Annotated in this window: 184 protein-coding genes; 115 read left to right on the forward strand and 69 right to left on the reverse strand. The window is 54.4% G+C overall.

Annotated elements, in window-relative coordinates; genetic code table 11:
* A partial coding sequence (locus KA369_14800) for a YifB family Mg chelatase-like AAA ATPase (protein ID MBP7737245.1) occupies positions 1-1,041 on the reverse strand: 1,041 nt, incomplete at its 3' end.
* Between the two features lie 504 nt (positions 1,042-1,545).
* Between KA369_14800 and KA369_14805 the strand changes: the two genes are divergently transcribed.
* The 8 genes from KA369_14805 (at position 1,546) to KA369_14840 (ending at position 9,515) form a co-directional block, all read left to right on the forward strand.
* Positions 1,546-3,480, forward strand: a complete 1,935-nt coding sequence (locus KA369_14805) for a PAS domain S-box protein (protein ID MBP7737246.1) — start codon at positions 1,546-1,548, stop codon at positions 3,478-3,480.
* A 169-nt stretch (positions 3,481-3,649) separates the two neighbouring features.
* Positions 3,650-4,171, forward strand: coding sequence for a hypothetical protein (locus KA369_14810; protein ID MBP7737247.1), 522 nt, complete (start codon positions 3,650-3,652; stop codon positions 4,169-4,171).
* Positions 4,172-4,375: 204 nt separating this feature from the next.
* Positions 4,376-4,576 carry a hypothetical protein gene (locus tag KA369_14815; protein ID MBP7737248.1) on the forward strand — a complete coding sequence of 67 codons (201 nt, stop codon included), beginning with the start codon at positions 4,376-4,378 and terminating at the stop codon, positions 4,574-4,576.
* Between the two features lie 161 nt (positions 4,577-4,737).
* On the forward strand, positions 4,738-5,640 hold the full coding sequence (gene dusB, locus KA369_14820; GenBank protein ID MBP7737249.1) for a tRNA dihydrouridine synthase DusB: 903 nt from the start codon (positions 4,738-4,740) through the stop codon (positions 5,638-5,640).
* Between the two features lie 207 nt (positions 5,641-5,847).
* Positions 5,848-7,077 carry a bifunctional 3,4-dihydroxy-2-butanone-4-phosphate synthase/GTP cyclohydrolase II gene (locus tag KA369_14825; GenBank protein ID MBP7737250.1) on the forward strand — a complete coding sequence of 410 codons (1,230 nt, stop codon included), beginning with the start codon at positions 5,848-5,850 and terminating at the stop codon, positions 7,075-7,077.
* Entirely contained in the window at positions 7,043-7,987 is a 945-nt protein-coding gene (locus KA369_14830; protein MBP7737251.1) for a response regulator, read from the forward strand. The genes KA369_14825 and KA369_14830 overlap by 35 nt, the downstream gene beginning before the upstream one ends.
* Before the next feature lie 38 nt (positions 7,988-8,025).
* Positions 8,026-9,054: an S-methyl-5-thioribose-1-phosphate isomerase gene (mtnA, locus tag KA369_14835; GenBank protein MBP7737252.1), complete on the forward strand. Its 1,029-nt coding sequence runs from the start codon at positions 8,026-8,028 to the stop codon at positions 9,052-9,054.
* The gene (locus KA369_14840; protein ID MBP7737253.1) at positions 9,051-9,515 is read left to right on the forward strand and encodes an SRPBCC domain-containing protein; all 465 of its coding nucleotides are present in this window, start codon (positions 9,051-9,053) and stop codon (positions 9,513-9,515) included. Before mtnA ends, KA369_14840 begins: the two co-directional genes overlap by 4 nt.
* Positions 9,516-9,554: 39 nt before the next feature.
* Here KA369_14840 and KA369_14845 read toward each other — a convergent pair whose 3' ends face one another.
* Positions 9,555-10,277, reverse strand: a complete 723-nt coding sequence (locus KA369_14845; protein MBP7737254.1) for a prepilin peptidase — start codon at positions 10,275-10,277, stop codon at positions 9,555-9,557.
* 22 nt (positions 10,278-10,299) lie between these two features.
* On the opposite strand from KA369_14845, the gene KA369_14850 reads away from it, so the two are divergent.
* Positions 10,300-10,935, forward strand: a complete 636-nt coding sequence (locus tag KA369_14850) for a hypothetical protein (protein MBP7737255.1) — start codon at positions 10,300-10,302, stop codon at positions 10,933-10,935.
* Positions 10,936-11,043: 108 nt separating this feature from the next.
* The gene (locus KA369_14855) at positions 11,044-11,505 is read left to right on the forward strand and encodes a Cache 3/Cache 2 fusion domain-containing protein (GenBank protein MBP7737256.1); all 462 of its coding nucleotides are present in this window, start codon (positions 11,044-11,046) and stop codon (positions 11,503-11,505) included.
* Here KA369_14855 and KA369_14860 read toward each other — a convergent pair.
* Entirely contained in the window at positions 11,489-12,067 is a 579-nt protein-coding gene (locus KA369_14860) for an NUDIX hydrolase (GenBank protein MBP7737257.1), read from the reverse strand. The two genes, KA369_14855 and KA369_14860, sit on opposite strands and share 17 nt — an antisense overlap.
* Before the next feature lie 199 nt (positions 12,068-12,266).
* Between KA369_14860 and KA369_14865 the strand changes: the two genes are divergently transcribed.
* The 3 genes from KA369_14865 (at position 12,267) to KA369_14875 (ending at position 15,273) form a co-directional block, all read left to right on the forward strand.
* Entirely contained in the window at positions 12,267-13,313 is a 1,047-nt protein-coding gene (locus tag KA369_14865) for an SMP-30/gluconolactonase/LRE family protein (protein MBP7737258.1), read from the forward strand.
* Positions 13,314-13,361: 48 nt separating this feature from the next.
* Positions 13,362-14,189, forward strand: a complete 828-nt coding sequence (locus KA369_14870; protein MBP7737259.1) for an alpha/beta hydrolase — start codon at positions 13,362-13,364, stop codon at positions 14,187-14,189.
* Positions 14,190-14,394: 205 nt separating this feature from the next.
* Positions 14,395-15,273: an SH3 domain-containing protein gene (locus tag KA369_14875; GenBank protein ID MBP7737260.1), complete on the forward strand. Its 879-nt coding sequence runs from the start codon at positions 14,395-14,397 to the stop codon at positions 15,271-15,273.
* Positions 15,274-15,444: 171 nt separating this feature from the next.
* Here KA369_14875 and KA369_14880 read toward each other — a convergent pair whose 3' ends face one another.
* Entirely contained in the window at positions 15,445-15,606 is a 162-nt protein-coding gene (locus KA369_14880; protein MBP7737261.1) for a hypothetical protein, read from the reverse strand.
* A gap of 615 nt (positions 15,607-16,221) precedes the next feature.
* Between KA369_14880 and KA369_14885 the strand changes: the two genes are divergently transcribed.
* The 9 genes from KA369_14885 to KA369_14925 all read left to right on the forward strand — a co-directional run bounded on the left by KA369_14885 (position 16,222) and on the right by KA369_14925 (position 33,181).
* Entirely contained in the window at positions 16,222-16,692 is a 471-nt protein-coding gene (locus tag KA369_14885) for a hypothetical protein (GenBank protein ID MBP7737262.1), read from the forward strand.
* Between the two features lie 16 nt (positions 16,693-16,708).
* Positions 16,709-17,536 carry a hypothetical protein gene (locus KA369_14890; GenBank protein ID MBP7737263.1) on the forward strand — a complete coding sequence of 276 codons (828 nt, stop codon included), beginning with the start codon at positions 16,709-16,711 and terminating at the stop codon, positions 17,534-17,536.
* Between the two features lie 32 nt (positions 17,537-17,568).
* On the forward strand, positions 17,569-21,678 hold the full coding sequence (locus tag KA369_14895) for a penicillin-binding protein (GenBank protein MBP7737264.1): 4,110 nt from the start codon (positions 17,569-17,571) through the stop codon (positions 21,676-21,678).
* Between the two features lie 546 nt (positions 21,679-22,224).
* Positions 22,225-22,536, forward strand: a complete 312-nt coding sequence (locus KA369_14900) for a hypothetical protein (protein ID MBP7737265.1) — start codon at positions 22,225-22,227, stop codon at positions 22,534-22,536.
* 270 nt (positions 22,537-22,806) lie between these two features.
* Positions 22,807-26,805 (forward strand): PAS domain S-box protein, encoded by a 3,999-nt coding sequence (locus tag KA369_14905; GenBank protein MBP7737266.1) that lies wholly within the window; start codon positions 22,807-22,809, stop codon positions 26,803-26,805.
* A gap of 30 nt (positions 26,806-26,835) precedes the next feature.
* Entirely contained in the window at positions 26,836-28,200 is a 1,365-nt protein-coding gene (locus KA369_14910; protein MBP7737267.1) for a response regulator, read from the forward strand.
* Between the two features lie 223 nt (positions 28,201-28,423).
* Positions 28,424-29,050, forward strand: a complete 627-nt coding sequence (locus tag KA369_14915) for a response regulator transcription factor (GenBank protein MBP7737268.1) — start codon at positions 28,424-28,426, stop codon at positions 29,048-29,050.
* Positions 29,051-29,397: 347 nt separating this feature from the next.
* A complete protein-coding gene (locus KA369_14920) occupies positions 29,398-31,152 on the forward strand; it encodes an MCP four helix bundle domain-containing protein (GenBank protein MBP7737269.1) in 1,755 nt (584 codons plus the stop codon).
* Between the two features lie 292 nt (positions 31,153-31,444).
* A complete protein-coding gene (locus KA369_14925; protein ID MBP7737270.1) occupies positions 31,445-33,181 on the forward strand; it encodes a CZB domain-containing protein in 1,737 nt (578 codons plus the stop codon).
* A gap of 120 nt (positions 33,182-33,301) precedes the next feature.
* Here the strand turns inward: KA369_14925 and KA369_14930 are convergent, their stop codons facing one another.
* Positions 33,302-33,538: a DUF1232 domain-containing protein gene (locus KA369_14930; protein MBP7737271.1), complete on the reverse strand. Its 237-nt coding sequence runs from the start codon at positions 33,536-33,538 to the stop codon at positions 33,302-33,304.
* 250 nt (positions 33,539-33,788) lie between these two features.
* On the opposite strand from KA369_14930, the gene trxB reads away from it, so the two are divergent.
* Together trxB and KA369_14940 are read left to right on the forward strand one after the other, a co-directional pair.
* Positions 33,789-34,709: a thioredoxin-disulfide reductase gene (gene trxB, locus KA369_14935; protein ID MBP7737272.1), complete on the forward strand. Its 921-nt coding sequence runs from the start codon at positions 33,789-33,791 to the stop codon at positions 34,707-34,709.
* Between the two features lie 97 nt (positions 34,710-34,806).
* On the forward strand, positions 34,807-35,241 hold the full coding sequence (locus tag KA369_14940) for a hypothetical protein (GenBank protein MBP7737273.1): 435 nt from the start codon (positions 34,807-34,809) through the stop codon (positions 35,239-35,241).
* A 56-nt stretch (positions 35,242-35,297) separates the two neighbouring features.
* On the opposite strand, the gene KA369_14945 is transcribed toward KA369_14940, so the two are convergent.
* Positions 35,298-36,107, reverse strand: a complete 810-nt coding sequence (locus KA369_14945) for an N-formylglutamate amidohydrolase (GenBank protein ID MBP7737274.1) — start codon at positions 36,105-36,107, stop codon at positions 35,298-35,300.
* A gap of 186 nt (positions 36,108-36,293) precedes the next feature.
* On the opposite strand from KA369_14945, the gene KA369_14950 reads away from it, so the two are divergent.
* Entirely contained in the window at positions 36,294-38,237 is a 1,944-nt protein-coding gene (locus tag KA369_14950; protein MBP7737275.1) for a bifunctional metallophosphatase/5'-nucleotidase, read from the forward strand.
* 99 nt (positions 38,238-38,336) lie between these two features.
* Here the strand turns inward: KA369_14950 and KA369_14955 are convergent, their stop codons facing one another.
* Complete coding sequence (locus tag KA369_14955; GenBank protein MBP7737276.1) at positions 38,337-38,924, reverse strand: HDIG domain-containing protein; 588 nt, start codon at positions 38,922-38,924, stop codon at positions 38,337-38,339.
* Positions 38,925-39,467: 543 nt separating this feature from the next.
* On the opposite strand from KA369_14955, the gene KA369_14960 reads away from it, so the two are divergent.
* Positions 39,468-41,519: a PQQ-binding-like beta-propeller repeat protein gene (locus tag KA369_14960; protein ID MBP7737277.1), complete on the forward strand. Its 2,052-nt coding sequence runs from the start codon at positions 39,468-39,470 to the stop codon at positions 41,517-41,519.
* Positions 41,520-41,689: 170 nt separating this feature from the next.
* Positions 41,690-43,018 carry a hypothetical protein gene (locus tag KA369_14965; GenBank protein MBP7737278.1) on the forward strand — a complete coding sequence of 443 codons (1,329 nt, stop codon included), beginning with the start codon at positions 41,690-41,692 and terminating at the stop codon, positions 43,016-43,018.
* Between the two features lie 10 nt (positions 43,019-43,028).
* Here KA369_14965 and KA369_14970 read toward each other — a convergent pair whose 3' ends face one another.
* Positions 43,029-43,763 carry a tetratricopeptide repeat protein gene (locus tag KA369_14970; protein MBP7737279.1) on the reverse strand — a complete coding sequence of 245 codons (735 nt, stop codon included), beginning with the start codon at positions 43,761-43,763 and terminating at the stop codon, positions 43,029-43,031.
* A gap of 353 nt (positions 43,764-44,116) precedes the next feature.
* Here KA369_14970 and KA369_14975 point away from each other — a divergent pair, with 353 nt between their 5' ends.
* The 8 genes from KA369_14975 to KA369_15010 all read left to right on the forward strand — a co-directional run bounded on the left by KA369_14975 (position 44,117) and on the right by KA369_15010 (position 53,622).
* A complete protein-coding gene (locus tag KA369_14975) occupies positions 44,117-44,722 on the forward strand; it encodes an outer membrane lipoprotein carrier protein LolA (GenBank protein ID MBP7737280.1) in 606 nt (201 codons plus the stop codon).
* Between the two features lie 211 nt (positions 44,723-44,933).
* Positions 44,934-47,024, forward strand: coding sequence for a ComEC/Rec2 family competence protein (locus KA369_14980; protein MBP7737281.1), 2,091 nt, complete (start codon positions 44,934-44,936; stop codon positions 47,022-47,024).
* A 70-nt stretch (positions 47,025-47,094) separates the two neighbouring features.
* Entirely contained in the window at positions 47,095-48,570 is a 1,476-nt protein-coding gene (locus KA369_14985) for an HDOD domain-containing protein (GenBank protein MBP7737282.1), read from the forward strand.
* Between the two features lie 8 nt (positions 48,571-48,578).
* Positions 48,579-50,288 (forward strand): motility associated factor glycosyltransferase family protein, encoded by a 1,710-nt coding sequence (locus KA369_14990; protein MBP7737283.1) that lies wholly within the window; start codon positions 48,579-48,581, stop codon positions 50,286-50,288.
* A gap of 118 nt (positions 50,289-50,406) precedes the next feature.
* On the forward strand, positions 50,407-51,252 hold the full coding sequence (locus KA369_14995; protein ID MBP7737284.1) for a hypothetical protein: 846 nt from the start codon (positions 50,407-50,409) through the stop codon (positions 51,250-51,252).
* 120 nt (positions 51,253-51,372) lie between these two features.
* Entirely contained in the window at positions 51,373-52,212 is an 840-nt protein-coding gene (locus KA369_15000; GenBank protein MBP7737285.1) for a hypothetical protein, read from the forward strand.
* Positions 52,209-53,147, forward strand: a complete 939-nt coding sequence (locus tag KA369_15005; protein MBP7737286.1) for a tetratricopeptide repeat protein — start codon at positions 52,209-52,211, stop codon at positions 53,145-53,147. Before KA369_15000 ends, KA369_15005 begins: the two co-directional genes overlap by 4 nt.
* Before the next feature lie 13 nt (positions 53,148-53,160).
* Entirely contained in the window at positions 53,161-53,622 is a 462-nt protein-coding gene (locus KA369_15010) for a metal-dependent transcriptional regulator (protein ID MBP7737287.1), read from the forward strand.
* A 67-nt stretch (positions 53,623-53,689) separates the two neighbouring features.
* On the opposite strand, the gene fusA is transcribed toward KA369_15010, so the two are convergent.
* The 3 genes from fusA to KA369_15025 all read right to left on the reverse strand — a co-directional run bounded on the left by fusA (position 53,690) and on the right by KA369_15025 (position 57,870).
* Positions 53,690-55,768, reverse strand: a complete 2,079-nt coding sequence (gene fusA / locus KA369_15015) for an elongation factor G (protein ID MBP7737288.1) — start codon at positions 55,766-55,768, stop codon at positions 53,690-53,692.
* Positions 55,769-55,932: 164 nt separating this feature from the next.
* On the reverse strand, positions 55,933-56,424 hold the full coding sequence (locus KA369_15020; protein MBP7737289.1) for a tetratricopeptide repeat protein: 492 nt from the start codon (positions 56,422-56,424) through the stop codon (positions 55,933-55,935).
* 234 nt (positions 56,425-56,658) lie between these two features.
* Positions 56,659-57,870, reverse strand: coding sequence for an MFS transporter (locus KA369_15025; GenBank protein ID MBP7737290.1), 1,212 nt, complete (start codon positions 57,868-57,870; stop codon positions 56,659-56,661).
* A gap of 233 nt (positions 57,871-58,103) precedes the next feature.
* Here KA369_15025 and KA369_15030 point away from each other — a divergent pair, with 233 nt between their 5' ends.
* The 3 genes from KA369_15030 to KA369_15040 all read left to right on the forward strand — a co-directional run bounded on the left by KA369_15030 (position 58,104) and on the right by KA369_15040 (position 61,263).
* Positions 58,104-58,658, forward strand: a complete 555-nt coding sequence (locus KA369_15030) for a nitroreductase family protein (GenBank protein ID MBP7737291.1) — start codon at positions 58,104-58,106, stop codon at positions 58,656-58,658.
* Between the two features lie 20 nt (positions 58,659-58,678).
* Positions 58,679-59,491, forward strand: a complete 813-nt coding sequence (locus KA369_15035) for an enoyl-CoA hydratase/isomerase family protein (protein MBP7737292.1) — start codon at positions 58,679-58,681, stop codon at positions 59,489-59,491.
* 77 nt (positions 59,492-59,568) lie between these two features.
* Positions 59,569-61,263: a YgiQ family radical SAM protein gene (locus tag KA369_15040; GenBank protein ID MBP7737293.1), complete on the forward strand. Its 1,695-nt coding sequence runs from the start codon at positions 59,569-59,571 to the stop codon at positions 61,261-61,263.
* Between the two features lie 48 nt (positions 61,264-61,311).
* Here KA369_15040 and KA369_15045 read toward each other — a convergent pair whose 3' ends face one another.
* Positions 61,312-62,238 (reverse strand): nitroreductase family protein, encoded by a 927-nt coding sequence (locus KA369_15045; GenBank protein MBP7737294.1) that lies wholly within the window; start codon positions 62,236-62,238, stop codon positions 61,312-61,314.
* A 4-nt stretch (positions 62,239-62,242) separates the two neighbouring features.
* Positions 62,243-62,830: a TetR/AcrR family transcriptional regulator gene (locus KA369_15050; GenBank protein ID MBP7737295.1), complete on the reverse strand. Its 588-nt coding sequence runs from the start codon at positions 62,828-62,830 to the stop codon at positions 62,243-62,245.
* A 258-nt stretch (positions 62,831-63,088) separates the two neighbouring features.
* Between KA369_15050 and KA369_15055 the strand changes: the two genes are divergently transcribed.
* Together KA369_15055 and KA369_15060 are read left to right on the forward strand one after the other, a co-directional pair.
* Positions 63,089-64,954 carry an ABC-F family ATP-binding cassette domain-containing protein gene (locus KA369_15055; GenBank protein MBP7737296.1) on the forward strand — a complete coding sequence of 622 codons (1,866 nt, stop codon included), beginning with the start codon at positions 63,089-63,091 and terminating at the stop codon, positions 64,952-64,954.
* 40 nt (positions 64,955-64,994) lie between these two features.
* Entirely contained in the window at positions 64,995-65,408 is a 414-nt protein-coding gene (locus KA369_15060; GenBank protein MBP7737297.1) for a hypothetical protein, read from the forward strand.
* A gap of 11 nt (positions 65,409-65,419) precedes the next feature.
* On the opposite strand, the gene KA369_15065 is transcribed toward KA369_15060, so the two are convergent.
* From KA369_15065 to KA369_15080, 4 genes are all read right to left on the reverse strand, one after another.
* Positions 65,420-67,606, reverse strand: coding sequence for a SpoIIE family protein phosphatase (locus KA369_15065; GenBank protein MBP7737298.1), 2,187 nt, complete (start codon positions 67,604-67,606; stop codon positions 65,420-65,422).
* A 28-nt stretch (positions 67,607-67,634) separates the two neighbouring features.
* Entirely contained in the window at positions 67,635-69,734 is a 2,100-nt protein-coding gene (locus tag KA369_15070; protein MBP7737299.1) for an acetate--CoA ligase family protein, read from the reverse strand.
* 215 nt (positions 69,735-69,949) lie between these two features.
* Positions 69,950-71,971, reverse strand: coding sequence for a cyclic nucleotide-binding domain-containing protein (locus KA369_15075; protein MBP7737300.1), 2,022 nt, complete (start codon positions 71,969-71,971; stop codon positions 69,950-69,952).
* 34 nt (positions 71,972-72,005) lie between these two features.
* On the reverse strand, positions 72,006-72,296 hold the full coding sequence (locus KA369_15080) for an STAS domain-containing protein (protein MBP7737301.1): 291 nt from the start codon (positions 72,294-72,296) through the stop codon (positions 72,006-72,008).
* 355 nt (positions 72,297-72,651) lie between these two features.
* Between KA369_15080 and KA369_15085 the strand changes: the two genes are divergently transcribed.
* Positions 72,652-74,454 (forward strand): long-chain fatty acid--CoA ligase, encoded by a 1,803-nt coding sequence (locus KA369_15085; GenBank protein MBP7737302.1) that lies wholly within the window; start codon positions 72,652-72,654, stop codon positions 74,452-74,454.
* A 41-nt stretch (positions 74,455-74,495) separates the two neighbouring features.
* On the opposite strand, the gene KA369_15090 is transcribed toward KA369_15085, so the two are convergent.
* From KA369_15090 to hrpB, 3 genes are all read right to left on the reverse strand, one after another.
* Positions 74,496-75,557, reverse strand: coding sequence for a DUF2914 domain-containing protein (locus KA369_15090; protein MBP7737303.1), 1,062 nt, complete (start codon positions 75,555-75,557; stop codon positions 74,496-74,498).
* A 38-nt stretch (positions 75,558-75,595) separates the two neighbouring features.
* Positions 75,596-76,078 (reverse strand): hypothetical protein, encoded by a 483-nt coding sequence (locus tag KA369_15095; protein ID MBP7737304.1) that lies wholly within the window; start codon positions 76,076-76,078, stop codon positions 75,596-75,598.
* Between the two features lie 126 nt (positions 76,079-76,204).
* Entirely contained in the window at positions 76,205-78,709 is a 2,505-nt protein-coding gene (gene hrpB / locus KA369_15100) for an ATP-dependent helicase HrpB (protein MBP7737305.1), read from the reverse strand.
* Positions 78,710-78,841: 132 nt separating this feature from the next.
* Here hrpB and KA369_15105 point away from each other — a divergent pair, with 132 nt between their 5' ends.
* A complete protein-coding gene (locus KA369_15105) occupies positions 78,842-79,723 on the forward strand; it encodes a hypothetical protein (protein MBP7737306.1) in 882 nt (293 codons plus the stop codon).
* A 57-nt stretch (positions 79,724-79,780) separates the two neighbouring features.
* Here KA369_15105 and KA369_15110 read toward each other — a convergent pair whose 3' ends face one another.
* The 3 genes from KA369_15110 to KA369_15120 form a co-directional block, all read right to left on the reverse strand.
* Positions 79,781-81,409: a 5'-nucleotidase C-terminal domain-containing protein gene (locus KA369_15110; GenBank protein MBP7737307.1), complete on the reverse strand. Its 1,629-nt coding sequence runs from the start codon at positions 81,407-81,409 to the stop codon at positions 79,781-79,783.
* A gap of 100 nt (positions 81,410-81,509) precedes the next feature.
* Positions 81,510-82,433 carry a TerC family protein gene (locus KA369_15115; GenBank protein MBP7737308.1) on the reverse strand — a complete coding sequence of 308 codons (924 nt, stop codon included), beginning with the start codon at positions 82,431-82,433 and terminating at the stop codon, positions 81,510-81,512.
* A 69-nt stretch (positions 82,434-82,502) separates the two neighbouring features.
* A complete protein-coding gene (locus tag KA369_15120) occupies positions 82,503-83,165 on the reverse strand; it encodes a DedA family protein (protein ID MBP7737309.1) in 663 nt (220 codons plus the stop codon).
* 203 nt (positions 83,166-83,368) lie between these two features.
* On the opposite strand from KA369_15120, the gene KA369_15125 reads away from it, so the two are divergent.
* The 5 genes from KA369_15125 (at position 83,369) to KA369_15145 (ending at position 87,775) form a co-directional block, all read left to right on the forward strand.
* Positions 83,369-83,983, forward strand: a complete 615-nt coding sequence (locus tag KA369_15125) for a rubrerythrin family protein (GenBank protein MBP7737310.1) — start codon at positions 83,369-83,371, stop codon at positions 83,981-83,983.
* Between the two features lie 401 nt (positions 83,984-84,384).
* Positions 84,385-84,792, forward strand: coding sequence for a GreA/GreB family elongation factor (locus tag KA369_15130; GenBank protein ID MBP7737311.1), 408 nt, complete (start codon positions 84,385-84,387; stop codon positions 84,790-84,792).
* A gap of 408 nt (positions 84,793-85,200) precedes the next feature.
* Complete coding sequence (locus tag KA369_15135) at positions 85,201-85,710, forward strand: hypothetical protein (protein MBP7737312.1); 510 nt, start codon at positions 85,201-85,203, stop codon at positions 85,708-85,710.
* 3 nt (positions 85,711-85,713) lie between these two features.
* The gene (locus KA369_15140) at positions 85,714-87,312 is read left to right on the forward strand and encodes an LTA synthase family protein (GenBank protein ID MBP7737313.1); all 1,599 of its coding nucleotides are present in this window, start codon (positions 85,714-85,716) and stop codon (positions 87,310-87,312) included.
* Between the two features lie 10 nt (positions 87,313-87,322).
* The gene (locus KA369_15145) at positions 87,323-87,775 is read left to right on the forward strand and encodes a TerB family tellurite resistance protein (protein ID MBP7737314.1); all 453 of its coding nucleotides are present in this window, start codon (positions 87,323-87,325) and stop codon (positions 87,773-87,775) included.
* A 14-nt stretch (positions 87,776-87,789) separates the two neighbouring features.
* On the opposite strand, the gene KA369_15150 is transcribed toward KA369_15145, so the two are convergent.
* The 3 genes from KA369_15150 to KA369_15160 all read right to left on the reverse strand — a co-directional run bounded on the left by KA369_15150 (position 87,790) and on the right by KA369_15160 (position 91,411).
* On the reverse strand, positions 87,790-88,773 hold the full coding sequence (locus KA369_15150; protein MBP7737315.1) for a bifunctional oligoribonuclease/PAP phosphatase NrnA: 984 nt from the start codon (positions 88,771-88,773) through the stop codon (positions 87,790-87,792).
* A complete protein-coding gene (locus tag KA369_15155; protein ID MBP7737316.1) occupies positions 88,773-89,669 on the reverse strand; it encodes a glycine--tRNA ligase subunit alpha in 897 nt (298 codons plus the stop codon). The genes KA369_15150 and KA369_15155 overlap by 1 nt, the downstream gene beginning before the upstream one ends.
* 206 nt (positions 89,670-89,875) lie before the next feature.
* The gene (locus tag KA369_15160; GenBank protein MBP7737317.1) at positions 89,876-91,411 is read right to left on the reverse strand and encodes an HDOD domain-containing protein; all 1,536 of its coding nucleotides are present in this window, start codon (positions 91,409-91,411) and stop codon (positions 89,876-89,878) included.
* Positions 91,412-91,894: 483 nt separating this feature from the next.
* On the opposite strand from KA369_15160, the gene KA369_15165 reads away from it, so the two are divergent.
* Positions 91,895-92,353 carry a response regulator gene (locus KA369_15165; protein ID MBP7737318.1) on the forward strand — a complete coding sequence of 153 codons (459 nt, stop codon included), beginning with the start codon at positions 91,895-91,897 and terminating at the stop codon, positions 92,351-92,353.
* A gap of 110 nt (positions 92,354-92,463) precedes the next feature.
* Entirely contained in the window at positions 92,464-93,537 is a 1,074-nt protein-coding gene (locus KA369_15170) for a hypothetical protein (protein ID MBP7737319.1), read from the forward strand.
* Between the two features lie 12 nt (positions 93,538-93,549).
* Here KA369_15170 and hisF read toward each other — a convergent pair whose 3' ends face one another.
* Positions 93,550-94,314, reverse strand: a complete 765-nt coding sequence (gene hisF / locus KA369_15175; protein MBP7737320.1) for an imidazole glycerol phosphate synthase subunit HisF — start codon at positions 94,312-94,314, stop codon at positions 93,550-93,552.
* Between the two features lie 357 nt (positions 94,315-94,671).
* Here hisF and KA369_15180 point away from each other — a divergent pair, with 357 nt between their 5' ends.
* From KA369_15180 to KA369_15190, 3 genes are all read left to right on the forward strand, one after another.
* Positions 94,672-96,693 (forward strand): neutral/alkaline non-lysosomal ceramidase N-terminal domain-containing protein, encoded by a 2,022-nt coding sequence (locus KA369_15180; protein ID MBP7737321.1) that lies wholly within the window; start codon positions 94,672-94,674, stop codon positions 96,691-96,693.
* Positions 96,694-96,793: 100 nt separating this feature from the next.
* Entirely contained in the window at positions 96,794-97,876 is a 1,083-nt protein-coding gene (locus KA369_15185; GenBank protein ID MBP7737322.1) for a polyprenyl synthetase family protein, read from the forward strand.
* Between the two features lie 34 nt (positions 97,877-97,910).
* Positions 97,911-98,777 carry a sterol desaturase family protein gene (locus tag KA369_15190; protein ID MBP7737323.1) on the forward strand — a complete coding sequence of 289 codons (867 nt, stop codon included), beginning with the start codon at positions 97,911-97,913 and terminating at the stop codon, positions 98,775-98,777.
* Between the two features lie 38 nt (positions 98,778-98,815).
* On the opposite strand, the gene KA369_15195 is transcribed toward KA369_15190, so the two are convergent.
* The gene (locus tag KA369_15195) at positions 98,816-99,514 is read right to left on the reverse strand and encodes an SH3 domain-containing protein (GenBank protein MBP7737324.1); all 699 of its coding nucleotides are present in this window, start codon (positions 99,512-99,514) and stop codon (positions 98,816-98,818) included.
* 184 nt (positions 99,515-99,698) lie between these two features.
* Positions 99,699-100,607 carry a hypothetical protein gene (locus tag KA369_15200; GenBank protein ID MBP7737325.1) on the reverse strand — a complete coding sequence of 303 codons (909 nt, stop codon included), beginning with the start codon at positions 100,605-100,607 and terminating at the stop codon, positions 99,699-99,701.
* A 107-nt stretch (positions 100,608-100,714) separates the two neighbouring features.
* Here KA369_15200 and KA369_15205 point away from each other — a divergent pair, with 107 nt between their 5' ends.
* The 8 genes from KA369_15205 to KA369_15240 all read left to right on the forward strand — a co-directional run bounded on the left by KA369_15205 (position 100,715) and on the right by KA369_15240 (position 110,121).
* Positions 100,715-100,900, forward strand: coding sequence for a hypothetical protein (locus tag KA369_15205; GenBank protein MBP7737326.1), 186 nt, complete (start codon positions 100,715-100,717; stop codon positions 100,898-100,900).
* Positions 100,901-100,986: 86 nt separating this feature from the next.
* On the forward strand, positions 100,987-102,993 hold the full coding sequence (locus tag KA369_15210) for a hypothetical protein (GenBank protein ID MBP7737327.1): 2,007 nt from the start codon (positions 100,987-100,989) through the stop codon (positions 102,991-102,993).
* A gap of 9 nt (positions 102,994-103,002) precedes the next feature.
* Positions 103,003-104,556: a diguanylate cyclase gene (locus KA369_15215; GenBank protein MBP7737328.1), complete on the forward strand. Its 1,554-nt coding sequence runs from the start codon at positions 103,003-103,005 to the stop codon at positions 104,554-104,556.
* 213 nt (positions 104,557-104,769) lie between these two features.
* Positions 104,770-105,342 (forward strand): hypothetical protein, encoded by a 573-nt coding sequence (locus KA369_15220; protein MBP7737329.1) that lies wholly within the window; start codon positions 104,770-104,772, stop codon positions 105,340-105,342.
* A gap of 42 nt (positions 105,343-105,384) precedes the next feature.
* The gene (locus tag KA369_15225) at positions 105,385-107,352 is read left to right on the forward strand and encodes a molybdopterin-dependent oxidoreductase (GenBank protein MBP7737330.1); all 1,968 of its coding nucleotides are present in this window, start codon (positions 105,385-105,387) and stop codon (positions 107,350-107,352) included.
* A 39-nt stretch (positions 107,353-107,391) separates the two neighbouring features.
* Positions 107,392-108,171, forward strand: a complete 780-nt coding sequence (locus KA369_15230) for a 4Fe-4S dicluster domain-containing protein (protein ID MBP7737331.1) — start codon at positions 107,392-107,394, stop codon at positions 108,169-108,171.
* Positions 108,172-108,201: 30 nt separating this feature from the next.
* The gene (gene nrfD, locus KA369_15235; protein MBP7737332.1) at positions 108,202-109,485 is read left to right on the forward strand and encodes a polysulfide reductase NrfD; all 1,284 of its coding nucleotides are present in this window, start codon (positions 108,202-108,204) and stop codon (positions 109,483-109,485) included.
* 258 nt (positions 109,486-109,743) lie between these two features.
* Positions 109,744-110,121, forward strand: coding sequence for an STAS domain-containing protein (locus KA369_15240; GenBank protein MBP7737333.1), 378 nt, complete (start codon positions 109,744-109,746; stop codon positions 110,119-110,121).
* A 71-nt stretch (positions 110,122-110,192) separates the two neighbouring features.
* Here KA369_15240 and amrS read toward each other — a convergent pair whose 3' ends face one another.
* From amrS to KA369_15290, 10 genes are all read right to left on the reverse strand, one after another.
* Complete coding sequence (gene amrS, locus KA369_15245) at positions 110,193-111,194, reverse strand: AmmeMemoRadiSam system radical SAM enzyme (GenBank protein ID MBP7737334.1); 1,002 nt, start codon at positions 111,192-111,194, stop codon at positions 110,193-110,195.
* Between the two features lie 17 nt (positions 111,195-111,211).
* Positions 111,212-111,658, reverse strand: coding sequence for a polymer-forming cytoskeletal protein (locus KA369_15250; GenBank protein ID MBP7737335.1), 447 nt, complete (start codon positions 111,656-111,658; stop codon positions 111,212-111,214).
* 9 nt (positions 111,659-111,667) lie between these two features.
* Entirely contained in the window at positions 111,668-111,889 is a 222-nt protein-coding gene (locus tag KA369_15255; GenBank protein ID MBP7737336.1) for a tetratricopeptide repeat protein, read from the reverse strand.
* A gap of 92 nt (positions 111,890-111,981) precedes the next feature.
* Entirely contained in the window at positions 111,982-112,956 is a 975-nt protein-coding gene (locus tag KA369_15260; protein ID MBP7737337.1) for a polyprenyl synthetase family protein, read from the reverse strand.
* Between the two features lie 14 nt (positions 112,957-112,970).
* Positions 112,971-113,300, reverse strand: coding sequence for an STAS domain-containing protein (locus tag KA369_15265; protein MBP7737338.1), 330 nt, complete (start codon positions 113,298-113,300; stop codon positions 112,971-112,973).
* Between the two features lie 139 nt (positions 113,301-113,439).
* On the reverse strand, positions 113,440-114,144 hold the full coding sequence (locus KA369_15270) for a ComF family protein (protein MBP7737339.1): 705 nt from the start codon (positions 114,142-114,144) through the stop codon (positions 113,440-113,442).
* A complete protein-coding gene (gene queC / locus KA369_15275; protein MBP7737340.1) occupies positions 114,145-114,834 on the reverse strand; it encodes a 7-cyano-7-deazaguanine synthase QueC in 690 nt (229 codons plus the stop codon).
* Positions 114,835-114,942: 108 nt separating this feature from the next.
* Positions 114,943-115,392, reverse strand: coding sequence for a hypothetical protein (locus KA369_15280; GenBank protein ID MBP7737341.1), 450 nt, complete (start codon positions 115,390-115,392; stop codon positions 114,943-114,945).
* A gap of 93 nt (positions 115,393-115,485) precedes the next feature.
* Complete coding sequence (locus tag KA369_15285; GenBank protein ID MBP7737342.1) at positions 115,486-117,618, reverse strand: ATP-binding protein; 2,133 nt, start codon at positions 117,616-117,618, stop codon at positions 115,486-115,488.
* Between the two features lie 4 nt (positions 117,619-117,622).
* Positions 117,623-117,922, reverse strand: coding sequence for an STAS domain-containing protein (locus KA369_15290; GenBank protein ID MBP7737343.1), 300 nt, complete (start codon positions 117,920-117,922; stop codon positions 117,623-117,625).
* Between the two features lie 311 nt (positions 117,923-118,233).
* On the opposite strand from KA369_15290, the gene folE reads away from it, so the two are divergent.
* The 13 genes from folE to KA369_15355 all read left to right on the forward strand — a co-directional run bounded on the left by folE (position 118,234) and on the right by KA369_15355 (position 135,626).
* Positions 118,234-118,788 carry a GTP cyclohydrolase I FolE gene (gene folE, locus KA369_15295; protein ID MBP7737344.1) on the forward strand — a complete coding sequence of 185 codons (555 nt, stop codon included), beginning with the start codon at positions 118,234-118,236 and terminating at the stop codon, positions 118,786-118,788.
* A gap of 50 nt (positions 118,789-118,838) precedes the next feature.
* The gene (locus KA369_15300; protein ID MBP7737345.1) at positions 118,839-119,456 is read left to right on the forward strand and encodes a phosphoribosylglycinamide formyltransferase; all 618 of its coding nucleotides are present in this window, start codon (positions 118,839-118,841) and stop codon (positions 119,454-119,456) included.
* An 11-nt stretch (positions 119,457-119,467) separates the two neighbouring features.
* Positions 119,468-120,187, forward strand: a complete 720-nt coding sequence (locus KA369_15305; GenBank protein MBP7737346.1) for a hypothetical protein — start codon at positions 119,468-119,470, stop codon at positions 120,185-120,187.
* A 153-nt stretch (positions 120,188-120,340) separates the two neighbouring features.
* Positions 120,341-121,495, forward strand: coding sequence for an IMP cyclohydrolase (locus KA369_15310; GenBank protein ID MBP7737347.1), 1,155 nt, complete (start codon positions 120,341-120,343; stop codon positions 121,493-121,495).
* A 244-nt stretch (positions 121,496-121,739) separates the two neighbouring features.
* Complete coding sequence (locus tag KA369_15315; protein MBP7737348.1) at positions 121,740-125,054, forward strand: PAS domain S-box protein; 3,315 nt, start codon at positions 121,740-121,742, stop codon at positions 125,052-125,054.
* A 132-nt stretch (positions 125,055-125,186) separates the two neighbouring features.
* The gene (locus KA369_15320; protein ID MBP7737349.1) at positions 125,187-125,843 is read left to right on the forward strand and encodes a response regulator transcription factor; all 657 of its coding nucleotides are present in this window, start codon (positions 125,187-125,189) and stop codon (positions 125,841-125,843) included.
* Positions 125,844-126,814: 971 nt separating this feature from the next.
* Complete coding sequence (locus KA369_15325) at positions 126,815-127,666, forward strand: flagellin (protein ID MBP7737350.1); 852 nt, start codon at positions 126,815-126,817, stop codon at positions 127,664-127,666.
* A gap of 313 nt (positions 127,667-127,979) precedes the next feature.
* Entirely contained in the window at positions 127,980-128,825 is an 846-nt protein-coding gene (locus KA369_15330; GenBank protein MBP7737351.1) for a flagellin, read from the forward strand.
* A gap of 162 nt (positions 128,826-128,987) precedes the next feature.
* Positions 128,988-129,356, forward strand: coding sequence for a flagellar protein FlaG (locus tag KA369_15335; GenBank protein MBP7737352.1), 369 nt, complete (start codon positions 128,988-128,990; stop codon positions 129,354-129,356).
* Between the two features lie 341 nt (positions 129,357-129,697).
* On the forward strand, positions 129,698-131,725 hold the full coding sequence (fliD, locus tag KA369_15340; protein MBP7737353.1) for a flagellar filament capping protein FliD: 2,028 nt from the start codon (positions 129,698-129,700) through the stop codon (positions 131,723-131,725).
* 14 nt (positions 131,726-131,739) lie between these two features.
* Complete coding sequence (locus KA369_15345; GenBank protein MBP7737354.1) at positions 131,740-132,735, forward strand: hypothetical protein; 996 nt, start codon at positions 131,740-131,742, stop codon at positions 132,733-132,735.
* A gap of 196 nt (positions 132,736-132,931) precedes the next feature.
* Entirely contained in the window at positions 132,932-134,320 is a 1,389-nt protein-coding gene (gene argH, locus KA369_15350) for an argininosuccinate lyase (protein ID MBP7737355.1), read from the forward strand.
* Positions 134,321-134,597: 277 nt separating this feature from the next.
* Positions 134,598-135,626 carry a branched-chain amino acid aminotransferase gene (locus KA369_15355; protein ID MBP7737356.1) on the forward strand — a complete coding sequence of 343 codons (1,029 nt, stop codon included), beginning with the start codon at positions 134,598-134,600 and terminating at the stop codon, positions 135,624-135,626.
* A gap of 110 nt (positions 135,627-135,736) precedes the next feature.
* On the opposite strand, the gene amrB is transcribed toward KA369_15355, so the two are convergent.
* The 5 genes from amrB to glpK all read right to left on the reverse strand — a co-directional run bounded on the left by amrB (position 135,737) and on the right by glpK (position 141,814).
* Positions 135,737-136,627 (reverse strand): AmmeMemoRadiSam system protein B, encoded by an 891-nt coding sequence (gene amrB, locus KA369_15360; GenBank protein MBP7737357.1) that lies wholly within the window; start codon positions 136,625-136,627, stop codon positions 135,737-135,739.
* Positions 136,597-139,029 carry a DUF3160 domain-containing protein gene (locus KA369_15365; GenBank protein ID MBP7737358.1) on the reverse strand — a complete coding sequence of 811 codons (2,433 nt, stop codon included), beginning with the start codon at positions 139,027-139,029 and terminating at the stop codon, positions 136,597-136,599. Before KA369_15365 ends, amrB begins: the two co-directional genes overlap by 31 nt.
* Before the next feature lie 298 nt (positions 139,030-139,327).
* Positions 139,328-140,080: a hypothetical protein gene (locus KA369_15370; protein MBP7737359.1), complete on the reverse strand. Its 753-nt coding sequence runs from the start codon at positions 140,078-140,080 to the stop codon at positions 139,328-139,330.
* On the reverse strand, positions 140,081-140,275 hold the full coding sequence (locus KA369_15375) for a hypothetical protein (protein ID MBP7737360.1): 195 nt from the start codon (positions 140,273-140,275) through the stop codon (positions 140,081-140,083). It abuts the gene before it with no gap.
* Between the two features lie 51 nt (positions 140,276-140,326).
* On the reverse strand, positions 140,327-141,814 hold the full coding sequence (gene glpK / locus KA369_15380) for a glycerol kinase GlpK (protein ID MBP7737361.1): 1,488 nt from the start codon (positions 141,812-141,814) through the stop codon (positions 140,327-140,329).
* 217 nt (positions 141,815-142,031) lie between these two features.
* On the opposite strand from glpK, the gene KA369_15385 reads away from it, so the two are divergent.
* From KA369_15385 to KA369_15395, 3 genes are all read left to right on the forward strand, one after another.
* Entirely contained in the window at positions 142,032-143,075 is a 1,044-nt protein-coding gene (locus tag KA369_15385) for an N-acetylneuraminate synthase family protein (GenBank protein ID MBP7737362.1), read from the forward strand.
* A gap of 66 nt (positions 143,076-143,141) precedes the next feature.
* Positions 143,142-143,705, forward strand: coding sequence for a hypothetical protein (locus tag KA369_15390; protein MBP7737363.1), 564 nt, complete (start codon positions 143,142-143,144; stop codon positions 143,703-143,705).
* Positions 143,674-145,290, forward strand: a complete 1,617-nt coding sequence (locus tag KA369_15395) for a polysaccharide deacetylase family protein (GenBank protein ID MBP7737364.1) — start codon at positions 143,674-143,676, stop codon at positions 145,288-145,290. Before KA369_15390 ends, KA369_15395 begins: the two co-directional genes overlap by 32 nt.
* 23 nt (positions 145,291-145,313) lie before the next feature.
* Here the strand turns inward: KA369_15395 and KA369_15400 are convergent, their stop codons facing one another.
* The 5 genes from KA369_15400 to KA369_15420 form a co-directional block, all read right to left on the reverse strand.
* Positions 145,314-147,989, reverse strand: a complete 2,676-nt coding sequence (locus KA369_15400; GenBank protein MBP7737365.1) for a PAS domain S-box protein — start codon at positions 147,987-147,989, stop codon at positions 145,314-145,316.
* 55 nt (positions 147,990-148,044) lie between these two features.
* Complete coding sequence (locus KA369_15405) at positions 148,045-150,228, reverse strand: PAS domain S-box protein (protein MBP7737366.1); 2,184 nt, start codon at positions 150,226-150,228, stop codon at positions 148,045-148,047.
* Positions 150,229-150,279: 51 nt separating this feature from the next.
* Positions 150,280-152,469, reverse strand: coding sequence for a PAS domain S-box protein (locus KA369_15410; protein ID MBP7737367.1), 2,190 nt, complete (start codon positions 152,467-152,469; stop codon positions 150,280-150,282).
* A gap of 223 nt (positions 152,470-152,692) precedes the next feature.
* A complete protein-coding gene (locus KA369_15415; protein MBP7737368.1) occupies positions 152,693-153,436 on the reverse strand; it encodes a ParA family protein in 744 nt (247 codons plus the stop codon).
* Between the two features lie 114 nt (positions 153,437-153,550).
* Positions 153,551-157,306, reverse strand: a complete 3,756-nt coding sequence (locus KA369_15420) for a PAS domain S-box protein (protein MBP7737369.1) — start codon at positions 157,304-157,306, stop codon at positions 153,551-153,553.
* 224 nt (positions 157,307-157,530) lie between these two features.
* Here KA369_15420 and KA369_15425 point away from each other — a divergent pair, with 224 nt between their 5' ends.
* The 3 genes from KA369_15425 to KA369_15435 all read left to right on the forward strand — a co-directional run bounded on the left by KA369_15425 (position 157,531) and on the right by KA369_15435 (position 160,551).
* Positions 157,531-158,019 (forward strand): hypothetical protein, encoded by a 489-nt coding sequence (locus tag KA369_15425; GenBank protein ID MBP7737370.1) that lies wholly within the window; start codon positions 157,531-157,533, stop codon positions 158,017-158,019.
* Between the two features lie 149 nt (positions 158,020-158,168).
* A complete protein-coding gene (locus KA369_15430; GenBank protein MBP7737371.1) occupies positions 158,169-159,368 on the forward strand; it encodes an SH3 domain-containing protein in 1,200 nt (399 codons plus the stop codon).
* A 91-nt stretch (positions 159,369-159,459) separates the two neighbouring features.
* The gene (locus KA369_15435) at positions 159,460-160,551 is read left to right on the forward strand and encodes a diguanylate cyclase (GenBank protein MBP7737372.1); all 1,092 of its coding nucleotides are present in this window, start codon (positions 159,460-159,462) and stop codon (positions 160,549-160,551) included.
* A 46-nt stretch (positions 160,552-160,597) separates the two neighbouring features.
* Here KA369_15435 and KA369_15440 read toward each other — a convergent pair whose 3' ends face one another.
* The gene (locus tag KA369_15440) at positions 160,598-160,828 is read right to left on the reverse strand and encodes an AbrB/MazE/SpoVT family DNA-binding domain-containing protein (GenBank protein MBP7737373.1); all 231 of its coding nucleotides are present in this window, start codon (positions 160,826-160,828) and stop codon (positions 160,598-160,600) included.
* Positions 160,829-160,985: 157 nt separating this feature from the next.
* On the opposite strand from KA369_15440, the gene KA369_15445 reads away from it, so the two are divergent.
* Entirely contained in the window at positions 160,986-161,378 is a 393-nt protein-coding gene (locus KA369_15445) for a hypothetical protein (protein ID MBP7737374.1), read from the forward strand.
* A 314-nt stretch (positions 161,379-161,692) separates the two neighbouring features.
* Here KA369_15445 and KA369_15450 read toward each other — a convergent pair whose 3' ends face one another.
* The 4 genes from KA369_15450 to KA369_15465 form a co-directional block, all read right to left on the reverse strand.
* Positions 161,693-162,508, reverse strand: coding sequence for a hypothetical protein (locus KA369_15450; protein ID MBP7737375.1), 816 nt, complete (start codon positions 162,506-162,508; stop codon positions 161,693-161,695).
* Positions 162,509-162,844: 336 nt separating this feature from the next.
* Positions 162,845-163,561 (reverse strand): RNA methyltransferase, encoded by a 717-nt coding sequence (locus KA369_15455; protein MBP7737376.1) that lies wholly within the window; start codon positions 163,559-163,561, stop codon positions 162,845-162,847.
* 84 nt (positions 163,562-163,645) lie between these two features.
* Complete coding sequence (gene truA, locus KA369_15460) at positions 163,646-164,428, reverse strand: tRNA pseudouridine(38-40) synthase TruA (protein ID MBP7737377.1); 783 nt, start codon at positions 164,426-164,428, stop codon at positions 163,646-163,648.
* 2 nt (positions 164,429-164,430) lie between these two features.
* Complete coding sequence (locus KA369_15465) at positions 164,431-165,195, reverse strand: DUF1295 domain-containing protein (protein ID MBP7737378.1); 765 nt, start codon at positions 165,193-165,195, stop codon at positions 164,431-164,433.
* A gap of 310 nt (positions 165,196-165,505) precedes the next feature.
* On the opposite strand from KA369_15465, the gene KA369_15470 reads away from it, so the two are divergent.
* The 11 genes from KA369_15470 to KA369_15520 all read left to right on the forward strand — a co-directional run bounded on the left by KA369_15470 (position 165,506) and on the right by KA369_15520 (position 175,688).
* On the forward strand, positions 165,506-166,306 hold the full coding sequence (locus tag KA369_15470; protein MBP7737379.1) for a FecR domain-containing protein: 801 nt from the start codon (positions 165,506-165,508) through the stop codon (positions 166,304-166,306).
* Positions 166,307-166,368: 62 nt separating this feature from the next.
* The gene (locus tag KA369_15475) at positions 166,369-167,301 is read left to right on the forward strand and encodes a hypothetical protein (GenBank protein MBP7737380.1); all 933 of its coding nucleotides are present in this window, start codon (positions 166,369-166,371) and stop codon (positions 167,299-167,301) included.
* 276 nt (positions 167,302-167,577) lie between these two features.
* On the forward strand, positions 167,578-167,994 hold the full coding sequence (locus tag KA369_15480; GenBank protein MBP7737381.1) for a hypothetical protein: 417 nt from the start codon (positions 167,578-167,580) through the stop codon (positions 167,992-167,994).
* Between the two features lie 127 nt (positions 167,995-168,121).
* Positions 168,122-168,874, forward strand: coding sequence for a hypothetical protein (locus KA369_15485; GenBank protein ID MBP7737382.1), 753 nt, complete (start codon positions 168,122-168,124; stop codon positions 168,872-168,874).
* 89 nt (positions 168,875-168,963) lie between these two features.
* On the forward strand, positions 168,964-169,140 hold the full coding sequence (locus KA369_15490; GenBank protein MBP7737383.1) for a hypothetical protein: 177 nt from the start codon (positions 168,964-168,966) through the stop codon (positions 169,138-169,140).
* 233 nt (positions 169,141-169,373) lie between these two features.
* Positions 169,374-169,880: a purine-binding chemotaxis protein CheW gene (locus KA369_15495; protein MBP7737384.1), complete on the forward strand. Its 507-nt coding sequence runs from the start codon at positions 169,374-169,376 to the stop codon at positions 169,878-169,880.
* 240 nt (positions 169,881-170,120) lie between these two features.
* A complete protein-coding gene (locus KA369_15500) occupies positions 170,121-170,876 on the forward strand; it encodes a carbonic anhydrase (GenBank protein MBP7737385.1) in 756 nt (251 codons plus the stop codon).
* A 164-nt stretch (positions 170,877-171,040) separates the two neighbouring features.
* On the forward strand, positions 171,041-171,226 hold the full coding sequence (locus KA369_15505; protein MBP7737386.1) for a hypothetical protein: 186 nt from the start codon (positions 171,041-171,043) through the stop codon (positions 171,224-171,226).
* 32 nt (positions 171,227-171,258) lie between these two features.
* Positions 171,259-172,917, forward strand: a complete 1,659-nt coding sequence (locus tag KA369_15510; GenBank protein ID MBP7737387.1) for a hydantoinase/oxoprolinase family protein — start codon at positions 171,259-171,261, stop codon at positions 172,915-172,917.
* Positions 172,914-174,224, forward strand: a complete 1,311-nt coding sequence (locus KA369_15515) for a histone deacetylase (GenBank protein ID MBP7737388.1) — start codon at positions 172,914-172,916, stop codon at positions 174,222-174,224. The genes KA369_15510 and KA369_15515 overlap by 4 nt, the downstream gene beginning before the upstream one ends.
* 219 nt (positions 174,225-174,443) lie before the next feature.
* Complete coding sequence (locus tag KA369_15520) at positions 174,444-175,688, forward strand: PAS domain-containing protein (protein ID MBP7737389.1); 1,245 nt, start codon at positions 174,444-174,446, stop codon at positions 175,686-175,688.
* 1,238 nt (positions 175,689-176,926) lie between these two features.
* Here KA369_15520 and KA369_15525 read toward each other — a convergent pair.
* A complete protein-coding gene (locus tag KA369_15525) occupies positions 176,927-177,652 on the reverse strand; it encodes a CPBP family intramembrane metalloprotease (protein MBP7737390.1) in 726 nt (241 codons plus the stop codon).
* Positions 177,653-178,085: 433 nt separating this feature from the next.
* On the opposite strand from KA369_15525, the gene KA369_15530 reads away from it, so the two are divergent.
* The 5 genes from KA369_15530 (at position 178,086) to KA369_15550 (ending at position 182,207) form a co-directional block, all read left to right on the forward strand.
* Positions 178,086-178,484, forward strand: coding sequence for an RNHCP domain-containing protein (locus tag KA369_15530; protein MBP7737391.1), 399 nt, complete (start codon positions 178,086-178,088; stop codon positions 178,482-178,484).
* On the forward strand, positions 178,481-179,557 hold the full coding sequence (gene rsgA / locus KA369_15535) for a ribosome small subunit-dependent GTPase A (GenBank protein MBP7737392.1): 1,077 nt from the start codon (positions 178,481-178,483) through the stop codon (positions 179,555-179,557). Before KA369_15530 ends, rsgA begins: the two co-directional genes overlap by 4 nt.
* A gap of 161 nt (positions 179,558-179,718) precedes the next feature.
* Positions 179,719-180,126 carry a hypothetical protein gene (locus KA369_15540; GenBank protein ID MBP7737393.1) on the forward strand — a complete coding sequence of 136 codons (408 nt, stop codon included), beginning with the start codon at positions 179,719-179,721 and terminating at the stop codon, positions 180,124-180,126.
* A 284-nt stretch (positions 180,127-180,410) separates the two neighbouring features.
* Complete coding sequence (locus KA369_15545; GenBank protein MBP7737394.1) at positions 180,411-181,088, forward strand: GTP pyrophosphokinase family protein; 678 nt, start codon at positions 180,411-180,413, stop codon at positions 181,086-181,088.
* 360 nt (positions 181,089-181,448) lie between these two features.
* The gene (locus tag KA369_15550; protein MBP7737395.1) at positions 181,449-182,207 is read left to right on the forward strand and encodes a class I SAM-dependent methyltransferase; all 759 of its coding nucleotides are present in this window, start codon (positions 181,449-181,451) and stop codon (positions 182,205-182,207) included.
* Positions 182,208-182,245: 38 nt separating this feature from the next.
* Here the strand turns inward: KA369_15550 and KA369_15555 are convergent, their stop codons facing one another.
* The 4 genes from KA369_15555 to KA369_15570 form a co-directional block, all read right to left on the reverse strand.
* Entirely contained in the window at positions 182,246-182,908 is a 663-nt protein-coding gene (locus KA369_15555; protein MBP7737396.1) for an energy transducer TonB, read from the reverse strand.
* A gap of 14 nt (positions 182,909-182,922) precedes the next feature.
* Positions 182,923-183,327, reverse strand: coding sequence for a biopolymer transporter ExbD (locus KA369_15560; GenBank protein ID MBP7737397.1), 405 nt, complete (start codon positions 183,325-183,327; stop codon positions 182,923-182,925).
* 6 nt (positions 183,328-183,333) lie between these two features.
* Positions 183,334-184,011: a MotA/TolQ/ExbB proton channel family protein gene (locus tag KA369_15565; protein ID MBP7737398.1), complete on the reverse strand. Its 678-nt coding sequence runs from the start codon at positions 184,009-184,011 to the stop codon at positions 183,334-183,336.
* A 457-nt stretch (positions 184,012-184,468) separates the two neighbouring features.
* Positions 184,469-186,637, reverse strand: coding sequence for a glutamine synthetase III (locus tag KA369_15570; protein MBP7737399.1), 2,169 nt, complete (start codon positions 186,635-186,637; stop codon positions 184,469-184,471).
* 412 nt (positions 186,638-187,049) lie between these two features.
* Here KA369_15570 and rsmA point away from each other — a divergent pair, with 412 nt between their 5' ends.
* Positions 187,050-187,907 carry a ribosomal RNA small subunit methyltransferase A gene (gene rsmA, locus KA369_15575; GenBank protein ID MBP7737400.1) on the forward strand — a complete coding sequence of 286 codons (858 nt, stop codon included), beginning with the start codon at positions 187,050-187,052 and terminating at the stop codon, positions 187,905-187,907.
* A gap of 113 nt (positions 187,908-188,020) precedes the next feature.
* On the forward strand, positions 188,021-190,447 hold the full coding sequence (locus KA369_15580; protein MBP7737401.1) for a TIGR03960 family B12-binding radical SAM protein: 2,427 nt from the start codon (positions 188,021-188,023) through the stop codon (positions 190,445-190,447).
* A gap of 51 nt (positions 190,448-190,498) precedes the next feature.
* On the opposite strand, the gene KA369_15585 is transcribed toward KA369_15580, so the two are convergent.
* Entirely contained in the window at positions 190,499-190,822 is a 324-nt protein-coding gene (locus KA369_15585; GenBank protein ID MBP7737402.1) for an STAS domain-containing protein, read from the reverse strand.
* Positions 190,823-191,013: 191 nt separating this feature from the next.
* Between KA369_15585 and KA369_15590 the strand changes: the two genes are divergently transcribed.
* From KA369_15590 to KA369_15640, 11 genes are all read left to right on the forward strand, one after another.
* Positions 191,014-191,346 (forward strand): STAS domain-containing protein, encoded by a 333-nt coding sequence (locus tag KA369_15590; GenBank protein MBP7737403.1) that lies wholly within the window; start codon positions 191,014-191,016, stop codon positions 191,344-191,346.
* Positions 191,347-191,560: 214 nt separating this feature from the next.
* Positions 191,561-191,722 (forward strand): hypothetical protein, encoded by a 162-nt coding sequence (locus tag KA369_15595; protein MBP7737404.1) that lies wholly within the window; start codon positions 191,561-191,563, stop codon positions 191,720-191,722.
* Between the two features lie 9 nt (positions 191,723-191,731).
* Positions 191,732-192,559 carry a hypothetical protein gene (locus KA369_15600; protein ID MBP7737405.1) on the forward strand — a complete coding sequence of 276 codons (828 nt, stop codon included), beginning with the start codon at positions 191,732-191,734 and terminating at the stop codon, positions 192,557-192,559.
* Positions 192,560-192,647: 88 nt separating this feature from the next.
* A complete protein-coding gene (gene hrcA / locus KA369_15605; GenBank protein ID MBP7737406.1) occupies positions 192,648-193,706 on the forward strand; it encodes a heat-inducible transcription repressor HrcA in 1,059 nt (352 codons plus the stop codon).
* 139 nt (positions 193,707-193,845) lie between these two features.
* Positions 193,846-194,562, forward strand: coding sequence for a nucleotide exchange factor GrpE (locus KA369_15610; protein MBP7737407.1), 717 nt, complete (start codon positions 193,846-193,848; stop codon positions 194,560-194,562).
* 66 nt (positions 194,563-194,628) lie between these two features.
* The gene (dnaK, locus tag KA369_15615; protein ID MBP7737408.1) at positions 194,629-196,575 is read left to right on the forward strand and encodes a molecular chaperone DnaK; all 1,947 of its coding nucleotides are present in this window, start codon (positions 194,629-194,631) and stop codon (positions 196,573-196,575) included.
* 185 nt (positions 196,576-196,760) lie between these two features.
* Positions 196,761-197,867: a molecular chaperone DnaJ gene (dnaJ, locus tag KA369_15620; GenBank protein MBP7737409.1), complete on the forward strand. Its 1,107-nt coding sequence runs from the start codon at positions 196,761-196,763 to the stop codon at positions 197,865-197,867.
* A gap of 231 nt (positions 197,868-198,098) precedes the next feature.
* A complete protein-coding gene (locus KA369_15625; protein ID MBP7737410.1) occupies positions 198,099-198,398 on the forward strand; it encodes a hypothetical protein in 300 nt (99 codons plus the stop codon).
* Complete coding sequence (locus KA369_15630; protein MBP7737411.1) at positions 198,398-199,612, forward strand: tyrosine--tRNA ligase; 1,215 nt, start codon at positions 198,398-198,400, stop codon at positions 199,610-199,612. The genes KA369_15625 and KA369_15630 overlap by 1 nt, the downstream gene beginning before the upstream one ends.
* 156 nt (positions 199,613-199,768) lie before the next feature.
* A complete protein-coding gene (locus KA369_15635) occupies positions 199,769-200,347 on the forward strand; it encodes a sigma-70 family RNA polymerase sigma factor (protein ID MBP7737412.1) in 579 nt (192 codons plus the stop codon).
* Positions 200,344-200,994: a zf-HC2 domain-containing protein gene (locus KA369_15640; protein MBP7737413.1), complete on the forward strand. Its 651-nt coding sequence runs from the start codon at positions 200,344-200,346 to the stop codon at positions 200,992-200,994. Before KA369_15635 ends, KA369_15640 begins: the two co-directional genes overlap by 4 nt.
* A 32-nt stretch (positions 200,995-201,026) precedes the next feature.
* On the opposite strand, the gene KA369_15645 is transcribed toward KA369_15640, so the two are convergent.
* Together KA369_15645 and KA369_15650 are read right to left on the reverse strand one after the other, a co-directional pair.
* On the reverse strand, positions 201,027-201,680 hold the full coding sequence (locus KA369_15645; GenBank protein ID MBP7737414.1) for a cysteine hydrolase: 654 nt from the start codon (positions 201,678-201,680) through the stop codon (positions 201,027-201,029).
* A 21-nt stretch (positions 201,681-201,701) separates the two neighbouring features.
* Positions 201,702-202,268 carry a hypothetical protein gene (locus KA369_15650; protein ID MBP7737415.1) on the reverse strand — a complete coding sequence of 189 codons (567 nt, stop codon included), beginning with the start codon at positions 202,266-202,268 and terminating at the stop codon, positions 201,702-201,704.
* Positions 202,269-202,502: 234 nt separating this feature from the next.
* Here KA369_15650 and KA369_15655 point away from each other — a divergent pair, with 234 nt between their 5' ends.
* The 3 genes from KA369_15655 to KA369_15665 all read left to right on the forward strand — a co-directional run bounded on the left by KA369_15655 (position 202,503) and on the right by KA369_15665 (position 205,970).
* Positions 202,503-204,662, forward strand: a complete 2,160-nt coding sequence (locus tag KA369_15655; protein MBP7737416.1) for a SpoIIE family protein phosphatase — start codon at positions 202,503-202,505, stop codon at positions 204,660-204,662.
* A 271-nt stretch (positions 204,663-204,933) separates the two neighbouring features.
* Positions 204,934-205,287: a hypothetical protein gene (locus KA369_15660; GenBank protein ID MBP7737417.1), complete on the forward strand. Its 354-nt coding sequence runs from the start codon at positions 204,934-204,936 to the stop codon at positions 205,285-205,287.
* 83 nt (positions 205,288-205,370) lie between these two features.
* The gene (locus KA369_15665) at positions 205,371-205,970 is read left to right on the forward strand and encodes an epoxyqueuosine reductase QueH (GenBank protein MBP7737418.1); all 600 of its coding nucleotides are present in this window, start codon (positions 205,371-205,373) and stop codon (positions 205,968-205,970) included.
* Here KA369_15665 and KA369_15670 read toward each other — a convergent pair.
* The 7 genes from KA369_15670 to KA369_15700 all read right to left on the reverse strand — a co-directional run bounded on the left by KA369_15670 (position 205,943) and on the right by KA369_15700 (position 212,996).
* Positions 205,943-206,965 carry a pentapeptide repeat-containing protein gene (locus KA369_15670; protein MBP7737419.1) on the reverse strand — a complete coding sequence of 341 codons (1,023 nt, stop codon included), beginning with the start codon at positions 206,963-206,965 and terminating at the stop codon, positions 205,943-205,945. The genes KA369_15665 and KA369_15670 overlap by 28 nt on opposite strands.
* Positions 206,966-206,989: 24 nt before the next feature.
* Positions 206,990-207,625, reverse strand: coding sequence for an ankyrin repeat domain-containing protein (locus KA369_15675; GenBank protein ID MBP7737420.1), 636 nt, complete (start codon positions 207,623-207,625; stop codon positions 206,990-206,992).
* A 122-nt stretch (positions 207,626-207,747) separates the two neighbouring features.
* Positions 207,748-209,709: a DUF2339 domain-containing protein gene (locus KA369_15680; GenBank protein MBP7737421.1), complete on the reverse strand. Its 1,962-nt coding sequence runs from the start codon at positions 209,707-209,709 to the stop codon at positions 207,748-207,750.
* Positions 209,684-210,760, reverse strand: coding sequence for a DUF2339 domain-containing protein (locus KA369_15685; protein MBP7737422.1), 1,077 nt, complete (start codon positions 210,758-210,760; stop codon positions 209,684-209,686). The genes KA369_15680 and KA369_15685 overlap by 26 nt, the downstream gene beginning before the upstream one ends.
* A 163-nt stretch (positions 210,761-210,923) precedes the next feature.
* Complete coding sequence (locus KA369_15690; protein ID MBP7737423.1) at positions 210,924-211,529, reverse strand: hypothetical protein; 606 nt, start codon at positions 211,527-211,529, stop codon at positions 210,924-210,926.
* Between the two features lie 178 nt (positions 211,530-211,707).
* On the reverse strand, positions 211,708-212,586 hold the full coding sequence (locus tag KA369_15695; protein ID MBP7737424.1) for a MaoC family dehydratase N-terminal domain-containing protein: 879 nt from the start codon (positions 212,584-212,586) through the stop codon (positions 211,708-211,710).
* Positions 212,587-212,615: 29 nt separating this feature from the next.
* Positions 212,616-212,996, reverse strand: a complete 381-nt coding sequence (locus tag KA369_15700) for a hypothetical protein (GenBank protein MBP7737425.1) — start codon at positions 212,994-212,996, stop codon at positions 212,616-212,618.
* Positions 212,997-213,278: 282 nt separating this feature from the next.
* Between KA369_15700 and KA369_15705 the strand changes: the two genes are divergently transcribed.
* The 3 genes from KA369_15705 to KA369_15715 all read left to right on the forward strand — a co-directional run bounded on the left by KA369_15705 (position 213,279) and on the right by KA369_15715 (position 216,561).
* Positions 213,279-214,718: an MBOAT family protein gene (locus tag KA369_15705; protein ID MBP7737426.1), complete on the forward strand. Its 1,440-nt coding sequence runs from the start codon at positions 213,279-213,281 to the stop codon at positions 214,716-214,718.
* 129 nt (positions 214,719-214,847) lie between these two features.
* Entirely contained in the window at positions 214,848-215,681 is an 834-nt protein-coding gene (locus tag KA369_15710) for a hypothetical protein (protein MBP7737427.1), read from the forward strand.
* Between the two features lie 94 nt (positions 215,682-215,775).
* Positions 215,776-216,561 carry a UvrD-helicase domain-containing protein gene (locus tag KA369_15715; GenBank protein MBP7737428.1) on the forward strand — a complete coding sequence of 262 codons (786 nt, stop codon included), beginning with the start codon at positions 215,776-215,778 and terminating at the stop codon, positions 216,559-216,561.
* The last annotated feature ends 111 nt before the right edge of the window (positions 216,562-216,672 follow it).

Genomic DNA, 216,672 nt, shown 5'->3' on the forward strand with positions numbered 1-216,672 from the left:
GCAGCGGCACGGATTGCTCGCGGCCACCAGCATGAAATCGGCCGGGAACCGGAAGGTCCCGAAAACGCGGGAGACCGTTATCTCGTAATCCTCGAGGGGCTGGCGCAGCGCCTGGATGACGTTGTTCTTGAACTCGACGAACTCGTCCATGAACAGGACGCCGTTGTGGGCGAAGGATACCTCGCCGACGGAGGGAATGGTCCCGCCGCCGGTGAGGGCCACGTCAGAGGAGGTGTGATGGGGGGAGCGGAAGGGGGGCGTTGACACCAGGCCCCCGCCGTTGAGCTCGCCCCCGACGCTGTGGATCATGGTCGTCTCAATGGCCTGCTCCTTTTTAAGGGGAGGCAGCACCGAGGGAATTCTCTTTGCCAGCATGGTCTTGCCGGAGCCCGGAGACCCGTACAGGATGATGTTGTGATGGCCCGCCGCCGCGATCTCGATGGCGCGCTTCGCGGTCTCCTGGCCGCGGACGTCGGAGAAATCGGGACCGGGACGCTCGTCGTCCCTCAGCCGCGGTTCGGAAAAGGCTCCCCCCCGGCCCTGGAGGACCGCGAGGGCGTCGCCGATGGTCTTGACAGGGTAGACCTTGATCTCCCCGATGGCGGCTGCCTCGTGGCGGTTGTCGTAGGGAACGATGACGGCGCGGTGGCCGCCCCGGTAGATGGCTATGGTCATGGATATGACCCCGCGGATCGGCTTTACCCGTCCGTCGAGGGAAAGCTCGCCCACCATGGGGATTGCCGCCGGGTCAACATCGGTCTGGCCGGTGGCGTGCAGGATCGAGACTGCGATGGGGAGATCGTAGGTGGCTCCCTGCTTCTTGAATCCGGCCGGCGCCAGGTTGACCACGAAATTCTTCGGGGGGAACTCGTACCCTGAATTCTCGATGGCCGAGCGTATACGCTCCCTCGATTCCCGGATGGTGGAATCCGGCAGGCCGACGATGATAAAATTCGGCAGCCCCCGTATGATGTCGACCTCGACCTCGATGATGCGGGCATCGATGCCGTGGATGCCGAATGATATTGATTTTGACAACATGGGTCCCCTCCGGTCCGGTCACAGAATGGTTGCATATTAATGGGTTAACGAACGGGAATGCACAGGTGTAAAAAATTTTTTACTGATGCAAAATCTCCCTGTTGCCCAGTGTGAGGTGGCCATCAATTCATTTGCATGAAAATATGATGTTAAGAAAATGTATTATGTCTCATTGAATAAATCACACGAATCATGGTAGTTGACATGTCCCTTCATAGTTCTTATATTAGTGTTACTGTAGTTTATGGGGTTATATACAAAATGGCAGATATTTCAAGTCATGAATGTACCGGTATTCAAACATGGTTCATCAATAATATACCGGTGGGGTTTTCTGTTTTAATGCAATTTATGGTCTGCAATGTAATGATTTCGCTCATTGTCATTGTTTAAAATTGAATAATAATGGAGATTATCTTTAAATATAAAAATTAATTCATGGGTATGCCTCAGGCGGAGAAGAGGGTATCAGCGACGCACAAAAAGATCATCGGTGAAGGGGACATGGAAAAAATACTGGTCGTTGATCATGAGTTATCACGCCTCCATGAATACAATTCCGTTCTGTCGTCGGCCGGTTATGGCGTAATAACCGCCGCTGACGGGAAAAAAGGCATTGAAAAGTATAACCTGGAAAAACCGGACCTGGTCCTGATGGATGTCATGATACCGGGGATGGACGGTTATGAAACAGCCCGGATCATACGCCAGAACGATCAATCCCTCCACATACCGATAATATTCGTGTCTCCCACGCTGCTTGATGTTGAAAAGAACGCGAGCGTCATGGATTCCGGCGTGAATGATTATATCATACAGCCGGTTGAAGACAAGGCCCTGCTGCTGAAGATCCGCGCCTCCCTGCGGATGAAGAAACTTTTTGAAGAACTTAACACGACGCGGAACATGCTGCAGAGGAGCGAGGCAAAATACAGGACTATCCTCGAAACCATGCAGGAAGGCTATTTCGAGATCGATACAAACGGGATCCTTACATTCTTCAATGAAGCGGTATCAAGGATCCTGGGGTATCCCAGGGAAAAGCTCATGGCGATGAGACTGGTTGATTATACGACGCCGAAAACCGCGCGGTTATTGAGAAAAGTATTCACAAAAATATACAAGACAGGGGAGCCGTCGAACATTGATGAATATGAGATCATCAGGGGGGACGGCACCATAAGGCTGCTGGAGATTTCCGCCGGCCTGATACCGGGCAAGAATTCGAAGCCGGCGGGATTTCGAGGCATTATCCGCGACGTCACTGAAAAAAGGAAGGCCGAGAAGGAGATCCTGATCAAGAGCTTTGCCGTTGAAAAATCCATCAACGCAATAGCCATAACCGATACGGAAGGCGTCTGCACCTTCGCCAACAACTCCTTCCTCATGATGTGGGGCTATGAAGACAGGAATGACGTGCTGGGCACGTCGATCCTGGATTTCTGCCATCCCGACAACCGCGATGATTTCAGGAACGTCCTGGAAGTGCTCGGGGAAATCGGGAGCTGGGTCGGCGAATTGTCGCTTAAGAAGAAGGACGAGTCGCCGTTCTTCGTTATCCTCTCCGCCGCTCTTATAAAAAATGAAAATGACGATACCATCGGCGTGATAATGTCCTTCGTCGACATCACCCTTCGGAAAAAAGTGGATTATTCATTGAAGGAAAGCAGGGAAGTCCTGGCCAAGCGCACCAAGATGATGGAAAAGGACCTGAAAATAGCCAGGACGGCCCTGGGGGACATTATCAGCCAGGACGTGCCGCGCATTAAAACCGTCAAAACAGAATACCGGTATTATCCCATGGAAATGCTGGGAGGAGATTTTTTCTGTTTTTACCCCTATGGCAGTGATTCCCTCGGTGTTTTTATCTGCGACATTTCCGGCCACGGGGTCGCGTCATCGCTTTTCCTGACACTGCTCAAATCCATAACCGATAGGCTTTCATTGAAATTCGGGCAGCATCCCGCTGAATTCATCAACCAGCTCAACATCGAACTGGTGGGTCACATGGCCTCGTTTTTCATCACCGGCATATATGGGATATTTACTCCCTCAAACAAAGAGCACGAGCTGCTCTTCACGTTCTCCAACGGCGCACACCCCGGCCCGGTGCTGATCAAGGAAAGCGGCCAGGCCAAGCTCAATTCCTCGAAGAGCACCCTCATCGGCATCAGCACTGACATAACATTCAAGACCACAACGATTCCCATGGAGAAGGGTGACAGGCTTTTCCTTTATACGGACGGGATACCGGAAACATCCAATGCCAAGCGGGAGATGATCGGATTTGAGGACGGCCTTCTCGATTTATTCCGACAATCCCATCAGGCCGCCCTCGGCGAAAATCTTGACTGTATCATGGAGCAGGTGGGGCGATTCAGGGGCGATGCCAGGATTACCGACGATATGCTTCTCATCGGTTTCGAGTCTTTGTACTGATGCCGGATGGGACACAAAATGTCACGATAACAATTCTTCCGGGAAAAGGCTGTTTTTCACAGCCGGGAAAACAAATTTCTTTTTTATCTTGTGGTTGACAGGGAGCGATTAATTACCATTAATCCATATCAGTTGTGCACGCCAATATCACTGATACAGGAGTGTGATTATGAAGAGAGTAACTCTGGCATTCATGGGAGCGATCTGCCTTGTCGTGTCGGCCTCCATTGTCCATGCTGAAAAGAAATTCACCTATTCGCTCCACGGGGTAACCTTCGATAGCAGCCTGGAATTTTCATCGCCGGAAAAGGCCGGCACCGACGCCCTGCTGATGCTGCATCCGAAAAAATCAAAAGCAGGGAAGGAGAAAATGGGCATCACCGCGGTCCTCTTTGACCGGAATGCGCAGAAATTGATGGGCATGAAGGACGCCGGCTTCTTGAATTATACGAGGACGGTGTTCATGGGGTCCGCGGATGCCGGGAAGCCGATCACACGGCTCTTCGCGGGTAAAAAGATACAGGGCCAGGTGCTGAATAAAAAGATACCGGTTCCCTCGACAATCGAGGTCTATGTGATAACGCTGGCCAAGGGGAACAAGATAGGCCTCGGCTTTAATTACAGCCAGGACATGAATGCCGGGGAAGCCCAGAAGGTTATTGCTGAAATCGGGCAATCATTGCGCGAGTAGTGCCTGATCGGCTTTACTTTGACGCCTTTTTTTATCCTCAGTCGGACTTATTTACTCGGGAACATGCGCTAAATGATGTTGACGAAATATATTATCATGCACATGTTATATCCTGCACAAACGGGCGGGCTCCATCGGAATCTTTCCGGAGCGCGTCGCCGCAGGGAGAGACGATTTCATTAATACTTCACAAGGAGGAATTGTATGATTAAAAAAGCTCTGTTTCTGGCACTGGCCCTGTTCATTTCCGGAGTATTATCAGCCGCCCCCAAGCCGCGGCCCTGCAACACCCTTAAGGTTGATCGCTGCAAGGATCGGCCTGACTGCGTATGGATCGATGCGCATAAAACCAAGGACGGCAAGGAAGTCAAGGCCCACTGCAAATGCAAAGGCAAGTGTAATTAAGGCATAATTCAAGAATTGTTAAGCATAAGAGCGGGATGAGGTTTGTATACCCCATCCCGTTTTTTGTCCTGTAGCGCACAAATATTCGTTGATCAGCAATGCCTCCGTTGTAATGTTGGGCGCGAAATTGAAATTATATGATTACTCTGGGAAACATCTCGTTGGCAGGTCCTTTGATCCTTGCCCCCATAGCCGGTTTCAATGATTCACCCTCCAGAAGAATAGCCCGCCGCCATGGCGCCGGTCTCGTGGTAACCGAGCTCATTTCAGCCGAGGGCATTGTTCGGAATAATAAAAAAACCATGGACCTACTCCGGTTCCATGAGGAAGAAAGGCCCGTTGCCGTCCAGATTTTCGGCAACAGGGCTGACCTCATGGCCGAAGCCGCCGCTATTGTTGAAGGCCTCGGTCCTGATCTTATTGATATCAATATGGGGTGTCCCGCGCGGCGTATCTGCGCTTCCGGATCCGGGGCGGCTCTCCTCAATGATCCTTCTGAAATATATGATATTACACAGGGCATCGTGAAGCGGGTTCGGATCCCGGTTACGGCTAAAATCAGGATAGGTTGGGACCACGAATCGTTGAATTACTCTGACACCGTGAAAGCGCTGGAGGACGCGGGGATATCGATGATATTTGTCCATGGAAGAACCCGTGCCCAGCAATATGGCGGAGTTGCAGATTGGGATATAATTCGCTCTATCGTCGAGAAATCCCATGTCCCGGTTGTGGGCAATGGCGATATTCGATCTTATGATGAAGCGTATGAACGCATGGCATATTCAGGTTGTCCCGCGGTGATGATTGGCCGGGGCGCTATCGGCAATCCATGGATTTTTTCAGGGAAAATACCTGGGCCGTCTGAAATGATAGCTCACATAAAAGATCATATGGATCTCATGATCGAGTTTCATGGCGATAGGGGTATCATCCTGATGCGAAAACATTTTGTCAGGTATATTCATGCTTTTCGTGGCGCTAAAAATATAAGGAAGGATCTTGTGGTGGCAACCGATCGAGAGGTTATTTGCAGAATCCTTGATTTGTTGATGGAGGTTTAACACATTATAATACTTGTTTTTGAGTGTCTGACTAAAACAAAAACACCATCTTTTATATCAAAGAATTAAAAATCTTGACTATAATAATGAAGATTTTATTAATGCACCATGTGCTGAATTTGATTTTTTCTATTATTACAGTCACCTCAAACGAGAATATGGAACAATCGATCATATTAGCGATATGTTCCAATAAGGAGAACTCCAGTGAATTCATGTTCAATTCCGGAAGCCATTGAAGAAATCAGAAAAGGAAGAATAATTATCCTGGTAGATAATGAGGACCGGGAAAACGAGGGTGATCTTGTAATAGCAGCGGAATTCTGCACGCCGGAAGTGATCAATTTCATGGCAACCCATGGTCGCGGTCTTATATGTGTTCCCATGACACAGAGTCGTTCCCATAGACTTGAGCTGGACCTTATGGTTGAGAACAACCAGGACAAGTACGGTACAGCCTTCACGGTTTCAGTTGATGCGCGGGAAGAAACGACTACCGGTATTTCAGCCCAGGACAGGGCGCAGACAGTCAAGGTCCTGATAGATGATGAATCGAAACCCAATGATCTTCGGAAACCCGGCCACATTTTTCCTTTAGCTGCCAGAAAGGGCGGAGTGCTGGTGCGGGCCGGTCATACTGAAGGCGTTGTTGACCTGGCCAGGCTCGCGGGGCTTAAACCGGCTGGAGTTATCTGCGAGATTCTCAATGAAGATGGCACCATGGCGCGAAGGCCGGATCTCGATAAGTTCGCTGAGAAGCATGGATTAAAAATCGCGACCATCGCGGATATCATTAAATTCCGGCAGCATAAGGAGCGGCTGGTACGCCGGGTGTCCGAGGCGAATCTGCCGACCATTCATGGTGATTTCACCATTATTGCCTACCAGACCGATGTGGATACGTTGGCCCATGTCGCCCTTGTGAAGGGCAATGTCGAAGGAAAGGAAAATGTATTGGTCCGTGTGCATTCTGAGTGTCTTACCGGCGATGTGTTCGGCTCACAGAGATGCGATTGCGGCTCACAGATACACAGGGCCATGGAGATGATCAATCGTGAGGGCCTGGGAGTTGTCCTGTACATGAGACAGGAGGGGAGGGGAATCGGTCTTGCCAATAAGATCAAGGCATATCATCTTCAGGATGAAGGCCTTGATACCGTTGAAGCGAATATCGAACTCGGGTTTGCGCCGGACCTCCGGGATTATGGTATCGGCGCCCAGATACTGGTGGACCTGGGTCTTCATAAAATACGGCTCTTGACGAATAACCCTAAAAAGGTTATCGGCCTCGATGGGTATGGATTGGAGATTGCCGAGCGGGTTCCCATAGAAATCGCCCCCCATGAGGATAATGTGGAATATCTGCGGGCCAAACGGGACAAGATGGGGCATCTGATCCTTGATGGCGAAAAAAGCAAAAAGAAGATCGATGAATAATAACGGGGCAAAAATACTCGTCGTTGATGACGAAGAGGTGATCCGCTATTCGCTGCAGAAGAAGCTTTCACGACTTGGCTATAAAGTTATATCCATGGAAAAGGCCGAGGATGTGCTCTATCTGTTAAAGAATGGCGAAAAGGTCGATCTTGTCATTACCGATATCAAGCTGAGGAAGATGGACGGCATAGAACTTTTGCGGCGTATCCATGGCCTGGATGAACCGATTCCCGTCCTTATCATCACAGGCCACGGCAATGTGGAGGACGCCATCAGGGCCCTTCGCTATGGCGCCAGTGATTTTATCCGGAAGCCCTTTGATATCAATGACGTCGCATCGTCGGTGCGGGTCATATTGAACAGGAAACACGAGAAAAAGCTCGCCGAGCGTTTCGCCCGTTATGTTGTATATGAAAAAGGCTCTTACCGGGTTCCAATCGACGATTCCATCATCAACGCGATGTCATATCATCTGACCAAGGACCTTGTTCACTCGGGGTTGTGCAATAATACCACGGCTGAAAATATCTCCCTGGCGCTGCAGGAGGCGATCAGCAACGCCATGTTCCACGGTTGTCTTGAGATCTCGTCGTCTATCAGGGAGGAGTTGGGGATCAAGGGCTACAATGATGAGATCGAGAAAAGGAAAGCGGATGAAAAGTTTGCCGACAGGCGGGTAACCATATCCTATGAGTTGAACAACGAATTCGTTGAATACACCATTGAAGATGAAGGAACAGGATTCGATTATAATTCGCTCCCTGATCCGCGCGACCCTGAAAATTTTTTTCGGAACAGCGGGCGGGGTCTTCTCATAATTCGAATCCATCTGGATGAAGTGAGCTGGAATGACAAGGGGAACATATTGCGTCTCCGGAAATACCGGATAGATAGAAGTGATGCGCATTAAAGAACGGCCTGTCATCATACTGCCCCGGGAGGGTTTTCATGTTTACTGTTAAATGGGACGGCGACTCTGTCACAATTCTTGACCAGCGGCTTCTCCCGAAGCTGGAGATTTACAACACCTATCGTAATTATTGCGATGTAGCCGATTCGATCCGTAACATGGAGACAAGAGGCGCTCCCGCGATCGGCATTACCGCGGCGATGGGTATTGCCCTTGCCGCCAAACATTCGCAGACCGCCGCTGTCGACGCGCTGAAAGAGGAACTTAACAAGGTATGCGATTTCTTCGCGGCAACGCGCCCGACGGCCGTCAATCTGTTCGCTGCCGTCAATCGCATGAAGAAGATAATCCAGCAGGGAAATGATGGCGCCGCAATTCGCGAACTTCTTGAAAAAGAAGCATTGGCGATATACAATGAGGACATAGAAGCAAATAAAGCCATGGGTAAAAACGGCAGCAGGTTTATCAGCGACGGCGATGTGGTGATGACGCATTGCAATGCCGGCGCGCTTGCCACCGGCGGTTATGGGACCGCCCTGGGCGTCATACGGGCTGCGGTGGAGGAAGGGAAAAAAATCCAGGTGTTTTCCTGTGAAACCCGGCCTTACCTGCAGGGCGCCCGGCTTACGTCATGGGAATTGTCCCGCGATAATATACCCGTCACACTCATCACCGATTCGATGTCCGGCTATTTCATGAAAAACGGCACGATCAAAAAGGTGATCGTGGGCGCTGACCGGATCGCGGCAAATGGCGATGTTGCGAATAAAATCGGTACCTACAGTCATGCGGTCCTGGCAAAGGAGCATGGCATTCCTTTTTATGTCGCCGCGCCGCTATCCACTCTTGATCCTGAAACGAAAAGCGGAAATGATATTATCATCGAGGAGCGGAGCGTTGATGAGGTCGCCTATATCATGAATGTCCAGATCGCGCCTGAAGGAATTTCAATACGGAACCCCGCCTTTGATGTTACACCGGCAAAATATGTAACAGCCATCATAACTGAAAAGGGCGTTATAGAAAATCCGGCTTCCGTTGGCATCGGGAAGTTGCTCAAGTCATGAAGCAGATCCGTTCGGAAATAGTGATTAACGCGCCGGCGATGATGATCTGGAATATCATCGTTGATTTTGATTCCTATCCGCAATGGAACACCTTTACTCCCCGCATAACACTGAAGAATTCTGCCCTTGTCGAGGGAGCCGAATTCGATCTCGACTGCCAAATGACGGAACGGACACTGCTGCGGAACGAGCATGAAGTTATCCTGGCGATCGATCCCGTGTCGTATCGGCTCTGCATGGGAACATCCCGCACTAAAGGAAGACCCGGCATATCAAGCTTTCGATGGCAGTTGTGCAAGCCTATCGACGAGAAGCGGACGCGGTTTGTCAACTATGAGGAATTCCATGGGCCCCTTGCGCCACTGGTTTACCTGCTTTATACCAAAAAATTGAGTATAGCCTTCCGGAAGTATTGTGAGTCATTGAAGAATTACACTGAGAAAAAAGTCATGTTGTCATAGTTGTAATGACATTCCCCGCCTGGATAACATCGCAGATGATCAGAACAGGATCCGGTAATAGATAAGCAGGATATCCCTCCCGTATAATAATGATACTGTCAGCCCCAGGGACAAGAAGGGTGCGAAGGGAATTTTCGTCCTCAGGCTTTTCCGTGTCTTCAGCGCGTATATGATGCCGATGATGGCGCCGGATACCAGTGATACCTCCAGAACGATAATCGACATTTCCAGACCTGTCAACAATCCGATAGCTGACCCGAATTTCAAATCCCCGCCTCCAAAGGACCCCGGAAATAGCAGCAGTATGATAATGAAGAAAGAGAACAGGGCAAGAAGTCCGAATAGGTTATCGGCTATATTGTAATTCAATACTATGGGATAAATTGATAGCATGACAAATGCAATGACAAGGGAGTCGGGGATAATAAGCGATTTAATATCAATAACGGCAATGCACAAAGCGATTCCCGCCAGCAAATACAGGTTGAGTGAATAGATGGTCATCCCAATCTTCCATGCGAACAGGGATGCTATCAGACCATAGAGAATTTCCATGGCAGGATAGATTGGTGATATCTTGCCTTCGCAGTTACGGCATTTTCCTTTTTGGATCATATAACCCAGGATTGGGATAAGATGGATGGGGCCGATGCTGCTTTGGCAATGGGGACACCGAGACCGGGAGAAAAGAGCGGCTTTGGGATTTTCCGTCATGCTGCCATCGGCATATCGCAGGGCGAGAGTGTAAAAAAAACTGCCCATTAATGTGCCGGATATAAAAGAAATGATGATAACTGGAATAATGCCCATAGGCTTGGAGAAATATGAAAGCTATAATTTAGTCAAGGATATTTACATTACAACGGAGAGAAGTCCGGGTTCTTGGATAAAAACATTCAATATGCCGAAAAAATATTTTATTTTTTTCATTCATAAACGTATTAATTTATATGACATTTCAAAGGATGTGACAATGATAATAGAAACGACAATAAATATAAACAGGGCCAATCTAGATAAGCTCTTATACGCATCGATACGAACAGGCCATTCAATTCGTGACATTGTTTCTGTATTATTGAAGAGAATGTCAAATGACCATGATCGTATGGTCGTATCATGGGAAAGGGTGCGTTATCAGAAGCATGATAATAATGCCGTATGGAAGTGTTTTCATCTTATGCTGTGGCCGGATGAGTATGAGTTTTTTCTGGATTTGAGGAAGGTGTGTAAGCAGTCGGTTTCTCGTCTTATTGCTTATGCAATTGATAAATATCTTGATGAGGTGATCTCCGGTTTAATAAAAGTACCCGATAACAATCGTTATAAGAATTACACTATAATTAGGAGATTATTTGATGGGGTTGTGTGTTGGATGTATTATTGGGGACTACCGCAAACATTACCTGAAAATCCATAGAAAGGGCCCCGGATTTCACGGTTGATTGGCTTTTTATCGTTTTCCAGATTTCTGATTTTATAAATTCGTTGACGCCGTTAATCCTGTATTGATATCATATATCATACTATGATAAGAAATTTTTACACTATCACATTTGCGGTCAATCTCCTCGTCATTTTGATGGCGCTGTCCCTTGGCTGTGCCGCCAGCAGGGTCATTACATCGGAGGGCATCAGGAATGAGATGGCCGCCATAAGCAGGGAGATCGACTCCAACAGAAGTGCCATGAACGCCCTCAGGGAGAGGCGCGTCGGTAAAACCGGCTTTTACTATGTGCTGGATTCCGACGGGAGGGTGGTGTTCCATCCCCGGCTTGTCCTTATAGGGTCAAGCTTCAGCAAGGTCTGGTTCGTGAACCAGCTCCTTGAAGAAAAATCGGGTTGTTTCACCTATGTTCTGGGGAATCGGAAGCATTATCTGTTTTATACGCCCATCAACGATTTCGAGATTCTCTGCCTGTCCATTATTTCCGATGATATTCCACCGGGTGTGGATTGCAAAGCGGCCCAGGTCAAATCAAACGATTAAAGGGATGCCCGCTGTCGACAAGTCCGCTCCATTCTGATAAAAAATACAGGTAGAGTGCTGATACTATAATGGTGTGATTGATCGGGCCATGGTTGATCATGTCCATGATCTCATCGCGGGAACAGGTGACGACTTCAATGTCTTCCGCCGCATCGAGATCCTGTTCGTGGACTTTTTTGCAATTCGCCGCGTAATAAAAATATATGTAGTTGTTAAAGATGGCAGGATTGTTGGTGAGCTTTTTGAGTAGATGGATTTCGCCCGCCTCGTACCCGGTTTCCTCGCGGAGCTCCCTCAGGGCCGTTTCTTCCGGTGATTCGTCTCCCTCAACGAGGCCGCCGGGCGTTTCAAGGGTTATTTCATCCGTGCCGAGGCGATGTTGCCGCACCATGATGAATTGCCCGTCTTCCGTTGTCGCGACTATATTAATCCAGTCCGGCGAGGTCAGGGTGAAAAAACGGTGGGTGACATCCTTGTCCGGATGATGGCACTCCAGGTCTCTCATCGCGAATATCCTTTTTCGGAACAGCTCGTTTTCTGATTTTATTATCCATTTATTCATGTTTCAGTTTCTCCATGCCTTTACCACAGTAGTTCTATTCCAGCATGACTATATCTTATTATTTTAAAGGATATGATTAAAAATATATTGCTATCGGGCAAGAAATAATTAATATATAGCCTTGAAATAAAAGTTATCTGCGATTTAGAGAATAATTCATAAAAAGATATAATGCTGCGGTGGCAAGGGGAGGACTGTAATGAAAAAGAAGATTGTTATCGTCACTTGTGTCGTCCTTATCCTTGTCATTATCCTGGTTATAAAGAGCCTTCGGGATGCCGGTGAATTTACTACACTGACACCCCGCTCAGTCTGTACCTGCGCCAGGGTCATGAATGTCCCCGGTGCCGAGGATATAGCCATCGATCATGAAACGGGAATTGCCTTCGTATCATCCTTTGACCGCAGGGCATTCATGAAGGGAAAGCTGCTTCAAGGAGCGATTTACTCATATAATCTTCAGGGAAAACCGGTGCTTAAAAATGTGACTGCCGGTCTCACAATTGACTTCTATCCTCATGGCATCAGTTTCTTTAAAGATGGTGGTGGAAGAAAGTATCTCTTTGCAATAAACCATCATAGATCAAACAACTATATTGAGATCTTCGAGATAAAAAACAATACCCTGGTCCATCTGGAGACTGTCGGCGGAGAACTGATGATAAGCCCCAACGATGTAACGGCTGTGGGACCGCGGCAATTTTATTTCACCAATGACCATGGGTCCCTATCAACCTTTGGCAAGCTCCTCGAGGACATCCTGCGATACTCCCGTTCAAACGTGGCGTATTTTGATGGGAAGAAAATCCGGATCGTCGCTGACGGATTCGGCTATGCCAACGGTATCTGGGCGGATAATGATGGCAAGCGTATCTATGTGACCGCTTCCACGGATAAAAGATTCTATATCTACCATTGTTCCCCCGACGGTTCCCTCAACCGTGTCTCTGTGTTACACCTGGGGACAGGCGGTGACAATATCGATATCGATGGATCCGGCGTTATCCGTGTCGCAGCCCACCCGAAGATGCTGACTTTTCTGAGCCACGCCAGGAATGACCAAAACAAGGCGCCGTCGCAGATACTTGAAATAACAAGGAAGGATAACAGCGGATATGCTTTCAAGGAGATCTATCTGAACCTGGGCGAAGAAATATCAGCCGCGAGCGTCGCCGCGGTACATGGTAAGCGACTACTCGTTGGTTCGGTGTTCGAGGATTATTTCCTTGATTGCACGATGAACTGATTGTGTCACCTGATATGATTGATTATGTAATATCAGAATAGGATGGATATGATGAAACCTCGATTCTATGCGATTGTTTTGCTTTTTTTTGCGGCATTAGCCCTTACTGAGGCCGGCTGTAAAAACCGGTATCTCTTCCATCCCTATAAGCAGATTGTGGATACGCCCGCTTCAATGGGCCTCGTCTTTGATGATGTTTATTTCAATGCGGCAGACGGCATCCGGATCAATGCCTGGTGGGTGCCTGCGCCAGCGCCTAAGGGCACTATCCTCTTCTGCCATGGCAATGCCGGGAACATCTCCTTCCTGCTGGACACGATCCGGCTCTTCCATGGGCTGAAGCTAAACGTCCTGGTGTTCGATTATCGCGGCTTCGGCAGGAGCGGCGGCTCCGCCACTGAAGAAGGGACCTACCGCGACGTTGCCGCGGCGTGGGAGTACCTGGTCAGTTTCAGGAAGATAGATCCCGGTACAATAGCCGTTATCGGCCGCTCCCTGGGAGGGCCTATCGCCGCGTGGATTTGCCAGGACCGCACGCCGGGGGCCCTGGTGCTGGAGGCGACCTTCACCAGGGCGGCCGATGTGGCGCTTCACCATTACCCCATGGCGCCGGGAGAGCTGCTTTTCGGCGATACCTATAATGCCGGCAAATATGTGACCAGGGTACGTTGTCCCGTCCTCGTGGTGCACAGCCCGGAGGATGAGATTATACCTTATGACCTGGGAGCGAAGCTTTTTAAGAAGATCAATGGCCCCAAGGAGTTTCTCATGATCCGCGGCTCCCATAACAACGGCTTCATGGAATCATTGAACGAATATGCTTCGGGCCTGGATTGGTTCCTTGTAAGACATCTGAAGAAAGGATCGCAGCCTTGAATTTGATTTTGGCCGTGATATTTATCATTTTAACCGATAACAATCGGCTAGTCCAGATTGTTATTGACAATGCCGATTCTCCGGTGATATCTTATGCTTTATAGAATCTATCAAAGGGAGATAAAATATGAACAAAAAGCTATTTTTGTTAATGTTGTGCCTTGTTTTCCTTTTAACGGTTGCATGCAAAAAGGAAGGTGTGTCTTTGATCGATATCGGTCTGCGCGATGTCCCCACCGATAAAAAGGGTGATTTTAAGTGGACAAAAGGCGTAAATCGCGGCCAGGTCGTTAAGATTCTGGAAGAGCAGAAAGACGGCGAGTGGATGAAGGTGCAGCTGCCTGACGGCGTGACAGAGGGATGGATTCAGAAGTTCTATGTCCATAAAGGCAAGAAGCAGATCATAGAGTTCACCGATTCGACCAAGCTTTTTGATCAACCCGACGCCGACTCGAAGGCGAAGATGAACCTGACCGCCGGGACCCGGGCCATCGTGCTCAAGCAGAAGGACAAGTGGTACAATGTCAGCGTCAAATACGGCTTTGACGGATGGGTCAAGGCCGGTACGTTCAAGGAAGGCTCGGACGCCAAGGGCCAGGCCCGCGTCGAGATCTATATCGGCGGCGTCGGCAAGTCCTTTGTCGAAGCCTCAACCACGCTGGCCGAGAGCGGCGGTTACACCTACACGGTGAACAATCTCTTTGATAAGAATCCCGGCACCACCTGGCAGGTGGGGGACGGCGGGGTCGGCGAATGGGTCGAGATCACCTTCCCGCAGCCTGAGAATATCAGTGTCGCCATGATAAACGGTTTCGCCAAGCTTGATAAGAAATTCGCCCAGTACGGCGCTGACGGCGACCTGTACGTGCTCAACAACCGCGTTAAAAGCATGAAAGTCGAATACTGGGACGCCAATGACACCAAGCAGGGTTCAACCGTTAATTTCGAGGATGAGATCCGCGACTACCAGGATGCCGGCGTGTACCAGAACGTGACCCGTATCCGGTTTATCGTTGATAGCGTGTATAAAGGCCAGAAATGGAATGATACGGCCCTGGCTGAAATAAAGATCGATAAGCAGTAATAACCGAGAGCGGCGGGTTTATCCCGCCGCTTTGCGATTAATACAGGTGACGATTTTCTTCGGTGAGGGTTGGTTCTCTTTTCGCGGCTCATTCGGGCCATAACCCGGCGCCATTATGCGTTACATAATGACCGGCGGTGCCCCTGCAATTTTTCCCCTGGCGTTGATATGTCAAAACCGTTTTAAAAGGAATTCTATTTCTTCTTTATCAGCCTTTTTACTGTTTTTCAAAATAGATTGTCTTATTTTTTCCTTCAGCTCCTGTTCGGGGCTGGGTTTCTTGCTACCCGCCATGGTCTTTATTATCTCAGGTCTGGTCTTCCCCACTTCCATTTTCCCTTAAGGCTCTTGCCGTTTTTGTAATACATTGTTCCGTATCCGAACGGAACATTGCTTCTGAATTCACCCTCGTATCTGTTCCCATTGGAAAAGACATAGGTCCCTACCCCGTATCTGCAATTACCCTGGACGCATTTCCCCCCTTTCTCGTCTGCCTGAACCTGTTCCGGCTTGCCGCAATTCAGGCATAATGCAGCTAATGATACAAGTAGAATGAAGATTATGTTTCGCATCTTATTTGTAAGAAATGTTTTTGATTGTGCCAGGTGAAAACACTTGGATACTCATCACGCCCAACTATCCCTTCGGCTAGAGCCGTCAGGATTAATTGTAAGATATATACAAAACATGACGCCATAAATTTCAAGTCAATTTCTATATAATTTTTTTGCGAATCAAAAAAAAACTAATTTTTAACATTGACTTCTTTCATATATGAATAGAATGTACAGATTGATCAGCAACGTCGGCTTCAGGGTTGACATTTAGCCGTTACGGTGTCTGTTTGAGCTTGTGAAAAATGAAAAAATACTATGATTAAGACTTTTTTTACTTTACGAATTCATATATCGCTCCAGTCGGCAGCATTATCCGACAAGACGACCCGTCATGAGTTCAGGTGCTGAAATACATAAACGCCTCGATGATTATGTCCGGGAGCAGGAGCTGGAGGCCGGTCCGGGGCGCTTCAAGCAGTCCCGCCTGGGCCTCAGCCGCGAAGGATCCTTTGTGAATTCCTGGCAGATGAATTACCAGCGCATCGGGTACTTCGCCAATACCTATATGGTCAGGGATTTCAGCGATGATTCATGCGTCCAGATCCTGGTGCCTCCGACGGATACCGGCGTTGTTCCGTCGGAAAACGAGCAGCAGCCCTTCGGGTGGACCGGCATGATCAACGAGTATACGGCGGAACTGGCCCTCTGGTGGGCCTTTGAGCTGCTCAGCGAAGATGAGGCGCGCCGGTTCATGGAAGAACACCGTCCCACGGTGCTCTTCCGGTATTATGATGACGGGGGATACCGGGAGCTTGAGGCAAGATTTGACGGCGAGGTGTGGATTGTCGAAAAAATCATGTAGCAGGGGAGAAGAAATAATGCGATCGGGATCGATTTTATTCCGGGCCTGCGCGGCCTTCTTGTCGATGCTGGCGGTTAGCTGCGCAATCACTGTCCCGGCCCGTGAAGGCGGGCAGGTCCCGGCCGTCCTTGACGCCATGGTGCGGGCCGCCTGGATGGAGATCGGCGGTAGCGGCAGTAAATGCGAGGAGTTTGATTACTTTCCCAACGGCGGCATGCGCAACTGGTATTGCCATATCCTGACTTTTATAAGCTACCGGAAATTTTCTGATCTGATAGGCGTGCCGGTATTTGTATCGGGACCCCATACCGCGTCGGATCTCAATCTCGATTCTTCCGGCAGCTTCGGCCATTATAACAAGGAATTTGTCGCGCGGCTTCGCCGCGTCATGATACCCGGAGAGAGCAATATCGCCTTCAGGACCGCGACCCAGGGGAGTTACGACCGGTGCGTGCGGCCGCTGGCGCGGATTTTCTTCGTCACCTATCGAAAATTGACGGACCACCCCTCGTACCTGGAACAGGAAAAGCGCCGCTATCTTGCCCTGATAGGGGCGGGGAACCTGAAGCCCTATAACTATGAGAAATATTTTTATTTCATGAATCCCGGCTTTATCGACAGCCGGGACGATGAAGCATACCTCATGAAACATGGATTTGACGGCGGATGGGACGGCAATGTGGTAAAAACCTGCGTCGCCTTCTGGATCAGGCGCTCCATAGACGGCACCGCCGATGAGTTTTACACCGGCCTCGAAAAGCTTCTGCAAGCCTATGACGGGACTTTTCTGACGGGATTTTCCGGCAGGAGCAATGGTTCCCGAAACGATGACAATCAGGATTGATGCCGCCCATTATATCTGTTCCGGTTTAGTGTATGAAAAAATGGTATATGATAATAAAAAAGTTTCTCAGCCGCCATCTATGGATCGTCGATAACTACTGGCTCCGGATATCGACCCTCCGCCAGGCGGTGTTGAGGGCCATTTTTTACTATTCCCGCGTCATTGAAAGGGAAGATTCCGGCCGCAAGGTCAGCGCTGTCAATGAATTCCTCGATTCATTTTTAGCGGATCCGGGACGGGATCGCTTTTTCAACGCACCCGAAGAGGCAGTGCAAAAAGATCCCTTCGGCACCTTCAGGCACCAAACCAGGGATGCGGAGGAGGGAGGTGACGCGGACGCCCCCGGCAGCGGACTCACCCCTTCTCGGCTGTTTCGCGAAGGGCTCCGCGAACATCTCATGGGCATGTCCATCCGGGACGAGGAGCGTTTGTTCCGCCTGGAGGACCTGATCGACCTCGAAAAGGAGATGCTCGCCGATCGGAAAAAGTCCGGCCATCTCCACCGGGTCCTCACCAGGGAGGGGCGCGAGCGCTTTTATTCGTTTTTCGGACCGGGAAAAGAGAGCGCGGAGCTTCCCGAGTCATACGTGAAGTTCTTTTTCCCCGCCTTTGATCCCGCAGAATTTGTTCGGAATGGAGCGGCCTTTATCCTGGGCAGAAAAAGGCTTTTCAAGCCTGAAGAAACACGCGCGGTCATCGATTTTTTAACCGCCCGTCTGCGCCTTCGTGACCGGCGCAAAGTACTGGAGCGGGCCGCGCCATTTCTTAAAAAGGCGATATGTATCGCTTTCCTCGTGTTCTACGCGGCCATGTTCCTTATTGACTTCGCGATGGTGGCCTACGGGGTATGGAAAAATGAATACCAATACACATTTCAGAACTTTTCACAGGTCATCTATACCTCCGATACGCCCTTTGCGCGAAGGGCGGAGCGGATCCACCGGAGGAACCTTGGCGCCCATTTTAGCGATTTCACCTTTCCCGGTTCGACGCCGTCGAAGGGGAATGAATACCGCATAAAAAACGGATCGCAGATGGCCGTGGAGCTCAATTACGGGTTCTACCGGTCTCTCCGCCTCCAGGACCAGAACGGCCTCACGGTCGTCGCGGTGGACCACGCGAAAATGCGGAAGCTGGCCCGGTCCGATCCGCAGCGCTACCGGAAGCTCATGGACCTTGTTGTCGATAAACAGTGGTGGGAATCGCTCTTTGTGTTTATCGGCGATATTTCGGGGGACCGTTTCGACCTGTTCGATTATGCCGGCATCCCCCGGGAAAGGATCTGCGACGATATCACGAGGAGTATCAAGGAAAGCGTGGACCCCCTCGCGATGATCGGTGCGATAAACGGGACGTTCGACTGCATACACGTTCTCTACCACAAGGCCAATTCCATGAAATGGGCCCCCATCGGCGAGATCCCCCGCGTGATGATAGAGGGTGTCATCCTCCGTGAGGATCGCAGGTTCCGGAACACCTTGTTCCCCGTGCCGCACCGCGGCAATGACAACCTTGTCATCATCCCCCAGATATCAAAAAAGGTGCTCCGCAAGGTCTGCGGCGGGACCCGCGGCTTCGCCGCGCGTTATGGATTTTCCTGGCTTGAACGGAAGGCGAAGAAATTCGAGGATACCATCATCGCCTCATTTAAAGAAGAAAGCCGCGGCGGCAGCTCCATTTCGAACCAGGTCATGGAAATGCTCTATACGAAATATGTCACGAATATTTCAGACGGGGCAAGCTTCACCGATCGGCAGATAGAGCAGAAAAAGCATGAGCTTCCCGCGTCGGCGACCGTCGACTGGTTCTGGACGCGTAACGACATCCTCGAGGCCTATGTCAACGAGGTGTATGGCGGCCATCTCTACTCCGACATCAGGGGCTTCAAGTCGCAGGCGGAGATGTATTTCACGAGGGGCCTCAATGACCTTAATTTACGGGAACAGGTGATGCTGGTCGCGGCGATCAAGAAGCCGTCCAGGATCAAGGAATATGCCGCGTGGCTCAAGGCGGAGGAGCTGAATAATCTGATCGAGTCCCGGAATGTTTCACGGAAGGCGGTCACGCAGTGGGAGGAGGACAACGCTCCCTACAAGGTCGACCGGAGCAACTACCGGGAGATCCTTGAAACGAAGCTCAAGGCGAAAAAATGGATCGAAACGCGCATGAAAAGCATTCTGAGGCTCCTGCGCAAGAACGGGACCATCAGCGCCGTTGAGGAGACGGCCGCGAGGGATCGGCAGAAGGTGACGTTCCGTTTCGCCCAGGGTATTGTTTCGGCCGATAACCGCCTCGTGAACAACATCAAGCGGGAGCTTGACCGGGAGCTGGGGACCGATCGGTCGGATTCGGGCCTGGTGGTGGTGACGACAGTCAACATGACCGTGCAGAAAAAGCTGCAGGCCCTGGTCGACCGTAAAACACGGTGGATATCGGTGGATTCCGACACCCAGGTTGAGGGACAGCCGGGAAATGTGCTCCTTGAAGGAGGGGCCCGCATCATTCACGCCCATACCGGGGCCCGTTCCGGTCAGCCGCGCATAATAAACAGGATCATTGCCGACGTCGGCGGGTCCAGCCGCGAGGAGGACGAATGGGACTGGGTCTCCCTGGCCAACCGCTCCCTCGGTTCAAGCCTGAAGCCGATCCTCGACCTCTACTTCATTCTCTTCGGGTATAACCTCCAGGACATGTTCAAGAACAGCATGGTCACCTACAACACTTATTCCCTGGAGCAGCAGAGGATATTCCAGAACTTTATCCATAAATTCCCCAAAAAGACCAGGGAGATCGAGGGGATCGAGAAGTACTGGTCCTGGTCGCCGAGGAACTTCACCGAATACACCAATGACTGGGTGACGGTGGAGGACGCCCTGGTGCATTCGATAAACGGCATTCACGTGCAGATACAGGAACTGGTGACGCCGTCGATTTTCGCGCGCCTCCTCAATGAGACCATGAATATAACGGAGCCAGAGGGGAGGCACCAGCCCTATCGGTCGATCATACTGGGCGGCTCGAGCGGCGACCAGCGATATGACCGGTATCTGCTGGCGTATTCGATGTTCCCGAACCTGGGCGTGGTGAAAAAGCACACCTTCATCGATACGATGCGGCTCCCCGACGGCGGTGTCATGAGGCCGTCTTACCGGCCGCTGAAGATTTCCCTCCTGGAGCGGTTCGGCGCTGAGCGCGTCAGGGCGGCGTGCGTGCTTATTGACCTGGCGCTGCGGGAGACCGTCAGGCGGGGCACCATGGCCGGGATGGAAGGTATCGGCGCGGGCAAGACGGGAACCTCCAACGAGCTGCGCGACGTCATGGCCACGGCGCATTTCATCGCCGGCGACAGCACCTATATCGCCGGCGTCAGGCTGGGCAACCGCAAAAATTATTCAATCGGCCGGGCCGCCGACCGTATTGCCGTGCCCATGCTTTACGAGATCGTGACCGGCGCCTTTGATCGGGGGACTATCATGCGGGGCGAGGACTACGACGACTATCTGCGCGCCCTGGCCGGGTCATCGCGGGAGATCGTGCGCGTTCAGGACCGGTATTACCTGAAGGGACACAACCACAAGCAGCGCCGCCTTGAAGTGGCCAGGACCCAGGAAGAGATACGGGGAGGGCACCTGGCCACGGCTGATGCCTTGTATGATGACAGGGAGTATGAAGAGGCGGCGAAATCATACGAGGTCTTTCTCTCGCTGGCCGATAGTTTCAATGCGCGCCATCCCGCCTTTGATAAAATGGTTCACTGCTACATCGAGCTGGGGAACCTGAAACGGGCGGCGCAGCTTGTCGAGCGGTTCTCGCTACCCGGCAGGATATGGAGAACGGCCAATTCCTTCGAGCGGAAATATGACGTCACCCTCAAGGTTGACGAGGAATTCTACAGCGGTGACAACGAATATGAAAATAGAAAGCATGAAAAGAATAAAAATAAAAAGAAACGCAAGCACGTGGAAGAGGAAGAGGATGTGGAAATTCCCGTTGAAATAAAGAAAGAACCGACCCGCCCCCGGGAAGAGAACCATAACGAGCCTCACGATGTTCCCCGGGAGAAGAAGCCTGATGCCGATCCCGTTCCCCAGGAGAAGAAGCCTGATCCAGCCGTCAGGCCAGAGGATGCTCCCGGCAACTAATGTGCGAACCTATTGTTGCTAAAACGGCAGCCAGGGAATGCGATTATCGTTTTTTCTTGTTCTCATCCTGAGAACAACTCGGAGACATTCATGTGGGTACGCCGAATCGGGGGAGAATCCAGCGCTGGAGTATGATCCATATCGCAATAAAAATTATAAGCCATAAGATGGAATTCATAGTGCACCTGATATATTTTAATAATTAATAATATACTAAAATAATATATAATTGTCAACATATTCATTAAAAAATCCATCAAAATGAACTGTTGTGTTTGCGCGCAAAACATTATGCGAAAAAATGTCCAGTAGTCCAGATATGTCGGGGCTACTGGACATTTTTATATCTGTATACCTCATTGAGATGTAAGCAAATTCCTTACAGAAAAATAAATGAAATAACTACATAATAATAACCATCTGGACTATTGAAAGTCCTGCTTTTTCATCGTTATTATTATTGTGATGAATGATAATAGGCGTTTTCATGCATATAGTATGAAAAATGCCGATTATTCCATCAATTGAACGGAAAAGGGGGCCGAGGTGGCGATTCAAGACGGCATTATGGAGGAAAAGGAGACCATGTTTATCAATATGAAGGAAGTGACAGCCACCGGTAAAATGAGAGAATTTTGTTCTACTCTTGAAGAGAGGGCTTCCGGGGGACATGAGATCATATTCGATTTCAAGGGAGTGCAGGACGTGGTTTCCAAGGACGCGGAACAGTTGATGACAACCTGCCTGAAGCTCAAGGAAATGGGGAATGTCATACGATTGAAGGATATGTCGCTTACGGTGAGGAACCAGTTCCTCCTTTCCGCAATTAATTACGCCACTGAAGAAGTCGTGCTCTGATACGTCGATGAATACGGATCAACTATGCCCTATTCCCCACGATACTATACATGAATCCGCGGAATCCTGTGATACTTTCCCTGTTGTTCCAGTTGGAAATCTAAAACGCCGGTCACCTGCATCGAATCGAGGCCGGACAGCGCCGCCCCTGTAGGTTGAATCTCTTTATGATTGACAGGTGTCGGGTTATCGTATACTATCATATTTGACGCCGGTCGGAATCATTGTGCCATTACCATTGAGACAGAGGAGCGGTCATCGGTGCGGGCTATGGCGAAACCATCCTATGAAACATTACAGAAAAAGGCTGCCCGGCTTGAAAAAGAGCTCAACCGGGTCAGGCTTTCGCAGCGCCGGAACGAGGTAGACCAACGTGATCTTGTCGAGAATGTCAATAGCATAATCCTCCGACTGGACACGAAGGGGAAAATCATTTTTATCAATGATTATGCGCTGAAGTTCTTCGGTTACAGCGCTGATGAGATCACCGGGCAGAGCGTTATCGGAACGATAGTGCCGGAAAATGAAAGCACCGGCCGTGATCTGGCCGGAATGATGGAGGATATCTGCGCCCACCCGGAACGATACACAAGCAATGAAAACGAGAACATGAAAAAGGACGGCACCGTCGTGTGGGTGAGCTGGTCCAACAGGGCGCTAACGGACCAGAGCGGCGCGGTGACTGAGATCATCTGTGTCGGCAATGACATAACCAGGCTGAAAAAAGCCGAAGAGGCGGCCCGGGAAAGCGAGGAGAAGTACCGCGCTCTTTACGATTCTTCGATCAATATCATGTATATACATGATTTGAGCGGCAACTTCATCGATGCCAATGAGGCCGGTTTGAAACTTATAGGCTATACCCGCGAAGAGCTTAAAACCCTTACATTCATGGATATATTGCCACCGGACCAGGCGCAAAAAGCATTTGAAAAAACGGCGGAGATCATTGCCGCCGGGCATTCCATCGAAACCGTTGAATACCGGCTTCGCGCAAAAAACGGCGAAGAGAAGTACCTGGAGGTGTCCGCGTCGCCGCTCTATCACCATGGAGAGCCCTATGGCATTCTTGGCATAGCGCACGACACCACCTCGACCAAGATGGCCGCGGCGGCCATACGCGAAAGCGAGGAGAAGTTCTCGACGGCCTTCAGCAAGAGCCCGCTCCTGACCGCCATCAATACCATCGAGGACAACCGGTTCATTGATGTCAATGACCGCTTTCTTGAAGTGACCGGCTTTCAACGCGATGAAGTGATAGGAAAGACGATCGCGGAAATAAATCTTTCTCCCAATATTGAAGAACAGCAAGCCATAGCCGCAGAGGTCCTGGAAACCGGCAGCGTCCGGGATAAGAAACTGCGTATCAGGACAAAATCGGGCGATCTGCGCTGGGGCCTCTTTACCGGCGAAATCATCAGCCTGGGACAAAAAAAATACTTACTCACGATGATGAACGACGTCACCGAACGCAACATGGCCGAGGAGGAATTGAAGAAAAACGAGGCGGTGCTGCGAAGCATGCTGGAGGCGGTGCCGGTCGGCGTCGGCCTCCTGGTCGACCGGAAATTCAGCAAGGTGAATCCATCACTCTGCTCCATAACCGGATTTTCCGATAGCGAGATGATCGGGAAGGATACGCGCATGCTCTACCCCGATGACGATGAATACGCCAGGGTGGGCCGGGAATTGTACGGCCAGATGGAGCGTGAGGGCCTGGGAATGCAGGAGGCCCGTCTCAGGAGGAAGGATGGGAGCTTGATAGACGTGCTGCTCTGCCTGAGTCCCTTCGATCCGAATGACATGAGCGTCGGGGTGGCGGCGACGGTCCTCGACATAACGGAGCGGAAATTTGCCCAGACCGAGAATGAATCCATTTCCCGCATCTCACGGCTTTTTCTTTTAAATGAAAAAATGTCCGATATCTTCGACGGCATAACGTCGATTCTCGGCAACCAGTTCGGCTTTCCTGCAATCGGAATTGCCCGGTATGACGCCACGGCGGACGAGGTTGAATACCTGGGATCGGTGGGGATCCCCTGGGACCGTGACGGCAGGCCCCGCTTTCCAGCCTCTGAGACCCTGACCGGCAGGGTCATAAAAACGGGACAGGCCTTTGTCTCTATGGATGTCAGCGACCAGAGGGAAAACCTGGCGCCGATTCTCAGGACGATGGGCGTTAAAACCTTCATCTGCGAGCCGGTTGTTATCGGTGATACCGTCTTCGGCGCCATTGCCCTGGGCGACAGGCGCATCAGGCCGGAGGCGGCGCGCATCGCCCGCACGATCCGGATCATCGCCGATTACCTGTCCCGGGAGCTGTCGCGGCGTCAGATTGAGGATACGCTCAGGGAATCTGAAGAGCTGACCGTGAACCTCATGGCGAGCGTTAATGAGGGGATCGTTATCTTTAACCGCGACTTCCGTGTACTTCTCTGGAACAGGTTCATGGAAGAGCTGTCAGGCATCCCGGCGGAAAATGTCATCGGCAGGACGCCCCCTGATCTTTCCCCCTATATCAAGAACAGGGCCATGCTCGATGATATGAGGCGGGCCCTGGCCGGCGAGTCATTCAGGTCCGGGGACCTTGAATTTGAATTCGCCCGTTCCGGGCGCAAGGGATGGATGATCGGACAGTTCACGCCCCTCAGGAATTCGCAGCAGGAAGTTATCGGCATCATCGTTTCGATCCGCGACATTACCCGGCGCAGGATGGCCGAATTGAGCCTGGGGCGCACGCAGGAAGATCTAAGGGAAACGCTGGACGCCACCACGGACGGCATCTGGACATGGAATGCTAAAGGCAATGAGTATTATTTCAGTCCGCGATTCTATACCATGCTCGGCTATAAGCCTGAGGACTTCCCCGCGACCTTCCCCTCTTTCAAGACCCTGATACATCCCGATGACCTTGAACGATCCATCGCGGTCATCAAGAGGTTCTCGCGCACTGAACAGCCGGACATATATGAAAATGAGTTCCGCCTGAAGACCAGGGACGGCTCATACCGGTGGATCTATTCGCGGGCCCGGGTCGTCGAGCGCGATCAGGAAGGACGGGCCCTGCGGCTGATCGGCAACCACGAGGATATCACGGACCGTAAAATAGCGGAAGAGCGCCTGAGGGGACAGCTTGCCGTAAACATGGCGCTCTCCGGCCTCTCGGGATCCATTATCTCGCAATCATACACCATAACGGACATCGCGATCATCGTCCTCGAATACGCCAAATTGCTGACCGATAGCGACGACGGATATGTTTCTGAAATATCCAAGGATACCGGCGATAATATCATCCTTTCGACTACAATTAAACTGCCCGACGACCATGCGATGAAAGCGAAGAAGGACCATGGCGGCCAGTCCAACGGCGGCGACAGGCATTATGGAGGGCTCTGGGGCCACTCGCTGAACACGCGCCAGGCCTTTTTTACGAACAGTCCTTCGGATCATCCATCCTGGGCGGTCCCGCCCGCGGGCCATCCTTCCATCAAGCGCTTCCTGTCGGTCCCGGTCCTTTTTTACAGCGAGCTGGTCGGGCAGATAGCCCTGGCCAACGCCGCCCGTGATTATAACGATAACGACATCATAACGGTGCGCCGCCTCGGGTCCCTGTTCGCCATGGCCATAAACCGCATTCGCAACGAGAACAGGCTGATGCAGTCCCTCCATGAGAAGGAGGTGCTCATCAAGGAGCTCCACCACAGGGTCAAGAACAACATGCAGGTCATATCCAGCCTCCTGGGCCTGCAATCGCGGAAGGTGGATGATGAAAAATACCGCAAGTATTTCGAGGAGAGCCAGAACCGCATCCATGCCATGGCCATGGTCCATGAAAAGCTGTACCGGGCGGACGACATGGCGCGCGTCAATTTCGCGGAATACATCAACGAGCTGGCGCGGCACCTCTTCTATTCATACAACATCAACCGCCAGACGGTGCGCCTGACGATTGATGTGCGGGATATTTTCCTGGGCATCGACATGGCCGTTCCCTGCGCCATGATCATCAACGAGCTTGTGACAAACGCGATCAAGCACGCGTTCCCCGGCGGCCGAAGCGGTGAGCTGTCTGTGGCGCTGGTCAATACCGAAGACGGGAAATACCACCTGACCGTCAGCGATAACGGAGTGGGGCTGCCGGAGGGAGTGGATATCAACGCGATGAATACCCTGGGCCTCCAGATCGTCCATTCCCTGACCAAGCAGGTCAGGGGGGTCCTCACGCTGGACGGCACGCGCGGCACCAGGATCGACATTATATTTTGACGCCGGGCGCGTCCCGGACGGCAGGAGCGGATGAAAAAGCCGAAGATACTCATCATTGAGGATGATCCCGTCACCGTGATGTACCTGCAGGAGATGCTCGAGTTCCGCAAGTACCGGGTCGTCGGCTCGGCGCCGGACGGGCCGGGGGCCATTGCCCTGGCGCACAGCGAGCAGCCGGACCTCATCCTGATGGACGTGATCCTGGAGGGGGCCATGGACGGGATCGATGCCGCCATGGAGATACAGTCCCGCCTGGACATCCCCGTGGTGTACCTGACTGCGAGCACCGACGAGAAGAACCTCAGGCGCGCCCAGGAGACCGATCCCTACGGGTATCTCATCAAGCCGCTCAAGGATTACGATCTTTATTCCGCCATCGAGACGGCCCTCACGCGGCACCGCCTGGAGGGGAAGATCAAGGAGAGCGAGGCCTTCGTGTCGAGCCTCATGAATTCTGTGCCGGTCCCGGTCATCGTCGTGGACCTTGACCAGACGATCCGGTATGTCAACCGGGCCTTCGAGTCCCTGACGGGATTCGAATCGGCCGAGGTGGTCGGATCCGCGCCGCCCTATCCCTGGCGGCATGAGAGGGTCGCCGGGGCTGATACTGCCGGCGAGGCCGGTCCCCTGCGGGACAACGAGGAGAATCACCGGAAGAAGAACGGGGAGAAGATCACGGTGGTCGTCTCGTCGGTGCCGGTGCACCGCGGCGACGAGCTGCTGTACCATCTCGTCAGCTGGGAGGACGTGACCCTGCGCCGGAAGCTGGAGGAGCAGATCCTGGACATCAGCGAGCGGGAGCGGATCAGCATCGGCCGGGACCTCCATGACGGCATCGGCCAGGAGATCACCGCCGTGGGGTATCTCCTCGGCGTGCTGGTGAAAAAGATCAAGCTGGGACGGCTCCCCGGCGACGAGGAAACGAACGCGGTCGTAAAGCAGCTCGACCACGTGAAGACCCACGTGCGGCTCATGGCGAAGGGACTGTCGCCGGTGATCGTGGAGCGGAACGGCATCGCCATCGCCATCGGCGAATTGTGCCGGAGCGCCGAGGGGATTTACAGCATCCGCTGCGAGGCGGACTGCGACGACATCGTCATCCGGGACGCATCGAAGGCGACCCATATCTATTATATCGTGCAGGAGTCGCTGAACAACGCCGTCAAGCACGGCAAGTCGAAGAATATCAAGGTCATGCTGAAGCGCCGGGGCGCCGGCATTTTTTTTTCCATCGTGGACGATGGGATCGGCCTTCCGGACGAGACCGCCCGGAAGGAGGGCCTGGGGCTCACCTTCATGAAGTACCGCGCAGATATCATCGGGGGCGTTCTTAACGTGAACAGGAGAAAACCGTCCGGGACGATCATTACCTGCGTCATTAACAGGATCGATTGAAAAACCTCGATATGGATGGGCCGGTCGATATATATTAGAGTTGTTGCAAAACGAACTATTTTAAAGGGGTCTAAGGGGCGTAGCCCCTTAAAAGCCCCCCGCAGGGGGTCCCCTGCGAGCGCGAGACGCAGTTTCGCAACAAGTCTATTCATTATAACAGAACGGGACAAAGGGGGGACATGTAGATAAGATCAAGGTATTCATAGTCGATGACCATGAGATCGTGCGATTGGGGCTGGTGCAGTACCTGAACAGCCATGACCAGCTTCTTGTATGCGGCCAGGCCGGGGACGCCAACTCCGCCATCGCGGCCATCAATGAATGCATGCCCGATATCGCCGTGGTCGACATCAGCCTCGAGGGCGTCAGCGGCATAGACCTGATCAAGGCCATCAAGAGCCGCTACCGCCAGGTGGCGGTCATGGCGCTGTCGATGCACGCCGAAAAGGAGGTCGTGAGACGGGCCCTTCAGGCCGGCGCAGGCGGGTACGTGCTCAAGAGCGAGCCGGTGGACCAGGTGGTGGAAGCGATTGAAAAGATCATAGCCGGCAAAAGCTATATTAGCGAATCCCTCCGGGAATCCCTCATGGACATCGTATCGATGAAGGAAGAGGGGCCGGAAGAGCTGTTGACCCAGCTGACGGACCGGGAGCTGGATATCTTCAAGCTTATCGGCGAGGGACTCGACAGAAGGGAGATAGCCCAGAGAATGGGAATCAGCACCTCAACCATCGGAACATACCGGGACCGGATTAAAAACAAGCTCAACATGAAAAGCTCCGGGGAGTTGATACGCTTCGCGGTCAAGTGGACTTCAAAGGGTGAGGATGAAAATCTGACAAAAAAGTAATATATGTATAAAATAGACAAATTTTAATAATCACATCCATAGAACTGCATTTCTAAAACAGCATAATCCTTACATATTGTTATCCGAATGTAAGGGAATGCCCTGCAAGAAGAATCATCATTTTAACTACAATTATATCATTACAATGATTATTGTGCATTTGGCCAAAAGCCGGTACATTTCAACCATAAAGAAACCGGGTGTCAGAGTAACGGTTCCCTTTTTCCTTAAGTGATCCGGTTTGATGAAGAGAAAACGTCGTAACGGGCAGATTCGTGATATTCGGGTAAATGTTCCAGGATATCCATTAATCAATAGCAAGTTCAAGTATGATGGGAGGCATCGATATGAAATGGTTCAATAATTTAAAAGTCGGGAAGAAGGTATTCCTGTCCAGCTTTATATTCCTGGTGATTATTTTCATCATATCCATTATGAGCATCATATCACTGAGAATGTTCAACAATAATTTTATCGGATTTTACAACGATCGTTTCATGCCGGTGACGCAGCTCAATACTATTCTGCAGGATTTTTTACACATACGGGTAAATATGGGGATTTCTCAGACGGCCGCCGAAGACAACGACTGGAATCTTGTCAGAAGCAAAGTTGAGGAAACAAAAAAATATGGCGAGGACTATCAGAATCTCTGGAAGAAGTATATGAGCACCTCCATGGATTCCGAAGAGAAAGCTCTCGCAGCAGATTTTGAAAAGATCGTTGAGCCGATTCGGGCCGCCCGGGCCGAATACCAGAAGGCCCTCGATGCGCGGGATTTGAAAAGAAGCAAGGCTTATCTCGATAAATGGATGGAGGGATATACCGCTCTTGAAGCCCATACCGTGAAAATGATCAAGTACCAGGAGAACTATGGCAAACAGATGATGAATGACCAAAACGGCTCTTATAACACCCAGCTCGTTGTCAGCATTATTGTTCTTGCCATCGCGATCGGCCTGGGCATCGTCGTTACGATGCTACTTTCCCGCGCCGTGTCCGTGCCGGTCGCCAAGGGCCTCGGGTTTGCGCAGCAGCTCGCCGACGGCGATCTCACCACGAGGATCGACCTCGACCAGGAAGATGAGCTGGGCCGCCTCGCCAAGGCGTTGAACAGCGCCGCCGACAGTCTCGAAAATCTCATATCCAATGTCATCGTTTCCTCGCAGAACCTGTCCCAGGCGGTGGAGCAGATCGCCAGCGGCAACCAGAACCTGTCGCAACGCACCAGCGAGCAGGCTTCGAGCCTCGAGGAAATAGCCTCCACGATCGAAGAGGCCACGGCCACCATCAACCAGAACGCGGATAACGCCGGAAGGGCCCGGGATCTCACGGAGACGGGTTCGGTCAAGTCCGTTGAAGGTAACAAGATAGCCGTCGAGGCGGTGTCATCCATCACGGATATGAATGAATCGAGCAAGAAGGTCGCCGATATCATAGCGGTGATCAACGAGATCGCCTTCCAGACGAACCTCCTGGCGCTGAACGCGGCAGTCGAGGCCGCCCGGGCAGGAGAGCAGGGCCGCGGCTTCGCGGTGGTCGCCGGCGAGGTGCGGAACCTGGCCCAGCGGTCCGGCAACGCCGCCAAGGAGATCGAAACCCTCATCAAGGACACGGTCAGCAAGGTTGACAAGAGCACCGAGCTGGTGAACAAGACGGGGAGCGCCCTGAACGAGATCGCCGAGGCGGCCAAGACGTCGGTCCAGATCATCACCGAGATCGCTGCCGCGAGCATGGAGCAGAAGCAGGGGATCAACCAGATCAACAACGCCATTACCGAGATGGATACCATGACCCAGCAGAACGCGTCCCTGGTGGAAGAAACCGCGTCCGCCAGCGAAGAGATGGCGAACCAGGCAGCGGAGCTCCTGGACATGGTGCAGCGCTTCAAGATCAGCGATGAGATAAAGAACGGCGCCTACAGCCAGAAGCACCGTGAGCTGCACCTGAAGGCCGCGGCCAAGACTCCCGGGGCGGAGCCAAAAAAAGAAAAGAAAGACGGCAACGGCCGGATGAAATCGACTGAACCGAAAATCGCAAAAAAAGCCGAAGGCGGTTCAATGAACGATATCCTCAAGCAGGAGGGATTCGAAGAGTTCTGATACTTTATTACCTCGTCTCTCACTAACCGCATATCCCACATACTTAAGGGAGAACTCACCGTTCTCCCTTTTTTTCTATTGCTCTGACACCGGGACACCAGGCTATTGCCAGGCATAACTATTATTGTATGCGTGTATTTAGGGGAATCTCCTTACAAAAAAAGAAGTAATAAGCCTTTCATTGATATAATGGGAACAATTATATCCGATTTCTTTGTTCCATGGTACTTTTGGTATTAGTGTAAAATAAGATTTTTAGAAAATAATGTATTACTAACATAGGGGGCATTTCATGAAATTCAATGATATTGGCATAAGAATGAAGCTTGGTATTGGATTTGGCCTTGTTCTTTTCCTTCTCTCCATGATCAGCGTCTGGTCCTTTGTTCAGATGAATAACATCAAAAATTCCATCACCCGCAATCAGGTTAAGCAGGATTTGAGGGATTTAATGAAAGAAAAGGAGATCAATCACCTGGATTGGGCGGCGCAGGTCTCTAAGGGGATCCTGGCCGGAAAAAGCGATGCAATAGAGGCTCAAACAGACGGCCATAAATGCAAGCTCGGAGAATGGTACTATAGTGAGGCCCGGAAGCGCGTTGAGCGGGAGATGCCGGAGCTTAAGACCGAGCTTGCCAAAATGGAGGAACCCCACCTCGCTCTTCACAGAGAGGTCATTAATGTCAAAGAATCGCTGCGAAACGGTGAGGGGGGCAGGCAAGCCGCCAACAGGATATACAATGAAGAAATCATAACTCACTTAAAGAATGTTCGGTCCAGTTTGACTGCCATCAGTGCAAAAGTAATGGATGAAGTCGTCCAGAGTGAAAAGAGCATCTTCGCCTCTATCAGGACCGGAATGGTTCTCGTGGCTGGTCTCTTTGTGCTCTCCCTGGTGATCGGCGTCACCGTATCGATGCTGATATCCGGGAGCATCACCAGGCCGGTCCGCCTCAGCCTCGATTTTGCCGGCACCATGGCCGAGGGCGACCTGACTAAGAGAATCAATCTCAACCAGAAGGACGAGATAGGCCAGATGGTCGCCGCCCTGAACAGGGCCGCGGCGAACCTCGACGAAATGTTCTACAATGTTTCCACGGGGTCGCAGAACCTGGCCCAGGCGATTGAACAGATAGCCACCGGCAACCAGACCCTGTCCCAGCGCACGGCTGAACAGGCCTCCTCCCTGGAAGAGATCGCGTCCACCATAGAAGAGGCCACGGCGACCATTAACCAGAACGCCGATAACGCCGTGAAGGCCCAGGAATTGACCGAAGCGGGAGCGGGGAAATCCAAGGATGGGAACAGGGTGGCCCTTGAAGCCGTCAATTCCATCATCGAGATGAACGCGTCCAGCAAAAAGATCGCCGACATCATAGCGGTGATCAACGAGATCGCCTTCCAGACGAACCTCCTGGCGCTGAACGCGGCAGTCGAGGCCGCCCGGGCCGGAGAGCAGGGCCGCGGCTTTGCCGTGGTCGCCGGCGAGGTGCGGAACCTGGCCCAGCGGTCAGGCAACGCGGCCAAGGAGATCGAATCTCTCATCAACGACACTGTTTCCAAGGTAGGGAAGAGCACCGAGCTGGTCAAGGATACGGGCGGCGCCCTGAACGATATCGCCGAAGCGGCCACGACCACCGCGCAGATAATTTCGGAAATCGCCGCTGCGAGCATGGAACAGAAGCAGGGTATCGGCCAGATCAACAGCGCCATATCGGAAATGGACAGCATGACCCAGCAGAACGCGGCCCTGGTTGAAGAGACCGCATCGTCCAGTGAAGAGATGTCGAACCAGGCCCAGGAGTTTCTGGCCATGGTGCAGAAGTTTAAAATCACCAAGAGGACCGTTGACGTTGCGGGGAAACCGGCGAGACAGAATCATTCGGCCGGGGCCTATGAAGCTGCAAAAAAGAAGGACAAGGGAAACGGCAACGGCCGGATAAAAGCAGCGAATCCTAATGCCTTGAGCAATGCGGATGGCGGTTCAATGACCGATATCCTCAAGCAGGAGGGATTCGAAGAGTTCTGATATTTATTATCGCGCCTTACTATCCTGAAGATCCTCCAAATCAAGGGAGAGCCACCGGCCTCCCTTTTTTTTATACGGCGGTGCCAGTGATATGGAGAGGCGTCCCGGGAAAACCAGCGGTCAGACGTTCTCTTTCTCGCGGTCCTGTGATTTTTTCATCTTGCGGTAGGTGTAGCCGGCGTACAGGGCCGTGGTCAGGAGCAGGGGGATGTCTTCAAGATAGCCGGCCGGGAATATCACGTCGGGAATGATGTCAATGGGCGATATTAGATAAACGATGGCCAGGCCGAGGAGGACCATCGAAAAGATGAATTTTTTCCTGGCTCCTTCAAGGGTTTTATCTTCAATTTGTTTCATGATAATTTCCTGAATAATAAGTATTAAACTTGTTGCGTAATTTAATAATCAACGATATGAGCCCCCGCCGCCTTCGGCGGCGGGGGCTCATATGATTAATTATAATTAATTATGCAACAAGGCTATTATGTATTATCATTTACAGGATACAGAAAAATTGCGGATTTTTCAAGCATAATTTTACTTGCAATAATTCTCCTTGTTTATCAATTCTACATTTCATCTCTTTTTTCATTCAGGGAGGGTACGAATGAAGGACCTTGTAATTATCGGCGCCGGCCCTGCCGGACTCACGGCCGCGATCTACGGAATCAGGTCAGGCCTGGACCTGGCGGTCATCGAGAAGCTTTCTCCCGGCGGCCAGGTGATGAACACCTACGAAGTTGAGAACTATCCAGGCTTCGAGGAGCCTGTGGCCGGATGGGAGCTCATGTCGCGGATGGAAAACCAGGCCCGGCGTCTCGGGGCGGAGATCGTGAGCGGTGACGTCGCTTCCTTCTCGCGGGACGCGGACACCGGCGTTTTCAGGGTCACCCTGAGCGATGCCGGCGTGATCGAAGGCAAGACCGTGATCGCTGCGTCCGGCGCATCCTACCGCAGGCTCGGCGTGCCCGGTGAGGAGCAGTACCTCGGTCATGGCGTGTCGTTCTGCGCCACCTGTGACGGGGCCTTCTACAAGGAGCGGGTCTGCGCTGTAATCGGCGGGGGAAACACGGCCCTCGAAGAGGCGCATTTTTTGACGCGTTTCGCCAGCAAGGTATACCTCGTCCACCGGAGAGACAGGTTCAGGGGCGTCAAGATTTTACAGGACAGGGTTCTGGCCAGCGGTAAAATCGAACCGGTCCTGGATACCGTGGTGGAATCGATCAATGGCGCGACAAAAGTCGAGAGCCTGGCGATAAAGAACGTGAAAACCGGCGGGCAATCAACGCTGGCTGTCGACGGCGTTTTTGTTTTCATAGGTTTCGACGCCAATACCGGGTACCTCCCGAAAGAGGTTCTTGACGAAAGCCGCGGTGTCAAAACGGACATCAACATGAAAACTTCGATCCCGGGACTTTTTGCCGCCGGCGATCTCAGGAGCGGGTCAAAGCGACAGATCGTCATGGCGGCGGCGGACGGGGCCACGGCGGCCCTGGAGGCCTACGAGTATATTTTAGGTTTGACATAATTTGAGATTATGACTGTAATGCCGGACGGTTTCATATAAAACATCTTGATGAAGTCATCAGATGTAATCAGTATTAATACAAAGGAGTTTTGCTATTATGAAAAAAATTATGGCTCTCACCATCGCATCCGTGTTCGCCTTTATCAGTTTCGGATGTAAGCCGGCGGGTAAATACGGCGACCTGAAAGAATACCTGAATGATGTCATCAAGGCCAACGAGAATTACATTTCCGCCCTTGAGAAAGCGAACAGCGCCAAAGAGGTGGCGGAGGCGATCACCGAGCTTGGCAACAAGATGGAAAAGCTCTCCAAGAAGGGCGATGAGATCGAGAAGAAGTATCCCGAGCTGAAGACAATGGACAAGAAGAACCCTCCGAAGGAGCTGAAAGAGGAGTTCGACAAGCTCGAGCAGATGGCCCAGAAGCTTCTCACCGTGTCGATGAAGATGATGAAATACATGATGGATCCGGAAGTCATGAAGGCGTCCCAGGAGATGGCGAAAAAGATGGGCAAGACCCCAGTGTCAAAATAACGGCACGTCATCAAACCATTTTGCGACAAAAACCCCGCGGTACGCCTCGGGGTTTTTTATTGGAAATTCTTCAGATAGAATTTTTCTATGGCGCCCCACAGGAGGTCGCGGAGCTGCCGTATGCGTATTTCGTCGACCCGCATGTAATCATAGCTGAAATAGGTGTCATTGAGAAAAAGGGAGCGCGACAGTGACAGGCGTATCATGGGGATCGGGCCGGTCCCGTAATGCCTGTGTATATAGCCGGACGACGGCTCATCGGCCATGGTGAATTTCTCGGCGATGGTTCCCTCGACGCCGGAAAATGATTTTTTCAGGTGCTCCATCAGGCTCGCCGCGATCTCCGGCTTGCAGGTTGATACGGATTGTTCCTTATCGCTTATGATGCGCTCCAGCAGTATGAGGGGCCGCGGCTTTCCCGGGTCACGGGAGACGGCGGGGCCCACGGCCAGCATGGTATGGCAGTCCAGTACCAGCCTGAGGCCGCCCGTTTCCATGATCTTCCGGATCGCTTCGTGAAAGGGGAACCAGTAACGATGCAGCACGTTGGCAATAGCTATCTCGTCGGGGAACATGGTGTCCCTGAAGACAGGTTTTCCGTGGAGCGTTGATTTTTTAATGACGCCGTCCTGGACCGGCGGCAGGGACTTGTACTGACGGTCCAGGTCGACGAAGAGCCGCGAGATGTCGGTGTCAATGGTGCCGGCAACCCGGTCTTCGAAGGAGAAGATGTCATTGGCGCAGGTGTCCGCCTGTATCAGCAGGTCGAACTTGCTCACCGCTTCATAGCCGGAAAATTCCTCCGGAACCCTGCACCCTCCGTGGGGGATGATGATCAATATGGGAAGATGGGTTTTTTTCTTCAAGGATTTCTTCGCGAACTGATATTGCATTATGCTACTATGCCCGCGCCCTTGTTGTCAAGACAATATAGGCGCAGGCCCTGCGGGCGTAAACCGGGCTGTCGATAAAAATATGGTTGAAATTAATCATCTGATCGGCAATGATTACTGCAGTGTCACTGTGGAAATCCACCATCATGAGGAGCAGCCATGAAAAATATCACACTCCTGGCCCTTGTTGTTCTTGTCAGTATCCCCACGATGTTATCCGCAAAAGAGCAGAAGATCACCCTGGTGCATACCAACGATTTGCATTCCCATCTTCTCGGCTTTTATCCCAATATCGATTACACGCCCCAGGCCAACGACGACAATACAAAAGGCGGGTGGGCGCGGATCATGACCGTGATAAAAAACACCCGGGCCGAGCGGAGCAATCCGGTGCTGGCCGTCGATGCCGGCGATTATCTCATGGGGTCGCTTTTCCATATGATCAGCCGCGACCGGGCCCTTGAGCTAAGGCTTTTGAAAGATATGGGGTACGATGTCGTGACGCTGGGCAACCATGAGTTTGACCTCAAGCCGGCGGGCCTGGCGAGGATCCTCAATTCAGCGAAAAAATATGGCGGGCTCCCACCCATTGTCTCATCCAATGTTGTTTTTAGCGAAAAGGATGAGCGGGACAATACCCTCGAAGAGGTGTTCAAGGCCGGGATCGTGAAGCCCTACACGGTTCTCAATGCCGGCGGAGTTAAGATAGGATTTTTCGGTCTCATGGGCAAGGACGCGGCTGAAGTGGCTCCTTTCTCGAAGCCGGTTACGTTCGGCGATCCCAAGGAAACCGCCAAGAAGATGGTTGCTCTGCTGCGCGACAAGGAAAAGGTAGATCTCGTGGTCTGCCTCTCCCATAGCGGGATTAATCTTGAAAACTTGTCGAAATCGGAGGATGTGCGGCTGGCCCGCGATGTGCCGGGCATCGATATCATCATCAGCGGTCACACCCATACGCCGGTGAAAGAACCGATCCGCGAGGGGAAGACCATTATCGTGCAGGCCTGGTGCTATGGCCTCTGGGTCGGCATCATGGATATCACCGTCAAGGACGGCGCGGTGGCCCTCGGGGGATACCGCATTGTCGAGATCGATGACAAGATTGCGGGTGATAATGCCATAACCACCGTAATAAACGGATTTAAAAACGAAATCACCGGAACGGTGCTGGCTCCGGTCAGGCTTGCTTTTGACACGGTCATCGCCTATCATGATTTTGACCTGAACATCGCCGAGGAGGAATCGAACCTGGGAAACCTTATCGCCGACGCGAGCCTCTGGTATGTGAACAGGTTCGCCTATGATCCGCGGGATCCCGAAACGAAAGTCGTCGTGGCGGTGGACTCCAACGGACTTATCAGGGACCCGGTGGTAAAGGGGAAAACGGGAAAGATCGCCGTCTGCGATCTCTTTAACGCCCTTCCCCTCGGCATAGGCAAGGACGACACCATGGGCTATCCGATGACCGCCGTATATCTTTACGGATCAGAGTTGAAGAAGGCACTGGAAATCCTTACCAGCATCAACCCCTTAAAAGGGTATGATTATTTTCTCCAGATATCGGGGCTTAAATTCACCTACAATCCTCGAAGGATGATCTTTGACCGGGTCACATCCATCCAGATAGGAAATGACGAGGGGGGATACAGGCCTCTTGATTACTCTGACTCCAATAAAAAGCTCTACCGTGTGACCGCCAATATGTATAATGCCGCTTTTCTGGAAATAGTCGGTAATTTTACGATGAATATCCTCAAAATCGTTCCCAAGGACCGGAACGGCAAGCCCTTTGATGACCTTGCGAAAGCTCTTGTCGATGCCGATCCGAAAAAACCCGGCATCCAGGAGGTGAAACAATGGGTGGGCCTCATGGAGTATGTGCGCAGTTTCAAGGACACCAATGGCGACGGTATTCCGGAAATACCGGACAAGTATAAGGGCAAGCTGGGAAGAGCCGTGGCGGAACCGAGTCTGAACCCTGTCTCATTGCTTAAAGGCGGCACCTATATGACCTGGATCGGCGCCGCCCTTTGCGCGGTCGTTATTGGTGTTATTGCGCTGGTTGCGGTGGTTGTGGTGAAGAAGGTACGGAAGAAACAGTGATTGGCGCGGTGCCAGAGTAACTTATAGTGAAGAATGAAACAAAGGGGTCAGAGTAGATTTTACGGTCAAAAGTTGCTCTGACCCCCGGTATTATGGAAATCAGTTCCCCCCTGGATTGCCCGCAAGTCCCAGCTCACTTGCTATTTCCCTCAATCCCATAATCGAATCCTTAATAAGTTCCGAAAGCTCAATCCCCAGCATCGATGCTCCTTTTTCGATCACGGCCCTGTTAACGCCGGCGGCAAAGCCCTTGTCCTTCCATTTCTTTTTTACCGACGAAGCCTCCAGGTCCATGAGGCTCCGGGATGGACGGACCAGCGCAGCGGCTATGATAAGCCCGCTCAATTCATCCACCGCATAAAGGGTCTTTTCCATCAGAGATTGCGGCTCTATGTCGGTGAACATGCCCCATCCATGACTTGCGACTGCCCGGATATGTTCTTCAGGCCAGCCTTTTTCGCGGAGAATCGATTGGCTCATGGCGCAGTGCTTCTCCGGGAACCGCTCGTAGTCCAGATCATGAACAAGTCCCACAATCCCCCATGTATCCGCATCCTCGCCATGTTTTTTGGCCAGGTATCGCATAATTGCTTCAACAGCCAGGGCATGTTTTATCAGGTTGTCGGTTTTATTGTATTCGTGCAGCAATGATAGCGCTTCTTCACGGGTTGGTTTTTGTGCTGTCATGACTTGTCTCCCTATGGAAATTACCGGGTCAGAGTAAATATCTTCGTTACTCATATTCCTCTATTTTTCTTTCTGCAAGTCACTATTTTTTTGCTCTGACCCTCATTTTTTTATCTTTTGGGGGTTAGTACCCCCATAGCTTGCTGCTGGGAGAGTCACTATTTTTAAAGAAAAAATGTCATGATATACTGGTTAATAATAGGTAGCAGTCGTAAATTAGGGGGTCATGGGCCATCCCGCTCGTCCGCCTCGTATAAGCAGAGCCAAATGCGACTTCCTGTCGCGGCTCTGCACTCGGCCCTCCTGGCCAGCGCACCATGTTGACTCGGCGGAATCGGCGACATCCATGTCGCCTGCTCGCCGGGATGGCTCCATGCCCCCCCCCTAAAATTATACTGCTACCTTAATAATATCCATAAATTGCTTGGATTTTTTATTTGCTTTAACTCTCCAATTCATGTATATTATCCGGAATGCAAATTTATGCGCTATTATCAGGGTCAGGGTAAAATTAATAAAAGGGATTTTTGCAAGGTGGGTATTATGAAGCGGCTATTTTTCTTGTTGATAGTATCCTTTTTTACAGTTATGGATGCCTTATCAGCATCGGACTGGCCGGTATATAAAGGCAATATATTCTATACCGGAAATAATGATGAGATCACCGTAAAGAACAATAACCTGAAATGGCTCTTCCAGGCCTCTGACATGGTTTATAATCCTATCATTTCTGACGGGATGGTCTTTTTTGTTGATGTTAAAAAGAATATTTACTGCCTCGATGAGGATTCCGGAAAACTTAATTGGAAGATAAACCTGACAACCCTGTCCGCCCAATTTAATCCAAACCAAAAATCGGCTGGAAAAGTTAAATACCCTCTTGTAAAAGGACATCGGCTTATTCTCACCGATAATTTTACCATCTATTGTCTTGATAAGAGGTCCGGCACCGTACTCTGGGCGCGGACCGGTATGCGGGATGAGAAGGATCTCTTTACCAGGGATAGCTCTTATAATAAGAAAATATCCCGATGGCAACCCGGCGACAATAAGGATTGGGATCCGTCCAAGCACTCAACGACCCTTGTCGATGGCATTTACTCTGACCCCGTTATTAATAACGAGATGATTTACTACGGCACCCGCAATGTCTTCATGTCCCGTGAGATCCTCCAGGGCCACCTGAAATGGGATAACCGGAATGTGAAATCCTACAGCGGCTATCCTTCGTTTTATGATGATTATATATTCACACAATCCATGGACTATTTAAAAAACACCTTCACCCTCTATTGCCTTAACGCTGAAACCGGCGCTGTCGTCTGGTCTCAGCCTGTGGCCAAGCCGGTGCGTATCTTTTCCCCCGTTGTGTACCAGCAAAAGGTCTATCTCGCATCCGGCAATGTCGTCCATTGCTTCAACCTGGCCGATGGGGCAAAGATGTGGGAAAAAAGCTACGGGGAAACCATCACGTCCAATCCGAGTTTCACCGAGAGGGAGATTCTGTTTACCGCCGATAACCGCCAGGTGGTCATTATCAATCCGGCCGATGGCGGCATCAATGCCACCATCGACCTGGGGGAAAAATCGAGCCCCTACTTCGTGACCATCCGGGACCAGATTTACCTCGCAAGCACCATCAAGAAGAGAGTGGGGGACAGGGACCTGTCCTACGCCAGGCTGCGGGCGCTCCGCTTCGAGCAAAAGAATGCCTTATGGGAATTCGTTCCTCCCTTTCCCGGGGGCGCCTATCAGCCCGCGGCGTCCGGCGGCATCATGTTCCTTCCCGCCGGCAACTATCTGTATGCCGTGGGCACCGATTATTACCCCCGCATTATCGACGGCGGAAGCACGATTTATGATCCCTATAACAAGAAGGAGCCGGATGACAAGGCTTTGCCGGACCATGATGCGAACAAAAAAAAGGAGATTGATAGGCAGATAGACAAGGACAAAGAAAAGGAGAAGGAGCCTAAGCTGGATAAAAAGAGCGACCTGCGGCCCTTGAAAATTACCGTGACGGATGATTCAAAGAACCCCATATCCGCCACTGTCGAGATAAAAAAATGGGACCAGGGCAAAATAGCTTATTCCAGCAGGATCGCCCTGAAGGGCCCGGACCAGGAGATAATGGTCCCTGACTCGGATGATGTGGAAATCACGGCGGATTCCGACGGGTATATCCCGAAGAAGGCCATCGTATCGCGCAAGGACAGGGAAACCTCGATTCAGCTCGATAAGATCGAGAAGGGCAAGGGCATCGTCGTCGATAATATCCATTTCGAGATCAATGAGGCCTATCTCCGGAAGGAGTCGCTCAATATCCTTGACCGGATCATCGACGGCTTGAAGCGGAACAAAAAGATCCGCCTCGAGATCAGGGGACATACCGACAGTACCGGTACGCGGCAGCATAACATGAAGCTTTCCGAGCGAAGGGCCGATGCGGTGAGGGAATACATGATCAAGAACGGCATCAGCCCGGAACGCCTTGCCGCCGTGGGCTTCGGGCCCGACAGGCCCATCGGGGATAATAAAACCGTCAGCGGCAGGCAGAAGAACAGGCGGACTGAATTTTTCATTCTTGATAAGTGATCATTGCGGTATGGGGCCAGAGTAAACTTTCATTCCGCCATGGAGCTATCCGGGATCGAATCGGGGTTGATGCGTAAATAACAGCTGTATCATAAAAATATGATTGCATGATTGCCGCGCTGATGCATAAGTGCGGCTATCCGTGTACTTTTCCCACAATGGACTGTGCGATGAAATATCTCAGGGTATTTATAGCGGCCTTTTTTTTTGTACTGGCATTCCTTGATGACGGCCTTCTGGCGTCGGAATTAAGTCGCACCGTTGCCTTCATGAGAACCCAGGGCCGGGCGGCCGCGGTCGGTACCCTGGATGCCCTGTATTACAATCCGGCTGGTATCGCCGGCATCAAGGATGGATTCTACATTGATGTCGGATATCAGCTCATGACGAAAACCACCGCTTATTCCGTTTCGCACATGAACGGCGAAGACAAGAAGCCCTCATGGTTCATCCCGAATTTCGCGGCGGCCTTCAAGAAGGGCAAAGGTGCGGTTTTCATCTCCCTCTCCATGCCCGAGGGCGTTGAATTGCTTGAATTCAGGAAGCCCCAGGGGAGCATGCCGATTGTCGGTTATCTCGGGCTTGACCTTGACGCGGTCCAGATGGGCGCGCTCAGGGGCCTGGGTTTGACGGCGCGGGCCGGATCGGTGGAACTGCCGATGGTATCTTACGTGAAGGCGAGCAGGTACTGGCTCCAGGGGAGGGTGGGGGGCGCCTTTGCCGTCGCCGATTCCTTTTCTTTTGCCGGCGGCATTTCCTGCAGTTATTACAGGGCAGACCGCTCGGCCGGCGTGGCCGGCCTGGGAACCATTGATAAGATCGAGAGAAATGCCTTCGGCTGGTCGGGCTTTGCCGGATTTATGATCGGGCCCCCCAACAAGTTTGTGCTGGCGGCATTCTACGAGACCCAGGTGATCACCCGCGGCAAGGAAAAGAACGTCAAGTACAACTATACCCATATGACTGAGCAGCGCTATCCCGATTCCCTTCTTATCGGCTTTAACATCAAAACCGGCGACGGGGCGTCGCTGCAGTTTTCCTACCAGGTCGCCTTTACCGGTGAAAGAAGGTATGGAACGAAGAATATCCTTACCGGCAATCATGAAATCGGCTATCTTGACTGGGCCATGGTCCTGTGGAACGCTTCAGCCTGGGCCGCGCTCCCCCTGATAGCGAACGGGAATTCCCAGAACTACAAGTATAAGAACAGGCACAGCGTCGGTTTTACCATGGAGTTCAATGTCAGCGGGGTCGTGCCCAGCATGGGGATCTCCTACTCGACCCAGGAGAAATATCCCCGGACCCAGAATCCCCTTGACCCGGACCTTGCCAGGGTCGGCTTCGGCGCCGGGGTCAAGATTACGACCTCAAACAGCGTCACCATGGAATCCGCCATCGCCTACTATTTTTATATCAAGGACCGCATGTTCCATAATTCGGTCAAGATGAACAAGATGGCATGGACGTGGGGGGTCGGCGCGACTTTCAAAGCCTATTGATGATCTCTTGTCATTCCTTGATCTTGCGCAGAATCCTGGCGGAATCGTCATAACGGCCCAGCCTGCGATAGGCGTTGGCCAGGGCCCGGGCCGTATCGGTGTCTTCTTCCTTCATATCGTGGGCCTGTTCAAGGTAGGGCAATGAGCCTCTGGTGTCCCCTTTTTTCTCCAGGGCTTTTCCGGCGTAAAGGTAGGCGCTGTAGTCCGTCCTTCCTTCCTTGATGGCTTTCTTTAAATATTCCGACGCCTTTTCGTGGTTCCCGGTTTCGAAGAGGGCAACTCCATAGCAAAAGAGCAGGTTCGGGTTCGTGCCCGGCTTTCTTTTATGGAAGATTCTCTCGATATCCCGGTATTGTCCCTGTTCAAAGAGGGTCAGGACCGTTTCCTCGAGTATCTTTTCCGGAATCGGTTCCTCATCCGATGTGTCGAGAATAGCTTCCGCGCCGTTGCTGCGCCTGCCGAGCTTGATCAGGTTCAATCCCTTGAGCCTGCGGAGATCGCTGTTTTCCGGGTAGGCCATCATCAGGTCTTTGAGATATTTTTCCAGCTTTTCATATTCCTTGTTCGTATATAATTCTTCCGCTTTGGTTATCTGCTGTTCGATGGTCAGCCCCCGGAATTTTTCATAATAGATCTTCATGTAATAGGAGTATACTTCCTGGCTGTTAAAATACGAATAGACTCCTGCCCCGACTATGATGAGAAAGATCAGGTATTTCTTAATGGAAACTTGTCTCTTTGGCATGGCATGGCTCCAGGACCTTCTATTTGAATGGGGAAGTCCGATAATTTCAAGCATAATATTTGACCGCAGCGCTCTGATAGGTGCGGGTTTAAACCCGCACCTATCAGAGCGCGCAAAACATTATGCGACAAAATCCCACACACGCTATTTCCCAGGGTGCTGTCCGGTATTCAGCTTTTCAGGCGGCAAGGGGTCAGAGTAAAACATGTAATTAATTTCTTGAAATAAAACATATCAGCTAATAAGTATGGTTTTTTGAACAGTTTCCAGAAAAAATCCAACCCTGGGATTTTTCTGGAAAAAAATTTTCGATTTTTCCTGTTTGATCGTTATACTAGACAAAGGACACGGACATGAAGCGTCTTAGAATGCCAATCATAGTGATCACCCTCCTCTGCTCAACCGCTCTTTTTTCCATCACGGGCGAGGAGGCTGTGGAGAAATTCAGCAATAGAATGCGCCGCATCGGAAAACTGACCGGCGTCATTTCCTGGACCTCCCTGGACGGTCAGACCTATTCAGGCAGCTTCAAATATATGTCGCCGGACAAGGTGTATGTAAAATTCACCAGCCCGACCGAGAAGATACTGGTCTCCAATGGCAAGACCCTCTGGATCTACAGCCCCGGGACCAACATGTGCGGCATCCAGGAGCTGGCGAAGGGATCTTCGTCGGGCGGGATCGTGGGGCTTGTGGCCGGGTATAACGGCATAGCGGCCGGCAATGAGTCGGGATATACCATCAAGCTGAAGAGCGACGATAAGCAGTACCGGGAGATCATCCTGAGCGTTGACGGCACCTACATGCTGAGGGGCGCCATCTTCAAGCGCGAAGACGGAAGGATCATCAGCTTCTCCCTTTCGGACGTGAGCGGCAAGGCCGACGTGAGGGAGGGTCTCTTCAATTTCAAGGTTCCAAAGGGCGCGCAGATTGTAAAGAATCCCATGAATATACGATGACCCGAAGTCGGCCGAACATAATAAGCCGTTTCGAACTATCATTTCGACGAATCCCGGCATGCCGGGATGTGGAGAAATCATAACAAGGATGTGCCACATCCAGGTTTTCTCACCCCGCACGTCGGGGTTCGAAATGACAAAGATAGAAAAAAAGTAAGTTCAATCGTTTCCCCCTCGATCACCGGTAAAATTTACGCTACGGTATGCTTGTATGAAGACCATGGATATCTCATGCGTTCCAATTATCAAGAAATGCCTGATAAAAGCCGCGGCATGCCCTTTGTGGAGAATGATATTCGTTCCCTCGTGCTTCATCTTCATGATGTTGTGCGGTACGATACTGCTCTCCTATTCGTATTTTCTTGACGGGGAGGTCAATGCCGCCGGGCCGGCCATGGTGGGGGCGGCCTGCGCCGTTGCCCCGCTCGTCTATTTCAATGCATTGAAGATAAAGGCCGCGCCGGGACGCGCCGTCATCCCCTCGAATACCCTGCGCGCCACAGTCATGGCGGCCCTTGCCTGCGCGTTATCGGTCCTGGCATGCGGCAGGATACGGGACGCCGTGGCCGGCGGGGGCGCCGCGCCCGGCCTTGAAACCTGGACCGCCCATGTCGAAAGCGTCATTGAAAAGCGGTATTACCGTGAGGCCGGAATACGTTTCTGGAAAGAGGGTGGGGGCGATGCCGCGCGTCATGGCCTGGCCCGCGTTACCGGCGGGTCCATGGGCCAGGGGGACACGATAAGGTTTGCGGCCAGGCCCAGGGAAGTGACGGCACGTGGAGATGGCCTGTCATCCTCGAACCGCACCCTTCTCATGAAAGGCATCCGCCATGTCTTCTATCTCGAAGGCAAATCCATCACGATCGCCAAGGCCGGGTCCTCCTTCAGGGAAGGAGCCCGGAAGAGGCTCGCATCGAATTGCGACAGGCTATTCAACCGGAAAACATCCGCCATGGTCAAGGCCCTTTATTTCGGGAACCAGGACTACATCGACAAGATAACCATGAACGATTACAAGCGGGCGGGCGTTTTTCATATTTTGTCCGCCGGGGGCCTCCATGTGGGCGTCATTGCCGCCATCCCGCTCTTCCTGCTGGGGATCATCCGCGTCAATCGCAGGATCATAATGGCCGCGGCGGTCATCGCGGTGTTCCTCTACATGTACATGACCGACATGCCCGTCTGCCTTCTCCGGTCCTGCATCATGTTCTTCATGTATGCGGCGCAGCGCATCGCCGGCAGGGAAGTGAATATCTTCAACACTTTTTTCCTGTCCGGCGCCGCGATCCTGTTTCTCTTTCCCCATGAGATCTTCGGGCTGGGATTTCAGCTGAGCTACGGAGCAACATTGGGGATCCTCCTCTTTCACGGCTCCTATCGCAAAACCCTGTCCTGGCTGCCGGGATTCATATCAAATCCCCTGGCCCTTACCATCGCGGCGCAGCTTTTGATCATACCGGTCCTCCTGGTTCGATTGAACGAGCTCAACCTGGCGGGCCTGCTCTCCAACATCATCGTGGTCCCCCTCATGTCCCTGCTCCTCGTCGCTTCTCTCGCGGCCCACGCGCTCTCCATCGTGTCCGGGATAGGTCTCTGGGCCGGCCGCGCCGTGGACCTTGTCTACGGACTGTGCGGGATGATCGTGGAATTCATGTCGGGCCTGGACGGTCACTTTTACGTGGCCGCGGCAGGACCGGCCCTTATAGCGGCTTTCTGCCTCCTGGCTGCGCCACTGGTCCCGGGATTGAGAGCCAGGCGCATGGCGTCTCTCCTGGTCGCGGCCGCCGTTGCCATTGCCTGGCTATCCCTCGGCATCCCCGGCATGGCGAGGGATTCGGTCATCGTGGTGAGGCATGACGCCGGCGCCTGCATGGTGCTGAAGAAGGGAGCGACACTGTCCATTGCCGGCCAGGTTCCCGACAGGGCCTTTGCGAATGATTTGTTAAAAATCATCTCCGCTTCATCGCCCCGCGAGGTGGAGCTCCACATTACCGACCCGGACTACAGGAATATGGCCGGATACGGTCTTCTCATGAAGCGCCTGCCGGTGCGGCGCTGCTACCTTGCCGGCGGTTTCAGGGTCCGCGGGTACACGAGGAGGTTTTTCGATATCCTCGAAAGGGACGGGACCGAGCTGGTCATTCCCGAGGGTGTGTCCTCCGCGGCCCATGAAAACAAGGCGGCCCCCATGGAATCGGCGGGGCATATCAGCCGCCTGTACCGGGCAGTTGCCGCCGGCGGGACCCCTCCGCCGGTCGATGGCGCCAAAAAAATGAAAATACAATATTTAACTTTACATTAATCCCGTGACGATTAAAGTAGTGTAGCGTCATGTGCCGAGCCGGCGCGATCATATCATACGAGTGCCCGAAATGCTTGATTCATCAGCCCTGGCAAAACAGTTTGACCGCGGGGAAGAGGTCTATTTCAGCTTTCAGTATTTGACCCGGGATATTGAAGTCGATATAAATTCCCTTCTCGCCAAGGTCCTTTCCCGCATTGATATGGCCTACCTCTATGATACCTTTGAGTCGGTGGTACGGGAACTGGTGCAAAACGCGATGAAGGCGAACATGAAGCGCGTCAGCTTCAAGGAGATGAAGCTGGACATCAACAACGGCGATGACTACCAGAAGGGGATGCGGAAATTCAAAAAGGTCGTCTACCGCCCGGAGCTCCTCAGGGAAAGGCTCCTCGCAAGCCCCTTCCGGATCGTCATCAAGCTTCATAGGACCGGGTCCGGGGTCGTCCTTGAAATCAGCAATAACGCCCGGGTCCTTCCGGTGGAGCTGGATCGGATGATGTTCCGGGCCAGGAAGGCCGCGGAATGCGGAAATTTCGCCGAGGCTTACGAGAACATGTATGACGAGTCGGAGGGCGCGGGACTGGGAATTATTCTGTCGGTGATGCTGCTCAAGAATGCCGGCATTGATACCGGTAATTTCAGCATCCGGGCTGACGGCGACCTGCTGAAAATCGCGATAGTTATCCCCTCCATGCTGAAGGGCCCCGAGATAACATCGGAAATAGGAAACAGGATCCTGGACGACGTCAAGACACTGCCGACGTTCCCCGAGAACATCCTGGAGCTGCGATCCCTCTGCAACAATCCCGATACGTCCATTGAGGCCCTTTCGGATAAGATATCCCTCGATCCGTCGCTGGCCGCGGACGTCCTCAGGCTGTCAAATTCCGCCGGCTTTATCACCGGCAAGCGGATCAACAAGATCGGCGAAGCCATCATGGTCATCGGCATGAAAAACCTGGAGTCGCTCCTGGTGGCATCGGCGTCGCGCAAGATCCTTGACAAGCGCTACCGGAAGTTCGAACAGGTGTGGGATCACTGCAACAAAACCGCCTACTACGCGCGCCGGATCGCCCTCGAAAACGGGTGCGGGAAGCTGGCCGACACCGTTTTCATCGCGGGGCTCCTCCACGATATCGGGAAGATCGTGCTCCTGTCGACCGATCTGCCGCTGGTGGAGCAGATATCGGACATCGTCAGGAACCGTAAGATCAGGACCACGACCATCCTGGAGGAGATCTATATCGGCATGAGCCATTCCACCATCGGCTCCCTCATCGCCGAGAAATGGAATTTCCCCGATGAACTCGTGGAAAGCATCAGGTATCACCACGCGCCCCTGCATCCCGAAATAGTCAACCGGGACACGGTCATGATCGTATACCTGGCCAATCAGCTGTGCTATCTGGAAGCAAAGGGAATGGACCTCATGTTTTTCGAGGCCGATGTCCTCGCGAGGTTCGGCATCCATTCCCGGGACGAGCTGGACGACCTGGCCCGGCGCCTCCAGAAGCGGTATTACTTGCAGGAAAAGCTGCTATAAATAACGACATGGGCACCTACGTAGTAAAAGAAACACCCGGCGGAAAGCATACGCTCATCTATCGGAATTCCCGGGAAGTGCGTATCCATTCCGCCTATGAACCGGACCGGGAGGCTGACCGTGCCGTCGAGGTCTTTTCCACCGGCAGGGCCACCGTGATAGCCGTATCCGGCGTGGGTCTCGGGTACCACCTTGAGAGCCTGAAGCGCCGGTTTCCCGGCAAGCCCTTGGTGGCGGTGGAACATGATCCCGAGGTGGTCGCCTTGGCCCGGAAGACCTGCCCGGCGCACCTGGAAGGCGTGACCGTGATCTCTTCCAGCGCCGATCTCGCGAGCGTGTTCGAGGAGATCGACATGTCGGGGTTCCGGGGCATCGCCCACTATGTGCACCGGCCGTCATACCAGCTCCACAGGGAATTCTACGATGCCCTGTTCCGGGACATGAACCAGTACGCGACATCGAAGATAAGCGATCTCCTGACGCGGTTCGAGTTCGAGGAGCGGTGGGTCGAGAACATTCTCGGCAATGTGAAGCACCTGTTCTCGTCGCACCGCGTGCGGGACCTCTTCGGCGCCTTCGGTGGGTTCCCCGGCGTTATCGTCTCGGCCGGGCCGAGCCTGCGCCGGAATGTGCGCCTTCTCCGGGAGATGCGGGACCGCGCCCTCGTTGTCGCGGTGGACACGGCCGCGCCGGTTCTCCAGAAGGAAGGCATCGTCCCCCACGTGGTCATGACCCTGGACGCCCAGAAGTACAGCATAAAGCATTTTATCGGCATACGGGAAAGCGGGGCCGCCCTCCTGGCGGACCTGGTCTGCTATCCGCCGGTGATACGATCCTACGACGGGCCGCGGATCGTGAGCACCACATCGAAGTACTACAAATCGGCGGACGGCGACCTGAAGCGGGAGATGACGCCCATCATGGACTGGGTCGAGAAGCACGCGGGCCCGGTCGGCGACATACAGTCGGGCGGCTCCGTCGCCACCAGCGCCTTTGACCTTCTCCTGAACCTGGGGTGCAGCCCCATTATACTGGTCGGGCAGGACCTTGCCTATACCGGGCGTGAGATACACTGCAGCGGAACCCATCATAACGATGAATGGCTTCCCCGGTATACGCGTTTTTACAACCTTGACACCATAAACCAGAATGTCGTGCGCAGGCGCAAGATCAAGTACGTGCCGGCCTATGGCGGAGCGGGGACGGTCATTTCCGATTTCGTCTTCGACCTGTACCGCGGCTGGTTCGAGGATTCCGCACGCAAGGTGAAGGTGCCGGTCATCAACGCCACCGAGGGGGGAGCCCTCATCGCCAATACCGAGGAGCGCTCCCTGGCGTCACTTGTGGAGCGGTATCCGGCGCGCACGCCCTCTCCCGGCGAGGTCCTGGACCGGGCCCTCGGCGCGGCGAAGCGCGATGACCCCGGCCGGCTCCTCGGTGCCATGGAGAATGTCATAGGCGAGCTCGTCGGCATCAGGGCCGAGGCTGAGCGCGCCCTTGACGACCGGGAGCTGGCACGCGCCGTCGATGACCGGGCCAACAGTCCCGCCCTGGGCCCGGTACTGCGGCCATTCCTGAGAAAGGCCAATACCTTTATCGCGCGCTATAATGCGTCCCCGGAAGAGGCGGAGCGTCTCCTTTTAAAAGATATCATTATCGCCGCCGGAAAGCTCGTGCCGCTGCTGGAGAAGAGCAGGCGGGAACTGGCGGGCCTGTAAAGGAGAGGCCGTGATAACCCGCTTTCATTAACGGGATCTCCCTAAAGAATCCATGGCTGAAAAACCGATAATAATAACGAATACTAACCGCAATTTTGGAACGAACAGGACGAAAAGCATGGTAAAAAGATTATTATCGGTCATAATGATCACCGCATTTGCAATGATCGATTCACTGGCGCAACCCAAGGCGGCGCCCCCGGACGCCGTCGACTGGTGCCGCGGTATCGTGGTTTCCCATGTCGTATCGAAGGTCGACATTGACCGGCGGGGAACGCCGGTGCACCGGGAGAGTGGATCGGTTGTTTCCCTGAACCGCGGCAGGGTCAACGCGTACCACAGGGCCCGTGATCTTGCCCTGGAAAATATCGCTCGCCTGGTCAGGGAGATAAGGATCGATGGCGATACCATGCTTTCAGATTTGATCGAGGAGGATGAAACGGCCCAGAGGCGCATCGCCAACGTCATAGCTACGCGCGTGAAGGTGAGGGAATTCCCGACTGGATTCGCAGAGTCAACCTGCCGCGCCGAGCTGAAGATCGGCGACATTCTCCATGCCGTTCCCTACGCATACCCCGGCGACGATTTTCCCGTGCGCACCGATAACCCGATTCCGACCAGGTACACGAGCCTGGTTGTTGATACCCGGGGCCTCCATGTCGAGCCGATGATCCTTCCCTCGGTGTACAATGAAAACGGCCTGGAAGTGTACGGGCGTAACTACGTGGACATACGGTACGCGGGAAAGTACGGGATCGCGTCCTATGCCAGTACGGACGACGAGGCTATGAAATCGCGGATCGCCGGTGACCACCCCTTTTATACCGTCGCCATAAAGGAATTAAAGGGGTGCCCCGTCATTTCCGACCGTGATATCCGCAAGCTTTTCAGCAGCGAAGAAACGATGGGATATCTGAAAAAGTGCCGGGTAATTTTTATTATTGATAAAAAGAAAAAGAGGTAGTATATTTGATTTGTAATGTAAACCATGTTGTCGTTAAAGTTCGCGGCAACAGTGTCGGGACTGGGATGGCAACAGAGAGGCGCATCGCGCGGCTGTTCCGGGTATAACCGGGAGAAAACAATGAAAGTGAATCTGTCACCGAAACAAGTGGGCGACGCCGTAACGGGCGTTGACAAACTGATCGGCAAGATACCGAAGAAGACGCAGCAGACGGTCCGAAGCGTTTTCATGCTCCTGATCTTCATGGCAACGGTCGGCGGGATCGCCATGGGAGTCATGTGGGGCAAGCAGGCGGCGGAGATTAAAAGCGCCCCCATCATCGAGCGCACCAACGACGCCTTCGAGCTGGACATCAAGCGGGAGCATCCGGAAGGAACATTCTCCGTGCTCGACAGCGAGATGATAAATGAAATGAAAAAGATGGATCCCGGGAAGGCGCAGTTCCCAACGCGCGCAACCATGGAGCCGGAAGTCGACAAGGGTATCATCGAGGGCGAGTCAGGAAGGAAAGTGAAGCAGTCGCCGGAGATCAGGTCACAGGATCCCCTGTTCGAGGGTGAATACAGGAAAAAGCCGTCGATCGAATCGGACGTGAAATCCATAGAAAAAAGATCAGGAGCCTCCCTCAAGGATCGGGAATCGCTGATTGAAAATGAGAAGAAGGGAATGTCTCCTCTCGGGGAAAGGGGGCCGGAGGACCGGGGCGATCCCTACATGGATGAGCCGGGCGGGAATCGTCCTGAAAAGAGAGCCTCCCCGAAACTTGAAGATAGCGGGACCCAGGCGGGCCCGGAAAAAGGAGAAGCCAGGCCGGCCCGCAAGCGCAGACCGGCATCCGACTCCGATATCCGCGGGCTGGATTCGGGAGTCAGGCGGCTGCAGAAGAAACGGCCGTCCCGGGACACGGACATACGGTCCCTGGAGCCGAACAATCGTGAAGAAGGAATAGTCGGAGAGTGAAACATATCGTTCTAATACTGATGCTGTGCTCCATCCCCGCGGCGGGGAAGGAGATGGCGGGGTATCATATCGCCAAGGACTTCAATCAGACCGAGGACATTATCAATAATATCCTGAAAGAGAAAACGGACGCGAAGTCCCCTGAGAAGCAAGAGGCCGTACCGGCAGACCCCTCCGGCGGCGAGAAAAAGGAGTCAGCCCAACCGGCCGAGGAGAAGAAATCGATTCCCGTAATCCTTCCGGGGAAGGATAAGAAGGGAGTCGCGGCCAAGGAGGAGACCGCTCCGCGGGTGACCAACGAGGAGCAGGTGCTCCTGAAAACCGGCATTGATTTTTATAATAACGGCCTCTATGATCATTCCCTGAAAAAATTCCAGGACCTGTCGACGAAGTTTCCCCAGGGGACCTTCAAGGACAGCGCCCGCTTCTGGACGGGCAAGGTATATCTCAAGCAATATAAATACGATGATGCCATAAGGGAATTTACCTCGGTCACGCCCCAGTCGGGGGATTATCCGGCCTCTCTTTATTTTTCCGGGGAAGGCCTCCTTATGAAAGGGGACCAGATAGGATCCATAGAGTACTACCAGAGGGTGCAGGCCCAGTTCCCGGCCCATGAGCTCGCGGACAAGGCCCTTCTGAACATGGGCAGGCTCTACCTGTCACAGCAGAAAGGGGCCCAGGCCCTTGATTCGGCGGTGAAGATCATCAAGTATTACAAGGACCGCGATACCATCGATGACGCCTATTACCTCATGGGCAAGGTCTACGAGAAGGACTCGCGGCTGAAGGACATCGAGACGGCCAGGAAAATCTACCGGCAATTCATCAAGAAAGGAGAGACCGATCCCCGCTTTGGAAAATCGCCGCTGAAAAAACGGGTCACCGACGACCTGCGGCGCATAGACAACATGTATTTCAAGCTTGAAAAGTGACGGGTGGCCCATGATGGATCAGGGAAGGTCAAAATACAGTTACCGGGAGACGGGCCTTTCGCCGCACATGGAGGATTATGTGGAGGCGATCGTCGTGCTTTCGGAGACGAACCGGGTCGTCCGCGTCAAGGACATCGCCAAGAAGCTGAATATCAAGATGCCCAGCGTGTCGGCGGCCCTCTCAAAGCTTAAGGAAATGGATCTCATCGATTATGAAAAATACGGCTACATCGAGCTGACCGAGAAGGGCCATGACCTGGCGGGCCGCGTTTTGAAGCGCCATAACTGCCTCATCGACTTCTTCAGCAATGTGCTCCAGGTCGACCCGGCCGAGGCCGACGGCGAAGCGTGCAAGGTAGAGCATGCCCTGGCCCCGGGCACCTGCTCGCAGATCCACAAGTTCCTGGATTTCTACAAGGAAGAGGAGTCCGCGGGGAGCGAGTGGGTTGCCCGCCTCAAGAAATTGCTCGGATAGAAATAAAAAACGGGCGCTTTCGTGCCCGTTTTTTTATCAAAAAATATTGCCGATCGACAGGAAGTTATCAGCTCGCCTTTTCCTTTTTCTTGGCTTCCATCTCCTTCAAGACCTTTTCCTGCACTTCCTTGTTCAGCGGGACATACTTGAAGAATTCCATCGAGTAGTTTGCGCGCCCGCTGGAGATATTGCGCAGCTGCGTGGCGTAGCCGAACATCTCCATGAGGGGTACGAAGCCGATGACCTTCTGGGAGCCCTTGCGGTAGCGGCGCATCGATTCGATGCGTCCCCGCCGCTTGTTCAGGTCGCCCACGACCTCGCCGATGTAATCATCCGGGGTGTTGACCTCGATCTTCATCATCGGCTCGAGTAAAATGGGATTGGCCTTGAGGAAGCCTTCCTTGAAGCAGATGGCGGCGCAGGTCCGGAACGCCATGTCGGAGGAGTCGACCTCGTGGTAGGTGCCGTCGAGGAGCACCACCTTCACATCGACCACCGGGAATTCCGAGAGGATGCCATCGGCCATGGTTGCCTCCACGCCCTTGCGAACCGACGGGATATACTCATTAGGTATGACGCCGCCCTTGATACGATCCTCGAACTCGAAGCCCTTGCCCTCGTTGGGCTCGAGGCGCATCACGGTGTGGGCGTATTGTCCGCGGCCGCCGGTCTGCTTCGAGTGCTTGTAGTTGCTTTCTACTTCCTTCGTGATGGTTTCGCGGAAGGCCACTGACGGCGCGCCTACCTCGGCGATGGCGTCGAATTCCGTCTTCAGGCGGTCGATGATGATCTCCAGGTGGAGCTCGCCCATGCCGGCGATGATGGTTTCATTCGTTTCATCGTTGAACCGCACTTTGAAAGACGGGTCTTCCATGGCCAGCTTGCGGAGGGCCGCCCCGAGCTTTTCCTCCTCCTTCTTGGAGGGGGGCGTGATCTTCATCTCGATGACCGAAGGAGGAATGAATATCGACTCCAGGTAGAGAGGATGATCGGAATCGCACAGCGTGTCGCCGGTCTTGGTGAATTTCATGCCGATGAGGGCCACGATATCGCCGGGGCCGGCGGTTTCAACCTCTTCTCGCTCCTTGGCGTGGATCCTGAGGATCCGGCCGATGCGCTCGGTTTTCTGCTTTGTCGAGTTGTATACCTGCATGCCGCTCTTCAATTCGCCGGAGTAGACCCGGATGAATGTCTGCTGCCCCACGTAGGGATCGTGGATCAGCTTGAAGGCGAGGGCCGCAAAGGGGTCCTTGCCGGAAGGATGCCGGGTGTGTGATTTTTCCGAATCGTTAATATCCATACCGACGATCGCGCCCTTGTCGATGGGCGATGGCAGGTAATCCACTACCGAATCCAGCAGCTGGTGCACTCCCTTGTTCTTGTACGCGGAACCGCACAGGACCGGGGTAATAAGCATCTTGATGGTGGCCTCGCGGGCGGCTTTTTTAAGGAGCTCGGTGGGAATTTCCTTCCCGTTCAGGTACAGGTCGGCGATCTCTTCATTATAATCAGCGAGTTTTTCAATGACATGCTGGCGGGCTTCTTCGGTTTTGGTCTTGTAATCCTCGGGCACGTCTTCGATGACACGGTCTTTGTCCTTGAACAAATGGGCCTTTCTCTCGATGACATCTATGCAGCCCTCAAAGCTGTCTTCAATGCCGATAGGAATCTGGAAGGGAACCGGGTTCGCGTCGAGATATTTCTCCATCTGGTGGACGACTTCATGGAAGTCAGCGCCGATGCGGTCCATCTTGTTGACATAAGCGATCCGGGGCACCCGGTAACGGTCGGCCTGGTTCCACACGGTCTCGCTCTGGGGCTCGACGCCGCCCACGGCGCAGAACACGGCGACCATGCCGTCAATGACCCGCAGGGACCGCTCTACCTCGACGGTGAAATCGACGTGGCCCGGTGTGTCAATGATATTGACCTGGTGGTTGTTCCAGGTGCAGGAAATGGCCGCGGAGGCGATGGTGATGCCCCGCTCCTGCTCCTGCTTCATGAAGTCCATGGTGGCTTCACCGTCGTGCACTTCGCCCAGCTTCCTCGTGGTGCCGGTGAAGAAGAGAATACGCTCGGTAACGGTCGTTTTGCCCGCGTCTATATGCGCGGCGATACCAATATTTCTCAGTTTCTGTAATGGCATAGTGATTCCTCAAGCTATTTATAATATTCGGCAGATTCGGCACGGGAGCTTGTCTGCAGTTATCGTCAATCCTGATGGACCGTCTTTCGGCAAAATAAGGGGCATAATCTACGGAGGTCTTTTTTTGTCAATAGAAAATTTGTGAAAAATTTTTGATTAACATTTTATTCCTGCAGGATGTCAATCATGCTCAGCTGCAGCTCCGCCTGCTGGCGGTAGGCCGAATCCGCGTGGTTTTCCACTATATCATTGAATATCTCGGCCGCTTTTTTCTCGTTCCCCATCTTGATGTGGCATATGCCGATATTGAAATACGCCTCAATGCCGCTTTCGGTATTGCTGAATTCCTCGTACAGGGCCCGGTAGTTATCAATGGCCTTCATGTATTCCATGCGGTTGAAATATATCTCCGCGATGTGGCGGTACACCTCGTGGCGGTGGGTGCCGTTGTAGTAAATTTCCAGGTATTCGTTGAATGTCTCAAGGGCCTTGTTGTATTTCTTGATTTTCAGGAATCCGACGCCGTTCTGGAACTTGAGATCGTCCGCGAGTGCATCGAGGCTTTGACTCTCGTCTTTAACGTCAGCGGCGTGAATAACACCCGGCGTCACGGCCAGGGACAGGATAACAATCAGGATAATTCGTATGGCGCCCATGTTAACGTTCCTTGTACATCAGATTATAGATTGAATTTCGGCATTAATGAGACATAATATTAGCATTTTTTGTATTGTGGAAGTGTCAGAGTAAGTTCCAGGCGCCGGGCGTTGAAAAAAGGGAAGATAGTTATCGCCCCTCTTCCAAATTTCAGTCGGATTGGTGGATTTCACTGCATGGCTGTGGCAAGTCTATAGTATTCTTGTGATGCCATGGATTTTACAGGGCCCTGCCTACAGGTTTTGCTCTGACCCCATGGTAATGTCCGGCGCCGGCCCCTCGGCGGCATCCAGGCTCCCGTATCGGAGGGCCGCCTTGATCAGAATGACAGCCACCAGGAACATGGCGGCGCACACGTTGAAGGCCACCAGGTAGGAATCCCGGTAATCGATGAGGAATCCCAGGCCAAGGGCGAAGATCATCATGCCGCCGTTAAATGAAGCGGTAAAGAGGGCGTTGGCCTTGCTCCGGTCCCCGGGATCAACGATGCTCACCTGGATGGTGTTCAGCACCGGGTAAAGGATTCCGTGGGTGATCCCGTACATGACGCTCACCACGATCAGCATGAGGATGGAATCAAGAAAATTGAGGAAGACGTTCATCATAGCGCCGACGATGAAAACGGCCATGATCAGGGCGCTTTTGCTGAAGCGGCTGACCTGCTTGATGAAGGTAAACCGGATAATAATAAGCACCGCTATGTACATCAGAAAAAAATATGAGAAATTGAACGGCGTGGTGGTGCGGATGAAGTTCGGGAGATATGTCACGATGACGCCGAATCCGCCGCCGAAGATCATGGAGACGAAGAACATGATGACGAACTTAGGCTTTGCCATGAGATGCAGGGATCCGCGGCTCTCTGGCAGGGCATCGGTGAAAGCGGCTCCCTCGGGGCGCGGCATGACAAAGGTTATGGCAAGGCTCATCAGCACCAGCGCCACCGAAAGGGCGAATATCACCTGGTGGGGGTATCCGCGGGAAAGGATCATCTCGCCGACAAAGGGGCTTATGGCGTTGCTGATGGCGCCGGTGATGCCATAGATGCCGATGGCCTCCGCGGCCTCTTTCATGGGGACTATCTCGAAAATGATCGAAGTTCCCAGGATCATGGCCACGGAGAATCCGATCCCATGGACGATCCGTATTATGAGGAGCGCCCATGTCAGCGATGTCACCAGCAGGTACGACGCGTATGCGCAGGCGATGATCATGTAGCCGACACGAAGAAGGCGTATCCTGTCCCTGCCGTGCATGATAACTCCCATGTTGATCGCCGTGATGATAGTGAAGATTTTATCGACATTATTCATTATCCCGATATAGGATTCGGTGGCGCCCAGATTTTTCAGGTAGATCGGCAGGAGTATAAAGAGGGAATTGCCAAGGAAAAACATTAAGTTTGCCAGGGCCAGATAATAGAATAATGAATTATACCGCTTCATGGCTTAACCATATTGATGGTTGATGAATAGCAAGGATTTTTTGCTTTTCGAGGGATAGTTTTACTCTGGCACCGGGATTGCACATTGTGCGGCCAGAGAAACCATGAAATTGGAAATTATAGAACTTATGAATATAATCATATTTATGGCCGCTATTTTTAAAAGTCCGGGCTGGAAAATGGATTGCATTAATAATAATAGAGATATTAATAGAATATAGAGCATGGAGGCCATTGATGGAACTAAAAGAAGCGATCCTGAAACGAAGAAGCGTCAGGAAATTCACCGGCTACCAGGTCACCGATGAAGATGTCAATGAATTGCTTGAGGCAGCCCGGTGGGCCCCATCTTGGGCCAACACCCAGGTCTGGGAATTCATTGTAGTCAGGGACAGACAGATAATCGAAAAGATCGCCGCCACCCTTGCTCAGAATAATCCGGCGGTCAAGTGCACCCAATCGGCCTCGGTGGTCATAGTGGGATGCGCCAGAAGGGGCGTTTCCGGCGCCCATGACGGGAAAAACCTCACCATATTCTCCGAATGGTTCATGTTCGACCTGGCGCTGGCTGTGCAGAATCTCTGCCTGCGCGCCCATGATATGGGCCTCGGCACGGTCATCGTAAGTTACCTCGACCATCACGCCCTGAAAGGCGTGATGTCGGTGCCGGATGGCTATGAAGCTGTTACCGTTATTCCCGTGGGCAAACCCTCGGTACCGGACAAGCAGGGCCCGCCCCGTAGGGCTGTGGTTGATTTTACCCATCGGGACGTTTTCGGGAAAAAATAATAGAAACCGGGAGGGCTGTGATGGGGGATACATGCATTCAGGTTGAATACAGGGGGCAGAGCGCCGTTATCACCTTGAACAGGCCTGATAAGAAGAACGTCTTTGACGCGAATATGTGGTCTGGCCTGGAACAGACGGTGCAGCAGCTTAAGTCCAATCTTCCCCGGGCCATCATCATAACGGGCGCCGGCAACGCTTTTTCCGCCGGCTTTGACGTGAATCCCGTGAATTCCCAGATAACAATCTTCGCAGAAGCGGTCAAAAAAAGGAGCCGTACCGCGGTTGAGGAGGTGGTGCGGTATATCCGTGAAACAGTGGATAAACTGGTGGCCCTTCCGGTGCCGATAATCGCCGCCATCAACGGCCTCGCCTTCGGGGGCGGCGCCGAGCTTGCGGTCCGGTGTGACCTGCGGGTCATGGATCCGGGAGCGGAAATCTGCTTCTCCGAAGTGCGGCTGGGGCTCATGCCTGATTGGGGCGGCGGGGTCGCCCTGAGCCGTCTCCTGGGAAGGTCCCGGGCGGCGGACCTGATCCTGACTGCCCGGAGGGTCCGGGCTGATGAGGCAATCTCCATGGGACTGGTGAATCGTATCAGTAAACCAGGGAAAAGCCTTGATGAATCCCTGGAGATAGCCGGCGGCATATCCAAAAACGGTCCCCTCGCGACCCGGGCCGCGCTGGAAGTGATACGCCGCTCCCCGGATATCCCCTTCAGGGACGCCCTGGAGTTGGAAACACTGGTCGCCTCGGATCTTATCGCATCCGGGGAATGCCTTCACGGCATCACGGCCTTTCTGAATAAGAAGGAGCCGGATTTTCCCGACCCCCAGTAGGGCCGGCGATTTTACTCTGACACCTGGGATGATCAATTATAATTAGCTCTGACCCCCTACTGTAGGAGAGAAGCATTTTGTTTATCCCCACTACCATAGAAGAAGCAAACAAGCTCGGATGGGACCGGTTTGATGTAATCCTTATAAGCGGGGATACTTATGTAGACAGCCCCTACCTGGGAAGCGCCGTGATCGGTCATGTCCTCATGGACGCGGGGTACCGCGTGGGAATCATTGCCCAGCCGGATACGGGGAACGGCAAAGACATTACGCGCCTCGGGGAGCCGGTCCTGTTCTGGGGCGTCAGCTCAGGGTCAGTGGATTCCATGGTGGCCAATTACACGGCCACGGGAAAATGGCGCAGGCAGGATGACCTGACCCCCGGCGGAGAGAATAACCGACGCCCGGACCGGGCGGTCATTGTCTATTCAAACCTGATACGCCAGTATTTTAAGGATACGGTCCCGATTGTTATCGGCGGCATTGAGGCGAGTCTCCGCCGAGTGGCTCATTATGATTTCCGCGACAACAGTATCCGCCGCTCCATCCTTTTTGATGCCAAGGCGGATATCCTGGCCTACGGCATGGCGGAGCGGACCGTGGTGGAGCTGGCGCAGTGCATCAAGTCAGGCAAAGACTTCCATGGCCTCCGCGGCATCTGCTACATCGCGGGATACACGATCAATGATTATATCAATCTCCCCTCATATGAAGACACGGCGCAGAACAAGGGCGAATTCATGGAGATGAGCCGCATCTATTTCGGCAACTGCGATCCGGTGAACGCCAGGGGAATGGTCCAGAAGCACGGGGACCGCTTCCTGATCCACAATCCTCCATCCATTCCCCTTTCCTCTGAAGAGCTGGACCGGGTCTACGAGCTTCCCTATGAAAGGGACACGCATCCCTTCTATAAAAAATTGGGAACCGTGCGCGCCCTTGACACGATCCGTTTTTCCATAACAACGCACCGGGGATGTTTCGGCGGCTGCAACTTCTGCTCCATCGCCGTGCACCAGGGAAGCGCCGTTGTTTCGCGAAGCGAAGGATCGATCTTTCGGGAGGCGAAGGGATTTGTGCGGCGCCCCGGGTTTCGCGGCATTATCGCCGATATCGGCGGCCCCACGGCGAATATGTACGGGATGGTGTGCAGGAGCATGGAGCGCCGGGGCCCGTGCGCGGATAAGCGGTGCCTGGGAGGGCACGTGTGCCGCACCATGAGCGTGTCCCACAAGAGCCAGATAAGCCTTCTTCGCAAGATCAGGGGGATACCCGGCGTCCGCAAATCCTTTGTGGCTTCCGGAATTCGCCATGACCTGGTCATGGCCGATAGCCGGGCCGGGGAGGAATATCTTTCCGAGGTCGTGAAGAACCATGTTTCCGGTCAGCTCAAGATCGCGCCGGAGCATTGCGTGGACAGCGTCCTCGAGCTTATGGGGAAGCCCTCGGTGGAAAGCCTTCTGCCCTTTCGCGATCTTTTTTTCCGCCTTACGAAGCAATACCGGAAGAAGCAGTTTCTCACCTACTACTTCATCGCCGCCCACCCCGGGAGCACCCTGAACCACATGAAGTCCCTGCGATGGTTCGTCCAGAACGAGCTCCACCTTGACCCTGAGCAGGTGCAGATATTCACGCCCCTGCCGTCGACCTGGTCCACGGTCATGTATTACACGGGCATCGATCCCTTTACCGGCGACCAGGTCTTCGTGGAGAGGAACAACGCGGAAAAAGAGAAGCAGAAGAAGGCCCTGGGCCGCCCCCATAAGAAATGAAAGCCGTTCCCGGGAGCCGCATTCCTACCGGATTTGCGGCTTCGGTTCTTACTTATACACGATGCCGGCAAAGGTGCGCCGCATGCCCCTCGTATACCTGAACGCCGGGTGTCCCGCTATCATGGCCAGGGAGACCCTGTTTTCCGCCGGGATCCCCCATTTTTCCTTGAGCTTTTTCTCCCGCTCCAGAGCGAAGGCCACGGTGCCGATCATGCAGGTGCCGAGTCCGAGGGATTCCGCCGCGATCATGGCGTAGGTGCAGGCGATGTGGCCGTCGACCGGGTCGGCATAGGGTGACTGGTGGAAGAGAAGAACCGCCGGGGCTCCGTAGAAAAGTAGGTCAACCTTTCGCTTTCGTTCCTCGATCATCATCTTCGTGGCGGGAAGGATGAAATCCCTGAACGCTTCCACATCGGCCTTTTTCATGAAAGGCCTCATTAACGCCATTACGACCGGGTTGAAGAAGCGCTGCCATTTCTCGAAGACCCTGAGGATGTCGCCGGCGCATTCCTGGACCCGGTCAAAACCATGGACAACGGTAACAGCCACGTCAGAAGGTGGAATCCCCATGGGGGCGCTGGTGGACATGGAGAGAAGACGATCGATTGTTTTCTTTTCAATTTCCCTATCGGCAAATTCCCTGACACTGCGGCGGCAGAGAAGCAATGCTTCCAGCGATTCAGGTGTTGCGCGCTTCTCCTTCTTCGGAAGGACAAAACTGTCGGCAGGGCCGATCCTGCGGCCCCTTACGGTGACGGCGCCTCTGGGACAGACCATCATGCACTGGCCGCAGCCGATGCAGCCCAGGCCGTTGTCCGGGGATATGGAGGGCGTGCCGTCGATGCTGACAATCGTAAAGGATTTACACACCTTGACGCATAATCCGCACTTCGTGCAAAGTTTCAGATTGATCAGAGGCACGGCCGGTTCGTTGCCGAATCCGGTGGTTATGGTTTTTCCCGGTTTTCCTTTCATGGTATTACACCCTATGGATCGTTATAAAGGTTTCTATAAAATCACTTACCGTTTTTTCCAGTTGCAGGTCTTTATCGAGAATCAGGTATCCAATGACGCCGTCAAGGGCGGCCATGAGCGCAATGGAGGCGCCACTGACATTGAATTCTCTATACTCTCCCGCTGAAATGCCCTTTTGATACATGGTCTCAAAGAACGCGGTCATCTGGGATGTGTAACCGTCATAGAGGTGCCAGAGATTTTCGTTCGCTATCGTTTTTGTCATGGTGAGAAAAATGAAGGATAATTCCCGGGGATGCCTGATCCAGTAGGTGAGATACTGATTGATATATGAGCCAAGACCATCGGCGGCGTTCGGCCTGTCCATGGCGTCAGCCATGAAGGCCAGGATCGGCTCCATGAACAATTCGTTGGCTTTTATAAGGATATCATCTTTGCTGGAAAAATGATAGTACAGACCGCCCTTGGTCAGATTGGCCCTGGCAGCAATTGAATCCATGGAGGTGGATTCATAACCCTTCTCTACAAATTCATGGATGGCTGCATCAAGGATGTCTTTTATTCTTTTATCTTTTGATTCTTTTTTTGTCATGAATTGTACCTGTAACATAAATACCGTCGGTAGGTATTTAAATCAAGTTAATTATTGGGGGCAGAGCAAAATTTTTCTGGGGTCAGAGTAATGGTTTCACCAATATAAATTTTAAAATATATAATAAATTAGAAATGTTTATATTTACCATTGTGGTGTCAGAGCAGTTTATAAAAATGATATCCAGCCTTGCATTAGAGAAAAACATTTGAAATCTGCCGCACCTTCTTTAAGCATTGTCGCCGATAGTTATCGGTTATGATACAAATAAACAATCTCTCCAAATCTTTCGGCAGGCAGTTACTGTTCGATAATGTAAGCTTCAGCGTAAACCCGAAGGAACGCATAGGCCTGGTGGGCCGCAACGGCCATGGCAAAACCACGCTGTTCCGGATAGTTATCGGTGAGGAACAGGCTGATTCAGGCGAAATAGCCATACCCAAGGGGTACCGCATCGGCTATGTGACCCAGCACCTTCTTTTTGCGGAGCCCACCGTGCTGGCCGAGGCGTGCCGCGGCCTTCCGGAGCACCTCCACGGCGAAACCTGGATGGCGGAGAAGATCCTCTCCGGCCTGGGCTTTACGAAGCAGGACATGCAGCGATCCACGTCCGAATTTTCCGGTGGCTACCAGGTGCGGCTGGGCCTGGCCCGGGTCCTGGTTTCGGAGCCGGACCTTCTCCTACTTGACGAACCGACCAACTACCTTGACATCGTCTCGATCCGGTGGCTCGAAAAATTTCTTCGCCAGTGGAAGAGCGAGCTCATGGTCATCACCCACGACCGCTCCTTCATGGACAGCGTCACGACCCATACCGTGGGGATCCACCGGAAAAGGGTCCGGAAGATCGAGGGTGGCACCGACAAGTATTACGAGCAGATCCTAAAAGAAGAGGAGATACACGAGAAGACCCGCATCAATGACGAAAAGAAGCGCAAGGAAGCGGAGCTCTTCATAAGCCGCTTCCGCGCCAAGGCGCGCCTGGCGGGGATGGTTCAGTCGCGCATCAAGGCGCTGGAGAAACAGGACAAGCTGGACCGCCTTGATAAGATCAAGACCCTTGATTTTTCCTTCAACTACAAGCCTTTCCCCGCCAAGACGCTCATGACCGTGGAAGACCTCTCCTTTTCCTACGGCGAGGAAGAGCTGATCCCGAACGTCGGGTTCACCGTGGGCAAGGATGACCGGATCTGCGTTATCGGGAAAAACGGCAAGGGGAAAACGACCCTCCTCAAGCTCCTGGCCGGGGAGCTCGAACCGAAATCCGGCACAATCGTCTCCCATGGAGAGATGAGCATCGGCCATTTCTCCCAGACCAATACGCTCCGTCTCAACAATCTTTACACCATAGAGGAAGAGATCATGGCCGCCGGGTGCGAGCGGCAGAAGTCGCGGGATATCGCCGGCGCCATGATGTTCGAGGGGGACATGGCCCTGAAGAAGATCGAGGTCCTGTCAGGGGGGGAGAAGAGCAGGGTCCTCCTGGGGAAGATCCTGGCCCAGAAGTCGAACCTGCTGCTCCTTGACGAGCCCACGAACCATCTTGACATGGAATCCTCCGAGGCGCTCCTGGCCGCCATCGATGAGTTCGAGGGGGCGGCCATCATCGTGACCCATGACGAGATGTTCCTTCACACCCTGGCCAACCGTTTCGTGGTATTTCAGGGCGGCCGCGTCTCTGTCTTTGATGGAACGTACCAGAATTTTCTCGACAAGGTCGGATGGGAGGACGAGCGCGAAGGCCCGTCACAGCGAATTGCCGCGCCGTCTCTGAGGGCCGCGGACAGGGACGGGGTGACCAAGAAAGACTCGCGCCGTATCCGCGCCGACATCCTTGCGCGGCGGTCCAAGATCATCAACCCCCTTAAGACAAAGATAGCCGGGATCGAATCCGACATCGAGGTGAAGGAGAGGCGCCTTTCGGCCCTGAACAACGATATCATCGCTGCCTCCGGCATAGGTAAGGGCGAGACCATAGCGCAGCTCTCGCGGGAGATCCACCAGCTCCGCACCGAGATCGATTCGCTCTTTGACAGCCTGGAAACCTACATAACCGAATACGAGGAGAAGTCGAAGGCCTTTGACGCGGAAATGGACGAGCAGGGAATCACGTCCCGGGAATAGCGTTTAGCCCGGGCATTTAAATAATGGAAGGGCGGTTTTTATGGAAGTATTGATCCCCATCATATTCATTCCTTTTTTTATGCTCATGTGGGTCGGGGTGATCGGCCTCATATCGGTCATCGGCGGCTGGCGTGACCTGGCGAATTCCAACCCCGTTCCTTCGGCGCTCCATGAGACAGGGACGGCATATTCGTTCCAATCAATGCGGATCGGGTTCTTTGGCGGATACAACTCTGTCCTGAATATCACGGTGTATACCCAGGGCATCCGCATCGCTCCCATTTTCCTTTTTTCCATCTTCCACAAGCCGATTTATATCGCCTATGCCGCGATGGGAAACATTGAATTTGGCAGGTTCATAACACCTTATATGATATGCGCCGTCGGCGGTAAGAAAATCAGGCTCTATGGCGGGTGCGTCGCCGCCATAAAAGAAAAGCTGGGCCGACCGTAGCGGTTCCGTCTTCAGAGCACCTCGACGCCGATAATGACGATGTCATCGTCGATCCTGCCTGTACCGCGGTAGCTGTGCGCCGCGGCAATGATGGCATCAAGGGCCTCTCCGAGACCCATGCCCCTGGTGCTCCCTGCTATATGAAGGAAACGGTCGTACCCCAGGTATTCGCGTTTTTCGTTCGTCATTTCGGGAAGGCCGTCCGTATAGAAATAAACGCGGTCTCCGGGATCAAGAGAGATCTCCAGCGAGGGGAATGTCCTGTCGCTCAGCACCCCGATCATCGCGCCGCGTATGTCAAGATAGTCCGCCGCGTCCCGCCCGGCTCTGTGCACGATGGGCGGTGGGTGGCCCCCGCACGAGGCGGCCAACGTGATGGATTGATCGGTGCCGTTATTCTTGAAAATGCCGTATACCGCTGACATGAAATAGGAATGCATTTGCTCGTACATGTCGGCGTTGACCGCGGCCAGGTACGCCGACGGCTCATAGGCGTGGCGGCGTAGGTGCGTGCTGCTGATCGATTTGAGCAGCGACAGGAAAAGGGCGGCCGTGATGCCGTGGCCGGTGACATCGCTCAGGAAAACGGAAAGCCCGCCTTCCGCCAGCTGTATGATGTTGAAGAAGTCTCCGCCGACCGCTTCGAGGGGCAGGTAGCGGAAATCGATGTTGAGCCGGTCACAATGCGGCGGTTCGGCCGGGAGAAGGGCCCGCTGGATGATCTGGGTCGTTTTAAGGTCTTTTTCAATGGTTTCATTCCGTTCCTTTAACTGCCGGAGACTCGTGCGCAGCTCCCGTTCGAGGCGCTTGTGCTCCGTGATGTCCCGCGTAACTCCCAGCATGGCCACCGGTTTGCCCGAAGCGTCCCGTATGAAAGACGCCTGGATCTCGATATCGACTATGGCGCCGCTTCGCGTTCTTTCTTTCAGCGTGAGGATTTTTGATCTGCCCGGTTCGCGCGCTCCGTCGTTCCTGATCTCATCGCCCAGCACCGTCATTACCAGTTGCACGTCCTCTTCGTTCATTATGTCGGAGAACTGAAGCCTGGCAAACTCATCGGGGGACCATCCGGTGTTAGCCGTCACCGAGGGGCTGGTGTAGCTGAACCGCATGGTCCCCAGGTCGAAGATCCAGATTACATCGGTCACATTGTTGGTGATGAGCTTGAATAGCTCGTGCGATTCACGCAGCGCCTCGTTCATCCTCGCCATCTCCGATATGTCGTTGATGATGAGGATCCGGCCGGTGGTTATGGTTCCGGCCCGGATCTCCGACTGGCTGATCATTATCGCGCGCTTGTTCATGGGCCCGGCGGTCGTTGTCTGATAATTGCTGTAGGCCGCGTCCGTGCGGTAGTCGCTTATCAGCGTCTCCAGCCGCAGGGATGACGGCGCGGTGGCGCCGGTATTCAGGATTTTCACCGCGGCGGTGTTGATATTGAGAACAGTGCCGGTGCTGTTCAGTATGATGACGCCCTCTTTGGATGACGCGAAGAGCTCGCTCGCTATGTCGTTCAATCCGGGGGTAAGGAAGCGGTAGCGGATGATGGTGTAGAACATGAAAAGGCTCAGGATAACGCTCCATGAGGCGGTGTACCTGACGCTGTTTTCGAAGCCGGGCAGATTGGGGATGAGGAACTGGTTCAGCGCCGCGACAAAAATGGCGCAGAGAACCCCCGCCAGGATGGGCGTGAGCTGCTTGCGGCGGACCGGGTCTCCGGTCGACTGCCGGTAACGGAGGGTGAGCACCCAGGAGACCACGATGGGGATCAGCAGCACCACCAGTGTGGCGGGGGTGAAGAGGATTCCTTCGCTGAAGCGCCATCCCCAGGGATAGTGGGCGTGCCCGGATACGATCAGGTCCGTTGTCATGGCGACGATGATAGCCCCGATTGATACAGCCAGTGTGGCATAATAGAAAAAGTCCCGCCGGCGCCGCAGGAACACGTAGGTGAAGTTGGTGAAAAAAAATCCGGTCGTATACCAGAAAATAGAAGAGAATTTGCTGAAAGGGACAATAGCCGAATCATCTACGGGAAGGTGGAAGGCCGAGCTGCAAAGGACCCACAGGCTTATGGTGGCCGCAAATATCACGTAGGAGCGATTGACCTGGTTCCTGATATTCAACGCGATCGCGTAGGACATGGTGAAAAAGTTGATCAGGAACGAAAGGAGCGGTAGTATTAAATAAAGATTCATGCCTGTCAGGTCGAAGCCTTTGCCGTTATTATTCTATCCGTATACGCGCGTCCAGGGCCATCGCCCCCGAACCGTCGCCGAGAAGCCGCACCGGGTTCGCATCCAGCTCCCTGATCTGCGGGTACCTGGCCAGGAGGTGGGATACTCCCATGATCATGTCCACGAAAGCGCCGATGTCGGCGGCCTGTTTCCCCCGGGCGCCCCGGAGGATGTGGTATGATTTGAGCTGCCTGACCTTTTCCGATATTTCTTCGCGGCCGGTCGGGCAGAGGAGAAGTTTTACGTCCTTGAATACTTCAATATAGATGCCGCCGTATCCGAAAAAGACGACCGGGCCGAAGGACGCGTCCTGCTTGCCTCCGATGAACATTTCATATCCATCAGAAGCCATCTTCATGATCCTGACACCTTCGAGTCGAGCGTTTTTTGTGTACGCCTCCAGGTTCCGGCGTATCGAGTTGAATCCCCGAGCCACGGCTTCATCATCGGCTACGCCGACCAGGACGCCGCCGGCCTCCGATTTATGCAATGCGTCCGGCGAGACCACCTTCATGACGATTGGGTAGCCGAACTGTTTCGCCAGGGAGAGGGCGTCGTCGGCGTCCCGGGCCACCGCTGATTCCGCAACGGCTATGCCGAAATGCGAAAGAAGCTCCAGAGTGTCCTCGCCGGTGTCGCCGGGATGGTCCTTGATCCAGCGATCCGCCGCTGCTTCATTGATTTTGCCGGGGAGCCGCGATTCAACGGGCTTCCGCTCCTGCCTCATGTGGAAATCGCACTGCTTTTTCAGCGCAATCATCATCTCCTCGAATCCGTCGAAGATGGGGAAGTTGATGTTCTTCTTCATTGTGGATATCGTCGATGAAAGGCCGAAAATGCACGCCCCCAGGGGCTTCCCGGAGGAAAGCATGGTGCCCGTGGTTTCCTTGGACAGGTCGGTGTGGAACATCTTGTAAAAGACGTCCCCGCCGCGGGGCATGTGGGGCCACTGGCTCACGAACACGGCGCCGTCGATGTTGTCATTATGCATCACCTCGTAAAAAATCTTGGTGTAGAGGTTCGGGTCGTAGATGTCACCCATGTCAAGGGGATTGGAGAAGTTGATGACGCCGGCGTTGGAGAAGCCCTTGAGGCCCTCGTAGAATTCCCTGCCAGGGTCCGCGAAGCGGAAGCCTATCTTCTCGCACAGGTCCGCCATCATGACGGTGATGCCCCCGGCCGGGCTCATCATCATCAGGCGGTTTCCCCGCATGGGCGGCAGGTCGAAGGCCTTTGCCACGCTGATGAATTCGTAGAAATTCGATATGCGGATAATGCCGGCCCGCTCGAAGGCGGCGTCGATGATCTCGTCGTCGTTGGAAAGCGCCGCGGTGTGACTCATGGCGGCCCGGCGTCCGGCGGTGGTGGTGTTCGACTTGAGTATCATGATGGGCTTGTCGATCTTTTCGGCCGCCGCCAGGAGTTCCTTGCCCCGGGGGATGCTCTCCAGGTACATGGCGATGATTTTCGTTTCCGGATCGCGGCCGAAGTATTCCAGGAAATCGACCTCGTCCAGGTCGAGCTTGTTGCCGATGCTGGCGAATTTCGCCATGCCAAAGTTCTCGTCGGTCATGAAGTTCCAGAGCATGATGCCCACGCCGCCGCTCTGGGCGATTATCGAAAGGCCTCCCTTGGGCGGCGGAAATGACGGGATGAAGGGCAGGCAGAGGCCGTTGGCGGTGTTGGCCACGGTGAGGCCGTTGGGGCCGACGAAGCGAATGCCGTGCTTCCGGGCTTTTTCCATCAGGAGGTCGGCCAGGTTCTGCCCTTCCTGGCTCAATTCATTGAATCCCCCGGAAGGGATCGCCATCCACCGGGTCCCCTTCAGGCCGCACTCGTCCACGAGATCTGGGATCAGTCTGGAGGGCACCAGCGCGAAGACAAGGTCCGGCGTTATAGGAAGGTCGCTGACGGTCTTGTACATCCGTATGCCATTGACCTCCTTGTCGTCGGACCGCGGGTTAACGCCCAGGATCCTTCCCTTGTATCCCCATCTGATAAGGTTTTCAAGAACCAGCTTTGGGATGTTGTTCGGCTTTGACGAGAGCCCCATAATGGCGAGCGATTGGGGATAAAAGAGCTTATCCATGAAATCCTCCCTGGCGACATTGATTTAATCGAGGCCGTGCGTTTCCGGCGCTGATGATAATGGAAGACCTCCCTGATGGTCGCGGCACGGACGGGGAATGCCGACTCTTGCAATGTACAGGCGAAAAAAAATAATGTCAATAAATTTCCATGGGTTTATCGCTCAATGTTATGGGGAAGCCGGATGCCGATTCTCCGGCAATGAGCGATGACCGGTCACCGCCTTCTTATCTTCAGCTTCATCCTGAATCGCTCAAGGATCCGTACCGCGAAGGCCTCAGCCGACGGCGATAGCTCCAGGTCAATGGACCCGGAGGCGCCTTTTTTCATGAATTGCGCAAGGATTTCCAGCACCGTGTCATCATTGACGTCATCGAGGGAGCCGGCGATGGCATTCAAGTCGACTGAAACATCGACCGTTGATCCCACGGTATTGCTGCCCGTTCCCAGGAGAATGAGCAGAAGCGCCGAACGGGCCAGCTGGACGTGGTTGAATTCTTTTTTCTCCAGGTTGCGGATATTCTCGAAGAGGACCTTCTCGGACATCCGGGCCCGGTTGGCCAGGGTTTCCAGCAGGTTGATGGTGAACTCGGTGTTGTTCCGGACCAGGGCGTTCAGGTTTTCCCGATCGGCGACGGCGATGACGCAGTCGGTTACGCAGCGGGCCGTTTCGGCCCTGACGCTTTTCCCGATGACCGCCATCTCGCCGAAGAGCTGCTCGTCGTCGACGGTATCGATGGTGATGATCTCGCCGCTTTCCTTTGTCTTGTAGAAGATGATGGTGCCCTTTTTAAGCAGGTAGAATTCAGTGGCCTTGTCGCCTTCGTTGTAGATGATGGTGCCGGCCGGCATGATGCTGATGTCCTGCATGGTCGATATGGGCCGCATGAACAGCTTCCGGATCGATTCGAATCCAGGCAGCTTGAGGTTGAAGACGATTCCCTTGAAGACGCGGAAGATGTTGTAGCGCACCAGAAAGGGGAAATAGAAATTCCCCGGAGGATCGAGGAGCCGTATGACGGAGCCGCGCGGCGCATGGGGATTGGCGTGATTCTCCCACACGATAACGCCCTCCATCTCGCCTGACTTGAAGGCGGGGCACTCGAAGCGGATCATTTTCCGAATCCCGATGCCGTAGGGCTCGGCCGTCCTGAGGAAGCAGCTGGCCTGGGTGATGTCGTAGGTGATCAGTATTTCCTCGAACTCGCCGTTCGCGGTGACCTCCACGTCGGATATGATCGGTATCTTTATCTTGCTGTTTTTGAAAAAATTGGGGTTAACCGCCCCGACCAGGATGAGGATCAGGCTTATGGAGAAGGGGAAGATGCCGAGCATGATGACCTGATCCTGCTGCGGTATCTGCAGGCTCACCAGGCCGACGAATTCGGTCCGTAATGCGAGGCCGATGATGGCACTGATCATGAATACGATGACGAATATGAATCGTATCAGTCCGGGCTGCCACTGGAAGAAGTTTTCAGGCTGCCGGTCGGGCGTGCCCATGGACTGGAGTATCCACCGCTCGTATGAAGGCTGATGCATGATGACATGCCAGTCTTCGAAACGAAGGCTCATCGCCTTGATCAGGTCAAGGGGGAGCAGTGTCTGTGACTGCGCCATGAGGATCTCCAGTATGATGACCAGGAAGATCAGCAGGGGCGAGGTCAGGTATGATATATATCCGCCCGCGAGAATGAAGGTGTCAAACGAGCCGTGGAGGATAATGGGGATCCCCAGGGAGAGCAGGGAATAGTAAATTCGGTTTATCCTGGTCTCGCTCATTTTCCGGAGGCCCAGGTAGTAGCCCATGATCCCGCAGGTGGTCAGGTGAAGCGGCACGGAAAAGAGAATACGCACCGCGATGACCGATAATCCGAAATTCATGGCGTAGGATACGTTTTCAACGGCGGAAAAACCGATGCCGAACATCATGGAGGACAGGATCGATTCCATGACGCTGAAGTTGGGATAATAATAGTGCAGGAGGATGATGATAAGGAAGGCGCCGATTTTCTCTATGGCGGCCGCTTCCACGAAGCCTTCAAACAGGGGATTGCTGATATCGAGGCCCTGGAACAGGTGCGGCGACGCGAGGATGATGAGCAGGGCGAAGGCGATCCCGGAAAAAAAGCATTCAATGTGCTTGAGGTATTCCGGCTTGAACGTGAAGTATCTGAAATAGATTAAGTAAAAGACTGGAACCGGTATCAGCGCAAGTACTATCTTTTCCCAGGTCATGGCGTTGCCGCTGTGACGGGGTGTTAAGCCCGGATCACAGTATTCCCTGGAGCGAGGAAAGTTGAAGTATCCGTTTTACGTTGTCCGAGCAGTTGACGATTGTAAGGTTTTTGTCGATCTCGTTGAGCTTCTTCTTCAGCGTTAAGAGGGTGCGTATGCCTGAGGAATCGATATAATCCACAAGGGCAAGATCCACTTCCACATTCTTGTCAAAGCTTGGAATATTGGCTACCTTATCATTGAAAGGCTTCAGGGTCGTCGATTCAAGATTACCCTCGATTCCTATTTTTATTATGTCGCTGGTCTGGTTTATCTTAATTTTCATCTTTTCCTCTTGGGTTATAGGCCTGTTGACTTTTTTCTTTGATGTTGATATCATCATTAATTATCGGTTTCATGATTATGAAAATGATGATAAATTGAATTGTTGTATATCTACTTATGATTACTCATCTTGGTCCACGCCGCCTTCGGCGGCTGGATTAAATATCGTTAATTAAAAGAATTCTAATAATAAATGAATAATATGTCAACAATCTTTATTCTATAAAATAGAATTCCGTCCATCCGGTATGGCATCCTGAAATTCGGGGAGTATATTTTAACCATAGCCGTGAGGTCTTAAACTTGACAAAAATCAGCATAAAAAAAGATCATTACAATTACTTAAGGAGGATAATATGAGCAGCGAATATATTGGTACAATGATACGCGAAAGCGTAAAAAAGTTCGGCGCGTCGGTTGCCATGCGTTACAAGGAAAATGATGTATGGAAGCAAATTACCTATAATGAATTGGGCGGATTGATAAAGGAAGTCGCCAAAGCCCTTCTTGAGTATGATGTGAAGGAAGGCGAAATGGTGGGGATCTTCGCCCAGAATATGCCCCAATGGTCTATCGCCGATTTTGGGATTCTTTCTGTCCGGGGAGTGTCGGTGCCTATCTATGCCACCAATACGGCAAAACAGGCGGAATATATCGTCAATGACGCTGAGATCCGGGTATTGTTCGTCGGCGACAAGGTCCAGTATGATAAAGTAACATCATTCATTGATTCATCCAAGTATCTAAAGAAGGTCATTGTTTTTGATGAAAAGGTCCAGCTCAAGGGCGCCCATTCTGTATATCTTAAGGATTTCCTTGAGCTTGGTAAAAAATCGACGAAGGACTCCACCGTTGAAGAGAGACTGGGACGGGGTTCCGTCGATGATATCGCGACCCTGATATACACATCGGGGACCACCGGCGATCCCAAGGGCGCGATCCTCACCCATGGCAATTTTGCCCACCAGATGCGCGCCATTGACGAGCGCTTCTCGGTCGGCGTCGGCGACCGGAGCCTCTGCTTCCTGCCGTTGAGCCACGCCTACGAGCGGACATGGTCATATTACGTGTTCCGGACCGGCGCGGAGAACAATTATGTTGCCGATCAGAAGAAGATCGTGGAATTCATGCCTGATGTGAAACCCACGGCAATGGTCAGCGTGCCGCGGTTATACGAAAAAATATATTCGACAGTTTTTGACAGGCTGAAAAAAGCCTCTCCCGCCAAGGTCAAGCTCTTCCACTGGGCCCTGCGTACCGGGAAGACCTACCAGTACAAAAAGAAAAACAGGAAATTCATCGGCCCCTGGCTCGCGGTGCGGCACTCCCTGGCCGATGCCCTTGTACTGAAAAAGATCCGCGATGTCGTGGGCGGCCCGAAGAATTTCTTCTCCGCCGGCGGCGCGCCTCTATCGATAGATATCGAGGAGTTCTTTTTTGCCGCCGGTCTCCTGGTATGCCAGGGATACGGCCTTACCGAATCATCGCCCATGATCTCATGCAACGCGCCGGGGGCCTTTAAATTCGGCACCGTGGGCAGGCCCATCAAGGACTGCGAAGTGAAGATCGATGATACGGGCGAAATCCTTGCTCGCGGCGGCAACATCATGAAGGGATATTACAAGAAGCCCGAGGCCACGGCGGATACCCTCGTCAACGGATGGCTCAAGACCGGCGATGTGGGCATCATCGACGAAGACGGATTTTTGAAAATCACCGACCGGATCAAGGACCTCATCATAACATCGCAGGGCAAGAACATCGCGCCCCAGCATATTGAGACCCTGGTGGGCATGGATCACTATATAGAACAGATCGCCACCATCGGCGACAAGCGGAAATATGTTACGGCCTTAATCGTACCGTCCTTTGTGGCCCTGGAACAGTGGGCGAAGGAAAACAACATATCCTTCAGCTCCCGCGAGGACCTGGTGAAGCATCCCGACGTCATCAAGTTCTATGAAAAACGGATTGCCGACCAGTCGAAGGAGCTGGCCAATTATGAGAAGATCAAGCGCTTCACCCTCATGGCGACTGAATTCACCCAGGACGGGGGCGAGCTGACGCCGACCCTCAAGATCAAGAGAAAAGTGGTCGGCGAGAAATACAAAGAACTTATCGACTCGATGTATGCTGATGCCGGAGTGGCCGGCGACTAAAATTCGAAACGAATAGGGCCCCTGCGGGGGCCCGTTCCTGTTTAATACAGGATAAACTCTCCCGTTCCCAGGAGCTGGCCGCCGTCGGTCCAGACCTCCACCGTGTATATCCCCTGGCCCTCGAGAATTGCTCGACGGGACCACGTCCCGAATCCTTCCTTTCTTCCTCCCTTGATTTCACTCAAGGAAATGGTCAGGAGCTTTCGGCTGTTGTGGTACCATACATGGTTTATTTTTTCACTGAGGCCGCGGGGCGCAAAGATTGATGAGTAGAAATAAACCTCCGGTGTTTGAGCGGCCTTTGCCCTGTTGAAGGGATTCCATGGCCTGTAATTCTCAATGTTGATGCACGCCGTTGCTTTCGTGAGTTTCAGGGGTGAGGGAGGAATCAGGCCTCTTCCCAGCCATAACAGGGCGAGGCTAAGAATTATGCCAAGGAGATATACCAGAGTGTTCTTTACGCTCTTCAGCATATCAATGTGGGGATAAACAAATACAATTACTGCCAGTGCGGCGATGCCGCCGGATATAAGCAGGCTCCAGATGTTCCTCATTCCCATGAGTATGGGAAAGAGAAAGTTCAGTACGCAAAAGAACGTGAGCGCGTAGAACAGGGAGCTTCGTAAGGGATGACGCGCCACGAGACTCTGGTAGAGTTGAAACCATCCGGCGATGACAGCAAGGCCTACGATTACCGGGGCGAATAGTATATTGCGTGATGGAAAAGTCATGGATTCAAAATAAAACGGAAGTACGAAAAGGAGCATGTTGTTGATGATAAATATCAGGGCCGTATCCCAGAGGGAAGTTAATATGCCTGCCTTTGGCTTTGCCAGGTATAGGCGGAAGGTGATGTAGAAAAATGCGAAGATGACGGAAACTATTATAATGGGAACATATTCGAATCCCTTTTTAAAGAGCAGTATTACAATAAGGCTCGTTACAAGGGAGAAGATGGGCTGAAGTTTCATGATACGCTGGATTCCCATGGGCCAGATGTCGAAGATGGAGCGCAGATACCGGATCGTTCCCTGAAATCCGTCGGGGTAGTCGCTCCGTGGAGGAATACCTTCTGTGTAATATTGAAAGGTTCGTTTTATCATGGTTCGGTTGATAGTAACAATTACCTCGGGATAAGATGTCAAATGATATTTGGATAGTTATCGGTAAGTATTATCTCTGGATTGGTGAAGCCCCAGTAGATTTGTATTTTTCGAACTCCATTTTTTAAATTGAAAGAAAAGTAATAATTATGAAAGAGATAGTTATCGGTAATTTCTTCTGTTGATTTATGATTGATAAGAAAATGAATATTTTTCAGATATTTGCTAATAGCCAGTGCAATTATAAGCGATAAAGACATTTTATAAACCTTCCTAAGATCAAGGCATAATTCATATTCGTCTTCACGAAGGGTAATGTGGAATTTAGCCCATTGCGATACAGAATCTCTTTCCTGGTATTTAACCGGTGATTTCAGGATTTCCACTTCATTTTGATCTTCGAGAAACTGTTTTATAAGTAGTCGTATTATATTGGTTCTTGATAACTGTAGCGTTATTGATGCTTGATTCAATTCATCCATAGTCCTTTTACTCATATTGATTGTGGTTTGTATTTCCATGGGGGTTCTCCTTGATTTGATCTATCAAAGAGTATTACGAATTACAAAAGTAATTGTTAAAAATAAAGATAGTTATCGGTAAATATTTCAGGTAAATATATGGATCGTGAGGAATTCCTATAGTAATCATCTCTTTTTAGGTTTCGCCCTGTTCGTGGGCTCCGCTTCGCGCGGATTATCAGGCCAGTAATGACGGGGATACCGCCCTTTTAGCTCTTTTTTTACATCTGGATATGAACGGTCCCAGAATCCATCAAGATCACGGGTGATCTGAATGGGTCTTTGGGCAGGGGACAGTAAATGCAGAAGCAATGGTTCTCCGCATAATTTCGGGGTATCCTTTGAGCCAAAAAATTCTTGAATCCTTGCTGCTATTATTGGGATATCACCTGATTCGTAATCAATATTTTTACGGCTTCCCGATGGAAGTGTTATCTGCTCCGGTGCCAGAGTGTCAAGCTGATGAAGATTCTCCCACCCCAAGCGGTTTTTCAATGCTTCAAGGAGTATTTTTTCCGTAAATATGGGACCGCCGGAATAGTCTCCCAACGGAATGAGCCATGTATCGACTTCAGTCTCCAGCGCTTTGGTTTGAAAATCAGGCCATTTACTCTGACATCCATATTTCTGTACAAACTGAATTCTTGCACAAAAACGCCTTGATTGTTCGTGCCATGGCAGGCAGTCAAATCCTTCTTTAGTAATCCGTTCAATGATAATAGGAGCTATCTCATCGGCTGATGCTGTTTTCCCTTTTCTTCCTTTAAGAATAAGATTTCCCACACGTGTCATTGTCCGTAATCGCGGTGTCCACCCGTCCCATTCAACACGATGCTCTGTCGTAAGCTGCCCGGCCATGCCGCTTTCAAGGTCACCGATAGTTATCGGTGCCGCCAGAAATATGCGTGCGTCAGTTTCACCGCCGTCCAGCTCGGCAGCAGCCAGAAAATCCGCATCCCCCAGGCTGCCATTGAGCCGCGCTCCACGCCCGGAGGCCAGGAGCCATCGTGAGACTGCGCCTCCGGCGGTTTTCTGCGCCGCGCGATCCGGGTAGGCCAGAAGGAGCAGTTTTCCCGCAAGTTCGACATCAATATCCGCGCCATGGGTTCCCTGCTGCTCTGACCCCGTCATGCGGAGAATCCGCCTGACTTCATCGGCGATGTGCCGGGCCGCGCCCTCGGGCAGGGCTCGGCGTTCCCCCCGGCTCCATGCGGACCAGGCTGAAATCCTGTCGCGGAAATCCGGATCCTCTCCGCCAAGCGGATCGCCTTCCTCAAGGATGGCGGCGGCAACTGCTGCGGTGCCAAGCCAGCCCCTCGTCTTTGCCTCCAGTACCATGCGCCCGAGGCGGGGATGAAGGCCCATGGCTGCGGCGCCACGTCCGGTATCTGTAATCCGATTATTGGTATCGATAAGACCAAGCATGAGAAGAAGTGATTGTGCCCGTTCCACCGCGGCCCGCGGCGGGGTTGTGAGCCATTTCAGGTCAAAGGGCGAGGCACCCCACAGGGCGGTCTCTAGCACCAGGGGTGCCAGGTCCGATTCGCTTATTTCCGGGGGCGAGAATTCATCCCGCCTGTCGGATTCACTCCACCATCGCAGGCAGAGGCCAGGCCCAAGCCTTCCGGCCCTTCCCTTGCGCTGTTCCGCCGATGCGTTGCTGATGGGCGCCGTGTCCCAGTGGTCCATGCCGGTGCGGGGCAGATACCGGACCCTCCGCTCCAGGCCGCAGTCAACCACGGCGCGCACCCCCGGAATGGTCAGGCTCGTCTCAGCCACGTTGGTTGAAAGGATGATCCTGCTCTGACCCCCCGGCCAGGGGTTCAGCACCCTGCGCTGCTCCTCCGGAGGAAGCTGTCCGTGAAGCGTGACAATATCAGCGCCCAGGTTCGGATAATCCCTGTCTAAGGTTTCCCTGGCGCGATTGATTTCCCTGAACCCGGGGAGGAACACCAGTGTGTCGCAGCCGCCTTTGGCATCAAGGAGCTCCTGCGCCTCAGCTGCCAGCCGCGCGGCCCCCGCCCACGGCTTCTCGCCGGACCGCGGCGGCCGGTACAGGACGCGTACCGGATGGGTCCGGCCCGGCACTGAAACAAGGTTGATATCGCCGAAGACGGAGCGGATATTTCCTGTGGGAAGGGTGGCGGACATGAAGAGGATCCTCAGGTCGGGCCGTAGAGTATCCCGGCAGTCCCAGGCGAGGGCCAGGGCCAGGTCCGCCTGGAGGTTCCGCTCGTGGAACTCGTCGAAGATCAGCGTCCCGTATCCTTCAAGGGACTGGTCATTCTGCATGATGCGCGTCAGCACCCCCTCGGTGACCACTTCAAGGCGGACTCCCGCGCCGGTCACGGTCTCGGTCCTGGTGCGCAGGCCCACGGTGTGCCCGACTTTCTCGCCGAGAAGGTCGGCGATGCGGTCCGCCGCGGCCCGCGCCGCGATCCGCCGGGGCTGGAGCAGCAATATCTTTGTGCTGCTGAAAGCCGGATGCGACAGGAGCCGCCACGGCACCAGGGTCGTCTTGCCCGCGCCGGTCTCGGCGTGAAGCTGGAGCGTGCCGTCACGGGCCAGTGAATCCGCTATTTTGCCGAGGTGGGAATAAATCGGCAGGGTCTGCATATCATTCGGAACCATGGAGAAAATTTCTTCAGGAAGCGTCTTATACTTCAACTTTTATTTTGAATTTTCTTGTAATGCTCTTATTTTTCTTTTATACAATAACCTCTAACGCGGCATGTTCTATATCCTACATATAGGGGGATCGTCATGGAAAGATCAACATCACACATGCCTGCGCCGCACTCGGACGCGGCCATCATCGGATTGTTCGGCAACCTCTCGTGGGAGGAAGGATGGAAGCTTGTAAGGGACACAGGCGGGAAAGGCGATGTGGGCAGGCTCATTAAAAAGGCCAATGCCCAGATCGCCGCTGCTGATACAGAGGAGAAGGTGCGTGAGCTTATACTCACCTATGAGGAAGTTCTGGAGATAGACCCGGGTAATTACGAGGCGCTCTGGAGCCTGGGAAGGTACTACATGCTGCTGGGAATTGGCTATAGCGGCGGCAAGAGGGAGATGGAGGAATGCTTTTTCCGCGCGATTCGCTATTGCGAACGGGGCATGTACACGAACAGCGAGTTTAAAAAGCTCGTTGATGGCGGAACGAAGGAGTGGGACGCCGTCGCGGCCCTGACCGTTCGCGAGATTGCCGCAATGTATTACTGGTATGGCGCCCTCGGGAACATCTACCGGATCTGCATGAATCCGGTGGAGAAGATTATCAATATGCGCTGGGTGGGCAGGAACAAAAAAATGCTTCTGCGCATGATGGAAATCGATCCCGCGTGGGGCGGCGGCCATCCCTACCAGGCCATTGCCAGTTATTATGCCGTGCTCCCCCGTGTTCTCGGAGGAGACCTGAAAAAAGCGGCTTATTATTTCCAGAAAGCCGATGAAGCCGGACCTGACTGGGTGTACGTGAGGTTTTGGAGAGCCGTTGTGCTTCACCGGAAAACCGGCGACCGCGAAGCGTTTATAAAAGATCTCCAATGGGTCATAGCGCAGGATCCACGAAAAGCCAGGAGTCCCTATCCCTGGAATGTCTTTTTTCAAAGGGAGGCGAAAAAGATGTTGGAGGAAAAATGGTGATATGTTTCGCCTGTGAGGATTACGAAAGATCGGAATTCTCACAGGCCCTATTCATCGCTACTCCCTCGTTATCCTGCCCTCGATCTTCGCGTCGATTTTTCCCTGCTTCCGGATCGTGTCCACCAGGAGCTCCCTGAGGGGAAGACCAGTCTTCGTCGAGGGCTTGCCTATGAAGACCTTGTACCCGTCGCCGCCGGAGTACATGAAGTCGGTGATGGTGACCGTGTAGGTCTTTGCCGTGTCAAGGGCCGCTCCTCCTATGGTGACATCCGCCACGGATTTGTCCTTGATCTTGAATTTGATTCCGGACACGTGGAGAAAGCCGCCGTCCTCGTCCTCACGCTTGCCCTGAACGGACCGGGTCAGGGTTTCAAGCACCTCGGCGCCGGTGAGTTTCGCCACGATGATCTCGTTCGGATAGGGCATCACCTTGAAAATTCCCTCTATGGTGACGGGGCCCTTGTCCAGGCTCGATCGGAGCGACCCGGCGTTGATGAAGGCCATATCGGAGCTCGTGTAGTTCCGCATGATATCGCCCACGAAATTCCCCAGGTTCGTTTCCTCGTATCGGATGCGGCCCCGTTCCCCGTCGAGAAAGACAAGGGACTCGCCCACCACTTCCTTGAACGTGGCGCTCAGTTTTGCGTTATAGGCGTCGAGGATCTTCGTTACCTCGGGATCCTGCTTGATGCCCGGCGTGATGGGGATGTATTTCGACTTTTCCACCACCGCCTTCCTGGTCCTGGGATTGACGGCGATATCGAGCCTGCCGAGGAAGCGGCCCTTTTCAAAGGCCTGGAATATGGGGACTCCCGCCGCGTACTTGACCGGGTCGAAGAGGATCTGGTCGTGGCCGCCGATGATTGCAGTGAGCTTCGGATTGGCCTTGGCTATATCGGAATCGGTCTGGAACTTGCTGTGGGAGAGAAGTATCGCTGGGCCCTTTACCGCCGCCTTACGATAGTTATCGGTTACGGTCTGTATCGAGTCGAGCACGTCGAGCTTTTCGACATTGCCCGGCGCGGTGGTGACCAGGAGCTCGGTGGTGGTCGCGCCGATCACCGTGAGAACCACCCCCTGCCCGAGGGGAAACGACACGGACGGCTCATTCATCAGCCTGCTGTTATCCTTCCAGATAATATTGGAGCTGATGATGGGGAACCTGGCTGCCTTCTTCATTGCGATGAAATTCTCCAGGCCGAAGTCGAACTCGTGGTTCCCCACGGTCATGACGTTCACGCCCATGACGTTTAATATCTCGATGTCAGGCTTGCCCTGGAATACCGTTGACATCGGCGTGCCCTGCAGCACGTCGCCCGCCACCAGGAGGAGCGTCTTCACGCCTTTTTTATCGTTCTCCGCCCTGATCTCCTTTACCAGGGTTGCGATGCCGGCAATTCCTCCCACTTCAGCGTAGGTGCCGTCATCCTTCCTGACCTTGAAGGGCATCAGGTTTCCGTGCAGATCGTTGAAGAAAAGGACCGTCGTCCTGACCTGCCGCGCTTCGGGCTGCTTTTTTTTAGAGGGTTTCGCCTTGGCCAGAAGCTCGCCCCGGCCGGTGTCTAGCCATGACCGGTCCGCGTCGGCGCGGACGAAGCTCTCGGCGGCGGCGCGGGGCATCGGCGCCAGGCCGGCCGCCATGACGAGGGTCAGAGTAACCAGCGATAGTCGCTTGAACAGTTTCATGTGTCATGCCTCCGGGAATGATGATAGCGTATTAACATTCTCAATACTGGCGGGTAAACAAATAAAATCAACCACAAATTGACGCGGTTTCACAACACGTTTAGTGCTGTTTTTTATTTTTATCGGGAATCAGGACGGAAAGAAGGATTGAAACGACGAGGAGACCGCCCACCACCGACAGGGCGATGGACACCGGGATCTTGTAGAATTCGGAGATGAGCATCTTCACCCCCACGAAGACCAGGATAAGGGAGAGCCCATAGTTGAGGAACCGGAAGAGCTTCATGATTCCCGAAACGGCGAAGTAGAGGGCGCGGAGCCCCAGGATGGCGAAGATGTTGGACGTGAACACGATAAAGGGATGCAGCGTAATCGAGAGTATCGCCGGGATGGAGTCGATGGCGAAGACGATGTCCGTTGTTTCGATCACGATGAGGGTCACGAAGATGGGCGTGGCCAGCCTTTTCCCGGCCTTCTTGATGAAAAAATTCCCGCCCTTGTAGTCGTAGTCGACCGGATATATCTTGTTGAAGGCCCGGAGGGCGGGATTCTTCTCGGGATGTATCTCCTTCTCTTTTTCAAAGGCCATCTTGATGCCGATGTAGACCAGGAAGGCCCCCAGGACATAGATGGCCCAGTGGAGGCGCTGGATGATGGCCACGCCGGCCAGGATGAAGGTTGCCCGCATGATAATGGCGCCCAGGATCCCCCAGAAGAGGATCTTGTGCTGGAACCGCGGCGGGATGTCGAAGTAGGTGAATATCAGGATAAAGACGAAGATATTGTCGACGCTCAGGGCCTTTTCGATGAGATAGCCGGTGAGGAACTCCAGAGCGTAATCCTTTCCCATGTAGAAATACACGCCGACGTTGAACAGGAGGGACAGGACGATCCAGAAGAGGGTCCATAGAAGGGCTTCCCTGACCCGGATGTCACGGTCCTTTTTCTGCAGTACCTTCAGGTCGAGGACCAGCATGCCGATGATGAACGCTATGAAACCGATCCATAACAGCGCCTGTGTCATTGTTGCATATCCTTATGGTGTGATAATTGTAATAATAATGTAATTATTTGACAAGGGATGTCAATATAATTATTCCGATACCGCCGGTTCCTCTTTTTTCTCGAAGCGCATTCGTACCACCTGGTAGACGATCGGTATCACGGATATTACGATAATGACAATGACGACCAGCGAAAAGTATTTTTTTACAAACGGCAGGTTCCCGAAAAAGTATCCGGAAAGAACGAAGATCGCAGGCCAGAGAATGCCGCTGAAAATATCAAAGGCAAGGAACTTGGCGTAGTTCATTTTACCGATCCCCGCCACGAAGGGCATGAAGGTCCTGATGATCGGCGCGAATCGTCCGAAGATAACGGCAAGCCCGCCGTGCTTTTCGTAGAATTCATGGGTACGGTCAAGGTGCTTCTTGTTGAGGAAGCGCACGTTTTCCCTGCTGAAAATTCTGGGACCGATGGAGCGCCCGATCCAGTAGTTGACATTGTCGCCGATGATGGCGGCCGCGGGAAACACGACCATAAGGATAGTTACGTCAAATGACCCGATGCCGGCCAGGGCCCCGGCAGCGAAGAGGAGCGAATCGCCGGGAAGGAACGGCGTGATAACGAGGCCTGTTTCGCAGAAGACGATCACGAAGAGTATTATGTAGGACCATACGCCGAAGGTCTGGATGATCATGTCCAGGTAACGGTCGACATGGAGGACGATATCTATGAATTTCAGCACTAATTCCAAATCATTATCCTGTCTATATTTATTCGATGACGTGAAACCATATGAAATGACCGGTTCCTTGTCAAGAAAATATGAATAAAATGAATCCAGGGTACGGCTGAAAATTGCTTGCAATTATTTATATTTGATAATGATGTACATGCATATTCCCCGTGTATACATGGGGAATATGCCAGCATATTATAATTAAGGAGGATTTATTGATGAAAAATCTGTTAATAAGCGTTATCTGTTTCGGCGTGGCCATCACCGTCTTCACCGGTTGTAAAAAGAAGGAAGCCACTGTTGAGAATTTAAAAAGCGCCATCACCGGCGAGACCACGGCGAGCGCCAAATATGCCGCCTACGCGAAAAAGGCCAAGGAAGAGAAGTTTGACAAGATAGCGAAGCTTTTTGAGGCCGCTTCCACGGCCGAGGCCGCCCATGCGAAAAAACATACCGGGGTGCTGGAAAAGATGGGAGTGAAGATGGATCCCATTAAACCGCAATTCACCGTGATGTCGACGAAGGAGAACCTCGATGACGCGCTGAAGGGAGAAACCCACGAAATCGACACCATGTATCCCGACTACATCAAAAAGGCCAAGGAAGAAGGAAAGGATGACGCGGTTACTACCTTCGATTGGGCCATGCAGGTTGAAAAAATGCACCAGGCTTTTTACAAGGCGGCCATCGAGGCCCTGGCAAAGAATGATTTCAAAGGTCTTTCCGACACCTATGCCGTGTGCCCGGTATGCGGCAATACCGTCGCGGGCAATGCTCCAAATACATGTCCGTTATGCGGTGCAGCTCAGGCTGATTTCGCAGTTATCAAATAGCGTGATGGAACCAGGGAGGTCCGAAAGGTGCCTCCCTGATTTTATCGTTACCTCTCGCATTTTGATTTACCCGATCACCGATTTGCCTGATTTATCCTACATTATGTCGTGTTAAATTATCCTGTTATCAAAAAACAGGTACAATTTATAAAAAATTAATAATTGTATACAAAATTCCAGTTGACATTCGAATAAAATGGTATAATTATTCATTGTCCTGAATTAATTCGGGATACATTTCCGGTCTTTAGAATAAACCATCAAGGCAAGCTTGTAAAACAGGGTTCTCATTGTGAAAGCAGTGATGACTCCGTTTTCAGCGGAATATGCCTGCAAGGGAACGACCTTTTTCATTTGGGAGGCTCCCTCGTACTACTTCCGTGGGGATTTTTGGAGGCTCTATGCGCAAGGGAAAAATTTTTACACGTCAAGATTATGAACGGCTCTGGAGCATCATTACGAGCAGGGAAGCAGTATCAGGCATCGAGGCTGGTACCGTCAATACCCTGAAGCGTGATCTGGAGCATTCCCGCCTTGTGGAGCCTGATGAAATAAGATCGAACATCGTAACCATGAACTCGAAATTCAGCCTCAAAAACCTCGGCAATGGCAAAAAAGATATTTACTCGCTGGTATTTCCCAAGGACAGCACGGAAAAGAATAAAATCAATGTCCTCTCCGGCCTTGGAGCGCAGATCCTTGGCAGTCCTGTCGGCACGGTCATAAAGACCAGCCCCGCGGGGGAACAGTATTATATCATCGATGATATTGTCTATCAGCCCGAAGCGGCCGGCGACTACCATCTATAGAAAACCTCCATTATGACCTGCCCTACGGCGAGGTCCATTAAAATTTTACTTGCAGAAATTTAACCGTTTGGTTAAGTATGCCCGTTATTGAAAATCCTTTTATATATTAGCAGTTTGCTGAAAAACAGCAAACTGCTAAACGATACATGGATGTATCTCCATTTTTCGAGGCATTAGCCGAGAAAAATGTGAGGTTTTACGAATTCACTTCGTAAAACCGACCCTGGAAAACTCCAAGGAGGGAGTTTTTCAGGAAATTACCAGATGCATTGCAATACTCTGTGTGATTGATCATGCTTGCCCGCGCCGCTTTCGGGGGCGGGGCAACTATCATGGATCATTAAGTTACGCAAAAAGTCTATCGCGTAATTAGTATTATAAAGCCAGATATCGTTCACGGGATGAATAATGAAAGCATTAGATGAAATCAAACGGGTGTTCACGGAAAACAGGAGAATGATACTGTACAGTGCCGCTCTCACGCTGGTACTGGCGGTCTACTTTATCATCTGGCACTTTACGATTATCGTATTCGGCTCCTTTTACTCTGTGCTGGATGTGACGGATGGGTTCCTGAAGCGCTCCAATTACTATCTCCTGGAAAGCTTTATCTTCGCCGGCGTCGCAGCCATGGTGATGATAGTGTTCCGGAGGGCCATCATTAAAAAGATTTTTATCGGAATCTTCATGGCTGTGTTCCTGTTTTCCGAAATTGTGCGAATAGTGGACTGGGGAGCCCTCTACTTCATGGGGAACCATATCGACAGCAACTTCTGGGCCCATTTGTTTTATACCGACGGCATGGTCTTTCTCATCGCCAAGGAGTCTTTTGCGCTTTACGCGGCCCTTATATTATTCCTGGCCGTGGTTTATCATATTCTGAAAAAAATGTACCTGATCGGCACTGCGGAGAACTGAGCAATGAAACTGAAGCTTTTAGCCGTCATCATATGCGTCAACTGCGTCGTCTGCCTTGTCGCCGGCGGTCTCGTGCATTCGCTGGCTTACCTGGGCGGGATCATCCGCGCAAAGACCATGGAATCCGCCGAACAGAAGGGTGATGAATCCGTCAACATCGATCTCAAGAAAAAAACGCTGATGGACCGCGAAAAAACCATGGCCACGGTGGAGAACATAAAGAAGAGCTACTCCAGGGTAAAAACCACCGATCCACAGATATACAACCAGCTGCCGGAGCGCGTTTTTTTCCAATCCCTCTTCAGTTATTATTTCCTGTCCCATATGCTCAGCTCCAAGGAGGTCATCCTTGACCCCGAGATCGTCACGGAATTCAAAAACCAGGGCATGATCCTCTACTCGATGGACAAGAAATATCCATTCATGAAAAAAAGCATCTACCTCGATCCCTCGCACAGGACCTATGACAGGCCGACGATCCGCGTCGGCACCAATGTGATTATCGTGTTCATCGAATCGTGCTCCTACTTTTTCCTTCAGGACGAGATCCATGGCGTTAAGGGTCTCACCCCGAACATGAAGAGGGTGGAGCAGGAATGCTTTTCCTTCACGGACATGTACAACACGAGCTATCCCACCATCAAGGGCCTCATCGCCGCCCTGGGATCGGCCATCTACCTCCTCGACGAGAGCGTCGGCGGCACCCGTATCCCGGTCCCGTGCCGCTTCCTCTTCCTGTCGAATATACTGAAAAAGCTTGATTACACCACCATCCATATCCAGGCCGGGAGCGAGCGCTTCATCGGCATGAAGAACCTCTTCATAGAGCGGCAGGGATATGATCAATTTTACGGGAGCGAGAGCCTCGCCCTCGACAATATCAGCAGGCTCGAGGGGGGATTCGGGGTCGATGATGAAAAGGTCTTCGATTACACCGTTGAATGGCTGGAAAAGTACCAGGCGAAGAAGCCGTTCCTCCTGACCATATCCACCATCAATTCGCACCCGCCCTATAAGGGCTCCCACAAGCACCCCGATTCCGGCGGCAACCCGATGCTGAACGGTCTCTATTCAACGGATCTGGCCTTCGGCAAGTTCTGGGATTATTTTAAAAAGTCGAAATTCAGCGGCAACACCGTGGTGGTCATCACGGCCGACCATGCCATGGGAAACAGCAATGAATACATCAGCTTCGTCAAGAAATTCGAAGAATATTACCGGCCCTTCTTCGACAGGATCCCCTGCTTCTTCTATTTTCCCGGAGGCGCGTGGAAGGGGAAGCGGAACGATACCCAGTGCGCCAGCATAGACCTCACTCCCACCATCCTGGACATGATGAACCTGGACCTGGCCAATCCCTTCATGGGGATGTCAATATTCGCAGATCGTCCCTATTACACGAGCAACGCGAATACTCCGGGAGGGAAGGGTAAAGGCGGGGACGGGAAAAAGACAGGCAAGAAAGAGCGGCCCGCCATGGATCTCAGCATGAAAATGGACGCAAAACAGTATGAAAAGGCGAAGAAGATCCTCGGCTTTTACCTCAATACCTACCGGGAGGACAGGATCCTTCCCAAAGATTATACCGTGAAGCTGTACTGAGGGGTCCGCCATGTTGGGTAAAATCGTCTCCCTGCTGGCATCTAAAAACGGCGTTTTACGAGAAACCGCCGCTGATCGTAACAGGCGCATCACCATCGCGGCCTGCGTCATCCTTCTGGAGATGGCCAGGGCCGATGAGGACTTAGCGGCTTCCGAGCTGGACCAGGTAAGGAAGGTCCTCTCCGGCGGCCTTGGCGTCGCCCCGGACGATGTCGATTCGATCCTTGCCATAGCCGGGCGGGAGCAGGAAGAGGCGACAGACCTCTGGGCCTATACCAACCTGATCAATGAGCATTTCGACAAGGCGGAGAAGCAGAGGCTTATCGAGATGGCATGGGAGATCGCCTACGCCGACGGGCGCCTCGACCAGAACGAGGATTATCTTGTCCATAAGATCGCCAATCTTCTCCATGTGCCCCACAGCGATCTCATCGCGGCCAAGCTCAAGGCAAAGAACGGCTGATCCGGCTCCGCCGTTTATTTGAAAAGAACGCTCATTTTTTCGATTGCCATCGCGTAGGTCTCATCAAGGGACAGCTTGGATTTGAAGCCCGCCGCGTTCCGGTGCCCGCCGCCGCCGTTTTCCATGGCTATCTTCGCCACGTCCAGCTCGCCCTTAGTGCGCATGCTCACCTTGACGGGGCCGTCGAGGTCCTGCTTGACGAGGAGGCTCGCCACCACTCCCTTGACGGTGAGGGGCAGGTTGATGGCCGGCTCTCCCTCGGTGAAGGTGGCTCCCGTTTGCTTCATCATCTCCGGCGTCAGCTTCATCCCGATCATTTTCCCGTCGTTGAGCACTTCCATGGTGGCGAGAATATGGCTCCTGAGCTCGAAGCTCGAAAGGGCGTTCTGCTCGTATATCTGCTCATGGATGAAGAAGGGGACGACCCCGATCTCCTCCAGGTGAGCCGCGATGCGGAACGTTTCAGGCGACGTTTTCGGGTACACGAAAGACCCGGTATCGAAAACGATCCCCGCGAAGAGTGCCTGGGCCGCCCTGAGGGAGATCGGCTTGTCGTAATGCCGGATGATATTATAGACGATTTCGCACACCGACGATGCCTCGGCCTTGATGATGTTCGACCCGGCCCGTTCGGCGTCTCCCTCGTGGTGGTCCACGATGAAATAGGCCCGCACCTTGTCCTTGAGGACATGATAGGCGGAACCGATGTTGTCGTAATCGTTCGTATCCAGGACGAGCTGGGCGTATTCGTTGATGTCGGCGGGAAGGGTGAAGCCGCCGTCCATGACGTTAATGTCATGCTCGACGTCTAGAAACTGGAAGCTGTCGGGCGTCGGGTCGGAATTGATGATAAGCGGCTTTTTCCCCAGGTGCTTCAGGAGTTCGAACATGGCGATTTCGCCGCCGAGGCCGTCCCAGTCCGGGCTTTCATGCGTCGATATGACGAACTTGTCATATTTCGCAAGGAACGCGTCGAGATAGCCTAACTCATCTTGCATTAACGGGCCCTGGCTTCCTGTTTTTTAAGAAGCGGGAAGCCCATATCCTCGCGTATCGCCACGTACTGTTCGGCGCAGCGACGCGCGATGTTGCGCACCCGCGTGATATATCCGACGCGCTCGGTCACCGATATGGCGCCCCGGGCGTCTAGCATGTTGAAGACATGGGAGCATTTCAGGACATAGTCGTATGCCGGCAGCACCACTTTCTGTTTCGGGTTATCCAGTATGGCGAGGCATTCCTTCTCGTACAGGTCGAAGAGCTTGAAATGAAGCTCGGTGCCGGCCATGTTGAAGTTGTAGTGGGAGAACTCGAACTCGCTCTGGCGGTGGACGTCGCCGTACTTCACGGTTTCGTTCCACATGATGTCGGTGAAATGGTCGACGCCCTGCAGGTACATGCAGATCCGCTCGAGGCCGTAGGTCAGCTCCACCGATACCGGGGAGAGCTCGATGCTGCCGCACATCTGGAAGTAGGTGAACTGCGTGATCTCCATGCCGTCAAGCCAGACCTCCCACCCGAGGCCGGCGGCGCCCAGGGTCGGCGATTCCCAGTCGTCCTCGACGAAGCGGACATCGTGCTCCTCCAGCTTCACCCCCAGGTGCCTCAGGGAATCGAGATACTGATCCTGGACATCGACCGGGGACGGCTTCAGGATGACCTGGTACTGGTAGTAGTGCTGCAGCCGGTTCGGGTTGTCGCCGTACCGTCCGTCGGTGGGGCGCCGCGAGGGCTCCACGTAGGCGACCTTCCACGGTTCCGGGCCCAGGACGCGCAGGAACGTGGCGGGATTGAAGGTCCCGGCCCCGACCTCAAGGTCGTATCCCTGGATGATGAGGCATCCCTTTTCCGCCCAGTATTCGTTCAGCTTGGCGATCAGATCCTGAAAATACATCGTAAACTCCTCGGTATGGCGGGGTTTCCAATCCCGCGACGGTGATGGCCGGCGCACGGCACTACAGTAAATTTGTTTGAAAAATGATTTTAGTCAAGTAATTAATTTGGGCTTCCCATGAATGCGGGCTTATATGACAGAGTGCGGGGTTGCATTACCGGGGGCGGGGTCGCTTTACAGTGGGCGAGGTTGCGTAACCTCTCCTTCTACTGTTCCTGGTTCTCATAGGACTCCCGGAGCGTTTTATGGAGGATTTCAAAGGATTTGCGTTCCGTCAGGTTGAAATATTTCAGCACATCTTCATCGATGAATTCATAGCGGGTTCGGTTTTTGTCCATTTCCACGAGGCAATCCGCCAGGTAGACGGTGTATATGGTCTGTTTCAGGTTTTCCGGGGCCAGGTGCGGCCGGTGATGGTACTCTATCGTCTTTACCAGTGTTTCATTGAAATTCCACTTGCTGAAGATCATCCCCCCCAGGGTGCTGTGGGAAAGGCCCAGGCTGATCTCCTCCAGGAGGTTGGAATCATCCATTCCCTTGAAGCCGGCGATGTTCTGCAGCTTCTTCAATATGGACGATTTCAGGGAAAACATCACGATATAGCCGATATCGGACAGGAGCGCGGAAAGGTAGGTCAGCTCGGTCGCCCGTGTCCTGTTCATCTGGATCAGTATCTTCTGGGCGTAGGCGGCGCGCTTGTACGAATCCTTCCAGACCGATTCGGAGCGCTTGTAGCGCGCGTCGAGGACCTTGTACACGCCGGTGGCGAGGAGGAGGGTGTTGATCCCCTTGACGCCGATGATCTTGACGGCGTCCTCGATGGTCTCGGTTTTTTTCACGGTAAAATATCCCGCCGAGTTGGCGAGCTTGAGGATGGACGTCGTGAGGCCCGGGTCCATCGAAATGGCGGAGGCTATCTCCTTTATCGTCGCGTCCGGGTTCGCGCAGAGCTTCTGTATGTGCAGGATGTTATCGGGGAACGCCGGGATCTCCTTGATCTCCTTGAGTATCTCCTCCGCTATCTGGACCCGCGAGCGGATCCTGTCCATATTCTGCGGTATGGCTATGGCCGCGATGGTGAGTTCGCCCTTGCGGTAGATCCTGAAGGCCTCCGGCGGCATGCCGATGTTCTTGAAGATCATGAGGGCCATGATGAGGCCGAGGCCGGCCCCTTCGGATTCGTCGAGGACCTCCTCGAAGGCCTCCGCGATGTCCTTGTACTTGTAGGCCTTTTTTATCCGCGCGTTGATCTTGGATATCTCGGTATCCAGGATCGGGACATTGTTGATGACGTTTATGTAAAGATACTCCTCGGTGCTTTTAAAGGATATCCGGACCACCAGGTTCGACGTCTCCAGTTTGCCTAGATAATCCTCGGTGCCCTCGTAGGCTTCTTCCTTGAAGCTTTCCATGCCCGCCCGGTAATCCTCGGTCTTGTCGATATCCAGGCCCTTGAGCTTGAAAAATATCCTTTTCAGGTTCGCCTTGATGGCGTTGTTGACCAGCTCCTTGATGATGTTGATGATCTGGTTTTTTATATAGGAGAGATCATAGTTTTCCAGGTACCGGTGGATGCTTTTTATAATCGCCCCTTCGGTTTCGGCATTGAGGGTATGAAACTGAATATAGAAGTCAGCTTCGCTGGCGATTGCGGTCTTGTAATCGGTTGGGTGAATGGTATAGTGTTTATCTTCACCGCTGGATAAACCCGATTCTTCCTCGCTGATTCGTACCTGGCTCATAATTGATATCGTTTGCTATACTCTTGTTTTCCATTCATTACTGATCCGCCCGGGTGGATTCCTTTGTAAAGATTCTCTGGAAAAACTTCCTTCCGGGCAGTGAGAACTCGTCCCATCGGTTTTACCGTTCATGCAATATGTCGTGTCCGGAAGCAGTGATTCATACCCGCCCTCCGCGGTCTCCCCCCGGTCATACGACAATATTAATGATGCTAATACTTGCTCAAGTATTATATCGCACTATTCCTGAAAATAATCAAGTATTTTGTTGGTTTTTTAACCGGCAGATTGCTGAAAAACTGCTGACTGCAGGGTCGTGATCCCCCGCAGGAACGGTTTTTTCATCTTGACAATGCCGGTTCGTTTTATTAGTAGTTGCAAAAATTATTGTCCTGTAACAGAATTGGTGTGTTACTGATGGTAATGGCCTAAAACGCAGTAAGGCTTATTTCATTGTTGCCAGGATTCTAAAGGGAGGAGTGAATGAAGGGCAAAGGTGAATTCCCGAGCTTGAATACCAAGACGGCCGACGGCATCAAACCGGGCGGCAGGCCGTATAAGATCATGGTTGTTGAAAGCAAGGAATTTGTTAGGAAGCAGATAGTCCAGATTTTTGAATCGGAGCGGTATATGGTTGTCGCCACCGCTTCAAACGGCCAGGAAGCCATTGACAAGATGGGCAAGATCGATGGGAGACTGGACCTCATAACCACGACGCTTGATATGCCCGTCATGGACGGCTATGCCTTCATGCATGAATTGAGCAAGAAACCGGGCCGCCCCCCGGTTGTCTTTATCAGCGAAGAAACGACAAAGGGGGTCATGGCCGACCTTATAAAGCTCGGCGTCTATGATTTTATCCTTAAGCCGATTGACAGGAGAGTCGTTCTTCAACGGGTCAAGGCCGTACTGCAGAAATACAGATTGGCCAATCCGGAATAAAAAATTCTTGTAAAAATAGAACATGTCTGGACTCATGAAGAGCGGCATGGGCTTTCCCGATAGGGAACCCGCCCATTGATGATAATCAACCATTGTATGCTGGAGATATAATGCCGGAAAATCTTGATACCGCCGCCGGTTCCCTGTCGGATTACACCAGAAAGCTTGAGATAGCGACCTTCTACGCCAATGGCGATGAAGAGCGGGCCAAGCAGATCGTCGCCGGCGCCTTGAAGGACTTCTATGCCATTAAGGGAAGGTTTGCCTCCACGACGTCCTACGGCGCCTTTATCGCATTCGCCAATATAAGTTATCTTTCACTGAACTCCCTTTTCGTGGTCATATCCAATTCCTTCGAGCTGAAAGACATCAAGACCTTCGATGAATGGATGACCTACGAACGGGACATCACCGAGTTCATGAAAAATAATGAGCATGACGACGTTCTGGCGCGGCAGTTCAAGAACACCTTTTCCGGGTCCTTCACCTACCAGTTTGCCTCTGAATTGAGAAAGCTCGTGAGTGAAAAAAAAGATATGGATATCAACCGGCTGTTCCAGCAGGTCGTCCAGAGCCGCATGGGCCTTCAGAACGTGAACATGGTCGTGGACGTGGAGGAGATATCCTCTGTCGAGATGGAGCTCAATTCCATTACCTGCAGCAAGATGGCGGAGCAGCCCCGTGGCAAGGACAAGGGGGGAGGGGAGCCAGATATCCAGGTGGATACCGACGAGGATGAAAAGGAGGTCCTGAAAGGCAAGGACGTCAGGATGCTCCTCCGGGGAAGCCTTATCCTGTCTCCCCTGGGTGGGAGGGAGATCGGCCTCCTCGTCGTCGGCGACCGGCTGAAGATCAATATCACGGACCGCCATGAAAAGGCCATCCACGTTCTCAAGGCCTTTGACGCCATCGACGAAGACGGGGTGAGACCCATAATGGGACGGATCGTTCATGTCAAGCACCGCGTCGACGGCGGATACACGATCTACACCGTCGTGGCCAAGGGAATATATGTAAAGATAGAGGAAATGGAGGAAGGGATCAAGGTCGCCATCGATAATGCGTCCCAGAATGCCAAGGCGGAGCCACAGGGCATGTCCCGGGCGACCATCGGCATCCTCGCGGGCCTGGCCGTGGTCCTCGTGGTTCTCGTGGCCCTGATAATCTATGTTTTTACCAGGTGAGAACAACCCTGCCTAGAAGGGATAGCGCACCGGCACGCCTCGCGCCCGGAGCTCCCGTTTGACCTCCGCGATCGAAATCTCCCGGAAATGAAAGATGGACGCGGCGAGCACCGCGTCGGCCCTTCCCATGGTGAGCCCCTCGTACATGTGCTCGATGGTGCCGACGCCGCCCGAGGCTATGACCGGTATGCTTACGGTTTCGGCTATGGTGCGCGTCAGCTCGATGTCGTAGCCGATCTTGGTGCCGTCGCGGTCCATGCTGGTGAGGAGTATCTCGCCTGCGCCCAGGTCCCGGACGCGGGCGGCCCATTCCACTGCGTCGATGTCGGTGGGCGTGCGGCCGCCGTTCAGGTACACCGTCCAGCCGTCGCGGTCGTTCCGCTTGGCATCGATGGCCACGAGGATGCACTGGGACCCGAAGCGCTTCGCCGATTCGGTGATGAGGGACGGATTTTTGACCGCCGCGGTGTTTATGGATATCTTGTCCGCTCCATTTTCCAGTATGAGGCGCACGTCGTCGATGGTGCGAATGCCGCCCCCCACGGTGAAGGGAATATGCACCTGTTCCGCCACCTGCTTTACCATGTCCAGGATAATATCGCGACGGTCGGACGAAGCGGTGATATCGAGGAATACGAGCTCGTCGGCCCCCTCGTTGTCGTAGTATTTCCCGTTTTCGACCGGGTCGCCGGCGTCGACGAGATTGACGAAGTTTACCCCCTTGACGACGCGCCCCTTGTCGACGTCAAGGCAGGGGATGATGCGCTTGGCCAGCATGATTACCGCTCTCCGCACATGGTCTTGATGCCAGCATATCCATGCATGGATTTTAGCAATCAATTTTTTAACCTGGGCTGATTATTATATTACGGCCTGGTAACATTGACGAGTCCAATGTCGGACCTCGCCCCGCCTTCGGCGCGCGGAGCGGGGTGAGGTCTAAAAGCGGTGAAGGGGGGTGAGGTCAAACAATGGAGAAGGGGTAGGGGGATGAGAGGGCGCAAACGGAGAAAATGGCATGGGATGCACTCGGAGCAAGATCAAGGGTCAACATGTCATATTGAAACTGACATGTCATTTTTTTGTTGATTATTGCGCGCGGGCGGATAGTGTTGGACTCCGCGAGGAAATGCAATGAAGACACTGACGATGCCTGTAATAATACTGTTTACGCTTGTCGCCGCCGGATGCGCGTCGCTGAAGCCGGTGACGATCTCCATCGGCAAGCCGGCGCCGCTGGCGGCGTGGGACGTTCCGACTCTCCTGGCCGGGGCGTCCCGGGCCGATATCACGCCCCCGCCGGGCCTTCCCCTGGCGGGCCATTCTCTGCAGGGAGGATTCAGCAAGGGCGTGAGGACCCGTCTCTACGCCAGGGTCATCTATCTCAAGCCGAAAACGGGACGGCCCGTGGCTCTGGTCCAGGCCGACATCCTGTCGGGGTCCAGGATGCTCCATCATAAGGTCGCGGAGCTCATCGCACCCAAAACCGATGTCGAGGCGGGCGGCCTCGTGATAGCCGGCACCCACACCCATTCGGCCCAGGGCAACTATTTCGGCGACATCATTTATGACAGGATGGCTTCGCCGGCGGAAGGCTTCGAGGAGAAGCTTTTCAATTTCATGGCGGAGCAGATCGCCGGCGCCGTGATCCGGGCTTGCGAGGGCCGCCGTCCCGCGAAGATCGCCACCGGTATGATAGAGATTCCCGGCGTCAACCGCAACCGCAGCCTTCCGGCCCATCACAGGAATAAAACCCTTGAGGGGAGGAAGCCGGGCCCGCGCGAAGCGGTGAACCCGGAGCTCCGGATGATCCGCGTCGACTGCCGGACGGCCGACGGAGCCTATGTGCCGATTGGCGCATTTTCGACATTTTCACTCCATCCCAACCTCGGCAATGAGGACACCGGCATGGTCTACAGCGGCGACATCACGTCCTATGCGGAGCGGTTCGTCGAAAACGGCATCAGGCAGCGCTATCCTTCCGCCGCGGATCCGGTGCACGCCATGGCCAACTTCACCCACGGCGACACGACGCCTGATTACGGCGATAAGGAAAAGCTCGGCTACGAGGCGATGCGCCGCATCGGCGCCATGATCGGGAACAAGGCGCTGGAGCTCTTTTTCTCCCTTGAAAATAAGAGCGCCGGCGACGCCGTGATACGATACCGCTCCGGCGAGGTCGATGTATATGCCGACCGATGCTGTGAAAGCGAATGTCTCTGCGAAAAGCCGGCCGCCGGCGAAGCGACCTTCGGCGGGGCCACCGACCGGCCCGTGAAATTCCTCAACTGGCTCCCCGGCTTCGCCCCCGGGTGGCCCCGGCGCAACCCGGGCAAGGACTGCCAGGGCGCGAAGAGGATCATGGGCGGCTCCCTCCAGCACAGGCTCTTTCCGGTGTCGGAGTATCCCCGCCATCTCTTTATCCAGGCCCTGCAGGTCCACGACATGGTGCTCCTCCCGCTACCCTTTGAGGTCACCGTCGAGGCCGGCAGGCTCGTTGCCGGACGGTGCCGCGACGCGGCCCTGAAGGCGGGGCTGCCCGATAGTTATCGGTACACGGTCATGGATGTCTCCAACGGCTACTGGGGCTACTGCGCCACCGCCGATGAGTATTCCCTCCAGTATTACGAGGGAGGCAGCACCCTCTACGGTCCCGGAACGGCCGGTTACCTGGCGGCGAGGCTGAGCCGTCTCGTGGCCGACCTGCCCATGGGAAGCGGCGGGGATCTTCCTTCGGCGTGGACCTTTGTCGTCAAGGAAGGGAAGAGCTATTATCCTGCCGCCGGCGAGGCGGCAGGACTGAGGATCATAGAGAAAAACCCCGAATTGATCGATCTCGCGAAGAAGGGCGGCGAATCCTTCTGGACCTTCCGGTGGCGGGACGTGCAGCCGGGACTGATACGCCTCCACGAGCCCCTGGTTGCGGTGGAGGTGAGCGATGACGGCGCTACCTGGCGCCCCCATGCCACGGGCGGAGAGGCGGCCGATGATCGGGGCTGCGATATAGCCATCCTGTGCGTGAAGCCGAAGGCGTCACCGGGGATGGCCCTGTACGAGGCGCGGTGGTACAACCCGGTCAGGGAAAAAGGAAGGTTTTATCGCTTCACCATCCATCCGCGGAAGGGCCAGGCCGTGCTCCACTCGCCTGCGTTTTAATCGATATTTCGAAGGCGAGGTTGCGCAACCTCGCCTTCGAAATATCCCTCCCCAAAATCCTCTTGACAAAGCCTTCCATCGGAGAAGACAATGGCGGCCTATGAAAAAGACCTCCCCGTCATCGAACAGTTTTCGTGATTTCGGCAAGCAGTATGTCCCGCTGATCGACGCTTCAATGAAAGAGTATTTCAAGCTCAAGATCAGCGGAGCCGAGATGCCGGATATCCGGGAGATGTACGGGCTCCTGTCCGAGTACTGCATGAGGGACGGGAAACGGGTGAGGCCCCTGGTCCTTCTCGCTTCCTGTTTCGGCTACGGAAGCGTGTGGAACCGGGACGACCTCGTGCGCATGGCCTCGGTGCTGGAAATGATGCACTCGTTCCTCCTCATACAGGACGATATCATCGACCGGTCGGCCCTGCGCCGGGGCGGAAAGAGCCTGCACCTTGTCTGCGATGACAGCTACGGGAAGCGCTCCCACGACGAGGCGATCGGGAGCCACATCGCCCTGATCCTGGGGGACGTCCTGTTCGCCAACGCTCTCGAAATTGTCGGCTCCACCGGCATATCGCCCCGCCTGAAGGACCGTTTCATGAAGAACCTGTCCGCGACTCTGGAGGTCACCGCGTGGGGGCAGACCCTGGACATCCTCCACTCGGCCGCGCGGACATACACCTCAAACAGGGAAACGGCGACGCAGATAGCGATGATGAAAACCGCCTATTACACCGTCTACTACCCGATGCTCATGGGGTACGCCCTGACCGGCAGGGATTCTCCCAGGGAAAAAGAGCGCATCAGGGCCTTCGCGCTTCCCCTGGGGCAGGCCTTCCAGATCAGGGACGACATCCTCGGCGTATTCGGGAAGGAGAATGATACCGGCAAGCCTGCCGATACTGACATCGTCGAGGGCAAGATCACGATCCTGATAAGCAATGCAGCCGAGAGCCTTCGCGGGAAGGACCATGACCTGTTCATCTCCCTTTTCACGAAGAAGCGCAAGCAGAAACGCGATGTAGCCATTATAAGAAAAATGATCGAGCGGAGCGGTTCCCTGGACTCCGCCAGGGAGCGTCTTTGGGAATTCGTGGAACAGTCACGGTGGCGCCTAGCCGACCTTTCCGTGTCCGCCGAATACCATGAGGTCCTCCACGGCCTGGTGGACATGATCGCGGTGCTGTAATCACTATAAATGAACAGAATGAAAGGGGCTCCCTATGTCGGAACAGTTGTTGTCGTTATTTCAATTCAGCGAAGCCGCCGTCCGCATGACGGTTTGGATCATTATATTCGCGGTCATGGCGGTCTGGGAGATCGCCGCTCCCCGGAGGACGCTCGCCGCCGCCAAGGCGAACCGCTGGTTCTCTAACCTGGTAATCGCATTTATCAACGTCGTCCTGGTACGGATTATTTTCCCGGTCGTTCCGGTGGCCCTGGCGGCCCTGGCCGGGGCGAAGGGATGGGGCCTCCTCAACCGGTTTGAGGCCCCTGCCTGGATCGAGTTCATCATCGCCATCGCGCTTCTTGACCTGGCCACCTATCTCCTGCATGTCGTGTATCACGTGCTGCCGCCCCTCTGGCGGCTTCACCTGGTCCATCACGCCGACCTGGACACGGACGTCACCACGGGCCTCCGGTACCACCCGGTGGAAATCGTTCTCTCGCTCCTGGTCAGGCTGTCGGTCGTGTCGGTGATCGGTCCCGATCCCGCGGCCGTGGCCGTCTACGAGATCGTCCTGGGCGGCATGGTCATGTTCGACCATGGCAACGTGCGCATTCCCGCAGGGATCGACGCCGTTCTTCGCCATATCGCCGTGACGCCGGACATGCACCGGGTACATCATTCAGCTGCCGTAGCCGAGACCAACAGCAATTTCGGATTTGTCCTGTCCTGGTGGGACCGTCTTCTCGGCACCTACCGCGTAGAGCCGGCGGCGGGCCACGAGGCCATGACCATCGGCCTCGGGCGTTACCGCGACGCGGCCGGGCTTTCTCTGCCGAAGCTCATTATCCTGCCGGTAACGGCAGATACCGGCGGGTATGATATTAACCGGCGCGGCCCCGAAGAGGCGGACGCCGATTAAGGATATGGCTGCATCGGATAGAGGAGCGGGGTCCTCCTTTATCTGGCCAGAATGGTTCCCCTCTTGTCCTTGTACTGATCCGGAAAAGAGAGCTTGCCGTCGTCCATCAATAAAAAGAATACGGGATAATCATCGGGCTTGCTGTTCTTCATCCAGATGATGTTCTTGTACTGCAGTATCTCCCCCGAGGCTTTCTCCGCGAGGTTCTTTCCGTCTTTCTTGAACATCATCTCGTTCTGCGTTACGTTGAATTTCCCGTCGGGGGAGCATTTGTACACGATGAGCCGTCCTCCCAGGACCGTGCGTATCTCCCGGAATTTCCACCGCTCCGGCCCGGTGAAGTTCGCCGGAAAGGCCAGGAAGTGATCGAATACCCATCCCTGGACGACTATGTTCGTGGTATCCTGCACGAAGGCCCATTTTCCCTTCATCCCGCCGATGGTTTCCTCGCCAGGCTTGATATGGAGAACCGTGACCTTCCTGCTCACCGGGAGCTGGCAGATAACTTTGGATGTTACCACCGGGCGGTTTCGGAGATTGACCACGTTGCCGGTGATCAGCGCGAAGCGCTGGTATACGGTTTCAAATTGCCCCTTGACGCACTGACCCGAGAGGCACCCCTTTCCCAGCTTCGGGACCTCCACCTCCTGCGAAGAGCTTCCCGATTTCGAGCAGGCCGCAGGCAGCATCAGCATTATGATTAATACGAGATATATCGACGAAAGCATTGATCTCATGTTGGTGTCTCCATGATATGGCTGTGATTTTCAGCAAAAGTAAAAAATCGAATGTTTAATGTCAAGAGTTTCGTCAAGGATGGTGTCGTTTTGGACATCCTTTTAGGATCGGGGGCATCAACATAAAAAGCCCCCTCGCGGGAGGGGGCTTTTTGCATCCTTATATGAAAGCGATTATGCCATGCTATTTGACATTGGGATCTTTGGGCGTGATCCACTTGATCAGCTCGGCTATGTCTTTTTCCTTGGGAAAGGTCTGGATCATCTCCTTCTCGTCGTCGACGTTGCCGTAGACCACCTCGTTGGCGAGCTTGCCGATAAGGCTTTCGATGTCCTTGTCGGTATTCTTGTAGATGAAGATGAGGTCCGAGCCTGACTTGTAGCCCCAGTTGAACCCGTCCTTGGCCGTAACGGTAAATGTCTCGGTTACGCCGTCGCCGTCGGAGTCTTCGCAGGCGTAGATCGTGCCGTCATAGGCCCGGGCTTTGACAAAGGTATAGTATTTGTCATTATATTTTCCTATATCTTCTATGTAGATGGGACGGGGAAGGGGCTTTCGATTGATGAAGATGTCGGCCTCTTTCCGGTTTCTCAGGATCTGGTGCAGCTTGTCAACGTGCTCCTTTATGAACTTGTCCCGTATCGATTTGTAAAATGTGCCGAAGTTGGAGGTTACGAATTCCTCGTTGGAATTTTTCATGATCAGGGTGCGGCGGTCGTAGATCTCGATAAAATCCGGCTTGGTGTTTATCTTGTTGGGCCAGACAATATCAAAATCGTTTTCGCTGTTCTCGTTGCGCATCGCGGATTTCCATCTCCGAATCTTGGCCTCGTAGAGGTCTTCATATCCGTCAACAAGAAGGAACATCTTCCGGTCCTTGATGACCAGGAGGGATTCAAAGGAGTTATCCCTGAGAATATCGATGTTTTTTTCGATATGCTGGAAGGCCACCCGGTCATTGTCATAGCTCGAAACCTTCATGGGGTTTATCGGGGAAAAATCAAAATCGCGTGAAAACAGGCTTATCGCGCCAAGCATGACTATGATAAAGATACCGGCCGTGATGAATTTCCATTGTTTTTGTAATTTCATAGTAACACCGTTATGTATAATTTCCGGAAATACTCGTTTATTTGGAATAAATATCGGTATTATGGATATTTTTCTTGAATATTAAGTTATTATTACTGGAATAATAAATGGCCCCGGCAGGCCTGGCGGCCGGAAAAAAAGGCTCGGCGGAATTGAAAAATCTTGACAACAGGCGCCTTTCCACGGTACATCTTACCATTGAAATCAATGTGTCACTTCACTTGAGCATCCTCATAAGCATAATCGGGCATCCGGCAAGCGGTTTTCTGCAACTGCCCGGTCATGGCGTATAGAGGGCCTGTAATATAGAGAAAAACCGTTGCCTCAATGGACATGTGACACACCTCCCGCAATTTCTGTTTTAGGAAGAGGAACCGTCATGAAGAAAATAACATTGCTGACCCTGACCATGGTCATCATCGCGTTATCCGGATGCGATATCAATAAAAAGCAGATACGCACCGATCAGGACCGTAAAACGGGGGACCGCAAGACAGAAGATCGTAAAACAGATGATCGCAAAGCCTCTGAGGACGTGGACGCCCGGAAAGGAAAAAAAGATGTCAAGGCCGAGAAGGGGATTCCCTGGAACGGCGGCAGGTACGTGGGCGAAACGAGAAAGGGGAAGCCCCATGGCAAGGGGGTCCTGTATATCCTGGATAAAGACGGCAATGTCATCAAGACGATAGAAGGCACCTTTGAAAACGGCGTGCCCGTTGGCGAGGTCGTCGTGTCGGAATTCGACTCGAAGGGAAGGCTCATCAGCAAGTACACGGGAACGTTAAAGAACGGGAACTTTGACAGGGGCACCCTGGTGACCTATCATGAAAACGGAAAGGTCGCCAGCGCCTACACCGGGACTTTCCGGGACAACAAGCCCCATGGCGACGGCGCCCTGAAAACCTACGATGAGCGGGGCGTCCTCCGGAGCGAATATACGGGCGAATTTGAGAACGGCAAGCCCGACGGCAAGGGGACCCTTATTACCTATGATAAGGACGGGAAGATCGTTTCAAAGATCGTCGGCACTTTTTATGAGGGAAGGCCCAGCGGTCCCGCAGACGTGTACACCTATGATAAGGACGGCAGGCTTCTCAGCAAGATATCGGGGAGATACCTGAACGGCACGGTCAACGGCGAGGCCACCATCATCACCTATGACAAGGACGGCAAGGAGAAGACCAAGTACACCGGCAGGGTGAAAGACGGCAAGCCCGACGGGGAAGGGACCCTCATCACCTACGACAGGAACGGGAATATCGTGAGCAAGTATACCGGCTCTTTCAAGGACGGCAAGCCCGACGGCGATGGAAAGCTGGTCAAGTATAACAAGGACGGCGCGATCATGGAGGAGTACACGGGCCAGTTCAAGGACGGCAAGCCCGAAGGCGACGGCGTCCTCGTCACCTATAACGATAAGGGCGTGATGACGAGCAAGTATGAAGGAAAGTTCAAGGACGGCTTGAAGCACGGCGACGGCACCCTCTACACCTATGACGAGAACGGCAGGCTCATAAAGAAATACGTGGGCGAGTTCAGCAAGGGGGTGCGCGACGGCCAGGGCTCCGAGTTCGTCTATAACGATAAGGGGAAGGTGATACGCAAGTACCTCGGCATGTATCTCAACGACAGGGAGACCGGCGAGGCGTCGATCCTGACCTATGACGATGACGGGAACCTGGTGTCCCATTATCTCGGACAGGTCATCGACGGCAAGCCCAACGGCGACGGCACCCTCCTCACCTATGACAGGGACGGCAGGCTCAAGACGAAATACATCGGCCAGTTTCTTGACGGCAAGCCCCACGGCGACGGCTCCCTCTTCGTCTACGACGAGAAGGGTAACATCGTCAGCAGGTTCTATGCCAGCTGGAGCTACGGCGTCATGATGAAGGAGAAGAAGCTCACCGTCGGCGAAGGCGATTCCTACACCGGCGACTGGAAGAACGGGCAGAAGCACGGTTTCGGCACCTACACATGGGGCAAGAGGTCCGAATGGTTCGGCGCCAAGTATGTCGGCCAGTTCGAGAATGACCGGCGGAGCGGCCAGGGGTCCCTCATACTTCCCTCGGGGGACAAGTATGTGGGAGAATTCAAGGACGGCAGGATACACGGCAAGGGCGTCTGGTTCTACATTGACGGCTCACGCTATTTCGGCCGCTTCAAGGAAGGGGAGCGCGACGGCCGGGGAACGAAGATATGGGCAGACGGCATGAAGTATGTCAGCGACCTGGACAGCTACTATCACAGCCAGAAGAACGCTTACTGGCCCAACGAAAAGAAATACATCATGAAAGAATGCCCCGAGAAGAACAAGAGCGGCAAGGGAACCTTCGTGTGGGAAGAGGACGAGGAGTACGATGATTCCCGGGAAGACGGGAAATAGCGATACGCCATGTCCCTGAGAATCAAGGTCATTGCGGCGGGGGCCGTTTTCCTGGTCATCGGCCTGTTCCTCTATTTTACGCTTCGCTTCACCAATGTCGAAAACGAGCGGCTCGGTTCGCTCGTAAGGACCACCAACAGCATCGTCGGTGAATACCGCGACCTGGAAAAGCGCCTGGCCGCCGAGAACAGGGTGCCGGCCCCGGGGGACCTTTCCGGCTTTCTCGAATCGGCCCACAGGAAATACCGCCAGGTCGCCCTGATGGCCGTCACGGACAGGACCCTGTCGGTCCGTCTCTCCAGCAAGAATGACCGTTACATACACACCGTCGACCTCTTTGAAGCCATTTTAAAGGATTTCACCCAGGACAAGTTCAACATTACAAAGGACAATCCCTACGTTGTCCGGTATTACGATGAAAAGACGGCGCGAGGCGTGGAGCAGCTCCGGTTCTATGTCTTTCTCACGAGGATCGGCGGATACCGCCTTCTCGTGGTCTATCCCCATGCCGTGGGCGGCACGGTCATCACCAGGTCCGTTCTGGAAGTGTCTCTGCTGGTATTATTGATCGTTATCATTACCGCCGCGGCGTATATAATGGCCTCGAAAAAGCCGACGCAGCAGGGCAGTGACGAAGGCCGAATCATTGACCTGAGCCTCCAGGGCGGCCCCCCGTCCTCCGGCGACACGGCGCTGCCCAATGAAACAGCCAGCGTTGTTTCAGACGGGCTCAGCGGCTACATCCACGATCTCTTCAAGGCCATAAACGCTTCCTGTGACACCGATGCCGTTTCATTGTATATCTTCCATTACTCCGGAAAGCTGGTCAAAACAATGGAGCTTACGGGCAGCACCTTCCTCCGGATCGATTCAGTCAGCTTCGATACCATTGACGTGGACAACGAGGCCGGCCGGGAGCTGCGCGGCGGCGCCTCCATGGTCCTTGAGGAGGGGCGGACGATAATCATACCCCTTGTTTACAATGAAGCGTTCCTGGGGGTCGTGAAGATGACACGGCGGGACGGCCTCCAGGGCAGTCAGATGCGCGATGCCAGGTCGGCCGTGACCGGCGTATTGAAGAACATCCACGATTATATCATGGTCAATGACGTGATGACCGATGCCGGGACCGGTCTTCATAGCAAAATATACTGCAACCTGAAATACAATGAGTGCCTCAAGGCGTGGAGCGGCAAAGGCAAGGATTTCTCCATCCTTTATATCCTGCTCTGTGACGCCTTTGAACGGCTCGGGGACGCGGAGAAGAACGGCATTATCAAGCTGATCGGGCCGGCCGCGGCTGATATCATCGGCAATGACGGATACCTGTGCCGTCATGACAATTATCTCGCCCTCATCATGCCTGATGTCAACGCGCGGAAAGCAAAGGCAGTGGAGAGGCGCCTGAAAAGTTCACTGGATACGTTCCGGATCAAGATTACCGATGATACGGTCGTGAAGATCGATGCCAGGATCGGCCTTGCGTCATCAGATACCGCCAGCCCGGGGGAGGATCCTGCCGCCCTGGCGATGCGGCAGGTGACCGGATCGACAGGCCCATGATCGCGCGCCTTCTCGTTGTTTTTCTGGAACAACAGCTCCTTGTTTTTTGTTACTGCCGATGTAAATCTAAAAGAATTTTTTATTATTTTGTTGACATATAAGTCCTAAATTAAAATATATAATTCAATTAAAAAACGGCAATGCCACAGCCGTTGGTGTTTAATCAAAACCAATTTTTACCTTACTTAAAGATATACAAAAAGGAGAAGCTTGGTGAAACGGACAATACTTCTTATCGGGATCCCCTTTATCGTGTGTTTTTATTCCACCTATATTGTTTCCCAGATTGGATGCAATTATGCAATGGCAAACCATCCTGAGAAATCGGTCTACTTTAACCACAAAACCCACCTTACCAAGTATATGCCGGCGAACGGTATGTCGAAAGATGACTGCGAGACATGCCACGGGTATTATGAGAACGGCAGGTTCAAGGGCCTTCCCACGGTCGCGGAGTGTAAATCGTGCCACGATCCGAAAGGACCGGATAAGAACGCCGGTCCGGAGACCGCTCTGCGGAAACCCATGCTGGATAAATACAAGGATACCGATAAGCCCTGGGGCTCCTACGCCAAGCAGCCTGACCTTGCTTATTTCAGCCATAAGGTCGTCATGACGGCGCAATACGAGGACGGCAGGAAGAAGGCCCGCTGCGGATCGTGCCACGGCGACAAGGCGGACTCTACCAACATGGCCATGATAAAAGGAAAAATGCCGATGGGTCAATGCGAGGATTGCCATACCGCCCTCAACATCAGCAACAAGTGCGCGGTCTGCCACGACTGATATTCCGATACCATGAAACTTGCCAGAGGAGATGAATAATCCATGAAAAAAATAGAAAGAAAAGATTTCATAATGATGGGCGGCGGCGCCGTCGTCGGCGGTCTCACCGGATACGTCTTTTCCGGGGCTCCCTTTCTCGGTCTGCAGTGGCTCGTCGAGTGGACCCAGGACCAGTACGTGCCGGTTCCCGGCAGGGAAGCGTACCTGAAAACGATCTGCGACGCGTGCCGCGAAAAATGCGAGATGTCCATCCGCATGATAGGCGACCGGGCCGTTAAAATTGAATCATCGAACAGCGGTTGTCCCTTCAGCCAGAACGCGCTCCAGCTTCTGTACCATTCGGAAAGGATCGACGCGCCCCTGAAGAGGACGGGGAAGAAAGGGACTGTGAAGCCTTCGGCCTTCGAAAAGGTGACCTGGGAAGAGGCCCTGACGGCGGTCGCGAAGAAAATGAACAGCCTGGTAGCCGCGAAAAAGGGCGGCCTCATAGCCGGCATCAGCAAGAACGAGAATCTCACCGCCGCGCTCCTCAACAGGCTGATCAAATCGGCCGGCAGCGGCAACTCATACTATGAGCCCTCGCTGGCCTCCCTCTCCCAGGCCGCGCTGGGCGGTTTCGTAGACTACGATTTCAGCAATGCTGATTATATACTGAGCTTCGGCGCCCGCCTCTTTGAAGGCTGGGGAACGGCCTGCGTGATGAACAAAGCCCTCGTCGATATGAAACAGAAAGGCGCGAAGCTGGTCCAGGCCGACGCGGTCTGCACCCGGACGGCCTCTCTGGCCGACCAGTGGCTCCCCGTCAAGCCGGGGACCGAGCTGATCCTTGCGATGGGCATAGCCAACTGTCTCAAGAAGAAAGGCCGGGCTGCCGGCGGCGGCGACTGGATGGCCGTCGTCGACGCGTACACCCCGGATAAGGTCGCGGCCCTTACGGGGCTCAAGGCTAAGCAGATCGAGGACGTGGCCAACGCCTTTGCCGCGGCCAGGAGCCCCATCGCGGTCGCCGGACGCGGCGGCGCCGGCGTTTCCTCGTCGGCCGCGGAGCTCATGGCCGTGTACGCCCTGAACGCCATGGTGGGCGCCCGCGGGGCCCAGCTTAAAAAGATCCAGGGCCTTGGCGAGCCGGCCCTTGGAGCCGATGCGGCTGCGATCCTGAAAGACGCTAAAAAGTTTGCCGGCCTTGACGATTTCATCAAGAACGGCAATTTCGAAATGCTCTTCATAAACGAGGCTGATCCCGTGTACAAGAGCGTATACGGCGCGGACCTTGCCACGAAGATGGAGAAGGCCTTTGTCGTGGGAATCATGCCCCTCCTGAACGACACGGCCATGTATGCCGATTATATCTTCCCGTCCCTGAGCTTCCTCGAGTCCGAAAGCGCGGCCGGCGCGGCCCCGGTGAAGGCCTATGAAAAAGCGATCCATGCCGGGGACGCCATCATCAAGCTGGCCCAGAAGGTCGACGGCGCGAAGGCCAACTTCAACTGGAACGGCTATGTTGATCTGGTCAAGACTTACGGCGGCGCGGCAGGCGCCGGCGCCGTGAACTTTAACGCCAAGGTCCTGAAGGACACCCTCGCGGCACTTGAAAAAACGCTCAAGGCGACCGCGGAATTCCCCGTCGCGCTCATCCCGACGGAAGTGACCTTCGTGGGAGACGGCGACGGATTGGCCTTCCCTTACGTGCTCAAGGCCATCGACGACAAAACCTACTCCGAAGGCAAGCTCTGGGTCATGATAAACAGAGAGACGGCCGATAAGCAGGGCGTCAGCGAAGGAGAGCGGATTGACATCGAATCTTCACGTGGCGAGATCGGCAGCGTCAAGGCCCACCTCACCGATATAGTGGCGCCTGATACGATAGCGATTCCCCTGGGGTTCGGCCACAAGGCCTATACCAAGTACGCGAAGAAGAAAGGCGTCAATCCCAAGGAAATCATGGCGAGTGACATCGATCCCCTGACCGGGGCCGCGAACTGGTGGCTCACCAGGGTCAAAATCAGCTAAGAGGTGGATACCAACATGAAAATGAAAAGAAGATGGGGAATGGCTATAGATCTGGACAAGTGCACGGGCTGCGGCACATGCACCATCGCCTGTTCTCAAGAAAACAATTTGCCTCTGTTCGAGGATGATTCCGACCTGGTGAAGCGCGTTCAGTTCATGGACCTGATGAAGGTCACCAACGACCGCGATGCCAAGTACCCCAATGTCGAGGTCTGCTATATACCGAAGATGTGCCAGCACTGCGACGGGAACGATCCGAAAAACCCGAAGCCGCCCTGCGTGTCGGTATGCCCGGTCGTGGCAACCGACGTCGGAGATGACGGCGTTGTCAGCCAGGTCTGGTCGCGCTGCATCGGATGCCGGTACTGCCAGGCCTCATGTCCCTACGAGGCCCGGGCCTTCAACTGGTGGAAACCGAGACACGAGGGCTCCTTCAAGAATTCATTGAATACCGACGTATCAGTGCCGTCGCGCGGAACCGTCATCAAGTGCCAGTTCTGCAGCCATATCTGGAAGCGCGAGCGCGACAAGGCTGCGGCCAAGGGCGAGCTTGACATCAACGCCGTCACCTACACGCCGGCCTGCGTCGCCTCCTGCCCGACCAAGGCTATGGTCTTCGGCGACCTGGATGATCCGAACTCGGAAATCAGCCAGCTTCTTGAAAAGGAAAAGAAGCGGAAGTTCCGCCTTGTCCACACAATTGACGACAAGGACGAGAAGACGAAAGAAAAGATGATGCATATCAAGAATTTCCCCAATCCGAAGGTCTACTACCTCACCAGCAAGGCCTGGATCAAGGAAATGATGAAATTCAAATAGACTCCGATATTCAGGTAAAGGAGAAAAACAGTGGGTAAACTTATAGGTTATATCAAGCAATACATAGAATTCGTCAAGAAGGAATGGAACAGCTATTCGAAGAACGTGAAGATAGCCCTCTACATCATGCTGTTTTTCACGGCCGGTTTTGCCATCTTCGGCGTGCAGATCCTTTTCTGGGGATTGGGCTACACCGACATGAGCAACATGTATCCCTTCGGCCAATGGATCATCGGTGACCTGGGACTGGTCGGTCTGGGCGGCGGCGCCTTCACCAGCGGTTTCATACTCTATATTTTAAGGAATGACAAGCTGGAGCCGATGATCAACTCCTCGGTCCTCATCGGTTTTCTCTGCTACCTGTTCACGCTGGTCTTCCTGGTGTTTGACATTGGCCAGCCTCTCCGGGCATGGTTCGGATACGCCTACCCCAACTGGGGACCCGGCCTGATGCCTATCTCGATGCTGACTGAAGTTGTCTGGTGCCTCACCTTTTACTTCATGATCCTCTGCGTTGAGCTGATCCCGGTGGTCCTGAAGCACAAGGTCCTCGACGCGATACCGGCCCTTCACTATATCGGCCACTATCTCCACCGCCTGATGTGGATCTTTGCCGCGGCCGGAACCTTCCTGTCATGCTTTCACCAGGGGTCCCTGGGCGGCGGGATGTGGGATATCATGTATGGTAAGGCATCGTGGTTCCGGGCCCACCATATTTACTTCTTTGTCGTAATAATCGGCGCAACTGCGGGCGGCACCGCGTTCATGACGCTCTGCGCTTATATAGCCGGAAAGGTAATGAAGAAGGAAGTTCTTCCCAAGGAAACCTTCTATTCGATAGCCAAGGTCTCCGGCACAATGATGGTATTCTACCTGATCGCCCGGGTGGTCGATGTCAGCCTCATGGCCGCCAAGTGGACCCCGCTCTTCGACCGGAGTTTTTCCAGCCTGCTGGGCGGATACTACGGCTGGTGGATACTTGTCCTGGAGTTCCTGCTGATCGCAACCGCTATCGCGATGCTTCTGGTAAAGAAGAACCGCGAGCAGGAAAAGACATTCCTTATCGGCATAGCCAGCGGGGCCGGCGCCTTGTTCATGAACAAGCTGTTCGTCGTGCTGAACGGCTCTTCTGTTCCGAATTTTCCCTGGAAGGGGTTTATCGGTTACAATCCGACAATCCAGGAGTGGTTCGTTATGCTGGGCGGCATATCGGTCATGATACTGATCTACATGTGGTTCGCCAAGTATACGCCGCTCTTCCCCCATGCCGCACACCAGGACCATGCCGGGGGAGAAGGCCACGCAGCTGAATAAGCGCAACGGTTGAAATGGCAATAACGGAAAACGGCGGTGCGAATCGCCGTTTTTTCATGCCCTGAAGGCCGTGCCGCATATTCTGAAGGCGGGGTCACGTGACCCCGCCTTCAGAATGAACCGAAACGCGACAACCGTCTGCCTGGACGGTGCGCCCGGCGTTGTTTAAAAAATCGCGCAATTAATCTTCTGCATAGTGCTTGACAGTATGACGATAATGATATTGAATTATTTCAAATCTTCCTTCCGGGCTATTTAATGGTTAATACATATGTCGAACAGTTTGGCGATATTGTGGTAATCCACATAGAGGGAATATTTAATATCGACAGCCTCACCAAGATCGAATACGTGTGGATGGCCCAGATCAGAAAAATGCCGCGGGTGATCGCCATCAACTGTCAGAAGCTTGAATCGCTTGATTCATCGGCGATCGGCTTTATCGTCAAGTTTTTCAATTATGCCATGGCCCAGGGCATCATGCTGGTGTTCTACGATTTGAATCCCCTGCTCCAGAAACTTTTTGCGACCGCCAAGCTCGACCGGTATTTTAACATTACATCGCGGTCCGATTTTGAAAACCGCTATGTCCTCCACACGGCGCCCTCCCTGTACGCCTCCTATGAGGTCATGTAGGCCCCCGGCACCTCGCCATCGCGATTGTTATCCGACACGTTCACGGTGAGTGAAGTTATTTCGCGGGGTGACTATTTTTGCTTTATTCCCAGGTTATGCCCGCATTTCGAGCAGGAGCCGCCGGCGAGGTTCTCTATCCTGATATGGTAGCCTGCCCTCCTTATGGCCGTTGCGCCGCAGGAGGGGCAGCGGGTGTCATGTCCCCGTTCATGGGACGAGACGTTGCCGCAGTATACGTAGTCCAGTTTTTTCTCGGCTTCCTCGTGGACCTTCATCATGAAGGCGACATCCGTGGCGTCTCGGTCGTACCGGTAATTGGGGTAGTAGCGGGATATGTGCCACGGTATGGCGCGGTCGACCGAGGCGATGAAGTCGATGATATCCATCATCTCCGTCATATCGTCGTTGATGCCGGTGACCACCAGGGTGGTCAGCTCGATATGGCAGCCCCGCTCATGGGCGAGACGGATCGTCGAGAGCACGTCGGCGAGCCGCGCTTTCTGGACCTTTTTCATGGTGTCTTCGCGAAAGGTTTTCAGGTCTATGTTCATGGCGTCTACGCAGCCGAGGAGCTTTTCCAGGGGCTCCCTGTTGATGAAACCGTTCGTCACCATGACGTTGAGGAGGCCCCCCTCCCTGGCCAGCATGGCCGTGTCATGGACATACTCGTACCAGATGATCGGCTCCGAATAGGTATAGGCGATGCCGATGGAACCCTCCCTGAGGGCCGCGCCGACGATGTCCGCTGATGAATAATAGGAGGTGCGGGCCGCCAGGTCCTGTGAGATATGCCAGTTCTGGCAGTAGGGGCACTTCATGTTGCATCCCTTGGTGCCGATGGAGAGTATGGCCGTTCCGGGATGAAAGTGATAGAGGGGCTTTTTCTCAATGGGATCCATGGCCACGGCCGTGAGGCGGCCGTAGATCTCGCTGATCAGGACGCCGCCGCTGTTTTTGCGGGCGCCGCAAATGCCGTGCTTGCCTTCATTGATGGAGCAATTGTGGGGGCAGAGAAGGCACCGGACCGATCCGGCGCCCTGTTTTTCATAAAAAGCGGCTTCCCGCGCGTTCATGACGCCCTTGCCTGGTGTTATGCCTCTGCTGCTGCCTCTTTGATGGAATCTTTCGCGGAATGCGCGTCGTCGGTTTCTTTATCCGGCTTTTTGCCGTCGCCCTTGATCATTTCACAGGTGCCCTCGAAAACGACGCCGTCGGCGATCTGCAGCTTCGCCGTCCGTATGTTGCCGTAGAGCTTGCCGGTGGCGTGGATCTCCAGCCGCGCCGCGGCTTCGATGTTCCCGTACACGGTGCCCTGCAGAATCACGGTTTTTGCCTTGATGTTAGCCTTGACCACGGATCCTTCCCCGACGACCAGGAAGCCGCCGGAAACGATCTCCCCTTCAAAGTAGCCGTTGATCTGGAGCGATTTCTTGAAGGAGAGGTCGCCGAAGAATTCGGTATCCTTGCTGAATACCGTGGTGATCATGCCGATATCGTATACCGGATTCTTGTTTATCTGGATTACCTTTTTTGTCATTGCCCCTACCTACTTTGTTGTCATGACGAAAACGCCGTCCCAGTTTTCCGCGGGAGGGTTTTCCTTGAAGCTGCGGGAACGCTGGAGATAGAGCTCCGAAGGGCCGTCGCTCGGATTGATGCTGAGCGCCTTCTCGAAGGCCCGGATCGCCTCGTCCCATTTTCGCTGCTTGTACGCAGTAAGGCCCAGGTTATAGTATTTCAGAAGCTCTTCCATTTCCTTGGTGATCATGGGAAACCTCCCCGCGCCTGGTTTGTATCCTCATTTCAAATATAATTCCGGGGTCATTAATTACAACTGAAATTTTTAAAAAACGGGCGCCGTCAGTACGTTCTGCCGAGCAGAAAATCCGAAAGCTCAAAGAGTATGGTCCTGAACTGGGAATCGGGAAAGCGCTTCAGGATCTCGCGGGCCTTCTCTATGTAATCCGCCGCGAAGCGGACCGTGTATTCGATCGAGCCGATGTCCACGAGACGTTTTTTGATCTCCATCCATCCTTCGGGCGTGGGCTTCTCGATATAGCGCTTCAGCCGCTCAAGGTCGCCGGATCCGCCCGTTTCGATGAGGTGCAGGAAGGGAAGGGTGATTTTTCCGTCCTTGAAATCGCTCCCGACGTCCTTCCCTACCTGTTCGGAGGCCTGCATGATGTCAAGGGTGTCGTCGATGATCTGGAAGGCAAAGCCCAGATTGAGGCCGAATTGGTACATTATTTCGCGCTCCTCTTCCGGGAGCCCGGACTTGGTCGCGCCGAGGCGCGTGCATGACGCCATGAAGCGGGCCGTCTTGAGCTCGATGATCGTCAGGTAGTGTTCGCGGCGCGCCTTGTCGAGGTCGGCGTATTCCAGCTGGCAGAGCTCTCCCATGACCATGTCCTTGGTGCCCACCACCATGAGGGGGAATATGGCGGGATCGCCGTCCTGGACCGCGGTGTTGAGGGCCACGGCGTACATGAAATCGCCCACCAGGACCGCCACCTTGTTGCCCCATTTCTTGGGAACGGTGATGTTCCCGCGCCGGAACATCGACTGATCGATGATGTCGTCATGGATGAGGGACGATGCGTGGACGATCTCCGTGGCGGCGGCAAGCTCGATGATTCCCCGGGGGATCTCTCCGCGGAGGCCGCTGGAAAGGATCACCAGGGAGGCCCGTATCCGCTTCCCGCCGCTCAGGAACAGATGGAGCGCGCTCGCGTCGATGACCGGGATGCCGGTCCTAAGGCGCTTTTGTATTTCTTCATCAACCCTCCTGAGATGCTGATCCAGGGGCGCAAGAATATCTTTTAGATCTTTGTCCATGCCGGGTAACGGTATCAATCAAAGGTAGAGAGGCATTCGCGCTGGGATTCGTATATTTCAAACACTTTGTCAAGCATGGTTGTTTCGAACAGCCGCAGAAGGTTGTCGTTGACGATGACAAGCTTGATATCGCCTTCATTGTCCTTGATCCTTCTCTTGATGGCGACCAGGACGCCAAGGGCGGAGCTGCATATATGCTTTACATCCATCATGTCGATGCATATATTGTTTTTTCCATTGTCGAGACAGTTCTGCAGCAACGTTTCAAGCTCTTCCGACCCTTCCTGGTCGATCCTACCGTCTAAAATCAGAATTTCAACGTTATCGGTTGATTTTCTCTTCATATACAGTTCTCCATGCGGTTGAGGTAAATGTATCTGGAAAAAGCGATCGTGTCCTGCATTATTCAGGAATACATCATTATACGGGCATTATGCAATGGTCAATAATTATATTGACCCTGTGTCCATTTTAAAATAAAATTCAAAACTTTTCAAGCCTTTTTACGTCTGTTCGGGCAATAGTCAGGGAAAATACTTGTTCGGCCCCCGCCATCCGCAGCTGCCGGGCGCATTCGTTAATGGTGGCCCCGGTCGTGTACACATCGTCGACAAGAAGGACGCTCTTTCCGGACAGATTAGGCCCTTTGACCGGCTCATATCGTCCCAACGAGTGAATGAAGCGGTCCCTGAGGCCCAGGTCCCGCTGGGCCCCGGCGCCCCGTTTTTCCCTCAGGAGGGCCCGGCCGGGGATTCCCGTCTTTTTTGAGATGAACGATGAGATGCGCTCCGACTGGTTAAAGCCGCGGCGCCATTCTTTCTTTGAGTTCATGGGGACCCAGGTTATGATGTCTGCCGATATGGATCGGCGGACGATTTCCCGTGCGGCCAGTGAGCCCAGGGCGGAATATATCCCGCGGATCCCGCCGAATTTCATTTTCCGGATGGCGCTTTTCATGACGCCGCTGTAATCGGAAAGGGCTATGTGACGCGTGATATACCAGTGCCGGTCGGCGCAGGAAGGACAGGGGGATTTGCCGGCGGGACCGGAACAGAAGGGGCACCCCTCTTCCAGCACGTCGATCCGGCCGGCGCAGGACGGGCACAGACGGCGATCGGCCGAGGCGACCGTGGCGCCGCAGGCGGCGCAGCGCGAAGGGAAAAGGATGTCCAGGAAAATGCCGAGCATTTATCGCCGGTCCCGGTACCTGGTAGGGTCGGGAACGCCGGCGTCCCTGAATCCGTTTTTTCTTATAATGCAGCTATCGCAGGCGCCGCAGGCGAGGCCGCCGGGGCCGGGATCGTAGCAGCTGTGGGTGATGGCGTAATCGACGCCGAGGCGCGCGCCGGTGCGGATGATCTCCGCCTTGCCCATCGCGATGACCGGCGTTTCGATGACGATCCCCGCGCCGGATACGCCGGCCTTCGTGCCCCTGTCCGCCATCGCCTGGAAGGCTTCGAAGAATTCGGGGCGGCAGTCCGGGTAGCCGCTGTAATCCACCGCCGTGGCGCCGATGAATATGCGCGACGCGTCGATCGATTCCGCGAAGGCGAGGCCGTAGGAGAGGAAGAGGATGTTGCGGGCGGGCACGTAGGTGTCGGGGATCTCCCCGCCTGCTTCCGGATCGGCGTTCTTGCGGACTTCGATCGACGTATCGGTCAGGGACGAGCGGAAGATCCCGGCGGGGATATCGATAGTGACGTGGCGCCTGATCAGGAAAAATTCGGCCAGCCTGGCCGCCGACGCGACCTCGACGAGGTGGCGCTGACTGTACCGGAACGTCAGGGCGGACAGCTCAAAGCCGCGGTCAATGGCGATCGCCGCAGTCGTGGCGGAATCGATGCCGCCGCTAAGAAGGATTACCGCCTGTTTGTTCATCCTCGCCTCCACCCGGTATTTCGAATCTGAAGATCGGTTGCTATGCTACGATACCGCGCGCTTTGCCGCAACAAAAAAAGGGGCGCCCCGGTGCCATGGCGGTCACCGTCACTGCAGCCATGGTGTCGGGTTGAATTTCCGCCGCTCCCTGAACGGCCGCGCCAGTCGCCCGGCCAGGGACGGCCTGTTCTCCTTTACCAGGTCTGCGATATGGATGATGATGTGGCCGATCGGTTTCTTCTTCAATAGTTTCAAATCACCGATCCCGGCCGGCCTGTTGGGGGCCTCGTCATAGAGCTGGAACAGCTCTTTTTTGGTCCAGGGGAAATCGTGGCGCAGGACGTTGGGAAGGAGGGCCAGCACGGGCGGCTCGAACAGAAATTCATATCCGGTCGCGTCCAGGAACTTGATGAAGCGGTCATAGGGCTTTTTGCACCGCAGGAGCAGGTATGTGAGCTGCGCCATATCCCGTGCGCTGTAGAGATCCTCATCGTCGATGACGATGACGGGAAAGACGATGTCACGGTATTGATCGAGAAAGTAAGTGTTTAATTTCATGGAATCCTCCCTGAGTCATGGTAACGGTCCGGTGCCATGGGGCGGGGCCGTCTATGGAGGTATACGAACGAGAAGATGTTCTGTTGAAAATTTTCACGCGCTGCGCGCGAATTTTTTCAGCAGGGTGACCTGGTTGCCTTTTTCGTTGTAGGCCACGGAGTCGAAGATGTTCTTCGCCATGGATATGCCCCTCCCGTGGGAAAGGAGGTTCGCGCTGGCGTCCCGGGCGTCACTGCCGGAAAGGGCCCCGTGGCTGAAGCCGTCCCCCTCGTCCGTGATCCGGTAGACGACCTTGGACGGGCTCAGGGAATACTCGATGAGTACCTTGCGGTCCCGGTAGCGGGGGTCCTGGCGGCGGTTCGCGATCAAGGTGAAATAAGTGTCGTTCATTATCGCTTCAGACTTTTCGTTGAAGGATATGCTGAGGTTGCCGTGCTCGATGGCGTTGATGACCAGCTCCCGGAGGGCGATGCGCAGGAGGCTCGCCTGTTTCTGCTCCATGTATTTTTTCAGGTTGCGCGTCAGTCTCTGCGTCACGTCTTCCGCGGCCATGATGTAGTTGTTGATCAGGAAATTTTGCTGCTCGCTGTCGATGAAAGGTATGAGGACATCTTCCTCGACGCTCGTGGCTTTTCCCAGGATTTCGTTCTTGCCCTCGATGTTGATATATTCAAGACGCACCTGCATCTCCTTCGGCTCGGCGATGATGGTCGACTTGAACATGACCTTGAAGCCGAGGGGCTCGCGGTTTGCGAGGAGCTCCCCGAGCTTTTCCCTGACCAGGTTCTTGCTCACCGCGGCGTCGTCGGTTTCGTCGTAAATGAGGTCGAGGAAATTCATGGAGACGATCGATCCGGGATTGACCTTGAGGTGGGTCATGATCGCGTTGTTGGCGGTGATGAAGTTCCACTCCTCGTCAAGGGAGAAGATAATGTCGCTGGAGCCTTCGACGAGGAGCTTGTATTTTTCCTGCGCCTGGATCGTGGCCCGCTGGGCCTCCTTTTTCTCCTGGTTCATGATGTTTATGCGGTCCGCCAGTGCAACGGAGAGGAGGGTCACCTCAAGGGCGGAGCCGATCTGGTTCGCGTATTCGGTGATGAACATGACCGGGATGACGTTGAGCTTGTTCAGCGCGATGAGTACGAGGCCGCAGAGGAAAAAAAGCCACGCCATGAGAAAGAAGCGCGCGGGCCGGTATCCCCGGGCCATGGAAACCACGGCTGAGACGATGGTCACCACCGCGGCAAAGACCATCAGCTTCATCGCCGATTCTATGGCGGTCAGGTAATCGCCGAGGACGGAATAGACCATCGTCATGATGCCGATGACCATGATGGCGACCATGGACCAGAACATGGCCCTGGCCTTGTCCCATAAATGGAGAAAACTCTGGGTGAATATGGCCATCCAGAGGATCGCCAGGCCGATGAGGAAGGGAAGGCTGACCCTGTGCCACCACGGAAGATCCGGCCAGAGGTATTCGAAGGCCATGCCGTTGTAGGCCATCTGCACCATGCCGTAGGTCGCGATGTAAATGACATAGAGGAGGTAGCTCCTGTCGCGTATGAAAAAGAAAAGAATGAGGTTGTAGCACATCATGACAATGATGATACCGTAGTAGACGCCGAGGAGGAGCTTCTCGTTGATCGCTTTTTCCGCAAAGGCTTCCGGAGACCAGAGGGTGAGGGGGAACTGCTTGGAGCAAGAGCCGGCGAAATGGAGATACACGGTCAGGCTTTTCCCCCTGGGCACCGCAATGGAAAAAACAAAATTCCGGTAGCGTAGCTCCCGCCTGTCGAATTTATATATGTCGCCTGTTTGCTTTCGCATATAGGAGCCGTCCCGATCCTTGTAGTAGGCCTCGAAGACATCCATGTGGGGATATTCGAGCTCAAGGAACCAGCGATCGTCGCGGGGAAGGGTGTTGGTAACGCTGAAGCGCACCCAGTAGTCGGTGCTGTTGAAGCCGAAGCTGGGGGACTCGGTTCTGCACGGAACATATCGGTCCGCCATCTCCGGTGACGATGCCTCCCGTATGGTCAGGGCCCCTGTCCTATCCTCGAGAATGGCAATGTGAAGACCCAGGGGGATCCGGGCGCTTTCCGCGGTCAGCATGATGGATCCGGTCTCGGCGGGTGGTCTCGGCGCGGCGGCTCTGCACGGCCTATGCGCGGGCACGATCAGGAGGAGCGCGATGAGGGGCGCTGCGGCAATGAAATTTTTCATGAGATTATTCAATGTCGAAAAATTTGGTTATATGAAGTATCTCAAATGTTTTTTTTATGAAGGGGGAAAGGTTTTTAAGCGTGAACTGCTTGTTGTTTTCATTCATGTGACTGTTGAACTCGACGAGCATGGAGATGACCGTTGAGTCAATGGTGTTTACGTTGATGAAATCAAGAACCAGTCGTTTATCATAATTGTGGGCGGTTTCCAGGAGCTGTCTGAGCAGATCATGGGTGTTATGTATTGTCAGAAGCTTGGTGGTAATGGTTAATGTAACGGCATCATCGACCTGGATGGATATCACGCGCCATTCCTCCCCCTGTTCATAAAACACATCAGAGATGTTAAATGAAATCAAGCCATTTTTACCGTTGCGGCCAAAAATTACTTTAAAACGCAGGCGCCATAGGACATAATAATTGAAAATCCGACATCGTGTCAGTTTCCGGATCGCGATCCATGGTGAAGGCCGATAATAATAATCGGCGGTCCATGCAATTTGTTATTGAAAAAATGTGTATAATTTTCAGAATGATAAGCGGCGCCGTGGCGGGCGCGATATGAAGGCGAGGTCATGCATCCTCGCCTTCATGGCTAGTACAGGAGGATCGGCAGGTGGACAGGGAACGAATAAAGAAGGCCGTCGTCGAGATACTTCTCGCGATCGGCGAGGACCCCGGGCGCAGCGGCCTTGAGGAAACCCCGGACCGGGTGGCGCGGATGTACGAGGACATTTTCGGCGGAGAACAGGAGGACATAGCCAAGGTCCTGGGAAAGGCCCATGAGCTAGAACATGACGAGATGGTGATCGTCAAGGATATACAGTTTTACTCCATGTGCGAGCACCACATGGTGCCGTTTTTCGGGGTCTGCCACATAGGATATATACCTGACAGCAAGCGGATCGTCGGCATCAGCAAGCTGGCCCGCATTGTCGAAGTTTTCAGCAAGAAACTCCAGGTGCAGGAGCACTTTACCACCGAGATCGCCGATGCCATCATGGAACACGTCAAGCCAAAGGGGGTGGGGGTCGTGGTAAAGGCGAGGCACCTGTGCATGGAAATGCGGGGCGTGCGCAAGCCGGGGGCCAGCACCATAACATCCGTGGTGCGGGGCTCTTTCAGGAGCGACATGCGGACCAGGGAGGAATTTCTCAAGCTTATTGAATGAATTAATCTTGACAGATGGTTAAAGGGACATAATACTATTTCCATACCATGATGCAAACCAGGAAAAAAACCAAGATCGCGGTGTTCGTCTCCGGATCCGGGACCAATCTCCAGTCCATTATCGACAAGGCGGAGTCAGGATGGCTACCGGTGGAGGTCGCATGCGTCATATCGGACAAAGAAAAGGCCTTTGGCCTGGAACGGGCCCGAAAGCACGGCATCCCCGCGTTTTTCGTGGACCGTAAGCTGCACGCCCTTCGGGAGGACCATGAAGAGGCGATAATTGCGATACTTAAACAATACGACGTGGAACTGATCGTGCTGGCGGGATACATGCGGCTGCTCACCTCACACCTCATCGGCCAGTACCGTAACAGGATCATCAATATTCATCCCGCGCTGCTGCCCAGTTTCCCGGGAACCGACGGCTATGGCGACGCGTGGCGGTACGGGGTAAAGGTCAGCGGGTGCACCGTTCATTTCGTCGACGAGGGATGCGACACGGGACCGATAATTCTGCAGGGCGTCAACACGGTCGATGAAAGCGACACCCTGGAAAGCTTTCGCGAGCGGGGGCTCAAGATCGAGCACCAGGTGCTGCCCGAAGCGATCAAGCTCTATTGCGAGGGCAGGCTGAAGGTTGATGGCAGAAGAGTAAAAATTCTGTAAAGGAGTGAACCATGGAAAAAGGTTTTGAAGCGCTTTCGCACATGCAATATCCCGGGCGTATTATTATAATCGGAAAAAGTCCGGCCGGAGACGATGTCGTTCTCTATGCCGTCACGGGAAGGAGCCCGTCGAGCCAGGCCCGGAAGTTCGAGAAAGAGAAGAAAACCGTTTTCGTCAAGCCGACCGACGAGAAGACGCTGCAGTCGGGAAACCCTGATCTGCTGATATATCCATCCATCATCGTCGGCAAGTTCAAATGGATCGCGGTGAGCAACGGCAAGCAGACCCCCGATATTGCGGCCCAGTTCAAAAAAGGCATGACTCCCATAGCGGCCCTCGGCAACGCCCTGCGCAACTGGGACTACGAGCCTGACGCGCCGAACCATACGCCCCGCATCAGCGGATGCCTCATCGAGGACGCGGCGCTTTCCATCGTGAAGCGCGCTCCGGACGGCGCGGTTCACCGGATCTATTTTGAGGTCCCGAAGGCTAGCGGAAAGGGAAAGCTCATCGCGACATACACCGGGGTCAACACGGACCCGCTCCCGGTCTTTTCCGGCGAGCCCATCGACGTGGAAATCCCCTATGCTTCCGCCAAGGAGGCCGTGGCGGCGTTCTACAAGGCGCTGGCGCCGGAAAAGGGAAAGGACGATTACCGCGTCGCCGTCGCCGCGGTATACAGGGATGGGGCGGGCAAGATAAAATTCGTCATAAAGAACAGGAACAAGTAATACCTGTCGCGAAAGGATAGGCGCGGTCTCGAGACCGCGCCTATCGTCCGTATATCCACATGTTTTTCTTGACACGGGACCGTGGTGTTGCATCAATCGCATGGTAGCCTGATTTCTTTAATCCCCGGCACAAATTCATCAACGGAGCATAATATGGCAACTGATGTATCTTCATTTAAAGACGCATATAAAAAAGCCATCAAGGGCGATTTCCCCGACGAGGCGATGATCGTTATCGGCACTACCAGGATCCCCCTCAAGAAAGTGGCCTACCAGCTGCGTTACGGGACAAACCCGCACCAGCCCTTCATCGCCTACGCCCCGACGGGCAGCGCGGCCCTTTCCGTGGGCAACCTGGACATCCTCAAGGGTGGGAAGGAGGGACTGTCCCTGACGAACCTCCAGGACATGAGCCAGGCCCTCAACATTCTCAAGTTTTTCGACAAGCCCGCCTGCACGGTGATGAAGCATGTCAACCCCTGCGGCTTCAAGGTCGAAACCGGGGGGGAGCCCATGGCCGAGATCTACCGCATCGCCAGGAACTGCGACGAGCGGAGCGCCTTCGGCTCCATCGTGGGATTAAACCGGAAGGTAGACGCAGCCACGGCGGAGGCGGTGATGGAATCCTTCGTCGAGGGGATCATCGCCCCCGATTACGACCAGGATGCCCTCGCGGTGCTCAGGCGTAATGAAGGTACGAAAAAGCTCAACAACGCCATACGGGTCGCCAAGGTCCCCAACATGGACCGGATACCGAAATTCATCGGCGACGATATCGAGGGGTATTACAACCTCCGCAACCTGATTGACGGGTCCTTCACCCTTGAGGTGCCGTACCTTACCCGGATACGGTCAGCCGCCGATTTTATAGTCGATCCGATGATCCCGAATTCAGACCCGGCGAAGAACGGGGGCAGGGACTATGTCGTGCAGAGAAAGCCCACCGCCGCAGAGCTCGATGACTGCCTCACGGCCTGGTACGTGAACATCAACGTCAGGTCCAACGGCATCGTCTTCGTGAAGGACGGCGCCGCCATAGCCGTCGGGACCGGCGAGCAGGAGCGCGTCGGGGCCGTGGAGCAGGCCATCGACAAGGCGCTGAAGAAGGGTCACAGCCTCAAGGGAGCCGTCATGTCGTCGGACGCATTTTTTCCCCAGCGGGACAGCATCGACACCGTTGCAAAGGAGGGGGTCACCGCCGTCGTGTGGCCTGCCGGGTCTATGAACGACGCGCTGGTGATCGAGGCCGCCAACGAGCATTCGATTGCCCTCATGGCCACGCTGGAGCGGTGTTTCCTGCATATATAACTTAATTGGATCATGTAAGCCATCTTCCCCCTCCCTCGATGGGAGGGGATAGGGGAGGGTGATAATATGCATGGAGAAGTACAGTCATGTTGCACCCCCACCCTTCCCTCCCCCGTCAAGGGGGAGGGTATCCCTTGAAAACTTGATAGTTAATGATATCCATCACCCACTCTCATAATTTTTTATTAATAACTTGATTTCTTCGGCGATACCATTACCATAGAACAGGGATGGGGGAATAGTGATGGCCAACGCGCGAATCCTGGTTGCGGAAGACGACGCCATATCCGGCAAGTATATACAAAAAACACTGCAGGACAATGGTTATGACGTGCCGGCCGTTCTCATGGCGGGCGAAGAGCTGGTGGATAATATACACACCATCAATCCCGACCTCATACTCATGGACATCAAGCTCCAGGGCGACAGCGACGGCATCGATACGGCCAGGCACATCCTGTCGCAGTATGATGTTCCCGTCATCTACATGACCGCCCACGTGGACCCCGATACGGTCGGCAGGGCCAAGACGACCAATCCCTACGGCTATCTGGTGAAGCCGTTCAACATGAACGAGCTCATTATTGCCATCGATTTCACCCTTTACCGCCACCAGATGGAGAAAAAGCTCAAGAAGACCCAGGAGCGCTACCGGGCCATTGTGGAGTCGATGCCCCTCATGATCTGCCGGTTCCTTCCCGGCGACAGCGTGATCACCTTCGTCAACGATGAATACTGCCGCTATTTCAACCTCAGGCGGGAGGACCTTCTCGGAACCAGCTTCCTGGACCGCATGCCCGAATACGAGCGGGACAGGATCGGCGGTCATCACCTGACCTTGAGCCGGGAGAAGCCGCTGCTGAATTACGAGTGCGGCGTTCCCGGTCCCGCCGGCGAGCGGTGGCAGCACTGGACGGTGCAGGCGCTCTACGACGATATGGACAACCTCGCCGAGTACCAGGCCATTGGAAGGGATATAACGGAAAGTATGCGGGCCAAGGAGGCCATCCGCGTGTCCGAGGAGAAGTTTTCCAGGGCCTTCCATTCAAGTCCCGCCGGCATGGCCATCATCCTGTTGAAGGATGGTACGTTTATAGATGTCAACCTGAACTTTGCCCGCATAAGCGGTTTCAACCGGGACGAGCTCCTGGGCACCCCGATAACATCGCTGGAAATATATACGGCTCCTGACGACAGGCAGGCCATAACCGACGCCATAGAGAAGAAGGGCGTGGTCCACGACCACGAGATCCATGTGAAGACGAGGACCGGCGATCTCCGCACGGTGATCGTTTCCGCGGAAATCATACAGGTTGCAGACAACCGGTGCCTCCTGGTCGTCGCGAGGGACATTACCGAAAGGCTGCTCATCGAGGAGACCCTTCGCAGGAGCGAGCGCCAGTACCGTCTCCTGGCCGATAACATGTTCGACCTGGTGGGGATGTGCGATGTCAACGCCAATTTCACCTATGTGAGCCCTTCCTACGGGACGGCGCTGGGCTATTCGGAGAAGGAGCTCTTGGGCAGGCCGATCTACTGCCTTGTTCATCCCGATGACCTGCCGGGCGTCCTCGCGACGATCAAGGCGAACCGGTACAGCGGCAACAAGGTCGTGGCGGTATACCGGATGATTCATAAGGACGGGCGCGTCCTCTGGTTCGAGTCGAACGGCAAGGTCGTCAGCAGGGACAACGGGGTGGTCATGGGAGCGGTCTTTTCCTCGAGGGAAATTTCGGACCGGAAGGTCATTGAGGACAGCCTCCGCATGGCCCAGCGGCAGCTCATGGAGATCATCGATTTTTTCCCGGACGCGACCTTCGTCATTGACAAGGAAAAAAAGGTCATTACCTGGAACAGAGCGATGGAAAAGATGACGGGCGTTCCCGAGGAGGCCATGCTGGGCAAGGGGGATTACGAATACGCCATCCCGTTCTTCGGCGAGAGGCGGCCCATCCTGATCGACCTGGTAGGCGAGGAGGTCCCGCGGAACAATGGGCACTACCTGACCTTTTCCAGTGACGGCGACTCCATTATCGCGGAATCGTATATTCCGTCGCTCCCCTTCACCATGAAGGAGACCTACCTGTGGGGCAAGGCCTCTCCCCTCTATGACGGCCACGGGGCCATCATCGGGGCCATCGAGATAATTCGGGACATCACCGAGATCAAGCGCATCGAGATGGCCCTGCGCGAAAGCGAGGAAAAGTTCCGCCACCTCTTCGAGGAGTCGGCCGACGCCCAGTTCCTCATCGACGACAAGAGGATTATCGATTGCAACGTGGCCGCGATAAACCTCTTCAGCGCCGGACGGAAGGAGGTGCTCCTGGGAAAGTCGCCCCACGAGCTCTCCCCTGAGTTCCTGCCCGACGGCACCCTCACGGAGCTGAGAATGAACGAGATCATGAAGTTCGTGTTCGAGATGGACAGCCTCAGCTTCGAGTGGGTGCATCTCTGCTTTGACGGCCGGCAGGCGCCGGTGGACATTACCTTCACGGTGGTCCCCATAGCCGGCAAGCTGATGATCCACGCGGTCCTGAAGGATATCACCCTGCGCAAGCTCGCCCAGGAGGCGCTGCGGAAGAGCGAGGAGCGGTACCGGGTGCTGGTGGAGACGATGAGCGACGGCCTTGTCCAGGGCGACGGCGCCGGGACGATCACTTTCGTCAATGACCGATTCTGCGAGATGGTCGGCGCCCTGAAGGACGACATCATCGGTAATTCCATACTCAACCTCATTCATGAGGACGACCGGGAGAATTTCATGGAGCAGGTGCGCGGAAAGGAGAGCCTGCGAAAGAGCGCCTTTGAGATAAAGCTGAAATCGAAATCGGACGGAAACATAGACGCCATCGTGTCGCCCCGTCCCCTCATCGACGACAGGGGCCACATCGCGGGCATTGTGGCGGTCTTTACGGATATCACCGAGCGGAAATACCTCGAGCGCCAGGCCCTTGAGATCAGCATGAAGGAGCAGCAGCGCATCGGCCGGGATCTTCATGACGACCTCGGGCAGATCCTCACGGGGACCGGCTTCCTGTGCGAGTCCCTTGTGAGAAAGCTGTCGAACAGGTCCCTGCCCGAGGCCGAGGATGCGCGGGGGGTTTTCGCCCTTATCAACGAGGCCAAGGACCATACCAGGATGCTGTCACGCGGATTGTCGCCGATGGAGATCGATTCAGGCGGCATCGTCGCTGCCCTGGAGCGCTTCGCCCGCACCGTCGAGGGCATTTACTCTGTGTCCTTTACCCTGAATATCGACCCGGCCATCACTATCAATGATAGCATGGTGGAGACGCAGTTTCATTATATCGTCCAGGAATCGGTGACCAATGCCATCAAGCACGGGAAGGCCAATACCATTGCGGTGACCCTGAATAAAAACAAGGGGAGGATCCATGTCAGCATCACCGATGACGGCATCGGGATCCCATCGGACATCGACAGCCACAAGGGGATGGGACTCAGGATAATGCATTACCGCGCCAACGCCATCGGGGCTTCTTTGAAGATAACGAAAAACAGGGGCAGGGGCACCACGGTATCGTGTATCTGGCGGTGATGCGGGAGCCGCCCCGGCAATGGAACATGCCGCGCAGCAAGGCGCGGGGGATTTCGCTCTTTGCGATAAAATATATTGACAGGCTGCTTGAATGAAGTATAATCGAGGCCTTGATTTGACAGGAAGAGGCTGATGACAAAAAACAAGGTTTTAATAGTCGATGATCACCCCGTGGTGCGCCAGGGACTGGCGGCCTTCATCAATGGCGAGGAGGATTTTATCGTCTGCGGCGATGCCGAAGACGCGGATACCGCCATCCGGATAATTAACGACCTGAAGCCTGACATCATTATCGCGGACCTCTCCCTCAAGGGAGCCGGCGGCATTGAGCTCACCGCCGCTATAAAATCGCGTTTTAACATCCCTGTCCTGATACTTTCGATGCATGACGAGAATTTTTACGCCGAGCGGGCGATCCGGGCCGGGGCCCGGGGATACGTCATGAAAAAGGAGTCCATGGAGGTCGTCATCAGGGCGCTCCGCGACATCCTTGCGGGCAGGATCTACGTAAGCGAGGACCTGAAGGAAAGGCTCCTGGGCAGGCTCCTGACCACGCCGGAAATTCGGCAGTCTCCCCTTGAGAGCCTCACGAACAGGGAGATGGACGTATTCCAGCTTATCGGGAGGGGGCTTTCGAACCGCCATATTGCGCAGGAGCTTTCTCTCAGCGTTAAAACCGTGGAGACATATCGTTCCCGAATAATCGAAAAATTAAAGTTGAAAGATTCAGGAGAGCTTGTGCAATTTGCCATCCAGTGGAATCAGAGCAGTAGTCCTGAAAGCCATTGATCTCCAGACTTTTATCGCGCCTGTAGGTGGATTCCCCTACAAAAATTTTCGTCTTTCACCCTCAATCAAATAACTTTTTCAGGGATTGCATTTCATATGTAGTATGTTGTATATTACAAGAGTTAACGGTCTCAAATACTGCTTATTGTAAGTGGAGGTTTTGCTTTCAGTTAAGCTTTAGAGACAGAATGTTATCCTGCTCTCTACAGTATACGGCACAATAAACTACACCTTGAAACAGAAGTGGATGAATGTGTTACCCAAACAACAATGTTTCATATCCCCCCCCATTTTTCTCCATGCCGCGTACTGTAGATGAGCAGTTTTTCTTTTTATCCCACTGCTCATCGAATTAAATCTTATCTTTAACTTTTTTAATTTTTGTACACTTTTTTATGATAGTTATCGGTGTTAAGACCGTTAGTTATCGGTGCCTGGCAGGATAAATCCCCCTGCATATCCGGTTTCCGCCTCTGTGGTAATTCAATCCCTTCGTTCATCCATATCTCCTGCCGATAGTTATCGGTGATATCCTCTTTTTATATATAAATTAATGTTTTCAAAAATATTAATATGTCTAGAATAGCAATAAAAGATAAAAAATCACAAAAAAATTGTTATATAGTTATAAAACATTAATTTATGATTATATTTCCAAATAATCGTTATTAAATCATTATAAAAACCCCCCATTGCCCTCAACATTGTCACCAAAGGTGGCGAGAATTCGAATAGGGATACGTATCCCTACTTTACTCTGTGAGATCTTTGAAAACTTTATTAAACTGGGTAGGCTAATCTGTACAGAGAGTTCCAGTCTTGTATAGGCCCAAATATAAGCCTGGAATGTCTCGCCCCGGCTGTTGCGGAAAGGCTTCAGCCGCTTAACTGGTGTATTCATTCGATTCCGCCGCCCTCGGAATCAGAATGGCATGGAAGCCAGAATACTAGTCTCAACAAAGGAGTGTAAAATGATAATTAATCACAACATGAGTGCGATTAATGCCAACCGGACGATCAAGTTCAAGGATTGGGATCTCCAGGGAAACATGGAGAAACTGTCCTCCGGACTCAGGATCAACAAGGCAGGCGATGACGCGTCCGGACTGGCCGTATCCGAAAAGATGCGGACCCAGATCCAGGGATTGCGCCAGGCTGAGAGGAACACCGAGGACGGCATGTCCTTCATACAGACCGCCGAAGGTTATCTCAACCAGACCTCGTCCATTATCCAGCGCATCAGGGTACTGGCTGTACAGGCTGCTAACGGTATTTATTCCAATGAAGACCGTCAGCTCATACAGGTAGAGGTTTCCGCCCTTGTCGACGAAGTTGACAGGATCGCGTCTCAGGCGGAGTTCAACAGGTTTAAATTACTGACTGGAAGCTATTCCAGGACCAATCCCAAGGCGAGCATGTGGTTCCAACTCGGGGCCAACATGAACCAGCGCAAACGGGTGTACATCGGGACGATGACGGCGCAAGCCCTCAAGTTCCGCGATGGCACCGGTAAAATCATCGTTTCGCTGTCGGCCCCGCAAGGCGCCAACTCCGCCATAGGGATCATGGATCAGTCACTGCAGCGAATAGGCAAGCAGCGGGCCGACCTCGGCGCCTATTACAACAGGCTCGATATGACCGCGAAAGGTCTCATGGCTGCGTATGAGAATACGCAGGCATCGGAATCGCGGATCCGGGACGTTGACATGGCCGAGGAAATGTCGGAGTTTTCGAGAAATCAAATTCTCCAGCATACCGGAACGGCAATGCTTGCCCAGGCGAATGTCCTTGGTCAATCAGTATTAAAACTACTGGGTACCTAGCAGTACCGGTAATGATCTCACGAGTAAAGAGACAAAGGTTCTTTGAAAATTCAGCGCGATTCTCACCCCTCCTGGTGAGGCCCGACTGTCCTGCGCCCGGCTGTTTCGGCAGCCCGTGATGCGGGGAGGGCATCACCGGCTGCCGGAATATCCGGAGCCGGTGTTGTCGTGATTATGGGCAGTCAGGGCAGCACAACAAGGAGCTAACCTTCGGACCGGCTGCGGTCCCGGCCGTTCCATGATGGAGCGGCTGAAAAACCTGCGATTCGGGCCGGGCAGGCCTGGCCGCGGAATACACTAAGGGAGGGAACCAATGAGAATCAATCACAACATGAGTGCCGTATTCGCAGCGAGGCGCTTGAAGGAAGTGGCGGTCCAGATGGACAAGAGCATCGAACGGCTCTCATCCGGCGAGCGGATCAATACTGCGGGCGATGATGCCTCCGGTCTGGCCGTGTCCCAGAAGATGCGGACCCAGATTAACGGCCTGGTCCAGGCTGAAAAGAACGCCCAGAACGGGCTTTCTTTTATCCAGGTCGCGGAGGGATCATTGCAGCAGATTAATGATATCATGCAGCGGATCAGGGTTCTTTCGGTGCAGTCGGCCAACGGGATTTATTCCCGGGACGATCGGGTTCAGATACAGGTTGAGGTATCTCAGCTTATAGACGAGGTCGATCGTATCGCCTCTTCCTCGGAGTTCAACCGGATGAAGATGCTCCGGGGAGAATATGCCAAGAACAGCAAAATCAGCAGCATGTTTTTCCATGTGGGCGCCAATCAGGATCAGCGGGTCAGGGTGTATATCGCCACTGTCAGCTCGAAAGCCTTCAACCTGGTAAGTGAGGGGAACACAAAGCGGACGATTTCAACGGTGGCCGGCGCAAATGCGATGATAGGTTATGTCGATTCGGCTCTTGATAAGCTGAACCGGCAGCGGGCAGACCTTGGAGCGTATTACAACCGGCTCGAAAACACGATAAAAGCACTGACCCAGACATACGAGAACATGATGTCGGCGGATTCACGGTTACGCGATACGGATATGGCAACTGAAATGGTTGAATTCACAAAGGACCAGATTCTCGTTCAAACCAGTGTCGCAATGCTGGCCCAGGTCAACAACAAGCCTAAGCTGGTATTGAAACTGTTTGAGTGAGAATAACTCTAATGCGGAGTATCTATGCAGTGCGGATGTCTCCGGTCCTCTTCGGTCCTTCTGCCCGGGTAGCGCTGCCCGGACCGGAGGCCGAAGGGGGACAATTTTTTAATTAAAAGGGAGGTTGAGAGATTGGGTCTCTCGTTAACATGGAGGTTAATTATGTACGTTAAAAATGTCAGTTACGATTCGGTGGATCCCGGCGGAGCCTATGCCCGCAAGGGAGAAATGGCGCAGGATGCGCCCGTTGTCACCCAGGCCCAGCATGTTCAGAAACCGCAGACCCAGAATGCGCAGCGAGAGCTGAGCAGGGAAGAGGTTTCAGAAGTCGTCGATAGACTGAACAAGGGCGTGAAGGAAATACACGAGCGCATGTCTTTCTCGTATCACGAAAAGACGCAGCGAATCATTGTCAAGGTCATGAAGAACGATTCCGACGAGGTCATACGGGAAATCCCTTCAAAGGAAGCGATAAGGCTTCTGGAGCATATCCAGGATTTTCTCGGTATGATAGTTGATGAATCGCGATAGCTGATTTCGCGGCGTAGGGACGTTGGCAGTAATATGTTTTTGCGAAAGGGGACCGAAATGTCCTCCCAGGATACCTTTGTAATCTTTTAAAATCAGGCACCCTGCAAAAAAAAGCATAAAAATTATTTCCCCGGTTGATTCAGTAAATTATTGTACAAATAATATAATTATATATATAAATTTAAACAAAATAATTTATCTTCTCCGATTCTGATCTAATCTGTCAGTTTTTTTCACTACTATTTATTATCCTCTTATTAAATTATGATATTATGTCGATAACTATGATGTAGGAGTCCTATAATGGTGAAGTATCATAATAAGCAAGGGAGGGCTTGCATATGCCGGTTTCAATGAGTGGAATGGCATCCGGAATGGATACCGATGCCATTGTTGACAAGCTGGTTAACGTAGAAGCCAGACCGATTAAGCAGCTGGAAATCCGTAAAAGAAACTATAATGCCCGGAAGGAAGCGCTCAAGTCATTGGGTAAACAGCTCTCTGACATCAATAACGCGGCCAGGGACCTGTACGGCTTCAGGACATCTTTCAATGATAAAGGCGTTACCAGCTCGGACAACTCCGTAATAGAAGCCAAGGCGTCGGCGCAGGCCGATAAGGGCGTAAAAAAGATCAAGGTCAACCAGATAGCGACTTCACATAAAGTATCCACCGACCCGATGAAGGAAAAAGACCAGCTTCCCGCCGGGAAGTTCACCATAGAGGTGGATGGCGCCAAGCAGACCATGGCGTTCAAAGGGGGCACCCTGAAAGACCTCGGCCAGAGGATAGAGGAAACCGCCTCGGAACTTGTCGCCGCTTCTTATATGCGCAAGGACGGCGAAAACTACATACTTACCATGGAATCGAAAAAAACCGGCGAGAAGGGCGAGATCAAGCTGAGCGGGGACAAGGACCTCCTTGATAAGATCGGCCTGACCGGCGGCATCGCGAAGGACCAGAAGAACGAGGTCGCCATCTCCTTCGACGCGAGATATTTTACATCCTACATGGGCGACAAGAAGGCCGGTACAGAGAACGGGAACATCAAGGTGAAAGAGAGCGGTAAAGCGGTTTCTGTCCGCGGGATCCTGTGGCGCGAGTACGCGCTTCCGGTCGAAACGGCGATCAAGAGCGATACGACCCTTGAATTCGAACTTACGTACAGGGAACAGGGGAGCGGAGATGACGAAAGGATACCGAAACGCCTGAAGATAGGTCCGAAGGAAAGGGTCAATATCAAGGGCATAGTCCTGGACAGTTATAACGTGGAGCGCAAGCGCGAGGGAAAGAAGGAGGACCAGAAGGACCTTGACAGCCTGATGGGCATCGGCCTCGTGGCCGTGGAGAACGGGAAGCGCGTTGAGAAGCTATATCCCCTCGGGAAGGACATGAAAGGGCCACGGACGATAGCGATCGGCAAGGACCTCAAAGAAGGCAGGATCAGCAAGGTCATACTGTATTGCAATCGCGGGACCATGGAAGTTTCAGGGGTCCGCCTCGCCACGCCGGCGGAGCAGAAGCCGGGATACGCGTTGAAGAACGTCATCGCTCCCGCCCATGACGCGAAGCTCACCGTCGACGGCATCGATGTGACCAGAGACCGCAACGACGGCCTGAATGATGTCATCAAGGGCGTCACCCTCACCGTGAAGCGGCCGTCGACCCATGAGGTGGACCTGAACATCGAGCAGAACATCGAGGCGTCCGTGGATAAGATCAGGAAGCTGGTCGACGCCTATAACAAGTACCTGGATATGCACCATGACCTGACCAAGGCGGCCATAACGGAGAAACCGGGTGATTTTGACAAGAGCTTCGGCCAGAAGGGGCTCTTCATGGGCGATATGTCCCTCATGAGGCTGCAGGGCACGCTCCAGACGACCATGACCAGCGCATACCCGAACAGCGCCGATGTGCCGATCAAGATGTTTTCACAGATGGGGGTTTCCACCGGCTCGATAAACGCCGAGTGGGAATCGATCAAGAACGGCAAGCTCATCATCGACGATATTGTATTGAAGAAGACCATACTGGAAAATCCGGAGGGGGTGACCCAGTTTTTCGGGTCCGATTCGGACGGTGACAACAAGGCGGACGGCGGCATGGCGTTCAGGCTCGCGGCTATGCTTAAGCCCTATGTCTCGCCCGGTAAGAACATCATCGCCTCCAAGATCGACATGGAAGACAGCTCCATTAAGCTGGCCGACGATAGCATCAAGCAGAAGGAAGAACATATCAAGAAATACGAGGAGAAGCTCAAACGTAAATTTTCCTCGATGGAGCGGGCGCTCTCCCAGACCAACGCGCAGAAGCAGTGGATGAAAAACCAGCTCGGCGGCTCGGACGGCGACGGAAAAGAGAAATAATCAAGAGGTGTGATATGCAGGTACTTATAAACGATTGCCCGGTGGATTTCGAGCTTCAGCAGGATAACAGGATCTCCGATGTCATCAATTCCATATCGGAATGGACCCGCGATCGCGACCTGGTTTTTTACGAGCTCTATATCGACGATCACAACTATCCCATAGATGACGCCCCCGACGCCAGTCTCAATGACATCAAGGTCATCAACTGCATCGTGCAGTCGAAGGCGGATATCGTGTTCTCCTCCGTGGACGAGGCGACGCGTTACTGCGACCGAGTGACTGCGTTCATGGAGCGCGTTGCGGAGACGCGGCAGTGCGGCCGGAACGACATCGATGACATCCTCTCCGGCATATCGTGGCTGCTGGAGGTCCTCTCCAAGGTGACGGGCCTCCTCGGCGTCAGCTATAACAGGCTCAAGTACAAGGACGGGGAGCTGGCGCACCACGTCCGCGCCATCGAGGCCTTCCGGGACAGCCTGGCGGTCGCCGGCAACGACGCGAAGGACATCATTGCCCTGCACCGGGACATTTTCGCCGACATCAAGCATATTTTCAGGATGCTCCTGATGAGCGACGAGATGCGGTCCCTGATCGTGCAGAGCATCGATTCTCCGGACGTGCTGATATCGTCGATCTCCCAGACCAGGGAGGAGCTGGCCGAACAGCTCGCGGGCGTGCAGGCGGCGGCCGTGGCCTACCAGATGGGCAAGGACATGGAGGGATCGGAGCGGCTGAAGTCCTTTGTCGATTTCATATACCGGTACACCAGGACCTGCTATCAGCTCGTGCCGATGTTTCACGTGGACCTGGCCGAGATCAGCGTCGAGGGGATCAGCCTGGAGGAGAAGAACCGCGGGCTGCGCACTCTTCTCCATGAGATCATAACCGTGATGGAGAACAACGATATCATCAGCCTCTCCGATATCCTTGAATACGAGATCAGGCCGGCCCTGGAAAACCTGGGAGCGTACCTGGATCAGCTGGCAGGGAAGATCACCGGCAAGTGACCGGGCGCGGTTATGCCGCGGAATGTCGCGCCATGACCGCAGTTGGACGCGCCGCTTCCCCGCCGCTCCCTCAAGCAATCGAAAACCCGCCGGTTTTAAATGACTTGATTTTTATTACCTGACTTCGACAGTTGTGCGCGAGGGACCGGAGGCGGTCCCGACGTTACCATTATCCGATCATACAGGAACCGCTGCCATGGGAAAGGACAAGGAACAGAAAAAGCCGTGGGGGGGCCGCTTCACCGGCTCCCTGTCGAATATCGCCGAGAAGCTTTCGGCGTCGATCGGCTATGACAGGCGCCTCTGGCGCCAGGATATTCGGGGGTCGCAGGCCCACGCGAAAATGCTCCACCGGATCGGCATACTCGCCGACGGCGAGCTGTCGGACATCCTGGGAGGCCTGGACGGGATCGGGAAGGAGATAGAAGCGGGTGTCTTCGAGTTCAAGGATTCCCTTGAAGACATCCACATGAACATCGAGGCGGCCCTGACGGAGCGGATCGGCGACGCCGGCAGGAAGCTCCATACCGCGCGGTCACGCAACGACCAGATCGCCCTGGACATGCGCCTCTACATCCGCGATGAATCGGAGGAGATCCGTGCGCTCCTCGCCGGACTCGCGGGTCTCCTGGCGGACACCGCAGAAAAGAACATTGACGTCATCATGGCCGGGTACACCCACCTCCAGGTGGCCCAGCCGGTCCGCTTCGGCCAGCACCTCCTCGCCTACGCCTGGGGGCTCCTGCGCGACGCGGAGCGCCTCGACGCCTCGGTGCGCGCCTGCTCGAAGCTCCCCCTCGGATCAGGGGCGCTGGCCGGACTCAACTACCCGGTGGACCGCGAGTTCGTGCGGAAAGAGCTCGGCTTCGATGAGATCGTGCCCAACACCATGGACGCGGTGAGCGACCGCGACTTCATTTTCGATTTCTGCTATTTCGCCGCGGTCTGCGCCGTGCGCCTCTCCCGCTTCTGCGAGGAGCTGGTGCTATGGTCCACGACGGAATTCGGCTACATCCGCCTGGGGGACGGCGTCACCACCGGATCGTCCATCATGCCGCAGAAGCGCAACCCTGACATCGCCGAGCTCATCAGGGGTAAATCGGGAAGGTCCATCGGGAACCTCATGTCGCTCCTTACACTGCTGAAGGGCCTCCCCATGACCTATAATCGCGACCTCCAGGAGGACAAGGAGCGCCTCTTCGATTCCATCGATACGATCAAGCTTGCCCTGGCCGGCATGATCGAGATGATCTCCACCATGACCGTGAACAGCGACCGGATGAAAAAGGCGGTGTACAGCAACTTCTCCACTGCCACGGACCTGGCCGATTACCTGGCGCGCAAGGGGGTCCCCTTCCGCAAGGCCCACGAGATCGTGGGCGCCATCGTCAGGACCTGCGAGGAGGAGGGGACCGATTTCTTCGCCATGAAGGCGGCTGATTTCAGGAGATTCTCGCCGGAATTCGGTGATGATATCGCCGATATCATCAATCCGGAGACCAGCGTCGAGCGCAAGGTATCGACGGGAAGCACGGCGAAAAAAGAGGTGCTGGCGCAGATAGAGGCGATACGGAAAAAGATATAGCCCCCCCCGTCCCCCGGAGGGGGCATATTTATCCCTCACCCCCTTCCCCCTCTCCTTTTTGCCAAGCTTCATGGGAGAGGGCGCGCCGAAGGCGGGGTGAGGGTATATTGAATCGAGTGGCGTGACCCCGCCTTCAAACACATACCCACAATTATCCTTGACAATTATTCCGCCATCCGTAAAAACTATCCCTTAATCAAAAAATACGGTGGACAGGATCGGCGCTATGGATCGACCATGGCCACAATCAGACCACCGGCAGGATACGGAAATGAATATGCAAGACAAAACACGGGCCCAGCTTGATTGGAAAAATCTCCCCTTCGGTTACGAAAAAACCGATTATAACGTCCGCTATTACTGGAAAGACGGTAAGTGGTCTACCGGGGAAATGGTAACCGACGAGCATATTCCCCTCCACATGGCGGCCCCGTGCCTTCATTACGGCCAGGAGGCCTTTGAGGGTCTCAAGGCCTTTGAGACAAAGGACGGCAGGGCCGTTGTGTTCCGTCCCCTCGAGAATGCGCACCGGCTGCAGAAAAGCTGCAAGCGCATCTTCATTCCCGAGTTCCCGGACGACCTGTTCATGGATGCGGTCACCAGGGTGGTGAAGGCCAACCGGCGATTCCTGCCGCCCTACGGCACCGGCGCCAGCATGTATATCCGTCCCCTGGCGATCGGGATCGGCGCCCGGGTCGGCCTGGGCCCGGCGAGCGAGTATCTTTTCATAATGTTCGCAACACCGGTAGGCCCTTACTACAAGGGCGGTTTCAAGCCGGTCAAGGCGCTGGTCGTGGAGCAGTTCGACAGGGCCGCTCCCCAGGGCGTGGGCGACTGCAAGGTGGGAGGCAACTACGCCGCGGGCCTCGGCGGGGGCGAGTACGGCCATGACCTGGGATACCCGGTGGTGCTCTACCTTGATTCCAAGGAGCACAGGTACATCGACGAGTTCAGCACTTCGAACTTCATCGGGATACGCGACAACACCTATATTACGCCGAAATCGAACAGCATACTGCCGAGCATCACCAATGACAGCCTCTCCATCATCGCCCAGGACATGGGGATGATCGTGGAGCGGCGTCCCGTGGAGGCGACGGAGCTGGAGAGCTTCAACGAGGTCGGCGCCGTGGGCACCGCCGCGGTCATCACGCCGGTGAACACGATCAGGTTCCGCGACCGCGACTTCACCTTCGGCGACGGGGACAATCCCGGCCCGGTGGTGAAGAAGCTCTATGACCGTCTCACGAAGATCCAGACGGGCGACGCCGAGGACAAGTTCGGCTGGCTCTACGAGGTGAAATAGGCGCGCTTTTCCGGGGATACCCCGCAAAAAAAACGCAGCATGAGTCCTGTTATAGAAAGCGCGGTCACTGGATCGCGCTTTCGTTATATGCAAGTCCCCCTCCGGGGGATTTAGGGGGCTTGGGTGTTAACCTTTTTGTTCCCGTACAGCACGAAGAAATAGCTGGTGGTGGGCACGTTGCGGCCCGCCATCCGGGCCGAGTCCGTGTTGTGGAGTATCTCCATGGAACCGGATTTACGCGCCTTCACATAGGCCATGAGCGCCATGAGCCCCTTCCGGCAGTCCATCTCCGCGTATCTGACCGTTTCAGCGGAAACCTCGTCCCGGAACTTTACCAGGATCTCCCGCGTCCGCTTGTCGAGCCTTCGGGCCTCGGCGCTGGACCTATCATGGACGAAATCGGAGGAAAGGATGAGGATCGCGCCGGCGCCCGCCTCCGCCGCCAGGGCCAGGCCGAGACGGCGTGCCTCCTCCCATGACATGCGGTAGCTCAGAAGAAGGGGCGCCACCTTCGACCGGGGAAAGTAATGGGCAATGAAAGGAATGACGGCGCCGACGGAGTGCTCGCCGATAAAGGCGTCCTCGTCGATGGCTGCCGCGCCGGCCGCGCAGAGGCGGTCTGCCAGGGCAAGGTCCGGCGGGCACGTGCCGAAGGGCGTTTTCCACGGGCGCCTGGTCGCGGCGGTTATGGCGGCGCACTGCCGGCGGTGGTCCGGCCCCAGGATGATGAAAGTCCGGGGCGCCTCCCCGGCCGGGGCCTTCCGGATCGTGGCGAAGAAGGCGGAGATGTGTCCGCCCGCGAAGAGGTGGTGGCTCACGATACCGCCGTGTATCTCGTCCATGGCCGAAGGGAAGGTCTTACCGTCCCGGGCGAATCCCTCGTAAAATTCCCGCTCGTCGCTCCGGGAGGAATAGTGGACCGGCCCCGGCGCGGCGCAGCCGGCGGCGGCCGCGACCAGGAGCGCGGCCGTCAGTCCGCGGAGGGGATGAGCCTGAGCCATGACGGTTCCCGCTGCTTCAGGTAGTCCCTGCCCGCGGGATTGTACACCTTGCCGCGCCATTCCTCGTCGGTCATGCGGGCGCTCATGGGCGCCTTGAACTCGTAGTACGAATACACGTAGCCGATGCAGACCCGGGCGCCGTTCCGGTCGCTCACGAACATGAAGATCTCCTTCGGCATGCCCACGCCCACTTCCAGCACCTGGCCGGAGGAGGAATCCGTGTGCACGTCGGCGACGACGGCCATTTTCTTGTAGGTGTCGTCCATGAAGACTTCCTCGCGGGGGAGAACGATGCCGGATAGTGTCTTCGTGCAGTTTCCTATGTACATGAAGTCATCGTCGCCGATGGGGGCGTTGCCCGCCTCCCTGTCGGCGATGGCGGCCAGGCGCTTCAGCACGCCGCCGAAGACGCCGAGCTTTTCCCGGTACTCGTCGGTGAGGACACCGGCGGCTGAGAGCTTTTTCATGGTCATGTCTGTCAGCGCGACGATCCGCCTGAAGAAAAGGGGATTCGGCTCCACGTAGCCGCGGGGGATCCGCGGCTGCCCCGCGTAGTACACGGTCTCCGGCTCGGGGCCGCCCATCTCCGCGTAGGACTGCTTGGCGTAGAGGATCGTGTCATGGCGGAGCTCCGCCCATGATCCGTGGGCCGAAAGGAGGAGCCGGTATTGCCATTCCGGGTTCCCCATGAATGCGGGGAGGCCCTTGTCCGGCTTCGTGAAGAGGGACCTGATGCAGTTGAGCCAGCCCCAGTAGATGTTCTGGCTGAAGACATCGTCGCCGTAGTCGCCGAACTCCTTCTTCAGCTGGCGGTACTGCTCGCTGAACCGGGGGATCTCCCTGATCTCGCTTTCCAGCAGGCGCTCCGATTCGGCCGATCCCAGGATCGCCATCACGTCGAGGCCCCGGGGAAAGTTCCGGGGACGGGCGTTGCTCCCGATCCGGGGCGAGGTGAACATGGTGAAAATGTAGGAGTCGGGGATGAAGCGCTGGCCCATGAAGCGGAAGCCCCGCGTCATCTCCTGAGCTTCCTTCAGGTCCGGGGCCTTTCCGCCGGTCATGGTTTTCGTCGAAATGATCTTCGGAGCCTTCAGGGTCTTTAAGTACTCGCTGAATTTTTTCAGCTGTTTCTCTCCGGGGTTTGTTCCGGGCGAGTAGCCGCTCCCGAACACTTTTTTCATGGCCTGCTGGAAATCGTACACGTCAAGGTCGTCGCTCCGTCCCACGATGAAGGACGTGGGAATGTAGATCGATTCCCACGCCTTCAGGTATTCCTTTTTCGAAAGGAGATCGGTTATGATGATGGCCGGCAGCGGCTTGTCAGCCGGGAAATAGATCCGCCCGTACCACATCATCACCTTGAAGTAGGTGCGGAGCTTCTCATCCTTGTTGTAGTGGCCCCGGGGGCGGTACTGGCTGTAATCCTCGTCCTCCCCGGTAATGGCCGATTTGGCGAAGCCGGAGGCGCTCTTGATGCTCCGTATCTCGCCGGCCACCAGGGCCTCGATCTGCGCGTCGCCGGCGCTCCCGCCCATGACCGACAGGGGAACGCAGAAGAAGGCGGCCGCCAGCCTGTATGCGTCCTTCATGGCCGGGTCCGACGCCGAGCGGTATCCCTTCAGCGCTTCCCGCGCCAGGGACTCGGTAAGGCTCTTGATGGCCGGATAGAACTTTTTCTTCTCGATGTCCTCAACCATCCGCATGAACAGGAGGTGGTAGAGATGGAGCAGGTAGTCCGACGATATGAAGAGGGGCGTGACGCTGTAGACCGGTGTCTCATCGATCTCCGTAAGCTCCACGACCTCCCGGGGTTTCTCGATACCGCTGTAGAACTGGTAGAGGTCCACCATGTCGTCTATGTTGATGTTGGGAAGGCGGTCATGCTTCACGCTCCTTATGTAGAAGCCGCTCTTTTTCAGCCGGGTCGACTCTGCGGCGCTGAAGCCGTATTCGGTGTACTTGTACCGTCCCGATTCGGGGGCCCCGAGGAGTGACTGCCTGCTCTTGAACTGGACCGGCGTGGCCTTCAGGCGGATCGTCTTCGGGATGTCGCCTTCGACGGCGGACTTCCCGCCCCTGTCTCCGCCGTCATCCATCCGCTCCCCGGAGGGGTCCCGGACATAGGCGCCGTAAATCCATCCTTTTTTACCGGGTCCGGTTTTCACGTAACACCAGGGCTCCTCGAAATTGAGATATTTTTCTCTGTGCTCACTTTTTTCGAGGAGCTGCACCTTCTCTCCCTTTGAAAGCATAGTCACCGCGTTGCCCTTGAAGGACGGCTTGTCCAGGAGAACCCGCTCATCCGTCACCACCAGGGTCCGCGGCTTCTTATCAGCGCCGCTGAGATCCTGGACGGTAACGGCAAATAGAATGATTGCGATTGTGATTATGCAGCGTTTCATGGAAGACCTCCAGACAATTGTTATCTAATGCGCGGTGGGTTCATCAGCTTGGCCGCTCACGGGCATCCGTGCCCTCCGCGGCATTCCTGTCTTCCCGGCAGTAACATGCGACCAGGATGCAGGATATCGCCGGTTCCGACGAGTCAGCATGGTGCGCTGGCCAGGAGGGCCGAGTGCAGGGCCGCGACAGGAGGTCGCATTTGGCTCTGCTTATACGTGGCGGACGAGCGATGGACCCCCGCGCATATATAAAGAGTGTTATTATATGAGGGAGTGATTCCATCTCGCCCGCGATTTTTCATTTCTTCAAATTTTTCTTGAGCACATCCATCAGGACGTCCTGCCCCGCCTTGTTCAGGTGCACCGGGTCCATGGCGTAGTCCGGATTGAGGCCCCCGTTTTTCAGGAGATGGGGATACACGTTGACATAGGTCACGCCCCTCTTTCGGCAGATGCGTTCGAGCTGTTCGTTGAGCGCGACCAGGGTGGAATTCTTGATGATAATGGCCGGGTCCACCGGCAGGTTGCTGAGGCAGTAGACGTTTTTGCTGACACCCTTGTAGTAGCCGAGGAGCTCGTCATAATTGCGGTACGTGTCCTCCGACGGGAGCTTGGCGACGAGGTCGTTCCCGCCGACTAGGACGACGATCCGGGCAGGTTTAAGCAGGGAGACCTTTTCCCTGCGATCGAGGAGCGTCCTGGTGGTGCTGCCGCGGTAGGCGTAGTTGCAGGCCGGCTCCGACAAGTAATCCTGCACGTTGATCAGCTCGATATTGCTGTCTCCCTCGAAGAGCGTGCATCCGGCGGCGCACGACTTCTTGTTGATCTCCTGGATTTTCTTTACGTGGTCGGTGAACTTTTGATAGTTGGATACCCTCCTGGCGGCGCAGCCAGAGAGGAAGGCCGCCAGGACGAGAATGATTGCGGCGGTGAAGGCCCTGCGGGCCCGCGTCTTTCGCGGGGCCATGGAGCGATCGGATCCCCCGGTCCCGGTATCGGCGATGATGGGCAGCGCCTCGGCCGTTTTTGGGAATGCCGTGAAGGGACGCATCTATGACGACGTGACCCTCTCCGCCTGTATGGCAAGGTACTTCACCAGGGTCTGCTCTGTTATTGCGCCCATGGTAACGAGGATGATCCCGATCAATCCTCCCTCTTTTTTCTGTATCTCAATGGCCTTATCCAGCTGTTCCTTGGATATTTCCTTGTTTTCCAACAGAATCTCACCCAACAATGGTCGTGCCATGATTATCCTCCCGGTAATAATTATACATGGTAATGCCCTATGGCGTTATTTCTACAGCAACAATCTCCTGATGGCGTCCTTCCAGATGGCGATCTGGTGCTCTCGCACGGGAGCGTCCATGGCTGGAGTATATTTTGACGATATCTTGTTGTTCTTCGCTATTTCACTGATGGAGCCGTACACCCCCCCGGTGATGCCGGCCAGGTAGGCCGCCCCCAGGGCCGTCGACTCCGTGATCTCCGGAAGCAGTACCGGGATGTCAAGGATGTCGGCCTGGAACTGCATCAGGAAGCTGTTTTTGGTGGCCCCGCCGTCGACGCGCAGCTCCGGGATCGTCGTCCCGGTGTCGTCCTCCATCGCTTCGACCAGGTCCCTCGACTGGAGGGCTATGGCCTTGAGGGCCGCCATGACGATTTCCTCACGGGACGTGTCCCGGGTCAACCCGAAAATGGCTCCCCGGGCGTCCATGTTCCAGTGGGGCGCTCCCAGTCCCACGAAGGCGGGAACCACGACGACATTGCTCTCCCTGGCCACGGATTTCGCCATGTCCTCCGAATCGGCGCTTACGGCGAAGAACTTCAGGTAGTCCCGCAGCCACTGCACCACGGCGCCGCCTATGAAGACCGAGCCCTCCAGCGCGTAGACCGGGCGCCCGCCGTCGTCGCAGGCGAGGGTGGTGAGGAGGCCGTTATGGGAAATGGCGAAGGTGTCGCCGTTGTTCATCAGCATGAAACAGCCGGTGCCGTAGGTGTTCTTTGAGCTCCCGACAGTGACGCAGTTCTGTCCCACCATGGCCGCCTGCTGGTCGCCGGCGATGCCGCCAATGACGACGCCGTCCGGAAGGCCCGGCGCGTTCCTGGTGACGCCGAATTTCGACGCCGACGCCATGACCGTGGGGAGTATCTTTTTCGGAACGGAGAGGATGTTCAGCAGCTCATCGGACCATTCCTTCTTGCGGATGTCGTACATGAGGGTGCGGGACGCGTTGGTGTAATCCGTGGCGTGGGACACGCCGTCCGTCAGCTTCCACAGGATCCAGGTGTCGATGGTGCCGAAGAGGAGCTTGCCGCTTTCGGCCAGGGCCCGGGCCCCCTGCACGTTGTCCAGGAGCCACTTGACCTTGGTGCCTGAAAAGTAGGCGTCTATGACCAGGCCGGTGGTGTTGCGGAAAACGCTTTCGTGGCCCGCCTTCTTCAGCTCGTTGCAGATGTCGGTCGTGCGGCGGCACTGCCACACGATGGCCCGGTGGATCGGCCTGCCGCTGGTCTTGTCCCAGAGGAGGGACGTTTCGCGCTGGTTGGTGATGCCGATGCCGATGGCGTCGGACGGATTGAGGCTTCCCCGGGAGATCGCCTGGGGGATGAGGGCGCTCACGGAGTCCCATATCTCCTCCGCGTCGTGCTCCACCCATCCCGGTTTCGGGAAGTGCTGGGTGAACTCCTTGTAGGCGCTCGAGATCGGCAGGCCCTGTTCGTTGAAACAGAAGACCCTGTTGCCGGTGGTGCCGAGGTCTATGGCTATGATAAAACGCGTTCCCATTCTCTGATCCTCAAAGATAGTCGGTGCCAGTTCACGATAGTACCGTTTATCAAAAAACAATGTCAATGAAAAAATTAATCCCGCCGGGCTGAAGTTATAATAATTTATATATACAAGATGAAGGCGCCGTTACCGGATAACGCCGCGGGGCTTTTTTCTTGGCGGTTCCTATGATTTTGTCGATAAAATAATATCGACTCTCATTGCGTGGTAACATATGATGCTTGATTCAATCATAAAAAGTGGAAGAAGGGCGATCTACATCGCGGAGATTGGCCTGAACCATAACGGGAGCCCGGACATGGCAGTCACGATGATACGGGCCGCAGCGAAGGCCGGCGCCGACGCTGTGAAGTTCCAGACCTTCGTGCCTGAGCTGCTCAGCTCCGTGTATACGAAGGACCTGATGGAGGGCGGCGTCGAGCGGCGGAGAGACACGGGCCTGGTGGATTTTTTTAAGAAGTTCGTTTTTGACCGCGACCAGTACCGTCATTTGCAGAAGACGGCCGCGGAGGAGGGCGTCATATTCTGCTCCTCGGTGTTTGACGATGAATCCCTGGCGCTGCTGGAGGACCTGGACGTGCCGTTCTACAAGCTGGCGTCGTCGGAGGTGACCAATCTTCCCCTGGTGAGGGCCGTTGCCGGAACGGGAAAGCCCGCGATCCTCTCCACCGGCATGGCCGCCGAGGAGGAGATCGCCACGGCCGTCGACCTGTTCCGCCGGTCGGGCGGCGCCGAGCTGCTCCTTCTCCACTGCGTCTCCCTGTACCCGACGCCGCCGGAGCAGGTGAACCTTGCGCGGATACCGGCCCTGGCGAAGCGCTTCGGCCTGGCGGTCGGCTTTTCTGACCATACCCGGGAGGCGGCGGCGCCGATGCTGGCCGCGGCCATGGGCGCGCGGATCTTCGAAAAGCATTTTACTATTGACAGATTTTACGATTGCCCCGATAAAGATATATCCTGCACGCCCGAGGAGTTCGCCGGGATCATTGAATCCGTGGAAAACGCCGTGGCCATGGCCGGAAGCGGCGCCATAGGCTACGGCAGCGAAGAGGCCGACACCGCCCGGGGGGCCCGGCGGAGCCTTTTCGCAAGGCGCTTCATAGCTGCGGGAAAAACCATTGAAGAAGAGGACATCGTGGCCCTCAGGCCGGGCGTGGGTATCCCGGTGTATGAATTACCCAGCGTCGTGGGCGCAAAGAGCAGGGTGGACATCCCGGCGGAACACCTGATCCGCAGGGAAAACCTGCTCGACCCATGACGGAGGGACGGGCGGCGAAGCGGTTTCTCGGCCGCCATGTTTAACCGAAAAGGAGTGTTGGTATCAATGAAAATCAGGATAGCGATGGTGGCCGGCATGTGCCTCCTGCTGACACGGTGCGCCACCTATTATCACATGTTCGATTTCACCGTGCCGAGGAGCAACTTTTACACGGAGCAGGAAAAGGAGATATTGGAAAAGACCACTAAGTCGATAGAGTTCGATTACGGCTATAACCCGAACCTGGACCTGGATTATGTGTTCCCGGTAACAAAGGGATACACGGAATTCAAGGCCGGCGACAAAGACCTCTCGCGGGCCCTGGACGGGGTGGACAGCACGACCCTCATCGCCTACAGCGAAAAGGTGTACCGGCTCAGGAAGATGACCGCCATGAGAATGGAGAAATACCGCACCTCCGGGCAATGGGACAATTATACCCTTATCAGCAAGTACCTCATGCCGTCCCTCGATTTTTACTCGGGCATGGTGGAAAAACAGGCGATGAAGAGGGACCGGGATTACATGAATAACATTGAAAAGAAAAGAAAGGACCTGGACAGGAAAACGAAGCAGGAGATGTATCGCAAGGAATTCGATGAAATCTGGAAAAATGATTATAACTCGTAACAGCTCCCGGGCGAAAAGAGGCCTCGGCGCCGCGGTGCCGGCGCTGGCGGCGCTTATCGCGGTTTTTGCCGCGGCGGTCTTCACCGTCGAGGCGCGGGCGGAGTCGGCAGTCAGCGTTCTCTGCTACCATTCATTCCTCGAAAAAAAGAAAATGGACCCCTTCAGCTTCAATATCGACGAGCTGAATTCCCAGATCACGCAGCTCAAGAAAGAAGGATTCAGGTTCGTTTCCATCAATGATGTCATCGCCGGCAGGATAACGGGCACCAAGAACATACTCGTCACCGTCGACGACGGTAATAAAAGCGTGTACGAGGCCCACCGGCGGGTCTTCAGGCCCAACGGTATCAGGCCCCTCCTCGGCATATACCCGAACATCATCATCAACAAGAAGCACTACGCCCTCACCTGGGAGCAGCTCCAGGACCTGGCGAAAAACGGGTGCGACATTGCGGCCCACGGCTATTTTCATTTGAAGGTGAACAAAAAGCTCCATGACAAAAACCCGGCATATTTCAAGAAGGAGATTTTCCTGGTCAAGAAAGTGCTGGAGGAAAAGCTCAACCGGAAGATAACCGCCTATATATATCCCTTCGGCCTCAGGGACGACATGACCATCAGGGCCCTCAAGGAGGCTGGGTACCGACACGCCTTCACCATCAATAACGGGAGGATCGACATCCCCCTGGCAGCCGGCGGTGACCGGCCCTTCGAGCTTCCGCGCTACATGGTCACCCGGACAAACTGGAAGTACTGTTTCAACAGCGTGATGAAGAACGCGCGTCACAAAACCGCCTACAAGGTCGCCGCGGCGGACGAGCCCTCCGCCGATAAGGCCGATGTCGCCGCCATGAGCCGTCCGCCGGCTGAACGCCATGATCCCGCGGCGGAGCTCGCCGCGAGGCTCACGGAGCGGATGGATAAGACCGCCATGGCCGATTTGAAGCAGGAAAAGAACAGCAAGCCGACGAAAGACGCCGGCGCTAAAAAAAAAATCGAAAAAAAGACAGGCATAGGGCCTGATACTGCCGTTTCTCAGGAGATAAAGGGGCCCGAACGGGGAAGTCCCGCAAAGATAGCAAAGGAGAAACCGAAAAAGCGGCCCGGTGATGCCGGGACCGCCATGGTGTCCGGGCCCGCGAAAAAAGATAAAAAGATATCCCCTGCCGACGTCAGCTCTCCGCAGAAAGAAAAACCGATAATCGTAGTTGAAGAAAAAAAGAACTTCATGGTGCCCCCTATCCAGAGGGTTGAAAGCTCTGTTAAACGCGATGTCCTTGACCTTGATCGGTTCTCGGACAGGCCTGTTCACAGGCGCCACGCCTCGGTGATCGCCATCGATGAAGGCTCCGCCGGAAGTGAGGGAGGCGGCGTCAGGGACGGCGCGGGGCGGTACTCCGGCCCGGGCATCCTGGCCGCCAGGGTGCCGCGGGAGACCGGCCACAATCTATCAAAAATGAAGAGCCAGTATCATGGCATCAATTCGAAATCTCTGAAGACCTACCGCGGTGTCCTGGGGCTCGTCAACGGTAAAATTGGGATGATCAAGCATGTCATCAGGAAGTACGTCCTGGTAAATTTCTAGCGCGGGCGAGCCGCCGGAGCGGTTCAAACCGTTAAGGGAAACGTGATGGTGAACCTGGTGCCCCCCTTCCGGGCGATGGTAATTGTGCCGTCGAGCTGCCTTGTCAGTATGCCCACCAGCCTGAGTCCAAAACTCGGGGAATTGTCAATATCAACCGACTCGGGGATGCCGATACCGTTGTCCTCGATGATCAATGATGCATGGCCGTCCTGCTGTGCCGCGGCCACGATGATGTTCCCGCTATCCCTGCCCTCAAAGGCGTGCTTCATCGCGTTGGTCATGAGCTCGTTTACGATGAGTCCCAGGACTGACATTGTTTTTGCGTCAAGGATGAAATTGTCTATGTGCTTTTCGATGGCAACCTCCGGCCTGGAGTGAAACATCGACGCGATCTCGTTGATCATGTCCGGGAGATAGTTCCCGATAGGCATCTCGCGCACGTTGTCCGACCGGTAAAGCCTCTCGTAGAGGAGGGCCATGCTCTGCATGCGGCTCTTGACGTCATTGAGGGCCTTCTCGGTGGCCGGGTCGCTTGACATCTTCCCCTGAAGAGACAGTATGCTCGTCAGGGCGGCCATGTTGTTTTTTATCCGGTGGTGCACCTCCTTGATGAGGAGCTCCTTTTCCGCAAGGAGGGCCTGGATTTTCTCCTCCGCGCGCTTGCGCTCCGTGATATCGATGCCGATTCCGCCTACAAATTTCTTGCCTGTCGGATCGCTGAAGGTGAATTTTATGTTCAACCAGTTGGTGCGGGTGCCGTCAGGTTCGGGCGTTTCCTCTTCGACAGCTAACGTCCCGCCGCCCGCTAGGACGATCCGGTCGTTTTTCCAGAATGTTTCCGCAATGTCCCGGGGCCATAGCTCAAAATCTGTTTTACCTTTCCACTCAGGCAATGATACGCCGAAACGCTCCTCGTAGGTCCGGTTCAGGAAAACATGCCGGCCATCCTCATCCTTGGCCCAGGCTATGGCCGGATTGTTGTCCATAAAGGCGTGGAACCATTCACGGCTTTCCAGCAGTAGCTCTATTGCCTTTTTGCGGTCAGTAATATCATGAAACACGCCTACAATGCCCGTGATTTCGCCTTTTCGAAGGAACCGGCCTATGGATATCTCGCAAATTCTGGCCTCTTTGCCGGCGCGCATGATCTCCACCTCTCCGGTAAAACGGCCCGTCTCGCTGATCGCCGGGTATGCGCGTTCACCCACCTCGCGGAAATATTCATCGGAGCGGTAAATCATCCTGAGGCTCTGACCCATGAGCTCTTCACGGCTATAGCCGAGTATGCGGACCGCGGCCGGGTTGCAGGAGGTGATCACCCGGTTCGTGTCAAGGGTTACAATGCCGGTGACGGCATTGTCGAAGATGCCTTCAAGGCGCTGGTTCAGCTCGGAAAGAGCCTCCTCGGACTGTTTGCGCTCCGTGATATCGTAGATCGTCGCCAGGGCGTAGAGAGGCTTCCCGTCATTCCCCCGGATAAGTGTTGCGGAAAGGTTCGCCCAGCATACGTCGCCGTTTTTCTTGATGTAACGCTTCTCCGTCCTGTAGGACGGGATTTCGCCCCTCCACATCTTTTCGACGTTCATCCGGTCGATCTTCCGGTGCTCGGGATGGGTGACATCGAGAAATGTCCTGGCGTTCATCTCTTCCTGCGTGTATCCCAGCATGGAGCAAAATGCGGCATTGGCCGTGAAGAATTTTTTGTCATTGTTTATCATGACCATTCCGATCGAACCGTCTTCGAAGACTTTACGGAATAGCTCTTCGTTTGCCTGAATCGCCTCCTCGGCCCGCTTGCGCTCCGTGATGTCGGTTAGTGTCGTATACACCTGGTACGGGGATGATTCGCCCATGCGGAATTCCGGAACGGCGTTGATGATAAGCCACCGGGTCTCGCCTGCGGCGGGATGATATACGCCCATCATGACATCCCTGATCTCGCTGCCGGTACGCAGGGCGACCATGGCCGGGTGCTCGCTTCCGGGGAAGTCCGTGCCGTCTTCACGAATGGCGCGCCACCTCCGGTCCGTGGAGGTGCGGCCCTGCATCTGGTCGAGGGAAAGGCCGAGGATGCGCTCCGCGGCCGGATTTGCAGCCACGATGGCGCCGTCGGCGGACTGGTACACGACGCCCTGGGCCATGGTGTCGAAGAGCCTCCGGAACCGCTCCTCGCTTTCCCGCAGGGCCTTTTCGCCCTCTATTATTTCTTCCTGGGAATGTAGCAGCTTTTCGTTGGCCGCTTCAATTTCATCAAAGGCCGAACCCATCCGCCGGTTGGCGTGTTCCAGCTCTTCGCGCTGGCCCTTGATCCGCGTGTAAGCGTCATGAAGGCGGAAGGCCATCCGTATCGACGCCAGCAGCACGGTGTCGCCGCTGTTCTTCACCACGTAGCCGTAGGAGGCGATCTTTTCGGTCCGCTCCACCATGTCCATCTCGGTGTGGGAGGAGACAAAGAGAACGGGAACGTCATGTTTGCGCAGGATCGCCGCGGCCGCCTCGGTGCCGTCCATGCCGCGTCCCAGGTCGATGTCCATGAGGATGATGTCGATGCCGGGATTGTTGTGCGCCGCTTCGATGGCGCGGGTCCCGGAATTCGCGGTTACCACGGCATAGCCGTGGCCTTCCAGCATCTGCGCGGTCTCCATTCCGATGAGAATCTCGTCTTCGACCAGGAGGATCGTTTTGTATGTTTCAGCCATCTGTTTCCCCCTTGTTCAGTATTGTGTTACCGGAGGACGATGTATTCAGCTTCTCTCACACGTTGAATTCTATGGCGAACCTCGTTCCCCCGCCCCGCTCGATCCTGATGGTACCGGCGATCTGCTTCGCCAGTATGCCCACCAGCATGAGCCCGAAGCCCGTCGAATGATCTATGTCGACCGGTTCGGGTATGCCGATCCCGTTGTCCCCGATGATCACGGTCGCCCGTTTCCCCTGTATCGAAGTTGACACGGTAATCACCCCGCTGTTCCTGCCGGCAAAGGCGTATTTCATGGCGTTGGTGACAATCTCGTTCACGATGATGCCCAGGGGGAGCAGCTTTTTCACGTCCATTGTGAAATTGTCGATCCGCTTTTCGATTGTCATCGCGGCGCCTGCGGGAAACAGTGAAATGATCCTTTCCACCAGGGTTGACAGATAATACCCGATGGACATCTGCTGGATATTCTCCGTCTGGTACAGGGAGTCATAGAGGGTGGACATGCTCTGGACTCGGTTCCGGGCTTCCAGCAGGGCGTTGACGGCGGACTGGTCCTTGAGCATGTCCGCCTGCAGCGACAGGAGGCTCGTCATGGTGCTCATGTTGTTCTTGATCCGGTGGTGCACCTCCCTGAGGAGAAGCTCCTTTTCGGAGAGGAGGGCCCGGATCCGTTCCTCCGCAAGCTTGCGCTCCGTGATGTCCGTGAAGGTCGCGTAGACCTGGAAGGGGGTTGTTTCACCCTCATGGAATTCGGGAACCGCGTTGACGATGAGCCACCGCTGTTCCTTTGTGATCGGGTGGCAAATGCCCATGACGGTGTCGCGGACCTCGCGGCCGGTGCGCAGGGCCACCATGGAAGGGTGCTCTTCGTCGGGGAAGTCGGATCCGTCATCTCCTATGGCGTGCCATCGGCCGTCAAGAAACGCGCGGCCCCGGAGCTCCTCCGGTGACAGGCCCAGGATGCGCTCCGCCGCGGGGTTGGCCGCCACGATGGATCCGTCTGGCGCCTGGTACACCACGCCCTGGGCCATGGTCTCGAAGAGGTTCCTGAAGCGCTTTTCGCTCCGGCGGAGTTCGTTTTCCACGCGCTTGCGCTCGGTGATGTCGAGGATCGTCACCAGGATGTGCTTTTCGCCCCCGATGGTGACAATGAACGCCGAGTATTCTCCGATGATAATGGACCTGTCCCTCATTCGGAAGGCGTACTCTTTCCCGGTGATTTTTCCTTCGGTCAAAAGGGCCCGGACGGCCTCCTGGCGGTTCTCGGGATTGTCCCACATTAACAATTCAGGGGCTGTTTTGTCGATTATCTCGTCGCGGGAAAACCCGGATCTTTTAATGAGGGTATCGTTGATTTCTATTATTTTAAAATCCTTCAGCCTCGCGATGCAGAGGGCGGCCGGGCTCATCATGAATGATTTTAGAAACTTTTCCTCGGAGAATTTCAGGTTTTCCTCGGTGCGCTTCTGCTCGGTGATGTCGATGAAGGATACGATGATCTCGGCCGTGATGCCGTCGGCGTCCGTCACCGGAAATCCGTTGACAATGAGCCATGTCGTGTCATCTGAACCCGTCTTCAAAACACCCATTACCTGGTTTTTCAGCGAGTTGCCGGAAGACGCGATGCGGTTTACCGGGTAATCGTTAAGGGGGAGCGGGGTGCTGTCTTCAGCGACAAATCTCCACCGGGGATCATTGGCCAGCATGCCTTTCATCTCCTCAACGGTCAATCCCAGCAGCTCCGACGCCTTGGGATTGTTCATGATTATGGCGGTGTCCGGTCCGTGGATGACGACGCCGGCGTCAAGGTTCAGCAGCAGGCCGTTGTATCTGTTCTCGCATTCCTCGCTTTTTTTTCTTTCACCGTGGAGCTCTAAGGCCATGTCGATGGATGACCGGAGGACGAAATCGCCGGAGTTCTTTATGACGTAGCCATAGGGCGTAATGGCGCGGATCCGCTCGACCATGTCCCGCGCGGCGTGGGAGATGATGAACATCACGGGAATGTCCCGGGCCGAGAGGATCCGCCGCGCTGTCTCGGCCCCCCCCGTCTCGCCGCCCAGGTCGATATCGACGAGGACGAGGTCGATCTCCTCTTCGGCGGCGGCGTCCACGGCCTCGTCGCAGCCGTGCTTCACGATCACCTCGTAGCCGAAGGTCCTGAGCTTCCTTTCCTCCTCGAGGGCGATGAGGATCTCGTCTTCGACAAGAAGGATTGTTCTGCGGTTAGCGGTCAAGTGCTGATCTCCTTGTGACGCGGTATGGCATTCCGTTTGCGCCTCCGGCTCTTATTGTCCCGGTTCCTCGAACTCGATGGTGAAACGTGTTCCCTTTCCCCGGTCAATGGTAATGGCTCCGTTTATCTGCCTCACCAGCATGGTCACCAGCCTGAGGCCGAAGCTTGTGGATGTGTCAATATCGAATGGTTCCGGAAGGCCGATCCCGTTGTCTTCGACGATAAAAGCCGCGCGGCCGTCCCGCTTTGAAGCGGAGACGGTGATCACTCCGTCTTTCCTCCCGGTAAAGGCGTATTTCATGGCGTTGGTGACAAGCTCGTTTATGATGATGCCCAGCGAGGATAGGGTTTTGGTCCCCACCGTGAAATTCTCTATGCGGGTATCAATCCGCACGGCGGAGCCGTAGTGATACAGTTGAACGATTTCATCCAGAAGCTCCGGTAAATAATAGGCGACCGGCATGCTGCGAAAGGTGTCGGCCCGGTACAGGCTGTCATAGAGCAGGGACATGCTCTGCATGCGGCCCCGGGTATCCTTCAGCGCCTTGACGGCGATGGGGTCCCGCAGGGTATCCGCCTGCAGCGTCAGAATGGCCATCATGGCGCTTATGTTGTTCTTGATGCGATGGTGCACCTCCTTGAGGAGGATTTCCTTTTCCTCCAGAAGCGACCTGATCTGCTCGTCGGCAATTATGCGCTCGGTGATGTTCCGGTCAATGCCGCGGAACCCGATGACTGCGCCGCCGGCATCCAGTATCGGCGAGCCTGAGCTTTCATAGTAATAGACGGTCCCTGTCCTGTGGAGCCACCGGATCGTCTCTTTTCGCCATCCTGTCCCGGCGGCGGCATGCTCTGCAAGGAGCTTCCGCCAGAGGCGGGCGTCATCGGGATGCATGAGGGGGAATGCGGCCGTGCCGATCACTTCGCCTGTCGAGTACCCGAGTTCCGCCACGGCGCCGTTTGAATAGGTGTGGACGCCGCTGGTGTCGATGGACCATACCCAGTCCGATGTCGTTTCCACCATGCTGCGGAATTTCTCCTCGCTTTCCCGCAGTTTTTCCTCCATGTTGACGCGCTCGGTGATATCCCGCCCGACGCCAAGAATCGCCTCTGGCCTTCCCTTTTCGTCCCTGATGAGGCGGTATGTAATGTTGTTCCAGAAAGTTGACCCGTCCTTGCGGATGAATTCCAGGTCAAGCTGAACGGATATGGATAGTTCGGGGTCGGCGAGATTGGCAGTCGTCAGGTTTTCCGATACGGCTTTCATGAGCCGCCGGTAGGATTCTTCCGAGAACTGACGTTCAAAAGTGAGCGACTTGAACTCTTCCTGCGTATATCCGGATCCCGCTACAACCGCGGAAGAAATATATTTTACCCCGAGGTCCATGTCGAACATTATGATTCCATCGGTCATGTTGCGGGTGATGAGGTTGAAGGTCTTTTCAGTTTCCCGCAGTTTTTCCTCGACTTCAATGCGCTCGACGATGCGGCCCAGCCTCTGGGCGACGGCGTCGATGAGCATTCGCTCTTCTTTGAGGAAAGGCCCTTCGTCTTCCGGCGGCTTCTCCGTAAGATAACCTATCTCTACAGCCCCTGAAACCGCTCCGTTCACCCTGATTGGTGCCGTCAGTCTCCACCGGCATTCCGCATAGTTCCCTGTCCGGTATTCCCTGTCTCCGTGAACGATTCTGGCGCAGGCGGTTTCGGAATACTGCCAGCCCTGGGGCAATATGGCTGTAAATTCCCGGCAGAGGTGCTCTATGGTGATGCCCTCGCGTTCTGTGATTTCCGCCAGGGAGAAAAATGCCTGGAGCTCCTTGCCGCGCTGCTGTGCTGTTTGCTCCGCCTGCCGGTGCAGGTCGAATAATTCAAGGGCTCCTTCTATGGATGATTGAAGAATATGGGCGGCGGAATTTATTTCCAAGAAGCCGTAACAGGGAATGCCCCGTGCCTTATCCGCCGTTCCACTGTCGTGCGGCGGGATGAGAAATACGACGGGGACCTCCCGCTTTTCCAGGATCCGCCGGGCAGCCGCGGGTCCATCGACGCCGTTGCCCAGCCCGATGTCCATGAGGACCAGGTCGATGGCCGCATCATTGCCGGCGGCGTCCACGGCCTCGTCGCAGCCGTGCTTCAAGATCACGTCGTAGCCGAAGCCCCTGATCTTTCTCTCCTCCTCGAGGGCGATGAGGATCTCGTCTTCGACAAGAAGGATTGTTCTGCTATCTGGTTCCCGGGCCAAAGTATCCGCTCCTGCAGTTCCGGCTGCCTGACGCCGGTATTCCCTACATATATGATCCGTGCCTGAAGCTTACCTATCCATGCTTCGAATATATGCATCTATTCAAACAATGACGAGTATTATTATGCCTGTTGCGTTTTATACTGAGGGAAGACTGTCGCAGGGATGGGGCTGTGGCGCGGGTTTTCGGAGGCTGCGATGCGCGGAAAGCGATCCTTCCACGTCACTCCCGATCCATGATCTCTTCGGTGAGCTTCATGTAATCATCCGCCCCGGTGCTTCCCGGTTTGTATTCGAAGATCGTCTTGCCCCAGCTGGGCGCTTCCTGGAGGGCGACATTCTCCCTGATCAGGGTCTCGAAGAGCTTGCCCGGAAGGCGGTTCTCGGTCTCCTCGATGACCTCGCGGTTTATGGCGCGCTTGGCGTTGTACATGGTGCCGATGATGCCGGTCACGTCTATTTCCTTGTTGAGGCGGCGCTTCACGACCTGCACCGCCTCGAAGAGATTGTACATCCCGTGGAATGGAAGGAACTGCACCTGGAGGGGGATGAGGATCTCCTTCGAATAGGCCATGGCGTTGAGGGTGAGAATGCCCAGCGACGGCGGGCAGTCGATGAGCACGAAATCGTAGCTGTTCATTTCGGAAAGGCAGTCGCGGAGGAGGAACTCCTTGGCCGGGATGGGCAGGAATTCTATGTCCTTCAGCTCCTGGTTCGCCGGGAGGAGGTGGAGCTCGTTCCGGTCGATCAGTATCTCCTCGAATGGCAGCTCGCCCTTGAGCACGTGGAATATCGATTTTTTTATCTGTTTCGGATTATAGCCCAGGTGATAGGTGGCCTGCGCCTGGTGGTCGAGGTCGATGATCAGGACCTTCATGCCCTTGAGCTGCAGGGCCGCGGCTATGTTGACGGTGCTGGTGGTTTTACCCACGCCCCCCTTGTTGTTGGAAATGGCGATTACTCTCATGGTTACCTCGCATTTAACCTACCGGAGGGGCGGCCGATTTGTCAATGAATAAAAATAAGGAAGGATGCCGGACGGTGGTATTGTCGCGGCTCAAAGAGGGCACACGGCCACGATCTACGCCGGACAGGTTATTCGCACCGTTGTGCCGGCGTTGGAATCCATGGTCAATGTTCCGTCTATCTGATCTACCAGCATCTCCACAAGACGGAGACCCATGCTCGGGATGTCATTGATCCTGAAATTGTCGGGGAGGCCAGCGCCATCGTCCGATACGGTGATGCCGATGGAGCCGTTGACGGCCTCAAGGTTGATGCGCAGGTCGCCCTCGCGTCCGTCCGGGTAGGCGTACTTGAGTGAGTTGGTGACCAGCTCGTTCAGGATGAGCCCGATGGGGACGGATCGCTTCAGATCGATCGTGATATCTTCGAGATCGAGCTTGAGGCGGACATGGCCGGGGACGATCGTGTAGGTGTTGTATATCTTCCTGGTGATATCCTCTATGTAATGCTTCAGGTTGATGCGGTCTATGCCGGAAGACTGGTAGAGCTGCTCGTAAATCGTCGACATGGACTGGATGCGCGATATGGCGCTTTGAAACACCTTGCGGGACCTCTCGTCGTTCAGGGCGCCCATTTCAAGGTTGAGGAGGCTCGTGATTATGCCGAGGTTGTTTTTAACCCGGTGCTGCAGCTCCACGAGGAGAACGCTTTTTTCCATGGCGGTTTTCTTGAGCTCTTCCTCGGCCGCCGTGCGCTCCGTGATAAAACGGGCCTGTTGCACGTTCTGGTATGCCCTGAGCGAGAGCTGGTTGGCCAGCACGAAGAGAGTTTGCGCGATCACCTCGAACCTTTCCCGGGACATTGTGGGGACCTCGCGGAAGGCTTCCATGAATGCTTCCTCGTCAACGCCGATATCCCGGGCATAACCGCGCATTGCCTCATCGGACTGCGCCTCGTTTCTGACCTGACCGATGAGCCAGTTGGCTATATGATGGCCCCCCACCGTTATGCTCGCGCCGGCGTCCCACAGGCCGCCGCTCAAACACTGCTGGATGACCGGCCCCTCGGGATGATACCGGCCGAGTATCGCGTCGGAATGATAGCAATTGGCGAGCCCCTTTTCCGTTTGGCGTATTATTCCGTTGCACAACCGGCAGAAGTTGCTCGGTGTTGTTATCGGCGTTCCGTCCACGTGGGTAATGATCGATGCAACCTCCGCGGCGCTGGAGAAGAGATCCTGGATAAGCTGAATGTCCTCAATGTTGAACAGCTCCTCGAATGAAATCGTCCCGGCATCTTCGAGGGGTTTCGTCATGGCGACAAGGCGCTTCTCAAGGGCCTCCTCGATCCGCTTTCGCTCCGTGATGTCGCGGCCCACCACGACAAGGCCCTTCCTGCTCCCGTCGGGATTGAAGGTGGGGACCTTGATGATATCGAAGACCATCGAGGTCCCGTCGGGTCTCGGGATCGTCTCGTCGCCGCGGCTGACCGTCCCTTTTTTCCACGCCTCCTCGTCCGTGCCCTCGCAGGTCAGGAAGGCGTCGCGGTAGAAGGAGCTGAAGGCCGCCAGCTCCGAGTCCTTCTTCCCGTGATAGTCCACGCCCTCGATCTGGAACAGGCGAAGGTCGAAATCATTCGCCTCGAGCCATCGGCCGGACCCGTCCTTGAAGCATACGATGTCCGGCATGTTGTTGATGAGGGCGCGGAGGCGATCTTCGTTCTCCCGGAGCGTGTGGAGCAGCAGCATGGAGCTCAACCCGTCGGCGATCCTACGTCCGATGTCGTTGAAAAGACGAAGCTCCTCGTCCGTCCAGGTCCGGTCATGGGAGCACTGGTGAAGGCCGAATACCCAGGGCTTGCTCATTTTGGGATACAGGGCCACCGAGACCTGCGATCTGGTGCCGAATTCGGGGCCGTAGGGTAAATTGCGCTTTGTGCGCGGGTCGAAGGCCATGACTTCGTCGGACGTGAGCAGCTCCCTGAAGACGGCCGCGGTATCGCCGGTTATCGGCAGGTTGTCGTCGGACTTCAGGTCGATGGCGAATCGCTCGTTCGTCCGGATCATTCTGACCTGGAAAGAAGGCCATTCGGGATCGCAGGGATACAGGAGCCAGGCCCGGTCGGCGCCGAACATCACTCGCACCGTGTCGAGCAGGTCCATCATCATCGTTTCAAGGTCACGGGCCCTGCGGATTATCTTTTCGACGCTCTCGAGTCTTTCAAGGAAACTGATGTTCCTGGCGGCCTGTTCCTCGGCCTGTCTCAGGCCCGTTATGTCGTTGATTATTCCGATGAGGGAAAGGATCTTGCCGTCCTGGTCCTCGTAGCGGCGTCCCGCCAGGTAGCCCCAGAAGTCCGACCCGTCGGCTCTCAGGTAATGCCTCTCGGTATAGACCTGGTCGATCTCGCCGCGGATCAATTGCCGCATGAGATCTTCACCCGCGTCGTGCTGGTCCGGGTGAAGGTGGTCGGGGTAAAATGAATTGATCAGTTCATCCATGGGGCATCGGAGCATTTCCGCCATGCTCCTGTTTGCGAGGGTGATTCTCCCTTCCGGGCTCACCAGGATTATCCCGGCCTGGGATGTCTCGAATATGACGCGAATCTGTTCGTCCCTGGCGCGCAGGGCCGCCTCGGTTCTTTTTCTTTCTGTGATGTCGCGGACCATGGACATGACGCGGCCTTCCCCGGCCGGAACCATGCGCGCCTCGTAACTGCGGATTTCCCCTCCCATCTCCAGGTCGTACTCGATTATCTCCAGGGAGCGGTCGGTTCCGAGAGCCTGTATCCTCTCCATGACGAGGCCGGCGATTCCGGGCATGACATCGCGGATGCTCTTTCCGATAAACAGGTCGGGGCTCATCGCGAGGGTTTCTTCCGGCCCCTTCCAGTCTATGAAGACCCCATCGGAATCCAGCATGAACATGAGGTCCGGGATGCTGTTCAGCATGGCGCGGTTTTTCTCCTCGCTTTCACGCAGGGCGGCTTCCATGACACGGGCATCGGTAACATCATGGACGCGGGTATACAGCACATGTGCGCCCCCTACCTTCATGGTCTGCGCCGAGAATTGCGCCGTGCGGACAGCCCCGCTTCTGTTGCGCAGCAGCACGTCCATGTCTTTGACCATGCCATGAAGATGAAGCTCGCTGACCATGGCGTCCCGGTCCTCCTGGCGCGCCCACAGTCCCGTCTCACGGGTGGTTCTGCCGATTATCTCGTCGCGGGAGTATCCTGACCAGGCCTCGAAGGCCGGGTTGAGATCGATGATCCTTCCCGTTCCAATTTCGGTCAGGGCCACGGGATCCGGATTGCTGCGAAAGGCGGCTGAAAACATCGCTTCCCTTTCCGCTATTGCCTGTTCACGCTCCATCAATTCCCGCTGGGACAGCGTCAATTCCTCGTTTGTTCTTTCGAGTTCCTCGATGGTGATCCGCAATTCCTCGTTGGCCGCCTCGATCTCCATGCTCTTTTCCCTGATGCTGAGGTGCGCCTCGTGGAGCCGGAAGGCCATTTTTATCGACGCGGCAAGGACTGTGATGCCGGTATTTTTAACCACGTACCCGTAGGAGGTTATGGCTTCTGTTCTGTCAACTATTGCTTTTTCAATGTGGGAGGATAGAAAAACGATGGGGATGTCGCGTATCTTCTGTATCTCTTTCGCCGCCTCCGTTCCGTCCATGCCGGGGCCAAGGTCAATGTCCATGAGAACGAGATCGATGGAGCCCGGATCTTTTTTTATCTCGTTAACGGCTTCCTGGCCGGAATAGGCAATGATGGCGTCATAACCTTCCCTCGCGAGGTCATTGGCCTCGTTCAGAGCGATGAGGGCTTCATCTTCAACCAGCAGTAATGTCTTCCTTTTATTCATATTCGTTTTACGAATACTGAAAAACCGGAAAAAGCAGTATTTGTCATCTGCAGCAGGGGGCAGACAGTATCTATACGAATTAATAATAGCGCATGTCATGGAAAAAGCAATAACATTTTTTTTGCCATTGCCGGAAGCCCGAATTCAATGATTATTTTTTATGATTGATTTTTTTGCAATTTCGCCGCCAAATATGCATCAACCACGCTGATGGAGGGATAATTATGAGCGGCAATGATCGGTTATTCGTTGTGGCAGGCGTGTTAATATTGTCTATCCTAGTGCTGCCGGGCTGTTACCCGAAGGCTGTAGGACCTGCCGGCCCCGATGGAAAACGCCTCACCTGGGACCGGATGGATATGGACCAGCGCAAGGCCCATATGAAAGATGCCGTGATGCCGAAGGCGGCCGAGGTGTTCAGGGCCTGGCGCCCGAAGAAATATACCGTTGTGACCTGCGCCCTGTGCCACGGCAGGGGAGCTGCGACCGGCGATTTCCACATGCCCACGGCTCATCTTCCCCGCCTCAGCGGCGACTGGACCCTGGGACCGGAGTTCCAAAAGTATCCTGATACGACCAGGCTGAAGCTGGACCGCCTGGTGCCCGCCATGGCCGTCGCCCTGGGCAAGAAGTCCTTCAGCGTAACGACCAGGCGCGGCTTCGGATGCTATTCCTGCCACCTGGGGCCCTCGGGGCCGTTGTTCGAGAACTGATTGTGATTGAAAAATTTAATAGACGAATCGCATTACTTAATTATTATCGATAGCTGCCCCTGCCGTCTTCGGCGGCGGGAGCATCAGCGATAACTGTATGCAGTTATTCAACAAGTTTGCCATACTGGATGTTTGATCGAGGTTTTTGCATGAAGTCCAATAAAAAAGTTTTACTGCTGCCGCTGTTTCTCCTTTCGGCCCTGTGCGTTCTCGGCGCGGCCGGGGACAGGTACTTTGCCACATCCGCTGAAAATCTGCGCTTCCGGGAGACGCCCGGCACCGCCGGCAAGTTCATGCGATATCTTGTCGCCGGAGAGAAGCTGAAGTTCCTCGAGAAAGGAAAAGAGGAGACCATAGGCGGGGTCAGGGGCGCGTGGTGTAAATTTCAAACTGAAAAGGGCGAAACCGGGTGGTGCTTTGACGGATTCCTCACCGAGATCATATCGACGGTTACCACGCCGCCGGCCCATGCCAAGGCGGTATTCTCCGTGTCGTTTTCCCCTGACGGTAAGTTCGCCCTGTCCGCTTCGGCGGATAAAACGATAAAGCTCTGGGAGATCCCGGCCTGCAAAGAGGTGCGAACCTTTACCGGCCATACCGGTTCGGTCAATGCCGTCGTATATTCACAGGAGGGCCACGAGGCGCTTTCCGGGTCAGCCGACATGACCATGAAGATGTGGGACATCGCCACCGGAAAGGATATAAAGACCTTCAAATGCCTCGGCTCGGTGGACGCGGTAGCCATATCCCCGGTGTACAGCACGGTTCTCGGGGGAGGGGGCCGTGTCATGATCCAGCAGTTCGGGAGAACTTCCGGCATGGAATTGACATATCTGAGCGGCCATACCAGCTTTCCCCTGTCCATCGTGTATTCCCCTGACGGGAAATACGCGCTTTCAGGATCATGGGACACGTCGATCAAGCTCTGGGACGCTGAGAGCAGCAAGGAGATCCGGACACTCCAGGGCCACAGATTGTATGTCCGGTCCGTGGCCTTTTCACCCAATGGGAAACAGATCCTGTCCGGTGGCGAAGACGGCGCCCTGATACTCTGGGACACGGGGAGCGGAAGAAAGATCCGCTCTTTCATCGAAGACACATTCAGGCCGCCGATTCACTCGGTGGCGGTTTCCCCCAACGGGAAATACGCCGCCTCCGGCTTTTATGGAGGGAGCATAAAGCTCTGGGAGCTGTCGACCGGTAAAGAGGTGAGGACTTTCGATGGCCATACCGATATCGTCAAATCGATGGTCTTTTCACCGGACGGGAAGTACCTTCTTTCGGGATCATTTGATAAGACCATAAAGCTCTGGGAGGTCTCAACCGGCAGGTGCGTCAGGTCGTTTTAGATTGTTTTCTAATGATGCTTGCAAAACAGGCGGGTTCATGATCCTGATAAATGAAAAAGGCATACTATCCATCCCGGAGAAAAGGTGACATGTGATGAGGACCACCCCGTTATTCCACAGGCTCATCACCAGGTTCGGCGGCGACAACGAGCGCTTCCCCCTGGAACACCAGATGCGCAATATTTTCATGCTCTGCGGTTTCTTTGTCGCGATCTTGAGCACCCTTGATAATATCCTTCTCCTTCATGACCTCATGAACAGCCTTCTCTCTTTCGCGGGGTCGATCATCTTCATCCTGTGCTATTACATTTCCCGTTACAGGAACATGGAAACGGCCGCCTATGTTCTCATTATATCATTCGTCACCTTTGTCCTGACGCCGGTTCTCTGGATATACAACGGGGGGACCCAGGGAGGACTGCATTATTTTATCGTGCTTTTCGCGATCTCCTATGCGGCGGGATTCAGCGGAAAAAAATTATGGTTTGCCCTTGTTTCATTGCTCGTTGTTTTCATCTCGCTTCTTGTTGTCGAATATTACCATCCCGAATTGATCACCCTGTATGAGACGAGGTTTCAACGATATGCCGATGTGGGCGTAAGCTATGTCATTTCCATCACATTTTGCATCGTGACACTTCTTGTTTTTCACTATCGCTATAACCTTGAACGCGTCAAGGTCGCGTCTTACGCCCATGAGCTCGAGCTTCTCTCCGTTACCGACAGCCTCACCGGATTGTACAACCACAGGCAGATCCTCCTGATGCTGGAGCAGCAGATGTCGCTCTTCAAGCGATACGGAACACTCTGCTCCATCTTTCTTTTTGACATCGACCACTTCAAGAAGGTAAATGACCGCCACGGCCACGTGCGCGGCGACCTGGTGCTTGAGGAGGTTGCGAAGCTCATCAGGCGAAAAATACGAAAAACGGATCTTTTCGGAAGATACGGCGGCGAGGAGTTCCTCATTATCTTTACCCATACCGATCTCGACGGCGCGCGTCACGTGGCCGAGATGGTCCGCACGCTGGTCGAGCAACATGAATTTCCCTCGGCCATCACCGTGACCGTCAGCGGCGGCGTAGCCCAATACTCGGAAGGCACCGTAACGGAATTTATCGACAGGGCCGACGCGTTTCTATACAAGGCGAAGAAGGGCGGAAGGAACCGGGTCGCGGGCTAGGTTGCAGCGCGGGGAGATTCACGGGCTTATATGGTGCTGGATTGCATCATAATGAATCAATTCCGCCGCGCAGGCCGTATTCGCTGAGCATTTTTTCCATTTTATCAAGCGATACCATTAAAATGTCGTCATGCTTGTTCTTCAATATATATAATTGATCTCCATTCTTGATCCCAAGATCGTTCCTCAGATCGACCGGGATGATTATCTGTCCCTTGGAGCTTACTTTTACGACACCGTATAATGTCTTTTCGCTGGTTTTACCGGCTTTTCTCATATCATACCTCGCATGATAATTATGGTCATTATTTACATATTTGTCAAGAATATAATAGGTTTACTTATTTATTAAAGGTTTACATTTCTTACATAATTTACTTGACAGGCCGGATGTGGCAGTGCGTATTGATAGATATATCATTTTGGAGGCCGTCATGAACAATAAAATCAATGTACTGGTCTATGCGGCGGGAGTTTATAATTTTTTATTCGCCATTTTTCATGTGCTCTTCTGGAGGCTCAAGCTGTTCAACTGGGAAGAAGAGCTGCCGAAAATGTCGGTTTTGAACAGCGCGGTAATGCAGGTGATGAATATGTGTCTTATAGCGGTATTTTTACTGTCGGGATTCATATCTTTTTATCATAATGATGAATTGATAAACTCATCCCTGGGTAAATCGCTATTGATCGGTTTCAGCATTTTCTGGCTTTTGAGGCTGATTGAGCAATTCGTTTTTTTCGGATACAGGGGGCCGCTGCCTGCGGTTTTCCTGCTGGGATTTCTTTTATACGCTATTCCGGCCCTTTATAGATTGATTATCCAATGATTGTCCCCGGCCATCCGTAATGTGAGATTGCGACACTCGCCGTGCCGGGATACTCGGGCAAAATTTGCCTGTAATCAATATTGGCTGCCTTGTCTTGCCCCTGCTTTAGAAAGTTCTGGCTTAAGCGCCCCGTACAGCCCGAAGGAGATGATCGGGATTAGCCCTCCGAGCAGTTGCTTTTTGTATGTGCTTATCCCTATTGTTTTCCCGGAATCCGCGTTACCGTGGGACACATCTCCAGCAATAGAAGGAGTCATGCGCGACGCGGCGGAATTGTTCCGCCGCGTCTGCCTCACCTGGCGATGTTTTTGCGGTTACTTCACCAGCTGCGCGTTCAGGGCGCTCCAGTTTATGCCCTGGAGATATTCCCTGACCCGCTTTTCGGCGCCGGTCACCTCGACACACATATTCTTGGAAGACGGGTGGGGGATCCCCGAGCGCCAGTTCGATTTATAATAGGTATATTCACTCCTGGTTTCGCCGTTATCCCAGGTGCCGAGAAGAACGACACCCCGAACCCTGGTTTCATCACCCTTGCCGGTATATGAGCCATCGGTGATAAAAGCCCTGAGGTTTCCCGCGAGCTTCAGGGGCTCGGCTCTCCTCAGGGATGCGTCATGCGCGTTGACCTGGATCTCAACCTCTAATGCCTTGTCCTTGGGATCGATAGAATCGATCGCTTTTCGTTTAGCGTTGGCGGTATCCACGTTTTTTTTCCCTAACGCCATCATTTTTTCGCTAGCGCGTTTATAGGCGGCCTTGTCCCCTGACTGGGACGCCCTCATCATCTCCTGCGCCAATTCCTGCGCCGATTGTCCTCCCGAATCATCGTTCGTGCCGCCCCTGTTTTCCCACCTTCCTTTGTATATGGCATTAAAATATAACGCATCCCCTTTTTCACAATTGACATTGACAGTTTTCGGGCCCTCGATCAAAGGCTTCGTATCTGCGGTCCAGTTTTTCGGCGGCGCGGGAAGGGCCTTGTCTATGGCTCCCAGCACCTTCTTGAAATATGCCTTTTCCGCCGCGGTCGGCTGCCTTTGTGCTGCATCGCCATCGGCGCTTAGATTGTAGAGTCCAAAAACAGATGCCAGCAATAAAAACAGAAACAGACTGATGATTTTTTTCATGATATAGCTCCATTAATAGATTTGATAACCGATACATCCTTTTGGCATAACTACAGTCGAACATACCATCTTCATTTAGCCTTCCCGGATAGCTTAACGCGATACACCCCCTCGAAATATAGCTCGGGCGCATGTAAGAAGGAGAAGTTGTATGTTTTATTTATTGAAACAGATTTGTATGGGACTATTTATTTATAGTCCGTACTATAGGGGGATAAAGACTATTGTGTCAAGAATAATTATCCATGGACAGCCGCCTGCACGGGTGGATGTTGGACGACCATCAACAAAAAAGCATAGAGCAATCACGGCATAAGGGGTAACCCATGCCGATAACTATCTCTGCATCCTCGACCCGAAAAACCGGAATGATCTCTCCAAGAGGCGCGCCTCCTCGGCCGTGAGACCCGCCCGCTCCGCCAGCCCCCTGAAGATCGCCTGGGCCCTGCCGTTCTCCTCCCCGATGCCGGATATCCTGAAGAGGTTGTCGAATTCTGCGGCAAGGGCATCCATGTCGGCGGAGGGCCTGTTTTCCGCGTCAGGAGGCGCGGCGAAAACTCCGCAGAGGAAAAGGGCCGCGGCGTGGGAAATGTTCAGGGACCCCGCAGGCCCCGGGACCGAGGGGATCTCCGCGAGGATGTGACAGCGGCCCCTCTCGTCGCGGGAAAGGCCGTCCCGCTCGCGGCCGAGGAGCAGGGCGACTCGCGACGTTGCCGCCCCGCGGGCGGCTATGGCGGCGGCCTCCCTGAAGTCGATGGAGGTCTCGTCGCTTCGGGCCCGTCTCGTGGCGCCGATCACCAGGCCGCATCCTTCCAGGGCCTCTTCAATGGTGGCGACGACGCGTCGGTTTTTAAACACCTCAAGGCCCCCCATGGCGACGCGGCTTCCCCTTCCGTCAATATCATCGATATCGGCCTCCGCCGCCAGCACCAGGTCGCTGAAGCCGAAATTGGCCATCACCCGCGCGATGGAACCGACGTTCACCGGGCCGCCCGGCTCCATGACCACGACCCGCAGGCCCGGGGCTGCCGCTGTTTTCTTTACCGTATCCATGGGGCGAGTGTGGAACGCGGCGGGAAAAAGTAAAATATATTTTCTAAAGGCATCAGGATTGAATGGTGGTCCAGTTCATGTCCATTAATACAGGGTGATGGGCGGCCTGATGTCCGGCAGGGTGTCGCCCTCGTACAGCACCTTTTCCAGGAAGAGGCCCTGGGGAGGGGCCGTGTGCAGTTTCGGTATTTCCGAAAAGGCCAGGAGCATCTGCCCGACGTCGTCGGCTGAAAGGGCGCCGCGGCCGGCCTCCACGGCCACGCCGACGATGCGCCTCACCATTTTCCAGAGAAAATGCGAGCCCGCGACGCGAATGGCGATGAGATCGCCGATTTCTTCCAGCCACAGTCCCTCGACGTTGACCGTTGTGGAGGAGCCTTTTTCCATTCTTTTGTCGGCAAAGGATATGAAATCGTGGAAGCCCCGGAACACGCTGAGAATCTCCTGCATTTTTTCGCAATCAAGCCTGTCCGGGACCCACCATGCGTATCGCCTGCCGAAGGCGGAGCGCCTTTTCGATATGAGGTAGAGATAACTGCGGCTCACCGCGTGATGGCGGGCGTGGAAACGGGGCGGGGCATTTTCCATGGACAGAATGTTGACGGCAGCGGGCAGGTTATCGTTTATGCCGGCGCGGAGCTCTTCCGGATCGACGGCCCGCAACGTTTCCAGGTGCGCTGCCTGCCCCAGGGCATGGACGCCGGCATCGGTCCTGCCGGCTCCCTGGATGTCCGCTGGCGCGCCCAGGAATTTCCGCGCCGCGGTCCTTACCGTTTCCTGGATGGACGGCGCGTTTTTTTGCGCCTGCCATCCGCGATAATTGGCGCCGTCATATTCCAGGACCATTTTGTATTTATGCGTTTCCATGGTCAGGCCACAAAGGGTATCAGGGCCTTGCGCGCGGCCGGATAATCCGGAAATGTTTTCTTGTACCACCGGTGATGCTGGAATGCCCGGGGCCCCAGGTTGAAGATCGTCCAGAGGAGGAAGAATACGCCGCCGACGGACCACGTGGCCAAGGCCCAGCCGAGCCAGGTGATCATTTCTCCAAGGTAATTGGGACATGATATATACTCGTAGAGGCCGCCGCGGGGTATCTTGTAGCCTTTCTCGCCTGGCGCTCGAAGGTTCGCGAGGATATGGTCGGCATGCTTGTTCACGGCCCAGCCGGTAAAAAAGAGCAGGATGCCGATCATGAAGCGGGGATCGTCGAGCCAGGAGGCGGCATACATCGATTCCGGCGCGAGGGTGAAAATCCATCTGCCCTGGACATAGGAGTTGACCATGTTGAACAGAAAGGCCATGAGAACCGTGGTGAGGGGGACCGGATTGCTCCCCCTCAGGCTGAATGGATAGATGAAGGCCCGGTGGAAATAGTGGGACTGCCACAGGGCAAGGAGCAGGATGGTCGTGATCGTTGCCGGCCGGTCGCTGATGAAGAAGTAGAAGAACATCATGACCGAGGCCGGCGCTTCCTGGATGATCCATCCGAGCCTGTTATCGAGGAGGGGCCCCCATTTGCCGCTGGCGTATCTCCCGTAGGGGGCGGCCATGAACTGGAGTGTTATGAATACGGCCGCCCCGAGGGCCAGGAAAGAGAAGACTACAAGGTAATACATTTTGATCTCATTCATCACTTTATTCCTTTATTTTTGTATTTGTATAATGAAAAATTATCCATCCAGATAATCATTGCAACAATTTTTTCATTTGCAATTATAAGCATGCCGCATATTGATCATGCGGCATCGCGCTGGGTTAACAATTGTAAACTTGAATCGATTATGCATCTAAATAATTTGAAAAAACAGATTGCAATTTATCAGATATGCTGTTTATTTATATACACTTTTAACGACAAGGCGGGGATATCCAAGCCTGCCTGGCTCGTTTGCCAGAAATCTATCAACAAATCCGGGAGAATCTTTCCGGGACGGGGGTTGTATGAAAAAAGTATTCATTATGCCGGTGCTGATGGCGGTTGCCATATCGGTCACGACATGCAAGAAGGCCGATCAAGAAATGGTGACGGTCCAATTTTCCGTCGGTAACGCAAAGATCCTGTCGGCCGGCGGAGAAAAGGCCGCGGCGGCAGGCGCCGTTATTTCCTATAACGACAGCATTGTCACCGGCGCGGCGTCCTTTGTCGACCTTAATTTCGGAACACGGGGAGTTATCAGGATCGTGGAGAATTCCACTGTCAAAATGGCGGCCCTCAAGACGGCTGACGGCGCTGACCAGGCGCAATTTGACCTGGACAAGGGGAAGATACTCGTGGTGATGGCAAAGCTGTCAAAGGAGGCGGGCTTCACCGTCAAGACCCGGACGACCATCGCCGCCATCAGGGGCACGTCTTTCATGGTGGTGTCCGATCCTAAAGATTCAAGGGTGTACGTGCTGAAGGGAAAGATACTGGTCCAGCTGGTCAAAGAAGGGAAGCTGGCGGGAACGGTCGAGAAGATGCTTGAGGCCAACAAGAAGGTCATCGTGAGCGAGGACCTGGTCGATCAGATCGTGGCGGGCAAAAAAGACCTGGAAGTGGCCGCCCTGACCCCGAAAGAGACCGCCGACATCAAGAAGGAGTTGAAGGATATCAAGGCCGGCGAAAAGCTCGATGCCGAAGCGAAAAAGGAATTAACGGAAATGACAAGCGATTCTGATTCGAAGGCGGGGGGCGTCAAGGGGCCAGGCCCGGTTAAGCAGAAGGATGCGCCGCAAGATATCCAGAGCCTGCCCGCTATCTAGGATTGGGCCGGCGCGCTGTTTTCCTGATATTAATGATTGTGAAAAATAATTGGAGGGGTGTCATGAAACCATCGATGAGCTTATCGGCCCTATGCGCTGCCCTGTTGATGCTGGCGGCGTTATCGCTGCCGCTTCCCGCGGCGGCGCAGCAGAAGCAGGGAGCGCAAAAGAAGCAGGCGGCTCAGCAGAAGCAGGCGCCGAAGCAGCAGAAGATGTACGAGGTAAAGAAAAAGACTGACGCTGACGGCAAGCGCCAGTGGCATATCAGCGTCGGTTTCAGGGCGGGATGCTTCTGGTGGCAGCCGGTATGGCAGAAGTACGTGTCATTTAAAGAGGTCACAAAGGGAGTGGACAGCTTCACCTATCGGATGGGCCCCAACGCCATTTACGGTCCCATGCTGGGTTTCACCATCAACGAGCGGTGGAGTCTCGCCTGGAATTTCCAGTATGGCCGATATATCGCTGACGCGCGCTCGCTCATTTATCTCAGTCCTTTTTTGATACCGGGAAAGATCCATTTCGCGGTCCAGAAAATGGACAGCGACCTGCTGGTAATGGTGACACTGGCCAAGTTCGCGCGGCTCTTCTTCGGCCCCCGGTACCAGGGGTACCGTTATGATGAAAAATTTCTGATCTTCAAATCGTCGGAGGTGGTGTACCATTCGGTCGCCATGGGGTTCGGCTGCGCCTTCACGGTGCCCATCGCCGCAGGGTTCTACTTCCTGCCGAACCTGTCCCTGGTGGGCCTGGTAGGATGGGAGGAGGCAAATCCGTATAAGATCTCATACACGCTCCAGAGCGAAGCCGCCATTGCCGGGGCCCTGGGCTTCAACGGCAATATCGATTTCGGGTACTATATAGCCCAGGCGGGCATTTCAATCACTGTCGGGTTCCGCGCGCAGTATCTGCATTATCTGAAAAAGGTCCGCGCTTCCTATGGGAACAACGCCGATGTCTTCTTCGGACCGTCCATGGCCGTAGTCTACACCTATTAATCGGGCCCCTGCCGGAGCGGCGGATCGCCGGTCACTGGAGATCCGCCCCTCCTGCCGCCATATAGCCCGTGTCGGATTGCCCTCCCGGCATAGATGCTCACCGAGCGGTTTTTTAATGTTATTCCAAAATTGTTTTGACAATAACCGCAAAATGGAATCGAATCAATAAAAAGTAAAACGTGGCAGGGGGTGGAATTGTCATCATGTCGTCCCCGCCGTGTAAACACATTCACAATAATTTACAACATAAACTAAACATTATCCCGGAGGACTCTAATGACTAAAAAGCTTATTTCTTTTTCAATTATCGCGTTGTTCTGCCTGAGTGGATGCGGCAAATACAGCGATGTCAAATCGGTCATTAAGGACATGACCAAGGCGGTTAACAGGTGCACGGAAGACATAGGCAAGGCGAAAAGCGGGAAGGAGTACGCGAAGGCGATGGATGAATATACGGATAAAATGTATGCCTTGAAACCGAAGCTCTACGGGCTTTTTGACAAGTACCCTGAATTGAAGAACACCTACCCTGATGACTTGAAAAAAGCCATGGATGACTACAAGGCCAGCGAGACGAAGTGGCTGGAGGTTTTTAAATCGACCGCCCTTCAATTCAAGGGCGATAAGGACCTCGACGCCGCCATGCAAAAATTCGGCAAGATGAACAGCGAGACTATATACAAGAAAAAATAATATTCGCGAGGCCCCTTCCCGGCGCTTGTAGCGCCGGAGGGGCCTCGATCCGCAAACGGCCGGCTTACCTTTGTGAAGTATACCCCGCATGATAGCAAAAAAATTATAACAGATGGAGAAGCTTGAAATGAAAAGATTGCTGATGTTCGTCGCGGTTTTTTTATGTATGGCACCCGCCTTCGCGGAAAAGGTTTCACAATCCGATATTGACGGCCTGATCAACAGCCGGTTGACCTGTTATATCCCCATGGGCCATTCAGCCATCACCCTGATGAAGAATAACAGGTATTCCATGGAGCTGGGCAGTCCGGGACTTGACTGGCGGAGCGAAGGGAGGTACGAGCTGAAAAACAGCAGGCTCCTCCTGCACCCGGAAAAATGTTACGACGGGACCACCAGCAAGACGCTTTCCCCGGACTGCGGCAATACGATGGGAGAAGCGGTAGCCACCCTGGATAAATCAGACAGCGATCTCTACTTCTCGAAATATCTCGTTATTGAGGCGGCGGACAGGAAAAAAATCGCCGGCGACACCGCCATCCTGAGATTCGGCCTGCCGGGCACAAAGGTGACGGCTGGTTCCCGGCGCTCCTTCGACGGCATCAATGTGATCACCATGGGCATGCAGATGGGCGTGGTGACCGCCAACGCGAAGATCAGGTTGAAGCCCTCGACACAGGCGCGGTCAATGAAATACCTTGAATCTCCGTATGGTCCCGGTTCTCTGACGGAATCCGTTCCGGCCGGAACGTCTCTGAAAGTCAAGGCCCGCACCGTGGAGAAGGATAAGGTCGGCCAGTGGAACAATTACTGGTACCTGGTTGACGTGGGCATGTGCTCTGATGTCTGGATTTTCGGAGAGCTGGTCAAGCTGAAGTAGCATTTTTAATTCAACAGTAAGGATATCCGCCTATGGCTCTGTTAAGGGATTTTATACTTAAAATCGTACCGCAAGGGATGGCATCGAGAATGGAAAAGGAATCCAGGGAATGGCTGATGAAGTGCCGGCAGTGCGGTCATGCCATATCCGTGTGGGACGCCGGCGGTCTCCGATATAAAGCCGGGGGAAATCCGGTGCGTGGATTTCATTGCCCTCAATGCGGAAAGGTCACCGCCCATGATGTGAAACGATCGACCGATTCGTAAGGCCCGATGGATCTCGGGTCCATGACACGGCGGGGCTGAAAATCATAACCATACCTGGCCATCAACCGCGGCATTCCATCCTTTCTGTAGGAATATATCCTACAGAACAATTCCGCATCGGAGTATCCCAAAAACAGACAAACGCCTATTTACGGCGGTCCGGTAATATACTACTTTCTATATATCATGTCATGACCGTATGGGGAATACTTTCTTTATAGCAGGATGGCGCCATGAAAGGTAAGAGATTAAAAAACAGGAAAGAAGACTTGCGGGAGCAGCTCTCCGAGATCGAGGAGGAGCATGAGGAGTTCGCCACCTTCATGATAGGCGAGGAAACCTACGGCGTGGACATCCTGAAGGTCCGCGATATCATCGGGATCACCGATATCACCCCCGTGCCGAAAAGCCCCCATTTCGTGAAGGGGGTCATCAACCTGCGCGGCAACATCGTGCCCGTCGTGGACCTCAGGCTCAAGTTCAGGATGGCGGAGCGCGAGTATAACAGCGCGACGGTCATCATCGTCGTGGAAGTGAAGGGACGCTACATCGGCATGATCGTCGACTCCGTCTCCGACGTGATCGACATCAAGGTCGAGAGCATCCACGAGAGCCCGCACTACAGCGCGAATATCAGGGAAGACTTCATTCAGAGCGTCAGCAGAAAGGACGACAAGCTTATAATAATACTGGATGTTGACCGGATCCTCAATACCAGCGAGATTGAGAAAGGTGAATAGATACACGGTAAGCCCCCTGTGTATGAGTCAATTCCGGCGCCACGGCGCCGGTTTTTTTTGTAATGGCTTACGCGTGAGACCTGTTATATCACTGTCATCGACGAATCCCTGTAATACGGGATGAGGATAAATCTTTTTCTGGATATTTATATTCATGGATTTCTCACACCGCCAAGCGGGGTTCGAAATGACATATATAGATAAACAAAAAGTCAATTATTGATTGAAGGAAGGTGGTATATGAATCGTCTTGTTGTGAAGCCGCGGTATGTCGGTTTATTGGCACTCGCGCTGATGGTCCCCGTTCTTGTCATGGGCGGCGACAAGGGACCGGTGATATCTTCCACGGCGGCGCTGAAGCTTTTAAAAGACGGCAACGCCCGGTTTGTTTCGGGAAAACGTCAATACCCCAACCAGGGCATGGAGAGGCTTGAAGAGACGAAGAAGGGCCAGCATCCCTTCGTCACCATCCTCTCCTGTTCCGATTCGCGCGTTTCCGTGGAGCACATCTTTGACGCGGGCATCGGCGATATTTTTATCATCAGGGTAGCCGGCAACGTCAGCGGCATTGACGAGATCGCCACCATGGAATACGGCACGGAGCACCTCCATACGCCCCTCCTGGTCGTCCTGGGCCATACGGCCTGCGGCGCGGTTACGGCGGTCACCAGGGGCGACAAGGTGGGCGGCAGCATTCCCCATCTCGTCGGCAGGATCAAGCCGGCCGTCGCAAAGGCGAAGAAGAAGGAGGGCCCGGAGTTCTCTGAAAAGCTCCTCGACGCGGCCATCCGGCTCAACGTATGGCAGGCCATCGAGGACCTGTTCAAAAAGAGCGATATCGTGGAGGAGCTGGTCAGGGAAAACAAGCTGACGGTTGTCGGCGCGCTCTATCACCTTGACACCGGCGAGGTTGAATGGCTGGGCGGGCATCCCGATCAGAAAGCGCTCATGTCCGGAGCGGCTAAGTCAGGGGCAGGGAAACATAAGCACAAGTAAGCCGCTTCACCCGCTCCACGGCAACGGCTTCGCCGGCTGATTTATGACCGGATGCGGGAAAAATAATATATTGACAGATCAATGACAGTCGGGCATCCTGAATCACGTTCCCGGGCATTCTGTCCCGCCCGGGAACGGATACTACTGTTCAGGAAGGCCTGCACATGACAACAATAACCGATAAAGACCGTGAGATGGCTCAGCGTTGCGCCGAGTGTCCCGTATGCTCCCGGGCCAGGAAAAAACAGCGCGGCATTGCCTTCTGGTTCGTCAAGAATATCGAAAACGGCCTGTGTCCCTACTGCGCGGCCTATGAAAGGGTTTACGGCAAGAAGGCCCACGAAGCCTGACGGATCGGCCAGCGGTCATGGCATCATCGGATCTGTATCTCGGCCTTGACGTCGGCGGGACCCATACCGACGCGGTACTTGTCGGCGACAGTGGGATTGTCTCCCACTACAAGGCGGTCACCGACCACTCCAACCTGCTCCTGTCGGTGCGCAAAGCCATAGAGGAAATCACCAGGGATGCCGACAAAACCAGGATCAGGCGGATAAACCTCAGCACCACCCTTTCCACCAACGCCATCGTCGAGGACAAGCTCGAGGATGTCTGCGTCATCATATCCTCCGGCCCCGGCATTGACCCGGGGAATTTCAAGATCGGCGCTTCCTTTAATATGATCGAAGGGTCCATCGACCACCGGGGCAAGGTCGTCAAGGGCTTGGACGCGAAGGCCATCGCGCGCATCGGCGCCGATGCCGGCAAGAAGAAGATCAGGACCTTCGCCGCGGTCACGAAGTTCTCGACCCGCAACCCGGACCAGGAGAACGAGATAGCCAGGGAGGTCAAGGCCGCGTCCGATTTCATCACCCTGGGTCACAAGCTCTCCGGGCAGCTCTCCTTTCCGCGGCGCATTGTCACCGCCTATTTCAACTCGGCGGTGTGGCGCCTGTACAACTCCTTCGCCGACGCCATCGCCAAGGGGCTGGGCGAGCTGGGTATCAGCGCCGAGATCAACGTCCTGAAAGCGGACGGGGGCACCATGCCCTTTTCGCTCTCCCGGGACATCCCCGTGGAATCGATCCTGTCAGGGCCGGCGGCCAGCGTCATGGGCATCGCGGCCCTCTGCGACATCACCCAGGACTGCATCATGCTCGACATCGGCGGAACCACCACGGACATCGCCATCTTCGCCGACGGCGTGCCCATCATAGAGAACGACGGGATTGCCCTGCAGTCCTATCCCACCCTGGTGCGGGCCCTGAAGACCCGCTCCATCGGCATCGGCGGCGATTCGGTCATTCGCCTGAAGGGGAAAGAGGTCACCGTGGGGCCGGACCGGAAGGGGCCCGCCATGGCGGCCGGCGGGGCGGAGCCGTCCCTGGTGGACGCGCTGAACAGCCGGAAGGTCATCAGTTACATGGACACCGAGGCCTCCGTGAAGGGCATCGCGGCCCTGGCGAAAAAGGCCGGCCTTTCTGCGGCGAAGCTCGCGGACGCTGCCTTTGATTACGCCGTGGGACGCATCAGGGACGAAGTGAATGACATGCTCGACGGTATCAACAACCGGCCGGTCTACACCATCCACGAGATGCTGGAGGGGAAGAAGATCGCGCCGAAGAAGGTATATGTCATGGGAGGGCCCGCCAGGGGCTTCCGCGACAGGCTGGCCGACGCCTTCGGCATCGAGGCCGTGCTCCCGGAGAATTTCGACGTGGCCAACGCCATCGGCGCCGCCCTGGCCAAGACGACCATCGAGATCGAGTTCTACGCCGACACGAGCCGTGGCGAGCTCCTCATCCCGAACATCGGCGTGCGCCAGAAGATACCCGCCGGCTACACGCTGAAGGACGCGGAGCGCGACGCCCGCAAGCACCTGGCGGCCCACCTGAAAGGGCTCGGCGTGCCGGTATCTGAGGCGGACACGGACATCATCGAATCATCATCGTTCAACATGGTTGACGGATTTTATACCGCGGGCAGGGACATCCGGGTCAAGTGCCAGATCAAGCCCGGCGTGATCAAGAGGCTCTCATGATAAAGGCAAAGAACAGCATGGGGCTCATCTTCTTCCCCGCCTTCGACTGGGCCATATCGCCGACCCACCCGGAGCGGGAGGAGCGGCTCCTCTACACCCAGGACCAGCTCAGGGAGGAGGGGATCTTTGACATCGACGGCCTCTCCGAGTTTAAGCCGGACATCGCCACGGAAGAGGACGTGATGCGCTCCCATTTCTGCTTCCCCGACGTGGACACGGTGACCACGGAGTCGCACATGATCTCCGCCGGCGGCGCCATCAAGGCGGCGCGCATCGTCATGGACGGGACCGTGGACAAGTCCTTCGCCCTGGTGCGGCCGCCGGGACACCACGCCATGAAGTCGGTCCACGGCAACCGGGGCTTCTGCAACATCAACAACGAAGCGATCATGATCGAGTACATCCGGGACCATTACGGCACCCGGAAGATAGCGGTGGTGGATACGGACTGCCACCACGGCGACGGCTCCCAGGACATCTACTGGAACGACCCGGACGTGCTCTACATTTCGATCCACCAGGACGGCCGCACCCTCTACCCCGGCTCGGGCCACGTGGACGAGCTCGGCGGGCCCAACGCCCTGGGGAAGACCATCAACATCCCCCTGCCGCCGGAGACCTGCGACGAGGGGTTCCTCTACGCCATCGACGAGATCGTGCTGCCGATCCTGAAGGACTTCAAGCCGGAGCTGATCGTGAACTCCGCCGGCCAGGACAACCACTACACGGACCCGATCACCAACATGAGTTTCTCCGCCCAGGGATACGCGATGCTCAACGAGAAGCTCAACCCGGACATAGCGGTCCTCGAGGGGGGATACTCCATCCAGGGGGCGCTTCCCTACGTGAACCTGGGGATCATCCTGGCCATGGCCGGCGTCGACTACTCCCACGTGCGGGAGCCCGATTACCGGAAGGAAGCGCTCCGGCAGGACGCGCGCATCACCGAGTACATCAGGAAGCTCAAGGACGTGGTGCTGGACGCCTACTTCAACCCGCCCGAATACGAGAACCTTCCGCCCTACGGCGACTTCATGACGCGGAAGAAGAACGTCTTCTACGACACCGACGGCATACGGGAGACGCAGATAGAGAAGATCATGCGATGCAAGGAATGCTCCGGCCTCTACAGCCTGGAGACCTTCTCCACGGTCTGCTCCCTCTCCCTCGGTATCGAGATCCCCATCGGCGCGTGCAAGAAATGCGTGAAGGAAGGGGTGAAGCTCCTGAACGACGCGAAGAAGTCGGGGAAGTTCAATACCATCCAGGTCATCGACCGCGTGAAGAAAGAATACTACCGGGTGTGAATACTGCGGCTTGAGATGCACTGCATGACACTCGCGCCTTTGGCGGGTGCTGCGGCCATATGGATTTGGTTGCCGAAGAGGAACTGCACGGATTCTTTAATAGGTTGCCGCGTGATGCGACATTATCGATCTGAAAACTTTTCAATCCGGAGCTGCCGCCCTCCACTACGGCATGCATGCATGAGAAAAAACGCCATATCAGACAAGGGCGTCTCATAAATGAACGTATATTCAACGCTTTCCCTTATCGTATCAATCCTCATGGTCATCCTGGCGATCTACGGGTATCGCATCGATTCGTCTCGACGGGAAAACAAATATTTTTTTTATTTGCTGATATGCTATTCCTATCTGCTTTTTATCATGGTATTCGTCCATTCGGCGCCATCAAAGGACTCTGTTGTTTTCTGGTACAAGATGACGGCTCCGGGTCTCGCCCTCTTCGACGTGTTAAACCTGAACCTGTATCTTGCCGTCGATAAAAGGAAGCTTAGGCCCTGGCAGCATGCGCTCCTGTATATTCCGGTCCCGTTTGTCGTCTACGCCATACTCTTTGATGTTTGTCTCTTCTCGGATTTCATCTACAATGACGGTTCATGGATTTTTATTACCGCATACGGATATTTCTGGTTTTACTTCTATGTGGCGTACGTTTTTTCCTATTCGCTCGCCAGTCTCGTGATCATGTTTCGCCGCATGAGACGGAGCGTTACGATCAAGGAGCGTCGTCAGGCGTTTGTTTTGTTCCTGGCCATGTTGAGCCTACTGTGTGTCGTTTTACCCATAGATTTTATAATTGAGAAATATTTTCATACAAAAATACCGGCCATAGGGCCCCTGGTGCAGGCCATATTTTATGTCCCTGGCGTGTGGTACGCCATTTCGCATTACCGCCTGCTGCATGTGGGTCCTTCCCTCATGGCGGATGACATCATCATGCACATCCATGAAATGGTGATCCTTCTCGGGCCGGACCTCAGGATACTTTCGGTAAACGCCTACGCCGTGGAGCTCCTGGAATTCCCGGCGGACAGCCTCAATGGGAAGGATGTGGGGGATATCCTCCAGGATTCGGATTACCTGATGGATGAGCTTCGCGCGGTCGCCGGCGGGGGCGAAGGGTCCCGGGAGACGCGGGCCATGTTCAGGGGAGGCGGTGACCGTATTGTCGCCGAGATCTATCTCTCCGGGCTGAAGGACAGGTTCGGCGATCCGGCGGGAGTGCTCATGATAGCCCGCCCCGATCATTCCACCGGCGAGTTCCTGCGCCGTTACCGCATCACACCACGCCAGATCCAGGTGATCGACGCGCTCATCCGCGGGGAGAGCGCCCGGGAGATCGCGGCCCGGACCGGGCTTTCCGAGCGGACGGTGGAGACCCACATCATGAACATCTACAATCGCCTCGGCGTCAATAACCGCATCGAGCTTGTTCGCATGACGCGCAAATACGGTATGGAATAGGCCGGATGACCGGACAGTAGTCATCCAGCCGATTTCCCTGAGCGGTCGATGCCATCCGCTCCTCACCTCCGCATATTAAGAATCGAATTGATCTTTCCCTCAAAAGGCGGAAAAAAATAGGACATTACGTATTTCCACGGATGATTCCGGGCGGCCGGGATGTTACTATTTATATGTAAAGTACCTGGAAACCGGTACGTTTCGGACAATTATCAAGTTGGAGGACTACTATTGAAGGCTAAGATTTCATTATTCTTCGCGGTTGGTATCGTGATGACGGTAACGGTTCTGACCACATGCGATAAAAACAACAGCAACGACAGCGGTGATTTATTGCCTGTCCTTGCGTTAAACTCGTCATCAAGCTCGTCATCAAGCACATCATCAGGCTCGTCGTCAGAATCATCATGTTCCACCAAGTCGGATTGTACGGCAGGCCAGTATTGCCTTGATAAAAAATGCCAGAATTATCAATGCAGCAACAATTCCCATTGCTTCGCCAATGAGATATGCAGCGATAACAAGTGCATTGTCCCGGTCACCACGGAATGCGTAGACCTCGGCGGTTACTGTCTTACGGGAAGCTCATGTACTGGCGGTTATTTTCTCTGGAGCTCGTGCGGATGTAGCGTCGCCTCGGCAGGTTGCTGCCTGCCGGAGGGAAGTTGTATGGGCATCGGGGGGGTCTGCAAGGGGACCGCGGAATCGTGTCCTGCCGGTTATTCCGATGTAACGTCACTTGCCAAGGACCCGGACACGGACTGTAAATGTTGTCTTCCCGACTCATTATGATACAAGAAGACCTCCGTACGATACTATTTTCTGGGGGAATTTCCTGGATATCAAAATAATGATCCAGGCCATGAATGCCTTGAAATGATTCGTGTCAGCATCGCCTCCAATCCTTGAGAGAGATTGCCCCCCCTACCCGGGGGGCGCTGTCAGGGATGATCAAGCACGATACTCCACTTTCGAGTTTCCGTTTGTTCTCCTTTGCATGTACCTGCGTATCTATTTTAACGCAGAGTTCACAAAGGACGCAGAGAAAGGATGAGGTATTACATAATGCCGGTAGAGGATTTAAATAAAATGTCTGAAATAATAGGCAAAGCAATTCAGGTCTACCGGGAACCCGGCACCGGTCTTCTCGGGTTTGTAATCACTCTGCGGTCTCCGCGACCTCTGCGTTGAAAAGTGGGTGGCTCGTAAACCGCTTCGGTTTTTATACACTTTATAGTTTATCCCATCATTCCGAAGGCTAAAGCAATGAAACCCGGACCGGATAAAGAAGCATGCAGCATTACCGCAGTCCATGTGTTGTGCGTTCGCTGGGCAATGAACGGGACAACGATTAACGTTGGCAAAAGAATAATTAAATTTCCAATGCCGAAAGCAAGATGAAACACACCCCAGAAGAACGCATTGAGAAGCCATGCGAATTTTCCGACTTTTCGTTCCATTCTTGGCAGAATTACTCCACGCCAGACAATGTTTTCGCCAAGGATGTTAAACGGCCAGTATACCGCCCATAGCGCGAACATCCATAAATGTCCTTCGGTCCATGCTTTTACATTACGGGCAAAGGGCGGGTTGGAATCAAGGCCCAGTACCGCACAAAGCTTGAACATGATGGCGCTTCCGACTGCCATAATAATAAGCCCGGTCAAAAACCATAGCCAGTCGTTTTTATTGAGTTTATGAAACAGAAGCCTTTTGGTTATTTTCTCGGTACCCTTTTCAAGTCTCAGTATGATAAGACCACCGGCTATAACGGGTAAAAATATCAATGGTATTGAAAGAATCATCCATGACCCAAGCGGCATTATGCCGATTCCGCTGAGCATTGGAACGCACAAATAAACCACGAAAAATTGAAGCAAACCGCCAATGACAAAAACCAGGATGTCCGGTATTAATTTTTGAACTTCCGACTTTTTAGCGTTATTCAGCATGTTCTTCACCATCCAGAAATTTGCCCCTATCCAGCTTAGCTCATCGCGACTGAATGGCGTTTATATGAAGCAAATCCGGGCACATGTCAACAGGAAAAATAACGAGGAGCGGGCGTGGGAATTTAATAATTATTATTGACATTGAAGTGATGGTACTTACTATTAGCAATTAATTTGATAAGGAGACTTTATGTTGGTTTTTGTTAAAGGGTTGTTCCTGCTCGGGGATTGACTTCGATCCGGATTTATGTATTAATTTTTTCCGCAGATATTTCATCTCAAGTCTATCCTTCAAGCATTCTCTGTGCGCGCAGAGCAGAACACGATATTCCACAAATCTGAGTTTGTACCGGAGACCGGGAAACACGTCATCCCTCATGGAATGCCGTATTTTCGATGTCTTGCGCTGTTTCATTAAACAAATTATTTCTTTGAGAGGAATGCAATGTCGAGGTGTGACAAAAAATATAAGGATGAAAACAAACCGTTCATCTGCGAAAATTGCGGCAGGGGAGTCGTGCCGGCGGAATCATATACGCGGAACAGGAATCACTGCCCTGAATGCCTCTGGAGCAAGCATGTTGACCTTCGCACCGGTGACCGGATGTCGGTATGCAGGGGACTTATGGAGCCGATCGGCGTATGGGTGAAGGATCGTGACGAATGGGCCCTCATTCACCGGTGCGTGAAATGCGGATCCATAAGGGCCAACAGGATAGCGGGGGACGATAACCGGACGCGGCTTATGAACCTGGCCATCAAGCCCGTGATGCTGTTCCCGTTTCCATATGCCGCCCTGAGCGGCGATGATCCCGGACAGGGGAAACAGGGAGGAGCGAGATGAATCGTTCGAAGCTGGGATGGAATGACTCGCTTGAGGAACAGCTCCTCCGCTGGAGCGGATCGGGCCTGGCCCCGGGAAGAATCGTGGGCGAGGCGGGCCATGGCTACGACGTTGAAACTGATGCGGGAAGGTTCAACGCCGTGGTGTCGGGGCATTTCCGCTATATTGCGGCGTGCCGGGCGGACTATCCGGCGGTCGGTGACTGGGTCCTCCTGCGCGGTGAAAAAGACCCTCTTCAGATTGAACGGGTGCTCGAGAGGGGTGGTTTTTTGTCGCGCCGCGCGGCAGGCAGGAAATGCGACGAGCAGGTCATTGCCGCCAACATAGACCTGATGCTTATCGTGGCGGCTCTTGACGGCGGGCGAAATTTCACGCAACACGGGATTGAGAGATACATAGTCATGGTGCGCGACGGAGGCGCCATGCCCGTGATCGTTTTAAACAAGTGCGATCTCTGCTCTGAAAGCGAGAGAAGCGATTATCGCGCCATGGCCCGTTCGGTTGCCGGAGATATACCCGTTATCATGGTGAGCGCGCTGACGGGCGAGGGCATGGAGCAGCTGCAAGAATTTCTCACCCCGGGGATCACCGCAGCCTTAACCGGGCCGTCGGGAGCGGGAAAGTCGGCCCTCATAAATTATCTTCTGGGAAAGGAGATCCAGAAGACCGGGGCCCTGAGAGAGAATGATATGCGGGGGAGGCATACCACGACCAGGAGGGAGCTTTTCATGCTGGGCGGCGGCGCGATGGTGATTGATACCCCGGGTCTCAGGGAGCTCCGTCCATTCGGAGATGCCGGGTCGATCGATATGGCTTTCACGGAGATTTCCTCGGCCGCGGGAGGGTGCAGGTTTTCTGACTGTACTCATACGAATGAGCCCGGGTGCGAGGTGCTTCGGCTTGTATCGGAAGGGAGAATCGAATTCGGGCGGTATCAAAATTACATCACCATAAGAAACGAGATGATGTCGCTTGAGATGATGAAAAGTGAACAGGGGAGGCTTCAGAGAAAGAGCCGCGACAAGGCGCTGTCAAAACTGGTAAAGAGCTATCTTAAAGAGCATGGGAAATAGCTCATGTGATCACAAGTCCTCGAGTCGGGGCTCGCGTGATCTGGAACAACGGCCCTGGCAAATAGATCTTGACAATTAACAGAAAGCGCATTATCACATGCCATGCTTGATCGACATGACGTATCGGGAAAAAATCATCATCATGAATAGAGGAGGCCATCATGATAAGACATATCGTTATGTTCGCTGCGGCAATCTTCTCGTCAATGCTTATCTTTAACGCGTGCAAGCCGACGGTTAATTCGTCGCCGGGTCATGCCTGTTTTACGATTTTCAAGGCCGGTCCCAACAACCTGAGAACAAATGACATCACCGCGGTAAAAGTCGGAGAGGACATCGCCGTCGACCTGTCCTGTGCCGGCGTGTGCAGTCACAGCATTGACGTGGACTGGGGAGACGGGTCCCGGGGAGAATACCTGACCCACAAGTACGGCAAGCCCGGCACCTACAGCGTGAAGTTCGAATGCAGCACCAAGGGTCAGAAAGCGTCACGCTACGCAAAAAAGAGAAGGCATTACACGAAGACTTCCAGGTACCAGTCATCCAGGACGATCACCGTCACCCAATGATTTAACCGCAACGCAGGAGGGGCCGGGACCGCGTCATGCAGCGGCCCGTCCGGCCTTATTCCCTTCATGGAAAACCTGCCCCTTTGCCATCACCGGTATCATCTTGAATGTTCCCGTCGGCCTTAGGGCCCCTGTCCGGGATATTTCCACTATGTTCATAATGACGGCCTGAACGATGCGGCCGCGTCCTCGCCTATAATTGTAACCCCGCGGTTGTTTGCCTTTTCATAAAATTGTTGTATTTTATAATCGGAACATGAATCCGGAGACGGAGAAGACATTCAATGAACGTGGAACAGCCAAAAACCGCATATCTGTTTAATGGACTGATTGATGACTTCCTTCCCGAGGAGATGGGAAAAGTCATTCATTCATTTATAAAGACCGAGAACCTCTATTTATCCGCCACCCGGGAGATAACCACGAAGCTTGAAATATTAAATGACGAGTTCAAGTACTTGAAGGACCGCAATCCAATCCAGCTTATTAAACCCAGAGTAAAGACACCCAGGAGCATACTTGAAAAGCTGCATAAGCTCGGGTTTGAGCTCAGCGCGGAATCGGCCAGGATAAACCTGAACGACATCGCCGGTGTACGCGTCATATGCTCATACATCGACGATATTTACACTATCGCGGATCTGCTCACGTCGCAGAACGATATCGAATTGATCCGTACCAGGGATTACATTAAGAACCCGAAATCGAACGGATACCGGAGCCTGCATCTGATCATCACGGTGCCGGTTTTTTTGTCGGACAGAACTGAAAAAGTCAAGGTCGAGGTTCAGATCAGAACAATCGCCATGGATTTCTGGGCGTCTCTCGAACATGAGATCGCCTATAAACTTGTCAACGGTAACAATGAGGAAATCAGGAAGGAACTGAGGGACTGCGCCGACGTCATTTCGGACACTGATATTCGCATGCAGAAGCTTTATAATAGTATTCATGCAAAATAATCACAACCACAAGGCGCCTGTCGGGGACTCGTGGCATGACGCCTGTCTTCAGCAGTGCCATGATCATTTCGGATAAGGCCCGTTACCACACCTGGAGCGGTGCCGGAGAGGCGGCTTCCATGACACTCGGACATCCTGTCCGGCGCCACATCACTCCGCTTCGCTTTATTCGGTGACGGCTCGGAGAACAAGCATCTGTCAGAGGGGTGTCGATCCCGATATATTATACTTGATTTTATAATTTATGGTAATTATATAGTCTTACGTTTTTTATATACTTGAAGTCTTTATTATTATATGTGAATAGCTCCCTCCCATACGCCAGGGAGGTCGCGGTGATGATGGAATCGGTATTTGCAAATGAATGAGCAAGCGTGGGATAGAATTTCCGGGGATTATTATTCAGAAATACTGAGTCCGCTCAAGGACTGTAAACACAATCCCCTGATTGATGAGTTGACCGCCCTGAAGTCGAAAAGAATGTCGGTGGTAGAGCTCGGCTGCGGCATAGGAGAACTCATTCCTTTTCTGGAGGAGAATTTCAGGACCGTAGCCGCTATGGATTTCTCTCCGGAAATGATTGCCCAAGCTAAGGAACGGAGCGGTAAGCCTAACACGAAATTCCTGGTCATGAACATCGCCGACATGAGCGGAATCGATGGTTCATTTGATGTTGCGGTGGCCGTGAATTCCATTATTGCCTCGGACCTGGCGAAAGTCAGCCATATGATAAGGGAAATATTCAGAATTCTAAAGCCCGGAGGTAAATTGTTCGCCATCGTTCCGGCCATGGAGTCCTATATTTATCAGAACATGCTTTTTGTTGACAGGGAACTGGAAAAAGAGGTTCCCCAGGAAAAAGTTATCCAGCTGGCATCGAAGCTCCTTGATCACAAGTCATATGACGCCTTTCACGGCCTGATAGATTTTGAAGGCGATATCCAGAAGGCTTTTTATCGTTTTGAGATAGTGTACAGGTTTGGAAAGGCGGGTTTTGGCAATTTCAAGGTCGTGAGGGTCCCTTACCAGTGGACGAAGTGGAAGGAAGCGGGGCAGATGTATTATCCCAGTGAGGACCCTCCCTGGGACTGGTATTTCACTTGCGATAAGCCGAAGTGAAAGTAAATTGTCTTATATGGTTACTACCGCAATGTCGTTTAATTCTCGAGAACAAACGTAATCGGCACCCGCAGCAGCATCTTCACGGTCCTCCCGGAAACCTTCCCGGGCCTGAACCGGAGCCTCGCCACAACCTTCATGGCGGCCTCGTCGAAGCCGTAGCCCGACGGCGGGGACACGATCTTCGCGCTGTTGATGGAGCCGTCCTCGTTCACCTGCATCTGGAGGAGCACCGTTTTTTTTGTGATGTTGGCGGAGCGCGCCGCCTGGGGAAAGTACCTGTTCAGGTCAAAGTCGATGATGGGCACGGGCGGATGGTCGCTCAGGTCCGCGAACATGTAGCCGTCCTTGTCCGTGCCGTCGCCGGAGAGCTTGTTGATGTCGATGTCGGTGCTCTCCGCGTCCGGCTTGTCCTTGCCGGTCCCCTCGATCCATTCCTCCTTTTCGACGGGAGCGGGATTGGTGTCGCCCCCCAGGGGGACCGACGACGGGATGTCGATGAAATCGACGTCCACGTCTTTCATCTTTATCTTGGAAGCGTCGATCAGCTCGTCCTCGTCGGTTGTGAACGAGGGCATGTTGGAGATGAAGTATGCCCCGCCGGCCGCGGCGTGAAGGATTATGGAAATGGTAAGGCAGAGCTCGAAGAGGTCCATCGCCTTTATTTTTTTTCGTATGGTATGTAACAGCTGCGGGGCCATAAGCTGTTCCGGGGTCAGCGTTTTACTGACAGGGCGATGCGGGTGACGCCGGACTGGCGGATGAGGCCCATGACGCGGGCTATGGCGCCGTAGGGGAGCCGCTCGTCCGCGGAAAGTGTCACCCTCATGTTGGGCCGGTACTTTGACTCCTTTGCCAGGTTGGCGACCATTCTCTCCTCGTTGACCTCGGTATCCTCCATCATGAGCTTGCCGTCCTTGGTGAGGGCGATCTGCACCGACTGCTGTATGTTCGGGTCCGCCGCGTTGACCTTGGGGAGGTTGATATTCACCGATTCCATCTTGAGGAAGTTCGCCGTGACCATGAATATGACCAGGAGAACGAGGAGCACGTCGACCATCGGCGTGATATTGATATAACCGATTTCGTCGTCGTCGCCGCTGCCGGGTAGTAATGCCATGATATGTTACCTCTTAACGCTTTTCCGCGTCGCTTTCGGCGCTTTGGTCTCGGCGGGAGCCGCCTTGTGCACATGCAGGCTCGCGCTTATCTCCCGCGAGAGGATCTCAAGCCGCTGGATGATTGTCTTGACCTTCTTGGAAAAGTAGTTGTTGGCCATGACCACGGGAATGGCGATGAAGAGGCCGGCCGCCGTGGCCAGCAGGGCCTTGGAGATGCTGCGCATGACCACGTCCGCTCCGGAGCTGCCGAGGGTGCCGAGGCCGTGGAACGCCTTGATGACGCCCAGGACCGTGCCGAGGAGCCCGATGAAGGGGGCGTTGTTGCCCAGGGTGTTCAGGATGGTCAGCCGTTTCTCGAGCTCTATCTTTTCCTCTAATATCTTCCCGGCCATGAGGTCCTGAAGGCCGTGGGCGTTGTCGCTGGCGTGTTCGATGGAGAAGATGGCGAAACGGGTGTAGACGTTGTCGCCGAATTCACGGGCCTTGTCGGCCGCCGCCTTGAGATCGCGCTTCCTGAGGAGCGCGATCAATTCTTCCGCAAAGCGGGAGATTTTCTTGTTGGAATTGCGCTTGAATATGACTGCCCGCTCCATTCCCACCGCCAGGGCAAGGATGCTGGCCAGTATGAGCATGGCAAATACGAAGGTTTCTCCGTGTCCTACAATGATAAGTATATCTGACATAAGCACTCGCTGAAGTATATAATTAAAGTTTTAGATGTGCGAGAATTAAAAATGATACAAAAACTGGCATACTATTAACCGAGCGGTTAATAATGCAATACTTTTTTTACGCCCTTAATGTTTAAACACGGATCAAGATGATATCTGCTACCGGGTAAATTGATTTTATGCCTTGTCCGCGTTTCGCGTACAAATTATGCCCTCACCCCGCCTCCGGCGCGCCCTCTCCCATAAAGCCATGAAAAAAGGAGAGGGCTCCTCTTTAAGCTCCCCTTCTCCTTTCTTCATTTCTCAATGGGAGAAGGGGCGGGGGGATGAGGGTATGGAATTCGCCGGAGGCGGGGTGAGGGCAAACATATATTGCGCGCCTATCGGTTACGCGCCGGAGGCCGGATAAATACATAAAAAAGGCCGCGGATGTGTCCGCGGCCTCTGTAAATTGCTCTGAAATGATCTCCTAGTTCACAAAGAGCATTTCCCAGAATTTCGGCATGGGCCACAGGTCGTCGGCGATCAGCGCCTCCAGCTCGTCCGCCTGTTTCCGTATTTCCGCCATGGCGCCCTTGATGTCGCTGTTGCAGAACTCCGCCGCTTTCTGGTAGTCATGACCGTGACCGTTGCTTTCCATCCTGGATTTAAGCAGGGCGGTGGAGCCCTCGATGCCGGCGATGAGCTCGGCGATACGCTTCAGCAGGTTTTTCTGGGCCGAGAAGTCGACGCCGCCCAGGACCTTTTCCGCCTTGGCGATCGACGAGGCCACCTCGCCCTGGAACCTTATCGCGGCCGGCAGCACCATGCTGGAAACCATGCTGTGGAGGGCCCGTCCCTCTATCTCGATGTCCTTGATGTACTTCTCGAGCTTGATGGTGTAGCGCGATTTCAGCTCGATCGGGGAGAGCACCTTGTATTTTTCAAAAAGCTTCGAAGCCTTTTCGGTGTCCAGGGACTTCAGCGCTTCCGGCGTGGTTCTCATGTTCGGGAGCTTGCGGCGCTCGGCTTCGGCGTGCCATTCGTCGGTGTAGTTGTCGCCCATGAAGAGGATCGGCTTCACCTTCGGCAGCTCTTCCTTCATGATTTCCATCACGGTATGCTTGATGTTTTCGGTCCCCCGCTTTTCGATCATGTCCGCCACTTCGTCAAGGCTCTCGGCGATGATGGTGTTGACGACGGTCGCGGCGAAGGATATGTTCTGGGACGAGCCGACGGCGCGGAACTCGAACTTGTTCCCGGTAAAGGCGAAGGGGGAGGTCCGGTTCCGGTCGGAATTGTCCCTGCTCACCACGGGCAGCGACGATATGCCCAGGTCGATGATCGACTTGTCGGAGGCGTCGGAGGCGACGCCCTTCTCGATGCTCTCGAGAATTTTCGTCAGCTGGTCGCCGAGAAAGATCGATATGATCGCCGGGGGCGCCTCGTTGGCTCCCAGGCGGTGGTCGTTGGACGCCGATGCCACTGCCGCGCGCAGGAGATCTGAGTGCCTGAGCACTGCCTTCATGGTCGCCAGGAGGAACACCAGGAACTGGATGTTGTCATGGGGGGTTTTCCCCGGCTTGAACAGGTTGATGCCGTCATCGGTCGAGAGGGACCAGTTCACGTGCTTGCCTGACCCGTTGATGCCCGCGAAGGGCTTTTCGTGGAGCAGGACCGCCATGTTGTGCTGGCGCGCCACCTGCTGCAGCTTGTCCATGACGAGGAGGTTGTGGTCCACGGCTACATTGGCCTCTTCGAAGATAGGCGCGATCTCGAACTGCGCGGGCGCCACCTCGTTGTGCCTGGTCTTGGCCGGTATCCCCAGCTTGTACAGCTCTTCCTCGACATCGTGCATGAAGGACTGCATCCGCTCCTTGATGCTGCCGAAGTACTGGTCTTCGAGCTCCTGGCCTTTCGCCGGCGGCGCTCCCATAAGTGTCCTGCCGGTGAGCACCAGGTCCTGGCGCTTGTAGAAATAATCCATATCGATGCAGAAATATTCCTGCTCCGGCCCGAGGTTGGATGTCACTTTCTTCGATTTACGGTTGCCCAGGACCTTCAGGACCCGCATGGCGCTGTCGTTGACCGCCCTGACGGAGCGGAGGAGCGGCGTCTTCTTGTCCAGGGCCTCGCCGTGGTACGAGATGAAAGCCGTCGGTATGCAGAGGGTGATGCCGATCCCGTTTTTCCGGAGGAAGGCCGGGCTTGACATGTCCCAGGCCGTGTAGCCGCGGGCCTCGAAGGTGGCGCGGAGTCCGCCGCTGGGGAAGCTCGACGCGTCAGGCTCGCCCTGGACGAGCTGCTCGCCGGTGAAGCGCTCGATCACTTCGCCCGGGCCGGAGATCTCGATGAAGGCGTCATGCTTTTCCGCTGTGGCGCCGGTCATGGGCTGGAACCAGTGGGCGAAGTGGGTGGCCCCGTTCTCCAGGGCCCATTCCTTCATGGCGTGGGCCACGGCGTTGGCCGTTTCAATGTCGAGCTTCTTCCCCTTGTCGATGCTCTCTTTCAGCTTGGCGTAAAATACCTTGGGTAATTTTGCCTGCATCACTTTATCGTTAAAAGTGTCCTCGCCGAAGTAGCTGGAGATGGGGAGGTCTTTCTCTTTCTCGACCGTATAGGTTCTCTCGGTCGCGATGGTCGGTGTTACTTTCTTCATGGATGCCTCCAGTGCGAATTAGTGATATTGTAAAAACAAAGGGAATATAATTTTTCCCGCTCCTGTTTGTCAACAGTTGCGTTGCGGTAGCAGCCTCAAATCGCCCTAATTTAACATTAGTGTAATAAAAACCGCCTCTACCGAGTCCGAAAGGCGTTCCGCAGGGCCGAAATCATTTATAAAATCAGTTCAGATTGGGTTTTCCTGTTACTTTCTGCCACCTCGATAATTTCGTTTCAAGTCATTTTTATGCCTTGCATGAAATCATCTCCGCCTCTTCCTGAATTAATTGATGTCGAGGTTGACATTTTATCGCAATTTCCGCACAGTGTATAGACGCGGCCGGTTGACGGTGAGGGCCCCGCGGCCGTGAATATACTGGCTTTTATCGGGCTGAATTTCAAGAACAAAAATGAATACCGTTGAAATCAAAGAGACCATCGAGCGCCTGGGCCTGCATCCGAACAGGCGCCTCGGTCAGAATTTTCTCGTTTCCAGGGAAGCCAGGGAAAAGATCGTCGGGGCCATGGAATGCACCGGCGCGGACCGGGTCCTCGAGATAGGCCCGGGCCTCGGCTCCCTCACGGAGCTGCTGGTGGAACGGGCGGGCCACGTGACGGCGATGGAGATCGACGCCGGATTCTGCCGGTACCTTGCCGACCGATTCGGCGCCAGGGAAAACTTCACCCTGGTCCACGGGGATTTCCTGAAAAATCCGCCCCCCGACACCTTTAACAAGATCGTGTCGAATCTTCCCTATTATTGCTCTTCCGAAATACTATTTGAATTCACCCGTTACCGGGCGACGCCGGTCTACGTGATGCTCCAGAAGGAGGTCGCCGGGCGCATCACCGCGGCCCCCGGCAGTAAAAGCTACGGCGCCCTCACGGTGACCCTCGGGTTCTACTACGAGGCGCGCCGGTTGTTGACCGTGCCGCGGGAATCCTTTTATCCCAGGCCCGACGTGACGTCGTCGTTCCTTGTCCTGTCCCGCCGTCCTTCGCTCCCCCTTGAGGGAAATGACGTAGACCTCTTTCACCGGCTGGTGAAATCGGCCTTCTGGGGCAGAAGGAAGACCATTGTCGCGGCTCTGACCGGATCGCCCCACCTTGACCTGGACAGGGGCGGCGCGGCGCGCATCCTTGCCGCTGCCGGCGTCGATGGGGCCAGGCGCGGCGAGGAGCTGACCCGGGAGGAGTATGTGGCCCTGGCACGGGCTATGGGAACGGAGAATATCTCTCGCAGAGGCGCGGAGACGCAGGGGGAATAGGGTTTATTGCGATATGATAATCTATATTTTCTCTGCGACTCTGCGTCTCCGCGAGAAATATAAAAATGAGTTGAAGCCGGAAAGGCTGTTGAATGAATAGTGTCATGGAACATATGAAGCGAATCGACCAGCCAACAATTGAAAAACTCCTTTCGCGCGTGCAGAAGCCCGGGCGCTACATGGGCCGCGAGCTCAACATGATCGTCAAGGAAGGCGCCCCCTTCCGCATGGCCCTGTCGTATCCGGACCTGTACGAAGTGGCCATGTCCAACAACGGGATACGCATCCTCTACGACATTGTGAACGCCATCGATGGCGCCGCCTGCGAACGGGTCTTTGCCGTGTCTGACGATTTCGCCGAAGCCCTCCGCTCCGGGGGCGTCCCCCTGTACACCCTCGAGACCTTCACGCCCCTGTGCGGCCTCGATCTCATCGGCTTCAACCTTTCCCACGAGCTTCTTTTCACCAACGTCCTGCAGGTCCTCGACCTGGGCGGCATCCCCCTGCGCCGCCGGGACCGGGGCGAGGGGTCGCCGATAGTTATCGCCGGAGGCGAGGCGGTGTCCAATCCCTTCCCGATGGGCGATTTCATCGACGCCTTTTTCATCGGCGACGGCGAGGAGGGGATCGTCGACATCGTGAAGGCCCTGATGGCGGCGAAGGCAGAGGGCCTGGACAGGACGCGGACCCTGGCCCGTATCGGCGGGATCGAGGGTGTGCTGCTGCCGTCGTTGTACGACGGCGCCGGGGATGGGCCGCTTGTGCGGAAGAGGGTGTACCGCGGCGCGGCCCTGGTCGACCCTGTGAAGCCCCTGGTGCCGGGCATCCGCATCGCCCAGGAGCGCATCGTCATCGAGGCGAGCCGGGGCTGCACCAATTTCTGCAATTTTTGCCACGCCGGTTTCTACGATCTTCCTTACCGCTGCTACGATCACCGGGAGATCGCCGGCCGCATACGCGAGATCGCCCGGAACACCGGGTACAACGAGGTCACCCTCTCGTCGCTGTCCATCAGCGATTATCCGAAGCTGGTGTCCCTCTTCAACCATGTCCTTCCGGACCTCACGGCCATGGGGATCTCGGTGTCGTTCCCGTCCCTGCGGGTCGACACGGCCACGCTGCCGCTCATCGAGCAGGTCTCTGAGCTTCGGCGGGCGTCCCTCACCTTCGCGGTGGAGTCCGCCTCCGAGGAGCTCCGCGCCAGGTCGAACAAGAGGGTCTTCGTTCGGGACCTCATGGAGATCGTGGGGCACGTGTACGCCCGCGGGTGGAAGGTCATCAAGCTCTATTTCATGATCGGTCTGCCGGGATGTGAAAACCATGACGAAGCGGCGGATATCATCGCCCTGTTGAAGGAACTGCACCGCATCGGCGGGCGGAAGCTGGACATCAACGTGACCGTGTCCCCCTTCGTGCCCAAGCCCCACACTCCCTTTCAGCGGGAGCGCCAGATGGGCAGGGACTACTTCGAGGACGCGGTCTGCCGGATCAAGCGCGGCCTGCCGCGGTCCATCACGGTCAAGAACCATAACGTGGAATCTTCCATCATCGAGGGGGTCCTGGCCAGGGGTGACGCACGCCTGGGTGATGCCATCGAGAGTGCATACCGGGAAGGGTGCCGCTTCGATTCATGGGACGAGCATTTCAGGTATGATATATGGAAGCGTGTCCTTGACGGGTGTCTCCCCGGATGGGAGGGGAGACTGGGTGAACGACTTGAGGGACAGCTCCCCTGGCGCCTTGTCCAGACCGGTTTCGAAGGGCTGGTGGAAAAGCGGGCCGCCGCGAGCGAAGCGGGCGCGTCCCTGCGCGAGAGGGTCCCCCGCACTCCCGGGGCCATCGACACAGCCCGTATCGAGGAGGCCCGGCGCAGCTTCGAGAAACGCTATGCGGTCACCGGCAGGATGCGGGTCCGCTTCGCCAAGACGGGCCTGGCGCGGTTCATTCCCCACATCGATTTCATGGAAATAGTGAAAAGGGCCCTGCGGATGGCGGAGGCCCCTGTGGCCATGACCCAGGGCTTCAACAAGCGGGAGCGCCTGTCAGCGGGCTTTCCCACGCCCCTGGGCGTTGAAAGCGAGGCGGAGCTGGTTGACGTGGATCTTTATGGCGCCATGGCCGGCGACATCCTCAATCTTCTCAACGCCTCCCTCCCGGAGGGGATCGCCGCAACCGCAATCCGATCCCTTGACATGAAGGCAACCTCGCTCATGGCGGTGACCGGCGTCATCGAGTACCGGGTTACGGCCGCTTCCGGTATCGGTGCGGTCATCAACGGCCTTGCCGCGGAGCCCGATTTTGTGAAGCATGGGAAGAGATTGGATCGTGTCGTTTCCTTCAATACGGTGGTGCATTCGTACGACCGGGAAGGGGAGAGTTCGATTGTGCTGCGGCTCTACGCCGGTTCCGGGGAATCGGTGAGGATCGATGACGCGGTGAAGGTATTGGCCGCTGCGGAATTCAGCGCCATGCAGGGCCTCCGCCTCGTCAAAATGGAACAATATGTGGTAGCCGAAGGGAAACTCTCAAGGATTGAGTAAAATCGGTCCACTCACCCCTATGGGGCCGAACCGGTGTTATCATGACGGTGATTATTTGATGTCATCTTCATTATCGTATATTTGAATTAATTTGTCCAATGTCGCCAGTATCATGAGATCCAATACATCTTTCGATGGACTCAGTAATCCGATTTTACCGTCAATTTTATTCAACTCCTTGTTGACGGTGATGAGTAAGCCCATACCCGCCGAATCTATAAAAGGCACGTCCCTGAGATCCAGGATTATGCTTTTTGTTTTTTCATGAATGAATTTGAATAATACTTCTCTTACTTCTTTGCTGCTGAAATAATCCAGTTCGCCTTTCAGTATTACTATTTTATGATTTCTTGAATCCCGGTGACTTATTTCCATAATTTTCGGCCATTTTGTATAATTAAATTGTGCTCTATCTGAAATAGATAGAAGGGATTGAATGGACCCAATCAATGCCAGTTTGAAACATCGAACCGGAAATTTCAATATAAAAAAAAGGTGGACAGGACTCTATAGATATACTTTTATTCAATATATACATAATACTGCACATAGGGCGGGTGTGAACCATGATTGAAGTCATCGATAAGGGTGGCAAGCTGTTCCTGATCAAAATCGTGGTACGGCAAGTCTACACGCAGGATATTCCCAATCTTAAAGAATTGCTTCTGGAAGCAATAAGTGATTATGGAATAAAGAAGCTTGTTATCGATCTCAGCGATGTATACATGATAACAAGTTCGGGATTAGGCGTTTTTTATTATGTCAACAAGAGCCTGGAGTCACAGCTTCGTCTTGCCTCGGTCAATCCGGAAGTGAAGAAAGTTCTGGAAATGACCAAGATTATTTCTATTGTCACGATCTGTTCCACCGTTGATGAAGCCATTGCGTCCTTCAATTAACCGGTAAGATCTTTCAGCCTTTCATATAAAGAGACGTAATCCCGCCGAGAGGACGATATAGACCGTGGGTTGTGAGTTGTTGACAGCGGGTAATGGGGGGCGGTCGAGTCCATTTTTTTACTTGAAATATCCGTACCCCAAAATTATATTTAAATTGAGTTATGGCTCATTGTAAGGGGAGCCTGTCCGAATAAAGTATAATAAGGAGGGGATTATGGAAATAACCAACATCAGCGGTCCCGATGTGGTCCCCCGCGGTTTTTCCACGGAGCCGCCCCGCCAGGAGGAGCCTGTGAGAAATGAGCCCGCCCCTGTTAATAGAAACCCTGAACCGGCCGAAAATAACAAGGGAACCACTATCGACAGCTACGCATAGGAAGGTGTTATGGGAACGGTAAGCAAGGCCGAGAAGGCGGCATATAACGATGAGGTAAAGGACATCAAGCGCGAAGTGGAGCAGATAAAGAAATCTATCAACGAGGCCGCCGCGAAGAAGAAGAAGCATCCCAACATCGCCAATTACTATAACCTCGAGCTGGCGTCGCACGAAATGGACGCCATTGAGAACTTTATCAAGATGAACGACCTCTCCCTGGAGATGCTGAACCTCCGGAACAGCACCTTCCTGGAAAATGCCCGCAAGGAGTTCTACAAGGTGCTCCAGTACCTGGAGGAGATCGTGGGGAACCAGGTCGATCGGTCCCTCAAGGAAAACGACGAATACCTGGCCACCATCAAGGAGATAAATCCTCAGCAGATCCTCAACTTCGTTAAGCGCATGCACAGGATACTGGGCGAGCTGATCAGGAATTTCGGCCAGGACACCAAGTGGAAATGGTCCTTCGTGGAATGGCAGGCCCGCGCCGCCGTTATCACCAAGAACATTACCAGTTTCTCGGATGTGGCCAGGCTCCGCGACCCGCGGACGCCTTTTTTCTACGACCGGCGCGACATGATGCTGCTGTGCAAGGATAGCCTCACGGAGGCTGCCAAACAGTTCCGGACCAAGTATGAGATGGCCGGGAAGGCCAGGGACGACCTGAAGAGCTCCATCTCGTACCTTGCGGCCCTGCGCAAGATTCATGTTCTCTTCGGCGAGGATGTCGAAGCCACCAAGCTCAAGAATATCATCGACGCAGCCAAGATGGCCCTCGAAGCTGACGATAAAGCAAAAGATAAAGATAAAAAAGAAAAAGAACAAAAAGGAAAATAGTGACTTTTTGGCTTGACTATATGCCTTTTTTTTATTAATATGCTATTAGCACTCATTAGTGGAGAGTGCTAATAGATTGGTGATTACTATGTCCCAAGGTACAACAAAAGAAAGGTCCCTGGAAGAAAGAGAAGCCTCGATTTTGCAGGCCATCGTGTATGAATATATAACCAAGGGAAAGCCCGTTGGCTCCCGCTCATTCGTGCATAAATACTCGCTGGCCGTTTCCCCGGCCACGATGCGGAACATCATGTATGACCTGGAGGGCCTGGAATATCTCAAGCAGCCCCATACGTCCGCCGGAAGGATCCCCACCGACAAGGGGTACCGGTTTTACGTTGATTCGCTTCTCGATTCCTATGAGTTTTCCATGAAGGACCGCGAGATATCGGTCAAGGAAGAGGCGATCAAGCGGGAAGTTCAGCTCGACAAGATCTATTCCGTGATCACCAAAATGCTCTCCACCGAATCGCGCTACGCCGCGGTGATGCTGACGCCGCGCTTCGATTTCACGGTGGTGAAGCGGGTGGTCCTGATCCCCATGGACAACAACGAGATCCTGTTCATCCTGATCACCAGGACCGGCGTGGTGCTCACCAAGAAGGTGCTGATCTCGTCCAACGTAACGCAGGATGACCTGTACAGCTTTTCCAAGTACCTGACCGGCCAGCTCTGCGGCTACGCCATCAACGAGATCAGGGACGGCATCTTCGAGCGGCTGCGGAAGGAGAAGGAGTCCGGCGTCAACAAGGACATGGCCCTCGACATCGCGCAGCTCGCGGTCGCGGAAAGCGAGGAGCCGCGCCTTCACATAGACGGCATCGAGAATCTCCTGAAGATACCGGAAATGGTAGAGGAGGAACGACTCCACAGCCTGCTGAGCATCATAGAGCAGAATGACATCCTCCGCCGCATCCTCTCGCGCACGCTGGAGAGCGAGGGAATAAGCACCCTCATCGGCGAAGAGATCGAGGAGGAGCACGTCAGGGGCTGCAGCATGGTTTCCACGTCGTACAAGATCGGCAACAAGCTGGTGGGAGCCGTGGGAGTGCTGGGACCCACGAGGATGGATTACGAAAAGATCGTGCCCCTGGTGGATTACACCGGCAGGGTCGTGACGGAATTGCTGACGAAAATGTCGAAATGACATCGCGGGGATCGGCGCTGGAGACTCCGCCGCTTTCCCTTGATATGAATGGCGAACAACGCACACGCAACGGTATCGCGCTCCGCCGACGGAGCACGGTGCAGTTTCATGTGTTGCATATATAGAACCGGGGTAGATGATGGATAAGCACAAGGAACATCACAAAGCTAAAGAGAAAGAGGTCCACGAGGCGGCCTTGAAGAAAGGTTTTGATTCTTCGGACGAGGATCTCGAAAAGAAAATGCAGGATGAAAAGGCCGCCGAGGAGCGGAGGAAGAATTTTCGCAGGGACGCGGACCGCATCGCCGACGAGGAGCGGTGCAACGCCATCAAGGAGAACCAGAAGCTCGTGAGCGACATGGAAAACCTCAAGGACGTCATGCTCAGGCGCCAGGCCGATTTCGAGAATTACAAGAAGCGCATGGCCAGGCAGCAGGGAGAGTCCCGCAAGATGGCGATCAAGGATTTTTCCAATGATATCATGGAGATCAACGACGACCTGCTCCGTGCCATCGATGCGTCGGAAAGCATGTCCAGGGACGCGTCGTCCGAAGAGGCGCACAAATCCTTCGTCGAGGGCGTGTCGATGATCTCCCGCCGCATCGAGGAGGCCATGAAGAAGTACGGCGTCGTCGAGATCGAGGCCCTGAACCAGGAATTCGATCCGAACTTCCACGAGGCAGTCGAGATCGACATGAGCGACGGCGTCGCCGTCGATACGGTCACGAAGGTGTACCAGAAGGGATTCCGCATCGACGACATGGTGGTGCGCAGCTCGAAGGTACGCGTGACAAAGCCGATGAAGGCGGCTCCTCCCGCGGAGGCGGATACCGACGACGGCGGGACAGTACAGTAATGATCAGGGCGCGGCAGCGCCTATATATTGTCGAAACGAAACTATAGATAACTAACGTGAAGGAGAATTGCAATGAGTAAGATAATAGGGATAGACCTGGGAACGACCAATTCATGCGTATCCGTGATGATTGGCGGCGAGCCGGTGGTCATTCAGAATTCCGAGGGCCAGCGCACGACGCCGTCCATCGTGGCCTTTACCGACAAGGGCGAGCGCCTGGTCGGGCAGGTGGCGAAGAACCAGATCATTACCAATCCCGAGAACACCGTCCGCTCCATCAAGCGGTTCATGGGGCGGCGCTTCGGCGAAGTGGGGAACGAGATGAAGATGGTTTCCTACAAGGTGATCGACGACGGGCGCGAGGGCGTCCGCGTGAAGACCATCGCCGGCGAGTTCTCTCCCCAGGAGATATCCGCCCGGGTGCTGCAGAAGATGAAGCAGACCGCCGAGGACTATCTCGGCGAGAAGGTGACCCGCGCCGTCATCACGGTGCCGGCCTATTTCAACGACGCACAGCGCCAGGCGACCAAGGACGCCGGGAGGATCGCCGGCCTCGAGGTGGAGCGGATCATCAACGAGCCCACGGCCGCGGCCCTCGCCTACGGCCTTGACAAGGCGAAGCGCAACGAGAAGATAGCGGTGTACGACCTGGGAGGCGGCACCTTCGACGTATCTATCCTGGAGCTGGGAGACGGCGTCTTCGAGGTGAAGTCGACCAACGGCAACACCCACCTGGGCGGCGACGATTTCGACCAGCGGATCATGGAATGGCTGATGCTCGAGTTCAAGAAGCAGACCGGCATCGACGTGTCCGGCGACAAGATGGCCCTGCAGCGACTCAAAGAGGCGGCGGAGAAGGCCAAGATCGAGCTTTCAAGCAAGTCCCAGACCGAGATCAACATCCCCTTCCTCACCGCGGACCAGTCGGGCGCCAAGCACCTGGTGATGACCCTGTCGCGGTCGAAGCTGGAGCAGCTCATCGAGGACCTGATCGACTCGACCAAGAATCCCTGCATGAGCGCCCTCGAGGACGCTGGCATGACCGCCGGCGATATCGACGAGGTCATCCTGGTCGGCGGCTCCACGCGGATGCCGGCGGTGCAGGAGCTGGTGAAGCGGATCTTCGCCAAGGAGCCCCACAAGGGCGTGAACCCGGACGAGGTCGTGGCGGTGGGCGCGGCCATCCAGGGCGGCGTTCTCACCGGCGATGTCCATGACGTGCTCCTCCTCGACGTCACCCCGCTCTCCCTCGGCATCGAGACCCTGGGCGGCGTGATGACCAAGCTGATCGAGCGGAACACCACCATCCCGACCAAGAAGAGCCAGATCTTCTCCACGGCCTCGGACAGCCAGCCGGCGGTTTCCATCCACGTGCTCCAGGGCGAGCGCGAGCTGGCGGCGCAGAACCGTACCCTGGGCAGGTTCGACCTGGTGGGCATACCGCCGGCGCCGCGGGGGGTTCCCCAGATAGAGGTAACCTTCGACATCGACGCCAATGGCATCGTCCACGTTTCGGCCAAGGACCTGGGCACCGGCAAGGAGCAGAAGATACGGATCGAATCCTCCAGCGGCCTCAACGAGGACGAGATCAAGAAGATGGTGCGGGAAGCCGAAGAGCATTCAAGCGAGGACAAGAAGGTCCGGGAGCTCATCGAGGCGAGGAACGAGGGCGATTCCTTCATCTATTCGCTGGAAAAGCTTCTCAAGGAGAACGCGGACAAGGTGGAGCCGTCGGAAAAGAGCCAGATCGAGTCGGAGATGGCGGCCCTGAGAACGGCAATGGAATCGGACAACGTGGCTGCCATCAAGGAGGCCAAGGGCAGGCTGGAGCAGGCCTCCCATAAGTTTGCGGAGCGGATGTACCAGCAGCACGCGCAGCAGTACGCCGGCCAGCAGCAGCAACAGCCCGGCGGCGACCAGGGCGGCGGGCCCGGTCCCGATTCCAAGGGAGGCAGCAGCGGCGAAAAGGTATATGACGCCGATTACGAAGTGGTGGATGACGACAAGAAGTGATCGTCTCGGGCATTTTGCGCGGCGATATTGACAATGGATCAAATATTGTGTATATTTATTGGATTAATGGCCTGATGAAAAATAATACCGATTGTTATCGGCACTGGGGCGATACAGCGACGTATCGCCGTTTTTCCGGGCCTCAATCCGAAAAACTGATAAATACATTCTAAGGGAAACCTCACGTGGCTAAGCGGGATTATTACGAAGTTCTCGGCGTTTCAAAAACTGCTTCGGAGCAGGACATAAAGCAGGCCTATCGAAAGCTTGCCCTCAAATATCATCCTGACCGGAACAAGGGAGACAAGGAGTCGGAAGAAAAGTTCAAGGAAGCCACGGAGGCCTACGAAGTGCTGCGCGACCCGAAGAAGCGGGCATCCTACGACAAGTTCGGCCATGAGGGCGTGTCCGGCTTTGAGGGATTCGGCCGCGGGGCCTATTCCGATTTTTCGGACATTTTCGGCGATTTCGATTTCGGCGATATATTCGAGGGATTTTTCGGGTCCGCCTTCGGGGCCCGGGGCAGGACCAAGCGTGGCCGCCGCGGCTCCGATATCCAGTATGATCTTTCCATCACGCTGGAAGAGGCGGCCACCGGCAAGGAGATACAGATAAAGATCCCGCGCAACGAGTCGTGCGAGACCTGCCAGGGCACCGGCTCCAAGGCCGGCACCAAGCCAACCGTGTGCCCCGTCTGCAACGGCTCGGGACAGATCAGGCAGACCCAGGGGTTCTTCTCCATCACCCAGGCCTGCTACAAGTGCAAGGGAGAGGGGAAGATCATATCGTCGCCCTGCTCCTCCTGCGGCGGCTCGGGCCTGAAGATGCACAAGAGGACCATCACCGTGAAGATACCGGCGGGCGTTGAATCAGGCTCCCGCCTGAAGATAACCGGCGAGGGAGAGCAGGGCCCCAACGGCGGAACCAGGGGCGATCTCTACGTGGTCATACACGTGCAGAACCACCCGCTCTTCGAGCGCCACGGCAATGATATCATCTCGGTCGTCGACGTGTCCTTTCCCATGATGTGCCTGGGAGGGGAGATCGAGGTGCCCACCATCAACGGCAGCGTGGCCAAGATGAAGATACCGCCGGGCACGGAGAACGGCCAGATCTTCAGGCTCAAGGGGAACGGCATCCCCTACCTCGGGTCCTACGGCCGGGGCGACCAGCTCGTGAAGATCAACATCAGGGTGCCCAAGAAGCTGTCACCGCGCCAGAAGGAGCTTTTAAAAGAGTTCTCCACCCTGGACGGCGAAGAGGTGGGCCACGGCGGAAAAGAGTTTTATTGATACTAGAGACTGTCTGAAGGCAAGTATCACTGATACTTTTTAACCCCTGCATCAGGCTTTTTACCCGTTTCTCTCTGCGTTTATGCCTCTTTTGGTCCGCGGCATGCAGTGACCGTCTATATTCTCTGTCCTCATCGCCGCCCCATACGCCGGTTTCCAGGCAGTATTAATCTTGACGTTCCGGGGCGTTGCGATAACCCTGACCTCACAGACCAGCCCAGGGAGAAAAGCATGTTGCCAATAGTTGATTACGGCGGGATCGCCATCGTTATCCCGAAAGTCGCAGCGGTGGGTAATATCATTGAAGACAGCGGAAAATACGGGTTCGAGGTGTACCTTTCCGGCATGAACGAGCCCCTCATCATAGGATTTGAAACCTCGAAGGAGGCCTCCGAGTCACGGAGCGAGCTGATCGCCATCATCGCCCAGTTCCACTATGCCCGTGAGCTGGGCCCGGATTATGACATCGACGAGCTTGCCGAGGAAGACATACAGGACGCGGACGATTCAGAGGAGACGGAGAAGCACTGATGATACGGAACGACAAAGAACTGCTGATGCGGGGCACCGAGGAGATTCTGCCCCTTGACGAATTCGAGAAGAAGCTTGAGCGCTCCGAACGGGAGAACAGACCCCTGATAGTCAAGGCGGGCTTTGACCCGACGGCCCCCGACATACACCTGGGCCACGCGGTGTTGCTGCGCAAGATGAGGCACTTCCAGGACATGGGCCACACCGTGGTGTTCCTCATCGGGGATTTCACCGGCATGATCGGCGACCCCTCCGGAAGGTCCGTGACGCGCAAGCCCCTCACGCGCGAGCAGGTCCTGGAAAACGCCGAGACCTACAAGCGCCAGGTCTTCAAGATACTGGACAGGGAGAAGACGAAGGTGGTGTTCAACTCCGAGTGGTGCGCCTCCATGACCTTCAACGACGTGCTGACCCTCACCGCCAAGTACAACGTGGCGCGGATGCTCGAGCGCGATGATTTCGACAAGCGCTACAAGGGCGGGGTCCCCATCACCATCCTGGAGTTCATGTATCCCCTGGTGCAGGGGTACGATTCCGTGGTCCTGAAGGCCGACATCGAGCTGGGCGGCTCCGACCAGAAATTCAACCTCCTGGTGGGGCGCGACCTCCAGCGCGAGTACGGCCAGGAGCCCCAGGTAATCATGACGGTGCCCCTCATGGTCGGGACCGACGGCGTCCAGAAGATGAGCAAGTCACTGCACAACTATATCGGCATCAACGAACCGCCGAAGGACATCTTCGGCAAGGTCATGTCCATATCGGACGACCTGATGTTCCTCTACTACGAGCTCGTGACCGACGTTCCCCGGGCGGATATCGAGAAGTTCAAGGAAGGCGTCGCCAACGGTACCCTCCATCCCCGCACCGTGAAGGTGAACCTGGCGAAAAACATATGCGCCCAGTTCTATGACGAGGAAGCGGCGGAGCACGCCGCCGCCGAGTTCGACCGGGTCTTCGCCAACAAGGAGCTCCCCGACGAGGTGCCGGAATTCCGGGTTCCCGACGGCGAAAAAACCGACGGGAAGATATGGATCGTCAAGCTCATGGTCCTGGCCGGCACCGCCGCTTCAAACGGCGAGGCCCGCCGCCTCATCAAGGGAGGTGGCGTCTCCTTCGAAGGCGAGAAGATAGCCGCCGAGGATTTCGAGTTGGCCCTTCCGGCCGAGGGGATCCTCAAGGTGGGGAAGCGGAAATTCGTAAAGATTATCGGGTGATCTCGCGCCCCTGATAGGCGCACAAGCGCTTGTGCGCCTATCAGGGGCGCGCCCATCAATGGTTTTTTCTCTTGCTTTATATATACACCGAGAATAATATTGTCCGGTATATTTTTTAAAAAAAATTTATTAATTCGTAACCACCGCGAAAAAGTCATGTCACAATCTGATAGTGAAGATATTCAAATAATTGACAGGGTCCTGGCCGGGGACGTTGACGCCTTTTCCGGCATAATAGAAAAGTACAAGGACAAGACCCTGAACTACGTCTACTCTCAGGTTAAGGATTATGATGAGGCCCTGGATATCTCCCAGGAGATATTTATCATGACAATGGAAGCGCTTCGCTCATTCAGGCGGGAATCGAAGTTTTCCACCTGGTTCTACAGCATAATGGTCAATTACTGCAAGAATTACCGGAAGAAGAACAGCCGGTATAACCTGGTTTCCATAAACAGCTCCCGGGGCGACGATGAATACGACCTTCAGCTGCCCGATGAGCGGGAAAACCCGGAGCAGGAAGTCATCCTGAACGATTCCCTCAGGATCGTCAGGGAAGAGATCGGCATGCTCCCCGATGATTATCGCGAGATACTGGTGCTGCGCGATATCGAGGGATTGTCATATAACGAGATATCGGACATTCTGGGCATATCCCTGTCCAATGTGAAGGTACGGATCCACAGGGGCCGGGAATTTTTAAAGAACAGATTACTGGCAAGGGGATTGATATGAGCGGCAATCATATTCCGTTTGATAAGCTGTCTGACCTGTACGATGACGAGATGGATTCAAGGGAAGAGAAGGCGTCGCTTATGCGCCATCTCGAAAGCTGCAAGGCCTGCTCCCTTGAATACAAGCGGCTTGGTAAAACTCTCAAACTCTGCCGGGATGTCGCGGCCGTGCACTTCCCCCTGGAACAGATGTCGCGGGAGACGATAGCGAAGATCAAGTCTTCACGGAAAAAAAGGCAATTCCTGAAATCGATGCCGGCCATGGCCGCCTCCATCCTGGTCATCGCGGGCATCGGCCTTTTCAACGCCGGCATCATAGGCGTCCATGACAGCTCCGATATCGCGGCCGGCGTATCACGGCGCTCCTACAGCGAGTCCGAGAAGGTGATAGACATCATTCGCAGCCACAAGGCCGCCATCGCCCTGGTGACCGACGAATACGTGGAAGGAACCGTTCCGGTCAATACGTTCAACGATCTCAGAAAGAGCCTTGGGTCGAGAAAGGTCGCCTACATGCTGGTGGAAGAGACCGGTAAGGACAACGGCGCCTCCTGGGGCGGCCCCATCGAGCAGGTGGGCCTGGAAGACGGGCCCATCGCCGTTGAAGGCACCGGCAAAAAATATGTCCGGTTCCGCGTATTCCGATAGGCGTCTGACGCCGGACAATCCCATCGCGCCCCTCAGAGGGGGGGCAATCCCGCGTGAATGTAATCCCCTGTTTTCGTGATGTTGCCTCCGCAGACTCCCTGGGAGCTGTAGAGGGACGACGTGTGGCTCATTTCATCATAATCCGCCTGGGCGTCCTCGAGATGGATGATGCCATAGCCGCGGTCCGAGGCGTCCCGCGCCGTGGTTTCGACGCACTGGCTCGTGGAGAGCCCGGTAAAGGCGAGGGTCGTGATCCCTTTTTCCCTGAGTATTGAATCGATGCCGGTCCCGGTAAAGGGGCTGAAGGTGGTCTTGTTTATGACTATGTCCGACGGCAGCGGCCCGATCAGGCCGATGATATCGGCCCAGGGATCGCTTTCCAGCGGATACACGTCGTCGAAACCGGCGCGTTTTCCCCTATGGTATGTGTCCCTGAAGAAATGGTGAAGGTCCTCGCGCTCCGGATCGGAACCGCAGAGGCGCAGCAATATGACCGGCAGGGATTTCTTCCGGAAGGCTTCGGCGAGGCGGCGTATATTGGGAATGACGATCTTTTCGCAGCGCGTTATGATGTAGTTGAGGCACCCGGGCTGTAGGGTGTTAAAGTACCGGCAGTAGGGCGATTCGCGCTTCAGGTAGTAATTCTGCATGTCAACGACGATCAATGCCGGCACTGCATCGTTCACTGTTCCGACCCCCGCCCGGATCTATTTTTTCGCCAGGTAATCCATGGTTGTCCGGAATTCCTCGTAGAACTCCAGCAGCTCGTCGTGCTTGCGCAGGGGCCTGAATTCCGGTTTTTTGCCGCTCCGGATCTCTCTCAGGTAGTTGGTCATGACATGGATGGGGCCCGATATCTTGTGCGAGAAGAAGATGAACTGGAAGAATATGATGGCAGTCTGGATCACGGTCATGACGATGAGGATGTAGAGCACGATAAGGCTGTTTTTCTTGATCTTTTCGTGATTGCTGTTTATGTTGTTGGTGATCTTCAGGTTTTCCTTGAAGGCAGCGTCGCATTTCCGCACCATGGGATTGTCAGGGTCCTGGAGCGCCGGGACGGCCATGAACATGTCCAGCATGTTGTCCTGCGTGTCTATGATGGCGGTGATGTTCTTGTTGTTCTCGTTTATGAGCAGGTTGGAATCGCTCGCGAAGTAAAGCAGCACCGCGCATATGGCCAGGGTCGTGACAAGGGGGAGAATAATGGCCCGCATCGATATCCTGAATTGAAATTTTTTATCAAGGACGTATTTTTTTCTTGTCAAAGCCATATCGAACCTCAATGTATTAGGATATGATGGTCGCGCGGGGCCCGCGCGTCTTCCCGCCGGCCAATAGTATAGTTGCAGGCAGTATTATACGTCAATGATTTTTGCGCCTCGCGGCGGGGCCATGGTCTTTTTTTTCGCCGACGCCCATGCCCTGCGCGGGCCGCGCCGGCACGGCGCTTTCCGAGTCAACGCGGCCGTACGAAGGCGACAATATAACCGGGACGCAATGACACCATGAATACAATCAGTATTTTCATATCACTGGCCGCATCAGCGATTATCATCTTCACGGTCATCTTCGTTCTGGTCAAGGACTGGCGTGACCAGGTCATGCGGTACTTCGCGTTTTTCGCTACCTCGGCCCTGGGGATCCTGTTCACGATGTTCCTGACCTACGCGTTCCCCGAAGATTTCGACCTGACCCTCATGAACAAGATCACGCAGCTGTCGACGCTGATGACGTTTTCCAGCCTGTTCTGCATGTCCTTTGTTTTTCCCAAGACGGCGAAGAGGTTTCCCTTCTGGATATCCTTCCTCATACTCATTCCCGCCATCGTGATGGGATCGGTGGCCGTTTTTACCGACTTCACCATTACAAAGGCCTATTTCAAGGACGGGGCGTTCATCCGGGACTTCAACCAGGATTTCCCCGGTTACACCGTGTACGCGGCGCTGGCTTTCCTCTACGTTCTTTCGGCCCTGGGCGGGTACGTGCGGAAATACATCATCACGAAGGAATATATCTACCGGCTCCAGATGCGCTACCTCTTCGTAGGCTCCTCGGTTTCCATGACGCTCGCTTCCGTTTTCTCCATTATAATGCCACGTTTTTTCGGCTACACGGTGCTCTATGTAATAGGCCCCGCCGTGGCGACGTTCTTTACCATCGCCTCGCTCTTCTACTCTATCATCGCCTACAACATGCTGGATGTCAGGACGGTCATCCACAAGACCTTCGTATACACGATCATTTCCATGGTCATCTCCCTCCCTATATTCGGGATCGTCTGGGCCTACAGCCGGAAGCTCTGGATACTGGGCGACGTTCCCTATTACCTGATCGCGGGAGCGGTGGTCTCCGTTTTCATCCTCTTCTCGGTATTCGTGCAGCCCTTCATCGACAGGGCGTTCAAGCGCAAGCAGTACGCCTTCGGATCGGTGGTCGATAAATTCGTCCGCGACATCTCTGCGGAAAAAAGCCTGGACGACGTGGTCCGGAGGACCGTCGACGTCCTCCGCGACGGCCTGTCGCTCAATCACGCCTTCTTTATCCTGCTCAACGACCAGAGCCGGAAATACGAGCTCTTTTATTACAAGGGGGGGCGCGAAAAGCCGGAACTCCCGCCCATCGAGCGGAACGCCCCCATCATCCGCTGGTTCGTCCGCAACCAGGAGATCCTCCAATTGTCCCGGGTCTATACCGACGACAGGTCCTTCGCCGAGGTCCGCGACGAGATTGCGTCGTTTTTCAACGATAACGGGGTGCAGGTCGTCCTGCCGGTGTACCACGAGCGCCGCGTCGCGGGGCTCCTCTGCCTGGGGATGAAGGAGACCCTCGCCGGCTATCATACCGACGAGATCGACAAGCTCAGGCAGTTCAACGTCAAGAGCAACGATTACATCTCAACGGCCCTCACGTACCAGAAGGCGATGCAGGAACAGATGGTGACCCGGACGATCGACGTGTCGTCGCGGATCATAAACAGCGCCGTCCCCGTTTCCCTTCCCAATATCAACAACATCAAGTTCGGCGCCTTCATCATCCCGAAATACTCCCAGGGGAGCGATTACTTCGATTTCATCCGGCCGGGAGAGCACGGCGTCGGCATCATCGCGACGGACATTTCCGGCGTCGGGGTAAACAGCGCCCTTTACTCGGTGCTGCTCCGCTCCGCATTTCACTCCAGCATCCTCGATGCGCCGTCGACGTCCACCGTCATCGGCAACATGAACAGGGTCCTGTGCGATTACGGCAAGGGGAAGGGCGAGCTGGTCACCGCCTATTACCTCTATTATGACATCAGGTCGATGCGCCTCATGTACACCAACGCCGGCTATCCGGCGCTGGAGATGTTCCGCATCGAAAAGAACAATTTCGACTCCTTCGACACAGAGGGGATTCCCATCGGCTACGACCCGGGGGCGACCTACGGCATAGGGCGGACCGACCTGGTGCGGGGCGACATCGGCATCCTCTATTCAAAGACCCTGACCACGTCGAAGAACCAGAAGGGGGACGAATACGGCATCCTGAAGCTCCGCAATACCGTCATGGAGAACAGGACGCGCGGCGCCCAGGAGATTGCGGCGCAGATAAAGAATTCCTTCGAAGCCTTCATGGGCCTCCTGTCGCCCACGTCGGACGTGGTGGTGCTGGTCTTCAAGATCGTCTGATCGGTGTATCCCCCAATTTTTTAATTTTTATGCATAAATAGCCAAAAATTTTCAGTTTAATATTGACGTTTTGGTTTTAATTGTATAAAATATAGGTAATAATATTAGTTAATCTTTTCGGTCTGTCATTCGGTCATGTTATTATAAAATTAAATTTTCATGTAAGGTTGCGGTCAGCGGTTTGTTGTGCGCTGATGGGCAAAAACAGTCTGAGGGGACGCTAGTATTGATTTAAGCTTGCATAAACAGAGAGAATGTGTGGGAGGCTGTAATGATCAATAAAGGTACCCAGGTAAACAGGGCTTATATCGGTGATGGCGATGATGTGTTTCTGGCAAATTCAATTTTCGGCGAGGATTGCTGTCATGAGCTCAAGGAAATCGACAAGCATGAAATCATTGTAAAAATATGCGAAATCCTCGGGCCCAATCCGTCCAACCTGCAGCTGGCGGAGGACATCCTCGACCAGGTGAAATTTGAAATCGCACGTTTTGTCATTCATCATGAGTACTGCAAATGCAACAACAACAGCGTGCGCTCGCAGCTATTGTTATGGCTTGACAGCAAAATCAACCCTGATAAGGTCCATAAATTATCATCATTTATGGACAAATACCTGAAGTAGGAGTTTGCATTCAACAGATGTTCCTGATCATGCCCCCCTGTCGAGGGGGCATTTTCATTAATAGTGAACCAACGGACCATGCCGTGAAAAATACCTCGCTCCTCGTCCATACCTGCTGCGCCCCCTGCGTGAGCTATGTTCACGAGCTTTTCGCCGAAAGCCGCGACGTGACCGTTTTTTATTACAACCCCAACATCGCGCCGCGGAGCGAATACGACCGGCGTCTTTCGGAGCTGGAGCGCTTCGGCCGGATCAAGGGTTTCAGGCTTGTCGAGGGCGATTATAACGACCGGGAGTGGACCGCCCGCGTCGAGCCGTACAGCGGCCTCGGGGAGCGGTCGCGGCGCTGCTGGGAATGCTATCGCTTCAGGCTTGAGGAATCCTTCCGGAAGGCCCGGGAGATGAAGATAGCCGCCGTGACCACGGCCCTGTCCGTCAGCCCCCACAAGGACGCGGCCATGATAAACGGCATCGGGAAGGAGCTCGAAGCTTCCTTCGGCATAGCCTTCATCGAGGGGGACTTCAAGAAGAACGACGGCTACCGACGCAGCGTGGAGCTGTCCCGCGTGTATGAATTTTACCGCCAGAATTACTGCGGCTGCATCTATTCAAAGCAAGAGGCCGAGGCCCGCGCGGAGCGTAAGGGCGGGCCCGGTCAATTGACCCAGCGGATCTTGTCGTAGTTTCTCACCCTCTGACGCTCAAGCATTTTTTTCCATTTCCGCTCAATGCGGGCGCCGGCAAGGTCGGCGTTGGTCAATTCCGCGTTTTCCAGGGACGCGCCGTCGAGGTTGGCCTTGGTCAGGTCGGCGCTGTTGAGGTTAGCCCCCTGGAGCCCGGCCCTGTGGCAGTTGGCGTCGCGCAGGTTCGTGCTGATCAGGTTCGCGTGCTGAAGTTTCGCCTCGGAAAGATTCGCCTGGGGAAGGCTCGCGCCCTGGATGTCGGCGCCCGTCAGGTCGGCGCTTATCAGACGCGCCCCTTCAAGCTTCGCGTTCCTGAGACAGGAATCCTTCATGACGGCCCCTTCCAGGTCGGTCCAGATCATACTGGCCCCGGACAGGTCGCTGTTGTCCAGCAGGGCCCCGGCGAGGCTCGCCTTCCGCAGATTGGCGTTCGTCATCACGGCCCAGGAGAGGCCGGCGCTTCCCAGGTCAGCCTCCGCCAGGTTGACGCCGGCGAGGTTCGCTCCCGTGAGGTCGGCGCCGTTGAGGTTGATCCCCGCCAGGTCGGCGCCGGAGAGGTTAGATTTCGCGAGGACCGCTCCCTTCAGGCGTATGTTCTGCAGGTTGCAGCGCGCCAGGTTGACGCGGACAAGGCGGGCCTTGTTCAGGTTCGCGTTTTTGAGGTTCGCTTTGTAGAGGTCGGCCCAGGCGAGGTTCGCGCCGTTCAGCTGCGCACCGCTCAGGTCGGCGCTCCTCAGGTTGGCTCCCCTGAGGTTCGCTCCGATAAGGTTGGCCCCTGAAAGGTTGGCCCCTGAAAGGTTCGCGTTGCTCAGGTTGGCCTCCTCGAGTTTCGCGCCCGCCAGTTCCGCGCCGCGGAGCTCCGCGTTGCTGAGCTCGGTATCCCCGCGCATGACGTAATTGTAATCGCTTTTATTCCCGCCGATCGCGAGCATGCAGGCTGACAGGCCGCAGATGGCGGCGGTAATGGTTATTGCGGTAAGGGTGTTTCGGATCATGGCGCCTTCTCTAACACAGTTTCACTACTTGTTCTCGGAATCGATTACTTCTTCGCCCTGGGTGTTCATGCGCGCCGCTTCCCGGATCTTCTCCTTGTCCTGGTCGGTCATGCGCGCTCCCTTTTTGAGAAGCATGTCGGCGATTTCATTGTGCCCGTTCATCGTGGCCTTCATGACCGCGGTGAGGCCGGCTTTGTCCGCACTGTTGAGGTCGGCGCTGCTCCCCGCGAGGATCTCGATCGTTTCCTTCTGTCCGTCGGCCGCCGCCTTGATCAGGGCGGTCTGCCCGGCGTTATCGGCCGCGTTCACGTCGGCTCCCCTGGCGAGAAGAAGCCTGACGATATCGGTATTGCCTTCCGCGGAGGCGTTCATGAGCGCGGTGGATCCGTCCTTGCTCCGTGCGTTTACGTCGGCGCCGCCCTTGACCAGGGCGGCGGCAATATCCGGATAATCCTCCTCCGCTGCGATGACGAGGGCCGTCCGACCCGGATTTACCTCTTCCCGGGCGTTCGCGTCGGCTCCCCTGGCAATAAGCTCGTTCACGCTGGCGATGTCGCCCTTGACGACGGCGGCGATGAGTTGCCTGTTGAATTCAGACTTTTTAACACAGGACGCGATGATGAAGGACATTATCATGCATGATATCAGGGCCTTGTTCATCGGAATGCTCCATGGCAGTGTTTGTCGGCGGCCCGGGACGTCGGTCATGTCCGTCCCGCGGCTTTCTGTAGTATAATTGATTATGTCCGGTAAAAGTCAATTACAATAATGGTCGCGCAGCGTCACGATTTCATCCCCTCGGCCGTATAATGCCTCAGTATCCGCCACGCCGGGTAGGCGAGTCCCGCCAGCCCCAGCAGAAACACGATACGGATGATCCATGTCGATACCGGCGGCTCCAGGGCGGAGTAGGCGAAGGCCTCGTTCTTTTTCTGCGGCCCGGCCGTGAATTCGGCCATGGGCAGCTTCCGGTCGAAGGTGGAGGGTATGTCATAGGCCGGGGGAAGGCTGTACCGGTTTCCGTAATAGAGCCTGAGGGTCCCGCCACCCTTCCATTCATCGCGGGACGGCAGCTCGAAGACCAGCTCCTCCCGGGGTACGTAGACCGTGAGGGACGCGAGGGTGAGGGGCACGTCGTCCTTGTCGATGACGACCAGCTTGAGGGAGCCCGTCACCGGCTGGTTCATATCGATGACCTGCTCGGCCGGGTCCCCGCCGCTGCGGGAGAGTCTCGCGGCCATGACGCGGTAATAGTTCTTGTTCCCCGGCGCGATGGAGTACACCTCCATGAGACGGTTGTAGCGCTTTTCCGTGAAGGCCATCACCAGGCGGCTTATCTTTTTCCGCCCGCTGTTCTCGTAATAGTACACGCTTCCCTGGATGTCGCTGTCCCTGTCTCTGGTGATCGATTTCATCGGGACGCGGATGATATAATAGGATTGCTTCCGCGCCGCAGTGTAGTACGCTTTCGGAAAAGTGAAATCCTGGCGCGCGTTGATGCGGATGCGCAGGAAGCGCCTGTCCCCCATGGCTAGCCTGATCATGTTGTTCCTGGTCCCCTGGTAGCTGAACACGGCGTAGTTCCCGGAGGATTCCCACTCTCCCGCCTTCTTCCCGATTTCCACCAGGGCCGAGGCCTCGAACTGGTTCACCGCGCCGATTTCAAGGGCGTTGTACTCCGCGCCGGCCGGCGGGTCCGGGAGCTTCAGCACGTAGGTGGCGCTGGTGTTGTCCCCCTGGCGGAAAATGACCTCCGGCACGGTGCTCCCGGAGAGCTTCGGATCGTCCAGTGTCATCCTGGTCATGTGCGGGCGCGGGCGGCCGTTCCAGGTGACGCGGTAATCGGCGCTGCTGCCGTAGCGTATCATCTCGTCATCGAGGGAAAACTTCCCGTACACCGGGGCAGGCGCGTCGGCGCCGCGGGGGGCGGCGTTGATGGCCTTGTAATAGTGCCAGCTGGAGGCGCGGAAAGTCTCCGCCGCTGCGGCGGCGGACCCCGGTCCGAAATCATACCCGAGGAGCGACAGCGCGGCCGCGGCGACAATGGCCGCGGTGGAGCCCTTCTTCGGGAATATCCTGTCACGAAATTTCTGATACACGATGCTCAGGGCAACCATGGCGATGCCCAGGGTGAATCCGGCGATTATCTTCACGAGCTTGCTCATGGTCCAGATGTCGTGGAGATAGAACTTGAGGACCACCAGTCCGGCCAGGGCTATGCCGCTGATGCGCAGCATCTTGTTCTTCATGATGAGGCCCAGGGCGAAAAAAAGCGCGGCGTAGAGTGACAGGACGTAGGAATACCCCAGGTTCCGGTAATGGCGGTCGACCACAAAGCTGTAGTTTTCCTTCAGGCTCCCGATGATGATCGTGACCATGGCGGCAACGGCGAAGCCGATCATGTAGGGCCCCAGGGGCTCCTTTCTGCGGATGACGTATGCGGCGCCCAGAAGGAACGCGGCCAGGATGAACATGAAGAAGCGCGCGTTGAACAGGAGGATGAAGCCGACAGGGGTCGCCTCGATGAAGTAGAGGCGGATCAGTGCGGCGGTCCAGAAGGGGAGCGACGCGAACAGGCACTCCCGGGACCGCCAGAAGGCGCCCATGGCCGAGAGCACGCCGGCGAAGACGATCCACGAGACGGTGATGTACCTCCCCTCGGCAAAATCGGTGATCGCCGCGAAGAGCGTCACGATGAAGAAAAGCACCATCATCGACCTAATGATTATCATCCGTGTTTTCATGGGCGGCTCCCTGTGCGAAAATATTGAATATGTAATACGATAATGCCAGCATTCCGGAAACGAAAAGGATGAAATGCGGCCTGAGGCCCATATGGAACTCGTTAACGGTCCAGATGCCCAGCCAGAGGAACATGGTTACGGCGGCGGGAATGATGACGAGGCTCGCCCTGCTTACCGCGGCCCTGGCGCGCGGGATCACGGCGGTCTCAACGGCCATGAACAGGAGGAAGATGTACAGGATAAACAGGAACGGCACCGTGAAGCTGCTCCGGTGGAGGTTTTCCGCGGCCCATATGGCGTAGACGAGGGTATCCGCTCCGAGCAGGACAAAGGGCGCGACGCGCCAGTAACGCCTGAAGCTGATCGCCAGGTATCCCGCGTTGACGAGGGCGATGTAGCCGAAGAGGAAGCGGTACGAGTTCTCACCGCGCGACATGAGGAGCGGGGCCAGGAACGCGCCGGCAAGGCTGAAGATGTAGAGTATCTGGCTATCGGCCCGGGCCGCCACCAGGGCGATGCAGGCGCTCAATATGAAGAGTGCCATGAAGGTTTCCTCGCGGCCGAGAAGGCCGTAATAATAGTAGGCCCCGAAGACCGCGACATAGAGGATGGCGCACCCGGTGCCGATGATCGAGTGGGCGATGATGCGGAGGCGGCCCCGGGCCAGGTGCAATCCAAAAGAAGTCACGCCAAAGCCGGCGATAAGGCCGGTGTAGATCCTTCCCGATTCGTTTATCCATTGCCTGTCAAAGGCGTACTTGATGAACCACGCCGTGGCCAGAACCAGGGTGAGGAGCCCCAGCTTGCCCAGGATGTTGCCGCCAACCAGGGGCTCGAATTCCGGCACTACCTTTGTCTTGATGTAAAGGCCGATCCGTGATTCTTTCCTTGGCCTGGGGGCCGGAGCAGGGGTTTCCGGCGGCGCTGCGGCCTCCATCGGGGACGGTTCCTTCGCTCCCGGCTCGCCGAGCTGTTTCCTGATGGAATCAAGCTCCTGCTGCAGGGCGTCGACTCTGCGGCGCAGTTCGGTGATCTCGCTCTGGTTTATCATGACCGCACTCCCGTTGATGATGTGAGGCGCGATAGACTGACACGGAGGTGATTATAAGGGACTGTTAAATAATATGCAAGTATTTTATGGCATAGATCTTGAAGCGCCGGGGCCCGGTCCCGGGGGTGAGAATGTAAAAAGTTATACTTACGGCTTGCCGATCTTATTTTGACGGCGCGGCCATTGGTCCGCCGGAGGAACTCATACCGCCGATCCCGGAAAAATTCGACAGGCGGTCCTTGACATATTCCGCGAATGTTCCTACATGGACGTCGTATTTCCAGTAGCCCTTGTCCGCAATCGTTCCGTCAGGATTGTACATGGTGCCGATCCCGTGCTTCTTTCCGTCTTCCCACTGGCCGACATATTTGGCGCCGTTAGCGAAGGTTATCGTCCCCTTGCCGCTCCTACGGCCATCCTTGAACTTGCCGACATATTTGTCGCCGTTGGGCCATGTATAGGTCCCTTTTCCATGCAGCTTGCCTTCTTTCCACTGGCCCTCATACTTCTCGCCATCGGAATAGGCAATGGTCCCCTGGCCGTGCATTATGTCGTTTTTAAACTCGCCGGTGTAGGTGTGGCCTGCCGCGAATGCCAGGGTTCCCGTTCCGTGCTTGTTCCCTTTTTTGAACTGGCCCGTATACTTATCGCCATTGGTATACGTATAGGTCCCCTGGCCGTTTTTACAATCACCCGATATGCAATCCCCGAAGCTGTAACCGGTGATGGCTGCGACGAGGAGGCATGTCAATATAACGTATGTTTTCATAATTACCCTTAATAAGCCGGAATATGGCGTAATAGTAATAAGACGATTTTCTTCGTGTTTTGTTTCCTGGCCGATGGTTTTCGGAATGCTTTTTTTTAAATTGCAATCCTTTAAATCATCAATACATCAGCCCTATCAGGAGAAATATCCGGCAGCCTTAACCGTGGCAAGAAATAAATTAATTGTGCCAGAATATGCCGTTCCTGATCACGGCCTGGTCACGCTGGTTGAACACCTCGAAGCGGATCTCGCCCCTGGTCTGCGATTCGTAGCCGATGAGGGTGAGAGTGTCGCCGGGGACCACGGGACGGGCAAAGCGCACGGAAAATCCCCTGATTCGCTCCATGTCGCCGCGCAGGACATGGTCCAGGAGGGCGTTGCTGGTCATGGCCGCCAGGCAGACACCGTGGAGGATTGTCCGGGGAAGGCCGGCCAGCTTCGCCAGAACGTTGCTGGTGTGCATGAAGTTCGTGTCCCCGGAAACACGGGCGTACGTGAGCTGCTGGCCCTCCCGTGTTTTAAATGTCACTCTGAAGGCCTCGTCCGGCTTTGTCTCTTCCTGTTTCGCGCCGTGGGACGCCCCGGTTTTTTTCCTGACGATAAATCCGGTCACGGCCTCCATTGCCGGAGCGTCTGAGTCGTTCACGATAAATCCTTTCGTCCGGAGATTCACCATCTCTCCAGCGGGGGTGTCGACGATGGAGTCCACGGACATCTCGATGCGCAGGGCATCGCCAATCCTGATCGGCCGGTGCCAGTGGGCTTCCTGCTGGCCGTGGACCATGCGGAACAGGTTGATGTGCAGGTCACGGTTGACGAGGAAATATTTGAACATGGGATAGAGGAGGCGCGACATGTAGAAGGGCGGGGCGATGGAGCGTTCGCCGTCATAGCGACGGGGATTGTCCAGGGTCGCGTCGACATAGACGTAGATGTCGTCGTGACGTATGGGAGGGAACTCCCGGGTGATCCTGTGGCCGACCATGTCCCTGTTCATGGTGTCGTATTTCAAATGGCGCAGCATGGCGATTAGCAGGGACAGATTGTTCCTATCCATGGGCATCTCCTGTAATGTCTATGATGTTGTTACCTGCCTGGATTCTTTTCCATCGATCTTTTCAAGAGATCGGTCACGCACTTCCCCTTATGGCAGACGGGAACGCATTTCCATGGCGCGCACCGGTAATTCCGCGGGCACTTCAGGGCATGAAACTCATTCCCGATTGCCGCAAGTGCCGCTGCGGCTTTACCGTCGGTTACGCCGCCGCACTTTGACGCCGTCGTGGACTGTCCGTAGCAGGCGCAGTCGGAATCGGCCGAGCATAAGCCGCCGGCGGCGCCAAGGACCCTGTCGAATCGTTTCTCCAGCTCCGCGCAACGGGGATCAGCTGCCGATTCAGAACATGAGCAGGCCCAGAATGCCATGATTATCGCCACGGCTGAAGCCATCATCAGGTTGAGTGGCATGATTCTCATGTATTATCATTGCAATGTATGATTTGTTTTGGCAAGAGATTTTTTCAATATAATGTTCGCCGATGCGGGTCCCGGGTGATATTTCACATTCTTTTAAAATTTCTTCTTGATTTCCAGTTGAGATTTAATAATGTAAACATCCTGCCGACTGCAGTATATGCATAGGCTGGCCTCATCTGAAATACTGTTTTCCGTGAAATACGTTTTGAATTGCTTCCGTACGCGATACGATCAGGATTCTAAATAATTTTGTGAGCGGTTTTCTGCATAACCATGCAATTTAACTCAATAGAATACATGCTTTTTCTGCCTTCTGTAGTGTGTCTCTACTTTTTGATGCCATATAAATTTAGACCTTATTTCCTGCTGCTGGCAAGCTATGGCTTTTATATATATTGGAAGGCGGAATATGCAGCAATAATTGTCGCTATAACATTGCTTGGATATGGAGCCGGTCTGTTGATCGGCAACGATTCGTATGATTCAAAAAGAAATTATATTTTTACCATAAGCATCATCGGTATTATAAGTTTTTTGCTGGTGTTCAAGTATTCGAATTTTTTAATCGGCAATTTGAATTTACTTTTTCATCATAATCTGAACATTAATACCCCGCCCATGCAATTACTGCTGCCCCTGGGCATTTCCTTTTACACATTCCAGGCATTGAGCTATGTCATCGATGTGTATAAAAGGCAAAGAGAGGTTGAAAAAAACATTGTCCATTTCGCGTTGTATGTCACTTTTTTCCCGCAGCTCTTTGCCGGTCCCATAACCCGTTCATCGATGCTGCTGCCCCAGATAAAAACGAGGCAGGGTTTCGATTATGAAAAGTTCGTTGATGGTCTGATTTTAATTGCCTGGGGTTTATTAAAAAAAATCGTCATTGCCGATAGGATTGCAATGGTTATTGAGCCGATTTTTAATCATCCACGGGTATTCTCATCAACCGCGCTGTTTATTTCAGCTGTTTTTTATTCCTATCAGATCTACTGCGATTTTTCCGGATATTCCGACATTGCCATAGGTTCAGCCAAATTATTTGGATATGACCTGATGTGGAATTTTGAAACTCCCTACCATTCCCGTTCGTTGAGGGAGTTCTGGCAGCGGTGGCATATATCCCTTTCCACTTGGTTCCGTGATTATGTTTACATTCCGCTGGGCGGGAACCGCGTAACGAAAGCGCGCCGTTTGTGGAATCTCTTTGCCACGTTTCTTTTAAGCGGTCTGTGGCATGGGGCCAACTGGACATTCGTTGTGTGGGGCATGATTCATGGTCTATTGTTGATAATCGGAATTCTTCTGGCCAATGTAAACAAACGACTGGCTGCTTTGATATCGCTGCACAGGGTCCCGCGGTTGCATAAATGCCTGCAGATCGTTTATACGTTTATTCTGGTTACCTTCGCATGGATATTCTTCAGATCCGGCTCCATAAAGGAAGCCTGGAGATATATTACATACATGTTTAAAAACACGGGGGGGGCGCATTATCTTGATTATAACATAGATACGACCCAGGTTTTAATAATACTGGTGTATATCATTTTTTTGGAATTCATTCAAAATGTTCAAAAGAATGAAAAGCTTCGGTCCTATCTGCTAGCAAAGCCCACGGCGGCCCGGTGGTCGTTCTACGTTATAACGCTTCTCAGCGTTATACTGGTGGGAAAATTCGGCGATAATAAATTCATATATTTCAATTTTTAATAAATGAAAAAATTAATTATTAAATCTCTGATCCTTTTTTTTATTATAATTGGTATTCTGGTTCTCTGTTTTTTTGTCCCTTTTAATGTTGACCATTCGTTGGGCTCGATTTTCAACCAATATCGGATATTGGCGGAACCGGCGAGTAAAAGCAGGATCATTATTATTGGCGGGAGCGGATCCGCATCGGGAGTCAATTGCAAGAGAATTGAAAATGAAACCGGTTATAAATCAATCAATCTCGGATTGTTTTATGGATTGAGATCGGAGTTCACCTTTAATAATATCAGGATGTATATTAAAAACGGCGATATTGTCGTTATGATTCCTGAGTATGGTTCCCTGGATTTAAATGATTATAATGCTTATGAGAAAAAGTGGGGGTTGGCGTATGATTATAGCAATATTGTTAATTACAATAATCCCGCGGAGTTAATCAGGGATGTTCATGAATTACTCCAGTCAAAAACAGTGATACTCTATACCCGCCTGGTAAATTTGAATATTAAAAACATGTTCGTCAACGGGTATTACTTTTATGATGTATATTTCGATAATAGCGGCGATATGAATAAAGTTAAATCAAAGATATTCCGCCCCTATGATAAAATAGATGGATACAACAGGACACTTCCGGCATTAATATCGAATCGTGGAATAGAAGTATTAAAAAGGAACAACCGATTAATAACATCAAAAGGCGCGAAGCTCGTCCTTTTTTTCCCGGCATTTCCCCGGCATGAGTACTTGAACAATAAGATTAAAATCGATGATCTCTATCATATCTTGAGGACGAAAACTAATGTGACAGTTTTAGGTACACCCGGGGATTTCGCCTATGACTACGAGCTGTTTGCCGATACGACATTCCATTTGACGAATAAAGGCGCTGAACATCGTACGAAAATGATCATAGATAAATTAATAGAAGCGAATCTGATAACCGATCAGAGGCGCATCTGAATTCTGATGTTCGGGGTTCCCGCGGTTTAATAATAGCTGGATCCGTTTTTAAAAAAATTTTTTACGATCATCCTTCCCGTTCGTTTACCACTGTATGACTGAATTAAACAAGGAACAGTATCGTGCGTCCCGGGCCGATACCGGCGTGAGCCTTGTCCTGGCCGGGGCGGGCACGGGCAAGACTAAGACCTTGGTGGAGAAGGTTGTCAACGTCATGGGGGAGCTGGGGATAGATCCCTCCGGCGTCCTTCTCCTCACCTTCAGCCGCAAGGCGGCGGAAGAGCTCCGCGAGCGGGTGGCGTTGCGCTGCGGCCGCGGCAGGGAGATCACGGCCGGGACCTTTCATTCCTTCTGCTTCGATCTTCTCAGGCGGAACAGTGAGGCTTTCATGGAGGCCGGCGGTTTTTCGCGGTTTCCTTCCGTCGTGGATGATGAGGGCGGCAAGGCTATCCTGATGGAATTGATCCGCCGGGACATGGACAGGTTCATGGGCGTGCCCGCCGGGGTCATCCATGACCTCATGATGAGGAGGGGCCGTCTCGACGGATGGAAGAAGAGGAAGATAGAGGGATCGGGCCTCGGCGTGCAGCTGGCTAATCTCGGAGAAGAATACCGGGAAACCAAGCGAAGGAGGGGCCTCATCGACTATGACGATATGATGATGCGCGCCATTGAACTTCTGGAGCGTAACGGCGCGGTGCGTGCCGGTGTCCTTGCCCGGTACCGGTATATTTTCGTCGATGAGTTCCAGGACGTTTCCGATGAAAACATCAGGCTCCTCAAGCTCCTGCTTCCCGACCGGGAGCGCAATCTATTCGCCGTGATCTCTGCACTCGATTCCCCAAACTTCCTCACTTCGGCCAACTTCACTAACCCATAAACCTTGATAGCCTTCAAAGCCGAAAACTCATCCAGATACATTTGGCTATACTCAGGTGAAACGTAGGAGTAGTTCCTCATACACGTTTTTAAGGCACGTTGATTCCCCTCG

The organism is Spirochaetota bacterium (genome assembly GCA_017999915.1).
Lineage (GTDB): Bacteria > Spirochaetota > UBA4802 > UBA4802 > UBA5550 > RBG-16-49-21.

What these genes read in the sequence shown, in the direction of transcription:
- KA369_14925 (MBP7737270.1), top strand. Translation starts at nt 31,445, where the DNA reads ATGAAATTCAATGATATTGGCATAAGAATGAAGCTTGGTATTGGATTT.
- KA369_15070 (MBP7737299.1), bottom strand. Translation starts at nt 69,734, where the DNA reads ATGGATAAGCTCTTTTATCCCCAATCGCTCGCCATTATGGGGCTCTCG.
- KA369_15345 (MBP7737354.1), top strand. Translation starts at nt 131,740, where the DNA reads ATGCAGGTACTTATAAACGATTGCCCGGTGGATTTCGAGCTTCAGCAG.
- KA369_15240 (MBP7737333.1), top strand. Translation starts at nt 109,744, where the DNA reads ATGGTTAATACATATGTCGAACAGTTTGGCGATATTGTGGTAATCCAC.
- KA369_15230 (MBP7737331.1), top strand. Translation starts at nt 107,392, where the DNA reads ATGGCTATAGATCTGGACAAGTGCACGGGCTGCGGCACATGCACCATC.
- KA369_15195 (MBP7737324.1), bottom strand. Translation starts at nt 99,514, where the DNA reads ATGAGATCAATGCTTTCGTCGATATATCTCGTATTAATCATAATGCTG.
- KA369_15160 (MBP7737317.1), bottom strand. Translation starts at nt 91,411, where the DNA reads ATGAGCCAGGTACGAATCAGCGAGGAAGAATCGGGTTTATCCAGCGGT.
- KA369_15705 (MBP7737426.1), top strand. Translation starts at nt 213,279, where the DNA reads ATGCAATTTAACTCAATAGAATACATGCTTTTTCTGCCTTCTGTAGTG.
- KA369_15085 (MBP7737302.1), top strand. Translation starts at nt 72,652, where the DNA reads ATGAGCAGCGAATATATTGGTACAATGATACGCGAAAGCGTAAAAAAG.
- KA369_14980 (MBP7737281.1), top strand. Translation starts at nt 44,934, where the DNA reads ATGAAGACCATGGATATCTCATGCGTTCCAATTATCAAGAAATGCCTG.
- KA369_15375 (MBP7737360.1), bottom strand. Translation starts at nt 140,275, where the DNA reads ATGGCACGACCATTGTTGGGTGAGATTCTGTTGGAAAACAAGGAAATA.
- KA369_15150 (MBP7737315.1), bottom strand. Translation starts at nt 88,773, where the DNA reads ATGCAAGATGAGTTAGGCTATCTCGACGCGTTCCTTGCGAAATATGAC.
- KA369_15370 (MBP7737359.1), bottom strand. Translation starts at nt 140,080, where the DNA reads ATGCGTCCCTTCACGGCATTCCCAAAAACGGCCGAGGCGCTGCCCATC.
- KA369_15255 (MBP7737336.1), bottom strand. Translation starts at nt 111,889, where the DNA reads ATGATCACCAAGGAAATGGAAGAGCTTCTGAAATACTATAACCTGGGC.
- KA369_15690 (MBP7737423.1), bottom strand. Translation starts at nt 211,529, where the DNA reads ATGAAAACATACGTTATATTGACATGCCTCCTCGTCGCAGCCATCACC.
- KA369_15590 (MBP7737403.1), top strand. Translation starts at nt 191,014, where the DNA reads ATGATTGAAGTCATCGATAAGGGTGGCAAGCTGTTCCTGATCAAAATC.
- KA369_15400 (MBP7737365.1), bottom strand. Translation starts at nt 147,989, where the DNA reads ATGGCTGAAACATACAAAACGATCCTCCTGGTCGAAGACGAGATTCTC.
- KA369_15200 (MBP7737325.1), bottom strand. Translation starts at nt 100,607, where the DNA reads ATGAAATTACAAAAACAATGGAAATTCATCACGGCCGGTATCTTTATC.
- KA369_15385 (MBP7737362.1), top strand. Translation starts at nt 142,032, where the DNA reads ATGATGCTTGATTCAATCATAAAAAGTGGAAGAAGGGCGATCTACATC.
- KA369_15495 (MBP7737384.1), top strand. Translation starts at nt 169,374, where the DNA reads ATGAAAGGTAAGAGATTAAAAAACAGGAAAGAAGACTTGCGGGAGCAG.
- KA369_14870 (MBP7737259.1), top strand. Translation starts at nt 13,362, where the DNA reads ATGATGAAACCTCGATTCTATGCGATTGTTTTGCTTTTTTTTGCGGCA.
- KA369_15110 (MBP7737307.1), bottom strand. Translation starts at nt 81,409, where the DNA reads ATGAAACTGTTCAAGCGACTATCGCTGGTTACTCTGACCCTCGTCATG.
- KA369_15650 (MBP7737415.1), bottom strand. Translation starts at nt 202,268, where the DNA reads ATGGCTTTGACAAGAAAAAAATACGTCCTTGATAAAAAATTTCAATTC.
- KA369_15125 (MBP7737310.1), top strand. Translation starts at nt 83,369, where the DNA reads ATGAAAAATCTGTTAATAAGCGTTATCTGTTTCGGCGTGGCCATCACC.
- KA369_15525 (MBP7737390.1), bottom strand. Translation starts at nt 177,652, where the DNA reads ATGGTGAAGAACATGCTGAATAACGCTAAAAAGTCGGAAGTTCAAAAA.
- KA369_15500 (MBP7737385.1), top strand. Translation starts at nt 170,121, where the DNA reads ATGAATCGTCTTGTTGTGAAGCCGCGGTATGTCGGTTTATTGGCACTC.
- truA (MBP7737377.1), bottom strand. Translation starts at nt 164,428, where the DNA reads ATGGAAACGCATAAATACAAAATGGTCCTGGAATATGACGGCGCCAAT.
- KA369_15600 (MBP7737405.1), top strand. Translation starts at nt 191,732, where the DNA reads ATGGGAACGGTAAGCAAGGCCGAGAAGGCGGCATATAACGATGAGGTA.
- KA369_15425 (MBP7737370.1), top strand. Translation starts at nt 157,531, where the DNA reads ATGAGCGGCAATGATCGGTTATTCGTTGTGGCAGGCGTGTTAATATTG.
- KA369_14960 (MBP7737277.1), top strand. Translation starts at nt 39,468, where the DNA reads ATGAAGCGGCTATTTTTCTTGTTGATAGTATCCTTTTTTACAGTTATG.
- KA369_15050 (MBP7737295.1), bottom strand. Translation starts at nt 62,830, where the DNA reads ATGACAAAAAAAGAATCAAAAGATAAAAGAATAAAAGACATCCTTGAT.
- KA369_14905 (MBP7737266.1), top strand. Translation starts at nt 22,807, where the DNA reads ATGGCGAAACCATCCTATGAAACATTACAGAAAAAGGCTGCCCGGCTT.
- hrpB (MBP7737305.1), bottom strand. Translation starts at nt 78,709, where the DNA reads ATGGTTCCGAATGATATGCAGACCCTGCCGATTTATTCCCACCTCGGC.
- KA369_15585 (MBP7737402.1), bottom strand. Translation starts at nt 190,822, where the DNA reads ATGGAAATAAGTCACCGGGATTCAAGAAATCATAAAATAGTAATACTG.
- KA369_14970 (MBP7737279.1), bottom strand. Translation starts at nt 43,763, where the DNA reads ATGCCAAAGAGACAAGTTTCCATTAAGAAATACCTGATCTTTCTCATC.
- KA369_15115 (MBP7737308.1), bottom strand. Translation starts at nt 82,433, where the DNA reads ATGACACAGGCGCTGTTATGGATCGGTTTCATAGCGTTCATCATCGGC.
- KA369_15555 (MBP7737396.1), bottom strand. Translation starts at nt 182,908, where the DNA reads ATGGCCCCGCAGCTGTTACATACCATACGAAAAAAAATAAAGGCGATG.
- KA369_15140 (MBP7737313.1), top strand. Translation starts at nt 85,714, where the DNA reads ATGAAACTGAAGCTTTTAGCCGTCATCATATGCGTCAACTGCGTCGTC.
- KA369_14805 (MBP7737246.1), top strand. Translation starts at nt 1,546, where the DNA reads ATGGAAAAAATACTGGTCGTTGATCATGAGTTATCACGCCTCCATGAA.
- KA369_15470 (MBP7737379.1), top strand. Translation starts at nt 165,506, where the DNA reads ATGAAAAAAGTATTCATTATGCCGGTGCTGATGGCGGTTGCCATATCG.
- KA369_15670 (MBP7737419.1), bottom strand. Translation starts at nt 206,965, where the DNA reads ATGATCCGAAACACCCTTACCGCAATAACCATTACCGCCGCCATCTGC.
- KA369_14940 (MBP7737273.1), top strand. Translation starts at nt 34,807, where the DNA reads ATGAAAAAAATTATGGCTCTCACCATCGCATCCGTGTTCGCCTTTATC.
- KA369_15545 (MBP7737394.1), top strand. Translation starts at nt 180,411, where the DNA reads ATGAACGTGGAACAGCCAAAAACCGCATATCTGTTTAATGGACTGATT.
- KA369_14985 (MBP7737282.1), top strand. Translation starts at nt 47,095, where the DNA reads ATGCTTGATTCATCAGCCCTGGCAAAACAGTTTGACCGCGGGGAAGAG.
- KA369_15060 (MBP7737297.1), top strand. Translation starts at nt 64,995, where the DNA reads ATGGAAGTATTGATCCCCATCATATTCATTCCTTTTTTTATGCTCATG.
- KA369_15105 (MBP7737306.1), top strand. Translation starts at nt 78,842, where the DNA reads ATGGAAAGATCAACATCACACATGCCTGCGCCGCACTCGGACGCGGCC.
- KA369_15420 (MBP7737369.1), bottom strand. Translation starts at nt 157,306, where the DNA reads ATGAATAAAAGGAAGACATTACTGCTGGTTGAAGATGAAGCCCTCATC.
- KA369_14840 (MBP7737253.1), top strand. Translation starts at nt 9,051, where the DNA reads ATGAAGCAGATCCGTTCGGAAATAGTGATTAACGCGCCGGCGATGATG.
- KA369_15225 (MBP7737330.1), top strand. Translation starts at nt 105,385, where the DNA reads ATGAAAAAAATAGAAAGAAAAGATTTCATAATGATGGGCGGCGGCGCC.
- KA369_14920 (MBP7737269.1), top strand. Translation starts at nt 29,398, where the DNA reads ATGAAATGGTTCAATAATTTAAAAGTCGGGAAGAAGGTATTCCTGTCC.
- KA369_15055 (MBP7737296.1), top strand. Translation starts at nt 63,089, where the DNA reads ATGATACAAATAAACAATCTCTCCAAATCTTTCGGCAGGCAGTTACTG.
- KA369_14885 (MBP7737262.1), top strand. Translation starts at nt 16,222, where the DNA reads ATGAGTTCAGGTGCTGAAATACATAAACGCCTCGATGATTATGTCCGG.
- KA369_15465 (MBP7737378.1), bottom strand. Translation starts at nt 165,195, where the DNA reads ATGAATGAGATCAAAATGTATTACCTTGTAGTCTTCTCTTTCCTGGCC.
- KA369_15595 (MBP7737404.1), top strand. Translation starts at nt 191,561, where the DNA reads ATGGAAATAACCAACATCAGCGGTCCCGATGTGGTCCCCCGCGGTTTT.
- hisF (MBP7737320.1), bottom strand. Translation starts at nt 94,314, where the DNA reads ATGCTGGCCAAGCGCATCATCCCCTGCCTTGACGTCGACAAGGGGCGC.
- KA369_15320 (MBP7737349.1), top strand. Translation starts at nt 125,187, where the DNA reads ATGACAAAAAACAAGGTTTTAATAGTCGATGATCACCCCGTGGTGCGC.
- KA369_15440 (MBP7737373.1), bottom strand. Translation starts at nt 160,828, where the DNA reads ATGAGAAAAGCCGGTAAAACCAGCGAAAAGACATTATACGGTGTCGTA.
- KA369_15695 (MBP7737424.1), bottom strand. Translation starts at nt 212,586, where the DNA reads ATGGATAGGAACAATCTGTCCCTGCTAATCGCCATGCTGCGCCATTTG.
- KA369_15250 (MBP7737335.1), bottom strand. Translation starts at nt 111,658, where the DNA reads ATGACAAAAAAGGTAATCCAGATAAACAAGAATCCGGTATACGATATC.
- KA369_15565 (MBP7737398.1), bottom strand. Translation starts at nt 184,011, where the DNA reads ATGTCAGATATACTTATCATTGTAGGACACGGAGAAACCTTCGTATTT.
- KA369_14890 (MBP7737263.1), top strand. Translation starts at nt 16,709, where the DNA reads ATGCGATCGGGATCGATTTTATTCCGGGCCTGCGCGGCCTTCTTGTCG.
- KA369_14965 (MBP7737278.1), top strand. Translation starts at nt 41,690, where the DNA reads ATGAAATATCTCAGGGTATTTATAGCGGCCTTTTTTTTTGTACTGGCA.
- KA369_14850 (MBP7737255.1), top strand. Translation starts at nt 10,300, where the DNA reads ATGATGATAACTGGAATAATGCCCATAGGCTTGGAGAAATATGAAAGC.
- hrcA (MBP7737406.1), top strand. Translation starts at nt 192,648, where the DNA reads ATGTCCCAAGGTACAACAAAAGAAAGGTCCCTGGAAGAAAGAGAAGCC.
- KA369_15520 (MBP7737389.1), top strand. Translation starts at nt 174,444, where the DNA reads ATGAACGTATATTCAACGCTTTCCCTTATCGTATCAATCCTCATGGTC.
- KA369_14845 (MBP7737254.1), bottom strand. Translation starts at nt 10,277, where the DNA reads ATGGGCAGTTTTTTTTACACTCTCGCCCTGCGATATGCCGATGGCAGC.
- KA369_15550 (MBP7737395.1), top strand. Translation starts at nt 181,449, where the DNA reads ATGAATGAGCAAGCGTGGGATAGAATTTCCGGGGATTATTATTCAGAA.
- KA369_15095 (MBP7737304.1), bottom strand. Translation starts at nt 76,078, where the DNA reads ATGGAAATACAAACCACAATCAATATGAGTAAAAGGACTATGGATGAA.
- amrB (MBP7737357.1), bottom strand. Translation starts at nt 136,627, where the DNA reads ATGGCTCAGGCTCATCCCCTCCGCGGACTGACGGCCGCGCTCCTGGTC.
- KA369_15075 (MBP7737300.1), bottom strand. Translation starts at nt 71,971, where the DNA reads ATGACCTGGGAAAAGATAGTACTTGCGCTGATACCGGTTCCAGTCTTT.
- KA369_14815 (MBP7737248.1), top strand. Translation starts at nt 4,376, where the DNA reads ATGATTAAAAAAGCTCTGTTTCTGGCACTGGCCCTGTTCATTTCCGGA.
- KA369_14860 (MBP7737257.1), bottom strand. Translation starts at nt 12,067, where the DNA reads ATGAATAAATGGATAATAAAATCAGAAAACGAGCTGTTCCGAAAAAGG.
- KA369_15685 (MBP7737422.1), bottom strand. Translation starts at nt 210,760, where the DNA reads ATGATAAACCAGAGCGAGATCACCGAACTGCGCCGCAGAGTCGACGCC.
- KA369_15205 (MBP7737326.1), top strand. Translation starts at nt 100,715, where the DNA reads ATGGCCCCGGCAGGCCTGGCGGCCGGAAAAAAAGGCTCGGCGGAATTG.
- KA369_15450 (MBP7737375.1), bottom strand. Translation starts at nt 162,508, where the DNA reads ATGAAAAAAATCATCAGTCTGTTTCTGTTTTTATTGCTGGCATCTGTT.
- KA369_15310 (MBP7737347.1), top strand. Translation starts at nt 120,341, where the DNA reads ATGGCAACTGATGTATCTTCATTTAAAGACGCATATAAAAAAGCCATC.
- KA369_14830 (MBP7737251.1), top strand. Translation starts at nt 7,043, where the DNA reads ATGGCGAAAAAAGCAAAAAGAAGATCGATGAATAATAACGGGGCAAAA.
- KA369_14990 (MBP7737283.1), top strand. Translation starts at nt 48,579, where the DNA reads ATGGGCACCTACGTAGTAAAAGAAACACCCGGCGGAAAGCATACGCTC.
- glpK (MBP7737361.1), bottom strand. Translation starts at nt 141,814, where the DNA reads ATGGGAACGCGTTTTATCATAGCCATAGACCTCGGCACCACCGGCAAC.
- KA369_15210 (MBP7737327.1), top strand. Translation starts at nt 100,987, where the DNA reads ATGAAGAAAATAACATTGCTGACCCTGACCATGGTCATCATCGCGTTA.
- KA369_15530 (MBP7737391.1), top strand. Translation starts at nt 178,086, where the DNA reads ATGTCGAGGTGTGACAAAAAATATAAGGATGAAAACAAACCGTTCATC.
- KA369_15000 (MBP7737285.1), top strand. Translation starts at nt 51,373, where the DNA reads ATGAAAGTGAATCTGTCACCGAAACAAGTGGGCGACGCCGTAACGGGC.
- KA369_15625 (MBP7737410.1), top strand. Translation starts at nt 198,099, where the DNA reads ATGTTGCCAATAGTTGATTACGGCGGGATCGCCATCGTTATCCCGAAA.
- KA369_15185 (MBP7737322.1), top strand. Translation starts at nt 96,794, where the DNA reads ATGAAAAAGACCTCCCCGTCATCGAACAGTTTTCGTGATTTCGGCAAG.
- KA369_14895 (MBP7737264.1), top strand. Translation starts at nt 17,569, where the DNA reads ATGAAAAAATGGTATATGATAATAAAAAAGTTTCTCAGCCGCCATCTA.
- trxB (MBP7737272.1), top strand. Translation starts at nt 33,789, where the DNA reads ATGAAGGACCTTGTAATTATCGGCGCCGGCCCTGCCGGACTCACGGCC.
- KA369_15135 (MBP7737312.1), top strand. Translation starts at nt 85,201, where the DNA reads ATGAAAGCATTAGATGAAATCAAACGGGTGTTCACGGAAAACAGGAGA.
- KA369_14955 (MBP7737276.1), bottom strand. Translation starts at nt 38,924, where the DNA reads ATGACAGCACAAAAACCAACCCGTGAAGAAGCGCTATCATTGCTGCAC.
- KA369_14975 (MBP7737280.1), top strand. Translation starts at nt 44,117, where the DNA reads ATGAAGCGTCTTAGAATGCCAATCATAGTGATCACCCTCCTCTGCTCA.
- KA369_14950 (MBP7737275.1), top strand. Translation starts at nt 36,294, where the DNA reads ATGAAAAATATCACACTCCTGGCCCTTGTTGTTCTTGTCAGTATCCCC.
- KA369_15675 (MBP7737420.1), bottom strand. Translation starts at nt 207,625, where the DNA reads ATGAACAAGGCCCTGATATCATGCATGATAATGTCCTTCATCATCGCG.
- KA369_15020 (MBP7737289.1), bottom strand. Translation starts at nt 56,424, where the DNA reads ATGGGCGCCATACGAATTATCCTGATTGTTATCCTGTCCCTGGCCGTG.
- KA369_15655 (MBP7737416.1), top strand. Translation starts at nt 202,503, where the DNA reads ATGAATACAATCAGTATTTTCATATCACTGGCCGCATCAGCGATTATC.
- KA369_15180 (MBP7737321.1), top strand. Translation starts at nt 94,672, where the DNA reads ATGAAGACACTGACGATGCCTGTAATAATACTGTTTACGCTTGTCGCC.
- KA369_15260 (MBP7737337.1), bottom strand. Translation starts at nt 112,956, where the DNA reads ATGGACAAAGATCTAAAAGATATTCTTGCGCCCCTGGATCAGCATCTC.
- KA369_15065 (MBP7737298.1), bottom strand. Translation starts at nt 67,606, where the DNA reads ATGAATCTTTATTTAATACTACCGCTCCTTTCGTTCCTGATCAACTTT.
- KA369_15610 (MBP7737407.1), top strand. Translation starts at nt 193,846, where the DNA reads ATGGATAAGCACAAGGAACATCACAAAGCTAAAGAGAAAGAGGTCCAC.
- KA369_15715 (MBP7737428.1), top strand. Translation starts at nt 215,776, where the DNA reads ATGACTGAATTAAACAAGGAACAGTATCGTGCGTCCCGGGCCGATACC.
- KA369_15640 (MBP7737413.1), top strand. Translation starts at nt 200,344, where the DNA reads ATGAGCGGCAATCATATTCCGTTTGATAAGCTGTCTGACCTGTACGAT.
- KA369_14995 (MBP7737284.1), top strand. Translation starts at nt 50,407, where the DNA reads ATGGTAAAAAGATTATTATCGGTCATAATGATCACCGCATTTGCAATG.
- KA369_15365 (MBP7737358.1), bottom strand. Translation starts at nt 139,029, where the DNA reads ATGAAACGCTGCATAATCACAATCGCAATCATTCTATTTGCCGTTACC.
- KA369_14910 (MBP7737267.1), top strand. Translation starts at nt 26,836, where the DNA reads ATGAAAAAGCCGAAGATACTCATCATTGAGGATGATCCCGTCACCGTG.
- KA369_15090 (MBP7737303.1), bottom strand. Translation starts at nt 75,557, where the DNA reads ATGATAAAACGAACCTTTCAATATTACACAGAAGGTATTCCTCCACGG.
- KA369_15490 (MBP7737383.1), top strand. Translation starts at nt 168,964, where the DNA reads ATGGAAAAGGAATCCAGGGAATGGCTGATGAAGTGCCGGCAGTGCGGT.
- KA369_15165 (MBP7737318.1), top strand. Translation starts at nt 91,895, where the DNA reads ATGAAGGGCAAAGGTGAATTCCCGAGCTTGAATACCAAGACGGCCGAC.
- KA369_15415 (MBP7737368.1), bottom strand. Translation starts at nt 153,436, where the DNA reads ATGAGAGTAATCGCCATTTCCAACAACAAGGGGGGCGTGGGTAAAACC.
- KA369_15170 (MBP7737319.1), top strand. Translation starts at nt 92,464, where the DNA reads ATGCCGGAAAATCTTGATACCGCCGCCGGTTCCCTGTCGGATTACACC.
- KA369_15480 (MBP7737381.1), top strand. Translation starts at nt 167,578, where the DNA reads ATGACTAAAAAGCTTATTTCTTTTTCAATTATCGCGTTGTTCTGCCTG.
- rsmA (MBP7737400.1), top strand. Translation starts at nt 187,050, where the DNA reads ATGAATACCGTTGAAATCAAAGAGACCATCGAGCGCCTGGGCCTGCAT.
- KA369_15025 (MBP7737290.1), bottom strand. Translation starts at nt 57,870, where the DNA reads ATGAAGCGGTATAATTCATTATTCTATTATCTGGCCCTGGCAAACTTA.
- KA369_15315 (MBP7737348.1), top strand. Translation starts at nt 121,740, where the DNA reads ATGGCCAACGCGCGAATCCTGGTTGCGGAAGACGACGCCATATCCGGC.
- KA369_15570 (MBP7737399.1), bottom strand. Translation starts at nt 186,637, where the DNA reads ATGAAGAAAGTAACACCGACCATCGCGACCGAGAGAACCTATACGGTC.
- KA369_15130 (MBP7737311.1), top strand. Translation starts at nt 84,385, where the DNA reads ATGCGCAAGGGAAAAATTTTTACACGTCAAGATTATGAACGGCTCTGG.
- KA369_15045 (MBP7737294.1), bottom strand. Translation starts at nt 62,238, where the DNA reads ATGAAAGGAAAACCGGGAAAAACCATAACCACCGGATTCGGCAACGAA.
- KA369_15215 (MBP7737328.1), top strand. Translation starts at nt 103,003, where the DNA reads ATGTCCCTGAGAATCAAGGTCATTGCGGCGGGGGCCGTTTTCCTGGTC.
- KA369_15270 (MBP7737339.1), bottom strand. Translation starts at nt 114,144, where the DNA reads ATGCTCGGCATTTTCCTGGACATCCTTTTCCCTTCGCGCTGCGCCGCC.
- KA369_14930 (MBP7737271.1), bottom strand. Translation starts at nt 33,538, where the DNA reads ATGAAACAAATTGAAGATAAAACCCTTGAAGGAGCCAGGAAAAAATTC.
- KA369_14855 (MBP7737256.1), top strand. Translation starts at nt 11,044, where the DNA reads ATGATAAGAAATTTTTACACTATCACATTTGCGGTCAATCTCCTCGTC.
- KA369_15515 (MBP7737388.1), top strand. Translation starts at nt 172,914, where the DNA reads ATGATAAAGGCAAAGAACAGCATGGGGCTCATCTTCTTCCCCGCCTTC.
- KA369_15010 (MBP7737287.1), top strand. Translation starts at nt 53,161, where the DNA reads ATGGATCAGGGAAGGTCAAAATACAGTTACCGGGAGACGGGCCTTTCG.
- KA369_15430 (MBP7737371.1), top strand. Translation starts at nt 158,169, where the DNA reads ATGAAGTCCAATAAAAAAGTTTTACTGCTGCCGCTGTTTCTCCTTTCG.
- KA369_15630 (MBP7737411.1), top strand. Translation starts at nt 198,398, where the DNA reads ATGATACGGAACGACAAAGAACTGCTGATGCGGGGCACCGAGGAGATT.
- KA369_15395 (MBP7737364.1), top strand. Translation starts at nt 143,674, where the DNA reads ATGAAATCTGGAAAAATGATTATAACTCGTAACAGCTCCCGGGCGAAA.
- KA369_15580 (MBP7737401.1), top strand. Translation starts at nt 188,021, where the DNA reads ATGAAGCGAATCGACCAGCCAACAATTGAAAAACTCCTTTCGCGCGTG.
- KA369_15445 (MBP7737374.1), top strand. Translation starts at nt 160,986, where the DNA reads ATGAACAATAAAATCAATGTACTGGTCTATGCGGCGGGAGTTTATAAT.
- KA369_14810 (MBP7737247.1), top strand. Translation starts at nt 3,650, where the DNA reads ATGAAGAGAGTAACTCTGGCATTCATGGGAGCGATCTGCCTTGTCGTG.
- KA369_15305 (MBP7737346.1), top strand. Translation starts at nt 119,468, where the DNA reads ATGGAAAAAGGTTTTGAAGCGCTTTCGCACATGCAATATCCCGGGCGT.
- KA369_14865 (MBP7737258.1), top strand. Translation starts at nt 12,267, where the DNA reads ATGAAAAAGAAGATTGTTATCGTCACTTGTGTCGTCCTTATCCTTGTC.
- KA369_15330 (MBP7737351.1), top strand. Translation starts at nt 127,980, where the DNA reads ATGAGAATCAATCACAACATGAGTGCCGTATTCGCAGCGAGGCGCTTG.
- fliD (MBP7737353.1), top strand. Translation starts at nt 129,698, where the DNA reads ATGCCGGTTTCAATGAGTGGAATGGCATCCGGAATGGATACCGATGCC.
- fusA (MBP7737288.1), bottom strand. Translation starts at nt 55,768, where the DNA reads ATGCCATTACAGAAACTGAGAAATATTGGTATCGCCGCGCATATAGAC.
- KA369_15560 (MBP7737397.1), bottom strand. Translation starts at nt 183,327, where the DNA reads ATGGCATTACTACCCGGCAGCGGCGACGACGACGAAATCGGTTATATC.
- KA369_15265 (MBP7737338.1), bottom strand. Translation starts at nt 113,300, where the DNA reads ATGAAGAGAAAATCAACCGATAACGTTGAAATTCTGATTTTAGACGGT.
- KA369_15035 (MBP7737292.1), top strand. Translation starts at nt 58,679, where the DNA reads ATGGGGGATACATGCATTCAGGTTGAATACAGGGGGCAGAGCGCCGTT.
- KA369_15335 (MBP7737352.1), top strand. Translation starts at nt 128,988, where the DNA reads ATGTACGTTAAAAATGTCAGTTACGATTCGGTGGATCCCGGCGGAGCC.
- mtnA (MBP7737252.1), top strand. Translation starts at nt 8,026, where the DNA reads ATGTTTACTGTTAAATGGGACGGCGACTCTGTCACAATTCTTGACCAG.
- KA369_15485 (MBP7737382.1), top strand. Translation starts at nt 168,122, where the DNA reads ATGAAAAGATTGCTGATGTTCGTCGCGGTTTTTTTATGTATGGCACCC.
- KA369_15355 (MBP7737356.1), top strand. Translation starts at nt 134,598, where the DNA reads ATGCAAGACAAAACACGGGCCCAGCTTGATTGGAAAAATCTCCCCTTC.
- KA369_15155 (MBP7737316.1), bottom strand. Translation starts at nt 89,669, where the DNA reads ATGTATTTTCAGGATCTGATCGCCAAGCTGAACGAATACTGGGCGGAA.
- queC (MBP7737340.1), bottom strand. Translation starts at nt 114,834, where the DNA reads ATGAACAAACAGGCGGTAATCCTTCTTAGCGGCGGCATCGATTCCGCC.
- KA369_15635 (MBP7737412.1), top strand. Translation starts at nt 199,769, where the DNA reads ATGTCACAATCTGATAGTGAAGATATTCAAATAATTGACAGGGTCCTG.
- KA369_15660 (MBP7737417.1), top strand. Translation starts at nt 204,934, where the DNA reads ATGATCAATAAAGGTACCCAGGTAAACAGGGCTTATATCGGTGATGGC.
- KA369_15145 (MBP7737314.1), top strand. Translation starts at nt 87,323, where the DNA reads ATGTTGGGTAAAATCGTCTCCCTGCTGGCATCTAAAAACGGCGTTTTA.
- KA369_15190 (MBP7737323.1), top strand. Translation starts at nt 97,911, where the DNA reads ATGTCGGAACAGTTGTTGTCGTTATTTCAATTCAGCGAAGCCGCCGTC.
- KA369_14880 (MBP7737261.1), bottom strand. Translation starts at nt 15,606, where the DNA reads ATGGAAGTGGGGAAGACCAGACCTGAGATAATAAAGACCATGGCGGGT.
- KA369_15680 (MBP7737421.1), bottom strand. Translation starts at nt 209,709, where the DNA reads ATGAAAACACGGATGATAATCATTAGGTCGATGATGGTGCTTTTCTTC.
- KA369_15280 (MBP7737341.1), bottom strand. Translation starts at nt 115,392, where the DNA reads ATGAAATTAAACACTTACTTTCTCGATCAATACCGTGACATCGTCTTT.
- amrS (MBP7737334.1), bottom strand. Translation starts at nt 111,194, where the DNA reads ATGAACGCGCGGGAAGCCGCTTTTTATGAAAAACAGGGCGCCGGATCG.
- KA369_15475 (MBP7737380.1), top strand. Translation starts at nt 166,369, where the DNA reads ATGAAACCATCGATGAGCTTATCGGCCCTATGCGCTGCCCTGTTGATG.
- KA369_15700 (MBP7737425.1), bottom strand. Translation starts at nt 212,996, where the DNA reads ATGCCACTCAACCTGATGATGGCTTCAGCCGTGGCGATAATCATGGCA.
- argH (MBP7737355.1), top strand. Translation starts at nt 132,932, where the DNA reads ATGGGAAAGGACAAGGAACAGAAAAAGCCGTGGGGGGGCCGCTTCACC.
- KA369_15300 (MBP7737345.1), top strand. Translation starts at nt 118,839, where the DNA reads ATGCAAACCAGGAAAAAAACCAAGATCGCGGTGTTCGTCTCCGGATCC.
- KA369_15390 (MBP7737363.1), top strand. Translation starts at nt 143,142, where the DNA reads ATGAAAATCAGGATAGCGATGGTGGCCGGCATGTGCCTCCTGCTGACA.
- rsgA (MBP7737392.1), top strand. Translation starts at nt 178,481, where the DNA reads ATGAATCGTTCGAAGCTGGGATGGAATGACTCGCTTGAGGAACAGCTC.
- KA369_15455 (MBP7737376.1), bottom strand. Translation starts at nt 163,561, where the DNA reads ATGGATACGGTAAAGAAAACAGCGGCAGCCCCGGGCCTGCGGGTCGTG.
- KA369_15080 (MBP7737301.1), bottom strand. Translation starts at nt 72,296, where the DNA reads ATGAAAATTAAGATAAACCAGACCAGCGACATAATAAAAATAGGAATC.
- KA369_15540 (MBP7737393.1), top strand. Translation starts at nt 179,719, where the DNA reads ATGATAAGACATATCGTTATGTTCGCTGCGGCAATCTTCTCGTCAATG.
- KA369_15505 (MBP7737386.1), top strand. Translation starts at nt 171,041, where the DNA reads ATGACAACAATAACCGATAAAGACCGTGAGATGGCTCAGCGTTGCGCC.
- KA369_15325 (MBP7737350.1), top strand. Translation starts at nt 126,815, where the DNA reads ATGATAATTAATCACAACATGAGTGCGATTAATGCCAACCGGACGATC.
- KA369_15285 (MBP7737342.1), bottom strand. Translation starts at nt 117,618, where the DNA reads ATGAAAAATTTCATTGCCGCAGCGCCCCTCATCGCGCTCCTCCTGATC.